The following is a 227,838-nucleotide window of genomic DNA, read 5'->3' as shown; positions in this document are numbered from 1 at the left end:
CGACCTCGACCGCGGGGCCGCGCAGATCGCCACGACGCGGATCGAGCGGGGGCTGTTCACGCCGGTCGAGCACCTGCCGGCGATCGTGGCGGGCAGCATCCGGTACCCCGGAAGGCGCGTCTCCCGCGGCGAGCCGAAGGACCTCGCGCTCGGCGTCCAGCGGCACATGCGGGCCCTGGAGGTGGGCGTCTCCGGCGAGGAGCGCACCGACGACGACCTGCTCGTCGTCGACGGGCCGCTGCAGGAGCGGGCGCACCTGCCGCGGGCGCTGGGCTACATCAAGACGCACCGGGTGGAGTACCTGCCGGCGGAGCTCACCGCCGTGGTGACCGCCCTGCGCGGCGGGCAGCGCACGCCGGTGTTCCTGCTCGGCACGTCGTGGAACCGGTTCGCCTGGTACCTGCGCCTGCCTGGGCCGGCCGGAGCTCCCTGGTCCGGGATCGTGCGCGTCGAGTGCTCGGCCGACCTGACGCACGCCGCCGCGGTGGCGCTGGCGCACCTGTCGGCGGTCACGCTGCCGCGGTTCGCCTCGCAGGCGTACAAGGACCCCCGCGCGCCGCAGAACCTGGTGCCGATCGCCGGGCTGGAGCGTAAGCTGCGCGCCATGCTCGGCGACGCCCGGCTGCTGCACCGGGCCCTCTCGCGGGCCGCGGCGTGAAAGTTCCGCCGCGGTACGACCTGGCCGGCACGATGCGCGGCCTGGCCCTCATCCACGGCGACCCCACCCTGGCCGCCGGCCCGCGGACGTCCTGGTTCGCCACCCGCACCCCCGCAGGCCCCGGCACGCTGCGGTTCGATCTGGCCGGGGAGGAGCTGACCTGGCAGGCGTACGGCCCGGGCGCCGGCTGGCTGCTGGAGCGCGCCGACGCGATCGCCGGGCTGCGCGACGACGTGACCGGCTTCGCCGAGCTCGCCCGCGCCCACCCGCTCGTGCACCGGCTCGCCCGCGAGCACGCCGGCCTGCGCATCGGCGCCACTGGCCGGGTCTTCCACCACCTCGTGCCGGCGATCCTCGGGCAGAAGGTCTCCGGCAAGGAGGCCCGCGACGGCTACGTGCGGCTGCTGCGCAGGTTCTCCGAGCCCGCGCCCGGCCCGCGCGCCGGGCTCTTCCTGCCGCCGGAGCCCGGGGTGATCGCGGCGACGCCGTACTGGGCCCTCCACCCGCTGGGCATCGAGCGGAAGCGGGCCGACACCCTGCGGCGGGCCGCCGCGCAGGCGGCCGCGCTGGAGCGCTGCCCCGATGCGGTGAGCTGCACGGCGCGGCTGGTCAGCATCGCCGGGATCGGGCCGTGGACGGCGGCGGAGGTGACCCGGGCGGCGTACGGCGACGCCGACGTCGTATCCGTCGGCGACTACAACATCAAGAACAACGTGGCGTTCGCCCTGACCGGGGCCGCCCGCGGCACCGACGAGGAGATGCTGGTCCTGCTCGCGCCGTTCGCGCCGCACCGGGGCCGGGTCTGCGGGCTCATCGCCCGGTCGGGGATCGGCGCGCCGCGGTTCGGCCCGCGCGTACGGATCCGGTCCTTCGCCCGGTTCTGATTTCCAGACCTTCGCGTTTCTGATTTCCGGGCCGGAATCTTGTCGTACCTGTGTGGTTGACTTGGCCACGTGGAGCTGCCTGTCCTGCCGCCAGTCGAGCCGATGCTCGCCAAGAGCATCCCCAGCCTGCCCAGCGCCCCTGGCATGAGCTATGAGCCGAAGTGGGACGGGTTCCGCTGCATCGTGTTCCGCGACGGCGACGAGGTCGAGCTCGCCAGCCGCGGCGGCAAGACCCTGACCAGATACTTTCCCGAGGTCGTGGAGCAGGTGCGGGCCCAGCTGCCGCCCCGCTGCGTCGTCGACGGCGAGATCATCGTGATCCGCCGCGACCACGGCGAGCCGAAGCTCGACTTCGAGCTGCTCGGCCAGCGCATCCACCCGGCCGCCTCCCGGGTGCGGCTGCTCGCCGAGCAGACCCCGGCCTCGTTCGTCGCCTTCGACCTGCTGGCCATCGGCGACGAGTCGCTCGTCGGGCAGGGCTACGCGCGGCGCCGTGCCCGCCTGGCCGAGGCGCTCGACGGGGTGAAGCCGCCGGTGCACGTCACCCCGGTGACCACGGACATCGCCGTCGCCCAGGACTGGTTCGAGCGGTTCGAGGGCGCCGGGCTCGACGGGGTGATCGCCAAGCCGGCCGACGGAGCCTACGAGCCGGGCAAGCGCGCCATGTTCAAGATCAAGCACTCACGCACGGCGGACGCCGTCGTCGCCGGGTTCCGCTGGCACAAGGACGGGCCGATCGTGGGATCGCTGATGCTGGGCCTCTACGACGAGGAGGGGCGGCTGCACCACGTCGGCGTCGCCGCCTCCTTCACCCGCGAGCGGCGGGCCGAGCTGGTCGAGGAGCTCGCGCAATATCGCGAGGGCATCGAGGACCACCCGTGGAACTGGGCCGGCCAGCTCCCCGGCAGCGCGGCCACGAGCCTGGAGTCGGCGCCGGCCGAGGCCGGGACCCGGGTGCCCGGCGCCGTGAGCCGCTGGACCGGCAAGAAGGACCTGTCGTTCGTGCCGCTGCGCCCCGAGCTGGTCGTCGAGGTCGGCTACGACGCGATGGAGGGCGACCGGTTCCGCCACACCGCCCAGTTCAAGCGCTGGCGGCCGGACCGCGACCCGAGCTCCTGCACCTATGAGCAGCTGGACCGGCCCGTGCGCTTCGACGTCGAGTCGGTGCTGGCGGGCCGCCCGTGACCCGGTCGAAGAGGCTGCTGCTCCTGCCGCTGCTGCTCGTCGTCGCCCTGGCCGCCGGCTGCACCAAGCCGCCGCCGGAGTTCACCAGGCCCACCTCGGGCCGCGCCCTGGACAAGCCGTCGGCCCAGTCCTCCGGCGCCGGCAACGCCTCGCAGTCCGGCGGGCTGGACATCCCGGCCGCGGACTGGAAGGCGTGCCCGGACGCGTACAAGGGCGTCTTCCCGACCCCGCCGCAGAACGTGCAGTTCTCGTGCGCCACCGTGAAGGTCCCTCAGGACTGGGCCCGCCCGAAGGACTCGGGCACGTTCGACATCGCCCTGGTCCGCGGCCGCTCCACCACCCAGCGCGACCGCGTCGGCTCGCTGTTCATCAACCCGGGCGGGCCGGGCGGCTCCGGCTTCGAGTACGGCGTCTACCGCTCGGTCTACCTGCCGGCCGAGATCGTGCGCCGCTTCGACATCATCGGCTTCGACCCGCGCGGCGTCGGCCGCTCCTCGCCGGTCAAGTGCTTCTCCGACGCCGACCTGGACCAGAACTTCGGCATCGACCCCGACCCGGTCAGCGACGAGGGCTTCCAGACCAGCGTCGCCCTGACCCGGCGCCTGGCCCAGAGCTGCGGCGACAAGTACGGCGACAAGCTGCCCCTGTTCTCCACGGAGCAGACGGCCCGTGACCTCGACGCCCTGCGCGCGGCGGTCGGCGAGCGGCAGCTGACCTACCTCGGCTACAGCTACGGCACCCTGCTCGGCGCCGTCTACGCCCAGCTGTTCCCGAAGAACGTCCGCGCCCTGGTGCTCGACGGCGCCGTGGACCCGACGCTCACGATGCAGCAGGCGGCGGAGAAGCAGGCGGCCGGCTTCGAGCTGGCCTTCACGAATTTCAGCAAGTGGTGCACCGGCAACGCCACGTCCTGCCCGATCGCCCCCGACGCCCGCGCGGTGGTCACCAAGGCGATCGCGGACGCCCGCACGGCCCCGGTCCAGGGCGCCGGCGGCCGCAAGGCCACGTCCGGCTGGGTCTTCACCGCGGTGGTCTCCTCGCTCTACAGCGAGTCCTCCTGGCGCCTGCTGGCCCAGGCGATGCAGGACCTGCGCAACGGCAAGGCGGACAAGCTGTTCCAGCTGGCCGACGCCTACGCCGAACGCGACCCCAGCGGCAAATACTCCAACATGTTCGACGCCAACTCGGCCGTCAACTGCGCCGACTCCGACAACACGCCGACGCTGGAACAGGACCGCGCGCTGCAGTCCCAGTGGCGGCAGAAGTATCCGCTGTTCGGCGGCCCCCTGGCGCTCAACCTGCTGTGCTCCCAGTGGCCGGGCAAGCGCGACCCGTTCCCGACCGGCCCGGCCACCGGCTCGGCCCCCATCGTCGTGATCGGCACGACCGGCGACCCCGCCACCCCCTACGAGCAGGCCCCGGCCCTGGCGAAGATGCTGGGCGTCGGCACACTGGTCACCTGGAAGGGCGAGGGCCACACCGCCTACCCGCAAACGGGCTGCATCATCGACGCGGTAAACCGCTACCTGATCGACCTGAAGGTGCCTGCCGCCGGCACAACCTGCGAAAAGTAACCCACCACCGACCGCCGTGCCCCGGGCCGCCCGCCGCACCCGGCCCGGGAGACCACGATATGCCGGCTACGCCTCGGCTTTCCTCGCCCGGCTGGGCTGGACGCGCATGGGTTCGCCCTCCATCTTCGGATACTCGGGCGGATACGGCATGTCCCCCTCGCCGTTGGCCACGTCCCGGGCCGCCCACTCCAGCAGTTCGCTGATGTCGTAGGCCACGTCGTCGATCCCGGCGTGCGCGTCCCCGATCTCGGCGATGCGGGCCGGCACCGTGCGCAGATCGAAATCGTCGGGCTCGACGTCCCCGAGCTCCTCCCACCGCAGCGGCGTCGAGGCGGTCGCGCGCGGGTTGGCCCGCAGCGAGTACGCGCAGGCGATGGTCCGGTCGCGGGCCATCTGGTTGAAGTCGATGAAGACCCGCTCGCCGCGCTCCTCCTTCCACCACCTGGTCGTGGCCAGCTCGGGCGCCCGCCGCTCGACCTCGCGGGCCAGCGCGATCACGGCGCGGCGGGCCTCGACGAAGCTCCACGAGGGCTTGATCCGCACGTACACGTGCAGCCCCCGCCCACCCGAGGTCTTGGGCCACCCGACGAACCCCAGCTCGTCGAGGACCCCCTTGAGCACCCCGGCCACGACAACGGCGTCGGCGAAGTCGGTCCCGGGCTGCGGGTCGAGGTCGATGCGCAGCTCATCGGGCTGATCGACATGCCCCCGCCGCACCGGCCAGGGGTGGAACACGATGGTCCCCATCTGCGCCGCCCAGGCCACGTGAGCCAGGTCGGCGGGGCAGAGCTCGTCGGCCTTGCGCCCGCTGGGAAACGCGATCCGCGCCGTCTCGATCCAGCCCGGCACCCCGCGGGTGGGCACCCGCTTCTGGAAGAACGCCTCGCCATCGATCCCTTCGGGGAACCGCTGCAGCGTGGTGGGCCGATTCCCGAGGGCCCGCATGATCCCGTCCCCGACAGCCAGGTAGTACTCGAACACGTCCCGCTTGGTGAACCCCCGCTCGGGAAACACCACCCGCTCGGGGCTGCTGAGCCGCACGGCCCGCCCCGCGACCTCGACCTCCAGCGCATCGGCCATGCCAAGGACCTTACGCCGAACCACCCCTCAAAATCGTTCAGTCCGAACGGGGGCGAGGCCGTGCCGCGCCCGGCGGCACTGTCCACCGGCCGGCCGCCGGGGCACGATTGCCGCATGGGGGGCTGGACATCTGGCGACCTTCAGGCGGAGTTCGAGCGGCGGCTCGACGATCTGCTGGCCGAGTGCTGCCCGGATTGGCAGGCTCCTGAGCCGTTGTCCGGTGACCAGCGTCTCGTGGCGTTTCGACAGCGGAATGCGAAACGCACACAGCTCGGTGACGTCCTGACGGCGCGACCGGACGTGGCCGTCGCCGCCGCTGGCCGCCTGCTCGACGTGATCGCATGCGATGAGGACCTGTCGCGCAACCGGCAGCTGATCGAACCGCTCGTGACAGCGGTCGGGCGACGCACCGTGCAGCGTCACCTGATCTCGGTGATCGAGACCGGGCCGGAGCACAAGAAGGTGTGCGCCATGCACGCCTGGTACTGGTCCCAGGTCACCCTCGTCTACGAGAGCTTCCAGGACTTTGACGCGCGCAGGCCCACGCCGGCCAGCCGGGCCGCCGCCGCCGACGTGGCCGACCTTCGTGGCCAGTATCGGATCGCCTGCCTGAACGCGTTCGTCGCCTGCCAGTACGTGCCTACCCGGGAACGGTTGGCCGACGGATTCCTGCTCGTGGACGAGTACTACCCACCGCACCTGCGTGACCTCGTGGCGCGAGCCCTGGCCATCGCCGAGGCAGACCCGCATCGATACAAGAACCTGCTCGCCAGGCAAGACGAAGAAATAGGCCTGGACCAGATCGGCTCCGCCAGCACGTAGCCCCAACGCACGGCGCACCCTTGCAATACGGCGCAAGGCAAGCCGGCAGGCTGGACGCCGCAGGTTCGATGCTGCCGTTCGAGCCGTTCGGCGGGCGCTCCTTCCGCGACTAGGCTCGGTTTTAGGGGGTGATCTCGATGCCTAGATTCCTTTTCGAGGCGACCTATACGCTCGACGGACTCCGCGGGCTGTTCAAGGATGGGGGCAGCGGACGGGTCGAGGCGGCCCGGAAGACGGTCGAAAGCGCCGGCGGGCGGCTCGAGTCGTTCGACTTCAGCCTGGGTGAGCACGACACGTACACGATCTGCGAACTGCCGGACAGCAAGTCGGCCGCCGCCGTCGCTCTCGCGATCGGCGCATCCGGCGGAGCCAACACCAAGACCGTGGCGCTGCTGACCCCGACGGAGATCGACGAAGCGGTTCACCAGACCGTCGACTACCGCGCGCCCGGCGCCTGACCTGACCGCGTCCCGTTCACGCCATCGATGCAGATGGCGCAGACCTTCGGCAGGACGTGGGCAGAGCGAGCGCGATGCGCGCTGGCGGACTGAGCGCCCGCACAGAGACTGTGCGGGCGCTCAATCTTCGCTATAGGTTCCCTGCCGGGCCGGTCAGACGCCGCGGACGTTCTCCGCCTGCGGACCCTTCTGCCCCTGGGTCACCTCGTATTCAACCTTCTGGCCTTCCGTGAGCTCACGGTATCCACTGCTGGCGATGGCCGAGTAGTGGACGAACACGTCCGCTCCTCCGTCATCCTGCTGGATGAAGCCGAAGCCCTTTTCGGAATTGAACCACTTGACAGTACCGCGAGCCACGCGTTCCTCCTGACGAGGGCGGGAACCCGTCCATCGCCAATCGCCGGCGACAAACTCCCACCCAGACTGACCATACCCTCCTCAGGGAGAGCAAGGAATCACCGGCTCCCACCCGACAGCCGCGGACGGCCACCATCCGGCCGTACGCATGGCCGGATGGTGGCCTTCGCCATGGCCGATGCACTACCCGATCGTGTCGCCCTCTCCCGTGTGCTTCCTGGCCTCCTGTACACCCTTGTCGATGTTTTCGGTGTACTTCTGGTCGGTGCGCTGGTCGGCCTGCTCGCCGGCCTTGTCCAAGCCCTTGTCGACGCTGTGGTCGTGCTTGGTCAACAGTTCCTTGGCCTTGTCCAGAAGCTTGCTCACGGCTGGAGTCCCCTCCTCATCGACGTGGAAATCCACTCCCGCGACCGGCGCCGCGAGCGCCGGCGCTTCGCGGCCAGCCGCGGTGGTGAATTCCGTCCGCCCAAGACGACGGCATTCTGGACCTACCCCGGGATGCCTCGGCCATGCCTCGACGACGACGGCCGTGGCCATCCCAGCCCTGGCCGCGCGAAAAGTCAGGTCACGACGCCGAGCCGCGGAAAACACTCGCCCTGCCATGACGTGGCCACAGTTGAAGGGTCCGGGATGGGCCATATGGCGATCGGACGTGTTCACACAGGCCGTGATGCGCGCCCGGCCCGGCAAGGGAAGCCGTCACGCCGCTCCGGGTCGAGGCCCGCGGTCGGCTCGTGATCGCGGCGGTGCCGGGGGCCGGTTGCCGCCGCTATGCTTGCCCGCGCGCGGCGATGACGGCCTGGATGCGCCGCACGGTGCGCAGGGCCTTCTTCGCCGCGACACGGACCTCGCCGTCGAAGACCGTCGCGCCGCTGTCCTCGGCCTGCAGACGCTCAAGGGTCGGCACGACCCGCTCGTCGCCGGTCGAGCCGAGGGCGACTGCGGCCCAGTAGCGACGATTGGGATCCCGGTCCGCAGCCGCCTCGACCAGCCGCGGGATGACGTCCGGGGTGAAGAGGGCCAGACTGCTGGCGATGTAGCCGATCCGCGGGAAACGACGGTGCTCGAACTCGTACCACAGCGCCTCCAGGGCCTCGGCGCCGCCGATCATCGCGAGCGCGTCGGCGGCACGCTGGCGCACCCACTCGGCGCCGTCGCCGAGCAAGGGGCGCAGCGCCGGGACGGCTGAGCCGTCGCCGAGCACACCGAGCGCCTTGATCGCCTCGTCCACGGCGATCCACTGTGGGTGGTCAAGTAGTTCGATCAGCTGCGGCACGGCCGCACGCACGTCCATCGCGGCGCAGCCCATCGCCGCCCAGGCCTGGCAGTTGTACCGCGTGTCGGCCAGCGCCTCGAGCAGCGGCTCGCGCAGGCCGGGGTCCGCGAACACGGCCGCCTGATTCATGGCCCGGGTGTAGAGCGACCGATGGTATCCGGAGTAGTCGCGAACCATCGCCTGTAGCGCCGCGATCGCCGACGGATCGCCGTGGTCGCGGGCCCGGTCGAGCAGCCGGTAGAGGTGCTCCTCCCGGGTGTCGAGGTCGCCATTGCGCAGGCCGGCGAGGTCGGGATTCACAGCAGTCCCCGAACCCGGCCGGCGAGTCGCCGCGCCATCTGTTCGGGGATTACCGTCGTCGTGGCGGTCACGCCCGGGATCATACGGCGCAGTTTTCGGACATCGGACTCCGACGCGTAGCAGCATCCATGGGTCACCGCGGTGAACACCGGCGGCGTGGCAACCGACGGAATGTCAGTTCAGGTAGGACGAATCGGACATAACACCCATTCGCCACCAACAGCGCGTGAGCCGGTTACGTTCGCCTGTGTCACCCTGCGTAGCCGGTCCGGTTGCGAGTCGCCGCCGAGGGGGCCTGCCCGGTGGCGCACGCGCTCGTGGACATCAGTTGTGAGATCTCGGCACCGTCCCGCGTGCGTCGTTCTTCCAACGTGGAGACGAAGTCCGCCACTTGAGCCCCGGCAACGAAAATATGGCGACGTCCCACCGCGGACACGGACGGCGTGACGGTCGCCGTCAGCGGATGCGGCGGGACGGCTGGGGACGCGGCCGGCGGACGCCGTCCAGGGTGGGCTCGTCGTCGGGGACGAGGCGACGGCGGCGCGGGGCCGGCACGCGGGTCGGCTCCGACTCCTCGTCGCGGTCGCCACCGAGGCGGGTCAGGTAGAGCACGCCGGCACCGCCGATGATGAAGGCGAAGCCGATCGTGGTCATCAACGACGACGTCGGGCCGGTGACCGGAAGCTCGCCGAGCGAGGCGACACCCGCGCCGCGGCCCGGGATCGCGGTGGCCCCGCCGCCCGGCGCGCCGGCAACGCTGCCCGTTCCGCCGCCGCTCAAGCTCGTGGTCCCGGGCCTGCTCCCCCCGCCGCTCGGGCTCGTGCCGCTCCCGCCTGTGGCCTGCCCGCTGCCACCGCCCGCCGGCCCGCCGTTGCCACCGGTGGTCGGGCCACCGTTACCCTGCCCGCTGCCGCCACCGTTCGCGCCCGGCCCGTTACCGTTCGAGTTGCCCTGCCCACTGCCACCGCCAGGCGTGGTACTGCCGGTCCCCTGCCCGTGACCGCCACCGCGATGCGTACCACCCGACCCGCCGCCATACCCACTCCCGGCGCCACCGTGACCATGCCCGGAGCCACCGTGACCGTGCCCGGCGCCGTGACCCGAACCACCCAGACCATGACCCAAACCAGAGCCCCACCCCGAGGTGCTGTGGCCGCCATAGCCCAAGGCGCCGGAGCCGTGACCCGCACCACCCTGACCATGACCCGAACCGGAGCCACGCCCCGACACGCCATGGCCGCCATAGCCCGAAACGCCGGAGCCGTGGCCGGAACCGTCCTGACCACCGTGTCCCCAGCCGGCACCGGTCCCCCCGCCGGCGTGGGCGCCGTGGGGGGAGCCGGCGACGTTGCCCGAATCTTGAGTCGTGTCGGGGGCGGCTCCGTGGGTCGGAAGGTCGCCGTTCCAGGTGCGGGCGCCGCCGCCGGAGCCGTAACCGGTCGCGGTGTCGTGGCCCGAAGTTCGGCGTGAAGCCGCATGCCGAGTCGCTGTCGCACCCGCCCGGCGGGCCTGGGCCGAGTGGTGGCCGGACGCCGCGGCCGTTGCGGCCGACGTGATCCGGTGAGCCGAGGTCGCCTGACCTGACGGTGTCGCGGCCGGGACGGCGTGGGTGCCGGCCGTCGTGGCGGGGCGGGCTGGGTTCCACGAGGTGTTGGTTGTCGTCGGGGTGTCCCCCGGCCGGGCGGGCGGGGCCGGCAGTGCGGTCTCCGTGCCGGTCAGGGACAGCGTGCTGGGCCGGGGCGAGGTCCCGGCGGTGTCCTGGGGCTGGTCCGGCAGAGCAGCCGCCTGGGCGGCGGTGGCCAGGGACGTCACGCCGGCGGCACTCAGGGCTACGGCCGTGTACAGCAGCCTCATCGACGCACCAACTCCCCCAAAGACGGATAAGTCTTAAAAGTCCGAATCGTGGCTTTCGGAGGAAAGAACGACCCAGGCACCTCGGACGATTCGGGCATCTACCAGCAAACGTCACAAGCCGCCAACAGTGGACCGGCTGCCGCGTTCGTGGGCTGTAATGGCCGGGGCCGGGGGCACGGCCTACCGTTGAGGCATGACCGAGCCACTCGTCACCCTGCCGACCACCGACGCCGAGTGGCGGGCGCGGCTTTCCCCGGACGAGTTCCGGGTGCTGCGACTCGCCGGCACCGAGGCGCCGTGGAGCGGGGAGTACGTCGAAACCAAGACCGAGGGTGTGTACCACTGCCGCGCCTGCGGTACCCAGCTCTTCGACAGCGAGACCAAGTTCGACTCGCACTGCGGCTGGCCCTCATTCGACGATGCCATCCCCGGCACCGTCAAGGAGATCGAGGACCGCTCGCACGGCATGGTGCGCACCGAGATCCGGTGTGCGCGGTGCGACTCGCATCTGGGCCACGTGTTCCGGGGCGAGGGCATGACCCCGAAGAACACGCGGCACTGCGTGAACTCGCTGTCGATCAAACTGGAGCCGAAGGCGTAGCTAACGCAGGGGGCCGAAGCAGAGCACGACGTCCACGCTGAGGTTGTCGACCTTCTGCGAGTTGCCCTTTCAGTCCCACGAGTAGCTCTTGTCGGCGCCCGCCACGTCGTGGCAGGCGCCGTCGACCTGGAAGGACAGCACGTTCGTCACGCGCTTGAGCACCTTGTGGTCGGCCTGCGCCGAGCCGCAGTCGGCCCGCTGCGGCTCCGGCGGGTCCAGGTCGACGCAGTCGCCCTCCTTGGCGACGTTGATCGCCTTGGCCGGGTCGACGTCCTTGGTCCCCATACAGACCACGTGTTCGCCGGTGCTCGCCGACGACGCCCCGGCCACCTCGGCGCACGACCTGCCCGAGGAGCCCCGGACGGCGAGCACCCGATACTTGGGCACGACACCGGCCGGTAGGGCTCGTCGGGCGCGTCGCGCACGCAGTCGCCGGCCTTGGCCGCGTCAACGCGGTCGGCGCCCAGCACGAACTTGGATTACAGTCCGATCCCGACCGCGACCAGCAGGATCACCAGGTACACCTTGGTGGTGCCGACTACGCGACCGGCCGGACCATGGGCACGTGCTCGATCCCGTCGTCGTCGTAGGCGGGCCCGTCGACGACGAAGCCGAATCGCTGGTAGAGGCCGGTGGCGACGGTCTGCGCGTCGAGGACGGCGACCCGGGCGGGCCCGATGTGCTCGAGGGCCGCGCCGAGCAGCTGCCCGGCGAGCCCGCGGCCGCGCGAGGCCGGGGCGGTCACCACGCGGCCGATGCGGGCCTCGCCGCCGGGCTCGCGCAGCACCCGCAGATACGCGGCGACGGAGCCGTCGGGCGCGTCCAGCCACATGTGCAGCGTCCCGGGCTCGGCGTCCCGCCCGTCCAGCTCCGGATACGGGCAGTGCTGCTCGACCACGAACACATCGCAGCGCAGCTTGAGGATCCGGTACAGCTCGGCCGCCGAGAGCGAGGCGAAGTCGGAGATCACGACGCCGACTGTAGAGCCTCGGCCGCCTTGCGCGCCGCGATGAGCACCGGGTCCCACACCGGCGCGAACGGCGGGGCGTAGGACAGGTCGAGGGAGGTCATCTCCTCGACGGTCATGCGGTGCCACAGCGCCACGGCCAGGGCGTCGATGCGCTTCGCGGCACCCTCCTGGCCGACGATCTGCGCGCCGAGCAGGCGGCCCGAGGTACATTCGGCGATGATTTTGATCTTGATCTTCTTCGCGCCCGGGAAGTAGCCGGCGCGGGTCGTCGACTCGGTCACGACGCTGTAGACGGCGAAGCCCGCGGCCTCGGCTTCGGCGGTGGACAGCCCGGTGCGGGCCACCTCGTTCGCGCAGATCTTCGTCACCGCGGTGCCGACGACGCCCGGGAACGTGGCGTATCCGCCGCCGATGTTGATGCCGGCGGCGCGCCCCTGCTTGTTGGCGTGCGTGCCCAGCGCGATCGCCACCGGACGCTGCGAGACCAGGTGCAGGTTCTCCACGCAGTCGCCGGCGGCCCAGACGCCCTCGGCCGAGGTGCGCATCCGCCGGTCGACGCGGATGCCGCCGGTCTCGCCGATCGCGATGCCGGCGTCGCGGGCGAGGCCGCTCGCCGGGCGGGCGCCGAGGCCGAGGATGACCAGGTCGGCGGGGATCTCGCCGGCGCTGGTGCGCACGGCCGCGACCCGGCCCGCGCGGGTGTCGAAGCCGCCGAGGCGCTCGCCGAGGCGCAGGGTCACGCCTTCGGCGCGCAGCGCGTCGGCGACGAGCCCGCCCATGTCCGCATCCAGGGTCCGCATCGGCTGGTCGGCCGCGTCGACGAGGGTCACGTCCAGGCCGCGGCGCAGCATCGCCTCGGCCATCTCCAGGCCGATGTACCCGCCGCCGACGACGACCGCGCGGCGCGGCCCGTGCGCGTCGAGGTAGGACAGCAGCCGGATCCCGTCCTCGAGGTTCTGCACGCCGTGGATGCCCTGCGCGTCGGCGCCGGGCACGTCGGGGCGGGCCGGCACCCCGCCGGTGGCGATGACGAGCTGGTCGAAGGGTTCGCGGTACTCGCGCCCGTCGCCGCGCACCGTGACCTCGCGCCGGTCCGTGTCGATCGCCACGACGGTGCTGGACAGGCGCAGGTCGATCCGCTGCCGCTCGCGGAACTCCTCCGGGCGGCGCGCGACGAGGTCGTCGGGCTCGCTCACGTCGCCGGCGACGAGGTACGGGATGCCGCACGCGGAGTAGGACACGTGCTGCCCGCGCTCGAAGGCGACGATGCTCAGGTCGTCGGCGGGGCGCCGCTTGCGGGCCTGGGACGCGGCGCTCATCCCGGCCGCGTCGCCCCCGATGACAACCAGCCGCTCCGGACCGCTCACGTGAGGTCCTTCGCCATCTGGATCGCCATGGTCTGGAAGCCGAGGCTCTCGTAGAGCCGCCGCGCACCGGTGTTGACCCCGAAGACGTTGAGCCCGAGGCTGGTGATCCCGCGCTCGCGGAGCACGTCCTCGGCGGCGAGCATGAGCGCCCGCCCGTAGCCGTGGCGGCGGTGGCCGGGGTCGACCTGGATGTCGTACACCCACGCCTGCGGCCGGGCCTCGGTGGGCAGGGCGAGCCAGATGTACCCGACCGCCGCCCCCTCCTCGTCGACGCCGGTGAACAGCAGCTGGCCGTCGGTGCCGACCCCGTCGGGCAGCAGCCGCGCGAGCAGCGCCGCCACGTTGGCGTGCACCGTCTCGGGCCGGTCGCGCCCGGCGCGCACCTCGTCCTGCGCGTAGTCGCGCTGGAGCACGGGCAGGCGGGCGTCGAGCTCGTCCTGGGTCATCGGTCGCAGTCGAAGCATGCGATCACCATACGAAGGCATCATCACAACACGAAGGCATCTGTCCACAGCTGGCGCGAACGGCCGGAGAGCGCCTCCAGCAGCCCGACCGCCTGCCCGTCGGTGAGGGCGGCCACGAAGTCGACGATCGCGCGCCCGCGGGCCATCCCCGGCACGTCGAGGCGCTCGAGCCCGTAGTCGGCCGGGGTCACCGCCAGCGCCTCGGCCTCGGCCAGCTCCACGAGATCGTGCAGCCGCCGGGGCAGCCGCGCCTCCTCCCCCGGGTCGGTCAGCCACGCGTGCAGGGCCTCGACCAGCCCGGCCAGCAGCCGGGCCTGGCCGCGCTGGTGCAGGGCCAGGTCGGGCCGCTCCAGCACGAAGCGGTGATGGATGAACTTCAGCACCTGTACCTCATGCCACTGCGCGGTCGCCAGCAGCACGTGGCCGGAGCGGACCGGCGGGTCGGGCCGCACGTGCACGGCGTCGATGAACCGGCGGGTCCAGCGGGCCGAGAAGCGCGCGACCGCCTGCTCGGCGTCGATCGAGCCGTCGAACGGCGCGGCGAGCAGCCCGTCGGCCAGCTCGCCCCGCACGTGGGCGACCGCGGCCGCGAACGCGTCCTGGTCGTAGATCCAGCCGTCCTTGCGCCGCAGGTCGCGCCGCAGCTGCTCCACCGAGCGGCCCGGCCGGCGGGCGACCGCGCGCAGCCCGGCGTCAGGCATGTCGCGCAGCTCGGCGGCGTCGCGCTGCCAGGCGACCAGCTCGGCGGCGACGGCGCCCTGCTGCAGGACCCCGACGCGGTGGAAGTCCTCGAGGTCGTGGATGGCGTAGGCGATGTCGTCGGCGGTGTCCATGACGGACGCCTCGGCGGTCTGCTGCCAGTCGGCGAGGCGGCCCGCGAACGGGGCGCGGGCCTGGCGGACGTCGGCGAGCTCGCTGACGTACGCGCCGAACTTGCTCGATCCGACCGCCGGATCGCCGCCGGCGCCGCGGGGCGTCGGGTCGAGGTGCATCGGGTGCGGGTCCGGGTACGTGCGGCGGGTCCACGGGTACTTCAGCAGCGCCGCCCGTACCGCCGCGGTGAGGTCCAGCCCGATCGCCGCGCCGCGGACCTGGGTGCTGGTGACGATGCGGTACGACTGGGCGTTGCCCTCGAACCCGTCGGGCAGCCCGAGCCGCTCGCGGGCCAGCCGGTCCAGCACGTGCTCGCCGAGGTGCCCGAACGGCGGGTGGCCGAGGTCGTGGGCGAGCGCCGCGGCCTCCACGACGTCGGCGTCGCACCCGCCGAGCTTGTCCAGCAGCGGGTCGCTGCCGAGGCGCTCGACGATCCCGCGCGCGACGGAGGCCACCTTGAGGCTGTGCGTGAGCCGGTTGTGCACGAGCAGCCCGGAGCCGCCGGGGCTGATGACCTGGGTGACGCCGGCCAGCCGGGCGAAGAACGGCGAGGCGACGATCCGGTCCCGGTCCACCCGGTAGGGGCTGGCGGTGAGATCCCCCGGGGCGACGACGGCCCCGCCGAACAATCGTTGCGCGCGCAGGTCTTCCATGAGACCAGTTCTATCAAGAGAGTAGGGCCCATCAAGCGGATGCTTTGCGGACCTCGATCACGAACCCGCTGGCCGCCTGGGCCGCCATCGGATGGTGCACGAGCAGCAGGTCGAGGAGCTTGAGCGGGGACAGGACCCAGGTCAGCGGCAGGATCGCCCGGTAGAGGCGGCGGCTGCCGAAGGAGAGCAGCATCGCGAGCCACTCCTGCAGCACCCACAGCATGCCGGAGGTGGGGCCGGCGCCGACCCGGACCGCGAGCACCTCGAAGTCGCCGAACTGCTCGCGCAGGCCGACCTCGGTGAAGCGCTGGAAGTCGTACGGCGAGGCGTGGAACGGCTGCATGAAGGGCACGAAGACGAGCATCCGGCCGCCGGGGCGCAGGACGCGGTGCATCTCGGCGATGTGCCGGGCCGGGTCCGGCACGTGCTCGAGCACGGCGATGCTGATCCCGCCGTCGAGGCTGCCGTCGGCCAGGGGCAGGCGGCGCAGGTCGGTGACGAGGTCGACGTTGCCGTACGAGCCGCCGTCCATGCAGATGATCCGCGGGTCGCGGCGGTGGGTGCCGCAGCCGAAGTCGGCGACGAGGTCCCGGTCGAGGTCGAAGCTGCGCAGGAACGGGGTGACGAGCCCGGGCCGGTCCTGGACCGGGGAGAGCACCTTGATCGCGGCCGGGTACAGCCGGTGGAACCGGGTCTTGACCAGCTCCTTGACCCGGTTGAGGGCGTCGGCCTTGAGCTCGGACTCGCCGAACCCGCCGAAGTCGAGCTGCTCGCCGCGGCGCGTGCCCATCGGCCCGCACACCACGCAGACCAGCGACGGGTCGAGCCGAGCGTGACAGCGGGGGCACGCGAGCACCTCGGCGAGGCGGCCCTGGCGTGTGTCCGTGATCGTGTCGTGCATCGTCGTCACCCCAACTCGTAGATCGCGATACGGCCCGCGCGGAAGCGGAACTGGGCGTAGTCCTGGATCCAGGTGGAGGGCAGCAGCAGGTAGCCCTCGTCGGCCATGAGCCATTTCACGTGGTACTGCTCACGCAGCTTGCCGATCGTGGCCGCCGTCGGGTGGTAGAACGCGGCGTCGTTGTCGGCGAGCTTCTGCGGGTCCCAGTAGGGCGCGAAGATGGCGTTGACGTGTGCCTTCGCCGCCTCCTCGTGCGCGCGGTTCGTGAAGCCCCAGCCCTCGACGAGGAAGCGGCGCTCGCTGTAGGCGGAGAACCAGAAGTGCCGGTTGTCGCAGCCCTGCAGGGAGTACGGGTCGCCGACGCAGTGGGCGTTGGTGGCGACCAGGTCGCCGGGCGCGGAGTGCTCGCGCAGCCAGCGGCCGGCCTCCTGGGTGCCGGGCGTGACGAAGGTGGCGATCTGCACCACGCCGCGCCAGCCGCCGAGGTGGGAGGCGCGGGTCATGAGGTACACGTGCTGCAGGGCGGTGATCATGCAGGCGCCGGCGAGCATCGCGCACACCAGCGTCCTCCAGGCCGGGATCCTTCGCTTGTACACCCACCAGCCGGCCGCCCCCAGCAGCCCGAAGGAGAGCAGGTACGGCCAGACGAGGGCCCACAGCGTGAGCCAGAGGCTGCCGGTGTTCTGCAGCTTCGGGGTGTGCATCGAGCCGAGCTTGTGCACGGCGAACAGGATCGCGGCGCCGGCGGCGATCGCGAGGTACACCTGACGCAGCAGCCGCTTCGCGGGCAGCCCCGGCGGGGTCAGCAGGACCAGCCCGACCACCGAGGCGAGCGTCAGGTAGGGCCGGGCGGAGACCATGAACCAGCCCTCGGCGCCGGCCTCGTGGCCGAAGACCATGAGCGCGCCGACGCCGGACAGGCCGATGCCGAACATGAGGATCACCGGGTCGGCGGCGATGCCGAGGTCGCGGCGCATCCGCCGGGCGTGCTGGATGGTGGGCGCGAGCCGCCCGAGGCCGAGCAGGCCGGGCCAGATGCAGGCCCAGCAGCTGATCGTGATCAGGGTGACGACGAGCAGGCGCCACGGCGGGTGGGGGTACTCGGGGGCGGCGAACTTCAGCGTGTACGGCGCGCCGGAGATCTGCGCGAAGTGCAGCGGGTCGATCGCCATGCCCTGCGAGGCGCCGCCGAAGAGCACGAACTGGGCGAAGAGCAGCCCGAGGAGGGTGATCCCGGCGGCGAAGAGCGCGCCCGGGTGCACGCGCTTTCTGGTGACGAGCCGGACGGCGACGACCAGCAGCAGCCCGGCCAGCAGCATGGGCAGGAACGTCGCCTTGGCGCCCGTGACCGCGGCGGTGAGCAGGACCACCATCGACCAAGCTGGTTTGGTGTGGGTGGCCATCGCCTCGACCAGGGCGAGTGCGAGGCCGGCGAAGAGCAGGGCGCCGAACGTCTGGGTCGGGCTGGTCCACAGCTGGGCCCGCAGCGAGGAGCCGTCCTCGTACGCGTTGGTGCCGAACGCCGAGAACCAGCCCTCCAGCGGCCAGTGGTACGGCAGCGGGGTCAGCACGAAGAAGGTGACGACCGCGGCCGCCGCCCCGGCCCACCACACGCCGGTGAGCCGCCGCCCGATGACGCCGAGCAGCGCGACGAGGCCGAAGAGCATCGGCAGCGGGGCGAGGCGGACCAGCAGCACGTGCGGCTCGATGCCGGTGACCCAGGAGGTGGCGGCCATCTCGGCGTAGACGAACCAGTGGTACAGCACCGGCTGGTCGGGCAGCCACGGCGACAGCAGCGGCATGTGGTGCTTGGCGTCGCCGATGAGCGCGAGGTGGAACGGCGAGTCGGCGTCGGGGCTGAGCATGCCCGGCTCGCGCAGGTCGTGCGTGCGGAAGAAGCGCACGCAGCTCCAGTAGAAGACGACCGCGGCGGTGCCGGAGAGGAGCACCGACCACCACAGCGGGGTGCGGTCGGCGGGGTCGGTGCTGCCGCGCCAGTACCGCCGCAGCTTCGGCACCGCCGCGAAGAGCGCGAGGACCGCGGCGGGCCAGGCGAGCACCAGCAGCGGCAGCCCGATCGCGCGGGCCGGGATGTAGGTGAGCACCTCGCCGGCGTAGCCGATCGCGAGGCCGGCGCCGAGGTCCTCGACGAGCCACCCGCAGCGGCGGCGGATCGCGCGCCAGATCAGGGTGCCCGGGGCGATGACCGCGCACACGACGTACACCGTGAAGATCGCGGTCGTCGAGAACGGGACCCCGTAGAACTTCAGGCCGGCCGCCACGAGCACGACGACCGCCGCCGGTGGGATCCAGGCCGCCGCGACCCGCCGGGAGGGGGCCGCGGCGACGGGCACCGGGGTTCGCCGCTCGACCGTTGCTGTCACCCGCGCTCCGCTCTCCAAGATGTCTGACGCAACGTATGCAACGGCAGACCCGGGGGTGAGGGAGCGCGGATTTTTCCCCCGATGGTGTTTTTATGCCTCGGCGCGACGCTTCATGAAGGCGTCCAGGCCGTCGAGGAAGCGCTCCACGCCGAAGTCGAAGTCGTCGTCCGGGCGGGAGTCGGAGGTCTCCAGCACGCCGGAGGCGAGCAGCTCGCCGACGGCCGGGAAGCGGACCGGGTCGGCCAGCAGGTGCAGCAGCCGGCCGTACTCGAACATCGCCTGCTCCGTCGTGCCGCCCTGGGACTGCGCGGCGGCGTCGATGTCGGCGGTCAGCAGCGCCCAGTTCCGGGCGATCCCGCTCACGATCATCATCGCGGAGAGCCGCTCGTCGTGGCGCAGCGGCGTGTCGCGCATGATCGCCAGGCCGTGGTTCATCCAGGCGATCTGGTTCGGGGTGATCGGCGGGGTGGTGATCGGCACCCGCACGACCCAGGACTGGCGGCGCAGCAGGGCGAGGTACTCCGCCGCGAACCGGCGCAGCCCCGCGCGCCACCCCAGCGCCGGGTCCAGCTCCGGCGGCGTGCCGAGGGCCGCGTCGACCATGAGGTCCAGCAGCTCGGTCTTGGCGGTGACGTAGCGGTACAGCGACATTGTCGCCGCCCCCAGCTCGCTCGCGACCCGGCTCATCGACACCGCGCCGAGCCCCTCGGTCGCGGCGACCTTCACCCCGGCGGCGACGATCCGCTCGAGCGTGAGCCCCGGCCGGGGCCCCTTGCCGGGCCGCTCCCGCAGGCCCCAGGCCGCGGCGAGGACCGGGGGTATGCCGTTTTCCTGCTCGCTCATTGACTGGGATTCTACTTCTGCGTATAACGTACGCATAGCTTATGGCGTACGCAGTAGAGCGTACGTCGCACGCAGAAGGGATCACGGTGGACGACCTCGCGATCGAGGCGACCGGCCTCACGAAGTCCTACGGCAAGCTCAAGGTGCTCACGGGGGTGGACCTGCGGGTGCCCGCCGGGACGGTGTTCTGCCTGCTCGGCCCGAACGGGGCCGGCAAGACGACCACCGTGCGCATCCTGACCACCCTCACCCGCCCCGACGGGGGCACCGCCCGGGTCGCCGGCCACGACGTGGTCCGCGAGCGGGCGAAGGTGCGCGCGTCGATCAGCCTCACGGGGCAGTACGCCGCGGTCGACGAGTTGCAGACCGGCGCGGAGAACCTGCGGATGACGGGCCGGCTCTCGGGCCTGTCGCGGCGCGACGCGCACCGGCGCGCGGACGAACTGCTGGAGCGCTTCGGGCTCACGGCGGCGGCGCACCGGCGGGCCGGGCAGTACTCCGGCGGCATGCGGCGCCGCCTCGACCTCGCCGCCGGGCTGACCGGCGCGATCGGCCCGGCGACGGTCGTCTTCCTCGACGAGCCGACCACGGGCCTGGACCTGACCAGCCGCCAGGCGATGTGGGAGGTGGTCGACGAGCTCGTCGGGTCCGGGGCCACGGTCCTGCTCACCACGCAGTACCTCGAGGAGGCCGACCGTCTCGCCGCCCGCATCGCCGTGGTCGACCACGGCCGCGTGGTCGCCGAGGGCAGCCCGGCCGAGCTCAAGCGCCGCTTCGGCGACCAGCGCCTCGACCTCGACCTCGCCGACCAGGCCGCGTTCGAGACCGCCCTGGCCCTACTGGGCGCCCGGGTCGTCCAGCGCGACGAGGCCCGGCTCACCCTCGGCGTGACCACGGACGGCAGCGCCGCCCACGTCCGCTCGGTGCTGGACGAGATCGACCCGTCCGGGGCCGGCGTGCGCCGCTTCTCCCTGCACAGCGCCACCCTCGACGACGTCTTTCTCTCCCTCACCTCGAGTAAGGAGCTCGCCGGTGTCTAGCACCGCATTGACCCAGTGGAGCGTCCTCGGCGGCCGCTCGCTGCGCCTCGGCCGGCGTAACGTCGAGGCCCTGATCATGTCGATCGCCCTGCCGGTCCTGCTGATGATCGTCTTCGTCTACCTCTTCGGCGGCGCGATCCAGACCGGCACCGAGTACGTCACCTACGTCGTGCCCGGCGTGATGCTGCTGTGCGTCTCGTTCGGCTCGGCGATGACCGCGGTGTCGGTGGCCAACGATCTCAAGGGCGGCATCGTCGACCGGCTGCGCTCACTCGACGTCGGCGGGGCCGCGGTGCTGTCCGGTCACGTGGCGGCGAGCCTGGCCCGCAACATCGTCTCCAGCGCGCTGGTGCTCGGAGTGGCCTTCGCCATCGGCTTCCGCCCGCACGCCGGCGCCGGGCAGTGGCTGGCGGCGCTGGGCATCCTGGTGCTGACCATCGGCGCGGTGTCGTGGCTGTCGGCGGCGCTGGGGCTGCTGGCCGGCTCGCCCGAGGCCGCGAGCGGCTACACGTTCGGGATCACCTTCCTGCCGTACGCCAGCAGCGCCTTCGTCCCGATCACCACGATGCCGTCGTGGCTGCGCGGCTTCGCGGGCAACCAGCCGGTCACCCCGATCACGGAGAGCCTGCGTGGCCTGCTGCTCGACCAGCCGGTCGGCGACGCCCCGTGGCGCGCGGTGGCCTGGTGCGTGGCCATCATGCTCGCCTCGGTGATCGCGGCGGCGCTCCTGTTCAAGGCGCGGTCGAAATAGCAAATATTCGGACATGTCCGGATATCACGGGTTACCGTGCCCGCATGCGGAGCCTCCTCGCCGTCGTCATGCTCGCCGGTCTGCTCAATCCCGTGCCGTCCCCCGCCGCGGCGGACAACGGGCCCGCGCGGGCGGGGGCCCGCGACCGGGTGGAGGCCGCCGCGGCCGTCCCCGGGCCGCAGTACACGGTCAAGGGCATCGACGTCTCCAGCCACGACCACAGCGTGTTCAAGACGATCGACTGGGGCGCGCAGGCCGCGCAGGGCGTCAAGTTCGCCTACATCAAGGCGACCGAGACCAACAACTACGTCAACCCGTACTTCGCCAGGGACATCGCCGACGCCAAGCGGGCCGGGCTGCTCGCCGGGGCGTACACGTGGGCCCGGCCCGACCACGGCGACCCGGTCGGCGACGCGAACATCTTCATCGACAACGCGGCCTGGGTGAACGACTCGAAGACCCTGGTGCCGTTCGTCGACCTGGAGTGGCCGTACTTCAAGACCGTCGGCCCCTGCTACAACCTCGACCAGACCGCGATGCGCGCCTGGATCCAGGCGTTCCTCGACCAGATCCAGGTCCGCATCGGGCGCAAGGCGATGATCTACACGGCCGCGAGCTGGTGGAACCAGTGCGTCGGCAACACCACCCAGTTCGCGTCCTACCCGCTGGACGTGGCGAGCTGGAGCGGCACCACCCCGAAGCTGCCCAACGGCTGGTCACGGTGGACGCTGTGGCAGTACACCGGCGGGGACAACAACCAGCTGGGCAACTACGACAAGGACGTCTTCAACGGCGACCTCGAGCAGCTCAAGCGGCTGGCCGGGATCGACCCGCCGGAGCCGCTGATCGCCAAGCCCGCGGTGATCGCGCACGCGGCGACGGCGCAGATGCAGGTGTACACCGACGCCGGGCACGGGCTCTCGCAGCGCTTCTGGAGCCCGGGCTACGGCTGGTCGAGCTGGAGCAACTTCGGCGGCGGGATCGCCGGCACCCCGCACGTGCTGCAGAACCCGGCGTCCCGCACGGTCGAGGTGTACGCCCGGACCCGCGACGGGCGGCTGGCGCAGAAGTACTGGCAGGCGGGGCGCTGGTCGGACTGGACGGATCTGGGCGGGGACCTCGCCGGGGATCCGGTGGTGTTCTACAGCCCGCGGTACGGCTCGACGGAGATCTACGCCCGCGGCCGCAACGGGCATCTCATGCAGCGCTTCTACGCCGGCGGCTGGTCGGGCTGGAACGACCTCGGCGGCGACCTGGCCGGGGACCCCGCCGAGGTGCTCTACAACCCGGTGTATCGCACCACCGAGATCTACGCGCGCTCCACCTCCAACGCGTTGGTCCAGCTCTACTACGGTTCCACCTGGTCCGGCTGGAGCAGCCTCGGCGGCGACCTGCGCGGCGATCCCGTGGTGTTCCGCAGTCCCCTCTACGGCACGACCGAGATCTACGCCCGGACCGGGGGCGGTCATCTGGCGCAGAAGTACTATTCGGGCACGCAGTGGTCGGGCTGGAACGACCTGGGCGGATCGTTGAGCGGGGATCCGGCGGTGTTCTACAACCCGCAGTACCGCTCGACGGAGATCTACGCCAGCGACGGCGGCACGCTGCGATACATCCTGATCATGCCCGGCGGCGGGTGGATGCCCTGGACCGGGATCGGCGGGGCCCTCGACACGGACCCCGCCGTCGTGCTCAATCCCTGGACCGGCAACACCGAGATCTACGCGGTGTCGAACGGCAATCTCGTCACGCAACTGTGGTTGCGCGGCATGTCGGTGTGGTCAGGCTGGTCGACCATCATGCAGTGATCGCACGTCGGGGCGGTCTTCGGTCCGTTGTTCACGGCAGGTTGGCCACCAGATCGGCGATGTCGCGGCGACGGCCCGTGTAGAAGGGGGTCTCCTCGCGCACATGGCGGCGGGCCCGCGACGCGCGCAGCTCGCGCATGAGGTCGACGATGCGGTGCAGCTCGTCGGCCTCGAAGGCGAGCATCCACTCGTAGTCGCCCAGGGCGAAGCTGGCGACCGTGTTGGCCCGCACGTCCGGGAAACCGCGGGCCTGCTGGCCGTGCTCGGCGAGCATCGCGCGGCGCTCCTCGTCGGGCAGCAAATACCACTCGTAGGAGCGCACGAACGGGTAGACGCACAGCCACTCGCGGGGCTGCTCGTCGCTGAGGAAGGCCGGGATGTGGCTCTTGTTGAACTCGGCCGGCCGGTGCAGCGCCAGCTGCGACCACACCGGGGTCATCCGCCGGCCGACGCCGGTGCGGCGGAAGGCGGAGTACGCCTCCTGCAGCGCCTCGGCGCTGGGCGCGTGCCACCAGATCATGAGGTCGGCGTCGGCGCGCAGGCCGGCGACGTCGTAGGTGCCCCGGACCACGACGTCCTTGGCCGCGAGGTCGGCGAAGAAGGCCGAGACCTGGGTCGTGTCGCGGTTGTCGGCGCCGTAGGGCGTGGCGAGCCGGAAGACCGACCACATGGTGTATCGGATGCTGTCGTTGATCTCCCGGATGCGTGCGGCGTTCGTGCTTGTCATGATCCCTATTCTCCCAACTGCCGCAGGACCGCCTCCGCCGCGGCCTGCCCCGACGTGACGCAGGCCGGAATGCCGACGCCGTCGTAGGCCGCGCCCGCGACGGCGATCGGCGGGCGCGCGGCCAGACCCGCCCGCAGGGCCGCGACCCGGTCACGGTGCCCCGGGGTGTACTGCGGCAGCGCCCCGCCCCACCGGAACACCGCGCGACCCAGCTCCTCGGGCAGGGCGTCGAGCCCGACGAGCCGGGCGACCTCGGCGCGGACCACCTCCACGAGCCCGTCGTCGGTGCGCTGCAGCTGCCGCTCGTCCCCGTGCCGCCCGACCGAGGCCCGCAGGATCGTGACGCCGGGCCGGCGCAGGTGCGCCCACTTGTGGTCGAAGAACGTGACCGCCTTCACGGCGAGCCCCTCGGTCGCCGGCACGAGGAACCCGGACAGGTCGGGCAGCTTGGTCTCCGGCAGCGCCAGGGCGACGAGCGCGATGGAGGCGTACTCCAGCTCGATCGCCGCGTTGAGCAGTCTCGAAGCCGGTTTCGCCGGCACCGCGAGCACCACGGCGTCGGCGTCGAGCGTCGCCGCGTCGCGGGTGGAGCCGAGCACGAGCCGCCACCCGGCGCCGTGCTCGTCGATGCTCCGGACGGTGGTATTCGGCCGCACGTCGGGCAGCGTGGCGGCGATGGCGTCCACGAACCGGCTCATGCCGCCCTCGATCGCCCCGAACACCGGCGCACCCGGCGTGCGCGGGGTCTTGCCGACGGCCTCGGCCAGCGCCCCGGTGAGCGTCGTGTGCCGCTCCGCCGCGTCGGCGAGCCCCGGCAGCGCCATGCGCAGCGAGAGCCGGTCGGCGCGCCCGGCGTACACCCCGCCGAGCAGCGGCTCGACGTAATGGTCGACCACCGCGTCTCCCCGCCGCGGCCGCACCAGCTCCCCCACGCTCATGTCCGCGCCGGGCGCGAGCAGCGGCGTGTCCCGGGCCGGCTCCTCGCCTTCCCGCAGCGGGATCCCCATGAGCGTCCCGGCCGGCAGGTCCTGCAGCGTCCCCCCGATGGCGACGGCCGCCTTGGCCGCGCTCGGGTGCACGACGGCGTCGCCGAGCCCGACCTCCCGGGCCAGCCGCAGCGCCGCGCTGGGGCCGCCGACCAGGAACGACTCGGCCCCCCGCTCGACCGGAAACCCGGCCAGCGTGCCGGTGGACAGCTTCCCGCCCGGCCGCTCGCGCTGCTCCAGCAGGACGACGTCCAGGTCCGGCCGGAGCGTGTGGACGCGATGCGCCGCGGCCAGCCCGGCGATCCCCGCACCGATCACCACGACGCGTTTTGTCATACCCGGAGTCTATTGTCGCGGCAGGGACGAGCGGCGGGTGGCAGTGATCACGGGCGCGGCCCACGGCATCGGCCGCCGCACCTGTCCAACCGCTCCCGCTGACCCTCACCGCACCCCTCGGTTTCGCTTCCCATGTGCGTCGATATGTCAGCGAGTAGGGTGATCGTCCGCCCCGGGATGTCCATCTGAGGGGCGAACCCCTCTGGAAGATCTTCGGCAAGGCGCGCACACTCTCGGAGATGAGCGACCTCGCGTCCTCCCGCCCCGTCCCCGACGAGCCGCCGGACCCGCGCCCCGGTGGCCCCTCGGACGTGTCCGGCCTGTTCCCGAGCGCCGCGGAGCTGTTCGTCCCGGCGGCGCGGGACCCGTCGGACCTCGACGAGTACGCGCTGAGTCCCCTCGCCGAGATGATCGCCGACCTGGCCGACCTGGGCCCGCCCTCCTCCGGCGTCCCCGGTGATCCCGCCCGCTTCGGCCCCGGCGGCCAGGCCGGGCCGCCCGCCGCCGCGTCCGACGACACCGAGCCGACCGCCCGCACCATCGCCGCCCTGCTCGCCGCCCCGCTGACGACCCCGGCGGAGCTGGCCGACGCGGTCGCCTGGTGCTACGACGACGCCGCGCTGCCCCTGCTGCTGCCCCTGGCCCGCCATCCCCACGCCGCCGTGCGCCGCGCCGTGGCCCAGGCCCTGCCGAGCGTCCTGGGCGAGGCCGCCCCGGAGGACACCGTGCACGCCCTGATCGCCCTGAGCGCCGACCGCGACGAGGACGTACGCGACTGGGCCTGCTTCGCGCTGGGCACGCAGCTGTCGGAGGTCGACTCGCTGCGGGTCCGCGACGCGCTCGTCGCCCGCCTCGACGACCCGCACGACGACACCCGCTGCGAGGCGCTGCTGGGCCTGGCCCGCCGCCGCGACCTGCGGGTCCTGCCGGTGCTGCACGAGCGCCTGTCCCGGGACAACGTGTTCTCCCTGGAGATCGACGCCGCCGGCGCCCTCGGCCACGCGTCCCTGCACACCCTCGTCCGCGGCCACCTGTCGGGCTGGGACGACGACGTGGTGGCCCGCGTCTGCGCCGCGCTGCGCCTGACCGACCCGGACGGCGTCGGCGACGACCTGCTCGACGGCCTGTCCGACTGGTTCCGCGCCGGCGCGCCCCACGCGACGGACGAGGACCGCTACTGGTGGTCGGTGACGCTGCAGCTGCTCGAACACGCCGAGTACCGCGCCCCGGAGATCGCCGAGCAGGTCCACTACCGCCTGCAGTTCGCGGAGCCGGCGACGACCCTGATGCTGGGCTCCCGCCTGTCCCAGCTGGCCGGCGACCACGGCTGGCCCCGCTGGCGCCCGTCCTGCTGACCGGGGTCAGCGCCTCCGCCTCCGCCTGACGCCCTCGGGGCCGTCAACTCACGCGGAGTGGATCAGCTCCACGAGTCTGCTCAGCGCGTCCGGGTCGGTTTCCGGGAGGACGCCGTGGCCGAGGTTGAAGATGTGGCCGGGCGCCTTCTGGCCCTCCGTCAGGATTCGGCGCGCCTCCTGCTCCACGACCTCCCATGGGGCCAGCAGCACGCACGGGTCCAGGTTGCCCTGCAGGGCCTTGCCCGGCACGCGGGCCGCGGCCACGTCCAGGGGCGTGCGCCAGTCGACGCCCACCACGTCGGCGCCCGCCTCGGCCATGGCGGGGAGGAGTTCGGAGGTGCCGACGCCGAAGTGGATTCTCGGCACCGCGCCCGTCAGGCCGGTCAGGACCGATCGGGAGTGGGGCAGGACGTAGCGGCGGTAGTCGGCCTCCGACAGGGCGCCGGCCCAGGAGTCGAAGAGCTGGATCGCCTCCACTCCCGCGTCGATCTGGACCTGCAGGAAGGTGCGGGTGATGTCGGCCAGGCGGGTGCACAGGGCGTGCCAGACGTCGGGCGCGCCGTACATGAGGGCCTTGGTCTTCGCGTGGTGCCGCGACGGGCCGCCCTCGACCAGATAGCTGGCGAGGGTGAACGGGGCGCCGGCGAAGCCGATGAGGGCGGTCTGGCCCAGCTCGGCGAGCAGGAGCCGGATCGCCGCGGCCACGAAGTCGACCGCGGCCGGCTCCAGCGGGGCGATGGCGTCGACGTCGGCGAGCGAGCGCACCGGGTCGGCCACGACCGGGCCGGTGCCGGCGACGATGTCCAGATCGATGCCGGCAGCCTGCAACGGTACGACGATGTCGCTGTAGAGGATCGCGGCGTCGACGTGGTGACGGCGCACCGGCTGGAGGGTGATCTCGCAGACGAGGTCGGGGCGGCGGCAGGACTCCAGCATGCCGATGCCGGCGCGCAGCTCACGATACTCGGGCAGGGACCGGCCGGCCTGGCGCATGAACCAGACCGGGGCGTGGGGAACCGCCTCGCCGCGGGCGGCGCGCAACAACAGTTTCATCGGATCCATCGTTTCACTCAGTGTGTACGGGCGGCGCGGCGGCACCCCCTTCGCGCGTTTCCGTCTTAGTCTTCCGTTATGGCGCCATCGACCGCGACTCCACCCACGTTCACCCGGGCGGTGGAGGAACTGCGCGCCGTGACCGCCCGGCCGGAGATCACCCTCGAGGAGGTCCCGGCCCCGCAGCGCCTGGCGCCCTACGCGCACGCCATCAGCGGCACCGTCCTGCGCCACGGCGACGAGGTGGCCACCGGCCGGCTGATCCTCCTGCACGACCCGGCCGGCCACGACGCGTGGGACGGCACGATGCGGCTGGTGACCTACGTGACCGCCGAACTCGAGGCCGAGCTCGCCACGGACCCGCTGCTGCCCGGCGTCGGCTGGAGCTGGCTGGTCGACGCCCTCGACGGGCACAGCGCGGCCTACACGGCCATCGGCGGCACGGTGACCCAGACCATGTCGACCCGCTTCGGCGACCTGGCCGGGCCCCCGGCCGCCGCCGACCTGGAGATCCGGGCGTCCTGGACCCCGACCGGCGACGACATGCAGGCCCACGTCCACGCCTGGTGCGCCCTGCTCGCCTCGACGGCGGGCCTCCCGCCGCCCGGCGTCACCGCCCTGCACGCATGAGCAAGCGCCCTCCGTCCGGGGACGGAGGGCGCCGGAGCAGTACCACAACGCGGGCGGGATCAGATCCCCAGGATCACCTGAGCCTCGTTGCAGGGCTTCTGCAGCTCGTTGAGCTTGTTCTGGGCCGTGGTCTTGTCGTTGGTCGACGCGGCCTCGAGCAGCAGCCGCAGGCAGGTGCCGATGACGTCGCGCTGGCGCTTGGCCTCGGTGCTGTCGGCCTGGGTGCCGCGCAGGTTTTGCTCGGCCTTGGTCAGCTCGTCGGCCTTGGCCTTGAGGTCGTTGCGGGTCTGCTCGAGGTCCTTGTTCGACTGATCCAGCGAGGCCTGGCGCTGGGACGAGAGGGTCTCGGACTTGTCGAGCTTGCCGGACTTGTCGACGTAGAGGCCGACGAACACGCCCGCGGCGATGACCGCCAGGGCCAGCAGGCTCGCCAGCAGCGGCACGGCGACGCCGCGCTTCTTCGGCGGCTCGACCGGCGGATAGGCAGCCGGCAGGCCGGGGAAGCCGGCGATGGGCGGGGCGGAGACCGGGCCGTACGCCGTCGGCGGGCCGGACATCGGCGGGCCCGACATGGGCGGCGCGGACATCGGCGGGGCCGGCTGCGCCATCGGCTGCAACGGCGGCTGCATCGGGGCGGTCGGCGGGGCCGAGACCGACGGGTCGAGGTTGTAGGAGGCCTCGCCGCCGTACATCGGGAGCTGCGTCGTGCCCTGGTCGTGGACGGGCTGCGGCTGCGGCGGCACGGGCTGGCCGTACTGCGGCTGCGCCGGTACGGGCTGGCCGTACTGCGGCTGCGGCTGCGGCTCGCCGAAGGGCGCGGCGGGCGGCGGCGGGTAGGCACCGGACGGCGCGTTCGGGTCGGGGTAGCCGTATCCCTCGTTCGGATTCCCGTGGGGGTTGCCGGGGTATGCCATGGTCTCTTTCCTCCTGATCGTCCCGCCGGGCAGCGGCCCCGAGGGGAGTCGTACGGCCGGCGACCGGGGATGCGCCAGCGATGTCAAGCACTCAAAAGATCAATGCACAACGAGTCAGCAGACCGACGGGACGGTCTCGCAGACGACGGAGATCGGGATGGCCAGGCCGATGCCCTCGGCCTGCTGGGCCTTCAGCGTCGCGACGCCCACCACCTCCTTCTTGGCGTTGAACACCGGGCCGCCGGAGTTGCCCGGGTTGATGGCCGCGTCGAACTGCATGAGCGACTCGCCGTTGAGGGTGCGAAACGCGCTCACGACACCGGTCGTGACCGTGTCCTCCAGGCCCATCGGGGAGCCGATGACGAGGACCGGCTCGCCGACCTTCGGCACCGCGGAGGCGGGCAGGAGCTTGGTGAACTCCTCGTCGGTGTGCAGCACGGCGAGGTCCTTGTCCGGGTGCACCTCGACGATCTTGCCGGGGAAGCGCTGGTCGGTGCGTTCGAGGCTGACGTCCTTCTCGCCCTTCGCGTACGCCTCCTGGACCACGTGGTAGTTGGTGATCAGGTTGGTGCCGCCGCCCGCGGGGGCCTTGCCGATGGCGAACCCGGTGCCGATGGAGGACCTGGTGCTGACCCGGAAGACGCTCGGGCGCACGCTCGCGGCGACCTCGGCGGCATCGAGGCTGCCGCCGGTCTTCTGCTCGATCCGGTCGGCGCGGTCCTCGAGGGCCTTGAGCCGGGCGGCGTCGGCGGTCTGGGCGGCCTTGGCGGCCGAGTCGGCCTGGTCGACCTTCTTCTCCAGGTCGACGATGAACGCGGCCTGGACGCCCACGACGATCAGCAGCAGGATCGCCACGACGAGCGCGACGGCGCCGAGCGCGCTGCGGCGCGGGCGCGGCGCGGCGGAGACCGGGGGCACGCTGTGCGGCGGCGCGACGGCGGGCGCGGAGACCGGCCAGGCGCTGGTGGGCTGCGCCGGCATCGACCCGGTCACCGGCGGGAACGAGCCGGTCTGGGTCATCCGAGGGGGAAGTGGACCGAGTCGCTCCTGATCGTCGCCGGGGCCGCCCGCGTGGTGCGGACGGTCGTCGAACGTATCGGAACTGCCGGAAGCCACCGGGTTGGAGGGGTCATACCCGGCCGTCATGCTTCTCGTTTCCTTCCTGTCACGGTTCCACCCGTTCACGGTTCCACCCGTTCACGGTTCCAACCGTTCACGGTTCCACCCGTTCACGGTTCTACCCGTTTCGCCACATTTCGAAAAGCGCGGCGATACCGCAGTCGGCCCTCACCCTAGACGGCCTGCACAAGTGCCGCGACCTACGAAGCAGCCTCTGTACACAACCGGACCGTCCGCGCACGGGAACCGTACCGGCAACGACACCCGCCCGTCCGCCCCGTCCACGATGTCTTCACGGTGTCGGTGGACACTCAAGAACCTCGACGCGCCGGACCGGCTGCAGCGGGGGACCTATGGCGCAACGTACGGTTGTCGCGTGACCGACGAACCCCCCGCGCGGCGTCGGGACGAGGAGCCAGACAGTCCGGGCAAACCGGACCACGAGACCGAGCCCGTCCTGCTGACCGCCCCCCGAGACGGGACCCCCGAGCCGATCGCGGACCGGGCCGAGCTGGCGCGCGCCGTGGAGCGCTTCGCCGGCGGCACCGGCCCGGTGGCCGTGGACGCCGAGCGCGCCTCCGGCTACCGGTACACCCACCGGGCGTACCTGGTCCAGCTGCGCCGCGCCGGCGCCGGGACGGTGCTGATCGACCCGCTGCCCTTCAGTCAGCTGCCCGAGCTCGACGAGGTGATCTCGCCCACCGAGTGGATCCTGCACGCCGCCAGCCAGGACCTGCCGTGCCTGACCGAGCTCGGACTGCGCCCGACCCGGCTGTTCGACACCGAGCTCGCCGCGCGGCTGTGCGGCTTCGAGCGGGTGGGACTGGCCGCGCTCACGGAGTCGCTGCTGGGGTACACCCTGGAGAAGCACCACTCCGCGGCCGACTGGTCCACGCGGCCCCTGCCCACGTCCTGGCTGACGTATGCCGCCCTCGACGTGGAGCTGCTGCTGCCGCTGCGCGACACGCTCGCCGAGGAGCTCGCCAAGCAGGGCAAGACCGAGTGGGCCGCGCAGGAGTTCGCGGCCCTGGTCGCCTCGGCCGGCGACCCGCCGCGGGTGCGGGCCGACCCGTGGCGGCGCACCTCCGGCATCCACCGGGTCCGCGGCGCCCGCGCCCTGGCCCGGGTCCGCGCGCTGTGGAGCGCCCGGGACGAGATCGCCCAGCGCCGTGACGCGAGCCCCGGCCGGGTGCTCGCCGACGCCGCGATCATCGCCGCGGCCGAGGCCGACCCGAAGGACGAGCGGTCGCTGCTGGCCCTGGCCGGCTTCGGCGGGCGCTCGGTGCGCCGACTGGCCCCGACCTGGCTGACCGCGCTGTCCGACGCCCGCGCGCTGTCGGACAAGGAGCTGCCCACCACGCCCCCGTCGGAGGGGCCGCCCCCGCCGCACCGGTGGGCCGAGCGCGACCCGGTCGCGGCGGGGCGGCTGGTGCGGTGCCGCGAGGTGGTGACGGGGCTCGCGACGGCCAGCAACCTGCCGCCGGAGAACCTCATCACCCCGGATTCCGTACGCCGCCTGGCCTGGTCGCCGCCGGAGGAGCTCACGGAGGAGGCGGTGGCGGCGGTGCTGTCCGGCTACGGCGCGCGCCCGTGGCAGGTGGGGCTGGTGTCCCCGGGGCTGACGGAGGCGCTCAAACCGGCCTGAGGACGGCGCAACCGGTCTGCCGCGGGTGAAAGGGTTCACAACCCGGCGCGACCTACTGGCGAGTAACATTGCCGGTAACTCGTTGCTAGGAGGACTCGTGCCCCGTGCTGTCCGCGACGTCGTCTTCGTCGACGGCGTGCGCACCCCGTTCGGCAAGGCCGGTGGGATGTACGCCAACACCCGCGCCGACGACCTCGTCATCCGCTGCATCCGCGAGCTGCTGCGGCGCAACCCGCAGTTGCCGCCGGAGCGCGTCGACGAGGTCGCCATCGCCGCCACCACGCAGACCGGCGACCAGGGCCTGACCATCGGCCGGACCGCCGCGCTGCTGGCCGGCCTGCCCAAGACCGTGCCCGGCTACGCCATCGACCGCATGTGCGCGGGCGCGCTGACCGCGGTGACCACCGTGGCCGGGGGCATCGCGTTCGGCGCCTACGACGTGGCCATCGCCGGCGGCGTCGAGCACATGGGCCGCCACCCCATGGGCGAGGGCGCCGACCCCAACCCGCGTATCCTCGCCGAGCGGCTCGTCGACCCGTCCGCGCTGGTCATGGGCTCGACCGCGGAGAACCTGCACGACCGGCTGCCCGGCATCACCAAGGAGCGGGCCGACCGGTTCGGCTACGCCTCGCAGGTGAGGACCGCCGCCGCGTACGCCGCCGGCAAGCTGCAGCCCGACCTGGTCAGCATCGCCACCCGCGACCCGGAGGCCGGCTGGGGCCTGGCCACCGTCGACGAGGCGCCGCGGGAGACGAGCCTTGCGAAGCTCGCCACGCTCAAGACCCCGTTCCGCCCGCACGGCCGGGTCACCGCGGGCAACGCGGCCGGCCTCAACGACGGGGCCACCGCCTCGATCATCGCGGCCGAGGAGGTCGCCCGGGAGCTCGGGCTGCCGGTCGGGATGCGCCTGGTGTCGTACGGCTTCGTGGGCGTCGAGCCCGAGGTGATGGGCTTCGGGCCGGTCCCGTCGACGGAGAAGGCGCTGCGCCTGGCGGGGCTGCGCATCGACGACATCGGCCTGTTCGAGCTCAACGAGGCCTTCGCGGTGCAGGTGCTGGCGTTCCTCGACCACTTCGGCATCGCCGAGGACGACCCGCGGGTCAACCCGTGGGGTGGCGCGATCGCCGTCGGTCACCCGCTCGCCTCCTCCGGCGTGCGGCTCATGACGCAGCTCTCGCGGCAGTTCGCCGAGCGCCCCGACGTGCGCTACGGCCTGACGGCGATGTGCGTCGGCATCGGCATGGGCGCGTCGGTCATCTGGGAGAACCCGAGCTGGGAGGGCGCCAAGTGAGCGCAGCACTGACGAACCCCAATGAGGTCGTGACGAAGGCGCTGCTGCGCTTCGTGACCCTGCCGAGCCGCGAGCGCGCCGCGCTCATCACGCTCGACAACGGATTCGACCACACCAAGCCGAACTCGTTCGGCCCGGCCGGCCTGGCCAGTCTCGAGGCCGCGATCGACGAGGCGGTCGCCGCGGCGCCGAAGTTCATCGCACTGACCGGCAAGCCGTACATCTTCTGCGTCGGCGCCGACATCACCGGCATGCCGCTGCTCACCGAGCGGGCGCAGGCGCTGGAGCTGGGCCGGTACGGCCACCGCGTGTTCAAGAAGTTCAAGGACTCCCCCGTGCCGACCTTCGCGTTCATCAACGGCGCGGCGATGGGCGGCGGCCTGGAGCTGGCCCTGCACTGCCACTACCGGACCGTCTCCTCCGGCGCGGCGGCCCTCGCGCTGCCCGAGGTCGCGATCGGCCTCGTCCCCGGCTGGGGCGGCACCCAGCTGCTGGCGAACCTCATCGGCATCGCCCCGGCCGCCCAGGTCATCCTGCAGAACCCGCTCACCCAGAAGCAGCTCAAGCCCGCCCAGGCGCACGAGCTCGGCATCGCCGACGCGATCTTCTCCCCGGCCGACTACCTGGAGCGCTCCCTGGCCTGGGCCGAGGGCGTCGTCGACGGCGAGATCACCGTGACCCGCCCGGAGATCGACCGGGACATGTGGGACGGCGTGCTGTACTTCGCCAGGCACCAGCTCGACGAGCGCCTCCACGGCGCCGTGAACTCGGCCAACCAGGCGCTGGAGCTGCTGGCGCTGGCCAAGGACGCCTCCTTCGAGGACGGCACGGCCGCCGAGGACGAGGCCCTGGCCACGCTCATCATGGGCGACCAGGCCCGGGCCAGCCTCTACGCGTTCGACCTGGTGCAGCGGCGCGCCAAGCGGCCCGCCGGCGCCCCCGACAAGAACCTCGCGCGGGACGTCACCAAGGTCGGCATCGTCGGGGCCGGGCTCATGGCCTCCCAGCTGGCGCTGCTGTTCGTGCGCCGGCTGGAGGTGCCGGTCGTGCTCACCGACCTCGATCAGGAGCGGGTCGACAAGGGCGTCGGATACGTGCACGCCGAGATCGACAAGCTCGTCGGCAAGGGGCGCCTGGACGCCGGGAAGGCGGCGAAGTACCGCGGGCTGATCGCCGGCTCGGTCGACAAGGCCGCGTTCGCCGACGCCGACCTGGTGCTGGAGGCGGTGTTCGAGGACCTCAAGGTCAAGAAGCAGGTGTGGGCCGAGGTCGAGAAGATCGTCCGCGACGACTGCGTCCTGGCCACCAACACCTCCTCGCTGCCGGTCACCGAGCAGGCCGCGGACCTCGCCCACCCGGAGCGGGTCGTCGGGCTGCACTTCTTCAACCCGGTCGCGATGATGCCCCTGCTGGAGATCGTGCGGGCGGCGCAGACCGACGACGCGACCCTGGCCACCGCGTTCGCCGTGGGCAAGGCGCTGAAGAAGTCGGCGGTGCTGGTCAAGGACGCCCCGGCGTTCGTCGTCAACCGGCTGCTGACCCGCTTCCTCGGCGTGGTCACCGCCGCCGTCGACAACGGCACCCCGATCGACGTCGCCGACTCGGCCCTGGACCCGCTCGGCCTGCCGATGCGCCCGATGGCCCTGCTCACCATGGTCGGCCCGGCCGTGGCGCACCACGTGGCTGAGACGCTGCACCACGCGTTCCCGGACCGCTTCGGCGTCTCGGCCAACCTCGGCCGGGTCGTCGAGGCCGGCAAGCGCGGCTTCACCGACTCCGACGGCAACCCCGACCCCGAGGTCCTCGCCCTGCTGGAGGTCGGCGACTCGCCGTCGACCGCCGAGCAGTTGCGGGCCGAGGCGACCGGGGCCCTCGCGCGCGAGATCCGGCTGATGCTCGACGAGGGCGTCGTCGCCGACCCGCGCGACATCGACCTGTGCATGATCCTGGGCGCCGGCTGGCCGTTCCACCTCGGCGGGGTGACGCCCTACCTGGACCGGGAGGGCATCTCCGAAACGGTGACCGGCTCCCGCTTCCTGCCGGAAGGTGCGGCAAACGCCCCCCACTAACGGCGAATGTCCCCTAAAGAGTGAATAGATCCAGAACTGTCGGACCCCGGACCCCGCCCGCGCCTAGCGTTGGCGGGGTTCGCGGTCCCCCCGGCCCGAGCGCAAGACTCACTCGTCCCGGGGGTGCACCATGCGAAAATCGATCTTCATCGTCGCCGGCGTCGTCGCGGCCGCATTGGTACCACCGGTGCAGGCGCAGGCCGCCACCACCACGGCGACCGTCGTGTCGCCCAAGCGCCCGCTGAACGTGCGGGAGGGCGCCGCGGTGTGGACGCGCTCGCTGCGCACGCTGCCCAGCGGCACCGCGCTCACCATCGAGTGCCAGGTCAAGGGGCAGCTCATCGACCAGGGCCCGGTGCGCGTCACCGACCAGTGGGACCGGCTCGCCGACGGCGCGTTCGTCAGCGACGCGTGGGTGCGGCGGGCACCTGGGGTACCGGTGCCGGTTTGTGCCGAGGGTCAGCCGGCCGCGGCCGCCGCCGCCTCCCCGACCACGGCGGGCGCCGTGGCCTCCGGCGCGATCCCGCTCAAGACCCGCGGCGGCCCGGCCCGCGCCGCGCAGTTACTCAGCGCCCTGACGAACGGGACGCCGCTGAACATCGCCTGCCAGGTGCCGGGCGAGCGGATCGCGGGAACGATGCGGGTCACGGACCGGTGGGACCGCCTGGACACGGGGGCCTACGTCTCCGACGCGTACGTCAACCGCGGCGCCACCCCGCCCGCCTGCACCGCCGCCGCGCCCGCGGCACCGGCCACGGCCCAGACCCCCGCGCCCACCGCTGCGGCCGGCCGCTGGGTGAACCCGCTGCCGGGCTTCTCGGCGCGCCCGGGCTTCCGCACCCCGACGAACCCCAACCACGTGGGCGTGGACATCATGAGCTTCGTCGGCACCCCGATCCACGCCGCCTCGGCCGGCACGGTCGTCGAGGTGGTGTGCAACATCGAGGCGGGCCACAGCTGCGACCAGACCGGCAGCGCCTCGATCGGCGGCTGCGGCTGGTATGTGAAGATCCAGCACGCCGGCGGCGTCTCGACGCTGTACTGCCACATGGTCCGCCGCGGGGTCGTCAACGCCGGCCAGCACGTCGAGGCCGGCCAGGTCATCGGCTACGTCGGCAGCTCCGGCAACTCCTCGGCGCCGCACCTGCACTACGAGGTCCACGTGAGCACCCCGCCCACGTCCCCGGCCAACGCGATCGACCCGCTGCCCTTCATGCGCGCCCACGGCGCCCCGATCGGCTAGTGTGGTTTTCCGCAGTACGAATCGAAGGATCGCCGCATTACGGCACGCCGATACCGTTCCTAGTGTTTCGACGTGCGATATCCACTGTTGCTCGTCGGCTGTTCACTGTCGTTGTTCGCGATCCACGCCCGCTGGGACCTGGCACTGGCCGCCTGGCTGTGCAACATCTTCCTGCTCCAGTTCGGCCGACAGAGCCGCTGGTGGGTGGCCTGGCTATGGACGTGGCTGGTCATGGCGCTCGACCTGACCGTGTGGCTATGGCAGGCGGACCTCAGCGGCGCGGCCTTCGCCCTGATCGGCGGCGCGCTGAGCCTGGTGTTCACCGTGCCGTACCTGGTCGACCGGCTGGTCGCGCCCCGGCTCAAGCACCGGGCGCTGTTGAGCACCCTGCCGTTCCCGCTGGCGAAGGTGACCGTCGAGTACCTGGTCTCGACCATGACCCCGGTCGGTGGCATCTACGGTGTCTTGGGCACCACCCAGCACGGCAACCTGCCGCTGGCGCAGCTGGCCTCGGTCACCGGCGTCTACGGCGTCAGCTTCATGGTCGCCTGGTTCGCCTCGGTCGCCGTCACGTGCTGGCAGGGCTGGCAGGACCGGTCGCAGCTGCGGCGGCTGCGGGCGACGGTCGTGACCTACCTGGGCATGCTGGCGGTGGTGCTCACGGCCGGCGGGGTACGGCTGGTGGCGTCCGCCCCGGGTGGCCAGACCGTGCGGATGGCCGGCGTCGCGCCCTCGCCCAGCGCGTGGGGACACACCATCGACGGGCTCGCGCCGTTCAAGTCGGTGGAAGAGCTCAACGCGGCCGATCCCGCCGTGCTGCGCGAAGCGTTCAGCCACGTCGTGGACGACCTGCTGGCCCGGACCGCCCGCGAGGCCGACGCCGGGGCGAAGCTCGTGGCCTGGCCGGAGTCGGCGGTGGTGACCATGGAACGCGACGAGGTGGCGCTGCTGGCCCGGTTCCGGGACTTCGCCCAGCAACACCGGATCTACCTGTCGGCGGGCATGACCGTCTACACCGGCACGGCGCCCTACGTGCGCAACCAGACCGCGCTGATCGCGCCGAGCGGCGAACCCTTGTGGACCTACCAGAAGGCGCATCCCATCCCGGTGCTGGAACCGTACGCCGCCGGCGACGGCGGGGTGCCCGTCGCGGACACCCCGTTCGGGCGGATGGCCACGGTGATCTGCTTCGACACGAACTTTCCCGCACTGCTGCGCCAGGGCGGCCGGCAGCGGGTGGACATCATGCTGGCGCCCTCCAACGACTGGCGCGGGATCAAGGACCTGCACGCGGAGAACGCGCGGTTCCGTGCGATCGAGAACGGGTACGCCGTCGTGCGGCCCACCACCGAGGGCATGTCCGAGGTAGTCGACCCGCTGGGCCGCGTCCTGGCCTCCGGCGACTACTTCCGCAGCGGCGACGATCCGACGCTGGTGGCCTACGTCCCGACACGCGGCACCCGGACCGTGTACGCAACGGTGGGCGACCTCTTCGCCTGGCTGTGCCTGATCGCGCTGGCCGGACTGATCGCATCGCAGGCCGTCCGCCGCCGCCTCAGCCTCTGACCAGCCTTACCGCTAGTTTCCACAAGATCGTCGGTCAAGGGCCGGGAAGAGACTCACCGTCGCCGACGACCGATGGCGACTCTCAGTGCAGTCACAGGCGTCGAGGACGATGATCGGAGGCATGAGCGCACCGGTACGTGAGCATGGGTGGGCGGCGCTGTCCGGTGCTCGGGCTGGGGGAATCCCGTGAGTGCCGGACGGGACGAAGGCCGCCGGGTCTCAGCACGCGTGGTGTTCGCCTATGGTGCTGCCCTGGCGATGACGCCGTATCTGCTGATCAAGATTTCCTGGGTCGTCGCCGCCTTGTCGGGTCTGCTGCCCCGGGCGGAGCACTTGAGTGTGGCGGGCTTCGTGGTGCTCAACACGGTCACGATCGGCATGGCCGCAGCCGGGATAGCGCTCGCGTTGGCTCTGGTCCGGCCGTGGGGCGAACGGATTCCGGCCCTTGTGGTGTTGTCGTGTGCTTGGATCGGCTGTGGGTTCCTGGTTCCCATGACTCCTTACGCCGTGCTGGACACGCTGTTGTCGGCCGGGGACGAGGCGTCCGGCAGCGAGGCTTCCGTCATGCCAAGCTGGGAAGCCTCCCTGATCCAGGTCAGCTTCCTTGGGATGAGTGTGGGGCTGGCCGTCGCCCTGCCGTTCTACTTGCGAGCTCGGTGGCCGGCCGCGTTTGCCGGCAGGGTCGGGGACGGCACGGCAGCCGTACGTCCGTCCGGCGCCTACCGGCCGGGAGCGGCGATGATCGCGTTGGTCGGGGCCTTGGTTGTCGGCATGCTGGATCTGTACTGGGCGGCGGGCGGCACGATCGGGTTGCGGCATCCCGCTGAGCGGGAGCTGACCTGGTATCTCCAGGCCGGCAATACCGGGATCTGGTCGCTTGCCGGCGCGTGGGGCGTCTGGGTCATTGCCCGTGCTCGCCAGGCCGTGCCGCTGTGGATACCGGTCAGTGTGAGCTGGCTGGTGTCGGGATTCCTCGTCGCCTGGGGCTGCTGGAAGCTCCCGTTCGCGGTGTACCAGGCCGTAGGGTCCGAGGTGGACACGGTGTGGCCGGAACACCTCGGTGTCGCGGCGGCGCAGTTCCTGATCAGCATTGCCGCGGGCACCGCGATGCTCAGCACCGTCTTGCACGCCTATCGTGCACGGCAGAGCCCACACGACGCACGAATCTCGGCATATCAAGCATGAGAACCTGTTGGAGTGCACCGGTACGGGATGGAATACGGTCTCAACCTCAAGCAGACCGCGCCCCGGACTGCGCCGGCGTGCGGATGCGGTATGCCGCGACGATGCCAATCACGAATGCGAAGACCCCGGCCGTGAGATACAGATCTTGAATGGTCAGGTTGTGTCGGGTTCGAGTGTGAGTCCGGTGTGGTTGAGGAAGCTGTCGAGAAGGTCGGTGCGGTACTGGATGCTCTTGAGCCGGTTTTTGATGATCGCCTGGAGGTGGTCGACGCCGCGGACGGCGAGGTTGCCGATGCTGCGTTTCAGGTGTGACCAGACCGCTTCGACGGGATTGAGGTCCGGGGCGTAGGCAGGCAGCCGGATGATGTGCAGCCAGTCCCGGGCGGCGATGAGTTCGCGCATGGCGGCGCTGACGTGGGTGTTGAGGTTGTCCCAGACGGCCACGATCGGGGCGGCCAGTTGCTGGTGGGCGGCGTCGAGCAGGGTGATGTAGTCGCGTTCGCTGAAGCTGCGTCGTTCACCTTTGCGGTTGCGGTGCACGATCGTGCGGTAGATGAACCGGCTGCGCCGGCCGGGCTGGTAGCAGGTCAGTCCCGCGATCGACACACGTCCGGATCCTTTGCCGGACACCGGGATCACCGGGGTCTGACCGCGGCGGCCCCAGGTCCGTGCTTTCGGTGGGCGCAGCGTCTGACCAGCCTCGTCCTCGAAGCAGATCCACGCGTCGCGCTGCGCCGCTACCGTTTTCCCGCCGGCCACGCCTCCCGCCGCCAGGACGCGATCGCGGCCTCGTCCCGCTCGACCGCACGATGCTTCGGAACCTGAACCGAGAAACCGAGGCGGTGCAACACATTCGCCGTCCCGCGCAGGGTGTAGCGGGTATGGAACATCCGGGCGATCAGATCCGACACCCGGGCCAGGGTCCACCGCTGATCCTCACCAAACCCGTGCACGGCAGGACCCTCGTCCAACGCGTCGGCAAGACGCCGCAGCCGGGACCCGTCCAGCCGACACCGGCTTCCGCTGGCCCCTTTCGACGCCAGAGCCGTTTCCCCGCCGGCCTTCCAGCGTTGCCGCCACCCGTACACCGCGGTCTGTGACACCCGCAACCTGCGGGCCACCTCCGGCACGGTCACACCCTCAGCGAACCAACCAGCCGCCTGCCGGCGCACCGCTTCGCGTTTGGCCCGCCCCTGCGCGGTCAGGCCGCCACCGTCGGGATACCTCATCCCTCCGGCTTACGACAGCCATCGGCCGATGTCACGCCGACACGCCGGAACTGCATCGATAAACCTGACCATTCAAAATCTGTAGCTCAACGAGGTCGACATACCAGCCCATCGGCTGGTCCCCGCCGGCACGTCGCTACGCGGCAGCCACAAGCGGACCGTCGAGATCGCCGACGGGACCCTGTCGTTCTCGATCCTGGGCACGACGAACGTAGCGGCCCGCATCGAGCCACCGGTCGAGCTGGACACAGTCCGCGCCGGCCGTCATCTCGTGGACACGGTCCGCTTCTACGCCGACGATCCCCCGGGTGCGCTCAGCCTTATGAATTCCAGCCGATCGCAACCTATGTGAGCGCTGATCGTGCATCTGATCTCGCACTCTGCGGGACGGTACTCGCGGGCTTGACCCCTATGTAGAGCGTCGATACAGTGGCGGGCATGCGGATCACCGTACCGACGGCGCGGGTGCTGGCGGCGCTGCTTGCCGCAGCCCACGCAGATCATTACGGGCTCGACCTCATGCACCGCACCGAGTTGGCCAGCGGAACGCTGTACCCGATTCTGAACCGGCTGACCAAAGCTGGATGGCTGGAGCGGCGCTGGGAGGAGATTGACCCCGCCGTGGCCGGGCGGCCAGCGCGGCGGTTCTACCGACTCACCGCCGAAGGCGCGGTCCAGGCCCGGCAATGCCTGGCGGAGCTCCGCGCCCAACTGGACACCTCAGGCGCGCTCGACGCGCCGGGCAAGGCCGGCAGTCCGAGACCGGCATGGTGACCCGCCGTCTCGCCGCGCTGCTGCTGACCCTGGCCGCCCTGCGCTGGCCGGCCGAACTGCGCGAGGACATGCTCGCCGAGTGGTCGGCGGAGGTGCACACGCTCGCCGGCACGGGCCGGCACTGGCCGATGCTGCGCTTCGCGGCCAGCCTGGCCGCTACCCGCGCCCGGGTGCGCCCCTTCTCCCTGGCGACGACCGCCCACCGTACCTGGGCCGGGCTGCGGATGCTCCTTGTGCTGCCGGTCGCGGCGCTGGCCGTCGGCACGCTCGGCGGCTCCTTTCCGATCTTGGCGATCGCCGGCGCGGTGCTGATGGCGGTGCTCGGCCGCACCGCCTTCCCGCGCCGGATGCCGGTGACCGTGCTGATCCCTGCGGTGACCGTGCCCGGCTGCGCGCTGTACACCGTGTTCCACGCTCTTGGCACCAGCAACATGGTGGAGTCCGGCCAGCACGCCCTCGAAAGCCTAGTGTTCTGTGCCGGGCTCACGCTCATCCTGGCCGTGGTTGCGCGGCTGGTTCACCGCGGACGGCAGCGGCAGGCGTGGCTGGTCGGGATCGTGGGCGCCGTCGTCGCGGCCGACGTGGCCGTGGCGCTGCCCTATCTCGGCCACGCCGGGCTCCACCCGGCCGGCGCCCCGATGTGGTTCGTGGCCGCGATCACCGACACCAGATTCGGGCTGCCGCACCCGAACGCCGAGGAGATCTTCACCATCCGCGACATCACGAATCCGCCGATATTCCTGGCACTCGCCGGCCTCGCACTCGGCGCGGTCGTCACCGCCCGAACTCGCATCCCGGCCACGGCGGACGGCTGATCCTCGCCGGGCAGACGGTCAACGGACGCGATCTTGGCGCCCTCTCATGCCGCAAATGGGATCGTCGCGACCTTGTGAGAGGCAGGCAGCTACTCACTGACACGGCGGTGATGCCGACGGTTGGTCACCAGTTCGGCTTCGCCTACTCGTCGCAGGTAATGCCGAGTTGGGTTGGGTTAGGTGGGTGGGTGGGGTCCACCGACGCACGGCGGTTAGCTGCGGCCCACGACGAGTGTCAGCACAGCGAGGACGAGGGCGTACGGGCCCCAGAAGTAGCGTTCCCACGGGCTGCTGGAGGCGACGTTCATCAGCGTCCCGAGCGATAACAGTCCAAACAGGATCCAAGTGATCCAAGTGGTCCAGGCGACCGGCGGCAGCGGTCCGAGGCCAACCCGGGCCAGCACTACCAGCGCGGCGAACGACCAGATGAGCATGGCGAGGACGCTGGCTGCGCGTAGCCCGGCGGGCAGCTGGCCGGAGATCGCACCGCCCCAGGCGGCCCGGCCGAGCGGGGCGCCCATGGCGAGCGCAAGCTGGAACAGGGCGATGCCAGCGAAGCCTGTGGCCGCGGCGATGGCGGCGGCGCGGGTCGCTGGCAGGGTCTGCATAACGCGGGTCATCGGGTCTCGTCCTTGTCTGCGGGGTTGGGCCGCATGGTGTCCAGCGCAGCCAGGCTCTCGTCCGCCCAGGCAAGGGCGGCCCTGGCGCTGTGCCGGCCCGCGGAGATGGTGAGCAGCAAGAACGGCGTGTCGTCAGGGTGCTGCGTTTCGCCGGCTACCTGCGCGGCGATCGTGTCGAGCTCGTCCAGTTGGCGTTGGGCATCGGCTTTGGCCTGCGCGATGAGCGCGCGGCACGCGTCGACCCCGAGGGTGCGGCCGAAGAACAGGCGCAGGAGTAGGCCGTTTCGCGGCGGGGTGGCCTGGACGGGCTGCGTGAGCAGGTCCCGCAGCCGCTGGGTGCCGGATGGTGTGATGGCGAACATTGACGAGCCTGCTCGGGTGGAGCCGCTTCGCGTTACGTAGCCGTGGCGTTCCAGCTCGGCCAGCGCCGGGTAGATCTGGCCGAAGCTTTCGCTCCAGAAGTGACCCAGAACGTCGCGGATCGCTTCCCGCAGCGCATAGCCGGTCATGGGCTCGATGCTCAACGCACCCAGCACGGCCATCTCGGTCTGCTTCCCGCGCGTGCTTGCCATGCCAACCTCCACGTATATCTGACAGATATAACTACCAGATATAACTGAACCGAGCAACCCGCCGCCGCCCCGATCGGCTAGTGGCCCCTATAACCCCGATGGGGGTATACAGGTACCGTGCCGAAAATCAACGTGTACCTCCCGGATGAGCTCGCCGAGGCGGTGAAGGCCGCCGGCGTGCCGGTCTCGGCGGTGTGCCAGCGCGCCCTGGAGCAGGCCGTGCGCCGGGTGACCGCGATCCGCGAGACCGTCCTGGGCGACCTCGACGACGCCGCGCTGGCCGCCCGCCTGCCGAACTTCACCGCGCGCGTGCGCACCGTGCTGCGCCTGTCCGCCGAGCGCGCCGCGGCGGAGTCCGCCCCCGCCGTCGGCACCGGCCACCTGCTGGCCGGCCTGCTCGCGGAGGGCGGCAACCTGGCCCTGCACGTCCTGCGCGCGATCGACGTCGAGCCGGACCGGCTCGCCCAGGACCTGGCCCGCCAGTCGCCGGCCGAGCCCGCGGTGAGCGACGACGCGACCCGCCGCTTCAGCGCCCCGGCCGCTGCGGCCCTGGAGCTGACGGTGACCGAGGCGACGGCACTGGGCCACAACTACGTCGGCTGCGAGCACCTGCTGCTGGGCCTGATCGCCGAGCCGGACGGCGCCGGCGGCCAGGTGCTGCGGGCCGCCGGCGCCGAGCTGCGCCTGACCCGCCGCGCGGTGTCCGCGGCCCTGGCCGGCTACGTCCACCTGCGGGCCCAGACCCCGCCGCCGGCGTCGGCCGAGGCCGCCCTGGCCGCGGCGCTGGCTCCCCTGCTGGAGCGGATCGAGCGCCTGGAGGCCCGGTCCCAGTGAGCCGGCGGGTGCTGCTGCTGGCCACGAAGGACACCATCGCGTACGGCGCCGGCTCCGTCGCCACCGGCGAGGAGCTCCTGGCGGCCGCCGCCGCGGCGGTGACGGACGTGGCCGTCGAGGACGTGTTCGCCGAGCCGGGGTGGGACACCACGCCGGCGTCGATGGCCGCGGTGGCGCGCCGAGTTCGCCGGGCACTGGGCGAGGAGGGCTTCGGCGGGGTCGTCGTCACCCACGGCACGGACACCCTGGAGGAGGCCGCCTACCTGGCCGACCTGGTCGCGGGGGCCGCCGCCCGGCGCGGCGCGATCGTCTTCACGGGCGCCTCACGGCAGCTCGACGCCCCGGACAGCGACGGGCCCGGGAACCTCGCCGCGGCGCTCGCGGCGGCGGCCGATCCCGCGCTCGCCGGCCTCGGCGCGGTCGCCTGCGTGGACGGGCGGCTGCACGCGGCGCGCTGGGTCCGCCAGGTCGCCACGGACGGGCCGGGGGCGTTCACCTCCGCCCCGCATCCGCCGCTCGGGCACGTCCGCGCGGGCCGGATCGACCTCACGGCCGCCCCGCCGCCCCGGCCGCCGTCGCCCCGGGGCGAGGCGGAGACCAACGTCGCGCTCCTCAAGGTGTACCCCGGAATCGAAGCGAACCTGCTCACCGCCGTGTCCGACGCCGGGGCGCGGGGTGTGGTGCTGGAGGGCACCGGGCGGTACAACGTGCCGGTCCCGCTCCTCGGCTCGATCGCCGAGCTCGTCGCGGGCGGCGTCCCCGTCGTGATCGCCTCGCGCGCCCACGTCCGCGGCGAGCCGGTGGCGCCGGAGGGGCTCGCCGGGTCCGTCGGGGCGATCATGGCCGGCGGCCTCCCGCCCGGGAAGGCGTTCGCGGCGCTCATGGTGGCGCTCGGCAGCGAGGGCGGCGTGCGAGCGGCGCGGGAGTACTTCGAGCGGCTCGGCGAGTACGACTAAGGCTGGCCGCCGAGGGCCGGTAGGGCTCGGGCCGCGGACCGCACGGCCGCGATCGCGGCCTCGACCACGTCGTCGGGCCCGCCGGGGCGCACGTGGAGGTGCACCTCGTACGTCAGCGGCGCCTCGTCGACGACCGGCACCCACACGAACCGGTCTGCGTGCCGCCCGCCGAACTCCATGCCCGGCTTGAACGGCAGCGCCGCGTCGGATGGTGCCACGAGCACCCGGCCGTCCCAGCGACCGCCGGAGTCGTGGCGCAGGCGCAGCACCGCGCCGGCGATGTCGCCGGTGCTCGTCCCCGCACCCACGCCCTCCAGCCCCCACGCCGCGATGCGGTCGCCGGGGACGCCGGTGAGGTGCGGCATCGGGTGGTACCGCCGCAGCAGATCCTCCAGCGGCAGCCGTCCGTGCGGGAAGATCCCCGCCGGGACCATCGCCTCCAGGCGTGCGGTGTAGAGCGGGACGGACCGCCCGCCCCCGGTTGCCGGCGCCCCGACCACCAGGGTGTGGCGGCGCAGCTCCGGGGCCACGTGCCGGTCCGGCTCGAGGTATTCGACCGCGACCCGCACCCGCCCGAACCGCTCCAGCAGCCGCGCCTGCGCCGGCGCGACGAACGTGGCATGGTGGGGCAGGCAGGCCAGGCTGGTCAGCCCGTCGTCCCGCCCGGCGCGGCGCATCAGCTGATACTCCCCCACGACGCTGCGGGCCGCCCGCTCGAACTCCCGCCCGCGCTCGGTCAGGCGCAGCTGGCCGCGGTTACCTTCGAACAGCGGCTCGCCGCACCAGCGCTCGATCCGCGCGATGGTCTTGCCCACGAGCTGCCGCGCGTATGGTCGATCGCGCAGGTGCCGCGGCCGGGTCGGCGAGAGCGCCTCGGCGGCCCGGGTGTGCTGCCGGTGCTCGGCGACGGCGAGGAACACACGGCACTCCCACTCGTCCGGCGCCACGTCGTCGCTCACGGCCATGGTCCGAGAACCTAGGAGCGTCGCAAGCACAGCTCAAAATTTACGACCAGCTTTTCGCCGCATGGGCAAATTCCGTCGGCACCCCCTTGCGTTCGTGACCGTCGGTAACGCGACGTATCAGAGACTTCATAACGCTCTGTGATATAGACCATAACGAGGCGATCGCACGGAGCACTTTGCACGATCCGTAGAGACTGGGTCACTCCACGCCGAGTGATGGAACCGCAGGGGTGCGCACGACCAGGGCGGTTACGGTGCGCACGCGCGACGGGAGCGGTAGACAGGTGAGCAGCGGGTGGGACGGCAGCGGGCTCGGCACCGGAGGGGACCAGGTGGCGCAGGCGACACCGACACGCGTCGAGAAGCTGACGATAGAGTTCGTCCAGGGCGGCACGGTCCGCGCCACGGTAACCGTGCGCGCCACACCCCCACCGCCCGCCCCACGCGAACTGGTATCAGCAAGAACCACGGAAAGTTAGGCGAACTCACGCTCCGGAGTTCAGTTTGTTTCAATGGACTACGGTGAAGAAAGTTCGGAGCACCACCGCCGCCGGCCAGTCCTCTTGAGGCGCCCCAGCCGGCTCGATGGGCGCGGGGAAGACGGCGGTCAGGTGGCGCGGTGACGGCCGGGGCGGGCGGGGCCGTTCTTCACGGCGTACATGGCCTGGTCGGCGGTCCGCAGCACCGTATCCGGCTGCTCGCCCGGCGCCGCCAGGTGGACCCCGATGCTCGCCCCGATCCGGACCTCCTGGCCGAAGATCTCGAACGGTGCCGCCGCGGCGGTGCGTAGGCGCTCCGTCAGGGCCTCGGTGTCCGCGGCGGTCGCCACGCCCGGCAGGAGCAGGACGAACTCGTCGCCGCCGACGCGGGCCAGCACGTCGCACGGGCGCAGGCAGGCCGCCAGGCGCGTGCCGACCTGGCGGAGGAGGTCGTCGCCCGCCTCGTGGCCCAGCTCGTCGTTGACCGGCTTGAAACCGTCCAAGTCGACGAACAGCACCGCGACCGGCCGGGTGCGCAGCGAGTCGGCCAGGGTCTGCTGCAGGCGGCGGCGGTTCGGCAGGCCGGTCAGCGGGTCGTGGTGGGCGTCGTGGGCCAGGCGGTCCTGCATCTCGCGGCTGTCGGTGATGTCGCGGGCGTTGATGACGATGCCGTCCAGGGCCGCGTTGTGCAGCTGGTTCGAGGCGGTGAAGTCGAACCAGCGGTAGTTTCCGTCGGCCTGGCGCACGCGGACCTGCATGCGCTCCAGGCCGCCGCGCTGCGGCACCAGCGCCGCGAAGCGGTCGCGCACGTTCGCGCGCTCGTCCGGGTGGATGAGGTCGAACACGGAGGTGCCGACGGCCGACGCGCCGAGGATGCGCCGGCCGCTCGGGCTGGCGTACACCACCCGCCCGGCCCCGTCGAGGACCGTCACGACGTCGGGGGCGTGCTCGACCAGGGCCGAGAAGCGCTCCTCGGCGCGGCGGCGGACCAGCTGCGAGCGGTAGCCGAGGATCGCCAGGCCCGCCGCGCCGACCAGCAGCATCGTGAGCAGGGCCAGGTTGATGGTGAGGCTGCGGTTGCGCACGGGGCCGTCGAAGGCGGCCGTGGACTGGGTGCGCACGTAGGCCCAGCCGCCGGGCAGGCCACCGTGGACGGCGGCGATCATCGAGCGGCCGTGCTCGGCGTAGGTGACGAAGATCGACTCGGTGGAGGTGATCCTCGCGGCGATGGCTGGGTCGACGGTGGTGCCGAGCAGCGCCGGGTCGCTGGCGGCGCCGACCTTGCCGGTGGCGTCCACGAGCATCGAGCGGTGGGAGTCGTCCTTGAGCTGGACGAGGTACTCCTGCAGCTGGCTCGTCACCACGGGAATGAACCCGTAGAGGATCGCCTCGGGCGCGCTGCCCACCACGATCGGCACGGCCACGGCCTGCAGGAGCGTCCCCCGGACCGTCATGAGCGAGGAGAACCCGGGCCGGCCGAGCGCGAGCGACGAGATCAGCGGCCCGAACGCCGGCGACAGCGGGTCCGGCAAGGAGCCGCTCGCCTCGGTCGCGTTCAGCGGATTGCCCGTCAGGTCGGTCAGGAGCAGGCCGTAGCTGAAGTGGGAGGACTTCCGCGCGTACTCCGCCAGCGCCGCCTGATCGCCCGGGTCCCCGGCGGTCATCGACAGCGGACGGCTGGTCACGAAGGCGTTGAGCTCCTTCGCGGAGACCAGCTGCACCTGCGCCGCGAGGCCGCCGTTGTTCGTGGCGAGCACGAGCGAGTCGGCCCGGTGCACGGTCTCGGCGGCGCGCAGCGCGGAGCGGTTCACGCAGATGCCGACGACACCGATCGCGAGCAGCAGCGCGACGCTGATGCCCACGACCAGCCAGCTGCGCAGCCGCATCGCGCCCCGCCCCCATCATCGCGACGAAGAACCTGCAAACGCGATCAAGATCGGCGCGCGGGAGGGCGGAGCTGAACCTCTGTGCCCGCGATCACGTTCAGGCGGCGGGGCGCACGGACGCGGTGCCGCTCAGCACCGGCGTCACGGCCGCCGCGGGGAGGGAGACGGTGACCTCCAGGCCGCCGCCGTCGAGGGCGACCGCGCTGACCCCGCCGCCGTGCGCCTCGCAGACCGCCCGCACGATCGACAGGCCGAGGCCGGTCCCGCGCGCCCCGGTCCGCTCCCGCCCGCCGCGGCGGAACGGCTCGAACAGCGCGGGCAGGTCGGCCGGCTCGACCTCGAAGCCGGTGTTGCCGACCACGAGCCAGGCCAGGGTCTCGTCGGTGCCGGTGCGCACCCAGATCTTGCCGGCCAGGTGGTTGTACCGCACCGCGTTCTCGATCAGGTTCCCCGCCAGCCGCTCCAGCAGCGCCGGGTCGCCGACCACGTTGGCCGGGGCGAGGTCGGTGCTGACGTCGAGCTTGAGCCGCTTGACCTCCTTGCCCATCGCCGAGAGCGCCACCGTGACCCCGGTCGCGAGGTCGGTGCCGACCTTCCGGCCGAGCCGCCGCCCGGCCTGGGCCTCGGTGCGGGCCAGCAGCAGCAGCGACTCGACGAGGGCGTTGGCCCGCATCGAGGCGTCCCGCACGACGGTGGCCATCCGCTGGTACTCCTCGAGGTCGGCCTCGGGATCGTCCAGCGTGACGTCGACCTCGGTCCGCATCACCGCCAGCGGCGTGCGCAGCTCGTGGGAGGCGTTGGCGACGAAGCGTTTCTGGGTCTCGAAGGCCGCGGCGATCCGGTCGAGCATCGCGTCGAACGTGCGCGCGAGGTCGGCGACCTCGTCGTCGGCGCCGTCGTAGTTGATGCGGGCGTCGAGGGACTCGCCGGAGAGGCGCTGGGCCGTGCTGGTGACCCGTTGCAGGGGACGCAGGGCCCGCCCGGCCACCACGTAGGCGCCGGCGACCCCGACCGCGCCGATGAGCAGCAGCGCCAGGCTGCCGCGGGTGAGCAGCTCCCACTCGGCGGAGTCGACGAGCTCGGTCTGCCAGGTCCGCGCGTCGGTCTCGGTGCCGTTCTCCAGCACCACCCGGGTGCCGGGCTGCAGCTGGTCGGCGGGTTTGAGGGCGCCGTCGACGAGAATGTACGCCAGCACGACGAGCACCAGCCCGGCGCCGACGAGCAGGATGCCGTTGAGCAGCGTGAGCCGCAGCCGCAGGGTGGGGCGGAAGATGGCGGTGCGGCGGGCGTCGTAGATCGTCATTGCGGCGACCGCGTCCGGTAGCCGGCACCGACGACGGTCTCGATGAGTGCCGGCTCGCCGAGCTTCTTGCGCAGCGTCATCATCGTCACCCGCACGGTGGTGGTGAACGGGTCGGCGTTGGCGTCCCAGACCCGCTCCAGCAGCTCCTCGCTGGACACGACCGCGCCGCGGGCCTTGAGCAGCTCCTCCAGCAGGCCGAACTCCTTGCGGGTGAGGTCCAGCGGCTGCCCGGCCCGGGTGGCGACCCGCTTGGCCTGGTCGAGCACGAGGTCGCCGATGGTGAGCACCGGCGGGGCGGCCGGGGTGGCGCGCCGGCCGAGCGCCTGGACGCGGGCGACGAGCTCGTCGAAGGCGAAGGGCTTGGGCAGGTAGTCGTCGGCGCCGATCTGCAGGCCCTCGACCCGGTCGGCGACGGTGCCGCTGGCGGTGAGCATCAGCACCCGGGTCAGCGCCCCGGAGGCGACCAGGTCGGCGCAGATGTCGTCGCCGTGCACGCCCGGCAGGTCACGGTCGAGCACGACGACGTCGTAGCGGGTGACCATGGCCATCTCGTGCCCGGTGGTCCCGTCGTAGGCGACGTCGACGGCCATGCCCTGCCGCCGTAACCCCCGGACGATCGCGTCGGCGAGATTCGTCTCGTCCTCGATCACCAGCACGCGCACGCCTTCACCCCCACCCGATCCGGGCCAGTCTCAACCAGGGCATGTGAAGTCCCCGTGAGCCAATGTATCTACCCCGGCAACCGCCACAGACGGACCGAGTCACCGCCGGCGAGGCAGGCGAGCCGGTGGTGGCGCGCCGCGCAGCGCGACGGGATCGCCCCGACCCGCCCGAGCGGGGTGATCGTGCCGGTGCGCAGGTCGATGCGGGCGATCCGGGAGCCGTCGTCCTCGGGCCGCTGGACGAGCGCGGACCCGGCCGGGGCGAGCCCGATGTCGTCGTCGTCCGTGCCGTCGCTGGCGGTCGGCACCACCGCCCAGCCGGCAAGGTCCGCGCGGTCCTCACCGGTGTGCCAGTCGACGATCCGCACCCGGGTGAAGTCGTCGCGGTCGCGGGCGACGAGCACGCCGGGGCCGGCCGCGTCCAGCTGCACCGGGCGGCGCCAGGCCTCGATGCCGGTGGCCGGGTCGAGCACGGCGAGGTCGCGCCAGTTCGGCACGCACACCATCGGCCCGCAGGCGACGACGACCGGGCCGTAGGCGATCTCGGCGATCGGGGCCTGGTCGGCCGAGGAGAAGAGGATGTGCCAGCGGTACTGCAGCCCGTCGCGCTGGTACGCCGTGATGAGCGCCCCGTCCGCGCGCACCGCGACGATCACGAGCAGGTCCCCGACGATCCGCACGCTCGTCGGCGGCGTGTCGGCGAGCTCGGGCAGCACGGCCGCGGCGGTCAACCCGCCGGTGGCCGCGTCGCGGACCTCGGTGCGCCCGCCCGGGTACCACGCCGCGAACCACCCGCTGCCGGGCACGTCCGGCGCGACGAGCCGGCCCCCGCCGGGCAGGTCGAAGGCCCACCGGATGTCGCCGGTCTCGGCGTCGAGGCCCGCCAGGTGGACCGGGTTCGGCGCGGCGTTGCGCGGCGGCACGACCGGCGGGCAGACGGCGGCGCGGTCGTCGACGGTCAGCAGCCCGGGCGCGGTGCCGGGCCGCCCGGCGAGGACGGCGATCGGCGCGCCGGCCCGGGACCACCGCGCCTGGCCGGTGCCGGGGTCCAGCCGCTCCAGCCTCCAGCCGACGGCCGCGGTGCACGGGCGGTGGCGCAGGTACGCCCGGTCCGCCGCGAGGTACACCTGCGCACCCCCGCCGGTCAGCGACCGGCTCCAGCGGGCCTTGCCGGTGCTCCAGTCGAAGGCGGCGATCGCCGGGTCCTCGCGCATCACGTAGACGGCCCCGCGGTCGGCGACGAACGCCGACGCGTGCTCGGCGAGCACCCCGGCGTCCTCGATCGCCGCCGAGGGCCGCGACGCGGTGGCGAAGAGCACCACGAGCGTCAGCACCATGATGATCGGCCACTGCCGCCGCCCGGTGCCGCGCGGCGGCGGCCACTGCAGGACGTCGCCGTCCACCATCCCGCGCGATTCGCCCAGATCGATAAGCTCGCCCACGTTACCAGCGTCCCCGGTCGCGCCCCAGGTTTCCAGTCGAAGCAGCGGTCGGCCCCGCACGCCACCAGTGCCCCCTGCAGCTCGCACGGGGTGAGGTGGCCGGTCAGCCAGGACCGGCCCTCAATCGCGGATCGCGGGCGGCAGCCGCCAGGCGGTCATGTCGCCGACCACGCCGCACGCGAGGAGGTCGCCGTCGGCCGCGCAGCCCGGCGGCCCGCCCCAGGCGTCGCCGGTGCCGACGACCGCGACGTGCCCGGTGGCCGGGTCGACCACGCCGACGATGACGGCAAGCTCGTCCTCGTCGCGCCGCCACACCACGACCCGGTTGCCGTCGGCCTGGATCGGGTGCCAGCCGTCGAGGCGCCGGCGCACCGCGCCCGTGCGGGCGTCGACGGCGAGCAGCGTGGCCTCGGTGCCGCGGCTCAGCCCCAGCAGCAGCGCACCCCGGCCGCCGCCGATGACGGAGTCGTACCCGTCGGCCCGCCACGCCGGCCGCCCGGTCGCCGCGTCGAGCGCCACGAGCGCGGGGCCGTCGCGGCGGCACCACAGCCCCGTCGCGCAGCCGGTCAGCCCGCCGTTTCCCCCGGGGCCGGCGCTCCACAGCAGCCGCCCGCTCGCCCGGTCGTACACCTCGTCGTCCCCGGTGTCCGACGAGAAGACCGCGACCTGCCCGGCCCGCGCCCCGGGCGGCCCGCCGTCGCGCCCGTCGTCGCCGACCTGGAAGCCGCCGGGCACCCCGAGGCCCCGCAGCCGGTCGGTGCGCAGGACCGCCCCGGTGGCCAGGTCGTAGGCGCGCAAGGTGTTGTCCGGGTCGAGGACGTTGAAGGAGGTCACGTCGTACGGCCGGCGGAGGTCGCGGCCGAAGGTGACCGGGAACCCGCCCGGCACGCTGCGCTCCCACACGAGCGCGCCGGTGCGGGCCCGCACGGCCGCGACGCGCAGGGCCGGCAGCCCCGCCGGCTCGGTCCCGGCCCACTCGCGGGTGTCCTCGTACAGCAGCAGCTCCCCGGCCCGCCCGAGGATCGACGCCGCGCCCCGCGACCACAGCTCGGCGCCGGTGCCCGGGTCGAGGGCGGACAGCGTGGCCAGCGCCGCCGGCAGCCCGGTGGGCTGGTTGGTGACCAGCACGACGTCGGCACCGGCGTAGGCGACCTGCCGCCCGTCGGCCAGCGCTCGGCTCCACAGCGCGGCCCCGCCCCCGTCGTACGCCTCCAGCCGGTGCGGCCCCTCCCCCGTGAACCGGGTCAGGAACAGCCGCCCGCCGCCGGGCAGCATTCCGAGCGCCCCGGTCCCGACCCGCAGCACCGGCCCGCCGGCGGCCGTGTCGGCGACCGGCAGCCCAGCGGCGAGCGCCGCGACGACCAGCACCGCCAGCCAGCGCGGGGGCCGCCTGGCGAAGGCCTGCTCCGGCGGCCGCCAGGGCGCGGCGTCGCCGAGCTCGATGACGACCGGCCCGCTCACGGGATCTTCCAGACGGTCAGCCCGCCGTTGAGGCAGGCGAGGCGGCCGGAGCCGGCGGTGCAGTACGGCTGCGGCCCGACGTCGCCGCGGCCGACGATGCCCACGCCGCCGGTACGCGGGTCGAAGACGCCGACCAGGCTGGCGCCGGGCGGGTCCGGGCGGGCGACGACGACGACCGCGTCGCGCGCGAAGGGGCCGACGACCCAGCCGTCGAGGCGGTGCCGGATCGCGCCGGTGCGGGCGTCGGCGACGAGGAGCACCGGGTCGTGGGTCGCCGCGGCCGAGGTGCCGAACCCACCGAGGACGACGGCGTCATCATCGGTGACCACGAAGACGTGGTTGTAATCCGGGACGCCCCACACCGGCCGCCCGCTGGTGGCGTCGAAGGCCCGCACGCCGGTCCCGTCGATTCTGCACCAGCGCCCGGTCCCGCAGGGGTGAAGCCAGGAGTTCTCGACGTTCCACAGCCACCGCCCGGTGGCCCGGTCGAAGACGTCGGCGCCGCGGCGACCGGCGGTGCTGACGACGACCTGGACGGCGCCGGTCGTGAACCAGGACGGCGTCCCGCTCCAGGCCAGCTGCTCCCGCCCGAGCACCGCCCCGGTGACGAGATCCCGCGTCTGCAGGACCCCGTCCGGGCCGAGCTGCCGGACCGCCCGCTGCTCGATGTCGTACTCCACCTGCGCCCCGGCCGGCACCGTCGCGCTCCACGCCGGGGCGCCGGTGCGCTCGTCCACGGCGACCAGGCGCGTCTCGACCTGCGGCGGCGTGCGGTTGATGCTGAAGTCCGCGACCGGCTCCGCCGCCGGCTCGGCCGCGCCCCGCCCGCCGAGGTCCTCCAGCAGGATGCGGCCGCCCGCGGCGCCGTGCGGAGCCGCCGCCGAGCGCCGCCACAGCTCGCGCCCGGTGCCCGCGTCGAGCGCCGTGACCGCCCGGTCGGGGGGCGGGGTCCGCATCGTTGCTCCGGTCGCGAGCAGCACGACCCCGGGCGTGGCCAGGGTGACCACCTGGTCCGGGTCGGTACCGGGCAACGTCCACAGCCGCCGGCCGCCCAGCGCGTAGGCCGAAAGCTCCGGCCGCTGCCCGGCGTCGACCCGCTTCACGTACAGCCGCCCGGCCAGGATTTCGAACTCGATGACGTAGCCGGCCACGTGCAGTACCGGCTCCCGGGTCTGGAAGGTGTCCGCGGTCAGCAGCGCGCCGGCCAGGGCGAGCACGGCGAGCGCCGAGGGCCACCGCCGCGCGAGCCGGCCGCGCGGGCGCGGCGTCTGCGGCGGGGCCCAGTCGGCGGCCTCCCCGAGGTCGATCAGATTCACGGCCGGGGCCAGACGTGGAGCACCCCGAGCGCGAGGCAGCCGACCCGGTCACCGGTGGCCGCGCACTGCGGCGAGCCGTAGAAGTCCTCCGACCGCCCGAACACCGCGACGGAGCCGTCGGCCGGATCGATCCGCCCGACGATCGCGGCGGTGTTGCTCACCGGGCGCCAGACGAAGGGCCCGGGCAAGCTCATGAACCGGTAGTTGTCGATGGCGAGCAGCCAGCCCTGCCGCCGCCACAGCAGCGCCCCGCGCGAGTCGAAGGCGGCGATGTCGTCGGGGTGGAACTCGTTGGCGACCTGGCGATACATCAGCAGGCGGTCGCCCGAGTCGGACATCAGCGCCGAGTAGCCGGACGCCCGCCACAGCCGCGCGCCGGTGGCCGCGTCGAGCACGTCGGTGCCGGAGGCGCCGAAGATGCAGTACCGCACGCGCAAGCACGGTACCGGCCCGTTCCAAGCCGGCGCCTCACCCGCCCAGTGCCATAGCCGCCGCCCGGAGGCGAGGTCGAAGACGTCGACGCCCTGCTTGCCCGGGGGCCAGACCACGACCTGCCCGGGCACCCCGGCCTGGTGGCGGGCGACGACCCCGGAGCGCTGCAGCTGGTACGTGCCGGTGACCGCGCCGCTGCCGGGGTCGCGCACCCGCAGCACGCCGTGCTCGTCGAGCTCGCTGAAGCCCAGGATCCGCGGATGGTCGACCATGAAGATGGCCGGCACCGTGCCGGGCGGCACCTCGACGCTCCACACGACCGCGCCGGTGCGCCGGTCCAGCGCCGCGTACCGCTCGCGGTGCGGCAGCAGCGGCAGCGCGGTCTGCGGATCGTCCGGCGACCCGTACGACGTGTCGAACCCGCCCGGCGCCGGCTCCCCCGGCCCGGGCAGCTGCCACACCAGGACCAGCCCGGCCGGGGTGAGGCCGACCATCCGGACCTGCGTCCGCTCCCACCGCACCGCCCCGGTTTCCGCGTCGAGCGCCCGGATCAGCCCGGCCTGGACCCCGTTCTCGTCGGCCCGCTCGACCTGCACGAGCGGGCCCTGCTCGTCGACGGCGGCGAGGTTCTCGTCCGGCTCGACCGGGCGCTGCCACAGCGTTCGGCCGTCGCGCGCGTCGAGCGCCACGAGGGTCGGCTTGGTGGCGCCGGAGTACCGGCTGACGATGAACCGCCCGCCGCCGGCGTTCACCGCGAGGACCTGGAAGTTGGAGCTGTACGCCGGCGCGAGCCGGTGCGGTCCGGCGGCGGCCGCCGGCAGCAGGGCCGCCACCGCCAGCACGGCGAGCCCGGCCGCCAGCCGCCGCCCGGGGCGCCCCCGGGCCGGCCGGGACCGGGGCGCGTCGGGCGGCTCCCACGGCGTGCTGATGTCGAGCTCGATGACGGCCTCGGGCACGGGCCCCCTCTCCACGCACAAGAGAGTCCCATGCCCGGCGCCGGGTTGCGGCCCCGCGCGGGGGCGGGCGGATCAGCGCCGGGGCGCGCGGGCCCGGGTCGGCGCGGCGGCCGGCAGCGGGGCCGGCTCCTCGATGCGGCTCACCCACTCGGTGACCTGGCGGGCGACGTCCTGGGCGGTCAGGCCCAGGTCGGCCAGGATCTCGTTGCGCGAGCCGTGCGGGTGGAAGCCCTGCGGGACGCCCAGGTCGCGCAGCGGGACCCAGACCTCGGCGTCGCGCAGGGACTTGGCCAGGGCGTCGCCGACGCCACCGGTGCGCACGCCGTCCTCCAGGGTGACCACCAGGCGGTGCTCGCGGGCCAGGGCGACCAGCTCGACCGGGACCGGGCGGACCCAGCGCGGGTCGACGACCGTGACACCGAAGCCCTGCTCGGCCAGGCGGCCGGCGACATCGACGGACATGTGGGCGAAGGCACCGACGCTGACCAGCAGGACGTCCTTGCGCTCGTGCTCGGCGAGCACGTCCACGCCGCCGAAGCCGTCGACGCCGCCCACGCGGCGCAGGGCCGGCAGGTCGGCCGGGACGGAGCCGGTCGGGAAGCGCAGGATCGTCGGGCCGTCCTCGATGCCGACGGCCTCGCGCAGCTCCTCGCGGACCGTCTGGGCGTCGCGCGGGGCGGCCAGGCGCAGGCCCGGCACCACGCCGAAGACCGACATGTCCCAGATGCCGTAGTGCGACGGGCCGTCGGGGCCGGTGATGCCGGCCCGGTCGAGCACGAACGTCACCGGCAGCCGGTGCATGGCCACGTCGAGCAGGACCTGGTCGAAGGCGCGGTTGAGGAACGTGGCGTAGACGGCGACGACCGGGTGCAGGCCGCCGATGGCGAGGCCGGCCGCGGAGGTGGCCGCGTGCTGCTCGGCGATGCCGACGTCGTAGGCGCGCTCCGGGTATTTGCGCATGAGCTTGGCGATGCCGGTCGGCTCGGCCATCGCGGCGGTGATGCCGACGATGTCGGCCCGCTCGTCGGCGATCGCGACCAGCTCGTCGGCGAAGACGCCGGTCCACTTCAGCGAGGCCGGGGCGAGCAGCTTGCCGGTCTCGATGTCGAAGGCGCCCGGGCCGTGCAGGCAGTCGGCCTGGTCCTCCATCGCCGGGCGGTAGCCGAAGCCCTTGCGGGTCACGGCGTGCACGATGACCGGGCCGCCGAAGTTCTTGGCCTTGCGCAGGGCGGACTCGACGGCCTCGCGGTCGTGGCCGTCGACGGGCCCGACGTATTTGATCCCGAGGTCCTCGAACATCGCCTGCGGCGCGACGGCGTCCTTGATGCCCTTCTTGACCGCGTGGAGCACCTCGTAGAGCGGCGGGCCGACCAGCGGGGTCCGGCCGAGGGAGTCCTTGACCAGGTCGAGGACCTTCTCGTAGCCGGGGTTGAGCCGCAGGTTGGACAGGTGGTCGGCGAGCCCGCCGATGGTCGGCGAGTAGGAGCGGCCGTTGTCGTTGACGATGATGACCAGCGGGTTCTTGGCGGCGGCGATGTTGTTCAGCGCCTCCCAGCACATGCCGCCGGTGAGCGCCCCGTCGCCGACGACGGCGACGACGTGGCGGGGCTCGCCGCGCAGGGCGAAGGCCTTGGACAGGCCGTCGGCGTAGGACAGCGCGGTCGAGGCGTGCGAGTTCTCGATGATGTCGTGCTCGCTCTCGGCCTGGCTGGGGTAGCCCGTCAGCCCGCCGCGGCGGCGCAGGAGGTCGAAGCCGTCCTGCCGGCCGGTCACGATCTTGTGCACGTACGCCTGGTGGCCCGTATCGAACAGAATACGATCCTTGGGCGAGTCGAAGACCCGGTGCAGCGCCAGGGTCAGCTCGACGACGCCGAGGTTGGGGCCGAGGTGACCGCCGGTGCGGGAGACCTTCGCGATGAGGAAGTCGCGGATCTCCGCGGCGAGCACGTCGAGCTGCTCGGCGGTCAGATTACGAAGATCACCCGGGGCCCGGACCGTGCTCAGCAGGGACGCGGCCTCGTTCTCTTCTGTACTCATGACCGCCGAGTCTAGTGGGGCCGGGACTGCCCGTACCTTGGCCGAAGGAATCTTGACAGGTTCCACACATCCCGGCCAGGTGTTCACGCCCGCCCGACCGCGACCACCCCGCGGGTGAGCGAGCCGGCCACCCGGGTCCGGCCCACGCGGCATCAACCGCCGAATCAGGCCGGCGGCGGCGCCACCCACTGCGAAGCCGCCGTCGCCGGGGTGATGCCGACCTCGGCGGCCAGCACCGGGGTCGACAGCGGCTCGAGGCGGGCGCGCAGGTCGGCGTACGCGGTCACGGTCAGCACGTCGGTGAGCATCTTCATGCCCGACTCCAGCAGCGTCGAGAACACCTGGCTGACGACCACGCCGGCGACCGCCGCGGCGGTCAGTGCGGTGCCGCTCGCGGCCGAGCCGGTCCCGGTGAAGGCCGCGGCGATGATCTGCGCGACGACGTACGACACGATGCCGATCACCAGCGTCAGCCCCGCGATCGTGGCGATGCGGGCGGCCGCGCTGCCGAAGTCGCGGTGGAAGATCTGGAAGCAGCGCCCGATCGCGCCGAGGTTGCGCTCGAAGGTGACGACCGCGGGCAGGGTGACGAACACGGCGTAGAGGTAGATGCCCGGGAGCAGGCACGCGCACACGCCCAGCCCGATGATCACCGACGCGAGCAGCTGCCAGCCCCACAGCGGCAGGAACCGGCGCGCGGCCAGGCCCAGCGCGGGGCCGATCCGCGGCGGCACCCCGGCGGCGACCGCGACCGCGATGTGGTTGCCGGCCACCGTGATCACACAGCCGACCAGGCCGGCCAGCACGGTGCCCACGAAGATCAGCGCGAACGGGGCGAGCAGCCCGGTGAGGTCGACGTTGCCGACGTCGCCCTCGCTGGTGGTGTAGATGCCCTCGAAGGCGGTCGCCGCCCAGATGCCCTCGGGGATGAGCACCGCGAGGGTGAGCACGAAGCCGATGAACTGCAGGACCGCCAGCTGCCGCCAGGCGCCCTTGAAGATCGTGAGGCTACGCTGCCACCAGCCGTTGTAGTCCGGGCTGATCATCGGGTCGAAGCCGGCCTGACCCGAGGTCGGGATGCCGTACCCCGAGGTCGGCACGGCCTGGTACACCACGTACGCCTGCGCCGGGTCGTAGGACGCCCCCGGTGCGTACTGCGGCGGCTGCTGCGGCTGCGGCAGTCCGCCCGGTCCCGGCTCGGTCGGGGGGTGGGTCATTGTTCCTCCGTATCGTGCGGCTCGACACAGAAGATAGGGGCCGGGCGCCAGCCGCGCTGCCCGCCCCCCGGGTCAGCGGGTGGGCGGCGGGACCATCTGGGCGTACACGATCGCGAGGACCAGCCCGGCCAGCCACAGCCCGCCGGCCCACCAGACGGCCCGCGGCGGGGTCCGGCCGCGCAGGGCCTGGACCGCCACCGCCGAGGCGAGCACCATCAGCCCGACCCCGGTCCCCCACACGCCCCAGTCGGCCGGACTCCGGTCGACCTTGAGCTTCGTGAGCCCGAGCGCGGCCCGCCCGATCGCGAAGACGAACGGGACGGTGAAGACGACGACAGTCTGCGCGACGGTCTTGCGCAGCGCCCGCCTGGGGTCGCGGCGCGGGCTATCCTCGCTCACCGGCGTACTCCGGCGAGAACTGCGACAGCAGTCGGACCGTCTCCTCGAAGGGCAGCTGGCCCGGGGCGGGCCGCCCGCCGATCGCCGAGTAGGTGACCCGGGACCCCAGCAGCGGGAAGAACACGCGCGTCCCGGCGCCGACCGGCCCCATGCCGATCACGATCATGGGCTCGTATCGCAGCAGCAGCCCGGCGAGCACCTTCAGGTCCGCGGTCCTGTGCACCATCGTGCTGATCTTGACGACGTCGGCGCCCGCGTATCGGGCCGCCTCGACGGTCGCCCGCAGCGCGGCCTCGTCCGGGGTGCGCTCGAAGTCGTGGTACGACACGATGACCGGCTTGCCGGCCGCCCGCGCCGCGGAGATCACGTCCGGCAGGATCCCGGACGCGGACAGCTCGACGTCGACCGCGTCGACCCCGGGCAGCACGGCCTCGAACAGCCGCAGCCGGGTGGCCTCGTCGCCTTGCCAGTAGCCGCCCTCGGCCTTGGAGCGGATCGTGGCCAGCGTCGGCAGCCCTGCGGCCCGGAACGGCGCGATGGCGCGCAGCACGGCCGCCGGCGCGGTGTCCCGGTGCCAGTCGATGCGCAGCTCGGCCAGGTCGACCCCGGCCGCACGGGCGCGGGCCGCGTGCCCCGCGGCGTCGTCGTCGCCGAAGCTGACCGCGACCAGCGGCGCCGCGCCGGTCAGCCGCGCCCGCAGCATTGCCTCGGTTGCCAAGCCCGCTCCCCTGGTTCGTCGTCGTCCCCGTGCCTCGGCCGCGAGTCTAAAACCGGATGCCGCACCGCCGCAGGCTGGCCCATGCTGGCCCAATGCATCGCTTCGATCTGCGCGCTGCGGATCTGCGGGTTCTCAACTCCCTGACGAAGTACCCGTCGATCCCCACCTACCATGAGCTGGACCCGCGCGACGGCACCCTGCTGGAGTCCGCCACCGCGTTCCCGGCCGACATCATCGCGACCGAGAAGGTCGACGGCACCAACAGCCGGATCGTCCTGCTGCCCGACGGAAACTACGTCATCGGCTCCCGCGAGGAGCTGCTTCACGCCCGCGGCGACCTGATCGGCAACCCGGCGCTGGGCATCGTGGAAAACCTGCGCGCGGTCGCCGACCGGCTGGTGGAGACGCACGAATCCGGGCTTCACGTGTACTTCCTGGAGCTCTACGGCGGCAAGGTGGGCGGCGCGGCCAGGCAGTACACGACCGACCCGGCGAGGTTCGGCTGGCGCCTCTTCGACGTGGTACGCCTCGAGAACTGGTCCGAACCATTCACCTGGCCGCAGTCGCGGATCTCGGCCTGGCGCGAGGCCGGCGGCCAGCCCTTCGCCGAGGAGCAGGACCTGACGGACCTGGCCGCGACCGCGGGCCTGGAGCTGACGCCGCGGCTGTTTCGCACCGACACGCTGCCGGAGTCGGTCGAGGGCATGCACGCACTGCTGACCGAGCGGCTACCGAAGACGCTGGTGGGCCTGGACGAGAAGGCCCAGGGCCGCCCGGAAGGCATAGTGTTGCGAAGCCCGGACCGCAAGGTGATCGCCAAGGCCCGCTTCCAGGACTACACAAGAACCTTGAAGCGCCGCCGGTAACCTGGCGATCACGGAGAGACATATTTGAAGATCCAACTTTTGTGGGGATGGTAGGATCAGGTTTGGATCGGAGCGCCACCGCCGGAGTCCTGCGCCGAAACGGGGTGCCGAAACGAGCTGCTTCGAACGCCGTTGTGCCAAGCCGCCCGGCGATCGGCGCCGCCCGGCGGCCGCGAGCTAGCGGAGCCTCGCGCGGGGTCAGGCGGCGAGTGGCTCTCGCGGAGTCAGGCGGCGAGCGGCTCGCCTCAGGCGCCCGCGAGGGGCTCGCGCGGGGTCAGCAGGCCGATGGTCTCGAAGTGCTGGGTCATCGGGAAGCTGTCGAACGCGCGCATTCCGGTGAGGGCGTAGCCGAGTTCGCCGAACGTGCGCACGTCGCGGGCGAACGCCGCCGGATCGCAGGCCACGTAGGCCACCGCCCGCGGCGCGCGGGCCGCGATCGCCGACACCACCGCGCGGCCCGCGCCCGAGCGGGGCGGGTCCAGAACCACGATGTCGACCCGGCGCCAGTGCGGATTGGCCAGGACCTGGGCCACGTCGCCGCGGGCGAACGTCACGTTGGCCAGGTCGCGCAGGGCCCGGCGACCCGACGCCACCGCGCGGGGGTCGGACTCGACCACCGTGACCGGGCCGCAGTGCGGGGCCAGAGCCGCGGCGAAGACGCCCGCGCCGCCGTACAGATCCCAGGCCCGCTCGGCCGGGGCGGGGGCCAGCATCCGCAGGACCGTGGTGGTGAAGGCCTCCACCGCGTGCGGGTGCACCTGCCAGAAGCCGCCGGCGTCCAGGACCCACTCGTGGCCGGCCGCCTGCTCGCGGATCTTGGGGATCGGGCCGGTCGGCGGGCCGGTGCGCGAGCCGCGGGTCAGCACCGCCGTCTCGCCCGTCGACGACGCGGCGGCCTCGATCACCGCGCCCGGGGGCCAGGACCGGTCCAGGATCGGCAAGGCCTGAATCGCCGGGTGCGCGATGCGGCAGCGGTCCACCGGGATCACGTCGGCGGAGCGATGGCGGTGGAAGCCCGCCTGCCCGGACTCGTCGACCGCGTACTGGACCCGGCTGCGCCAGGACAACGGGCCGCCCGGAAGCGGCTCAACCAGTACCGATAAATCCGAAAAATCGGAAATTCCACCCAAGCGGGTCAGCTGCTCGACCAGCACCCGCGACTTCAGCGAGCGCTGCGCCGGCCACGAGGCATGCTGCCAGTCGCAGCCGCCGCACGCGCCGGGGCCGGCGAACGGGCAGGGCGGGATGACCCGGTCCGGCGAGGGCAGCAGGATCTCCACCGCATCGGCGCGCAGGAAGCCCTTGCGCCGCTCGGTGATCCGCGCCAGCACCCGCTCCCCCGGCAGCGCGTGCCGCACGAACACCACCTGCCCGTCGTGCCGCGCCACGCACATCCCCCCGTGGGCGACGGAACCGACCTCGAGCTCGAGCAGGCCGGTCACGACTCGGGGGTGGCCGCCGAGCGGGGCCCGCGCTTCGGGCCGCGGCTCAGCGTCGCGTCCAGCCGGTCGATGTCCACGTCCCCGATCGAGCTCAGCTGCCACGGCACGCTGGTCACCATCACGCCCGGCTCGAACAGCAGCCGCCCCTTGAGCCGCAGCGCGCTCTGGTTGTGCAGCAGATGCTCCCACCACTTGCCCACCACGTACTCGGGAATGAACACGGTCACCACGTCGCGCGGGGAGTCGCGGCGCTTGCGGCGCACGAAGTCCAGGATCGGCCGGTTGATCTCACGATATGGGCTGTCGATGACGGTCAGCGGCACCGGAATCTCGCGCCTCTCCCAATCCTCCTGCAGCGCCCGCGTGTCGTGGTCGTCGACGTTGACGGTGAGCGCGGTCAGCGAGTCCGGGCGGGTGGCCTGGGCGTAGGCGACGGCGCGCAGCGTCGGGCGGTGAACCTTGGAGACGAGCACCACGGCGTGGTTGCGGGCCGGCAGGACGGGCCGGTCCTGCGCGGGCGTCAGCTCGCGGGCGACGGTGTCGTAGTGCTTCTTGATGCCGACCATCAGGAAGTAGATGACGATCATCGCGATGATGGCGATGTACGCGCCCAGCAGGAACTTGGTGATGAGCACGACGATCAGCACGGCGCCGGTGAGGGTCAGGCCGATCATGTTGATGGTCCGCGAGCGGATCATCCGGTTGCGGGCCTGCTTGTCGCGCACCGTGCGCAGCAGCCGGTTCCAGTGCCGGATCATGCCGGCCTGCGAGAGCGTGAAGGACACAAAAACGCCCACGATGTACAGCTGGATGAGCCGCGTCACCTCGCCGTTGAAGCCGATGATGAGCACCATCGCGGCGAGGGCCAGCAGGATGATGCCGTTGGAGAAGGCGAGCCGGTCGCCGCGCGTGTGCAGCTGGCGGGGCAGGTAGCGGTCCTGGGCCAGGATCGAGCCGAGCACCGGGAAGCCGTTGAACGCGGTGTTCGCGGCCAGGAACAGGATCAGGGCTGTGATGACCGCCACGACGTACAGCAGAACGGAGCCGGCCCCGAACACCGTCTGGCCGAGCTGGGTCGTGACCGTCTTCTGCACGTAGCCGGCCGGGCCGCTCTCGATCTGCCCGGGGTTCTCCACGAACTTCAGCCCCGTTTTGTTGGCCAGCATGATGATGCCGATCAGCATCGTGATGGACAGCGTGCCGAGCAGCAGCAGCGTCGTCGCGGCGTTCTTGCTCTTCGGCTCCTTGAACGCGGGCACGCCGTTGGAGATGGCCTCGACGCCGGTCAGCGCCGCGCAGCCGGAGGAGAACGTGCGCAGCAGCAGGAACGCCATGGCCAGGCCGGTCATGTTGGCGTGCTCGGCGTGGATGACGAGGTCGGCGCTGGGCGCCTTCAGGTCCTGACCGAGGACGAAGATCTTGAAGAAGCCGGTCACGACCATGCCGATCATCACGATCATGAAGCCGTACGTCGGGATCGCGAACGCCGCCCCGGACTCCCGGATGCCGCGCAGGTTCATGGCGGTGAGCAGGGCGATCGCGATGATGGAGATGGCGACCTTGTGCGTGGCGACCCACGGGACCACGGAGCCGAGGTTGGCCACGCCCGAGGCGGTGGAGACGGCCACGGTCAGCACGTAGTCGACCAGCAGGGCGCTCGCGACCGCCACGCCGAAGCGGGGGCCGAGGTTCACCGTCGCCACCTCGTAGTCGCCGCCGCCGGAGGGGTACGCGTGCACGTTCTGGCGGTAGCTCGCCACCACTGTGAGCATCACCACGGCGACGGCGAGGCCGATCCACGGGGAGATGGTCAGCGCCGACGCGCCGGCGATCGACAGGGTCAGCAGCACCTCGTCGGGCGCGTACGCGACCGAGGACAGCGCGTCCGAGGCGAACACCGGCAGCGCGATGCGCTTGGGCAACAGCGTGTGTTTGAGCCGGTCCGAACGGAACGGTCGGCCCAGGAGCAGCCGCTTCATCAGGGAGGTGGGACTGGCCACGACATCTAAGCGTACGGGCCGCCCCGCCTCCACTTGCACCGGTCCGCATCGCACATGACATCCTCGTGACGGAGTGCCGGAGGACACGGAGGCGGGGACGTGCACGTCGTGATCATGGGGTGCGGCCGCGTGGGATCCACGCTGGCGCAGAGTCTGGAGCAGCGCGGACACACGGTCGCGGTGGTCGACGTCGATGCGGACGCGTTCCGCCGGCTGGGCTCGGAGTTCCAGGGCACCACGGTGACCGGGGTCGGGTACGACCGCGAGGTGCTGGTACAGGCCGGCATCGAGCGGGCCGACGCCTTCGCCGCCGTCTCGTCGGGCGACAACTCGAACATCATCTCGGCCCGCGTGGCCCGGGAGACGTTCGGCGTGGGGCGGGTCGTGGCCCGCATCTACGACCCGAAGCGCGCGGAGGTCTACGAGCGCCTCGGCATACCGACCGTGGCGACAGTGCGCTGGACCGCCGACCGGATGATGCGCCACCTCGTGCCCGAGGGCAACGTGGAGATCTGGCGCGATCCGACCAGCACCGTGTCGATCGTCGAGGTGCCGATGCACCCGGACTGGATCGGGCACACGGTGGCCCAGCTGGAGCAGCGCAGCGGCGCCCGGCTGGCCTACCTGATGCGCTTCGGCGTGGCGATGCTGCCCACCGCGTCCACCGTGATCCAGGACGGGGACCTGGCGTTCATCCTGCTGACGGACGAGGTCGCCGCCGCTGTGACGAAGGTCATCGGCTCGGCGCCCGAAGGGGGACACTGACCATGCGCATCGCGATTGCCGGGGCCGGCAACGTGGGCCGCTCCATCGCCAAGGAGCTCGTCGACAACGGCCACGAGGTCATGCTCATCGAGCGGGTGCCGCGGATGGTCCGCCCGGAGCGGGTGCCCGCCGCCGAATGGATTCTCGCCGACGCCTGCGAGCTTTCCAGCCTGCAGGAGGCGGACCTGTCCTCCTGCGACGTGGTCGTCGCGGCCACCGGCGACGACAAGGTCAACCTGGTCGTGTCGCTGCTGGCCAAGACCGAGTTCGCGGTCCCGCGGGTGGTGGCCCGCGTCAACCGGGCCGAGAACGAGTGGCTGTTCAACGAGCAGTGGGGCGTCGACGTCTCCGTCAGCAAGCCGCGGCTGATGGCGGCGCTGGTCGAGGAGGCGGTCTCGGTCGGTGACCTGGTCCGGCTCATGACGTTCCGGCAGGCCGAGGCCAACCTCGTGGAGATCACGCTGCCGGAGAACGCGCCCTACGTCGGCCACCCCGTCCGCGACGTGCCGCTGCCGCACGACTCGGCGCTGGTGGCCGTGCTGCGCGGCCGCCGGGTGCTGGTCCCGACCCCCGACGACCCGCTGGAGGCCGGCGACGAGCTGGTCTTCGTGGTGACCGCGGAGATGGAGGAGTCCGTCCGGGCGGTGATCCTGGGCGAGGAGTCCCGCCCGCCGCGCGGGAAGGTGTTCTAAGCCGCCTCGGGTTCGGCCTCGGGTTCGGGCTCGTCGCGGAGGATCCGGCGGGCCCGCCAGACCGTGAGTGCGGCCAGCAGCGCATAGGGTGGCCAGCCCAGCGCCAGGCGCGCGATGCCGAGCAGGTCGTCGGAGTCGGCGCTGCTGTCACGGTAGAGCAGGATCTGCACGCCGAGCTTGAGCGCGTAGACGACGGCCCACAGCACCGTCAGCCACATGAAGGACCGGCGCAGGCGGGCGTTGTCGTACCAGCGCGTCGTGCCGCCGTCCAGGGTCACCGACCACAGCCAGCCGACGAGCGGGCGGCGGATGGCCACCGAGACGAGCATGCCGAGCACGTATCCGACGGTGAGCAGCATGCCGGGCAGGTACACGTCCTTGGCGTCGCCGCTCTTCCAGGCGATGTAGGCGCCCAGCGCGATGCCGAACACGCCGTTGAGTGCGTGGCGGACCGGCTCGCGGCGGGTGAGGCGGTAGACCGCCATCGACAGCGCCGCGCCGACGGCGATGATCAGCGACGTCTGCAGTGACCACCACTTGTAGTGATCGCCCAGGAAGTTGACCACGATGAACAGCGTGATCGGGATGCTGGACTCCACGAGCCCGCGCACCCCGCCGAGCTGCTGCGCCATCTGGACCGAGAACGGCGGGAGCGGCTCCTCCTCGTCGCGGTCCTTGGCGGCGGGCGTGGTCTCGCTACCTGGATTCGCTGGCTGCATCCGCCCTCATCGTGGTGTGTCGAGCTCGTAGTACGGGTTGTAGAGCACCTTACGACCATCCCGTACGGCGATGCGCCCCTTCGCCGTGATCGCTCGACCCGGCTCGATGCCGGCGATGTGGCGGCGCCCCAGCCACACCAGCGTGACGAGGTCGCTGCCGTCGAACAGTTCGGCCTCCAGGGTCGGCAGGTTGGTGCGCGGGGTGTACACCACCGTGCGCAGCCGGCCCTTGAGGCTCACCACCTGGCCGCGCTGACACGCCAGCGCCGGCATGCTGCCGCACTCCTTCGCGTCGCGCTGCAGCTCCTCCGCCTCGAGCTCGGAGTCGCTCGCGGTCAGCCGGCGAAGAAACTTTCGCAGGCCCCGTTCCTCGACCGCGTTCTCACTGTCCGTGGCCATGATGACGGTGCTCTTCCCTTCGGCCGCCATGACACCCTTGTTACGACGGTACGCGCTTTTTCGCTACTTGCGACGTGGCCTCGGTGACGGCTTTCGGCGCTCCGGGGAGGTACCATCCACGCCGTTCGGCCCGTCCTCGGCCTCTCCGGACTGGGCGCCGGCCTCGGCGACCTCCTTGGGCAGGTGCAGCGGCAGCGGCTCGCGCACCGGCATGGCCTCGTGGCCGCGGTCGACGACCAGGTTGTGCAGGCACTCCAGCAGCGGCTGGGCCGCCTGCGGGTCGATCGCCGCCGGACCCTGGAAGACCGCGCGGACCAGCCAGCGGGGGCCGTCGACGCCGACGAAGCGAATGTCGGTCAGGCCCTCCGGCGTGCGGACCCGGGCGCGCAGTTCGGCGCCGTAGTCACCGGAGACCTCCTCGGCCGCGACGCCGTCGTTGAACAGCTGCTTGCGGATCTCGCCGCGCACCTCGCCCCAGATGCCCTCACTGCGCGGCGCGGCGAACACGCCCAGCTGCAGCGCGCTGTCTGCGAACACGAGCACGATCTGCTGGATCCGCCCGTCGTTGTCGGCCTGGACCCGCACCTCGACCCCGTCGACCGCGGGCACCTTGAGGGCGCCGAGGTCGAGCTGGGCGATGCCGGCGGGGGCCTCGGAGATGTCGTAGGGGCCCTCGGGGCGGGCCGACTTGCCCGCGCGCGGCTCGTCGTCCTCCTCGACCGCGTCGAGGTCGTCGTCGAACTCCTCGTCGAGGTCCCGGTCGAAGGTCTCCCGGGCGCGCGGGTCCGACTTGGCGTGCCGCCCGCTCCCGCCGCGGTTGCGCGAGAAGATCACTGCTCTGCCTCCAAGTTCGCTGCCGGCACGAGTCCGGCATGCCCGCCGGTCGACCCGTGGCCACCGGCCCCGCGCACAGTATCGGGAAGGTCGTCGACGACGTGGAAGTGTGCCCGCTCCACGCGCTGGATCACAAGCTGGGCAATTCGGTCACCACGGGATATCTTCGCCGATATCACTCGATCGTGATTGATGAGGTTCACCAGGATTTCGCCCCGATACCCCGCGTCGAGCGTGCCCGGGGCGTTGAGGACGGTCACCCCCATCCGCGCGGCCAGGCCGGAGCGCGGGTGCACGAGGCCGACGTACCCCTCGGGCAGCGCGATCGCGATCCCGGTGCGCACCAGCGCCCGCTCACCCGGGCCCAGCTCGACGTCCTGCGCCGCGTGCAGATCGGCGCCGGCGTCGCCCGGGTGCGCGTAGGCGGGCAGGGGCAGTCCCGGATCCAGCTGCCGCACGAGCACGTCCATCCCATTACCTCCGTTCTGCCGCCTATCCTGCCCGGTCACTCCGGGGCCCGAACACGTACCCTCGCCTACGTGGCCCCGAACAACCCGTACCGCGAGCGGCTCAGCCTGTCGTGGTGGCTGTGGCTGCCCGCCGTCGCCGTCGCCGCGGCGCTGGCCGCCGAGGTGAAGCTGGGCGCCCCGGGCGCGGCGACGTGGATCGCCTACCTGGTGCTGCTGCCCCTGACCCTGGTCGGCCTGTGGTGGCTGGGCCGCATCCGCATCGAGGTGTCCAACGGGGAGTTCCGGGTCGACGACGCGCGCATCCCGCTGCGGTACGTCGGTGAGGTGACCCCGCTCGCCGCCGCGGACAAGCACGACCTGCTCGGCCCGTACTCGGACCCCGAGGCGTTCGTCGTGCAGCGCCCGTGGATCGGGCCGGCCGTGCGCGTGGAGGTTCGCGACGAGGCCGACCCCACGCCGTACTGGCTGATCAGCACCCGGCGCCCCGAGGCGCTCGCGGACGCGATCCGCCAGGCGGCTCAGGCCTCGATGGCCGGCTGAGCCTGGCTCCTGAGGTCCTTGCGGATCTCCTCGCCGAGGGCGAGCGTGGCGCGGCGGTTGAGAAAGCCGCCGACGGCCGCGCCGGTCAGGAACGGCCCCATGGTGGACAGGTTGCGCCCGAACCGCCTCAGCAGCCGATCGCGCAGCTCCTTGCGCAGCGCGGTGCCCATCGCGGCCGCGACGCTGCCGCCGACCCGCAGCGGGTTGACCCCCCGCCGCTCGGCCCAGGCCTGGATGAGCGCGAGCGCCCGCTGGGTGCCCGAGCCGGTGACCGGGTGGCCGTAGACCGCGTGCAGCTCCCCGATCAGCTTCATCTCGACCGCCACGACCGCGACGGTCTCGGCGGCCAGCAGCACCGGGGCGGAGAGCAGGGTCGGCGTGGCGACCCACTCGATCGCCGCGACGCCTCCGCCGGCCGCGCCGATGCCGGCGGTGACCCGCGCGGCGTTGCGCACCAGCCGCTCGGCCAGCGCGTCGCCCTCCAGCCCGGGGTAGTGCACGCGCAGCGTCGCCAGGTCGCGCACCGGGATGTGCGGCGCGACCCTGGTCACCGAGTCGGTGATCCAGCCGATCGCCTTCTTCGGCCGGAAGACGTCCTTGACCCCGCGCTCGCCGATCTCGAGGCGCACGAGTCGCCCCAGCAGGCGGCGCCGCTCCTCGACGGGAACGTCGTCGCCGGTGAGCGCCACCACGGCCTGGGAGAGCGCCGCGTCGTCCGCCGGGGCGGCCGGCTGAGCGGCGGCGGCCTGCCCTTCCGGCTGGACGGGCGCGTTCTCGGCCGCCTCGTCGGCGGGCACCGGCTCGACCATCGTGAACCTCCGGGGGTACGGCAAATCGGTCGCCGATTCAAACTGAAGCACGCCGGCGCCAGTTCCGCGTGATCAAATCGCTACCGTACGGAACAGTCGTGCACGTGACGGCGGTCACGCACACTCGCGGCAGATCAGCTCCCCGTTGCGCTCGACGGCCAGCTGGCTGCGGTGGTGCACCAGGAAGCAGCGCGAGCAGCGGAACTCGTCGGCCTGCATCGGCAGGACCTTCACCGTCATGTCCTCGTCGGCGAGGTCGGCGCCCGGCAGCTCGAAGTTCTCGCCGACGTCGGAGTCGTCCACGTCGACGGTCGCGGACTGCGCATCGGTGCGGCGGGACTTCAGCTCCTCGAGGCTGTCCTCCCCGAGGTCGACCTCGTCGCGACGTGGCGCGTCGTAGTCGGTGGCCATCGGTGTTCACACTCCCAATTTCAATGTCGCCGGGTTCGCAGGGGCGCCCGAAGCAACGTCGTCTTCAACGTCCAGGGCGGCGTACCTTACCGCCCTCGGACGTTTGTTGTACGCCCGCACACGGAAACTTGTTCCCACTGTGACCGAGGCGACACCACAATCGTGGCCGGCTTGTCCCGAGACGCGCTGACGATACCCCCCGCCCGCCGGTTCCCGCGGGGAGTCGTCCGGGGCAGCGAGGAGGAACTTTGTGGTATGTCCGGTGGCGACTTCAGCAAGTCCCGGGCCCAGGCGCTAACCTCTCCGGCAGCCAGAGCGTCTTCTCTGGTGACAGAGCAACGTACGAGGCGGGACGCGGGGAGCGGGCCATGAGTTTTGCGCGGGTGAGAGCGCTCGCGGTGATCGGCATCCTCATCGTCGCCGCGGCCGTGTTCGTGATCGTCGCCGTGGTCAAGGACCACCAGGGCGGCTCCGCCGGCGATTCCAAGAAGTGCGCCGAGGGCGCGGTGATGGCCAACGCCAAGCTGCCGACGCAGGAGGAGGTCAAGGTCACGGTCTTCAACGCGACCAACCGCGCCGGCGCCGCCTCCGACGTGGCCAACGACTTCCTCAGCCGCCGGTTCAAGGAGGCGAAGGTGGTCACCGCCGCGCCCAACCCGCCGGTGAACAAGGCGCAGGACGTGGTCGCGGTGATCCGCTACGGGCCTCAGACGGTCGGGGCGGAGTGGCTGGTGCGCGCGTACTTCCTGGACCAGGCCCGGTCGGAGTTCGACAAGGCCCGCCAGGACGACAAGGTCGAGATCATCCTGGGCGGCCGGTTCAAGCAGCTGCCGACGACCACGGAGGTCAACCAGGCGATCGCGGCGCTGGGCAACCCGGAGCTGCCGGAGGGCACCTGCGCCAAGGAGGACAGCTGAATCTTCAGCAGCACCGCATGGGCGTCCCCGGTCTACGGCCCTCCGGCCGCATCGAGCCGGCTGAGGCGCGCGTGGAGCTGTTCGTGGAGTCCGGGCGGCGCGGCGATGAGCATCGCCGGCCCCGGCTGCGCGCCGTCCAGGCCGGTCACCAGAGCGCCGGCCTCGGCGGCGATGAGCCCGCCGGCGGCGCGGTCCCAGTCGTTGAGGCCCTTCTCGTAGTATGCGTCCAGGCTGCCCTCCGCCACGAGGCACAGGTCGATCGAGGCGGCGCCGAAGCGGCGGATGTCGCGTACGTGCCCGATCAGCCCGGCGAGCACCCGCGCCTGGTGCAGCCGGCGCTCGGCGGCGTATCCGAAGCCGGTCCCGACCAGCGCCTGGCCGAGGTCGGTCTCGCCGGAGGCGACCAGGCGCCGCTCGCCGCAGAAGGCGCCCCCGCCCCGGGTCGCGGTCCACTCCCGGCCGGTGGCGGCGTTGCGCACCACCCCGGCGACGACCACGCCGTCGACCTCGGCGGCCAGCGAGACCGCGTACTGCGGCAGGTCGTAGAGGTAGTTCACGGTCCCGTCGATCGGGTCGACGATCCAGCGCACGGTGGTCCGGTCCTGGCCGCCGCCGTACTCCTCCCCCAGCACCGCGTCGCCCGGGCGGGCCGCCCGCAGCCTGTCCCGTACATGTTGCTCCACCGCGCGGTCGGCGGCGGTGACCACATCGGTCGCGGTCGACTTGGTCGCGACGGGGTCCACGCCCTCGGCGCGCATCCGGTTGGCCAGGTCACTCGCGGAGCGGGCGACGTCCACGGCAAGGGCCAGAAGTTGTGCCGGTCGGTCCATGGTCACCATCCTTACAAAGCCGCCTCCGGTCCCCCGCAGCCCATCCGTTCGGTCACAAGACGCGCGTCCAGCCCCCTCAAGAGGGGATGTTGGGGCAAGAGAGCGTTACAATTCACGCGCTGCCCGCTGTCGTTCGTGAATCCGCCCGGAGCCACGACGAACTCGGGCGCCACCACCACAAGCAACCCGGCCACTCAGCACGGCCGCGCCGTGCGCGAACCCGGCCGCATCGGCCGTCGCTCGCTCATCGCACCGGAAGGTCGTTCGTGACTGCAGCTCACCAGCCCAGCGTTGACGTACGTTCCCTCGCCGACACGCTGATCGCGCGTGCGGCCGCCAATGGCGGTCACTTGACGTCGGCGGAGGTCGCGCAGGCGGTCGACACCGCAGAGGTAACCCCGGCGCACGCCAAGAAGCTGCTGAGGAGCCTGGCCGAGGCGGGCGTCACCGTCGTGGTCGACGACTCCGCGCACAGCCGGCGCCGGGTCGCCGCGGCCCGGTCCGCCACTCCCGCGTCCAAGGCGGCCACCGCCAAGGCCGCGCCGGCCCATAAGGCACCCGCTGCCAAGCCGCTCACAGCCGTCGAGTCCCGTGCACCGGAGCCGGCGGCGGCGAAGAAGGTCCCCGTGAAGAAGGCCGCGCCATCCGCGCCCACCGCATCCGCTGCGGCTGCCGCCGCGCCCGCCGCCGCCGCTTCGGCCGCGGCACCGGCGAAGAAGGCCGCGCCCGCCAAGAAGGCGGCGAAGAAGGCCGCGCCGGCCAAGGCCGCCCCGGTCGCCACCAAGAAGGCGTCGCCCGGCGAGGCCGCCGAGCCGGCCGCGCCGACCGGCACCCCCGGCGAGGAGCCCGACCTCGAGGAGCTCGACGACGCCGCCCTGGCCGCCGAGATCGAGGACGTGATCGTCGACGAGCCGGTCGAGGCGACCAAGGCCGCCGAGGCCGACGCGGAGGCCACGGCCACCGACGACGACTTCGCGTGGGACGACGACGAGTCCGAGGCCCTCAAGCAGGCCCGGCGCGACGCCGAGCTCACCGCCTCGGCCGACTCGGTCCGCGCCTACCTCAAGCAGATCGGCAAGGTCCCGCTGCTCAACGCCGAGCAGGAGGTCGAGCTGGCCAAGCGCATCGAGGCCGGGCTGTATGCGGCCGAGCGCCTGCGCGCGGCCGAGGACGCCGGCGAGCCGATGCAGATGCCGGCCAGCCGCGACTTCATGTGGATCTCGCGCGACGGCGAGCGGGCCAAGAACCACCTGCTCGAGGCCAACCTGCGCCTGGTCGTCTCGCTCGCGAAGCGCTACACAGGTCGCGGCATGGCGTTCCTGGACCTCATCCAGGAGGGCAACCTCGGCCTCATCCGCGCCGTCGAGAAGTTCGACTACACCAAGGGCTACAAGTTCTCGACGTACGCCACCTGGTGGATCCGCCAGGCCATCACCCGCGCCATGGCCGACCAGGCCCGCACCATCCGCATCCCGGTGCACATGGTCGAGGTCATCAACAAGCTCGGCCGCATCCAGCGCGAGCTGCTCCAGGACCTGGGCCGCGAGCCCACCCCGGAGGAGCTGGCCAAGGAGATGGACATCACGCCGGAGAAGGTGCTGGAGATCCAGCAGTATGCGCGCGAGCCCATCTCCCTCGACCAGACCATCGGCGACGAGGGCGACAGCCAGCTGGGCGACTTCATCGAGGACTCCGAGGCGGTCGTCGCCGTCGACGCGGTCTCGTTCTCGCTGCTGCAGGACCAGCTCCAGCAGGTGCTGCAGACCCTGTCGGAGCGGGAGGCGGGTGTGGTCCGGCTGCGCTTCGGCCTCACCGACGGCCAGCCGCGCACCCTGGACGAGATCGGCCAGGTCTACGGCGTGACCCGCGAGCGCATCCGCCAGATCGAGTCGAAGACGATGTCGAAACTGCGCCACCCGTCGCGTTCTCAGGTCCTGCGCGACTACTTGGACTGAACGATCGTTTTTCGCTCTGCGCGAACCCGGGCCGCCCCATTTGGGGTGGCCCGGGTGTGTTTCCGGTCACCGAGGGCATTACACAGGCGTGGGCGCCACGCCAAGCCACTTGTGATCGCAAGCAAGGCGCGATAGGAAGCACGTAGCGGGTGTTCGGTCCGGCCCAGGAGCGGCCCCCGCGGGCACGACGGAAATGTGACATCGGTCCCGCGCACGAAGCGGGAACGATGTCGGGCAACACGGTGTTGAACCATCTGTGAACGACGCAAGGAAGCGTTCGTCGGTGACGATCAGAGGAGGAAGGCGATGACCCCGACCCTCACGCCGCCGCCGGAGACGGCGGCGCCCCCCGCCGCCGAGGAACGGTGCGACCGCTGCAACGCGGCAGGGAAACTCAGAGTGAGGCTCGCCGAAGGCGGCGACCTGATCTTCTGTGGACATCACGCCAACAAGTACGCCGACCAGCTGGTCAAGATCGCTGTCGAGTACGCCGTGGCCCCGGACTTCGCGTGGCGCGGCTCCGAACTTTCGGCCGGCTGAGACCAATACGCACGACCGCAGGGCGCCCCCCCGGGGTGCCCTGCGGTCTTTTCCGCCCCGGTAACGGCCGGCATCATCCGATCCCCCGGCCACCCGACCCCCAAGCCCCGCCACGAAACCCTCCAGCGTGCACGGCCTTGGCACCGCGCCCTTGGCCCCCTGGGCGCCGCACAACCGGGCCCTCACAGCCGCCCAGCACCGCGCCCCTCTGGCCCCTGAGCGCACAACCGGTCCCTCACAGCCGCCCGGCACCGCGGCCCCCGAGCCCCTAGCCCCTGAGCGCACAACCGGGCGCTCACGCCGCCCGGCACCGCGCCCTGGCCCCCTGAAGCGCCACAACCGGCCTCACACGCCCGTGGCACAGCGGCGCCCTGCTCCAACGCACCATCCGGCCTCACGGGACCCCTGAGCAGCCCCTCCGGCGCTTGTCGCCCTGAACCGCGACCCCACCACCCCGCCCCCACCTGGCCCGTGGGCCTTCGACGCTGTCCGCCCCAAACGCCCTCAACAGCACGCTAGCCCCGAACCGCCCCAGCACCGCCGCGCCCTCGACCACACCGCCGGCTCCCAACCGCCCTCAACAGCACCGCCAGCCTCGAACCGCCCCCAGCACCGCCGCGCCCTCGACCACGCCACCGGCTCCCAACCGCCCTCAACAGCACCGCCAGCCTCGAACCGCCGAGCCGAGCGCCGCAGCGCCCTCGACCGCTCCACCGGCCCCGAGCCGCCCCGTCGCCCCCCAGCACCGCAGCGCCCTCGACAGCACCGCCCAGCCCCGAACCGCCCGTCGCCCCCAGCACCGCCGGCCCCGAACCGCCCCGCCGAGCCGAGCGCCGCAGCATCCCGATCAGCCAGCGCCCACGCCCCCAGGCCGAGACACTCAGCCCGTCCGCTCGCCCGGACGACGCCGTTGAGACCCTCGAGCACGAGTGCCGACCGATGGGCTCATATCGGTACAAATCCGAAATGCCACCCAGGACGGCCCGGTCAGAATGTCTGGATCGTGGCGATCCGCTCCTCGAGCTGCTCGATCGTCGCCTGCGCGCTCGGCGGGCCACCGCACAGCCGGCGCAGCTCCGCGTGGATCTTCCCGTGCGGCAGCCCGGTCCGGTGGTGATGCGCGGCGACCAGGGTGTTGAGCTGCCGCCGCAGCACGATCCGCTTCTCCCCGGCCGTCTTCGGCTGCTGCGGGATCTCCGGTGCCACCGTGGCCGGGGCGGCCGGACCCCTGCGCCGCTCGGCCGCGACCTGGTCGGCCTGGCGCTTCTGCAGCAGCGCGGAGACCTGGTCGGGCGTGAGCAGACCCGGCAGCCCGAGGTACTCCTCCTCTTCGGCCGTGCCCACCTGCGCCGGCATGCCGAAGGTGGCCCCGTCGTAGATGACCTGGTCGAGCTCGGCGGTCGCGAAGAGCGCCTCGAAGGAGTTCTCCAGCTCGCCGCTGGCCTTCTCCTCGCGGTTGGCCCGCTCCAGCTCATCGTCGTCGTACCCGTCCTTGGTCTTCGGCTCCCCCAGGACGTGGTTGCGCTGCGCCTCCATCTCGCTGGCCAGCTCCAGCAGGTGCGGCACGCTCGGCACGAAGACCGTGGCCGTCTCCCCGGGGCGCCGGGCGCGCACGAACCGCCCGATGGCCTGGGCGAAGAACAGCGGGGTCGAGGCGCTGGTGGCGTACACCCCGACGGCGAGCCGCGGGATGTCGACGCCCTCGGACACCATCCGCACCGCGACCATCCACCGCTCCTGCGACGCCGCGAAGGCGGCGATCCGCCCCGAGGCGCCCACGTCGTCGGAGAGCACGACGACGGGCTTCTCGCCGGTGAGGTCGGTGAGCAGCTTCGCATACGCCCGGGCGTTCTGCTGGTCGGTGGCGATCACCAGGCCGCCGGCGTCCGGTATCCCGTCGGCCCGCAGCTTCTGCAGCCGCGCGTCGGCGGCCCGCAGCACCTGGGGCATCCAGTCGCCCCTGGGGTCCAGCGCCGTACGCCACGCCTGCCCGATGAGATCCTGCGTCATGGGCTCGCCGAGCCGCGCCGACAGCTCGTCGCCGGCCGAGGTCCGCCAGCGGGTCTCTCCCGAGTACGCCAGGAAGATGACCGGCCGCACGACCCCGTCCCGCAGCGCGTCGGAGTATCCGTACACGGTGTCCGAGCGCGAGCGCTGAATCCCGTCGGGCCCGCGCTCGTACTCCACGAAGGGGATCGGGTTCTCGTCCGAGCGGAACGGCGTCCCGGTGAGCATCAGCCGCCGCACCGCCGGCTCGAACGCCGCCCGCACCCCGTCGCCCCAGGACTTCGAGTCCCCGGCGTGGTGGATCTCGTCCAGCACCACCAGGGTCCGCCGCGTGATGGTCCGCCGCTTGTGTACCGCAGGTGCGATGCCCACCTGCGCATACGTCACCACGGTCCCGTGGAAGTCCGACGCGGCGTGCACGTCGGAGTTGCGGAACCCGGCGTCGAGGTCGATCCCGACCTGCGCGGCGGCCTGGGCCCACTGCGTCTTGAGATGCTCGGTGGGCGTGACGACGGTGAGGTTGTCGATGGTCCCGTCCGCGAACAACTCCAGCGCCACCCGCAGCGCGAACGTGGTCTTGCCGGCGCCCGGCGTGGCGACGGCGAGGAAGTCCTCGCGCTTGCCGCGCAGATACTCCATCAGGGCCTTGCGCTGCCACACCCGAAGCGTCTGACCTTGCTGCACCACCGGACGCGGCGGCATGCGGCACCCCTCCCGATACGTCACGTACGCGCCGAACTCCGCGGCTTCTCCGAGGCCCTGTCACCGCCCGGTCTCCCGGGCCGTGGCCGGCCTCTCCCCTTCGGCCGACCGCCGAACAGTTCCTTAGCGATCGACGCGGCTTTCCGGTTACGACCGCGCCGAGGAGATCCGCCCCGTTCGTCCGCTTTGGCACGAACCTAGGGCGCATGAAAACGCCCTCGCGTCAGCGCGGACCGCGAAGGCGTTGACAGCCTAGCGGGCTACGGCCGGCGATGCGCCGAACCGAGCCGAACGTCACGAGCTCGAGTCGTCGTTCTGAACAACGTTCTCGTAGAGGTCCTTGCACACCGGGCAGACCGGGAACCGGCTCGGGTCCCGCGAGGGCACCCAGAGCTTCCCGCACAGCGCCCGCACCGGCGTGCCTTCGATCATGGCCTGCATGATCTTGTCCTTCGGCGCGTAGTGCGAGAACTTCTCGTGGTCGCCGGCGTCGTAGCGATAGTCGGTGCTGGTCTGCTCTTCGACGCGCTCGTCGGTGAGAGTCCCGCCACCGTTTTCGGGAGTGGTCGTCACGGCTCCCAGTCTGCCAGGCCCGGCCGGAATTGGCCCGTACCGCGGGCCCGCCTGTGGACAACCCCCGCCCGGCAGGACGCCCTGTGGATAACTCCCCGGCGCCCGGCACCGCCTCCCTGTGGACAACCCGAGGCCACCTCACCCGCTCGGGCTATCGTGACCACGTGATCAACCACGTCATTCGCTTCGGCCCCGAAGTCGAGGCCGCCCGCAACGCCGGCGCGCCGATCGTCGCGCTGGAGAGCACGATCATCTCGCACGGTCTCCCGCGCCCGGCCAACCTCACCGTCGCCAAGGAGATCGAGTCGACGGTGCGAGCCGCCGGTGCCGTCCCCGCCACCATCGGCATGATCGCCGGAGAGATCGTGGTGGGCCTGTCCGAGCCCGAGATCGAGCACCTCGCCGGGAGCGACGACGTGGTCAAGCTCTCCGTCCGCGACCTGGCCCCGGCCGCGGCCGCCCGCGCCGATGGCGCCACCACGGTCGCCGCCACCTCGGCCATCGCCGCGCGGGCCGGCATTTCGGTCTTCGCCACGGGCGGCCTGGGCGGCGTCCACCGCGGCGCCGCCACGACGTTCGACGAGTCGGCGGACCTGACCGCCCTGTCCCGCCTGCCGATCGCGATCGTCTGCGCCGGCGTGAAGTCGATCCTCGACGTCCACGCCACCCTGGAGCGCCTGGAAACCCTGGGCGTCAGCGTCGTCGGCTACGGCACCCGCCGCTTCCCGGGCTTCTACCTCACCGACGCCGGCTTCGACCTCGACTGGTCCGCCGGCGACCCGGCCGCGATCGCCGACATCATCCGCGCCGCCCGCACCCACGACGTCCACCAGGGCGCCCTGATCGTGGCCAACCCCCTCCCGGCGGACGAGCAACTGGACCCGGCCCTGCACGACCGTGTTCTGGCCGAGGGCCTGGCCGGCCTGGAGCGCGACGGCATCACGGGCAAGGACGTCACGCCCTATCTGCTGTCCTACTTCCACACCGCGACGGAGGGCCGCAGCCTGGACGTCAACGTCCGCATCATCCTGCGCAACGCCGACCTGGCCGCCCGCATCGCCACCGCCCTGTGACCAAGGCCGCCGAGATGCGCCAACTCGCTGGACCCCACCGCGGCGCCAACCCCGGCCGCACCCGCGCCGAGCAGCCAGGACCGGACCGGCACCGGCCGAGACCGCACCCGCACCGGACGGGGTCGGCTCAGGACCAGCCCGGACGAGACCGCCGCATCACCGACCAGAACGAGTCCCCGGGCCAGCCCTTGAACGATCCGCCGGACTCCCCGATGCAAGGCCGGCAGCCGGCCAAGACGTCCCAGCCATCGACGGGATGCCAGCGGATCTGGACGACCGAGCCGCTGCCCGGGGCGGTCTCGACGCCGCGACGAGCCGCAGTCCGGATCCCCGTCAGCGCGAGGCCGGGTGGGGCGCCGTGAGCGTGCTCGTCATCGGTGACGTGGTCACCGACATCCTCACGGTGCACGAAGGGCCGCTCGCCATCGGCTCGGACACCATCGCCCGGGTGCGGATCGCGGGTGGCGGCTCGGCGGCGAACACCGCGGCCTGGCTGGCCGTGGCCGGGTGCCCGGTCGCGTTCGCCGGGGTCGCGGGTGCGGACGAGCCCGGGGACACCCGGGTCGCCGAGCTGCGGGCGGCGGGGGTGACGACGAGCGTGCGCCGGGTGCCGGGGGTCGCGACCGGCACGGTGGTGGTGCTGACCTCGGACGCCGAGCGCACGATGTTCACGGATCGGGGCGCCAACCGGCTGCTCGGCCCCGAGGACGTGCAGCGGGCGCTGGACCTGCCGGGGCTGCGGCACCTGCACCTGTCCGCATATGTGCTCTTCGACGCCGACTGTGCGCCCGCCGGCCGGCTCGCGCTGGCCGAGGCCCGGCGCCGGGGGCTCACGACGAGCCTGGACGCCGCGTCCGCGGCGCCGCTCCAGCGGCTCGGGGCGGGGGCGTTCCTGCAGGCGGCACCGCGGCCGGACATCCTGTTCGCCAACCTCGACGAGGCCCGGGTCCTGGGGGCCGACGAGCCCGCTGACCTGCTCGCCTACGCCGATGCGGTCGTGGTGAAGTCCGGCCCGCACGGCGCCGCCTGGGCCGACGCGAACGGCAGGTCCTGGGCACCCGGCGTGACCGTGCCGGAGGTCGTCGACCCGACCGGCGCCGGCGACGCGTTCGCCGCCGGGTTCCTCGCGGCCTGGCTGGGCGGGGACACGGTGGAGGAGTCGCTGCGCCGCGGAAACGAGCTCGGCGCCCGCGCGGTCGCCACGCTGGGAGGCCGCCCCTGACGAAGACAGACCGGAAAGTGCGTCAGTCGGCGTCGATGACCTTGTGCTCGCGCTCCGAAAGGGCGTGGTCCGGGTCCGGGTGGGACTGTTGCTTGCGGTGGAAGCGGTTGCGCAGGCGCTTCTCCGGGCGCGGTGGAGCGTCGTTGGCCAGCATGACCGCGATCATCGGCAGGAAGACGCCGCCCGCGACACACAGCGTCAGCCACAGCCAGAGCAGAGGTGGACGGGTTGCGACCAGGATGGCGCCGACCACCACGCAGGCGGCACGCAGGAGCATCATCAGCACATAGCGCACCTCGCGGGCGCGGAGCTCCTGTTCGGGGCTGCGTGCCGCGTCGGTGATCAGCTGTGGGCGTTCCCGGCGGGCCATTACTCCGAGTCTGCCACGGCCCTGTGAACCGTGGGGACTCAGGTGGAGGTGAGCCTGGTGCATAAGACCCACCCGGCGAGGGGATTCCTGGCCGCCGTCCCCTTCGCGGGCCGAAGCGCGGTCGGATTGCGCACGGATGGAAGCTCGACGTGCGGGGGACTCAGCCGCCGGCTCGCCCGGGACGGGGTGGTCCACCGGCCTTGTGAGCAGGGACTCGCAGCCGTGGCACGGCTGGGTGCCCTGCTCGCTCGGCGTGGGGATCTAGACGGTGGGCTTGGTGGGCGGGGCCTGGTGGGCGCCGACGGGCTGGGCCTGGTCGCGGGCCGTGGTGCCGGTGGCCAGGAGGTCACGGATCTCGGTCAGGAGGCGGATCTCCTCGCTCGGGGCCTCGGGCTCGGGCACGAGGCCGCGCTTGCGGCGTTCGGCCAGCTTGTTCATGGGCAGGACGACCAGGAAGTACACGGTCGCGGCGGTCAGCAGGAACGCGATGACCGCGTTGACGAAGCCGGGCCAGTCCAGGACCTGCTTGCCGATGTGAACACCCGAGGCGTCGTTGATGCCGATGCCACCGGTCAGCTTGATCAGCGGTTGCAGAAAGCCCTCGGTGAACGCCTTGACGACGTCGTTGAAGGCGGCGCCGATGACGACCGCCACGGCCAGTTCGATGACGTTGCCACGGGAGATGAAATCCCGGAATCCCTTCAGCACGAGAGGCACCTTACGACCGGCGAGGCCCCGGCGCATCCGTTGCCGCGCCGGGAGAATGCTCCGACCGGCCGGGCGGTCGCGACAACCACTCCGGCGCGCGGCACGGCCCGTCGCCGCCGACCGGCGCATCGACCACGGCCGGGCCGCGCGGCAGGCCCGGAAGAAACACGGCGCGGCCGAGAAGCAGGACCGGAAGAACCCGGACCCGGCAAACGAACGAGAACCGGAGGAGCAGAACCGGAAGAACCCGGGACCGGCGCAGGAACAGGAGCCGGCCGAGGAGCAGGACCGGAAGGACCCGGGACCGGCGCAGGAACAGGAGCCGGCCGAGAAGCAGGACCGGAAGAATCCGGGACCGGCGCAGGAACAGGAGCCGGCCGAGAAGCAGGACCGGAAGAATCCGGGACCGGCACAGGAACAGGAGCCGGCCGAGAAGCAGGACCGGAAGGACCCGGGACCGGCACAGGAACACGAGTCGGCCGGGAAGCGGGAGCGGAGAGAGCAGGGTCCGGCCGGTGGGCGGGTCCGCAGAGGGCGGGGCCCGGGGCGGGGAACAGCGTTGGCCGGGGAAGATGCTGGTCAACGTGCGCGGGGCGTGAGACAGTCTCTCGGCGTGGACGGGTTGGCTGAGGCGGTCGCGGCGCGGTATGGGGTGCCGGGTGAGAAGGTGCACGCCGGGCCCGAGGGTGGGGTCAACACCGTGTACTTCCTGGGCGATGACCTGGTGCTGCGCGTTCCCCGGACTCGGCGGGCCGCGGATGGGCTTTTCACCGAGGCGGCGATCATTCCGGCGGCGCGCCGGGGCGGGGTGCTGACGCCGGCCGTGGCCGAGTTCGACGCCACGGTGCCGTACCTGCTCACCGAGCGCGTGCGCGGGGTGGATGCGCAGGCACATGCGGTACTGAATCCGGAGCTCTTCGAACAGGTCGGCCGGGAACTGGCGAAGCTGCACCGGATCGCCCCGCCGCCGGGGCTGCCCGCCGACGGGTCGCCGCCCGATCCGTGGGCGCTGGTGTCGGACCTGCGCGCGGAGGGGCGGCTGGACCAGGACGGGGCGGAGTGGCTGGCCGGATGGTTCGACCGCCTCGCGCCGCGGGTGCCGATCGCGCCACTGCGGGTGCCGGTGCACGGCGACGTGGCGCCGCAGAACATCATGGTCGCGGGCGGCGCGCTGGCCGGGCTGGTGGACTGGGGCGACGCGATGCTCGCCGATCCGGCCGTCGACTTCGCCAAGCTGCCGTTGACGGTCGTGCCGGCGGCCTTGCGCGGGTACCGCGGAATCAACATGGAGCCGCGCGTCCTCTGGCACCACCTGGTCTGGGCCCTCGCCCGGCTGCGCGACCCCGAGCCGTCGGCGGCCCGCCACTGGTCGGCGCCCCCGGCGAGCCGCCTGCTGGGCCTGCTGCGCTTCTTCGCCACCACGGCGGCCTGGCGCGACCTGGTCTAGGTGTCGCTGCCGCTCATCCCTTGGCCGCTTTCGCCTCCGCCTTCACCTGCTTCTTGTACTCCCGCACCCTGACCAGCGAGTCCTGGTCCACGATGTCGGCGACGGACCGGAACGAGCCCTCCTCGCCGTACCCGCCGGCAGCCTCCCGCCAGCCCTCGGGCCGCACCCCGCACTGCTTGCCCAGCAGGGCCACGAAGATCTGCGCCTTCTGCCTGCCGAACCCCGGCAACCCCAGCACCCGCTGCAGCAGCTCCGCGCCGTCGGCGACACCGGCCCAGATCCCGGCCGGGTCGCCGTCGTACCGCTCGACGATCACCCGGCAGACCTCCTGTACCCGAGCCGCCATCGCCTTCGGGAACCGGTGCAACGCCGGCGGCGTCGCGAAGATCTCCACCAGCGCCTGCGTGTCGAAGTCGGCAAGCTCCTGCGCGGTCGGCTCGTGCCCGAGCCGCTGCGTCAGTACCCACGGTGAGGTGAACGCCTTCTCCAACGTGATCTGTTGATCGAGCGTCATGCCGATCAGCAGCGCGAGCGGGCTGCGGGTGAGGTACTCGTTGGCGCCGTCGTCGATCGGCAGCGTGATGGCCATGCCGCCATCCTGCCCCACAACCCGGCGCGATCAGGCGAAGGCCGCGGGAAACCGTTTGATGGGCCGGGAGCCGGCCTGCGATGATCCGCCGGTGGCAGCCTCGGCCGAGAGCCTTCTGGGCATCTACGACGCGCAGCTGCGGGCCCGGATCCCCCCGCCTCCCCTTCCCCTCGGTACGGTGTACGAGCAGGACGGGCCGGTCGTACGGGCGCACTACGGCACGCACGGCACGGTCGAGCATCGTGGTCCGCTGGGACCCGAACCGGAAGCACTGATCCGGCGGCAGCAGGCGGCCTTTGCCGCCCGTAGCGAACCAGCCGAGTGGAGGGTCCACGCCTCCGATCCGCCGGAGCTGCCGTCGTACCTCGTCGCCGCCGGCTTCACGCCCGGCTGGGACCGGCATCTGCTGATCGCCGACATCGACACGCTCACCCCCGAGCCGATCGCCCTCCCCGCCGGGCAGCGCATCCGGGAGGTGAAGTTCGGCGAGCACTCACGTATGGCTCGGGTCCACGACATGGCCGCGGCATCCGGCCCGCACCGCACGCCCTTGAACGAGTCGGATGCGGACGGTGACCTCGTCGGCTGGGGGCGCAACCTGTCGGTCGTGGAGGTCGACGGCCGCGCCCGGGCCGCCGGCTGGGTGGTCCAGGTGGCCGGGACCGAGTTCGTCTCCATCGGTGGAATGACCGCCCCCGAACCCGCCATGCTGCCGGCATGGGTCACCTGGAACGCCTTTCGCGCCCGTATCCCGGGAAGCACCCTCCCGGCGAGCGGCGGCCGGTGGCGGTACCTCATCGCCGAGGCCGACGGCGAGCTGCGCGAAATGCTCGTTCGAGCGGGCTTCCAGAAGGTCACGACCGTTCAGTCGTACCACTGGTCCCCGCCGGGCCGGCCGGCCGAGGAACGACCGGTCGTGCTGGTCTTCGACGACCCGGCGGGTGACGCGGTCTGGCGCCGCTTCCTCTCTCACTGGGCGTTCTCGGGGGACAGCCGGAACGGTCCTCCGACCGAACCGCCGGACTCGGTGACCTGGCAGCTCAGCGCGATCGACGGGGACACGACGGCCGTCTCAGCGTTGGAACGCATCGTGCAGCGCGGTCTGCGGCTGGCCGTTCACCCCGGCGAACGGGTTTACGCCCTCAACGCATACACGCAGGGCTACCATTTCGATCCGCGCCTGACGGGCGGCCCGGGACAGCCACCGCCGCCACGCTGCGCCTACCCCGACCGGGGCGACGACCGCCTTTACACGACCGCGGATCTCCGCACCGGCACGTACGGCGACCCCTGGGAAGCCTCGCTCTGCGTCTTCGGCACAGAACTGCTCCGCGAGGTGGAGGCCGACCTCACCGCGCTGCTCGGCGTCGTCCTGCGCCGCGGCGGCCGTCCTGTCGGCAACGTCTGGACCTTCGGCCCAGAGGGCAACACCGTCACCAGCCCCTGATCGCTGCGACTCGAATTCTCCCTGGTTCAAGCATCTGCTGGTCAAGCGTGAGACCCAGCACCAGCGCCAACGCATCATGATCCAGCAGCGCGTTCGCCTCAGCGGGAATCGGCAACGAAAACGGCATACCGACATCCTCCCCCGACACCGGCAGGACGCGACCACAACCAGCCTCGGTACGCCCACACAAGCACCGACAACACGAACCGCTACCACCGCATCGACGCATCGTCGATTGTCCAGGCCTGCCTCGACCTGGTCGACTGACCAGGGCGGCGCACCGCTACGGGCCTGATGGATCAGGTTCCCGCCGGTCGACCGGGCCGGCGGCGCGGCGGCTTGTCCTGCGGCGCTGCGGTCGTAGCGCCCGGAATCAGGTTCGTCGTGAGCAGCTGCCGGCACTCGCCATGCGGTACGTCGCCCGCGAGCTGGCCGATCAGCAGATCCGCCGCGGTCGCGCCGGCCTCCGCCGAGCGCGCCGACACCGTCGTCAGCCGAGGGTGGGTCTGCGTGGCGAGAACATCGTCGCAGCCGATGACGCTCAGCTCCTGTGGCACCGAAACCCCGCGCTCGGCCAGACCCGTCATCAGGCCGTGGGCGAGGAGGTCGTCGAAGGCGATCACCGCGGTCGAGCCCGATGCCAGGACGGCCTCGGTGGAGTTGCGACCGACCTCGTACGACGAGCGGCGTCCCGACAGCACGGTGACCGTCATACCGCGCAGCTCCCCCGCCCGCTTGACGGTGTCGCGCCGCTGGCCGTTGGACCAGGAGCGGATCGGGCCGCTCAGGTACGTGATCTCACGATGCCCGAGATCGGCCAGGTGTGCCACCGCCTCGCTCACCCCGCTCACCGTGTCGATCAGGACTCGGGGCAGCGGGCTCAGGTCGCGGTTGACGAGGACGATCGGGCGCAGTTTGGCGTAGGCCAGGATCACGTTCTCGTTCATCCGGCTCGACGCGATGATCATGCCGTCGACCTGCGGGGTGAAGCGGTCCAGCAGGCGCTCCTCGCGCGCCGGGTCCTCGTCGGTGTTGCCCAGGAACACCGCGTAGCCGGCCGCGTCCGCCTGCCGCTCGACCGCGCGGATCATCGGGGGGAAGAACGGGTTGGCGGTGTCGGCGACCACCAGGACCAGGTTCTTCGTCTGCTGGACGACGGGCGTGGTGGCGCGACGGTACCCCACCTCGTCGGCCGCCGCCATGACCCGCCGCACGGTCTCGGCCAGCAGCCGGTGCGGCTCGCTGTAGGCCCGCGACGCCGTGGCCCGGGACACGCCGGCCCGTTGCGCGACCATGGCCAGGGTCGGCGGCTTCCTGTGGGGTGCGGACATCGTTCACGCTCCTGATCACCGCTGCGACGGCGAAAGATCCGAGGCGCCGATTCTGCCTCACCGGTACGCCGCCCGGAGCCGGCGCTGAGCACTGGGGTCCGCGCCGGCCCGGTCCAGGCCGAGCAGCGCCGCACCCAGCACCGGCGCGGCCGTGACGAGCGTCGGCCGCGCGTTCGGCGCGACCCCGGCCAGCAGGCGCACGACGGTGTCGTTGAGCTGGGCGTGCCCGGCCGCCAGCACGGACCCGCCGAGCACGACCGGGATGTCCGTGTCCAGCGCGTCGAGCCGGCGCAGCGCCACCGTGATCATCGCGACGATCTCCTCGGCCTGGCGGCGGACGACGGCGCCGGCGACCTCGTCGCCCCGCGCGGCCACCTGGAACAGCAGCGGGGCCGCCTCGAGCCGGCGGCCGTCCGGGATGTCGCCGAGGTGTGTCGCCTCGATGAGCGCGGCGACGCAGGAGAAGCCGTAGTAGCTTGGCAGGGCCTCCATCAGCTCCGTCGCGGGTCCGCGGCCGTCCTCGGCGCGCGCCGCGGCCCAGAACGCCTCGTTGGACAGCTGCCGGCCGCCGCCCCAGTCGCCGGAGATCGCGCCCAGGGCGTGGAAGCGCGAGGTCCGCCCGTCGGGGAGCAGGCCGACGCAGTTCATGCCGGTGCCGCACACGACGGCCACGCCGCGGGGCTCGTCGACCCCCGCCCGCAGCACCCCGAAGGTGTCGTTCATGACGTGTACCTCCAGTGCCCACCCGCGCTCGCGCAGCGCGGCGGCGAACTGTTCCTCCTCGACCGGCAGGTCGGCGTTGGCCAGGCACGCGGACAGCTGCCCGGCTTTGGGCATCCGGACGGCCACCCGGTCGACGAGGGCGGCCAGGGCGTCGAGCGCCGCCGCGGCCCCGGCCTGCTGCGGCTGGAACCCGCCACCGCGCGCGGTCGCGAGCAGCGTGCCGTCGGCGCCGACGAACGCGACGTCGGTCTTGCTGTTGCCGGCGTCGATCGCCAGGACGCCGCCGTCCGGGCTCGTCATGCCCAGTCCAGGTAGGCGCGGTTGTGCGCGAGCAGCCGCGTGGTCAGGTCCTCGGCGAGGGCGGACTGCCCGACGAGCGGATGGGCCAGCAGCGCGTCGAACACGCGCCGTCGCCCGCCGTGCAGCGCCGCCCGCAGCGCCAGGTCCTCGTACGCGGACACGTGCGCGACGAGCCCGGCGAAGAGCGGTTCCAGCGGCTCGACCGGCTCCGGGGCCGCGCCCGCCGCGCTGACGCGGGCCGGGACCTCGATGACCGCGTCGTCGGCCAGGAACGGCAGCGTGCCGTCGTTGCGGGCGTTGACCACCTGCACGTCGCCGGTGTCGTTGAGCAGCGACGCGGTGAGCGCGACGGCCGCCTCGGAGTAGTAGGCCCCGCCGCGCCGGTCGAGCAGCTCCGGCTTCTCGTCCAGCGCCGGATCGGCGTACAGCGCCAGCAGCTCGCTCTCGAGGGCGGCGACCTCGGCCGCGCGCGACGGCGCGGTCCGCTGCTTGCGCACCATCTCGTCGTGGGCGTAGTAGTAGCGCAGGTAGTAGGACGGCACGACGCCGAGGTCCCGCAGCAGCCCGGCCGGGAGCCGCAGGTCAGCGGCGAACTCCTCGGCGTGGCGCTCCAGCAGCTCCGGCAGCACGTCCCGGCCGCCCAGGCGGACGCCGCGCACCCAGGTCAGATGGTTGAGCCCGGCGTGGTCGAGCGTGATCTGCTCGGCCGGCACCCCGAGCAGCCGGGCGAAGCGCCGCTGGAAGCCGATGGCCACGTTGCACAGCCCGACGGCGCGGTGCCCGTGCGCGAGCAGCGCCCGCGTGATGATGCCGACCGGGTTGGTGAAGTCGACGATCCAGGCGCCGGGGCTGACCTTCCGCACGCGCTCCGCGATGTCCAGCACCACCGGGACCGTGCGCAGCGCCTTCGCCAGCCCGCCGGCCCCGGTCGTCTCCTGGCCGACGCACCCGCACGCCAGCGGCCACGTCTCGTCGTCGTTGCGGGCCGCCTGCCCGCCCACGCGCAGCTGCAGCAGCACCGCGTCCGCGCCGTCGACGCCCGCCTCCAGCTCCGTCGTGGTCGTCACACGGCAGTCGTGACCCTGCCGAGCGAAGATCCGCCGGGAAAGCCCGCCGATCAGTTCGAGCCGGTCGGCGGCCGGGTCCACGAGCACGAGCTCGGCGACCGGCAGCGTGTCGCGCAACCGCGCGAAACCGTCGACGAGCTCGGGGGTGTAGGTGGACCCGCCACCGACGACCGTGAGCTTCAACCTTTGACTCCTGTCAGCGTGACGCCCTCGACGAAGGCCTTCTGGGCGAAGAAGAAGACGATGACGACCGGCGCCATGACCAGCAGCGTGGCGGCCATGGTGAGGTTCCAGTCGGTGTGGTGCGCGCCCTTGAACGAGGCCAGGCCGTAGCTCAGCGTCCAGGCGGCGGGGTTCTCGCTGGCGTAGATCTGGGGGCCGAAGTAGTCGTTCCAGCAGGCGAAGAACTGGAACAGCGCGGCCGCGACGATCGCCGGTCGCGCCATCGGCAGGACGACCCGCACCAGCGTCTTGAGGTCGCCGCAGCCGTCCATCTTCGCGGCGTCGAGGTACTCCTGCGGGATTGTGAGCAGGAACTGCCGCAGCAGGAACACGGTGAACGCGTCGGTGAACGCGAGCGGGACGATGAGCGGCCACAACGTGCCGGACAGGTGTAGCTGCCCGGCCCAGAACAGGTACATCGGCACGATCACGACCTGCGGCGGCAGCATCATCGTGGCGATCACCACGACGAGCACCGCGTTGCGCCCGCGGAAGGAGAAGCGGGCCAGCGCGTACGCGACGGGAAGGCTCGACACCAGCGCCAGGACGGTGCCGAGCACGGCGTAGAGCAGGGTGTTGCGCCACCAGGTCAGGAAGCCCGGCGTCGACCAGACGGTCCGCAGGTTGCCCCAGTGCCACTCGTGCGGCCAGAGGTCGCGGGTGAGGGCCTGCCGGTCGCTCATCAGCGCGGTCAGCCCGATGAAGACGAACGGCAGAACGAAGAACAGCGCGGCGCCGACGGCGAGCGAGTGCAGGGCGATCCAGGACAGGACCCGGGACCGGCGCGGCGCGCGGGCGGAGATGGACGTCACCGGCGGCCCCTTCAGTCGGCGGCGGAGAGCAGGCCGCCGCGGCGGCGGATCAGCAGGGCGGTCGCCGCCATCGCCAGCGCGAACATCACCAGGGCGATGACGCACGCGGCGCCGGTGTCGAAGCGCTGGAACCCGAGGTGGTAGACGAGCTGCGGCAGCGTCAGCGTGGACCTGGCCGGATAGCCGGGCTCGAACTGCTGGCCGGAGCCGCCGACCACGCCGCTGGCGACCTTGCCGGCGACAATCGGCTGGGTGTAGTACTGCATCGCCTGAATGACCCCGGTGACCACGGCGAACACCACGATCGGCGCGATGTTCGGCAGGGTCACGTGCACGAAGCGGGGCCAGGCGCCGGCCCCGTCCAGCGCGGCCGCCTCGTACTGTTCCCGGGGCACGTCGAGCAGCGACGCCATGAAGATCACCATCAGGTCGCCGATGCCCCACAGCGCGAGCAGCGTCAGGGCCGGCTTCGACCACTGCGGGTCGTTGAACCAGCCCGGCTGCGGCAGCCCGAGGCGGCCGAGGACCGTGTCGGCCGGGCCGGTGCCCGGGTTGAGCAGGAACGCGAACGCCATGGTCGCCGCGACCGGCGGCGCCAGGTACGGCAGGTAGAACAGCGTCCGGAACACGCCCGCGCCGGTGCGCAGCCTGGTGACGAGCAGCCCGACGCCCAGCCCGAAGATCACCCGCAGCGTCACCGTCACGGCGACCAGCCACAGCGTGTTGCGCAGTGCCGGCCAGAAGAACGGGTAGTCGCCGAAGACGTACCGCCAGTTCCGCAGCCCGGCGAAGGTCGGCGGAGTGAAACCGTCGTAGCGCATGAAGCTGAAGTAGATCGTGGACAGCAGCGGGTACAGGAAGAAGACGCTGACCCCGATCAGCCATGGCGAGAGGAAGGCGAGGTTGCGCAGGGCGCGGCGGCGGCGCGTCATCGGCTCTGCGCGAGGTCTTTGTCGATCTGCGCGTCGGCGGCCTGCAGCGCGGCCGGCAGGTCGGCGATCTGGCCCGACTCGTAGCGGTAGCCGACGTCTTTGAGCGTGAGCAGGTAGGCGCCGCCGTTCGGGGTGGCCGGCGGGCTGATGCTGTGCTGGTCCTGGGCGATGCCGATGAAGACCGCCATGGCCGGGTCCTTGGCCAGGTTCGGCGAGTTGAGCGCGGCGAACGTCGACGGCACGTTGTGGATCGCGTTGGCGAAGCCGACCACCGCGTCGGTGTCCGTGGTCAGGTACTTCGTGAGCTCCCAGGCCGCGTTCTGCTTCTCGCTCCTGCTCGAGACGCCGATGACGGTGCCGGCCAGCCCACCCCGGCCGTAGGCGTCGGCCTGGTCGTCCGGCACCGGCAGCGGCGCCACCCCGACCTCGAAGGTGACCCCGGCCTCGGCGGCCATGTTCGCCCGCCACTCGCCGTCGAACGCCATCGCGACCTGGCCGGTGTGGAACGGGTTCTTGGCGCCGAACTCGTCGCCGAAGGTGGTCCGGAAGCGCTCCAGCTTCGCGTAGCCGCCGAGCGCGTCGACCAGCCGCTTCTGGGTCTGGAACATCTTGCCGACGTTCGGGTCCCGCGACGCGTTGGCCTTGCCCTGGTCGTCGAAGTAACGCGCGCCGAATTGGAAGCCGTACTGCTCCAGGCCCGACTCGTAGCCGTGGTAATTCGGCATGAAACCGAGCTGGCTGTACGTGTCGCCGGTGCTCTTCGTCAGCTTCTGCGCGTCCGCCTCGAACTCGGAGAAGGTCTTCGGCGGCGCCGTGATCCCGGCCGCCTTGAACGCGTCCTTGTTGTAGTAGAGCCCGTAGGCGTCGGCCAGCAGCGGCAGGGTGCAGCGTTTGCCGCGATACTGCGTGTAGTTGCGCATCGGGGCCGGAAACGTCTTGTCGAGGTCGATTCCCGACTTCGCCAGGAATGGGGTGAGGTCGACCAGCGCGTTGGTCGAGCAGAAGGCGCCCACATTGGTGGTGGTGAAGGACGACACCACGTCGGGTGCGTCCGACCCGCCGGTACGCAACGCTTGCTTGATCTTGTCGTCGTCGATGTTGCCGACGGCCTTCACGTGGATGTTCGGGTGCTTGCGCTGAAACGCCTCGACGTTGGCGGTGATCGCGGCCAGCTCACCCGGCGCGCTCCAGCCGTGCCAGAAGGTGATGGTGACGTCCTTGGTGGGATCGTCCTCGGCCTTCGGCGCCGACGGCGTCCCGGTGCAAGCGGCGGTGAGAGCGACGCCGGGCGACGGCCGCCACCAGCACGCCCGCCCTGTGCATTCGAGCCATGGATGTCCTCCCAGGTATCCGAATTGGAAGGTTGCCTGACAGACGCGGCAGATTAACGTGCACATCAGAGTCTGTCAATCAGGGTTTCATTGATGGGTAACGGATACTTAAAGGCTCCTCAAGGGAGGTGACAGAGATGGGCGTGCACTTTATACTCGCCGCCCCAAAAAAGCGCCAGAGAATGGGGGGTGACAGAAGTTCGGGTACACCTTATAGTCCACGGCCATCGAGATGCGCCGCTCAATTCTGAGTGACGCCAGCGCACGAAAGGAGCACCCATGCGTTTCTCAGCCCGCCGTCCCCTCCTCATCGGCCTCGCGGGTCTGGTGGCGGCCGGCACGCTGGCCGCCGGCACGGCATACGCTTCGGCTTCGGCTTCGACGAAGCAACAGGCTCAGGCGGCGGCCGCGACGGTCGTGCGCGACCAGTTCGATTCGCTGAATCAGAACGTCTGGCACTGCGAATTCACCTGCCCCACGATTTCCGGGGGCCTGGCGAAATTCAATCTGAAGCCCGGAATCCCGGCGAACCAGGCCGGTTCCTGGTCCAAGATCGGCTACCGGCCGAAGCGCTTCACGAAGGGCTCGTTCACCATTCGGTTCGCACTGACGCAGCGCCCGAAGCAGCCGGTGTGGTGGGGACTGGCACTCTGGGACGATGGCCCCGCCGCCAACGGGAGCCAGTTCAACGAAATCAACTTCGGCTACACCACCGACCAGAGCTTCACCAACACCCAGCTGCGTTTCGAAAGCGCGAAGCGCGGCCATGACGTCTCGCTGAAGGTCGATACCGGCGTCAACCTCTACGACGGCAAGTTCCACACCGGCACGCTGGAGTACGCCAGCGACTACGTGGCGTTCTACCTCGACGACCGGCTGCTGAAGGTGATCAGCGACGAGAGCGTCATCCCGACCGACCCGATGGAGCTGGTCATCGGTCCCCGTCTGGTGGCCGGCAAGGGGAACCTGACGCAGACGTTCACCGAGACCGTCGACTGGGTCAAGATCGAGTCATGAGCAGGTGATGGCCCCTCGCCCCGCCGACGAGGGGCCACCGCGCCGTCATCTTCCGCGGAACGGATCGTGATGCCACCGAACAGCTCTGCCCTGCGTGTGCGGCGCGACGACGATCCCGCGTCGTCGGGCCGGGCCGCGGCCGCCGATGCGGCCGACGCGCTGCGCGACGCCCTGGCGGCCAACGGCGCGGCGCGGGTCGTCTTCGCCGCCGCCCCCAGCCAGCGACATCTCCTGCACCACCTCGCCGAGCAGCCCGGCATCGACTGGGCCCGCGTCACCGCCTTCCACATGGACGAGTACATCGGCCTCGCCCCCGGGTCCCCGCAGCGCCTCGGCAACTGGCTGCGGGCGGCGTTCTGCGACCGGGTCCCCCTCGGCGCCGTGCACCTCATCGAGCCCGGCGACGCCCCGCAGACGGCCGCCCGCGAGTACGCCCGCCTCCTGGGCCAGGCCCCGATCGACCTGGTCTGCCTGGGCATCGGGGTGAACGGGCACCTGGCCTTCAACGATCCGCCCGTCGCCGACCTGGCCGACCCGGACGCGGTGAAGGTCGTGGAGCTCGACGAGACCAGCCGCCGCCAGCAGGTCGAGGAGGGGTGCTTCCCCGGCCTCGACGCGGTGCCGCGGCAGGCGCTCACGCTCACCATCCCCCGGCTGCTGTCCGCCGGGCGGCTGGTCGCGGTGGTCTCCGGCCGGCACAAGCGCGAGGCCGTCCGGCGCACGCTCCAGGACCCGGTCGGGGTCGCCTGCCCGTCCACCGCGCTGCGGACCCATCCGTACTGCACGCTGCACCTGGACGCCGACGCCGCGTCGGCGCTGCCGCCCGAGCCGGCCCATGCCGGCTGAGCGGACCGTCACCGGGCGCGACCCGGCGACCGGGCGGCCGCTGCGCGTCACCGTCGCCGGCGGCATCATCGCCGCCGTCGGCGACGGGCCGCCCGACGAGACCCGCTGGCTCGCCCCCGGCCTGATCGACCTGCAGGTCAACGGGTTCGGCGGGCACGACCTCAACGCCGCCGGCCTGGCCGCGGAGACCGTCGCCGCCCTGACCGCCGGCCTCCGCGCGCGCGGGATCACCACGTTCGTCCCCACGCTGGTCACCGCCGAGCACGAGCGCATCACGCACGCGCTGGTCGCGATCGCCGCCGCCCGCCGGGCCGATCCCGGGGTGCGACGGGCCATCCCGTACGTCCACCTGGAGGGCCCGCACCTCTCCCCCGAGGACGGCCCGCGCGGCGTGCACGACGTGCGCCACATCCGCCCGCCCGACCTCCGCGAGTTCGACGCGTGGCAGGCGGCCGCCGGCGACCTCGTCGGCCTGGTCACGCTGTCGCCGCACTACCCGGGCGCCGACGCGTACATCCGGCAGCTCGCCCGGCGCGGCGTGCACGTGGCGATCGGGCACACGCATGCGACGCCGGAGCAGATCCACGCGGCCGCGCGGGCCGGAGCACGGCTGAGCACCCACCTCGGCAACGGCGCGCACGCCGTCCTGCCCCGGCACCCCAACTACCTGTGGAGCCAGCTCGCCGACGATCGGCTGACCGCGGCCTTCATCGCCGACGGCCACCACCTGCCGGCCGACACCCTGACGGCGATGCTCCGTGCCAAGGGCTTGGACCGCTCCGTGCTCGTCTCCGACGCCGTCGCGCTCGCCGGCCTGCCGCCCGGCCGGTACGACACCCCGGTCGGCGGCCGCGTCGAACTCTCCGGCGACGGCCGGCTGACCGCCGCCGGAACCCCCTACCTCGCCGGGGCCGCCCGCTGCCTCGCCGACGGCGTCGCACACGTCGTGCACGCGTGCGGGCTCAGCCTCGCCGACGCCCTCCGCCTGGCCACCGCGCGACCCGGACGCTTCGTCGGCGGCCGCGGCCGGATCGAGCCCGGGCAGCCGGCCGAACTCGTCCGCTTCGCCTTCACGCCGGGCGATCCGGGCCTCCGGCCAGACGGTGTGTGGGCCGGGCCGGAGCACGTACACTCCTGAAGGCGCCAGTGTCCGGGGAACTGGTTGAGCCACAGGACCAGGGCCCGGGTCGCCGTCAAGCTGTTCGTCGCCAACGACATCGACCTGCAGCGACTCACCCCATTATCAAAGGCTTTCATCAAATCTCCGGGCCCCAAGGAATGACCGCACTCCGACTACGATGCTCGCGTGTCGAACAAGTCAGGGGCGACGGTGATCGGAGCGTCGCGGACCGCCGCGATCGTCGCAGGCGTTGTACTGCTCGCCGCGGGCGCCTGCAAGAACACCGCCGGCAGCACATCGGTTGCCGCGCGACCATCGGTGACCGGGAGCCCGGCGCCGTCTGGGCCGGCCTTGGAGTCCTCCACCGCGTCGGCCAGCGCGACCAGCCCGAATAGCACCGCAACGACGCGCACCCCGCGGCCGGCCGCCACCACCGGCAAGCCCGCCACCAAGACGACGGGTCCGGCGGCGCCCGGCGTGTCCGTCACCGACGTGACACTGACGCTGAAGACCACCGGCAATGCCGGCGTTTGCTACCCAGAGGGTGTCCCGGTCGACATGTCGTGGGTCCTGCACGTCAACACGCAGGCGCCGACGCAGGTCCGGCTCGAGGTCCAGTCCAGCGACGGGATCGTCCTCGGCGGCGCCAGCATCGGATACACCGCCTTCGACGGCGTTGCCGACGGCCTGGCTCACCATACGGTTCACTGGGACAAGGACCATGCGCAGCGCACGGTGGAATACTGGATCCAGGTGCTCGCCCCGAGCCGCGTGCAATCCAGTCACGTGAAGTTCAGCATCAGCTGCCGCACACCCACTCGGGGCGCTTGACGCCGCCGGTGGAGCCGTCATAGATACCGGTTCCGCGATCCACATCGTCGTAGGCAAACACGAGGTGACGGTGCTTACACGGCCGGCGCCGTCGTAGGTGTAGGGGTGCCGCCTGCGTCGGGACTGTACAGATAGCGGCGTATTGGCCGATCAAGGCAGAGACGTCAGCAGCGTGATGGCCATGCCGAACATCCTGCCCGCGGGCCGCCCCGATCGTCACGCGATTCGCCGTACGTCACGACTACGCTTGGGACACACGAGGCTGGAGGTGACGTGGCGACGCCAATGCGACCCCGGATCGAGCTGCGCACCCTGGGAGACCTGGTCCACGAAGTCCGGCGCGGTGCGGTGCGGATCCCTCAGTTCCAGCGTGGGTTCAAGTGGGATGCGGACGACGTCGTCAAGCTGTTCGACAGCGTCCTGCGCGGTTATCCGATCGGCAATCTCCTGTTCTGGCGGCGCCCCGCGCCCGCTCAGACTCTTCATCTCGGACCGCTGACCATCGATGCTCCGCAGTCGGACTCCGCGTGGTGGGTCGTGGACGGCCAGCAGCGCATCACGTCGCTCGTCGGGGCCCTGAGCGCCGCCGACACCGCCACCGACCTGCGCTTTCGGGTCCACCTGGATCTGGACTCCGGCGAGTTCTCCACCGCGGGCATTCGGCAGCAACCGCCGGGCACCTGGGTCCCCGTCAGCTTCCTGCTCCACGACAGGACGCTGCTGAGCTGGATGAAGGCAAACCAAACCTGGCTCTCGGAAGCACAGCTCGACCTGGCGGACCGTGCGGGACTCGCGATCCGGGACTACGAGATCCCCGTCTACATGGTGGTCTCGGACGAGGAGAGGTCGCTGCTGGACATCTACACCCGGATCAACACCGCTGGAAGACAGCTCACGAAGGCCGAGGTATTCCAGGCGCTGCACACTCTGGCCGACGGTGATGCCCCGCTTACCCTGGAGGCGATCGGCCGCGGGCCGGCCGAACTCGGCTTCGGCGCGCTGGACGACCAGCTGGTGATGCGGTGCCTGGATGCCTACCAGGGCGGCGACGTCGTCCGCTCCGGCTTCACCGGGGCCTTCGAATCAGACCAGGATCGTGAGGAGACGTTCGGCGCGATAGCCGCGATCCTGCGGGACGTCATCGCGTTCCTGCGGGACACGGCCGAGATCCCGCACGTGAAGCTGCTGCCGCAGCCTGGCGTCGTGCCGCTGCTCGTCCGGTTCGTCAAGCTGCACGGCGCGCCGGAAGGACGAGCCGCCACGCTGCTGCGCCGGTGGATCTGGCGCAGCGCTGTGGCTGGCGCCCGCGTGCGGGGTCACACTCGGACGGTGGAGAAGCCCGACCCGGTGGCGGCCGCGAGCGCCCTGCTGCAGCAGGTCCCGCCGGACGTCCGCTTCGTCGCCGACCTCAACAAGGTGCATCTCGGCCAGACGACGTCCAAGATCAATATTCTGGGCCTCTGGTCGGCCGGGCCGCGGGATCCCTCGAATGGCAGCCCGGTCGACATCGCCCGTCTGCTGGATCACAGCAGCCCGCTACGGCCGATCTTCGACGACAGCGACCTGCCGTTGACCGGCACGATCGCCAATCGGATCATCGCCGCTCCCGGCCCAGCGCTGCGCCAGGCTCTGGCCACGGCATCCCTGGAGGTGGCGGAGAGCCACCTCGTCGACGAGGAGGCACAACACCTGCTGGCCAGAGGGGCTACGAGCGATTTCCTCGCCCGGCGCGCCGAAGCGACCGCTGTCGGGCTGCAGCGACACGTGGACCGCATGGCGGAGTGGGGCGCGCGCGACGGTAGGTCGATCGCTGATCTGCTCAGGACGGGCTGAATGCGGACACCGGGAGCTGAGGTCCGCCTGCACGGGCGCCGCGTCGGACTTCTACGCTTCGTGAAGGGCCGCGCCGAATTCACATACGAGGACGATCTCGACTCGCCCAACCACCGCACGCTCGGGCAGATCTTTGAGGACGACCCGGGAGCCGTACGCCGCCCAATCGCCGGGGTCCCGGCCTGGTTCGCCAACCTGTTGCCCGAGGGCGCCCTGCGTAAGCAGATCATCCGCGAGCTCGGCGGTGGCAACGTCGGCGATTACACCCCGCTCGTAAAGCTGGGAGCCGACCTCCCCGGCGCGGTCACCGTCCACGGGGACGACGTACCGGACGACGATGTCGCCCCGGACACGCCCCATGACGTGCCCGACTATCCGCTGCGTCATTCGCTCGCCGGAGTACAGCTGAAGTTCTCCGTCGCCAGCGATCGGCTGACCTCGCGGGTGAGCGGGGCCGGCAGCTGGTGGATCGTCAAGCTCCCCGATCGGACGTTCCGCGACCTGCCCGCCAACGAATACCTGACCATGCGCTGGCTGGCCGCTACCGGATTCAACGTTCCGGCCGTCGACCTCGTGCCGGCGAAGACCATCGCGGGCATCCCCGAGGGCCTGGCCGATCCGGACGAACGGCTGTACATCATCGAGCGGTTCGACCGGACGCCTGCGGGGCGCGTCCACGTTGAGGACTTCGCACAGATCGCCGACCTGGAGCCGGCGTTCAAGTACGCGACTTCATCCGGCGGCTGACCGCGATGATCGTCACCGGGAACACCGACGCCCACCTCAAGAACTGGGCGTTGCGCTATGCCGACGGCCGGACGCCGCGGCTCGCGCCTGTGTACGACTTTCACTCGCTGACGATCTACAGCCGGTACCGCTACGAGCCGCTGGCACTGAGCATGAACGGCGAGAAGGTCGCGCCGTCCCAGGTCGTGCTGGACGACTTCCGGCGGATGGCGGAGCGGATCGGGGAGGACCCCGCGGTGACGGCCCGCATCGTCGGCGAGACTGTCGAGGGAATGCGGGCCGCCTGGGGCGGTGAGCTGCTGGACGAGGCGCGCGGGCGGTTCGAGGCGCTCGCGGGGCACTACGCGCAGCGGCTGCGGTCGCTGCCGATCAGCGCGGGGTCGGCGGGCGGGTGAAGCGCGCCCGGGACCACAGGTAGCCGATCACCGCCATCCCCGCGCACCATGCGACGGCTGGCAGGAGGTGCTCGTCGAGCGGGCCGCCGGTCAGGGCGCCGCGCAGCGTCTCGATGATTGGGGTGTACGGCTGGTGCTCCGTGAATGCCCGCAACCCGTCCGGCATGCTGGCGGTCGGTGAGAAGGCGCTGCTCAGGATCGGTAGGAGGGTCACCGGGAGGGACGCGTAGCTCGCGGCCACGATGGTGCGCGCGGACAGGCCCAGCGCCGTGGTCAGCCAGGCCGTCGCGAACGTGGCCAGGGCGACGGTTCCCGCGACCGTCAGCCAGCCGAGCGGGGTCGCGTGGGGGCGGAAGCCCATGAGGACCGTGACGGCGAGGATGATCGCCACGCACAGCAGGGTGCGCAGGACCGTGCCGAGGACGCGGCCGGTCAGGACCGCGGCGCGGGAGATGCCCATGGTGCGGAACCGGTTGATGATGCCCTCGTTCATGTCGGTCGCCACCGCCAGGGCGGTCTGGCCGACGCTGTAGCCGATGCTGAGCACCAGGACGCCGGGGACGACGTAGTCCAGGTACGCCGACGTGCCGAGCCGGGTGGCGCCGCCGAAGAAGTACACGAACATGAGCAGCATCATGATCGGGGCGATCAGGGCGCCGAACATCGTCGACGGGTTGCGCCGGTTGTGCAGCAGGTCGCGGCGCAGCATGGTCAGGGCGTCGCTCATGCCGCGACCTCCGCCACATGGGTCAGGGCGAAGAACACGTCGTCCAGGTCGGGGGTGTGCACGCTGAGGGTCTCGGGCTCGACGCCGGCGGTTTCGAGGCGGTCGAGCAGGTGGCGCAGGTCCGCGACCGTACCGTCGCCCGGAACCCGCAGCGCCAGGTTCTCCTCGTCCGGGGTCGCGGCGGGCAGGGCGGAGCGGGCGGCCGCGAGCGCCTCGGCGCCGGCGAAGCCCAGGCGGACGTGCGCGCCGGGGACGCGGCGCTTGAGCTCGGCGGGAGTGCCCTCGGCGACGATGTGGCCGTGGTCGAGCACGGCGACGCGGCCGGCGAGTTCGTCGGCCTCGTCGAGGTACTGCGTCGTGAGGAAGATCGTGACGCCACCGGCCGCAAGCTCGCGCACGGTCTGCCACACCGCGCGGCGGCTGCGCGGGTCGAGGCCCGTCGTGGGCTCGTCGAGGAAGATCACCCGCGGGGCGCCGACCAGGGTCATGGCGAGGTCCAGGCGGCGTTTCATGCCGCCGGAGTACGTGGCCGGGGTGCGCCGCGCGGCGTCGGTGAGGTCGAAGCGTTCGAGCAGTTCGGCGGCGACTCGGCGACCGGTGCGCCGGCCCAGGTGGTGCAGGTCGGCCATGAGCAGCAGGTTCTCCTCTGCGGTGAGCAGGTTGTCGACGGCGGAGAACTGGCCGGTGACGCCGATCGCGGCGCGGACCGCGGCGGCCTGCGCGGTGATGTCGTGCCCGGCGACCGTGGCGGTGCCGCCGTCGGCCGGCACGAGCGTGGCCAGGATGTGCACCATCGTGGTCTTGCCGGCGCCGTTGGGGCCGAGCAGCGCGAAGATCGCGCCGGCCGGCACGTCCAGGTCGATGCCGTCGAGGACGATCTTGTCGCGGTACGACTTGCGCAGCCCGGAGACCGTGATGCCCGAGTCAGTCATGGCATCACTATGGCACCATCCGTGGCGCCATTCAAGCGACGAATGGCGCCAAGTACTCCAGGTGCCGCTCGCGCTGGTCGCGTACCGGCTCCGTCTCCTCGCTGAACACGGACGCGAAGATCCCGGCCGGTGCCGGGTCTGCCAGGCCCGTGCAGGCGGCCCGCGTCTCGGCCGCGACCTGGTCGGACTCGGCGGCGAGGGCGGCGCGGAACCCCTCGTCGGCCCAGCCGCGCTCCGCCATGAGCCGCTCGAGGCGCGCGATGGGGTCACGATGGCGCCACGCCTCGACCTCGGCGTCGGAGCGGTACCGGCGCGGGTCGTCGGAGGTGCTGTGGCCGGCCATGCGGTACGTCATCGCCTCGATCAGCACCGGCGGCCCGCCGCGGCGCACCGACTCGGCGGCCCGGGCCGTGACCGCGTGCACGGCCAGCACGTCGTTGCCGTCGACGAGGTACGACTCCAGGCCGAAGCCCACCGCGCGCCGATGCAGCGGGGCCGCCATCTGCCGGCTCGTGCGGGTGGAGATCGCCCACTGATTGTTCTGGCAGAAGAACACGACCGGCGCGCCGGCCACCGCCGCCCAGTTCAGGGCCTCGTTGACATCGCCCTGGCTGCTGGCGCCGTCGCCGAAGTACGCGAGCACCACCTCGTCGGAGCCGTCCAGCCGTACGCCGAGCGCGTATCCCGTCGCGTGCAGCGCCTGCGCGCCCAGCACCAGGCTGTAGATGTGGAAGCGGTACCGCGCCGGGTCCCAGCCCCCGTGCGTGACCCCGCGCCACTGCGCGAGCAGCTCGGCCGCGCCCAGCCCCCGGCACCGCGCGGCGGCGTGCTCACGGTAGCTGGGGAACACGTAGTCGCCGGGGCGCACCGCCCGCACCGAGCCGACCTGGGCCGCCTCCTGCCCCAGCGACATGAGCCACAGCCCGAGCTCACCCTGCCGCTGCAGCGCGAGCGCCTCCTCGTCGAACCGGCGCGCCAGGACCATGTCCCGCAGCAGGCTCCGGCACAGTTGCGGGGTGACCTCGATCGGTGCCTCATCGTCCGTTCGCAGCGTTCCATCCGGCGCCAGCAGCTGGATCATGCCCCCATCTTCGCGCTTCGGGGGCGATCGATGGTGGGGGCGGCGTACGCGAATTTGCCATACTTGCCACATGGACCTCACCCGGTACGTCGACGGCCTGCGCGCCGAGCTGCTCGCCGCGGCCGGCCCGCAAGAGGCCGCGCTGGCCGAGCGCCTCGCCGCCGCGGTGGCCTCGGCGACCCGGCTGGCCATGCTCGACGTGCTGTCGGACGCCGCCGACGAGATCACCCGCGACCTGGCCCCGGGCTCCGTCGAGGTCCGCGTCCGCGAGCGCAACCCGTACTTCGTCGTCACCGCCCCCGACGCGCCGCCCGCCGCGCTGCCGGAGGCCGAATCCGCCCCGGAGGGCCCCGTCGGCCGGATCAACTTCCGCCCGCCCGAGCAGCTCAAGCAGCGCATCGAGGAGGCCGCCGCGCGCGAGGGGCTGTCGGTCAACGCCTGGATGACCCGTGCGCTGAGCGCCGTCGTCGCCGGCGTCCCGGCCCACCGGCCGCCTCGCTCGGACCGCTCGTTCGTCGGCTGGGTCGGCTGATCTCCTGGCACGGCCCTCCTACCCTGGGCCGATGCTGCAGCGCAGGGTGGTCGGAGCCTGGTCGGTGTTCGGGATCGTGGCGGTGGTCTCAGCCGCCCTGGCCTGGCTGCGCCCCGCCGGCCAGCGCCTGTCCGACCTGCACATCTACTACGGCGCCGCGCGGGCGGTGAACGAGGGCCGGCCGCTGTACGACTACGTGGCCGACAACGGCGGCCCGTTCACGTATCCGCCGTTCGCCGTCCTGCTCCTGCGCCCCCTCGCCCTGCTGCCCGAGGCCGCCGTCGGCGTGGCCTGGCCGGCGCTGACCTGCGCGGCCGTAGTCGCCCTGGCCGTGGCGGTCGGCCGGGGCCTGTCCGCGTCCCGCCTCGCCGTGGCGGCCATCGCCTGCGGCCTGCTCGTCTCCGCGCCCGTGCAGAGCAACCTGCGCTTCGGCCAGGTCAGCATCTTCATCGTCCTGCTCGCGCTGGTGGACGCGATGGGCCTGACCCCGCGGCGGTACCGCGGGCTGCTCGTCGGCCTCGCCGCCGCGATCAAGCTGACCCCGCTGCTGTTCGTGGTGTACTTCCTCGCCTCGAAGCGCTACCGCGACGCGGCTCGGGCGGCGGCCGCCTTCGCCGCGTGCGCCCTGCTGGGGGCGGCCCTCCTGCCCGGCGACAGCCTGCGGTACTGGACGGGCACGATGCTGCAGACGTCGCGCATCGGCGACCTGGCGTCGCTGGGCAACCAGTCGGTGCAGGGCATGCTGATGCGGGCGGGCCTGCCCCCCGAGGCCCTGCCGCTGATCTGGGCGGCGCTGATCGCCGCGATCTGCGCCGCGGCGCTGTGGCGCGCCCGGACCCTGGAGCTGCGAGCCTCTTCCCTGGAGTCGGCCCGGGCCTCTGGCGCCGACGGCGAGCGGGTCCGCGCCGCGGTGCTCGTCGGATGCGCGACCGTCGCCGCCTCGCCGGTGTCGTGGACCCACCACCAGGTGTGGACGGTGCTCGCCGCGATGCTGCTGGTCGCCGCCGAGGGCGCCTGGCGCCGCGCGGCCGGCGCCGCGCTGCTGGTCGTCATGACGCTGTCGCTGGGCGTGGTGCTGCGGGGGCTCTCACCGTACCCCGGCTGGCAGTTCGTCCTGGAGAACGCCCGCTCCCTGGGCATCGTCGCGGTCTGCCTCGCCGGCTTCGGCGGCGCCGTGGCAACCGCAGCGACCGCGGCACACGCACGCACGACCGCGACGGCCACAGCCCCCGGGCGGCAACGCGCCGCAACCGCGAGGAGCGCCGCAACCGCGAGGAGCGCCGCAACCGCGAGGAGCGCCGGGCGGCGCAGGGTCTGGCTGCGGCCGGTGGTCGCCGTGGCGGTCGGGCTCGTGGTGCTGGCCCTGACGCCGCTGCCGGCCGGGGCGGACCCGACGTTCAAGGCGTACACCGCCGCCGACCTCGCCAACCCCCGCTACTTCTACTACGCCGCCTCGCCCGCAGGCCCGGCCGGCGCCGCGATCGACTTCCAGGTGCGGCGGGAGAGGACCAAGACGCGGGTCAACGGGGTTGTCGGGGACGTGGTGGCGCAGCTGCGGTACTCCTCGGCGCCCGGCGGGGTCGCCCGCTCGATTCCGCTGCTCACGCCGATCGTCGCGACGGGGCCGGACATGGCGCGGCTCGGGGCGGAGACGCAGGCCGGCGTGCGGACCTTCTCGTTCCGCAGCGCCAGCCTGGCCCACGGGCGCCTCGAGGCCGTGGCGGCGGACGGATCGGTGCTGGCGACGTTCACCGAATTCGTCGTGAGTGAACCGGATTCGTCGTGAGCGAACCGAATTCGTAGAGAGCGAACCGTGAGCCGTGACGTGACCCGACCACCGGCCGACCGGGTGCGCGCTGCTCAAAAACACCCTACATCAGTGAGGGAAATTCACGTTTTCCTCCTCACCCAGCGTGAATCAGCCTCACGCAGCGCGAGCACCGCCGTTAACGCGCCAGCGGAGCGCCCGTTTCCAGCACCGTCTTCAGGCCGCTGACGATCCGCGACCATACCTCGTCGCGCTCGACGTCCGGGCGTACGTCCAGGTCGTCGCAGGTCAGGGCGACCCGGGTCAGTGCCGGCTCGACCGGCGTCAGATCCCAGGTCAGCCAGCAGTGCGCCTCGGGTTCGGGGCCGGTTCCGGTCAGCAGATTGTGTATCAGCTGACAGCCGGGGCTGGCGTGGATGATCTCGCCGTACAGGGCGTCCGGGACCGGACCCTGCATGGTGCGGAACAGGATCGGCGCGCCCGGCTCCCAGGTGGACTCGACGGCCAGGCCCAGGTAGTAGCACCGGGTCTGCGCGGGCTCGGTGAGGGCCCGCCACACCTGCTCGGGCGTGGCGGCGATGTACAGCGTGAAGGTCCGCGTTCTCATGCTGCAGAATCCTCCGGGCCGGACTTGCCGGCGACTTGAGAGCGGCTTGGGCCAGACGACGAGGAGCGCGAGGACAGTGGACGAGTTGATCAGGGAGCTGGAAGAGCAGGAGTCCCGGCTGGTGTTCGACCGGTTCGACAACGACGACGCCTGGGCGCTCGGGTGCCTGCTGGTCGAGACGGCCAAGGAGCGCTCGCTCGGCATCACGATCGACATCCGCCGCGACGGCCAGCAGCTGTTCCACGCGGCGCGGCCGGGCACCGCGCCGGACAACGACCGGTGGATCGAGCGCAAGATCAGGGTGGTCGAGCGGCTGCACGCCTCGTCGTACCTCGTGGGCCGGCGCCTGGCCGCCCGCGGCAAACAGTTCGACGCGGGATACGGCGTCGACCCGGCCGAGTACGCCACGCACGGCGGCGCCTTCCCGATCCGCGTCCGCAATGTGGGCGTCGTCGGTGTCGTAACGGTGTCAGGACTGCCGCAGGCCGATGATCACGCGCTGGTGGTCGAGGTGCTCGGGCGTTTCCTCGCCGCCGTGTCGTGATTCCGACATGCGCGGACGGGCGGATAGACCCCACCATCCCGCATGTGAAGAAGCGAGCCTTATTGGCGACCCTCCTGCTCGTACTGGCCGGCTGCTCCGACGACGAGACCGCCGAGTCCAGCGCCCCAGCCTCGAACCCGGCCGTCGCGCCGACAAGCGAGGCGGCCGCGCCGAGCAGCGCCGCGCCCAGCGCGGCACCCTCGAGCAAGGCGAGCGGGGCCGGCTCCGGCTGCCCCGTCACCGCGGCGGCCCTGCAAAAGGCCTTCCAGGCCAACGCCGAGGTCGCCTCGGCGCTCGTACTGGGCAAGGGGTTCAAGGACATCAGCTGCTACGAGGGCTGGGCCACCGCCGTCACGCAGCCGACGAACCTGGACGCGGCCGTCGTGCTGTTCAAGTACGACACCGCCAAGAAGACCTGGGCCGCCGTCATCGGCGGCACCGACGGGGTCTGCCGGGAGAACGTTCCGGCGGACATCGCGACACACCTCAAGGGTTGCCAGAACTAACCTGATCGAGTGTCGTAAATTGCCGGAGTGAGATACACACTCCTCGCTGTCTTCGCCGGAGCGGCCGCCACCCTTGCGGCCTGCTCCGGCGGGTCAGCCAGCAACAGCCAGACCCCGGCCCGGCCCACTCCCGACCAGACCTCCCTGCTCCCCCAGACCGGCCCGGCGCCGCTGAAGCCCGGCGCGAGCCCGCAGGCCGGCTGCCCGGTCGACGCGGCCACCCTCGAAAAGGCGCTCGCCGGCAACGAGCAGCTCGCCGCCGCCGTCCAGCTCGGCACGGGCCTCACCGACGTCAGCTGCGCGAAGGATTACGCCACCGCCCGCACCGAGGGCGACCGCGCGACGGTCCTGTTCAACTACGACGCCACCCGGAAGATGTGGGTCGCGCTCGCCGGTGGACCGAAGAACGCCTGCGACAAGGCGCCCGCCGAGATCCGAAAAGAGCTCAAGAACTGCGGCTAGAAATCTGGTGGAAATCCCTGCTTTATGGTCATATTGCTCATGGAGCGTGAAGCACTGCTCCGGCTCCTCGCCGGGGAGCCGGGAGCGGCGTTCGAGGCGTGCCGAGCCGCGATCCGTGCCGGGGCCGAATACGTAGTCTGGGACCACCTGCTACCCGCCGACCAGCTCGCGCGCAGCTACTCCCGCCGCGCGCAGCACATGGCGAAGATCGGCAACCCGATGCTGGGCGGGGCCGAGGCGATCGAGCAGCTGCAGACCTCCGGCGACCGCCCGCTGCGCGTCGGCGAGGCGAAGATCGAGAACCCGCCGACCCACTTCCAGCTGTTCCTGACCGAGGACGCGTCCCGGGTGGTGGCCTGCATAGGCATCGATCAACGCTGACGTACCAGGATGGCAGGGTGGACGCACTGCTCACCACCACCGCCCTGGCGCAGCTTCGCGAGGCGCTCGGCACCGCGCAGTACACCTCGGAAGGCATCAAACGCCACCTCGGCGAGGAAGCGGCCGCCGCCTGCGCGCGCAACGACTTCCGAGCCGCGCTGCGGATCACCGAGAACCAGGGCGACCGGCTCGCGACGCTGATCCGCCTGTTCATCTGCGGCCAGACCGAGCCGCTCGAGCGCGTCGCCGCGGCCCTCGCGCCGCTGCCGCTGGAGTCCGCGGCGGCACTGCTGGAAGCAGACCCGGAAGGTGTACGCGCCGGGCTCGAACTGGAGCCCTACGGCGACTGGTGGGTCGTGGCCGACCTCTCCGCCGGCATGCGCCCCGGCCGCCCGCTGCCCGGCGACCACGTCCTGGGCATCGGCGGCGCCTCGAGCACCCTCGCCGCCGCGACCCTGCGCCACCCCGTCGGCACCGCCCTCGATCTCGGCACCGGCTGCGGGGTACAGGCGCTGCACCTGTCCACCCACGCGGCGCGCGTCACCGCCACGGACGTCCTGCCCCGGGCCCTGCGCTTCGCCGCCACCACGGCCGCGCTCAACGGCCTGGACTGGGAGCTGCTGCAGGGCGACCTCACCAGCCCGGTCGCCGGCCGCCGCTTCGACCTGGTGGTGAGCAACCCGCCGTTCGTCGCCGGCCCCGGCACCACCGCCCACACGTACCGCGACTCCGGCCGCCCCGGCGACGCCGTCTGCGCCGAGCTCGTCGCCGCCGCGCCGGGCCTGCTCGCCGACGGCGGGCACATGCAGTTCCTGGCCAACTGGCTGCACGTCGCCGGCGAGGACTGGCACGAGCGGGTCAACGACTGGCTCGCCGGCACCGGGCTGGACGCCTGGGTCATCCAGCGCGAGGTCTCGGATCCGCTCGCGTACGTCAACCTGTGGCTCGCCGACGCCTCCGAGGACCCCGCGCGCCAGCCGGCCCTGGCCGCGGCCTGGCTCGACTGGTTCGACGCGCAGAACGTCAACGCGGTCGGGTTCGGCCTCATCACGCTGCGCGCCGCCGGCCACGACGACCCGACGGTCCGCATCGAGGACCTGCGCCACAGCGTCGGCGGCGACCTCGGCCCCCGGATCGGCGACTGGTTCGCCCGCCAGGACTTCCTGCGCCACGCGGACCTGCTGCACAGCCGCCTGGTCGCCGCGCCCGGCCTGCGCCTGCGCCAGGACGCCGGGCTCGGACCCGAGGGCTGGGAGGTCGGCCAGCAGCTGCTGGTGCTGCCGGACGGCCTGCGCTGGGTGGAGGAGGTGGACCCGGTCGCCCTGTCGCTCGTGGGCGCCTGCGACGGGACCGTGACCCTGCAGGATCAGGTCGATCTCCTCGCGGCAGCGCACGGGGTGCCGCCCGAGGTCCTCGCCGAAGTGGCCGTTCCGCTGGTCTCGCACCTGGTCGAGCGGGGGATCCTGCTGCCGTGCGCGCCCTAGTCCAGACGGTGAGCCGGGCGAGCGTCACCGTCGACGGCTCGGTGGTCGGCTCGATCGCCGACGGGCTGCTGGTGCTCGTCGGCGTGACTCATTCTGACACTTCCGAAATTTCCGAAACGCTGGCCCGGAAGGTGTACGAGCTACGCATCCTCGACGACGAGCAATCGGCGGCCGACACCGGCGCGCCACTCCTCGTTGTCTCACAGTTCACCTTGTACGGCGACGCGCGCAAGGGCCGCCGCCCCACCTGGGCCGCCGCGGCCCGCCCCGAGGCCGCCGAGCCACTCATCGAGGCGTTCTGCGCCGCCCTGCGAAACCGGGGCGCAACCGTGGAAACCGGGCGATTTCGCACCCACATGCTCGTCGAAAGCGTGAACGTCGGACCGCGGACCGTGTTGCTGGAGGTCTGAGACTCACGGTTTCGTGCCACGGCTGCGCCGCCTCACCGCCACTTCACGCCCGCTGGGCGAAGCTACTTCTCGCAGGAATGATCGCGCCACTTGTCAAACCACGGGAGGCGATAGAAGTGGCCCAGCCGCTGAGCGACACCACGGAGTTCAACGCCGCCGACATCGAGGCGGACGAACAGCACGAGCAGGAGCACGCGCTCGACAACACGGGCGTCTCAGCGGATCTGGTTCGCGCGTACCTCAACACGATCGGCCGCACCAAGCTCCTGACGGCGGAGCAGGAGGTCGAGCTCTCGAAGAAGATCGAGGCCGGCTTGTACGCCGAGGAGAAGCTCGCCAGCGGGATGGTGCACCCGGCGTGGATGAAGACGTACGAGATCGTGGTCCGCGAGGGGCGCGCCGCCAAGGCCCACCTGCTCGAGGCCAACCTGCGCCTGGTGGTGAGCATCGCCAAGCGGTACACGGGTCGCGGCATGGCGTTCCTGGACCTCATCCAGGAGGGCAACCTCGGCCTCATCCGCGCCGTCGAGAAGTTCGACTACACCAAGGGTTACAAGTTCTCGACGTACGCCACCTGGTGGATCCGCCAGGCCATCACCCGCGCCATGGCCGACCAGGCCCGCACCATCCGCATCCCGGTCCACATGGTCGAGCAGGTCAACCGCATGGTCCGCGTCCGCCGCGACCTGTCGGCGAGCCTGGGCCGCGAGCCGGTGGTCGCCGAGATCGCCGCGGCCCTGGGCGTCGAGGAGTACCAGGTCATCGAGCTGATCTCCTACGACCGCGAGCCGGTCAGCCTCGACCAGGCCGTCGGCGAGGACGGCGAGAGCGCCCTGGGCGACTTCGTGGCCCGCATCGACCCGCGCGAGGAGCCGGGCGACAGCGTCTCGCAGGGCATGCTGCGCTCCGAGGTCGAGATCGTGCTCTCCACCCTGTCCCAGCGCGAGCAGGCGGTCATCCGCCTCCGCTTCGGCCTCGACGACGGCCGCCAGCGCACCCTGGACGAGGTGGGCCGCGAGTTCGGCCTGTCCCGCGAGCGCATCCGCCAGATCGAGAAGGTGACCCTGCTGAAGCTCCGCCACCCGTCCCGGGCCAAGCGCCTCGAGGCCTACGCCTCCTGACCTGCCCAAACCACGGAAAGGGCCGCCCCGCTTCGGGCGGCCCTTTCCGTATGCCGGGTTACGGGCGGGCGCGACATGTCGGGCGCTCCGCGCCACGACATGTCGGATTTATACCCTGTCAGGCGAAAAATCTGATAGCCGTGAACGGCACCGAGTGAGCCCGTTGCATCGTGGGGTTGTCGCAGGTCATCCCGTGATTCGACAGGACTGCTGATGCTGCATTGCTGCAGGCCAACCGCTTGATCACCGAGTTGGCCGGCCTGGAACCTGAGGCCTCGCCATGTCTTCATACCGGCCCACGACACCGGCCAACGCCCCGGGCGGCCGCTGGCTGACGTTCACCGCCGCCGTCGCAGTCTCGGCCGCCACCCGCCAACAAGATCACCGTACGGCGATGGAAGATCCGCTCCCGGTGACACACGCTTGACCCCACCACCCAGGCCACCCTCGTGCCGGCATTCCTGCGCACCAACCTGACCCATGCCGAGCTCGCCGTCGCCAACGCGACCAGCACTGCCACCTGCCGACGCATCATCAACGAAGGCATCGACCTGCTCGCCGGCCGCGCCATCCGCCTGTCCGAGGCGGCCCGCCCGGCCCGCAAGGCCGGCTGGGAGTACCTACTCATCGACGGCGTCAACGCCCCCACCGTCGCGCTCGCCCGCCGCCAACGCCGCTACTCGGGCAAGCACAAGCGGCACAGGGGTGAACGTGCAGACCCCCGACGGCCGGCTGCTGTGGGCCTCGGCCGCCCTACCCGGCAAGGCCAACGACATCACCGCCGCCCGCCACCACCACCTTCCAACGCGCTCGGGCCGCTCGGCGTTCTGGGCTACCCCGGCCTCGACGGCGTCGCCACCGGGTTCCGCCGCCCCCGTGGCGGACAACTGACCCTGGCCCAGCAGGCGGCCAACTGACTCCACACCGCCCTACGCCGCCTCGGCGAACGCGGCAACGCCCAGCTGAAGTGGTTCCGCGTCCCGGCAACCGAGCTGCGCTGCCGCCCCAACCGCTGCACCCGCATGATCAAGGCCGCCCTGACCGTCCACCAGCCGTTCGCGGCGTGCGACCACCACACTTCCGCGAGCCATATCAGGATGATCAAACACCTGAGCAGTGCAAGAGTCGATCAAGTCTCGCTGTCAAACCAGGACCCGGCCAGGATAAACGTCAGGATGAATTGAGCTCGCTGCTGCAGCTTCTTGCGCCGGTGCAGCTTCAAATGTGAAGGAAGCGGTCGACGCGCGTGCCTCATGCGTCGTCGCCGTTCTTGAGGCGCTCGGAATTCTGGCCGGTGGTCCGTTGGGATAGGGCTGGACGAATTTCGTGCGTGACATTTCCCGGGAACAGCTCTCATGTGCTGGCCGGCGCTGATGCTCGCCGGTATTGCTTCGCGGTGCCGTGGCAGCGGGCCAGCGCGGATTCTCGCGGGCGTGCCCGCACCGCGCCGACGGGATGACGCTGATGCAGTGGGTGCGGGCCGGTGCTGCGAGGCGGAGCCGGGTTGATCGGCGCCATGCGTCGGGTGCGGCACCGCGGTGTGGTCGTCCGGGCCGATATCGATCGCGGGGTTGCCCGGGCTGCGCGGGCGCTTCGGCCGCTGGTGGTGCTTCGGCCGGCTGCGGTGGTTCGGCCGGTGGCGTGCCGAAGCCCTGTCCTTGGCCGGCGGCGCCGAGGTCCTGGCTGGGGCCTTGGCCGGCGTCCGCGCCGAGGTCGTGGTCGTGGCTGGCGGCCGTGCCGTGGCCGTGGCCGTGCGCGGTGCCGGGGTTGTGGCTGGGCCATGCCGGGGCCGTACGCGGCGCCGGGGCCGGGGCCGGGGCCGGGGCCGGGGCCGGGGCCGGGGCCGGGGCCGGGGCCGGGGCCGGGGCCGGGGCCGGTTGGTTCACTGAGCCTTCCCGGCCGTCGGCAGCCACGCTTGCCGGCGGGGTGCTCGCGCGTATTCGGCGGAGTTTCTCGGCGTGTCGTTGGGCGAGGCCCCACGCGCGATGCCGGGCATGTTCCCGGCGGAACTCCTCATTCGCCGCGGAATAACGACGCGACCTGGTCCGGTCACGCATGGCAGCCAATTCAGACTTGCTAAACAATTGTAGCTGCCCCATGGATTCATTTTCCCAGAATCCAGCCGGACCCGCTGCCCCGCACGGCCGGCGGAAATGTCAAATGGTGCACGCACATGCCGCCTTTAGGCTTGCTACCCAACGTGACGGAAGCTGGGTCATCGGCCACAAACATGCCGAATACAGTGGCACCCAATCATGACGCCGGATCACTCCGGTACTTCGCCCCGGCGTCTTGGTGCTTGATGCAGGAAAGCCGGACCGAAGGCGACGACGAAGACGGCTCGACAACGCCGATGCCCCGGCGTGGCGGGCCTCATCGAACGCTGCCTGGGCCCGCACACCGTGCGACGCTTCGCCACCGCCGCCTGTGTCGACGACCTTCTCGTCCACACCCGCCGCGACACCCTGATCGACACCTTCAAGCCCTACCTCGACCAGCGGTTCAACGACGGCTGCACCGACGCCACGATCCTCCACGCAGAGAGCAGAGATCCGCCAACGCGGCTTCCGCGGCAGCATCAAAACGGTCCGTCGATACATCCAACCATTCCGCGCCGCCAAGCCCGCGCCGCCAGCCACCCCCGCTCCACCCAAGCTACGCCACGTCACCTCGTGGATCATGACCAAACCAGCCAACCTCACCACCGACGAACAGGCCAAACTCACCGCGACCACCGGCCGCGGCCCGATCCTGAAGAACCTGACCGAACACGTGCGCACCTTCGCCGACATGATGACCAACCTTGCAGGCAACCGACTGCCCCAATGGATCAACACGGTCCTCGCCGACGACACCCTGCCCGGCCTGCGACGCGACCTGGCCGCCGTCACCGCCGGACTCACCCTGCCCTGGAACTCCGGAGCCGTCGAAGGCCAGGTCAACCGCATCAAAATGCTCCAGCCCCGAACCATCTTCCATTGCCGTACGGTGATCTTGTTGGCGAGCCAGTCGCGAGTGGCGGCCGAGACCGCGGCGGCGGCGGCGAACGTCAGCCAGCGGCCGGTCGGGGCGTGGGCCGGTATGAAGACATGGCAAGGCCTCTGGTTCGAGGTCGGTCTTGGTCGAACCCATCGCGTCGTGGTCGGTGTCGATCGTTTGTGTTCGGATTGTGATCTTCTCGACCGGGAGTCCGGTTCCAGGCCGGCCACCTCGGTGATCAAGCGGTTGGCCTGCAGCAATGCAGCATCAGCAGTCCTGTCGAATCACGGGATGACCCGCGACAACCCCACGATGCAACGGGCTCAGTCAGCAGCGCAGGGCATCTCAGGGCCAGAACCCGCCACGACCGGCCCGCCCTGATGACCGGGAGCGGCACTGAGCCAAGAGCGCGCGCCGGGAAACCTCGGTCAGAGCCGCCGCGGCCCGCTGTCGGGGCGGGGCTGGTGGGGCGCGAACTCGGCGGTCGCGTGCAGCACCGCCAGCCCCGACGGGCGGGCCAGCACCGGATTCAGTGTCAGCGAGGACAGCGACGGCTGCTCGTCCACCAGGCGGCCGACCCGCAGCAACAGGTCGGCCAGGGCGTCGAGGTCGACGGGGTCGGCGCCCCGGTATCCGGTCAGCAGCGGCGCCGCCCGGGGCGCTCGTACCAGTGCGGCCGCGTCGCGGTCGGTCAGCGGGACCGGGCGCCAGGCGCGGTCGCCCAGGAGGTCGGCCGCCTCGCCGCCCAGGCCGAAGCCTACGACCGGGCCGAACGACGGGTCGTCGACGACCTCGACCACGCAGGCCACGCCCGGCGCGACCATCGGCTGGACCACCACCTCGACGCCGAGGCCGAAGAGGCGCTCGAGCTCCTGGTAGGCCTCGGCGACCGCCTGCGGCGTGGTCAGGTTCAACCGTACGGCCCCGAGGTCGATCCGGTGCCGCCACGGCTTCGTCGCCACCTTCAGCGCCACCGGCAGGCCGACCGCCGCGGCGACGTCGAGCACCCGGTCGCCGCAGGCCCACCGGCTCGGTACGACCGCAATGCCGTAGGCGGCCAGCAGCTCGTCCGCCTCGCCGCGGTCCCCGGCCCCCGCCTCCGCGAGCCGGGTCGCGATCTGGGTGCCGAGCACCGTGTCGACCCCGGGCAGGGCGGGCCGGGCGCCGACGGGTTCGCGGCGCCACGCGGCGTAGCGGGCGACGCGGCCGAGCGCCCGGACGGCCTCCTCGATGGCCGGGAACATCGGCAGCGCCGGCGGGTCCTCGTCGCTGTAGGCGGGGGCGACCGTGAACGACGGGTCGGCCGGCATCACCACGGCGAGGGGGCGGGGCGCGTCGGCGGTGGAGGTGCGCAGCAGTTCGGCGACGCCGAGCTGGTCGCCCTCGGCCAGGGCGGGCGCGTACGCGGCCACGACGGCGTCGACCCGCTCGTCGTCGAGGGCGGCGTGGACGGCCCGGACGAAGTCGACCTCCGTCACGGCGGGGCCGAGGTCGCGCGGGTACCCCTCGGCGATGCGCAGGCCCGCCGCGGGCGCCTTGGCGACCGTGAGCACGCCCAGGGCGGCGGCGTTGGTGACCACCGCGATCCGGTCGCCGGTCGGCAGCGGCCGGTCCGCGATCAGCAGGCCGACGTCGAACAGCTCGGCCACCGTGTCGACGCGGATGACGCCGGAGCTGGCGAAGAGCGCGGCGACGCCCCGCGCGTCGGGGCCGACCGTGACCGCGTCCAGGGCCGGGGGCCGCACGGGGCTCGCGACCGCGGCGACCGGCTTGCGGCGGGCCAGCTCGCGGGCGATGCGGGCGAACTTGCGCGGGTTGCCGAAGGTCTCCAGGTAGAGCAGGACGGCGTCGGTGTGGGGGTCCTCGCGCCAGTACTGCAGCGCGTCGTTGCCGGAGACGTCGGCCCGGTTGCCGGCCGAGACGAACGTCGACAGCCCCAGCCCGCGCCGGTCGGCCTCGGCCAGCAGGGCCGTGCCGAGCGCCGCGGACTGGCTGAAGAAGCCGACCCGGCCGGCGCGCGGCAGGAGCGGGGCCAGGGTCGCATTGAGTCGTACGCCGGGATCGGTGTTCGCCACCCCGAGGCAGTTCGGCCCGACGAGGCGCATGCCCTGGTCCCGCACGGCCCGCAGGAGTGCCGCCTGCGCCCCGGCGCCGGCCGGGCCGGCCTCCGCGAAGCCGGCCGAGACGACGACCAGGCCGTGCACGCCCGCGGCGGCGCAGTCGGCCACCACGCTCGGGACCGCCTCGGCGGGGACGGCGACGACGGCGAGGTCGATGGCGCGTGCGGTACTGCTGAGGGATGTCACGGCGGGCAACCCGCCGACCACCGCAGCGCTCGGGTGGACCGGAACCAGGTCTCCGGCGAAGCCGGCGGCTTTGAGGTGCGACAGCAGGACGGCGCCGACCCCCGTGCCGCCCGAGCGGGCGCCGTAGACGGCGACGCCGCGCGGGTTGAGCAGCCGGCCGATCGAGCGGGCCTCGGTGCGCTGCTCGCGGTCGCGCTGCACGCGCATGGAGTCGGGGGTGGCGGCGATCGGGAACCACAGGTGCACGACGCCGTCGGCGAACTGGCGCTCGATGTGGAAGCCGGCGGCCATGAACACGCGCAGCATCGCCTGGTTGACGGGCAGCACGTCGGCCTCGAACTCGGTGATGCCCTCGGTGCTCGCCGCGGCCACCAGGTGCTCGATCAGCACCGAGCCGATGCCCCGGCCCTGGTGGGCGTCCTCGACGACGAAGGCGACCTCGGCCTGGTGGGAGCCGTGGCCGAGCCGTTCGTAGCGACCGACGGCGATCAGCTCACCGGCGTGCTCGACGACGAACGCCTCGCGGTCGTGGTGGTCGACGTTGACGAACCGGTCCAGGTCGCGCTGCGGGATCCGGGGGTAGGCGGAGAAGTACCGCAGATAGCGCGTCCGCTCCGAGAACCGCGAGTGCAGCGCGACGATCCGGTCCGCGTCGTCGGGCCGGATGGGTCGCAAGTGGACGGTGGTCCCGTCCGAGAGCAGCACGTCCGCGGCTCGGCCCGAAACGTCGTTCACCCACCTAGTTTCCCACTCGCTTGGGTTACCGTGTCTCGCATGATGCTGACCCCGGCGGATGTGCAGGCCCTGCGGTTCGCCAAGGCGCCGTTCGGCAAGCGCGGCTACGACGAGGACGAGGTCGACCAGTTCCTCGACGTGGTCACCCAGACGCTGATCGCCCTGCACGACGAGATCGCCACCCTGCGGGCGAGCGCGTCGCCGGACGCGTCCTACGGCACGTCGGCGGCGGCCGAGACCGAGATGCTCGCCGAGCTGGACCGCATCAAGCGCCGCCTGACCCGCCTGGAGGCCGCGGTCCGTCATTAGGGCTATGACTCGGGTCCGCGTCACCTGCGGACCGCCGCTCCCGCCAGACACCGTTCGGCCGTGGCCGGCCTCTCTGCCAGGTCCGCGTGGCCAAGACCCGCACGGAGGCGCCGATCAGTCGCGAGGATCGTGCGGGTCGAGTCCGAAGAAGGGAAAGACCGCCCGCCGGGTCGCCATGATCGTGCGGTCCACGGCATCCGGCGACTCGCCCGGCACCCACGGCGCGTAGTCCGGGCTGCCGCCGTCCGTCATCGTCGAGGGCAGCGGGTGATCCGGGCGGCGGGCGGCGGCCAGATCGCGCCACTCGGCCGGCAGCGCCAGCGCCGGGTCGAGGGCCTCGCCGGTCATCACGGCGAGCAGGTGTGTCCAGGCCCGCGGGACGCATTCGACGAGCGCGTACCCGCCGCCCCCGCTGGCGACCCACTTCCCGCCCGCGACCTCGGCGGCGAGATCGCGCAGGGCGAGGTACGCGGCCCGCTGCCCGTCGACGGTGAGCCACAGGTTCGCCAGCGGGTCGTGCCGGTACGTGTCGGCGCCGCACTGCGTGAACAGCAGCTGCGGGCGGAAGGCGCGCAGGACGCCGGGGACGACGGCGTGGAAGGCGCGCAGCCAGCCGGCGTCGCCGGTGCCCGGCGGCAGGGCCACGTTGACGGCGGAGCCGGGCGCCTCGGGGCCGCCGGTCTCGTCGGGGAAGCCGGTGCCGGGGAACAGCGTCCGCGGCGACTCGTGGAGGCTGACGGTCAGGACGCGGGGGTCGTCGTAGAAGACGGACTGGACGCCGTCGCCGTGGTGGACGTCGATGTCGACGTACGCGACCCGCTCCGCCCCGAGCTCCAGCACGCGCTTGATGGCGACGGCCGGGTCGTTGTAGACGCAGAAGCCCGACGCCCGGCCGGGCATGGCGTGATGCAGGCCGCCGGAGGGGCTGACCGCCCGGTCGGCCTCGCCCAGCCAGACCGCCTCCGCCGCACGGCGGGTCGCGCCCGCGATCAGCGCGCTGGCCTCGTGCATGCCGGCGAACGTGGGGTTGTCGGTGGTCCCGAGGCCCATGGTGCTCAGCCGCCGGCCGGTCGAGGCCGCCTTCACCACCGCGATGTAGTCGGGATCGTGCACGGTGCTCAGCATCTCGTCGGTCGCGGCCGCGGCCCGCTCCAGCCGGACGCCGGGCCGGTCCAGCACGCCGAGGCGCCGGGCCAGGTCCATGGTCAGCTCGACGCGGACGGGGTCGAGGGGATGGTCTCCCATGTCGTACTGCAGGAGCCGCTCGTCCCACACGACCAACGTGTTCACGCGGGCTCCTCCCCCGTCGCCACCGGCCGGCCCGGGTCGGTGATCCAGTGGCTCCACGATCCCACGTAGAGCGCGGCCGGCACACCCTGCTCGTGCAGCGCCAGCACCAGCTGTGCCGCGGTGACGCCGGAGCCGCAGTAGGCGCCGACCCGGTCACCCTGGACGTCGATCGGCTTGAGCAGACCGCGCTCGTCGACCGTCTCGGCGGCGGGCAGGTTCCGCGCGCCCGGGATGTGCCCGGCGACCCGGTCGACCGGCTCGGTCTCCCCGCGGTACCGGGCCCCGACGCGCGCGTCCAGCAGGGTGTTCGCGGGATCGCTCGCGTCGCGCTCAGTCCAGACCGGCATCCCGCCGGGTATGACCGTAATGTCCCCTTCATCCGGCTCGACCGGATCCGTGGTCACGGAAAGCCCCGCCGCGACCCACGCCGCGAAGCCACCGTCGAGCACCCGCACGTCCGGCACACCCGCCCAGCGCAGCGTCCACCAGGCCCGCGCCGCGGCCCCGGTCGGCCCGGCACCGCCCGCGTCGTACACCACCACCGGGTGCCCGGCCCGGACCCCGAGCCGGCGCAGCGTGGCCTCCAGCGCGGCGGGATCGGGCAGCGGATGGCGCCCACCGTCACCCGGCGGCCCGCAGAGGTCCTCGTCGAGATCGGCGAAGACCGCACCGGGCAGATGCCCGAGCGAGTACGCGGCCCGCCCGTCCTTCGCGAGGCTCCAGCGCACATCGAGCATGGTCAGCGGCTGGGCGGACCGCACCAGCTCAGCGAGGGCGGCGACGTCGAGGATCGCGCGATTGGTTGTCACGCCCCCAATCTTGTCGCACGCGGCGCGTGCCGTCGCGTGCCGGGAGGCGTAGTCAGCCCGCGCGGCGGGCCCGCCGCCGCCCGCCGGACGGACGATCTGTTGGCCGCGCAGGGCCACGTGGACGAACTTCGCTGCCGATCGAGCCGGCCCCGCCGGACGTGCTGGCACAGTTGCCGGACCACCAGCCGGGCCGACGGGATTCCATCGAATCGGCACGGCCGGCACGCTTGCTGGCCGTTCTTACCGGCATCCCACGCCGCGTGAGAGCGTCTGCGGCTGCGAAGACGTGGTCAGTCGCATGCCTCGGACATGAGTCGGCGGAGGTCCTGTGTGATGGTGGCGCGCAAAACGTCGTGGCGAGGGCCGAGCCGGTGTTCGCCGGCGTTGCGGACGGAGCCGTAGTTCCATACGGGGCCAGTCCGGTACTGCTCAGGCTCCCAGCGATAGCGGGCCTGGACGTGCGCGTGCAGGTGCTCCCAGGTGTTGCCGAGGATCGCGTAATTGATCCGCCAGAACTCCGTGTCCAGCTTGGAGCAGGCGCCTTGGACGGCCTGGCCGAGCAGGGCCATGTCCCGCAGGAACAGCATCTGCTCCGGCAGGGGCAGATCGGTGAGCCCTTTGGCGTCCCCGCCATGGAGCAGCAGACAATAGCCCGGAAGGTACTGACTGTCTCCGATAACTGCCCAGCCGGTGCGCATCCGAGCGATCACCGTTGGGTTCTCACCCCGTTCGGCCGATCGAAGCCGATCCGCCCGCCAGTCCACGCGCCCACCTTCTCCCGCCGTCCGTGTACGGACATGACCACGTTGAAGCTCAATGATCAATTTTGGTGGTCCCTGAGGTGGTCGGCCACGTTGTACTTCGTGAGCCGTAGCCGGCCGGAGGAGCCGTCGAACTCGGTGATCGACCCGTTCGCCACCGTCCCGGCCTGCATGATCGCGGCCAGTTCCCGAAAGCTCAACTCCTCCACGACGTAGCGCATCATCAGCACCACGGCGTCATGGGCGACGAGGGTCACCCGCCTCCCGGCATACAGATCGTTGACGTCCCGCAGCAGCGCCGAGAGCCGGACAGCGATGTCACCGAAGGATTCGCCACCTGGCGGACGGTACCCGAACTCGCCGTCCATCCGCCGTCGAGCCGCCTCGGCGGGAAACCGGGCGGCGATCGCGGCCGTGGTCAGCAGCTCCAACTGCCCCATCAACCGATCACCGAGACGATGGTCGAGGACCTCCTCGGGCACCCTCGCATCGAGTCCGGCAGCGGCCTCGACGGCGATCCGCCAGGTCTGCCGTGCCCGCAGATACGGCGAGCAGAGCACATGTTCGGGGCGGCGCTGCACCGGCAGCCCGGCCAGCCACCGACCCAGTGCCTCGGCCTGGGCGCGACCCAACGCCGACAGCTCCACCTCGGCATCGCGGCCGGCCACCCCGGACTTGAGCAAGCCGGCGGCTTCCGCCGCGGCGAACGCGACGTTCGCCGTGCTCTGCCCATGACGGATCACGGTCAGCGCCGCCACAAGACCCCCCATCTGGTCCTCCTTTCGTCGTTCGTGTCCACCCCCCCTTCAACACGGCGGGGCTGAGGGTCCATCCCGTCACCTGGGCTGCGCCATGCCGGGCAGGTGACGGGATGGACCCGACCGGCGACCCCATGCTGGTCGGGTACCCGTGCGCGGCCGTCCGCACGGCGCGTCCCTCCGCGGTGCTCGGCTCGACGTCGTCCGTGCCGATCGAGGCTGCCTCGGCCTCGCGGGCCTGACGGTGACACGCCCGGTGCTCGGCAGCGGCCGCCTGGTCCTCGTGCACGCCGACGCGGGCCACGGCGGCTGCGGCGTCGACGTCGGCCACCGTGACGTCCGGGTCGCGCGACCAGCTCCCCCTGCTCGGGGGCGGCCCGAAGCGATCACACAGCGCAGGACGAGGACCGGAACCTTATCGCGGCGTTGAAACCCCTGCCGGTGGGACCTGTCCGGCGGGATCAACATCGTCCCGGCCGCCGGGGCCGGGGTGAGCCGGGGCGCCCGGAACGCCCCGGACCTTCCCGGTGCGATCCTCGATCTGCACCGCCACGCCGGTCAGGTCGGTGAGCCCGACTGGGCCGATGAACCGGGAGTCGTTCGCAACAGCACGATTGTCGCCGAGGAGGAAGATCATGTGATCCGGCACCGTGTTGGCGGGGAACGGCTCGGTGACTGTCGCACCGAGGTATGACTCGGGCACGCGTGTTCCGTTGAGCTCGACTGCGTCACATTTCCCGGTCGGACCGGCAGGGCACCCGATCGTGTCGCCGGGGAGGCCGACGACCCGCAGCATGGCGTCGTACGTGTCACCGTTACGGGCGAGGCGCACGATGACGACGTCGCCGCGCGTGGGTGCCAATTTCTTGTTGAGTACGACGCGTTCCCCCACGTGCACGGTGGGCTCCATGGCGGCGCTCGGCTGGGTGACGGTGACGTAGTCGCTGCGGCCGAGCAGGGTCGCCGCTGCCAGCGTGGTCACCATCACGAGACCACCGCCGGCGCCGGCCGCGACCTTGCCCAGGCGCCGTGCGCGTCGCTGACGGCGGGCGCGGTCGAGGACCACCCGGGCCAGGTCGGGGCGGGCGTGTACCGTCGGCGCGGCCGCCGTCGCGAGCCTGCGCAGTTCCTCGGCCGGCCCGTGCAGCGAGGGCTGAATCGTGTTCATTGCGCCGTCTCCTCTGTGCAGGCAAGGGAAGATTCCAGGGCGGTACGGACCTTGTCCAGTCCGCGCGCGAGGTTGCTTTTGACGGTTCCTGGCGAGCACTGCATGATGACGGCCGTCTCGGCTTCGCTCAGCCCATCGACAACACGCAGCACGACCGTGACCCGCTGCCGCGGCGGGAGGACGGCCAGGAGCTGGTCAAGGTGCGCCCGCGCCGCAATCGCCTCAGCGTGATCGGGCCCGGCGGTCGGCAAATCCGAGTCGGCCTGCACGGGGACAGGGATGAGGTGGCTGCGCCGGCCCCGGTCCTTCGCGAGATTCACAAGTGTGGCTCGGACGTACGCTTCGGGGGAATCCAGCTGCCTCGACCAGTGCCTGGTCAGCCGCATCAGGGCGGTCTGCAGGAGATCCTCGGCCTCGGCGGCGTCCGGCACGAGCAACCGCGCAAGCCGTAGCAGCCGGTCTGCATGGGCATGCACGAACTCCGTGAAGTCCTGCTCCTCTGAGGGGGTCACACCCACCAAAACGAGACCTGTTCCGAAGGCGTTGCATCCGTAAACACCCGTCGATGACATACGCGTACTGGCGGGGTCCTGCCCCATCGTCGTGCCGTGCCGGAGGTTCGCTCCTCGACCTGCCGGGGATACCAGCTACGCAAAGTTACTGATGGTTACTCGGAAAACCTCATCTCGTGCGATACAGCGGCGGAATGATGTCGATGCACGCGCAGCCCCGCAGCGGACCCGCGAGATTCCTGCCGTGACGGATCCCAGGGCTGCACGTCTCGTGGATCCCGCCCTCGATGATCGCCGGCCGGTTCCCTCGGCGACGGCCTGCGGTCCTGGGACTCGAGAGCACCTTCTGGCCACTGTCCGGCGTCGTCCACGGTTTGCCGTTCGGACGCTTCAAGCCCGCAGTCGTACCACGGGCGCATCACGTCGCGGACCGTCCCGCCGATCGGCATGAGGCCGGCAGCCTGCGGGGATCCCGGCAGCGGTCGCCGGCCGTCGGCCGTGGAGGGATCGTCAGTTCCGCTCCGCCTCCGGCCGGGGCCTGCCGCCGCGGGTGCCGGTGGAGACGTCGTTTTCGATGAATACCTGGGCAACCAGGTAACCTCGATGGGCGGCCAACTCCCGGCAGTCCTGCTCCTGGCTTCCGATGCCGCACTCCAGGCCCTCACGGTCCTCGGAGATGCGGCAGCAGATGCGGGCGCGTTTGCGCTGGTCGGTCAGGGTTGGCCCCGGTGGTTGATGATCAGCTTTGCGACTAAACTCACCTGTTGGTACACGAAAATGACATGGACGGCGGCTGTGGCACCTGAAGGCTGTGCCCCGAGCGAGGACGGTGGTACCCATTAACGATCTGGTGGACACCACCGAGATGTACCTGAAGACGATCCTGGAGCTCGAGGAGGAGGGCGTCGTTCCCAAGCGCGCCCGCATCGCCGAGCGGCTGCACCAGAGCGGCCCCACCGTCAGTCAGACCGTCGCCCGGATGGAGCGCGACGGCCTGCTCATCGTCGAGGGCGACCGGCACCTCGCCCTGACCGACCAGGGCCGCGAGAACGCGGTCGCCGTGATGCGCAAGCACCGCCTGGCCGAGCTGCTGCTCGTCAACGTGATCGGCCTGCCCTACGAGGAGGCCCACGAGGAGGCGTGCCGCTGGGAGCACGTCATGAGCGACGCCGTGGAGCAGCGGGTGTACGAGCTGCTGGGCCGCCCGACCCGTTCGCCGTATGGCAACCCGATCCCAGGCCTGGACAGCCTGCAGGGCGCAGCGCCCGACGAGGTCCCCGACCCGGAGCGCAACCTGGCCTTCCCCGGCCTCGCGGGCGCGGTGATCGTCAGCCGGATCTGCGAGTCGGTGCAGACGGACGCGGACGTCCTGCGGCAGCTGCACACGGCCGGCATCGACCCGGGCGCGACGGTGACGGTGGCCCAGGAGCGCGACGGCGTGTCGATCGACCGCGAGGGCGAACGCATCCGCCTCCCGCGCGAGGTCGCCTCCCGCGTGTTCGTAGCCGCGGCCTGAAGCCCTCCGTCGCTCTTCGGGAGGTGGTGACCACGGCCGGCCCTGGACCCGAGACCGGTCCGCCACCCCCGTGCGGCCGGTGCTCGGTCGAGGAGATCCTGGACCGGATCGGGTCCAAGTGGAGCGTCTGCATCCTGGTGGCCGCCTCGCCGGGACCGATCCGGTTCTCCGGCCTGGAACGCGCGATCCCGGGCATCAGCCGCCGGATGCTGACGCTGACCCTGCGAAACCTCGAGCGCGACGGTTTACTGGTCCGAACCTGTTACCCGACCGTGCCACCCCGGGTGGAGTACTCGCTGACCCCGATGGCCCTCGAACTGCGCACAACGCTGACGGCCCTGACCGGCTGGGCCCGCCGGCACCAGGGTGATATCGCCACCGCCCGGGCACGATACGACGAGCGGGGCGCATGATCGCCGCACTCCGGCGCATACGCTGAGCCGGCAAGCACCACCCGCTTACGCTCGCACGCCGAGCGCAAGCGCCACCCAGCTCGCCAGGCGGACGCCGCATCATTCACCTGGCGAGTACTCCAACTCACGTGCCCTCGGCAAGCACGGCCCGGGTCGCCGGTGCGTTGTCGCGTCGACCATCCGGCAAGTGCGCCAGCTCACGTGCCCTCGGCAAGCACGGCCCAGGTCGCCGGTGCGTTGTCGCGTCGACCATCCGGCGAGTGCGCCAGCTCACGTGCCCTCGGCAAGCACGGCCCGGGTCACCGGCGAGTTGTCGCATCGGCCATCCGGCGAGTGCGCCAACTCACTTTGCCCCGGCAAGCACGGCCCGGGTCGCCGGTGCGTTGTCGCGTCGACCATCCGGCAAGTGCGCCAACTCACTTTGCCCCGGCAAATGCAGCCCAGGACCGCCGGTGAGCACGGCCACATCCGGCGGCGGTTGTCGCGTCGTCCACCTTGGCAAGTGCGCCAGCTCACTTGCCAAGGCAGGCCGGGCCGCCGGCGGGTTCGTCGCGTCGATCACCAGCAAGTGCGCCAGCTCATTTGCCCAGGCAAGCGCGACCCGGGATCGCCGGCGAGCACGGCCTCGTCCGCCGGTGAGCGCCGCGTCGCTCGCCGGCTGAGCACCCGCCCCCGCACCGCCGACCACTCCAGCCGCACCCCCACCTCGCTCGTCAGCGGAGCACGCCGCCTCGCTTGCCCGCCGAGCGCGACCCGTTCGCAGGCGAGCGGCGCCCCGTTCGCTCGGCGAGCCCGTTTCACCAGCGAGCGGGATCTGCCCGGCGAGCACTCATCGCCCCGCGGTGGCCCACCGCACCAGATGGCCGCCGGCGGCCCTGATTCCGCTGGGAGCACCGACGCCCGGGTGATATCGCGGCGATCCGAGAACGATATGGCGAGCGCACCATCTGACCCGATATTTCAGTACTTAGTCTGAGTTAGTGGTTTTTGAGCAGGCGCACACGGACGAAATACTGGAAAAGGCACTCTGGTCGCTGACCGACGACGGTGATCCCTCGCCGGCGCTGGAGCTGATCGCCGACACAACGGACGTCGACCGCCGCGAGCAGGCGGTCGCGGCGCTGGGCGCCGGCGGCGTCCTGCGAATCGAGCAGCTGCGCGAGCTGGCGGCCCAGCAGCCGTACTACCCCGAGCGCTGGCTGCTCCTGGGCGCCTCGCTCTCGGCCGCGGCCTGGTCGGCCCGCGAGAGCACGGGCCACCGCCCGATCGTCACCGACCGCCTGGTCCAGCGCCAGCAGGCCCTGATCGCCGAGGCGAGGACGGCGCTACGCCAGGCAGCGACCCTCTCGCGCGACGACCCGGTCCCGTGGAGCGAGCTGGCCGGCGCCGTGATCTGCGCCCCGCTGCACCGCACCGAGGTCGCCGACGTCTTCAAGCGGGCGTGCGTGCTCGCCCCCGACCTGTACGCGGCACACACCCGCCACCTCACCGCCCTGACCCGCCGCTGGTACGGCAGCCAGCACAAGGTCGTCGCCTTCGCCCAGGTCCGCACGGCCGAGCGCCCGGACGGCCATCCGCTGCACGCGCTGGTGGCGCTGGCCCACATCGAGGGCTACGTGGACAGCGTCCTGCGCGGCAACCGGGTGGGGCGGTTCTGGCGCGCGTGGCGATACTTCGCCAACGCCGAAGTACGCCGCGAGACCGACGCGGCCTCCGCCCGCCTGCTCGCCGCCTCCCCCGGCTCGAATGCCGGCATGCCCACCCAGCGCGAGCCTAGCGCCGACAACGCCACCATCCAGGCCCGTGAACCCGCCGCCGTCGAATCCGGCGCCCGCAAAGCCACCCCGCACGGGTCCGGCGCCCCCGAACACGCGGCCCCGGAACACGCCACGCACCGACACGGACACGCCGCCGGCGAACACGAATACGCCACGGGCGAACGCGGCGCCCGCGAAGGCGAACGGCAACACGAGGCCCTCGGGGGCCGCGTGGGCGGCGGGGGCGGCGGGGGCGGCGGGTCGGAGGGCGACGCCGACGAGCGTGGCGGCCAGGGTGGCGAATCCGGGCCGGGCGGTCGCGACCTGCGGGCGCATCCATGGGCGATGGCGGCCCATCAGGCGTTCGCGGCGTTCTACCACCACGCCCATGACCCCGTGCTGGCCCGGGCGCACCTGGAGCGGGCCGGGGATCGGGCGGCGGTCTGGCCGTGGCGCTACTTCGGCGACCCGGAGGAGCAGTTCGCGACCGCTCGGGCGGCGGCCGGGCTGTAGGACCGGGTGCCGCGCCGCTTTCCTCACCCTACCCCACCCGTCCAAATCCCGGCCAAAACACGACTCCCGTGCGCGCTCAGGCCATCACAGGCTGCTCAGGTCGATGAGTTTGGCCAGCTCCACCAGCTTCGGCATCGCCTCGGCGGCCTTGTCGTCGCCGGTTCCGGGAGCGAACCGCAGTGACAGCTGGATGATGCGCTTGTTGCCGGCGAGCCATCCCACCTCGACCCCGGGGCCCGCCTTGCCCGCGGCCGGAGTCGGCATCTGGTAGCCCGCGACGCCGAGGCCCTGGACCGGCTGGGCGTCCTTGGGCTGGATGTTCGAGCCGAAGACGTCGGCGCCGATCGTCGTCGTGCTGACCGACAGGACCAGGTCCGGATAGCTGGCGCCGGCGGCCTGCAGCACGCACGTGAACGTGTTGTCCATCGACGCGCCCGCGGCGACGGAGAGGTTCAGGCCCAGCTTGGCGTTGACCATGCCGTAGTCGAGCAGCTGGCAGGCGCCGCCGGCGGCCGCGGCCGGGGCGGTCGAGGACTGGGCGGCAGCCGGACTCGCGCCGGCGTCGTCGCAGCCGGCGACGAGCAGCGCGGACAGGGCAACGACGGCGATCAGCACCCTTCGCACAGCGGGCACCCTATACCGGCAGCCGCGCGGTGATGTACTTGGCGATCTCCAGCGAGCTCGTCGCGGCCGGGGACGGGGCGTTGAGCACGTGCACCTGCCGGCCCTCGGTGACGATGAGGAAGTCGTCGACCAGGTCGCCGGCGGGCGTGATGGCCTGCGCGCGCACGCCGGCCTCGGCCGGGACGAGGTCCGCGGCGGTCACGGCGGGCACCAGCCGGGCGAGGCTGTCGGCGAAGCGTTTCTTCGACAGCGACCGGCGAACCTCCGTCATCCCGTACCGCAAATGCTTGCGCCCCAGCCGCCAGAGCCCGGAGTAGGAGGCGGCGTCGGCGATGTCCCGCGGCCGGATCCTCCCCCACGTGTAGCCCTCGCGGGCCATGGCCAGCACCGCGTTCGGTCCGGCGTGGACGCTGCCGTCGACCATTTTCGTCAGGTGTACCCCGAGGAAGGGGAACTGCGGGTCCGGCACCGGATAGATCAGCCCGTTGACCAGGTGCCGGCGGTCCGCGCGCAGCTCGTAGTACTCCCCGCGGAACGGGATGATCCGCGCCGGCGGCCGGATCCCGGCCATTCGCGCCACCCGGTCGGCGTGCAGGCCGGCGCAGTTGACGAGCACGTCGGCGGTGATGTCGCCGGTCGTGGTCCGGACAACCACCTCGCGGCCGGTGGCCCGGATGCCGATCACGGCGGTGTTGAGGCGCAGCGTGGCGCCGGCCTTCTCGGCGACCTCGGCGAGCTTGACGCACACCGCCTTGTAGTCGGCGATGCCGGTCGAGGCCACGTGGATGCCCTCGACGCAGGCGACCTCGGGCTCGTACTCCCGCGCCTCCGCCTGGCTCACCACGCACACCGGCAGCCCGTTGGCCTTCGCTCGCTCGTACAACGCCCGAAGCCGCGGCAGCTCCTCCTCGGCGGTGGCGACGATGAGCTTCCCGGTGACCTTGTGGGCGATCCCGTGCTCGGCGCAGAACTGGACCATCGAGGCGCTGCCGGCCTTGCAGAGCGTCGCCTTGAGGCTGCCGGGCTTGTAGTACACCCCGGCGTGGATGACCCCGGAGTTGTGCCCGGTCTGGTGCGCGCCCCAGTCCTGCTCCTTCTCCACCACCGTCACACGGGCGCCGGGCTGGTCCAGGACGAGCCGGTGGGCGACGGCCAGCCCGACAATTCCCCCACCGATGACCACGTACCGCACGGCGACTCCTCTACTCCGATCGCGCCATCTTAGGGGTCCAAGATGGCGTGCTAGCGTGACCGACCGTGAGTGGGGTTGCGATGGACGACGGCCCGGCCTCCCCAGCGGCGCCGGCAAAGCCCGCCCGGCCCTGGCGAGCGCGCCTGATCCAGGCGGTGCGCATCCTCGCGGCGCTCGCCATCGCGTATTTCATTGTCGCCACCACCGTCCAGCAGTGGTCCTCGGTGTCGGCAACCTTCCGCGGCCTGTCGTGGCCGTCGCTGATCGCGTCGCTGGCCGCGGCGGTGGCGTGCCTGTGGGCCACGATGATGGCCTGGCGCGCGATGGTCGGCAGCCTCGACCACCCCCTGCGCATCCGCGACGCGGCCCCCATCCAGCTCATCGGCGCCCTGGGCAAGTATCTGCCCGGCACCGTCTGGGCGTATGTGGTCCAGATGGAGCTCGGCCGCCGGGTCGGTGTCTCGCGCGCCAAGGTCTTCATCGGCTCGGCGATCGTCACCGGCCTGGGCGTGACGGTCGGCCTGGTCCTGACCTCTCCCGGCTTCGGCGTGGCCTTCGACGGCGCCGACGCGACCAGCCACCAGACCTTCGCCGCGATCGCCGTGTGGTGCGCGGTCATCCTGCTGCCGTTCGGTCTGGCCTGCTGCTACCCGCCCCTGCTGACCTGGCTGGTCGGCCGGGCCATGCGGATCCTGCGCCGCCCGGCCCTGGACCGCCCGCTGACCTGGAAGCCGGTCCTGGTCAGCAGCGCGTGGTGCGCGGTGGGTTACCTCGCCGCAGGGCTGCACGTCTGGTTCCTGGTCCGCGCCCACCTGCCCGGCCTGCACGGCCTGGTCGGCAGCGTCTTCGCCATGGCGCTGGCCATGAGCATCAGCACGTTCGTGATCGTCGCCCCGTCCGGGCTGGGCGCCCGCGAGTTCCTGATGGCGATCGCGCTGTCCGGATTGGGCGTGCCGTGGCCGACCGCCTGGGCCCTGACCCTGGTCTCGCGCCTGCTGTTCACCCTGGCCGACGTGGCGGCGGCCGGTGCCTCGGCCGCGGTCGGCCTGCGCCGCATCCGGCACACGGCACCGGCACCAACCGCCTCCGAGGCCTGATCCGCCCGGGTCCGGCTGGAGGCCGCCGCGGTCCCGAATCGCTGCCCCCTGTCCGCGCGCAGCGAGAGGGCGTCAGAGGGCGACGACTCCCGCCGGTGTCGGGGCGAAGCCGCAGCGCTCCAGGTAGAACGTCGACAGGTGGGGCTCGAAGTCGACGTGCAGCCAGCGGCAGCCGGTGGACCTGGCCCGCTCGGCGGCCAGGGTCACCAGGCGCGTGCCGGCGCCCTCCCGGCGGTACGCCGGATCGACCATCGTGTCGAGGACGAACGCGTGCTCGCCGCCGTCCCAGGCCACGTTGACGAAGCCGGCCAGGGCGCCGGAGCGCGCGCGGGCGCAGACCCAGCCCAGGCTGTGGGCGTTGACCTGCTCCCACCAATCCCTGAAACCGCCGCCGAAGCAGGCCGCGTGCAGGTCGCAGAGCTCGGCCGAGGTGAACGGGGCGCGCCAGGCGTAGGTGAGCGTCACCGGGCCAAGGTTAGGTGGCGCGGCATCGGCAGGCGGTGCTTGAGCGCCAGGACCGGGCGCTCGACCAGGTGCCAGGAGAGTGCGGCGGCGAGCAGGACCGGCGGCAGGCACAGGGCGGCGAACGGCAGCGGGCCCCAGGCCCCGCCGCCGAAGTGGGCGACCGCCTGCTGGATCGGGAACGCGTAGATGTAGATGCCGTAGGAGTAGTCGTGCTCGCGGCCGACGCCGTGCAGGCGGGGCGGGACGACGCAGGCGGCGTACAGCGTCAGATAGGCGAAGGCCGGGTAGCCCGCGACGAAGAAGCCCCCGTACCCGAGGCTCATCGCCAAGATCAGGAAACTGGAGCAGGCGAGTGCCGGGTGCAGCGGGATGCGGTGCGCGTACAGCTGCGCGGACGCGCCGAGCAGGAACAGGAAGCCCAGGTAGCAGGCGAGCTGCAGGTCGACGTAGCCGAGCAGCGGGAACGGGCCGAGGCCGCCGCGGTAGTGCGGGGTCGTCGGGTCGTGCAGGGCGTCGACCACGAGGACCAGGTAGGCGCCGGCGGCGAGGACCGGCACGAGCCACGGGGCGCGGCGGGGCAGCCCGAGCGCGACGAGCGCGGCGAGGCCGCAGTAGCACAGCAGCTCGTACACGAGACTCCACAGCGACCCGTTGACGACGCTGCCGGAGACGAGCCGGCCGTAGGGCGTGTCCTGGAACAGGGTGCCGATGCCCCACTGGTGCACAGCGCCGAAGAAGTTCTCCCGCACGAACCCGGGACCGCCGGCGTGCCCGGTGAGCGCGGCGGCGAGCGCGGTGACCGCCAGGCACACCCACAGCCCGGGGAAGATCCGCAGGAAGCGGTGCCAGGCGAAGCGCAGGGCGTTGCCCTTGCGGGCGCTCGCCGCGACGAGGAAACCCGACAGGACGAAGAACCCGTCGACGGCGAGGGTGCCGAGGTCGGTCTGGCCGCGGGTGAGGCCCTGGCCGGGGTTGGGACGGGCGATGCCGAGGGGCCAGGAATGGGCGAGGAGCACCGTCAGCGCGAACGCCAGCCGGAGCAGGCCGAGGCCGTTCGCCTTCGGGTCGTACCGGTCGCGGAGGGTGGCCACGAAATGCGTAACGATCCGGACAATGACGAAGTTTCCCGATAAATCGTTATACCTCCGTGCCGCTCCCCCCTTCCTGGCGTGTACAACTGCGCATCCCCGCCCCGGTCGCGCTCGCGTGGCTGCTGGTCATCGCCCTGTACGCGATCCACGCCGCATTCGTCGTCCCGCCCCTGCTGCTGATCGCCACCGCGTCCCTCCTGCGGGGCGGGCGCAGCCTCCTGGACCGCCTGATGCTCGCCACCGGCGTCCTGCTCGGCGCGACCTGCCTGGCCGGGCTGGTGTTCTCGTACTGGCCGTGGGGCCTGCACCCGGTCGCCGTGGCCGGCACCGCCGCGACCGTCCTCATCACCATCGGACGCCGCCCGAGCCTGCCGAGACCGCGCTGGTCGGACGCGGTGGCCGTCTCCGCGGCGGCCGTCGTCGGCGTGGTCGCCGCCTGGCCCGTCTGGCACGCCACCCCGGCCGGCCGCCTGGCGATCATGCTCGACGGCGAGGACCTGGCCCGCCACGCCGCCGTCTTCGACGCGATCCGGCGCACCGGCGGCTACCTGTTCACCGACCACGCCCGCGCCGAGCAGTACGTCTACGGCGGCATGATCGACTACCCGCAGGGCTCCCACCTGCTGGCCGCTGTCCTGGACGGCTTCGTCGGGGACAACGGCAGCGCGACGGCCATGCTCGCCCATTACCTCGGCTACGTCCTCGGCGGCTACGTCCTGCTCGCCCTGACCCTGGTCTGGGCGGCCCAGTGGATCGCGGCCGGCGCCCTCACCCCCGCCCGGCGGCTCACCCTGGCCGCGGTCATCGCCGCCGTCTGCGCCGCCGGGGAGATGCTGGAGCTGCTCAGCTTCGGCTACCCGAGCCAGGTGCTGGGCCTGGCCGAGGCGGTGCTGCTGCTGGCCCTGCTGATCCGTCCCCTCGCCCGCACCCGCGACCAGCTGCTGCTCGTCGCCGTACTGCTGGCCGCGGTCGGCTTCACGTACTACCTGTACCTGCCCCCGGCCGGCCTCGCCGCGCTGATCTGGCTCGGCACCCACTGGCGGCGCCTGTCCGCCCGCCCGGTCGCGCTGGCCCTGGCGGTCGCGTGCGGCCTGGCCGCGACCGGCCCGATGGCCTACGGGCTGCTCTACGCCGACCAGGCCGGCGCCCTGTTCGTCATCGGCTACCTCGTGCTCAGCCGCGACGCCCTGCTCGCCCTGGCCGCCCTCGTCGCCACCGGCCTGCTCACCCGCCGCGGCCGGCACAGCCGGATCTGGCGCGCGTACGCGCTCGCGTTCGTCCCGGTCGCCGCGTTCGCCGGCATCCTGCTGGCCGGCCAGCGCCTCTTCGGCGTGGGCAGCGGCTACTACGCGAACAAGGCGCTGTACCTCGTCTTCGCCCTCCTGCTGACCGGTGCCGGCGCGGTCGCCCTGCACCTGCCGCCCCCGGCCGTGTCCCGCCGCCACCGCTCGCTGCCGGCCGCGGTGCCGGCGCTCGTGGCGATCGTCGCGCTGACGGGGGCGGGGCGGGGCGACACGCCGTACCAGCCCCACCTGGGCGGCTCGTGGGGCAGCGCCTGGGTGCGGGGCCCGATCCCGGCCCGGATCGCCCAGGCCGCAATCCTGCTGCGGGCCCACGCCGAGCTGCCCGCCACGGCCCCGGTCATCGTCGTCGGCGATGACACAGGCTACGAGTCGTACCGTATGACGCTGTTCCTCTCCACCCTCCAGCGCACCTCCGGCGCCACCGCCGGCGCGATCTACAACCACCTGCCGGTGACCTCCCCCGGCCGCCTGGACGCCTCGGTCGCCTCGATGCCCGGCCCGGTCCGCCTCCTCGCCCTGTCCGACCTCGCCGAGCAGCGGGCCCGCGAGGTGCGGGCCCGCCACCCCGGCTCGCACGTCGAGGTCGTGCGGGTATAGCTTTCGGCAGATGGCGAAGGTGAAGGCGGCCGTCTTCGGGCTCGCGTTCGGTGACGCGCTCGGCGCCCCGACGGAGTTCATGAGCTACGACAAGATCATCCAGGTGTACGGCGAGCGCGGCCCCCGCGACCTGCCGCCCGGCGCCCTGGTCACCGACGACACCCAGATGACCCTGGCCGTCGGCGACGCCCTGGTCGCCGCCCTCGCGGAGGGCCCGCTCACGGCCGGCCGCCTGGAGCCCCACCTGCGCGAGACGTTCATCGCCTGGTGGGCCGGCCCCGACAACAACCGCGCCCCCGGCAACACGTGCATGGCCGCGTGCGCCGCCCTGAACCGCGGCCGGCCCTGGTGGGAGGCGACGGTGGCGGGCTCGAAGGGCTGCGGCGCCAACATGCGCGTGGCCCCCATGGGCCTGGCCCCCGGCCTGACCGACGACGAGCGGGCGGGCTCGGCCCAGCTGCAGGCCGCCCTCACCCACGGCCACCCGACGGGCCTGGCCGCCTCGGAGCTCACCGCGCTCGCCATCCGCTGGCTCCTGGACGGCCTGCCGATCGCCGAACTCCCGGCGGCCCTGCGCGCCCGCTGCTCCTCACAGCGCACGCTCTACCGCTCCGACTGGCTGGGCGACGAGCTGTGGCGCCGATCGGACGCCCCGTCGCCGGAGGCCTTCATCGCCCAGGGCTGGGACGAGTGCGAGGAGGTCCTGACCGGCCTGGAGGAGGCGGTCCACCGCATCGGCCCGAACGCGGACCCGTGCGCGGCCGGCGGCGCCGGCTGGGTGGCCGAGGAGGCCCTGGCGACGGCGGTGTACTGCCTGCTACTGTTCCCGGACTCCCCGGTGGACGCCCTGTCACGCGCCGCGGCCTCCTCGGGCGACTCGGACTCGATCGCCTCGCTGACGGGCGCCTTCGCGGGCGCGGCCCACAACGAGCCCGCCTGGCCGACGGACTGGTACGAGCGCATCGAGTACGGCCCGCACCTGGCCCGCCTCACTGCCGCCTGGTCCTGACGCTCCCCTGCTACAGGCCGATGCTGCTCTTCGGCCCCACGTACGAGCCCGCGCCCGGCCACCCGGCCCGGGCCAACTCCACGAACCGCTCACCGAACCCCAGCGCCGGCAGGTCCGCCAGCTCGACGAACCCCACCGCGCGGATCGGCCGGCTGTCGACCCCCGGCATGACCGCCCCCAGCACGCCGCCCACCCGGCGGCACTGGAAGGTGAGGTGCACGACGCGCGCCGGCACGACGTCGCACACGTACAGCAGATCGCCGACCCGCACCTCCAGGCCGGTCTCCTCCCGCACCTCACGCTCCAGCGCCGCCTCGATCGTCTCCCCGGCCTCGACCTTGCCGCCCGGCAACGACCACGACCGATCCCCTTCGGTGTCCTGGTCCAGCAGGAGAATCCGATCATCCTCGACCACGACCGCGGCGACACGCACATCCAGAGTCACCCGCCGACCGTAATCTGTGGCAAATGCCCAAGGCAGCATCGCGCGATATCGAATGACTGCGGTCGGAGCCGCTCCATCATCGGCGCGGCCGGCCGGTAGGCAGGGTTGAAATGACGACCCAGCACCACCGCGACGACGGCGACCGCCCCGGCGTCCTTCGCCGATCAACGCGCGGCAGAGCGTGAGCGACTCGCGTGGAGCGCTCAGCGAGATCCCCTCAGTCGTCGTAGCCGGCCAAGCAGTCCCGGCCTTGTTGACCATGTTGCCGCGGATTTCCTTCTGGCCAACGACAATTGACCCACGGTTCGACCCAGTCCAGGAACGTGACCGGTACGCCAACCTGCTCGCCGCAGCCGCTACCCGGCTCGGCGGACAGGCGGAACGGAAAAGAGTGCGCGTACCAGAACCTCGGCATCGCGCGTGGGCCGGGTGCGGGCTGCCGCCCGTCCCGGCACGGACCTGCGTGAGACCGGAGCAGTTCCACGGAGAGTTGGATTTCGCAGAAACGGGCGCTGCGTTTCCGCGAGCCGCTCCGCAACGGCCCAGTCGCTGTTGTTACCACCCTCGGACAAGAGAAGGCAGCCCCTCAAATGGGTCCAATGTGCCCGGAATCTGGCTGACAATGTAGTCCACGGCCGCGAGCAGCTGATCGGCGCTACTGACCACCGTCACCCCGGGCCGCCAGGCATAGTCGCGGGCCCAGTCATGCACGAGGAGGGAATCGACCAGCACCACGGGCCGGCCGTGCTCAAGCGCCAGCCGGGCCTGCATTCGCGCACCACTTCGATGCGCGGCCTCAACAACGACGGTGGCCGCGGCGTATCCGCTCATCACCGCATTGCGCATGGGGAACGCCTGCTTGGTCGGCGACGCCTCGGGCCAGAACTGACTCAGCACCAGACCCTCGCGGACGATCCGCTGCTGCAGCGAGCGATTGGCGGCTGGGTAGTGCTGGTTCACTCCTGTCCCGATGATCGCCACCGTGCGTCCACCCGCCTCCAGCGCTGCCTGGTGCGCGGCGGTGTCGATGCCCTTCGCCAGCCCCGATACGACGGTGACCCCGCTCCCGGCCAGGGCGGTCGCCGCGTCTCGGGCGATCGCGAGGCCGCGCTCGGTGGGGCTGCGCGTTCCGACGACGGCCACGGCTCGCCGATCCTTGGCGAGGGTTCCGCGGGTGAAGACCAAGGGCGGCATCTGATGAATGTCACGAAGCTGGGCCGGGTAGGAGTCGTCGAACAGGCAATGCACCCCGATGCCGTCGGCGAACCAGCCGTTCACCTCGGCCGACGCATCCCTGAGCGCGACGTCGAACGCGCTGTCGTCGTCGAACAGCGTCGCACCGCAGTACAGCGTCCGGCGCAGCACGGGCAGGGCCTCGCCCTCGGCAAGCACCTCCGCCGTCACGTCCGCCCACTTCGCCCCCCGCCGACGCAGCAACGCCACCAGGGCGGCGGCCTCGGCTAGGCGATCTTCCGGCATGGCTTCGATCCTAGGAGCCGCCGGCACCGGCGGCATGCCCGGCTTGACCTGGTCACCACCTAGGTATTCGCCTTCGAACACACGCGTTCGACAAGCATCTCGTCCGGCACGTCAGCTGATCGGCTCTGCCCAGCAGGCTGTCTCCCTTGGCCCTTGTGGGAGCAAGCATGCGGACCATTCACCGCAATGGTGCGTCATAAAAGATCAAGCATCGTGTCGATCCGCGCCGCAAGGATGCTGTCGAGTTCTCCGTGGACGCGGACGCTGACGACACTCCCGCCCACCGCCTGGGCCAGGGAGACCATGACAGGCGGAGTTCCTTGAAGCGGATACTCGAACCACGCGGTGTCGGACTCATCGTCTGTCCCGTCGAGGGCTCCTATCAGGGCGTCTTCGTCCGCGGCGTCGTACGGGTAGTCGATGTATCGACTCAGGTACTCGAGGAAGCGGACGACGTTCGTCTCGAAGACCCATCCAGCGACGGTGATCACGGCCGGCCACTATACGGCCCACAACGACTCGCCGGGCCAGCCCGTGCGGCGGTCGTGCTCGGTCAAGGGCCAGTAGCGTTCGACAGCCCGCAGACTCCCAGCGTCGTCGTAGCCTCGGAACTCGGCGACATCATCGGGTGAGCGGACCAGCCCGGGAAGCGTCACCAGGCCGCTGGGCGGGACCGGGACGGAGATCTCGTCATCCCCGTACCGCACCTCGATGGCGGTGATGGCCCGGCTTGCCATGACGGTCAGTTCCGCCAGCCAGCGGCCGCCGACGTTGGCCATCTGGGCACCCAGATTCATCAAGTCGCTGCCGCGCGAGTCCGGCAGGGGCCCGGCGGGACGGTCGAGCACCCACTCCGGCATGCCGGAGCCCGAGGAGCCGTTCGGAGCCGACCACTGGCCAGCAGGAGAACGTTCCAGCAGGTACACGTCGTCGAGCAGCGCGTTGTCTTCCGCCCAGTCACGCCGGAGGACGACGAGCGAGCCGTACCGGCCCCAGGTGCCAGCCGCCGCGATCACTACGTCCCGCGGCGACACCACCGGCGGAAGATCCGCAGCGCCGTGCTGCAAGGCGGCGAACAGCCGGGCGGGCTCCAAGGGACCCGGCTCGTCGTGGGGCTCAGACACGAGTCTCACCGTAATGCCGGATCAACTCCCGCAGCCGCGACTCGTATTCCGGCTTGAGCTGCCAGTGCAGTCCGCGGGCGTACGCGGCGACAGGGTGTGCTTGATGCAGGTGCCGCCGTCCCTGAGCAACGGAAAGTCCCCCGGACGGTAGGGCCCGGGGGACACCCCTTTGGTCAGACTCGCCAATGACGCTCTGATCTCAAGGTGCCCCTGGAGGGGACCCGCCGGGCATGGCCGGTTTACTGGTGGAGGACACCTATTCGAAGGATGCAGTATTCGTCACGCGGCGCCGACGGTCAGGTCGGGGCGGACAACGCTGGCGATCTCGTCGGCAATCTCTTGGATCGTGTATTGAGCAGTGCTGCGAGCGATCTTGTCTGCGAGCGACGGGCTTTGAGCCATTACCTCATCCTTGGTGATCTCATGCCAGATCGGAAGCAGGCTCTGCTTGCCGGAGACCTGCATGGTGACGAGGCCGTCGAGTTCATACTGTGGCCAACCCTTCCTGAAGAAGGACCGGGACAGCACCACGATGCCGAATCGGCTGCCGGCAAGGCCAGCGTCGATCTTCCGGCGGAGGCTGTCGCCGATGCGGAGTTCGAACGCGTCGAGCCAGACGGTCACGCCGAGCTCGCGCAGTCGATCGGAGAGCGGGTTGACGACCAGGGTTTTGTCCTCGCTGGCGTGCGAGATGAACACATCCCAGACTTGGGTGTTGTCGTTGTTGAGTTGCGGTGGAGCTTCGTGGCGGATCTGGCTCAGTGGGGCGGTCATCGTGCTGCTACGCAGTGCCGGCAGTGGAGGCGGTTCAACGCTCACACTGGCTCGCACGGATCCGCGGAGCCCTGCCAGGTCGATGGTCACGTGCCAATGACCGCCGCGGGGGACGGCGAGTCGGACCGGCGACGTCTTGGCAAGGCCTCCGGTATAGCTGTGCCGGCGCCCGTTCTTGTAGCTCGAGAAGTTGCTTGAGTCCATTAGGCGCACGTTCGCGGCGTTCCCCCGGAGTTGGACAACGACTACGGCGCCGCGCTTGAGCTGGCCGAGATCGTAGTGCTGGAAGTTCATACCCTTTCTCACAATCTGTCGTGGCCGTCGGGCCTGATGGGTCTTTTCGAATCTCTGGCCACTCGCGCCGCGATGAACTGTGCCCAGTCCCGTTTGGCCCAGGAGGTCCATCGCATGGCCGTGGTGATGTGCAGTCCGGTCAGATCGGCGAGGACGGAGGCGGGCAGGTCTGCGGCGAGGGCGAGGCGCGCGCCGTTGCGGCCGGCGAAGCTGTCGATGCCAGCACGCTGCAGTCGGCTGGCGACGGCGTTGTCGTGAGCCGGTCGTGTCGCTATCTGCCCTGGGAACAGCCATCCTGGTGCCCGGTCGATCCGTGCGAGTGTCGAGCGTGCGCCGGCGCGGGCCTGGAGTTGCTGGATCAAGTCGGCGAGGCGCGGCGGCAGTAGCAGCCGGTGGCCGTCGACGAGGAGGTAGGTGTGGTCCGTGTCGCGGACGACGTCGGTGCCGCGAAGATGGAGCACCCGGGTCAAAGGAAGCGCGAAGAGCAGGATCAGCGTCCCGGCGACGCGCAGGTCGAGGCCCAGCGTCTCGTCGGTGAGGCAGCGGCGCAGCTGGGCTGTGCGATCGTCATCGTCGAGCAGTACCGTCGGGGCGGCTCTGGCTGCCATCGGGACGGCGAGTTTCGTGGCCAGCCCTCGCTCGTGGGCCCAGCCGAGGAAGGAACGGACCGCGCGCCGTGCGGTCGTGCCGTCCTCCAGCCAGCGGTCGAGGACGGGTTGCGTGAGCGCGTCCAGAGTCAGGGCGTGCTGATCGAGCCAGGCAAGCAGTTCCAACGCGATCAGGATCCGTGCGCGCGCGTAGTCGGCGCTGCCGCGGCGGTAGCCTCCATTGCGGGCGGCGGAACGCCGAGCCCGGCGCAGGACGAACCACTGTGCGAACGGCTTGACGGTTCGGATGTGATGGCTGGGCTTGTCGGCAAGGACCCGGTCCAGCCACGGTCTTAGCCGTTCCAGGTGTTCGTCGCGTGCGGGCAGCACGCCTGAAGTGACGAGGACTTCGCGAATGTAGTGCAGAGGCTGCGTTTGCGGTTGTCGATCGAGGGTGTCGTGAGTGATCGGTTCGGCTGCAGTGCGACCATCAGCGGCATCGAACAATGCCTGCACCTCGTCGTAGCTCAACGGGCGGCGGCCCGGCCGGCCCTCGTACTCGGTGACGTGCGCGATCGTGTTCCATTCGCCGAGCACCTGCTGCGGCGCCTCGCCGAACCGCTCCACGCATACGTTCATCCAGCCGTAACGGGCGTCGGTGACGTAATCCAGGAACATCCGCAGGGCGCCGACGTAGCCGCGAGCAGTGGACACGGCGATCGGCCTGGTACCCGAACGCAGTTGGTCGACGAACGCCTCGACCTCCGCAGCACGCCACTGCCAGGGGTACTGATTACTGAACATCGCCAGCCGGCGAACCACGTCGACACGTCCATCAATGGTGTCTGACTGCAGGAACCTCACCCGCTGCTGCCGCGCCCAACCCTCGATCATCGCCTCGAACACCGCAGGCGCCGGATCCAGATGCACCACACCAGCGGGAATCAACTGAGGAGCAGAACAAGGAAAATCAAGATTAGGCGCGGTCACGTTGCATCCAGAGCAACATCGTTGAAAGCGTTACGGCGAGGCGTGCTGCCCAGGCGGTAGGACCCGGGCAGACGTAACGCTACTTGCGCTTGCCGGGCTTCGACGGCGTCTGCGACAGCGCGCTAGCCGCAGCCGACTTGTCCGCCTTCGACGACTTCGGGTTTGCGAGCACCTTGCCCGCCGCCGAAGCTGCGTTCGAACCGGTCTGCCGGTTGTTTCGAGCCATATTCCACCACCTCCTCCGCAGTTGTTCTGCGGCTCGAGATGTGGTGTCATGCAGGTTCTCACACCGCGCAGCGGACACCACGTCCCTGCCGCAGCGACCGTCCGACCCCTACCGACTCGGGCGGTCGCTGTCTTTCAGCCGTCGGCCGGCACGGCGCAGTAACATCGCGCAGCGCTCGGCCTCGGGCCTCGTCAAGGCGCATTCGACGTTGCAGCGAATGCAATTCCGCTCATTTTCAGCTGCAGCCGCTGGTGGAGCCGCAGCCCTCGCAGACGTAGCAGCTGCCCGCCGGGCGCATCTTCGTGCCGCAGGTGAAGCACAGCGGCGCGTCGGCGGCCTTGCCCTGGACCAGCTCCAGCAGCTCCGTCGACGAGCCGACCCGGCGCGGCGGCTCGACCTCGGCGGGCTTCGACGCCGGCTTCTCGACCGGGGCCGAGTTGCGCATCTCGGTGAGGTCCACGTCCGGGTCGGAGGCGGTGCCGGCGGCCTCGGCGCGCAGCTGGGCCGCGCGCTCCCCCGAGGTCAGGATGCCCAGCTCCGAGCGGGTGTCGAAGTCCAGGAAGTCCAGGGCCAGGCGGCGGAAGATGTAGTCCATCACGGAGGAGGCGAGCCGGATGTCCGGGTCGTCGGTCATGCCGGCCGGCTCGAAGCGCATGTTCACGAACTTCGATACGTAGGTCTCCAGCGGCACGCCGTACTGCAGGCCGATCGAAATGGCGACCGAGAACGCGTCCATGACGCCGGCCAGGGTCGAGCCCTGCTTCGACATCTTGAGGAAGACCTCGCCGAGGCCGTCGTCCGGGTAGGAGGACGCGGTCAGGTAGCCCTCGGCGCCGGCGACGGAGAAGGACACGGTCGAACTCGGCCGCTTCTTCGGCAGCCGCTTGCGCACCGGGCGGTACTCGATCACCTTCTCGGTCTTCACCACGACCTCGGCCGGCTTCTCCGCTTCCGCGGTCTTCGACGAGGCCGAGGCGGACGAGGAGACCGCGGAGAGCGGCTGGCCGACCTTGCAGTTGTCGCGGTAGATCGCCAGGGCCTTCAGGCCGAGCTTCCAGCCCTGGTAGTAGATCTCCTCGACGTCCTCGACGGTCGCCGACTCCGGCATGTTGACCGTCTTGGAGATGGCGCCGGAGATGAACGGCTGGATCGCCGCCATCATGCGCACGTGGCCCATCGGCGCGATGGTCCGCTCGCCCATGGCGCAGTCGAAGACGCTGTAGTGCTCGGGCTTGAGGCCGGGTGCGTCGACGACGTGGCCGTGCGCCGAGATGTGCTCGACGATCGCCTCGACCTGCTCCTCCTGGTACCCCAGGGTGCGCAGGGCGCGCGGCACGGTCTGGTTGACGATCTGCATCGAGCCGCCGCCGACGAGCTTCTTGAACTTGACCAGGGCCAGGTCGGGCTCGACGCCGGTGGTGTCGCAGTCCATCATCAGGCCGATGGTGCCGGTCGGGGCGAGCACGCTGGCCTGCGAGTTGCGCCAGCCGTTCTTCGCGCCGATCTCGTTGCCCAGCGCCCACTGCGCGGTGGCCGCGTCCTTGATGGCGATGTCGACGGCGCCGACGGTACCGATGGCGGCGTTGGCCTCGGCGTGCTTGTGCATGACGCGGGCGTGGGCGCTGGCGTTGCGGGCGTAGCCGTCGTAGGCGCCGACGACCCCGGCCAGCTCGGCCGAGCGGCGGTAGGCGGTGCCGGTCATGAGGCTGCTGATCGTGGCGGCGACGGCCCGGCCGCCCTCGGAGTCGTACGCCAGGCCGCTCGCCATGAGCAGCGCGCCCAGGTTGGCGTAGCCGATGCCGAGCTGGCGGTACGCGCGGCTGGTCTCGCCGATCTTCTCGGTCGGGAAGTCGGCGAAGGAGATCGAGATGTCCATCGCGGTGATGACCAGCTCGACGGACTTCACGAACCGCTCGACGGCGAAGGTGCCGTCCGCGTTGAGATACTTGAGCAGGTTCAGCGACGCGAGGTTGCAGCTGGAGTTGTCCAGGTGCATGTACTCGCTGCACGGGTTCGACGCGGTGATCCGCCCGGTCTCGGGGCAGGTGTGCCAGTCGTTGATCGTGTCGTCGTACTGGATGCCGGGGTCGGCGCACTCCCACGCGGCCTGGGCGAGCTTGCGGAACAGCTCCTTGCCCTTGACGCTGGAGATGATGCTGTTGTCCAGCCGCGAGCGCAGCCCGAACTCGGTGTCGTCCTCGACCGAGCGCATGAACTCGGCGGTGACGCGGACCGAGTTGTTGGCATTCTGATACTGGACGCTGACGATGTCCTTGCCGCCGAGGTCCATGTCGAACCCGGCGTCACGCAGGGCCCGGATCTTGTCCTCCTCGCGGGCCTTGGTCTCGATGAACTCCTCCACGTCGGGGTGGTCGACGTCGAGGATGACCATCTTGGCCGCGCGCCGGGTCGCCCCGCCGCTCTTGATCGTCCCGGCGGACGCGTCGGCGCCGCGCATGAACGACACCGGGCCGCTGGCGGTGCCGCCGCTGGTCAGCAGCTCCTTGGACGAGCGGATCCGCGACAGGTTCACGCCGGAGCCGGAGCCGCCCTTGAAGATCAGCCCCTCCTCCTTGTACCAGTCGAGGATCGAGTCCATCGAGTCGTCCACGGACAGGATGAAGCAGGCACTGACCTGCTGCGGCGAGGACGTGCCGACGTTGAACCACACCGGCGAGTTGAAGCTGAACACCTGGTGCAGCAGCATCCAGGTCAGCTCGTGGCCGAAGATCTCGGCGTCGGCGTCCGTGGCGAAGTACCCGTGCTGCTGCCCGGCCTTCGTGTAGGTCGACACGACCCGGTCGATCAGCTGGCGCAGCGACTGCTCGCGCTGCGCGGTGCCGACCGCCCCGCGGAAGTACTTCGTGGTGACGATGTTGGCGGCGTTGACGCTCCACGCCGTCGGGAACTCGACCCCCCGCTGCTCGAAGTTGATCGAGCCGTCCCGCCAATTCGTCATGACGATGTCGCGACGCTCCCACGTCACCTCGTCATACGGGTGCACACCCTCGGTCGTCCAGACGCGCTCGACCCGCAGCCCCTCCCGCTGGTCCTTGCGTGCCGGCTTCGTCTTCGTCTCCCCCGCCATCCGCGGCCCCCTCATCAGCGTTGTGTCCTCGATCGTCATTTGGCGTCGTCGGTACCGCATGTGCGTACCATCGCGCCGTTTCGTCTGTGGGTCTTTCGCGCGTTTTGTCCGGTTCCCTGCGCCTGTTCGTCCCCCGGCCTCGGCGCTGGTTCGCTGTTGACGCGCTCGTTCGGTCTTTTGTCGCTTCTGCGGGCGCCCGCCGATCGACGGCGCCCGGTTCTCGCGCTCCATGCCCGCGTTCGTTGCCCGTTCGCCGCCCTTGGCGGCGCGTTGCGCTGCGTTCTACCCGTCGCCCGGGATCAGCCGGTGTTGCGGACCGGGCGACCGGCGCTGCTCAGCGCGTCGGCCGGCTCACCGGCCCGGGCGACCGGCGCCGGCGGCCCCTCCCCCGACTGCTCGGGCGGTGCGCCCTTGACCGGCGCCTGGGCCCCGGCCCGCAGCGCCGCGATCTCCCGCTCGAAGTCGCCGAGCGAGTCGAACGAGCGGTACACGCTGGCGAAGCGCAGGTAGGCCACCTCGTCCAGCTCCCGCAGCGGCGCCAGGATCGCCAGGCCCACCTCGTGGCTGGGCAGTTCGGCGGCGCCCCGGGCGCGGACGGTCTCCTCGACCTTCTGCGCCAGCAGCGCGATGGCGTCCTCGTCCACCGGCCGGCCCTGGCACGCCTTGCGCACCCCGGCGATGATCTTCGACCGGCTGAACGGCTCGGTCACCCCACTACGCTTGACCACAGCGAGCACCGCCTCCTCGACGGTGGTGAACCGCCGCCCGCACTCCGGGCAGGACCGGCGCCGCCGGATGATCTGGCCATCCTCAGCCTCCCGGGAGTCAACCACCCGCGAGTCGGCGTGCCGGCAGTACGGGCACCGCATGTCGATGGACCTCTCTCCATGGTACGCCGGATCGGGCCTTGAGAATCCGCCCAAGCCGGACAAAACTGCACGCCAAATCAGCGGGCGTCCCCGAGTGGGGTTACCCGCCGGTCAACTACGGTCAGTGAACAGTGGTTGCCGATTCCACAACCTGTGGACGACTTACACCCCTGTAACTACTACATCTAGGGGTAGACGCTATGCCGATGCCTACGCCGACGCAAGTCAAACGAGGATCCCGACACGAATGTGTCGGGCGTCTCGGCCGCCGCGCCGGGTTGCGGACCGCCGCCCGGCCGCATCCGGCCTGCTCAGCGCCTGCGGGGCAGGATAAGTCGCTGCCCGGCATCGATGTCGTAACCGTCCAGACTGTTGAGACGCCGGATCTCCTCGACCGTCCGGTCGCGCCCCTCCCGCCCCTTGGTCCGCGAGGCGATGTCCCAGAGCGTGTCGCCCGGCTGCACGACGATCGTCGGCACCGGCCCCGGCGGGTCGGCAGCCTGCCCGGGCGCGGACACGAGAGCCACGAGCCCACCGGCGAACGTCAACAGGAAGCAGAACACGACAATCCGGCCCCGCCGAGTGAGGCGGAGCGGTGCTTTGCGCTCGTTTGCGGCCCGCCGTCCCATGTCGGCCCCCTTTTCCGCACACGCGTTCGATCGAACAGCCGTACGATTGTGTATCAGAGCGGGAAGACCCGTGTCGAGCGACTCGCCGAAAAAATGGCACGCCACGTAGTACAGATGTTTGAAACTGTCGTTCCTCGGCGATACGGTGACCGACACACGATCAGGTTCTGATCGGGGTTACCAGACCTATGCGACACACCGGCCCCTCGCACCCGCGCGCGGGCCCGGGTGACGGACCACCCCACGGCCCGTCAGCAGACGCGGCGCGAACCCGCGCCTGCCAACACGAGGGAGGACGACGTGTCAGCCGACGACCGCACCGACGCACCCGCGAGCGAGCCGGGCGAGCTCATCGACGACCAAGGCGCCGAGGTCACCGCCATCGCCGGCCGCACCGGCACGCGCCGCGCCACCCGCCGCCGCGGCGGCGAGCCCGAGATGCGCGCGGTCACCGCCGTGGTGAGCGCCTTCCCGGACCTCTTCGCCGCCGACCTGACCGTCCGCCAGCGCCGGATCCTGGAGTTCATCCGCGCCGCGGTCGAGCGCAACGGCTACCCGCCGAGCGTCCGCGAGATCGGCGAGGCGGTCGGCCTGGTCTCCCCGTCGAGCGTCGCCTACCAGCTCAAGGAGCTCGAGCGCAAGGGCTACCTGCGCCGCGACCCCAACCGCCCCCGCGCCGTCGACGTCCGCCCGCCCAGCGAACTCGTCGCGGTCGACGAGGAGGCCGCCCGGGCCGCCCGCCCCGCCCCGGCCTACGTCCCCGTCCTGGGCCGGATCGCCGCCGGTGGCCCGATCCTCGCCGAGCAGGCCGTCGAGGACGTCTTCCCCCTCCCCCGCGAACTGGTCGGCGAGGGCACCCTCTTCATGCTCCAGGTCAAGGGCGACTCAATGCTGGACGCCGCCATCTGCGACGGCGACTGGGTCGTCGTCCGCCAGCAGCCCACAGCCAACAACGGCGACATCGTGGCCGCCATGCTGGAGGGCGAGGCCACGGTGAAGACCTACCGCAACCGCGACGGCCACGTCTGGCTGATGCCCCAGAACGCCGCCTTCGACCCAATCCCCGGCGACCACGCCACCATCCTCGGCCGCGTGGTGACGGTCGTCCGCCGCATCTGACCCCCACCCACTCCCCGAGCCAGCCGCCGCCCGCACGCCCACAGCCCGGGCGGCGGCCCCACAGCGATCGACCAGGTACATGATCAATGCCAGGTCATGCACCTTTCGCAGCTGTTTGAGGCCCACCTCGGCCATCGCTGGTAGCTGGCGCCGACGCGCTCACCCGCTGCAGACCACCCGCCATTTCACCCATGGCCGCCAGCAGGAGGAGCCGCGGACGCCACCCCCTCGTGCCACCACCGCACGACGGCGAAGCACAGCCATCGACGGCCGGCGACCTCCCGCACCGGGCGTGTCGGTCAACGGTCCGGAGCACAGCCGCCAGACAGCAACCGACCAACGGTAAAGGCCCCAACCGCTCGACGGTGGCCCCTCAACGACGCGGAGTGCAACCGAAACCGCCAGACAGCAACTGACCAACGGCGAAAGGCCCAACCGCCGGGCAGTGGCCAGTCAAGAGCCCGGAGCGCAACCGCCAAGCGGTGGCTGGTCAACGGTGAAAGGCGCAGCCGCCAAGCAACGACCGGCCAGCTGCGAAAGGCGCGGCCGCCGGGCGGTGGGTCGCCAGCGGTGCGGGCCCAGCCGCCAGGCAGGAAGCGGCCAGCGGTGGAAGGCGTCGCCGCCGGGCGGTGGGGCCGCCAGCGGCGCGCTATGGAGCGATGGCTGGTGCCGAAGGTGTCTGGGGCGAGGCGGCGCGCTGGTATCCGGATGTTGTTGCGGTGGGCGATGCATGCCGTGCGTGGCAGACCGAGCTCGACCGGCAGGGGATGCCGCTTCGGGCGCGCCCGCGGGAGGGCGTGGATCCGCATCGCAGGGCGACGGTCGATAACGGCGAGTTGCACGCGGACCTACAGCTAAGCCCGTGGCAGCGACAGTTCTACCTCGCGCTTCGCACCGGTCGGTCCACCCTGCTGCAGGGCTTTGCCCCAGATCTGGCGACAGCGTACGGAGCGGCACGGCTATGGCTGCCCGGGGCGCGGCCGGGACAGGTCGCAGCCGCGTGGCCAATCCTGGGTTCGGTGGCCCTCGCGGATGCCCGGGAGCGCGGCGATCCCCGGGAGTCGAGTTGGCTGTGGCTACTGCGGGGACCCGGTGGGGACCCGGCTGCAGGCCATTCGCGCTCTGGCGTTCCACGAGCCGAGACTGCGCGTCCTGCGCCCGTACACCAGCCACTGGACCCTGTGCTTCAGCAGCACGCCGCAGTGGCCCTTCACCCGGGACCATCCCACGGTCGACCCGGCAGAGACTCTCGGCCGGTACGTGGTCCGCACCCGTCCGGGCCGGGTCTACGACGAGACCGACGCCGCCGGCGCGCTCAGCACGTGCTGGCCGAACTGCCCGACTGACCGGCAGATCAACGGCGTCGCAGACGCCCACCTGAGGACTAGAACCGTCAGGCATTGGACGTCAGCGATGCATCTGGCCGTGTCGCTGGGGGGTCCGATCATGTTCCGGTCGTTCCAGGTCATTCGGACGTGCTCCCGACGCACGTGGGGCTGTCCGTAGCCGGCCGCCGGGACGGACACCAACACGCCGTGCTCCCCACGCACGGGGGTTTCCAGTCCGCGCGCGGTGAAGTCCGCCGCGGGGTCCAGCCGCCACGCAAGGAGCGGGCGGCGGTGAGAGGCATGGCCGCTGGATGGTGGACGGTCAGCAGAAGCGCAGCCAACAGGCAGGGAGCGGTCAGCGGTGCGGGGCGTAGCCGCCGCGCTGGTCGTAGCCCGGCTGGCCGCCGTAGCCGCCGCGGTCCGGGGCTCCGCCGCCGCTCGCGCCGTAGACGTTGCCGCCGCGGTCGCCGCCGGCGCCGTAGACGTTGCCGCCGCCAGGGGCTCCTCCGCGGTCCGGGGTGCCGCCGCCCGCTCCGTAGACATTGCCGCCGCCAGGGGCGCCGCGGTCCGGGGCGCCGCCGCCTGCGCCGTAGACGTTGCCGCCGCGGTCCGGGCCGCCGCCGTATACGCCGCCGCTGCGATCCGGGGCGCCGCCACCGCCGTAGACGTTGCCGCCGCCGGGGCCTCGGCCGCCACCGCCACCACCGCCACTGCCACCGCCGCCGCCAGCGCGGTCGCCGCCGGCGCCGTAGACGTTGCCAGAACGGTCGCCTCCCCCGGCGCCGTAGACGTTACCGCCGCCGGGGGTGCCGCGGTCGGGGGCGCCAGAGCCGGGGCCGTAGGCGCCGGCCGGCACGGCGAAGTCGTCGTCCTGGGACGGGCCGCGGTCGGGGCGGATGCCGCCGGTGTTCGAGCCGGCGGCACGGCGGGCCGCGCGGGAGCGGCGGATGCCCACCACGCCGGCGATGACCAGGGCGAGGCCGATCACGCCGATGGCGGCCACCGCGTAGGTGATGTCCTGCAGGGTCAGCGACTGCAGGAACGACTGGTCCTTCGCCTTCGGGGTGGGGACGTTGGCGCCGCTGCCGCCGAGGGTGCCCGAGATGTCCGTCGGCGTGTACTTCAGCAGCGGGGCCTGCTTCTTCGACGCCTCCACGTCGGAGGCGGTGATGTAGTTCTTGCCGTCCGGGGTGTAGGTGATCGACTCGCCCTGCTGCTCGTTCGGCAGCGGGGTGATGCGCGGCTTGCCGGTGGTGATGGCCTTGATCACGTCGCCACCGGCCACGTCGAACTCGTAGGCATCGGAGTAGGTGCGCACGACGACCTTCGAGCCGTCGGGCGACGACGCGGCGCCGGTGACGAGCTTCCAGCCGAGCAGGCCCAGCGGGTTGGCGGTCTTGGTCTCCTGAGCGGTGAAGTCGCCGACCTTCTTGAGCTTCGGGACGTTCTTGTCGATGTTCGGCACCAGCGGGCTCTCGGGGACGTACACCTCGCACGGGGACGTCTTCGTGATGATGATCGGGGTGCCGTCGCCGTTGATCAGCAGCGCCTCGGCGTCGTGCTTCTTGCCGTCGGGGTAGGCCAGGCGGTTGATCGTCGGCTGCTTGGCACCGTTGGCCATCGTCCAGATGGCGACCGTCGGGCGTGGAGTATCGGAGCCGCCGCTGGAGGGGTCGTTGTCGCCGATGTCGGCGATGAAGAGCGTCCCGTTCTTGTCGATCGCGGCGTCTTCCGGGTCCAGGGCCTTGCTCGGGTAGTCGATCGTCTTCACCAGCTTGCAGGAGTTGTCGAGCTGGAAGATCTTGGGCCTGGCGGACCCCGGCTGGCTGTCCTGGATGGCGTAGTAGCCGGTCTCGGTGGCCACCAGCCCCGAGATCTCCCAGGCGTCCTTGGAGTTGGGCGTGCAGACCGGCGTGCCCGCCGCGGGCGACGGTTCATAGGCCGCGGCCGGGGCGGCGGCGCCGGCCGACAGACAGATCACCGCAGCTGTGCCGCACACCACCCGTCGTCGCATCGCACAAGTCTGGCAGAGCCGGACCGGAATTGGGGGCGCCCGGTCCGGCTGTCACTCCAGGTAATCGACTAACCCAACGCAGCGTGATTAGAACGACATGGCGAACGGGGCGAGCTCGGCGGCGAGGCCCTCGGTGACCCGCGCCCGGATTCGGGTGCCTTCGGCCAGGTGGGAGGTCTCGAGGACCTCACCGATCGAGTGGACCCGCGCGACGAGGTCACCCCGCTCGTACGGCACCACGGCCGTCAGCTCGATCGCCGGCCACGGCAGCCGCCGCTCCACCGCCTCGCGCACGTCGTCGATGCCGGCCCCGGTGCGGGCCGAGGCGAAGACCGCCTCGGGCCACAGCCGCTTGAGGCGCAGCTGCGTCTCCTCGTCGGCCGCGTCGAGCTTGTTGATGACGAGCAGCTCGGGCACCGCGTCGGCGCCGACCTCGGCGAGCACCTCGCGGACCGCCCGGACCTGGGCCTCGGGGTCCGGGTGGGAGCCGTCGACCACGTGCAGTACGAGATCGGCTTCAGCGACCTCTTCCAAGGTGGAACGGAACGCCTCGACGAGCTGGTGCGGCAGGTGGCGGACGAACCCGACCGTGTCCGACAGGGTGTAGATCCGCCCGTCGGCCGCCCGCGCCCGGCGCGTGGTGGTGTCGAGGGTCGCGAACAGGGCGTCCTCGACCAGCACGCCCGCTCCGGTCAGGCGGTTGAGCAGGCTGGACTTGCCGGCGTTGGTGTAGCCGGCGATCGCCACCGCGGGCACCCGGTTGCGCCGGCGGGTGGCGCGCTTGGTGTCGCGGATCGTGGCCATCGCGGCGATCTCGCGCTTGAGCCGCGCGATGCGGGTGCGGATGCGCCGGCGGTCGATCTCCAGCTTGGTCTCACCGGGACCGCGCAGGCCCACGCCGCCGTTTCCGCTGGCCGAGCCGCCGGCCTGGCGGCTGAGCGCCTCGCCCCAGCCGCGCAGGCGGGGCAAAAAGTACTGCAGCTGGGCCAGCTCGACCTGGGCCTTGCCCTCCTTGCTCTTGGCGTGCTGGGCGAAGATGTCCAGGATCAGCGCGGTGCGGTCGATGACCTTGACGTTGACCTGCGACTCCAGCGTGCGCAGCTGCGAGGGCGACAGCTCCCCGTCGCAGATGACGGTGTCCGCGCCGCTGCTCTGCACAACGCCACGCAGCTCCTCGACCTTGCCCCGGCCGATGAACGTGGAGGGATCGGGGCGGCCGCGGCGCTGGATGAGCCCGTCGAGGACCTGGGAGCCGGCGGTCTCGGCGAGCGCGGCCAGCTCGGTGAGCGAGTTCTCGGCGTCGGTGACGGTGCCCTCGGTCCAGACGCCGACCAGCACGACGCGCTCGAGGCGCAGCTGGCGATACTCGACCTCGGTGATGTCGGAGAGTTCGGTGGACAGCCCGGCGACGCGGCGCAGCGCGTGCCGCTCCTCGAGCTCGAGATCGCCGTTGTCGACGAATTCCTCGAACTCCTCAGCGTCCGCGTCGTAGGCGTCTGCGGAAAAGCTCGTTCGTGCGCGCAACATGATCTCCTCGGTAAGGCCGTTCCGACCCCCCAATCCTGTCACCTCACGCGGGCCGTGGCACTTGATATTGCAGCGTGGCGGCATCGACGGGCCGCGATCCGGCGGTACCGGTGCTCCGGCCGGGGGATGCGGAGGGTGAGAATGGACGGGTGACACCTGCCACACACAGACTGCCCAGCGCCGGGTTCTCCATCACCATCCGCGTCTCCGTCATCGCCGACGCCTCCGCCATCGGCCGCCTGACCACCGCGGTCGGCGACGCCGGGGGGATCGTCACCGCCGTCGACGTCGTCGACTCCGACAGCGCCAACGTGGTCGTCGACCTCACCTGCGACACCGCCGACTCCTCCCACGCCGAGCAGGTCGTGGCGTGCTTGGAGAAGCTCGACGGCGTCGACGTGCGCAAGGTCTCCGACCGCACGTTCCTGCTCCACCTCGGCGGCAAGATCGAGGTCGCCCCGAAGGTCGCGCTCCGCAACCGCGACGAGCTCTCCCGCGCCTACACGCCGGGCGTGGCGCGCGTCTGCCTCGCCATCGCCGAAAACCCCGACGACGCCCGCCGCCTCACCATCAAACGCAACACGGTCGCCGTGGTCACCGACGGCTCGGCGGTGCTCGGCCTGGGCAACATCGGGCCCTACGCCGCCATGCCGGTCATGGAGGGCAAGGCCGCCCTGTTCAAGCGCTTCGGCGGGGTCGATGCCTGGCCGGTCGTGCTCGACACCCAGAACACCGACGAGATCATCGCGATCGTGAAGGCGATCGCCCCGGCGTACGGCGGGATCAACCTCGAGGACATCGCCGCGCCGCGCTGCTTCGAGATCGAGGAGCGGCTGCGCGAGCAGCTGGACATCCCCGTGTTCCACGACGACCAGCACGGCACCGCGATCTGCGTGCTGGCCGCCCTCACCAACGCGCTGCGCGTCGTGGGCAAGCCGATCGGTCAGGTGCGGGTCGTGGTGAGCGGGGCGGGCGCCGCCGGTACCGCCATCATGAAGCTCCTGCTCCGCCAGGGCGTCGGCGACGTCATCGCCACCGACCGGCCCGGCGCGCTGCACCGTGGCATGCCCGGCCTCGCGGGCCTGTCCCCCGCGTGGCAGTGGCTCGCGCACAACACGAACAAGGACAACTACGCGGGTGACCTGCGCGGGGCGGTGCGCGGCGCCGACGTCTTCATCGGGGTGAGCGCGCCGAACCTGCTCACCGGCGACGACATCGCCACCATGGCGAAGGACTCGATCGTGTTCGCGCTGGCCAACCCCGACCCGGAGGTCGACCCGCGGGCGGCTCGCGAGCACGCCGCGATCGTCGCCACCGGCCGCTCCGACCAGCCGAACCAGATCAACAACGTGCTCGCGTTCCCGGGCGTGTTCCGCGGCATGCTCGACGCGCAGGCCCGCGAGTTCACCGACGCGATGGCCCTGGCGGCCGCGCAGGCGATCGCGGACACGGTCGGCGAGGACAAGCTCAACCCGACGGTCATCGTGCCGAGCGTGTTCGACGCGCGGGTCTCACCCGCCGTCGCCGCGGCCGTGCGGGCCGCGGCCAAGGGCCCCCAGCTCGACTCGACCCCCGACGGGCAGACCCCTCAGGTGTAGGTAGGGGCCAGCTGACGGACGGCCTGCGCGTCGACGTCGCCGTGCGCGACGATGACCGCAGGCCCCCGCAGCAGACACTCGGCCGGCGACAGGGTGATCGTGAGCCGGCCGCCGGGCACGTCCACGACGACCACCCCGGACTCCAGCCCCGCGTGGTGCAGCGCCGCGGCGGCGACCGCGCAGGCGCCGGAGCCGCACGACTGGGTCTCGCCGGAGCCGCGCTCGTAGACGCGCATGCGCCGGTAGAGGTCCGCGCCGGCCGGGGGCGGGCCGACCGCGGCGAACTCGACGTTGACCCCGGCCGGGAAGATCAGCGGGTCGATGCCGGGCGGCCGGATGAGATCGAGCCCCTCCAGCGTCGGCTCGTCGACGGCGCAGACGAGGTGGGGGTTGCCGACGTCGACGGCGGTGCCGGTGAACGTCGCACCGCCGGTGGTGGCCTCGCTCTGGACGTACACCCTCGGAATGGGCATTCCCGCCGAGATCTCCTCACCCATCGTGACCGGCACGACACCGGCGCGGGTGACAAGGTCGAAGGTGCCCTCGGGGTCGGCGAGTCCGGCCTCGGCGAGGTAACGCGCGTAGACGCGGACCCCGTTGCCGCACATCTCCGACTGCGAGCCGTCGGCGTTCCAGTAGTCCATGAACCACTCGGCGCCCGCCGCGGACGCCTCGGCGTCGGGGTGGGCGGCGCTGCGCACGACGCGCAGCACCCCGTCGGCGCCGATGCCGCGGCGGCGGTCGCACAGGGCGGCGACCAGGGCCGGGGTCAGCGGCAGGGTGCCGTCGGGATCGGGCAGGATGACGAAGTCGTTGCCCGTGCCGTGGCCTTTCGCGAAGCGCATGGCGTCAATCTTGCCCCACGGCGCGCAGAGCCGCCCCGGCGACGTCCGCCGCGGCGCCGTCCAGCCAGACGATCCGCTCGTCGCGGCGGAACCAGGAGCGCTGCCGGCGGACGAACCGCCGGGTGGCGCGGGCCGTCTCGGCGCGGGCCTCGTCGGCCCCGCACGCTCCGTCGAGCATGTTCATGATCTGCCGGTACCCCAGTGCGCCCGCCGCCGTCCGCCCGTCCCGCAGCCCGTGGCGCAGCAGCTCGCGTACCTCGTCGACGAAGCCGGCCGCCCACATGTGCTCGACCCGCGCGTCGATGCGCGCGTCGAGCAGCGCCGTGTCGACGTCGACGCCGAGCTGCAGCGCGTCGTACACCGGCCGGGGCTCGGGCAACACCGCGGTGAACGCGGTGCCGGTGAGCGCGTTGACCTCCAGGGCCCGCACGATCCGGCGGCCGTTGCTGGGCAGGATCCGGCCGGCGGCGACCGGGTCGGCGGCCTGCAGGCGGGCGTACAGCGGCGCGGGCCCGGCCTCGGCGAGCTCGCGCTCCAGCGCCGCCCGCAGCTGCGGGTCGGTGCCGGGGAAGTCGAAGTCCTCCAGGACCGCCCGGACGTAGAGCCCGGAGCCGCCGACGAGCAGCGGCACCCGCCCCCGGGCGGCGATGTCGTCGATCGCGGCCCGCGCCAGGCGCTGGTAGACCGCGACGCTCGCGGGCTCGGCGACGTCCCAGATGTCCAGCACGTGGTGCGGGATGCCGCGGCGCTCGGCGACGGTGAGCTTGGCGGTGCCGATGTCCATCCCGCGGTACAGCTGCATGGAGTCGGCGTTGACGACCTCGCCGCCGAGGGCCTCCGCGAGCACCAGGCTCAGCGCCGACTTGCCCGCGGCCGTCGGGCCGACGATCGCGATCAGGTCCTTCATGCCCACGTCGCCACTACGTAATTGACCCCGTACGGAGCGGAGTCGTACAGCACCGCCCCGCGCATTGCATGATCCTTCGCCCCGGCCAGCACCTGCCAGGGTGCGCGCCCGGCGACCAGCAGCTCCGCGGCCAGGCCGGGGTCGAGCGCGGCCAGGGCTGCGGCGTCGGCGTCGGCCAGGGCGGCCACGACGGCGGCGTCGAAGGCCTCCGCACGCGGGTCGAAGTAGCCGGGGGCCTTCTCGGTGCGGCAGGCGGTGCCGTCCCCGAGCACCAGCAGCCCGACCCGGTCCGCCTCCCCGGCGAGGCCGCGGCCGAGGCGCGCGCACTCCTGCGGCGCGGCGTCGGCGGCCACGCTCTGGAAGTTTCCCGCGGCCGGCAGCAGCCAGGCACCGATCAGCAGGCTGAGGGGAAGCTGCGCGCCGGACGGGTCCCCGACCGCCAGATCGACGCCCCATGGGGACAGGGTTCCCCCGAACGGAGGGTCACGGCGTAACGTCGTGGTATCGGAACCGAGGACGATGAGCGAGTCGACCGAGGCGTTCGCCAGGTGCGCCACCGCGGCGCGGCAGGCTGCCCGCAGGTCGTCGAGCTCGTCCGCCGCGCCGGCGGCCACCTCCGGCACCAGCAGTGGTGGATGTGGGCAGACCGCGGCGGCGACGAGTGACACGGCATAACGTTATCGGGGACGGTCGCTGCGCAGCCGTGGAGGTCGGCCGAGCCGGGGGTGGCGAGGCCACGCGACCTGTGAATGGCACCGGAATGGTCACGGTTCGGCCGCAGGGCCTCGACCGGCCCCGGGGCACACCTGTGAGAATGCCCTGGGGAACTTTGCTGTGCGATGGCGGCGTGACGGTGGGATACCCGATCCCACGGGCGCCGGGAGCGAGGATGGGCAGATGAGCGACCCTACGGAGTTTGGACGGATCGACGCCGACGGCAACGTCTTCGTGAAGACGGCCGCCGGTGAGCGGCCCATCGGGTCCTGGCAGGCCGGGACACCCGAGGAGGGCCTGGCCCACTTCGCCCGCCGGTTCGCCGACCTGGTGACCGAGGTCGACCTGATCGAGGCCCGGCTCGGCAGCGGCGCGGCCGACGCCGGGCAGTCACTGTCCACCATCCGCCGGCTGCGCAGCGGCCTCGACGAGGCCCATGTCGTGGGCGACATCGACGGTTTGGCGGCCCGGCTGGACAAGCTCACCTCGATCGCCGAGGACAAGGCCGGCGCGGCCCGCGCGGCCCGCGACGCGGCCCGGGCCGAGGCCCTGGTGCGCAAGACCGCGCTGGTCGAGGAGGCCGAGCAGATCGCGGCCGAGGCGACGGGCTGGAAGACCGCCGGCGACCGGCTCAAGGAGATCCTCGACGAGTGGAAGGCGATCCACGGCGTCGAGAAGAAGGCCGAGAGCGAGCTCTGGAAGCGCTACGCCGCCGCCCGCGACGCCTTCACCCGCCGCCGCGGCGCCCACTTCGCCTCCCTGGACGCGAGCCGCAAGCAGGCCCAGGGCCGCAAGGACGAGCTCGTCGTCGAGGCCGAGTCGCTGTCGGAGTCCACGGAGTGGAACGCGACCGCCGCCCGCCTCAAGGAGCTCATGACCGAGTGGAAGGCCGCCCCGCGCGCCGCGAAGGACACGGAGCAGAAGCTCTGGGAACGCTTCCGGGCCGCGCAGGACGCCTTCTTCAAGCGCCGCAGCGAGGTATTCTCGGCTCGGGATGCCGAGTTCAAGGGCAACCTCGAGCGCAAGCAGGAGCTCCTCGCTCAGGCCGAGGCCCTCGACATCGACGGTGACCCGAAGGGCGCCCAGAACAAGCTGCGCGAGATCCAGGGCGCCTGGCACGAGGTCGGCCGCGTCCCCCGCGAGGCGCAGCCCGGGCTCGACCGTCGCCTCCGCAGCGTCGAGGACAAGGTCAAGTCCGCGATGGACGCCGCGTGGCGGCGCACCCCGCCCGAGGCCAGCCCGCTGCTGGCCCAGATGCGCGAGCAGGTGGCGCGGGCGGAGCAGCAGCTGGCCAGCGCCCAGGCCGCGGGCGACCAGCGCCGCATCAAGGACGCCGAGAAGGCGCTCGAGTCCAAGCGCAAGTTCCTGGCCATGGCCGAGCACACCGGCTGACCGACTTCCTCGGTGACGGGCAATGTCCCGTCCGACATAGAAAGTTGACCACTACACGCCGCGTGCGTGTAGTGGTCAACGCTTTTCCGGGCCCGTTCGCCGACGCGGCCGCCGGCGCCAGGCCTAGGCGCGAGGTCGGCGCAGGGTTCGGTCGGGTGGTGATGTGGCCGGCGCCGGGGATGGTCTCGAAGCGGGAGTTCGGGAAGGCGTCGGCGTATACCTGTCCGAACGTGGGTGGGACGATGTGGTCGTCTTCGCCCCAGACCAGCAGGGTGGGTGTCGGCACGTGGTGCAGCCGGCGTAGGAGCCATCCGCTGGGGCACGAAGGTCACCCAGGCGCGCCCGCTCGGCGACAGGCGACACGAACTCGTCCTCGCCGGCACCATCACGGTGACCACACGGGTACTGGTCGGCGCGGACGGGGCATGGTCCAAGATCCGGCCGCTGGTCTCCGCCGCCACACCGGCCTACTCCGGGATCTCCTTCGTCGAGACCGACCTGCACGACGCCGACCGGCGCCACCCCGCGGCGGCCGCGGTCGTCGGCGGCGGCATGCTGTTCGCGCTCGGGCCCAACCAGGGAATCCTCGGACATCGCGAACCCGACGGCAGCCTGCACCTGTACCTCGCCATCACCGCGTCACCCGAGTGGCTCACCACGCTGGACTTCGCCGACACCGACAAGATCAAAACGGTCCTTCTCGAGCAGTTCGCCGACTGGGCACCGCCGCTGAAGGCTTTGATCACCGAAGCCGACGGCGCGATGATCCCCCGCACCGTCAACGCCCTGCCGATCGAGCACCGCTGGAACCGGGTGCCCGGCGTGACACTGCTCGGCGACGCCGCACACGTCATGTCGCCCTTCGCCGGCGAAGGCGCCAACCTCGCGATGCTCGACGGCGCCGAACTCGGCAAGGCCATCGCCGAGCATCCCGGCGACATCGAGACCGCGCTCACCGAGTACGAGAAAGCCCTGTTCCCACGCAGCGCGCAGGCCGCGCGGGAAGCCGCCACGAACCTCGCCCTCTCCTTCAACGAGACCGCCCCGCAGAGCCTGCTCGCCCAATTCGCTCAAAGTCAGTGAGGAGGGCGCGGCGAGCGGGGGAAGAGGGTGCCGGCGGTGGAGGCGCGAGCAGGTTCGTCGACGAGTCGGCCGGTGTGGGCGTGGGAGTCAGCAGTGGGTGGCGGACGCCGGCTGAGGTGGCGGGGCGCCGATGGTCGGCATGCCCAGCGAGACGCCCGGGGTCCGCGTCACCCGGCCCGCCTCCCACGCGTCGCCGGCCCGCGTGCGGCGGTGCGAGACCAGGGGGCCGTCGGCGTTGAGGTGGTGCGGGGCGGCGTAGGTCACCGTCGTATGGACGATGTCGCCCGGGCGGATGCCCGCCGAGGAGTCGGCGGCGAAGTGCACCAGGCGGCCGTCGCGGGCGCGGCCGGACAGGCGGCCGGTGGCCGTGTCCTTGCGGCCCTCACCGACCGCGACCAGCACCTCGAGCGTCGAACCCACCAAGCGCTTGTTCTCAGCCCACGAGATCTCCTCGAGCGCCGAGATCAGCCGGTCGTACCGCTCCTGCACGACCGCCTTCGGCACCTGGGTGTCCATCGTGGCCGCCGGCGTCCCCGGGCGCTTGGAGTATTGGAACGTGAAGGCGCTGGAATACCGCGCCGCGCGCACCACGTCCAGGGTCTGCTCGAAGTCCGCGTCCGTCTCGCCCGGGAAGCCGACGATGATGTCGGTCGTGATCGCCGCGTCCGGCATCGCCGCGCGGACCTTGTCGATGATCCCCAGGTACTTCTCGGCCCGGTACGAACGGCGCATCGCCCGCAGCACGGTGTCCGAGCCGGACTGCAGCGGCATGTGCAGCGAGTGGCAGACGTTCGGCGTCTCGGCCATCGCGGCGATCACGTCGTCGGTGAAGTCCTTCGGGTGCGGGCTGGTGAAGCGGACCCGCTCCAAGCCGTCGACCTCGCCGCAGGCCCGCAGGAGCTTGCCGAAGGCGTAGCGGTCGCCGAACTCCACGCCGTACGAATTCACGTTCTGGCCCAGCAGCGTCACCTCGAGCACGCCCTCGGCGGCGAGCGCCCGGACCTCGGCCAGGATGTCCCCCGGGCGGCGGTCCTTCTCCTTGCCGCGCAGCGCCGGGACGATGCAGAACGTGCACGTGTTGTTGCAGCCCACGGAGATCGAGACCCAGCCGGCGTAGGTGGACTCGCGGCGGGTCGGCAGCGTGGAGGGGAAGACCTCCAGCGACTCGAGGATCTCGACCTCGGCGGCGGCGTTGTGGCGGGCGCGCTCCAGCAGCACGGGCAGCGAGCCGATGTTGTGGGTGCCGAAGACGACGTCGACCCACGGCGCCCTCTTCACGATGTCACCGCGGTCCTTCTGGGCCAGGCAGCCGCCCACGGCGATCTGCATGCCCGGGTGGGCGAGCTTCGTGGGGCGCAGGTGTCCGAGGTTGCCGTAGAGCCGGTTGTCGGCGTTCTCCCGCACCGCGCACGTGTTGAACACGACGACGTCGGGCTCGCCGTCGCCGGCCGCCGGCACGTAGCCGGCCTCCTCCAGCAGGCCGGAGATGCGCTCGGAGTCGTGCGCGTTCATCTGGCAGCCGTAGGTGACAACTCGGAAGGTGCGGTTCTCAGCAGTCATGGCAGCACGAATACTAGTCCCCGAATCGCTCACCGGCCGTATCGACGAGACCCGGCAGGTCCACGTCGGCCGCCTCGCACGCAGACGTACCCGTCCAGCAGCCACCCGTCGTCGCTGCCGGGCTCCGCGGCCCCGCCGGCCTCCTCCATCGACATGCGGACCCCCGGCGTTGAGCGCGAACTGGCCGCTCAGCAGCGGCAGCAGGCCGACAGCCACCTCGGCGGCGGTCGGCCAGTCGGCGTCCACGGCGTCAGGCGCCACGGCGCGGTTGATGCCGGACAGGACGGCCTGCGGCGGCTCGCCGAAGGCGCCGCGCGTGGCGAGCACCCCTCGCGCCCTCGCCACGGCGAGGGCCGGCAGGCCGGGACTGTCGATGCCGTCGTCGTTCGTCACCAGGATCGCCGGGCTCTCCGCCGACGGTGCCGGCTGCCGGGGACACATCTGGCAAATCGGCCGTCGTTATCGCTCCGTGACCGCTGCGTCGCGGATCAAGGCTCTTTGCCCCGCTAACGTCGTTCACACCGAACAGCCATACGGGCATCGCTACGCAGTGGGGCGGATGATGACGGACGAGCCTCTGATCGTGCTCAACGGCGTGAACAAGTGGTTCGGCGAGCTGCACGTGTTGAAGGACATCAACCTGTCGATCGGGCGGGGCGAGGTCGTCGTCGTGGTCGGCCCGTCGGGCTCCGGCAAGTCCACGCTGTGCCGCGCGATCAACCGCCTGGAGCCGATCAACGACGGTGAGATCGTCTTCGACGGCACGAAACTGCCGGAGGAGGGCCGGCCGCTCGCGCGGCTGCGCAGCGAGGTCGGCATGGTCTTCCAGTCGTTCAACCTGTTCGCGCACAAGACGATCCTCGAAAACGTGATGCTCGGGCCGGTCAAGGTCCGCAAGGAGAAGCCGGCCGTGGTCCGCGAGCGGGCGATGGGCCTGCTGGAGCGGGTCGGCATCGGCCAGCAGGCGCAGAAGCACCCGGCCCAGCTCTCCGGCGGCCAGCAGCAGCGGGCCGCGATCGCGCGCGCCCTGGCGATGCAGCCCAAGGCGATGCTCTTCGACGAGCCGACGAGCGCCCTCGACCCGGAGATGGTCGGCGAGGTGCTCGACGTGATGACGACCCTGGCCCGCGAGGGCATGACGATGGTCGTCGTCACCCACGAGATGGGCTTCGCCCGCCACGCCGCCAACCGGGTCGTGTTCATGGCCGACGGGCAGCTGGTCGAGGAGGCGGAGCCGGCGGAGTTCTTCGCCAACCCGCGCACCGAGCGCGCCAAGGACTTCCTTTCCAAGATCCTCACGCACTGACTTTCCGAACCGCGAACACCTCGGCACACGGATCGGGCGCACCACCCCGGTGCACCGGCGGCCGCCCGGCTCGACCGGACGGCCTAGAGGTTACGAAAGGAGCACGCAAGCACATGCGAATCACGCGCATCGCGGCCGTGGCCGCCGTCGCCACGCTTTCGCTCGGCCTTGCCGCCTGTGGCAAGGAGGGCACGCCCGCGCCGGACAACCAGCCGGGCCAGTCCGGTGCCCCGACGAGCGACGCCTGCACCTCGTCGGGCGTGTCGTTCACGCCGGCCTCGGGCGTCGACATCGCCGGCAGCCCGACGTTCACGAAGATCAAGTCGGCCGGCAAGGTCGTCATCGGCGTCAAGTTCGACCAGCCGAACCTGGGTTACAAGGACGCCTCGGGCAAGCGGTGCGGCTTCGACATCGAGATCGCCCAGCTCATCGCGTCGAAGCTGGGCATCGACCCGGCGAAGATCGAGTACAAGGAGATCGCCTCCGCCAACCGCGAGACGGCGATCAAGGGCGGCGAGGTCGACTACTACGTCGGCACCTACTCGATCAACGACAAGCGCAAGGCCGACGTCTCCTTCGCCGGTCCGTACTTCATCGCCGCGCAGGACCTGCTGGTGCGCAAGGACGAAACGTCCATCACCGGCTCGGACTCGCTCAAGGGCAAGAAGGTCTGCTCCGCCACCGGCTCCACGCCGATCCAGCGGGTGCGCGACCAGAAGCTCACCGAGGACAGCAACGTCGTAGAGTTCAAGACGTACTCCGAGTGCGTCTCGCAGCTGATCGACAAGAAGGTCGACGCGGTCACCACCGACGACGCGATCCTCAAGGGCTACGCCGCGCAGAACCCGAGCATGCTCAAGGTCGTCGGCAAGCCGTTCACCGACCCGGCCACCGGCAAGCCGTACCCGGAGAAGTACGGCATCGGCCTTCCGCACGACGACAAGGCGCTGCGCGACTTCGTCAACTCGGCGCTGGAGACGGCCGAGACCGACGGCACCTGGCAGAAGATCTACGACGGCACCCTGGGCAAGTCGGGCTCCGCGGCCACCGCCCCGGCGCTGGAGAAGTACTGATCCTGACAACGGGACGCCGCCCTGCCACGGGGCGGCGTCCCGCCCTCATTTCCCCTCCGATGGGCAGCGGATGAACGAGTTTCTTCACGTCCTGACGGACAACTGGGACGTCATCGGGTCGCACTTCTGGACGACGATCCAGATCTTTCTGATCGCCGCGGTGGGCTCGCTGGTCATCGGCACCCTGCTGACCGCGATGCGCGTGTCGCCGGTGCCGACCCTGCGCGGCTTCGGCACGTCGTACGTGCTGCTGCTGCGTAACTGCCCGCTCACGCTGGTCTTCGCGCTGCTGGTCTTCGCCGCACCGAAGCTCGGCCTCAACATCGACTACTTCCCCACCGCCTGCGTCGCGCTGATCGCCTACACCAGCGCGTTCGTCTGCGAGGCGCTGCGCTCCGGCATCAACACGGTGCCGGTCGGGCAGGCCGAGGCCGCCCGGGCGCTGGGCATGACCTTCGCGCAGGTGCTCGGCCTGATCGTGCTGCCGCAGGCGTTCCGCACGGTGGTCCCGCCGATGATCAACGTATTCAACGCCATGCTGAAGAACACGACGGTCGCGGCCGGCTTCTCGGTCGCCGAGGCCGGCGCGATCCAGTTCTACCTCTCCGAGCGCGGCGAGAACCAGATCTACGTGCTGCTGTGGATAACGATCGGCTTCCTGATCCTGGTGGTACCGCTGATCGCCCTGCAGCGGACCCTTGAGCGGCGCTGGAAGGTCGCGCGATGAGCAACGTCCTCTATGACCTGCCCGGCCCGAAGGCCCGGCTGCGCAACCGCGTGTTCGGCGTCGTCACCGTCATCGCGATCGTGGCGCTGCTGGCGTACATCGTCGAGCGCTTCTACAGCACCGGCCAGTTCAACGCGGTGAAGTGGCAGCAGTTCGAGTACAAGTCCGTCCAGCAGGACCTGCTCGACGGCTACCTGACCACGCTGCGGGCCGCCGGCACGGCGGCCGTGCTCGCCCTCGCCCTCGGCGTGCTGCTGGCCGCCGGGCGGCTGAGCGACCACGCCTGGTTCCGGGCCCCGTGCTCGCTGCTGGTCGAGTTGTTCCGGGCGATCCCGCTGCTGGTGCTGATCTTCTTCGCCTACTACGGCCCGATCCAGCTCGGCTACAAAGTAGGAGCGTTCTGGCCGCTGGTGTTCGGTCTCACGCTGTACAACGGGGCCGTGCTCGCCGAGATCTTCCGGGCGGGCGTGCACGCGGTCGCGAAGGGCCAGTCCGAGGCCGCGTACGCGCTGGGCATGCGCAAGACCCAGGTGATGTTCTCGATCCTGCTGCCGCAGGCGATCCGCGCGATGCTGCCGGCGATCGTCAGCCAGCTCGTGGTGCTGCTCAAGGACACCGCGCTGGGCTTCATCATCCAGCTGCCCGAGCTGCTGTACGTCGGCAAGGGCATCGGCGGCAAGCTCGCCTTCGAGCTGCCGTACGTGCCCAGCTACCTCATCGTCGCCGCGATCTACATCACCACCTGCGGCCTGCTGTCCTGGTTCGCCTTCTGGCTGCAGAAACGCCTGATCGGCGGCGGACGGCGCAGAACCACCGCGAAACCGCTCCCGCTGCCCGACGCGGGGAAGACCGCAACGGTCGTTTGAGTTGATTGGCAAGGTTGCGCCCGGTGCGTACGCTGCGCGAGTGGCGGACACCGGCTTCAGGTTGGGCATCGACTTCGGAACCTCGAACACGGTCGCGGTCCTGCGCTGGCCCGACGGGCGCACCAAGCCTCTGCTCTTCGACGGCTCGCCCCTGCTGCCGTCGGCGGTCTACGCCAACGCCGACGGCAGCATCCTGACCGGCCGTGACGCCGTGCACTCCGCGCGGCTGCAGCCGCACCGCTTCGAGCCCTATCCGAAGCGCCGGGTCGAGGAGGGCACCGTCTGGCTCGGCGAGCGCGACGTCGCCGTCGCCGAGCTCGTCACCAGCGTCCTGCGCCGGGTGACGGCCGAGGCCGAGCGAGTCGCGGGCGCGAAGCCCGCCCAGGTGATGATCACTCACCCGGCGACCTGGCCGCCCCAGCGCCGCCAGACGCTCTCCCAGGCCGCCGTCGCGGCCGGGCTGCCCGCGCCGCTGCTGGCCTCCGAGCCCGTCGCCGCGGCGTCGTACTTCGTGAGCACGGTCGGCGCTCACGTGCCGGTCGGCGGCGTCGCGGTGGTGTACGACTTCGGGGCCGGCACTTTCGACGCGAGCGTCGTGCGGCGCAACGCCGGCGGCGGCTTCGACATCCTTTCCAGCGAGGGCCTGCCGGACGCGGGCGGCCTCGACGTCGACGCGGCCGTGGTGGCCTACCTCGGCCGCAACTTCGCCGACCGCGAGGGCGAGCAGTGGCGCCGCCTGACCAACCCGGAGAGCGAGGCGGACCGGCGCGCCGCTTGGCAGCTGTGGGAGGACGCTCGCCTCGCCAAGGAGATGCTGAGCCGGGCCGCCACGACGTACGTCCACGTGCCCCTCTTCGACGAGAGCGTCCCGATCGGCCGCGAGCAGCTGGAGCAGCTGGCCCGCCCGATCCTGGACCGCACCGTCACCGCCACCCAGATCGCGGTCAGCGCGGCCGCGCTCGGCGGCCGCCCGGTCTCGGCCGTCTTCCTGGTCGGCGGCTCCAGCCGCATCCCGCTCGCCGCGACCCTGCTGCACCGCGCCTTCGGCCTCGCCCCGACCGCGATCGAGCAGCCCGAGCTGGTCGTGGCCGAGGGCGCGCTGCACCTGGCCCCGCCGACCGGCCGGGCCACGGTCGCGGGCGCCGCCGGCGGCCCCTCGTCGCCGATCTCCGGGCCGCCGATCTCGGGCGGCCCCGGGCTGGAGCCGAGCGGGGACGTCGCCGCCGCGCCCGTCTCGGCGGCCCCGATCTCCGGCCAGCCGGTGTCACCGTCGTTCAGCATGCCGTCGAACACGCCGCACGTGCCGCCCCTGGTGCCGACCACCGCGATTCCAGCCTCGCCGCCGCCCGTGCGGCAGCCCCCGGTCGTGGCTCCCCCGGTGCAACGCCCCCCGGTGGTGCCGCAGCCGCCGGTGGCCTACCCCCAGCCGCGGCCGGTGACGGCGCCGCCGGCCAGCCCCGCGCCCGCCTGGTCGGTCCCCGCCGTGCCGCCACCGCCGCGGAAGGGCCGGGGCGGCCTCGTGGCGGCCGTCGGCGGCGGCACGCTGGCGCTGCTGCTCGTCGTCGGCCTCGTCGTCTGGGCCGTCAACCGCGGCGACGACGACAACCCCGGCGGCGACGACGGCCCGTCCAAGAACGCCCAGGCGGCGGCCTCCCCCGCGTGCGGGCGCAAGATCGCGTATCTCGGCATGTCCAGCGGCGACAACTCCGACGACGGCGTCATGATGCGCAACAGCGTCAAGCTGGCCATCGACGACTTCAACGCCGCCCACCCGAACTGCAAGGTCGGCTTCAAGGAGTTCGACACCACCGGCACCGACGACGGCAGCAAGTCCAAGGCCCAGCTCGCCGTCGACGACTCGGAGGTCATCGGCGTGGTCGGCCCCGTCTACGACAACGAGATCCTGGCCGCCGGCCCGATCCTCGACAAGGCGAGCCTGCCGATGATCACGCCGTTCGCCCCCGACGACAATCTCGCCAAGCAGGGCTGGGCCACGTTCCACCGCGTCATCGGCTCCGACGAGGACCAGGCCCGCGCCGGCGCGAACTACATCAAGAACACGCTCAAGGCCAAGAAGACCGCGATCGTGTACGACGACTCGGACTTCGGCGCCGTCGGCCGCCAGCAGGTCTCCAACATCCTGGGCAGCGCGACCGGCCAGACGGTGCACATCCGCGAGACCGACACCGACTTCGCCTCCGCGGTCAAGGCGGTCACCGACTCGAACCCGGACGCGGTGTACTTCGCGGGCCAGGCCACCGACGGCATCGGCTTCGTGAAGGCCCTGCGCACGGCCAAGGCGGACCTGCCGGTCGTAGGCTCGGACAAAATCTTCACGCAGGGCTTCGTGACCAAGACCGAGGGCAAGGCCGAGGGCGTCATCGTGACCTGCCCGTGCGTGCCGTCCAGCGACGCCGGGGCCGACTTCGCCTCGAAGTACCAGGGCGCCTTCAACGAGTCGGCGAGCTACTATGGCCCGGAGGCGTACGATGCGGCCAGCGTCTACCTGGCCGGGTTCCTGGCGGGCAAGGGCACGCGCGAGGACATGCTGAAATTCATGTCGACCTACAACGCGAAGGGCCCGACGACCGGCCGGACAATCAAGTTCGACGGCAGCGGAAACCTCTCGGCTCCCGATCCGCTGGTCTGGGCGTACCGGGTGAAGGGGAAGTACATGGTCTCCGAGTCCGCGATCCAGCCGGCCTGACGCGATCACGGCGCTTTGGACCGCGCCGTCACAGGGCGGGCGCCGGCCCGATCGGCGCAGCCGGGACCCGAATCACCGAGCGCTCCAACACCCAGCGCCCACCGCGCCGCCTGCCAAGTGCCCCAACACTAGGCGCCGACCGCCGCGCGCCAAGTGCTCCGACACCCAGCGCCAGCCGCCCTGTCCCAAATGCCCCAGCACCCAGCGCCGACCGCCGCGTCTCAAATGCCCCAAACACCCGGCGCCGACCGCCGCATGCCAGGTGCCCCAACGCCCAGCGCCAGCCGCCCCGTCTCAAGTGCTCCCACGCCTGGCGCCGTCCGTCCTGTGTCATGCCTGTGTCATGTGCTCCAACACTCGACGCCGACCCTCGCGACCTATCGGATTTTTCGCCTGGCGCGGCATATATCCGATAGGTCGTCGCTGATCACCGCGAACCCGGACTCAGCGGGCGATCTCGGTGACCCGCGACTCCCGCACGACCGTGACCCGAATCTGACCCGGGTAGGTCAACTCCTCCTCGATCTGCTTCGCCACATCGTGGGCCAGCACCGCCGCCCCGATGTCGTCGACGTCGTCAGGCCGCACCATGACCCGGATCTCGCGCCCGGCCTGCATGGCGAAGACCTTCTCCACGCCCGACTTGCCGCCGGCGATCTCCTCGATGCGCTCCAGCCGCTTGACGTACGCCTCAAGGCTCTCCCGCCGCGCCCCCGGCCGCCCACCGGAGCAGGCGTCCGAGGCCTGGGTGAGCACCGCCTCGATGGTCTGCGGCAGCACCTCGTTGTGGTGGGCCTCGATGGCGTGGACGACGTCGTCGTGCTCGCCGTACTTGCGCGCGACGTCGGCCCCGATCAGCGCGTGACTGCCCTCCACCTCGTGGGTGAGCGCCTTGCCGATGTCATGCAGGAACGCGCACCGCTTGATCAGCGCCGGGTCCAGGCGCAGCTCGGCGGCCATGATCCCGGCGATGTGCGCGGTCTCGACGAGGTGCTTGAGGACGTTCTGGCCGTAGGAGGTGCGGTATCGCAGCCGCCCCAGCAGCGTCATGAGCTCCGGGTGCAGGTCGGTGATCCCGACCTCGACCAGCGCGTCCTCGGCCGCCCGGTGGCACAGCCGCTCGACCTCGTGCTTGGCCTGCTCGAAGACCTCCTCGATGCGGTGCGGGTGAATCCGCCCGTCGAGGACCAGTTTCTCCAGCGTGAGGCGGCCGATTTCACGGCGTACGGGATCGAAGCACGACAGCAGCACCGCCTCCGGTGTGTCGTCGATGATCAGGTTCACCCCGGTCGTCGACTCGAACGCGCGGATGTTGCGCCCCTCACGACCGATGATCCGCCCCTTCATCTCGTCGCTGGGCAGGTGCAGGACGCTGACGACGCTCTCCGCGGTCTGCTCGCTGGCGACCCGCTGGATGGCATCGACGACGATGTGCCGGGCCCGCTGCTCGGCCGTGTTGCGCGCATCGTTCTCGATGTCCCGCACGAGCAGCGCCGCCTCACGCTTGGCCTGCGCCTCGATCGTCTCGACGACCTCGACCCGCGCCGCGTCGGCGGTCAGCCCCGCGATGCGCTCCAGCTCCGAGCGATGCTTGTCCTCTCCCTCAGCGAGATCGGACTCCTTGCGCACGAGGGACGCTTCGCGTTCCAACAAATCCGCTTCGGTACTGCTGATGCGCCGATCCCGCTCCGCCAGCCGCTCGGCCTCCTCGGCCAGCAGCCGCTCCCGCTCGTCCAGCCGCCGCTGCCGCCGCTCCGCGTCCTGCGACTGCTCCTTCGCGACCGCCGTGAGCTGGTTGACCTCGCGCTCCCCGGCCCGCCGGGCGACCGCCCGGGCCTGCTCGGCGTCGGTCTCGGCCTGCCGGTGCGCCCGCTCGAGCAGCGAGTCCGCCTCGGCCCGGGCGGCGTCGATGATCCGCCGGGCCTCCGACCGCGCCGCGCTGGCCTCAGCCTTCGCGGCCGCGGCCTCGGTGCGAGCGGCGGCCGCCGCGGCCCGAGCCTCGTCAACGGCCGCGGTAGCGTCCTCGGCCGCGGTCCGCAGGGACGCGAGCGAGTGCTCCTGCCGGTCCTTCTCGGCCAGAAAAGCAGGATCGTCGACGCTGGCCGCGGCCGGCGAGACGGTCCCCCCGATCCGCCGCACCACTTTGAGCGCGACCACGAGCACGACCACGACGACGACCGCAAGCACGGCCATCGCCACCGTGAGCACAATCTGCAACCCGGTCACGCCGCCACCTCGCCGGCAACCGCTCGCTCAACGCGACCCAGTCCAACGCCGACCCGCCCAACGCAGGACTGCCCGCCGCGAGCCCGCCCAGCACCACTCATCGACCGGCCATCAAGCTCCACGCCCGTCCGGCTCACGCCAACGCGGTCCGCGCACAGCCCCAAGACCCGACGCCGATTCAGCACCCCGGCCCGGTCTGCGCCCGGCTCGCCCGGTCGCGCCATCCATGGGCCGTTCCCGGACCGGGTGCCGGCCGGTGGCCGCACCGCTCGCATCCGACCCGTGCCCACAACTCTGTTCACACCTACCGCCCTGTCCGTACGGGCGGTCCCGCCCCCGGTTGCAACCCTACTTGGGCCGACCGCCGGGTTTCGCCGCTCAAGCCCGATGAGCCCGAAGCACCCGATCCGCCGCAGAACGTCTCCCCCACCGCGGATCGCTCTCTCATCCACACCGCGGGCCTCGCGCCCGCCCCGGCCGGGGGCCGCGCTCATTCCCGCACCGCGACCCGCGCGAACCGGCCCGTTCCGGTGACCCGAGCCGGACTCCCGGCCGCGGGCGAGGCTCCCGTCGCCGTCATCGCCGTCGGCATCCGGCGCGGTGCCGGATCGCTCGCCGTCGCGGGTTCGCCCCGCAGTTGCTCCCGTAGCCGTGAGGCCGCCGGGGCTTTCGGGGTCGCAGAGGATGACACGGGCGCACTCCGTCACGACGTCACCTCGCTCCGCTCGGCGCCGCGCATCTGCGACGGCGGGTGTTGTGGGAGGAGACGCCCGACCACTGCGCATCAAAATGTATCAATATCGGGCCCTAGAGGGCCCCGCTGCTGGGTCGCCGCTAGCGCCGACACCTCCCGCAAGGCGTGGCGCTGAAAGACGCTATGAACCTGGTAAACGATGCTGATCTGTGACGCGATCTATGTTGTGCGGTAAACCCGCGGTGGTTGGGCGGTCTCCATCTGGTAACGCCGAGGCTAGGTCGTGAAGGCCGCTTCGGTCAAGGACTCATGATCGGGCACCATACGGGACGTAAGTCCGTCAAGTACCGTCGCCAGCCGAAACGTCCCAGCAGCAACTTTTGTGCGGATCTTTCCGGCATGTCAGCCGTCACCGAGCCGGAAAACTCGACGCCGAGTGATCAAGGAACGACAGAGCGCAATGATACTTGACTCAGCGCCTGCAATCATTCCACCACAGACAGTGTCCGTCACCAACATCGCCATCGACGGCCGTCACACCAAGACGTCCGCCAACGGCCATCGCCACCACACTGGACGAACGTAACGCCAGCTAGCTTTATGCGATACAGCTCTACGTGTCAGCAGATCGACAGACCCCTGTCCCGTAGAGGTGCGCGCCGGACCCTTCGACCGCCGCGGACGCGAACGAGCGGCCGGGCCGGCTGTAGTGGAACCAACCGGGGATCACGGCGCGCGAGCCGGGGACCGCAGGACGCGCCGGAACGGAGTGTTACTGCACGTCGGGATCCAGGGCAGCGTCGGCCAGGGCGTCGGGGTCGATGCCGTCGGCGAACTCGGCGGCGTCCTCGCGCTCGGCCATGGCCTCCTTGACCAGCCGGATGGCCAGCCCCGGCGGGTAGCCCTTGCGGCCCAGCATCGCCACCAGGCGGCGGAACACCGACTCGGGGGTGCCACGCGTCTCCGTCCGCAGCCGGCGAGCGACCAGGGCCCGGGCCGTCTGCTCCTCCACGTCCGGAGCCAGCTGGTCGAGCGCCTCGCTGGCCTCGTCCGAGGAGACGCCCTTACGGCGCAACTCTCCGGCGAGCGCCCGCCGTGACAGGCCGCGGCCGTGATGGCGGCTGGTCACCCAGGCGCGGGCAAAGGCGGCGTCGTCGATGATGCCAACCTCGTCGTACCGATCGAGAATCTCCGCGGCGATCTCGTCCTCCACCCCGCGTTTACGCATCGCGGCGGCGAGCTCCGTCCGGGTCCGCGGCCGCACGGCCAGCTGCCGCAGACAAATCTCCCGCGCCGCCTCCCGCGGATCGATCGGCTTGGGCGGCGACGAGTCCCGCCCCCGCCGCCCGCCCGGCTTGCCCCGATCGGCACCCTCCCCACGACCCGAGTCCGACATTTCCGATTCGGACGCCGCGCTGCCGGGGCCGGAACGATCCGACCAGGGAAGGGAGAAAGCCCGCCGCGAAGCATCGACATCGTCAACCGAGCCGGACCCACCCGCACGCTGCGAACCACCAACGCGACCAGCCGAACGAGGCGACCCCGACCGCCGCGGAGCATCGACATCGTCAACCGAGCCGGACCCACCCGCACGCTGCGAACCACCAACGCGACCAGCCGAACGAGACGACCCCGACCGCCACGGAGCATCAACGTCACCGGCGGAGCGGGGCGAGCCTGACCGCCGCGGAGCATCAACGTCGCCACCCGAGCGGGCCCCACCCGCACGCTGCGAACCATCGACGCGACCTGCGGAACGAGAGGAGGCCGAGCGCCGCAGAGCATCGACGCCATCGGCGGAGCGCCATGGAACATCGACGTCACCGGCCGAACGAGACGAGCCCGACCGCCGCGAGCGAACGATGTCCGGCGAAGAAGAAGAGCCCGGCAAGGAAGAGAGATCCGCCGGGGAAGAAGGGCTCCGCAAGAAGGAGGAACCCGCCGGGGAGGAGGTGGCCGGGGAGGAAGGTGGACCAGCCAAAGGCGGAGGTTTCGAGGAGGAGCGATCCGCCGGGAGAGACGAGGAGGAGGGATCAGCCGGCCGCGGGGTCGGCGGCGAAGAGGACCTGCCCGAACGAGAGGCGGGCGAAGGAGGCGTCGCGGCGGGGTCGGCGTCGGTCCAGGGGTTGCCCGGCGGAGGCTCCCAGGCGGGGCGCGGGGACGGCTCTGACGCGAGGTCGCCGGCCGAGGTCCAGGGGTTGCCGGGCGGAGGCTCCCAGGTAGGGCGCGGCACCTGGTCCGGCGAAGGCTCGTCGGCGAAGGAAAGGCCGGACGACGCCGAAACGACGGCGGAGCCAGAAGAAGAAGAAGACGCGGGAGAGGGAGAGGGGCGGTCGCGGCGGGGAGGAGAGGCCGGGGCGGGCGTGGGGGACTCGACGAGCCACGGATTGGGGCCGCCAGGATCATCCCAGGGCAGGACCGGTGGCGCTGCCGGCCCGTCGGCGGTGAGCCATGGCTTCGTCCCGCCCGGCGACGGCGAAGGCTCGACAGCGGCGTTCTCGTCATCGCCGGGCATCGGACCTCCAGTCGGTGCGCGCCGTCAACGAGCGGCGAGCGGGCCGACGGCGCAGAGAGCAAGAGCATCGGACGGTCGTGAGACCCGGTGCCGACCGCGGCGGCTTGGCCCGCCGGACCGGCACCGGGTGGTCTCACAGAGCAAGGTCGAGGGCGAGGCCCCGAGGCCGGTCAGAAGTCGACCGGGGCGGTCTCCGGGCCGCCGGCCGCGTCGCTGGACTGGCCGACCCCGACGCCGAGCTTCTCCTTGATCTTCTTTTCGATCTCGGCGGCGACGTCGGGGTTGTCGCGCAGGAACTTGCGCGAGTTCTCCTTGCCCTGGCCGAGCTGGTCGCCGTCGTAGGTATACCACGCGCCGGACTTGCGGATGATCGTCTGCTCGACGCCCACGTCGATGAGGGAGCCCTCGCGGGAGATGCCCTTGCCATACATGATGTCGAACTCGGCCTGCTTGAACGGCGACGCGACCTTGTTCTTGACCACCTTGACGCGCGTGCGGTTGCCCACGACGTCGGTGCCGTCCTTGAGGCTCTCGATGCGCCGCACGTCGAGGCGGACCGAGGCGTAGAACTTCAGCGCCCGGCCACCCGTGGTGGTCTCGGGGCTGCCGAACATGACGCCGATCTTCTCGCGGAGCTGGTTGATGAAGATCGCCGTGGTGCCGGAGTTGTTGAGGGCACCGGTGATCTTGCGCAGGGCCTGGCTCATGAGGCGGGCCTGGAGGCCGACGTGGCTGTCGCCCATCTCGCCCTCGATCTCGGCGCGCGGCACGAGGGCGGCGACGGAGTCGATGACGATGATGTCGAGGGCGCCGGAGCGCACCAGCATGTCGACGATCTCGAGGGCCTGCTCCCCGGTGTCGGGCTGGGAGACCAGCAGCGCGTCGGTGTCGACGCCGAGGGCCTTGGCGTAGTCCGGGTCGAGGGCGTGCTCGGCGTCGATGAACGCCGCGATGCCACCGGCGGCCTGCGCGTTGGCGATCGCGTGCAGGGCGACGGTCGTCTTACCGCTGGACTCCGGGCCGAAGACCTCGATCACCCGGCCGCGCGGCAGGCCCCCGATGCCCAGCGCCACGTCCAGGGCGATGGAGCCGGTCGGAATGATGGCCTGCGGCTGCTGGACGCGCTCGCCGAGCCGCATCACGGAGCCCTTGCCGAACTGCTTGTCGATCTGAGAGAGGGCGAGCCCCAGCGCCTTCTCCCGGTCAGGTTGCACTGCCATGTCCGTCACCCCTGGGTTCGCGGTCTTCGTCGGCGTTCGCTTGGTCACGCTGACACGTTAGGCGCCGGGTATGACAAAAAAATCGAAGCGACGCCCCCAACGAGGCAGAAGAGTACCCGTACATCTGTACGATTCACACGCCGACACGCCGAAAAACATCAGCGTAAGCGGGTGGGAACACGCTCCGGATATGCCGCGACCACAGCGCGCCACACGTCCGCGGTATCGAATCCGCCGGCGAGCGCCTCCTCGATCGTGCGCCCGCCGAGCTGCGACAACACCTGGTCATGGGCGATCGACCGTGCGTAACCGGGCCCGAAGACCTGCTCGAGCCGCTGCCAGAAATCCGTCAGTCGCACCAGACCAACCTAACGAAGGACACGCGCGATCAACGGCACCACGGTCACCGCCGCGAGAAGGTTCAGCACCGCGTACCCGAAAAGGCCCACGACAACCCCGGACAACGCGCCCGCCGAGGCGCCCGCGACCCCCATGATCACATCGGAGAGCCCCTGGACGCCGGCGCGCTGCTCAAGCGGTACCGATTCGGAAAGCAGCGTCGAACCGGCCACCATCGTGGCGCTCCACCCCAGCCCGAGCAGCGCCAGCCCGATCGACAGCCGCCCGGTGTGCTCGCCGGCGGTGCCCGCCAGCGCGCAGGCCAGGACCAGCAGCGCGATCCCGCCGAGGATCACCGCCCGCCGCCCGAACCGGTCGGCGAGCCACCCGACCACGGGCGCCAGCGCGTACATCCCGGCGATGTGGATGCTGATCACGAGGCCGACGACGCGCAGCAGGTCGCCGTGGTCGTGGACGTACTCCCCGAGGTGCACCGGCGTCATCGACATCACGCCGACCATCACCACGTGCCCGACCGCCACCGCCGCGACCCCGGTCCGCGCGCCCGCGTCGGCCCGGATCGTGCGCGCCGCCTGCCGCCAGACGGCCTTCTCGCCGGGGCTAGCGCCCCCGGCGGTGAGCAGCGGGTCAGGGCGCAGCAGCGCGAAGATCACGAGCGCGGCCAGGCCGAACGCGGCGGCGCTGAACAGGTACGGCCCGGCGTACTCGGGCACGCCCCAGCGCCCCAGCAGCCGGTCGGTGACCGGCGCCAGGTTGGGCCCGGCGACCGCCCCGACCGTCGTGGCCCACACGACGATCGACAGGTGTCGGGCGCGCCGGTCGGGCGCGGCGAGGTCGACGGCACTGTATCGCGCCTGCAGGTTCGCCGCGCTGGCGCCGCCGAAGAGCAGCATGCCGAGGAACAGCAGCGGTACCGACGAAATCCGCACGGCCAGGACGACCAGCAGCGCGCCGAAGGCCCCGAGGGTGTACGCGAGGACGAGCCCCGGCCGCCGCCCGCCGGTGCGCATCAGGCGGGTCGCCGGGATCGCGATCACCGCGGCGCCGACCACCGCGCAGCTGCCGGCGACGCCCGCGGCCCACGGCCCGGCCAGGGACGAGGCGAGCAGCGCGCCGACGGACACGCCGCTGGCCACGCCGAGGCCGCCCACGATCTGCGTGTTGACGAGCAGGCCGAGCGTGCGGCGCTGCAGGGCGGCGGTGTCGGCGACGACCGGGTCAGTGAGCAAGCGCGGAGATCACAGCGTCTGCGGCCTCGGCGGCGTCCTCGCCGGCGGCACGTATGAGCACGGTGGAGCCCGCCGTCGCGCCGAGCGCCATCACGGCGAGCACGCTGCGGGCGTTCGCGGTCTTCTCGCCGAAGACCAGCTCGACGGTGCTGCGAAACCGCGCCGCCACCCGCACCAGCGCCCCGGCCGGCCGGGCGTGCAGGTCCTGCGGCAGCACCACCGAGCGCTCAGAGCTTGCGGACATCGCGGGCCTCCGTCGCCGCCTGCGTGACCGCCTCCAGGTCCGCCCCGGTGCCGGCCAGCACCGCCGCCGCGACCGCGCCCTCCACGAACGGCGCGTCCACGAGCACGGCGTCGTTGGCGACCCGGTCCGCAAGGACCGTACGCGCGGTGAGCACGGCGCTGCCGAGATCGGTCAGCACGAGCACCCCGGCGCCGCGGTCGGCCCGGTCGATCGCCACCAGGATGCGGTCGTAGCTGGTGCCCAGCCCCCCGTCGTCGGTGCCGCCGGCGGCCTCGATCGGCACCTCCTCGCCCGCGACCTGGACGAGCATGTCACGCAGGCCGTGCGCGAGCCGCTCGCTGTGCGAGACGAGAACGATTCCCACCACCCGTTGCCCACCCGGCGATCCCATGGCAGGCATGCTATGTCCATGAAGAAGTTCATCAACAACCCGGGCGACGTGGTCCGGGAGGCGCTCGCCGGGCTCGCCGCCGCCCACCCCGAGCTGCGGGTGGACCTCGAGGAGCAGTATGTCGCCCGCGCGGACGCGCCGCGGCCGGGCAAGGTCGGCCTCGTCTCCGGCGGCGGCTCCGGGCACGAGCCGCTGCACGCCGGGTTCGTCGGGCCGGGGATGCTCGACGCCGCCTGCCCCGGCGAGGTGTTCACCTCCCCCGTGCCCGACCAGATCCTGGCCGCCACCAAGGCCGCCGACGGCGGCGCCGGGGTCGTGCACGTGGTGAAGAACTACACCGGCGACGTCATGAACTTCCAGCTCGCCGCGGAGCTCGCCGACGAGGAGGGGCTGCGGATCGAAACGGTACTCGTCGACGACGACGTCGCGGTCGAGGACTCGACGTGGACGGCGGGCCGCCGCGGCACCGGCGCCACCCTGCTGGTCGAGAAGATCGCCGGCGCCCTCGCCGAGGAGGGCGCGGACCTCGCCACCGTCGCCGCCACCGGGCGGCTGGTCAACGAGCGATCCGCCTCGTTCGCCGTCGCGCTCACCGCGTGCACGACGCCGGCCGCCGGAAAGCCGGGCTTCGATCTGGCCGGCGACGAGATCGAGGTCGGGGTCGGCATCCACGGCGAGCCCGGCCGCAGCCGCGAGCGGATGCGGCCCGCGCGGGAGCTCGCCGCGATCATCGTGGACGCGGTGCTGACCGCGAAGCCCGTCGCCGGCGAGCCGCTGATCGTCCTGGTCAACGGGCTGGGCGGCACGCCGCAGATGGAGTTGTACCTCATGTTCGGCGAGATCTCCCACCTGCTGCGCGAGGCCGGGGCGAACATTGCCCGCTCCCTCGTCGGCAACTACGTGACCAGCCTCGACATGGCGGGCCTGTCGCTGACGGTGTGCCGCGCCGACGACGAGTTGCTGCGCCTGTGGGACGCGCCCGTGCGCACCCCGGCACTGCGCTGGGGGTCGTGATCATGGACGAGGCGCTGGCCCGGGCCTGGATCGCCGCCGTCACCAAGTCCGTGCGCGCCGAGGCGGACCGCCTGACCGACCTCGACGCCGCGATCGGCGACGGCGACCACGGCGTCAACCTGCGCCGCGGCTTCGAGGCCGTCGCCGCCGCGCTGGACGCGCTCGAGGCCTCCTCCGCCGGCGACGTGCTGGGCAAGACCGGCACCACGCTGCTGTCGAAGGTGGGCGGGGCGTCCGGGCCGCTCTACGGGACCGTCTTTCGCACCCTGGGCAAGACGCTGCGCCAGGGCGGGTCGTTCGCCGACGGGCTGCAGGCCGGGCTGGACGGGGTACGACAGCTGGGAAAGGCCGAAGTCGGCGACAAGACGCTCGTCGACGCGCTCACCCCGGCCATCGCGGCCTACGCGGGCGCGGCCGGGCAGGGCGAGGCGGCCGCCGCCCGGGCCGCCGCTGACGCGGCAAGAGCAGGAGCCGATTCGACGGTACCGCTGAAGGCGCGCAAGGGCCGCGCCTCCTACCTCGGCGAGCGCAGCGTCGGCCACCTCGACCCCGGGGCGGCCTCGACCGCGCTCATCCTCGAGTCCCTCGCGGAGGTCACAGCCCGAGCGACCGGCCGATGATCTCCTTCATGATCTCCGTGGTCCCGCCGTAGATCGTCTGGACCCGGCTGTTGAGCCACGCCTTGGCGACCGGGTACTCCATCATGAAGCCGTAGCCGCCGTGCAGCTGCACGCAGCGGTCCGCCACCTTGTTCTGCAGCTCGGTCGTCCACCACTTGGCCTTGGCGGCGTCGGCGACGCTGAGCCGGCCCGCGTTGTGCTCCAGAATGCAGTGGTTGAGAAACGTCCGGGCGATCGTCACCTCGGTGTCGAGCTCCGCGAGCAGGAACCGGTTGTGCTGGAACTTGCCGATCGGCCGCCCGAACGCCTCGCGGTCGCGCGCGTACGACAGCGTCATCGCGAGAATGGTCTCCGCCGCGGCCACGGCCGCCACGGCGATGCCGAGCCGCTCGCGGGGCAGGTTCGCCATGAGGTGGTAGAAGCCGGCGTTCTCCTGACCGATGAGGTGGTCGGCCGGAATGCGGCAGTCGTCGAAGAACAGCTCGGCGGTGTCGTTGGCCTTGAGCCCGATCTTCTCCAGCCGCCGCCCGCGGGTGAACCCGGGCGTGCCGGTCTCGACGCCGAACAGGCTGATCCCGTGCGCCCCCTTGGCCGGGTCGGTCTTGGCCACGACCACAACCAGATCGGCCATCTCGCCGTTGGTGATGAACGTCTTCTGCCCGTTGAGCACCCACGAGTCCCCGTCGCGCACGGCGGTCGTGCGGATGCCGGCCAGGTCGCTACCCGCGCCCGGCTCGCTCATCGCGATGGCGGTCACGATGTCGCCCGAGCAGAACCCCGGCAGCCAGCGCTTCTTCTGCTCCCCGGTGGTCAGCTCGGTCAGGTACGGCGCGACGACGTCGTTGTGCAGCCCGAACCCGAGCCCCGAGGCCCCCGCCGCGACGATCTCCTCGACCAGCACGGCGTTGAAGCGGAAGTCCTTCTGCCCGCCCCCGCCGTACTCCTCGCCGACGTCCATGCCGAGCAGCCCGGCCGCGCCCGCCGTGCGCCAGACCTCCCGGTCGACGATCCCGGCCTTGTCCCACTCGTCGTTGTGCGGCACCGCCTCGCGGGCCAGGAACTCGCGGCACAGGTCCCGGAACGCGTGGTGCTCCGCCTCGTACAGGTGCTGCTCCATAGGCGCCAGTCTCCTGCGCGAGACACCGTCTCGCCTAGGGCCCCAGCATCCCGTACAGATGGTCCGGCAGCGGCGGCGCGTTCTTGGGCTCCTCGGCGCTCACGACGGCCCCGAAGTCCGAGTACGTCGCCTCGACCGGGTTCCCGGGAATGCTCACCTTCATCCCCACGAGCCGGTCCTGCCCGTCGACGGTCGCCTCGAACGGAATCGCCCGGGCCGCGTCCCCGAGCGACATGACCTGCGAGACGTTCACGGGCCCCCAGGCCACGACCCGCGTCATGTCGACCGTCCCGGTGTAGCGCACCCCGTCCCGCCGCACGTCATGCGTGGCCGCGACCAGCGCCTGCACGCCGGTGGGGTCCTTGATCGCGCTGAGCCCGAGCGCCCCCGGCCGGGTGACCCTGGCCGAGTCCAGGCGATACCAGGTGGCGCCGTCGAACCCCGGCAACGGCAGCCCGGTCAGCCGCGTGTAGGCCGACCCGCGCACCGAGACGGTGTCGATCTTCAGCGAGGCCCCGTCGGAGCTGACGCTGACGGAGGCGTCCAGCAGATCCGCGACAGGGTCGATCGCCCCGGTGTACGACCCTTCCTTGGCCACCACCTCGAACCGGTAGCTGCTGAACCCGAGGTGCCACACGCCCGCCGCCAGCCCGGTCGGCGAGGGCGCGGCGCTTGCCCGGGGCGCCGCCTTGTCCTGGGTGGCCTTCCCGGTGCACCCCGCGGCCAGCACCAGCACCGCCGCCAGCCCGAGAGCCCGCTCCAGCCACCTGGTCATCCGCCGCAGCGTAGTACCAGCGCCCCGCGCGCAGCTTCCCGCGAAATCGAAACTTCAGTTGTTCAACAGGCTGTACACAGCGGCATTGGCCGCCGCGACCTCACTGCCCTTCGGCACCGGGATCTGCACGATCTTGCCCTGATCCCGATAGTCGACGGCCAGCGCCCGCTCGGCCGTCTTCCCGTACGCCGGAACCGTGATCCGCACCGACGCCAACCGCCCCTGCGCGTCCAGCACCACGGTGAACGGCACCGCCCTGGCCCGCTCCCCCAGCGCGGTCAACCCCGCCTGATCGGCCAGCCCGAGGTCCCCGCCCCGGGTGAGGTCGTACGTCCCCGTGATCCGGCCCCCGCTGTCGAGCCGAGCGTCCGCGACCCGCCCGGCGAAGTCCTGGCTGCTGGTCGGATCGGTGGTCTCGAAAAGCCCGATGATCCCGGTCTTGGCCACCTTGGTCCGATCGAACCGGTACCACCGCTTGGCGCTGACCCCGGTCGCCGGAATGCTGGTCCGGAAGTACCGCTCCCCTCCCCCGAGCACGATCCCCTCCAGCGAGAACTTCACCCCGGAGGCCACCGAGTCCAGCCGGGCCTGCCGCTTCCCGGCGGGATCGACGACCCCGGTGACAGTCCCCTCGTCGATCTTCATCGTGTACGCATAGGTGGACCCCTGCAGCGCCTTGACGGCCGCGGCAAGCGCCTCCTTCCCGGCCGGATCGGCAGAAGCCGCCGCCGAGGTGGCGTTCCCGCCGTCGCCGCCCCCGCCGCACCCGGTCAGGACGAGCGCGACGAGCACCGCCACCAAGCCCGCACCCCCGAGCAGCCCGGACCGCCGCCACCGGTCCCCGACCAACCCGGCCGCGCGCACCTGCACTCCCCTGACCACCGGCTCCCACTCCTCCCCCGAGGCACCCCGCCCCGACTCAACAGCCGACGACCTGTCCAACCGCCCCACCGGTGCCGACGTCGCGGCCTGTGCACAATCGGCCAAAACCCGACCGGCCCGGACACAACGCACCAGCCACGAACCGGCACCTTTGAGCCGAGACGGCAAGGCGCCGACCGGCAGGGAGAACGGAGCCGGCATCCGCCGCGGGAATTGGCACCACCGGGCGCGACAGACCGTTGACCAGCGCCAGGTCGGCACCGCCGCAAGGAACACGGCGGACGCGGGTCGCATCAAGCAAGCCCCGCGGAGGCCGACCGGCCGCGCTGGGCGGCGGCCGGTCCCTCCGCGGCGGCGGCCGGCTATGCGCCGTTGAGCAGGGAGTAGGCCGACTCCGGGGCGTCGATCATCTCGGAGGCGGCCGGGGTCGGGGCCAGGACCGGGGCGCCGAAGCCCGTGTAGGTGATGGTGACGTTGTCGGCCTTGGTGCCGGAGTACGCCGGGACGCTCACCTTCACCGAGGTCAGGTAGCCCTTGTCGTCGACCGTGGCCGTGAAGGGCACGGCCTTGGCCAGGTCACCCAGGCCCTTCAGGGCGTCCTTGTCCACCAGGGCGAACGATTCCTTCGTGACGTCCAGGGTGCCCGTGAACGACCTGCCGTCCGTCGTGGTCGCCTGGGTCACGAGCGTGGGCAGGACCGACAGGCCGGTCGGGTCCTTGACGTCGGCGGCGCTGATCATGTCGCTGTTCTTGACCTTGGACGGGTCGACCTTGAGCCACTTCTTGCCGTCCAGGCCGGGCAGCGGCAGGCCGGTGATCCTCACCAGGTAGTTGCCGGAGGTGAACAGGGTTTCGAACGTCACCTTCGTGGACTCCACGGCAACCACGAGCTTGCCGACGCTGGTCGGGCCGGCCGGGTCGGCGGCGCCGTCGATGGTGATGTCATTCGAGATCGTCTTGTAGGTGTAGGTGCCGCCGCCGGTCTTGGACGCGGCGGCGGAGAGCCGCTCGGTGGCGCCGAGGCTCTTGGCCGGGGCGGGGCTCGCCGCCCCGGCCGGGGCGCCCGCGGACGCGCCGGCGCCGGGCTTGTCCTTGCCGCTGCAGGCGGCGACGAGGGCGAGCGAGGTCACGGCCACGAACGCGGCGAGAACACCCTTTGCGATCTTCACGCTGGTTTCCTCCCTGGATGCGGGCGCCACACGCCCCCGTTTTCGCGTGCGGCGCCCGGTCGGTGGGGACAGTAGCGGGAGGGTCCGACATTTTTGGGTTGAGGCTGCTCAGGCCCGGGCGATATTGTACTGCCACAGTATAGATTTTGTACTAGTACAAAGGAGCCCAGTGGACACGTATCAGCAGACGGCGCGCAGCACGCCGCGGCGCATGCCCGAACGGGCCTCCTACGACGTCGCGCTCGCGCACGCGGTGCTCGACGAGGCGTACGTGTGCCACCTGAGCTTCGTCGCGAGCGGCGAGCCGCGGGTGCTGCCGACGCTGCACGCGCGGGTCGGCGACACGCTGTACCTGCACGGATCCACCGGCAGCCGCCCGCTGCTCGCGGCCCGCGACGGCGGCCTGCCGGTGTGCGTCGCGGTGACGATCATCGACGGGCTCGTGCTCGCGCGCTCACAGTTCCACCACAGCGCCAACTACCGCTCGGTGATCGTGCACGGCACCGCCCGGCTCGTGACCGACGAGGCCGAGCGGGCGAACGCGTTCGCCGCGCTCGTCGACAAGGTCGCGCCGGGGCGCAACGCCGACAGCCGGCCGCCGAGCCGGCGGGAGTCCGCGCAGACCGCGGTGCTGGCGCTGCCCCTGGTCGAGGTCTCGGCAAAGGTCAGGACCGGCGGCCCGAAGGACGATCCCGAAGACGCCGGACTGCCCCATTGGGCGGGTGTCGTACCACTTGAGCTCACCCGGTCACTGCCGGTGCCGGCGGAGGCACTGGGGGTACCGATGCCGGATTATCTTCGTCCGGAGCGCGATGCCTGGCACCACCCGATCACGCTGCGTGGCGACCACGTCGCGCTCGAGCCCCTCGACCACGCCCACGCGCCCGAACTGTTCGCGGTGCTGGACGATGCCGAGGTCTGGACGCATCTGACCAGCCCGCGGCCGGCGTCGGTGGCGGACATGGCGGCGATCGTGGCCACAGCGCTCGCCGACGCCGACCGAGTGCCCTTCGTGCAGCGTGAGGTCGCGACCGGCCGGATGATCGGCAGCACCTCGTTCTACACGCCCAACGCCACACAGCAGACGATCGCGATCGGTTACACGATGCTCGGCCGGCCCTGGTGGCGTACCGGCGTCAACACCGAGTCGAAGCTGCTCATGCTGCGTCACGCCTTCGACACGCTCGGCGCACTGCGCGTGGAGTGGCACACCGACGTGCGCAACGAGCGGTCACAGAACGCGATCGCGCGGCTCGGCGCGCAGCGCGAGGGGATCATGCGCAGCCACCGCCGGCGCCCGGACGGCAGCCGGCGCGATACCGTGCTGTACTCCATGCTCGCCGACGAGTGGCCTGTCGCCCGGGACCGGCTGGCCGCGGCGCTGGACGCGGGAGGCGTAACGTGCTCGGTGTCACCAACCCTGTGACGTACGTCCTCGGCACCGCCGCCATCGTGCTGCTGCCGGGGCCGAACTCGCTGTACGTGCTGTCCGTCGCCGCGCGGCGCGGCGTGCGCGACGGCTACCGGGGCGCCGCCGGCGTGTGGCTCGGCGACGCGGTGCTCATGACCCTGTCCGCGGGCGGCGTGGCGTCACTGCTGCACGCGCAGCCGTGGCTGTTCGGGATCGTGAAGTACCTCGGCGCCGCCTACCTGGCCTTCATCGGCATCCGGCTGGTCATCGGCACGCTGCGCCGCCGTCGCACGGCGGAGGCGCCCGCGACCGCCCCGGCGCCGCCCGCGGACCGGCCGTTCCGCCGCGCGCTGACGATCAGCCTGCTCAATCCGAAGGCGATCCTGTTCTTCGTCTCGTTCTTCATCCAGTTCGTGGACCCGGGCTACCCCTACCCGGCCGTCAGCTTCCTGGTGCTCGGCACGATCGTGGAGGTGCTCAGCGCGCTGTACCTCACGGCGCTGATCTTCGGCGGCACGTTCCTGGCCGGCCAGTTCCGCGCCCGGCGCAGGCTCGCCGCCGGGCTGTCCGCGCTGGTCGGCGGCGCGTTCGTCGCCTTCAGCGTGAAGCTGGCGACCTCGAGCCTGTCCTGACCGCAAATCGGGGTCCCCCGCCCGCTGGGCAGGGGACCCCTTCGCTGCCCGGCCAGGCAAGTCGTGGGAGGTGGCCCGCTCGGGTTCCGCCGCGGGTGTGCAACACAGTAGCCAATCGTCCCAATTCGGGCAAATCGCCGCCGCCCCCAGGAATTGTCGTACCCCCGGTGCAGGATTGGGGGCATGGCAGAGCTGGACGGTTTCGGAGCGGCCACCCGCGAGTGGTTCCGCGCGGCGTTCGCGGCGCCGACCAGGGCACAGGCGGGCGCCTGGCAGGCGATCAGCGCCGATCGGCACGCGCTGGTCGTGGCGCCGACCGGCTCCGGCAAGACGCTGGCCGCGTTCCTGTGGTCACTCGACCAGCTGGCCGCGCACCCGCCCGCCGACCCGGCCCGGCGGTGCCGGGTCCTCTACGTCAGCCCGCTCAAGGCCCTCGCCGTCGACGTCGAACGCAACCTGCGGGCGCCGCTGGCCGGCATCCGGCAGGCCGCCGCCCGCCTCGGCCAGGACCCGCCCGACATCCGGGTGGGCATGCGCACCGGCGACACCCCGGCCGACGAGCGCCGCGCGTTCGCCCGCACCCCGCCGGACATCCTCATCACCACCCCCGAGTCGCTCTATCTGCTGCTCACCTCGCAGGCGCGGGAGTCGCTGCGCGGGGTCGAGACGGTCATCGTCGACGAGGTCCACGCCGTGTGCGCGACGAAGCGCGGCGCGCACCTGGCCCTGTCACTGGAGCGGCTCGACGCGCTGCTGGAGCGCCCCGCGCAGCGGATCGGGCTGTCGGCGACGGTGCGGCCCATCGACGAGACCGCCCGGTTCCTCGGCGGCGCCGCCCCGGTGGAGGTCGTCCAGCCGCCCAGCGCCAAGACGATCGAGGTCGAGGTGCAGGTCCCGGTCGAGGACATGACGGCGCTGGGCGAGTCCACACCCGGCGAGGACGACGACGGCGCGCCCCGGCAGGCCTCGATCTGGCCGGCGGTCGAGGAGCGGGTGCTCGACCTGATCGGGGCGCACCGGTCCACCATCGTGTTCACCAACTCGCGGCGCGGCGCCGAGCGGCTCTGCGCGCGGATCAACGAGCTGGCCGGGGCTCGCTCCGGGGTGCCGCAGCCCGCCCCGGCCCGCACGCCGGCCGAGATGATGGCCCAGGCCGGCATGGCCGGCGGGGCGCCGCCGGTGGTCGCCCGCGCGCACCACGGCAGCGTGTCGCGCGAGGAGCGCAAGCAGATCGAGGAGGCGCTCAAGTCGGGGCAGCTGCCGGCCGTGGTCGCCACGTCCAGCCTGGAGCTGGGCATCGACATGGGCTCGGTCGACCTGGTGGTGCAGATCGAGGCGCCGCCGAGCGTCGCGGCCGGGCTGCAGCGGGTCGGCCGGGCCGGGCACCAGGTCGGGGCGGTCTCGCGCGGGGTGGTCTTCCCCAAGCACCGCGGCGACCTGGTCTCCTGCGCCGTCGTCGCCGAGCGGATGGTCGAGGGCGGCATCGAGGAGCTGCGCTACCCGCGCAACCCGCTCGACGTGCTGGCCCAGCAGATCGTGGCGATGGTGTCGATGGAGGCGTGGACGGTCGAAGATCTCGCCAAGCTGGTCCGCCGGGCCGCGGTCTACGCCGACCTGCCCGACTCGGCGCTGTTCGCGGTGCTGGACATGCTCGCCGGGCGCTACCCCTCCACCGCCTTCGCCGAGCTGCGCCCCCGCGTCGTCTGGGACCGCACCGAGGGCGTGCTCACCGCCCGGCCCGGCGCCCAGCGCCTCGCCGTCACCAGCGGCGGCACCATCCCCGACCGGGGCATGTTCGGGGTGTTCCTGGCCGGCGCCGAGAAGGCCGCCCGGGTCGGCGAGCTCGACGAGGAGATGGTCTACGAGTCGCGGGTCGGCGACGTGTTCCTGCTCGGCTCGACGTCGTGGCGGATCGAGGAGATCACGCCCGACCGGGTGCTGGTCACGCCCGCACCCGGGGCGGCGGCGAAGATGCCGTTCTGGAAGGGCGACTCGCCCGGCCGCCCGGTCGAGCTCGGGCGCGCGATCGGCGCGCGGCTGCGCGGGTTCGTCAAGTCCGGCGACGAGGCGGCCCGGGCACACCTGCGCACCGGCGGCCTGGACGACTGGGCGGCCGACAACCTGCTGGCGTATCTGCGTGAGCAACGCGAGGCGACCCGCCATCTGCCCGACGACCGCACGGTGCTGGTGGAGCGGTTCCGCGACGAGCTCGGCGACTGGCGGATGACCGTGCACTGCGTGCTGGGCGCGCGGGTCAACGCGCCGTGGGCGCTGGCGATCGGGCGGCGACTCTTCGAGCGATACGGCGTGGATGCCCAGGTCATGCCCAGCGACGACGGCATTGTGGTCCGGCTGCCCGACATCGCCGACGAGCCGCCCGGGGCCGACCTGGTCGCATTCGACCCGGACGAGATCGCCGGGATCGTCGAGGAGACGGTAGGCACCTCGGCGATGTTCGCCGCCCGGTTCCGCGAGTGCGCGGCCCGGGCGCTGCTGCTGCCGCGCCGCGACCCGCGCCGCCGGCAGCCGCTGTGGCAGCAGCGGCAGCGCTCCGCGCAGCTGCTCGACGTGGCCCGGGACTACGCCGACTTCCCGATCACGCTGGAGGCCGCGCGGGAGTGCCTGCAGGACGTGTTCGACGTGGCCGGGCTCGTGGGCGTCATGCGTGACGTCGCCGGGCGCAAGCTGCGCCTGGTGGAGGTGGAGACCGAGCGTCCGTCGCCGTTCGCGCGGTCGCTGCTGTTCGGATACGTCGGGGCGTTCCTCTACGAGGGCGACGCGCCCCTGGCCGAGCGCCGCGCCGCCGCCCTCGCGCTCGACCCGACGCTGCTGGCCGAGCTGCTCGGCCGGGTGGAGCTGCGCGAGCTGCTCGACCCCGCGGTCGTCGCCGAGACCGAGCAGGGCCTGCAGTGGCTCGGCGAGCGGCGCACCCCGCGCGACGCCGAGGACGTCGCCGAGATGCTGCGCGTGCTCGGCGACCTTTCCGACGAAGGGCTCGCCGCCCGCGGCGCCGACCCGGCCTGGGCCCGGGAGCTGGCCGCGCAGCGCCGCGCGGTCGAGGTCCGCATCGCCGGCGAGGCCCGCTGGATATCGGTCGAGGACGCCGGGCGCTACCGCGACGCCCTCGGGGTGGCGCCTCCGGTCGGGTTGCCCACGGCCTACCTGGAGCCGGTGGCCGACCCGCTCGGCGACCTGGTCAGCCGTTACGCGCGCACCCACGGGCCGTTCACAGCGACGGCCTGCGCGGCGCGGTTCGGGCTCGGGGTGTTCGTCGTCGAGCAGGCGCTGCGCCGGCTGCCGTCCGTGGTCTCCGGCGAGTTCTCGCCCGACGGCGCCGGCACCGAGTGGTGCGACGCGGAGATCCTGCGGCTGCTGCGGCGCCGCTCGCTGGCCGCACTGCGCCGCGAGATCGAGCCGGTGCCACCCCGCGCGCTGGCCCGCTTCCTGCCGCAGTGGCACCACATCGGCGGCTCCCGGGCCCGCGGGGTCGAGGCCGTCGCATCGGCGATCGAGCAGCTTCAGGGCGTCGCGATGCCCGCCTCGGCCCTGGAGCGGCTGATCCTGCCGGCCCGGGTCGCCAACTACAGCCAGGCCTACCTCGACGAGCTCACCGCCTCCGGGGATCTGGTGTGGGCCGGGACCGGGGCGATCGGCGAGCACGACGGGTGGGTCTGCCTGGCCTTCGCCGATGCCGCGCCGCTGCTGCTGCCCCCGCCGGCCGACGTGGCCGGGCCGCTGCACGAGGCCGTCCTCGACGCTCTCGCCGGCGGGCAGGCGCTGTTCTTCCGCGGCCTCGCCGAGAACATCCACGCCTCTGAGGAGGATCTCGTCGCCGCCCTGTGGGACCTGGTGTGGGCGGGCCGGATCTCCAACGACACCATCGCGCCGCTGCGCACGAAGCTCGGCGGGGGCGGGGCGCACCGGTCGCGGCCGTCGGCACCGAAGTCGCGATACCGCAGGGCGGGGAGCCTGTCACTCGGCCGTGCCTCGCTGGCCGTGGCCCGCAGCGGTCCGCCGACCGCCGCCGGCCGGTGGTATCGCCTGCCCGAGCGCGACCTCGACCCGACCCGCCGCGCCACCGCCAACGCCGAGCTCCTCCTCGACCGCCACGGCGTCGTCACCCGCGGCGCCGTCATGGCCGAGGACCTGCCGGGCGCCTTCGCCGGCGTCTATCCGGTCCTCGCCGCCATGGAGGAGCGCGGCGCCGCCCGCCGCGGCTACTTCGTCGAGGGCCTCGGCGCCGCCCAGTTCGCCCTGCCGGGCGCCGTCGACCGCCTGCGCGGCGGCACCGAGCACCGCGATGCCCTCGTCCTCGCCGCGACCGACCCCGCCAACCCCTACGGAGCCGCCCTGCCCTGGCCGGACCGCGTCATCGACACCGGTGACGGCGAACGCGCCGGCCATCGCGCCGGCCGCAAGGCCGGCTCCCTGGTCGTAACGGTCGGCGGCGACCTGATCCTCTACGTCGAACGCGGCGGCCGCACCCTGCTGTCCTACGCCGACGACCCCGACCTGCTCGCGCTGGCCGCCAAGGCCCTGGCCGACGCCGTCTACGCCGGCGCCCTGGGCGCCCTGTCGGTCGAGCGCGCCGACGGCGAATCGATCCTGCACTCCCCGCTCCGCGACGCCCTGGCGGGCGCGGGGTTCCGCAGCACCCCGAGAGGCCTCCGCCTCCGCGGCTGACCCATCCCCGAACCTGTCCACCGCCCCCCACCGCCGGGCCGTACCCACACCGCCCGCCGGCCGCGCCACAACGTCGCCGCGAGCACGGGGCCCGCCAACCAAGCGGCGCGGCCAAGCGGCGCGGCCAAGCGGCGCGGCCAAGCGGCGCGGCCAAGCGGCGCGGCCAAGCGGCGCGGCCAAGCGGCGCGGCCAAGCGGCGCGGCCAAGCGGCGCGGCCAAGCGGCGCGGCCAAGCGGCGCGGCCAAGCGGCGCGGCCAAGCGGCGCGGCCAAGCGGCGCGGCCAAGCGGCGCGGCCAAGCGGCGCGGCCAAGCGGCGCGGCCAAGCGGCGCGGCCAAGCGGCGCGGCCAAGCGGCGCGGCCAAGCGGCGCGGCCAAGCGGCGCGGCCAAGCGGCGCGGCCAAGCGGCGCGGCCGCCGCTGTCCTTTCGCGACGCGTTGGTGAGGCCGCTCGGTGCGGGTGGCAGAAGACTGGGGGCGCGTCGTGAGGCACGACCAGCGGATGCGCGCAGACACACCGTAAGGCGAGCCGATCGCGAAATGCCCTCGGCTGGGCGAGGGCAAGGCTGTCAGTAGGTAATGGTCACGTGGTCGCCCGGGGCCAGGGCGAGGCTCTTCGCGGCGTCGCCGCCGTTCACGGCCACCGCCGCGTAGCCCGCCGAGTCGGCCAGGAGCACCAGCGCGCCGGCCGGGGCGTTGCCGAACGTGGTGGTGTGCACCGCCGGGGTGTCGTTGACCAGGACCGTGGCCGGGAGCGTAGACAGCAACGGGGCCCGGGCCGCCAGCTGGACGTTGCCGAAATGGTCAATGGTCTGGACCTCTGCGATCAGGCGGCCGGGGATCTGCTCGACGTACAACATCGGCAGCCGCACCACGTCGGTGATCTCGGGGCCGGCATCGCGGAGCGGGACGCCCCCCGCCAGGCGGGCCGCGACCGGGGCGAAGATGTCGCGGCCGTGGAACGTCGCCGAGACCTCGGAGGCGAACCACTCACCGTTGGTGAGGTGGACGGCCGTCGCGATGCCGCCCAGGGCCTCGGCCGCATCCACCAGCAGGCCGTTGTCCGGGCCGACGAAACGGCTTCCGTCGTGGGCGGCCAGCGCGATCGGCCGCCGGGCCGTGCCCACCCCAGGATCAACGACCGCCAGGTGTACGCCCTGTGGCAACGCCGTCACCGTCTGCGCCAGGACCACGGCGCCGCGGCGGACGTCGCCTGGCGGGATGAGGTGGGTGATGTCCAGGACGCGGACCTGCGGGGCCAGGCGCGCGATGGCGCCGTGACACGCCGCTACGAAGCCGTCCGAGAGGCCGTAGTCGGTGGTGAACGAGATCATCACGTTAGTGTCGGTCCCATGCGGCTTTGCGTGTTCACCGAGCCCCAGCTGGGGGCCACGTACGAGGACCAGCTCGCCATCGCACAGCGGGCCGAGCGGCTCGGGTTCGAGGCGTTCTTCCGGTCCGACCATTATGTGACCATGGGCGGCGACGGGCTGCCCGGGCCGACCGACTCCTGGGTGACGCTCGGGGCGCTCGCCCGCGAGACGTCGACGATCCGGCTCGGGACGCTCGTGACGTCGGCGACGTTCCGGCACCCGGGGCCCCTCGCGATCGCGATCGCGCAGGTCGACGCGATGAGCGGCGGGCGCGTCGAGGTGGGGCTGGGCGCCGGGTGGTACGAGCGCGAGCACACGGCGTACGGCATCCCGTTCCCGAGCGTCACGGAGCGTTTCGATCGGCTCACGGAGCAGCTGGAGATCCTCAAGGGGCTCTGGGCGACGCCATCGGGCGAGACGTACAGCTTCGAGGGGCGCTACTACGACGTCGTCGACTCGCCGGCGCTGCCCAAGCCGGTGCAGCCCGCGGGGCCGCCGGTGATCATCGGCGGGAAGGGGCCGAAGCGGACGCCGAAGCTCGCGGCCCGCTACGCCGACGAGTTCAACGTGCCGTTCTCGTCACTGACCGACACGGACGCGCAGTACCGGCGGGTGGTCGAGGCGATCGAGCAGGAGGGGCGCGACGGGCGGGCGCCGATCGTCTTCTCCTTCGCGCAGACGATCGTGTGCGGCGCCGACCGCGCCGAGGTCCGCCGCCGCGCGGAGTCGGTCGGGCTCGACCCGGAAAAGCCACAGGACGGGCAGCTGTACGGCACGCCGGAGCAGATCGCCGACCAGCTCGGCGGCTTCCTGAAGGCCGGCGCCTCCCGCGCGTTCCTGCAGGTCCGCGACATGCGGGACCTGGAGCACCTCGACCTGATCGCGTCCGAGGTCGCGCCACAGCTCGCCTGAGGCGACCAACGGAAAAGGGCGCGCCGGCCGGTCGGTAGACCCCGGGAAATCCGGGCAGATGCCCGCGGTGGCGCAGGACACAGGTGCGGACCAGCACCCGACCGACGCAACCCACGACATCGAGCAGGCAGCCGACCCGGCCCGCGAGGCAGCACGTCCGGACCACGACCACGCGACCGGCGCGACGCAGGAGGTTGAAGGTCCGGACCAGGTGTCGAACGGGCCGGGGCGGGCCAAGCGGCCGACCGGGCGTAGTGCGCTGCAGCGGCGCCAAGCCGGGAGCGTCGCGCTCAGGAAGGGCGCGGCGCTCGGGGCGGCAGTGCTGGTGCTGGTCGCGGCACTCGCGGTACCGCTGCAGGAGCCCAAGCCCATTCGCGTGCTGTGCGTGAGCGACGACGTCCAGGCCCGGGCCGTGGCCGGGCTGGCCAACTTCTCCGCCTGGCTGCGGCGCAACCACGCCACCGGGTTCATCGGCGAGATCGGCTGGCCGTCGGACCGTGACGCGGAGCAGTGGAGCCGCGTCGCCGAGGTCTGGTACGAGGCCGCGGACGCGATCGGTCTCCCGGTCACCACCTGGGCCGCCGGAGCGTGGCCGGCCAACTACCCGATGGCCGTGTACCGCCCGGTCGCGCAGGGCGCGCGGGTCGACGTGGCCGGGCCGCAGGCGCGGATCGTCGAGCATCACGGCAGTACACCCGGATATCTGCGGGGCGTGAACCTCGCGGCTGGCTCGTTCGCCGCTTCGGACAGTAACGGCGGCTTCGGCACCACGAATCCGGGCCATTACGGGCAGGATTACACGTACGAGACTCCGTCGAGTTACCGGTTCCTCGCGGAGCGTGGCGTCCGGCTGGTACGGCTCGCGGTGAACTGGGAGCGGCTGCAGCCGCGGCCGTTCGGCCCGCTGGACGCGACCGAGCTGGGGCGGGTGCGCGACGCGCTCGGGCACGCACGCGCGGCCGGGCTCATGGTCATCGTCGACCTGCACAACTACGGCGACTACGCGCTCGGCGGCGGCCCGGCCGGCCCGCCGCGGATGCTGCGGCTGGGCGACGCGGCGCTACCCACCACGGCGCTCGCGGACTTCTGGCGGCGGATGAGCGTCGCGGTGCGGAACCCGGCGGTGATCGGGCTGGGGCTGCTCAACGAGCCGACCCGGCTGGCCGCGGACGGGCGCGCGGGAGCGCTGATCTGGGAGCAGGCGGCCCAGGAGGCGGTCGACGCGATCCGGGCGACCGGGGACCGGCGGGCGGTCCTGGTCAGCGGGTACGTGCCGATGGGGCCGCCGTCGTGGGGCCAGATGCACCCGACGGCGTGGATCGACGACCCGGCACACCGGGTGGCGTACGAGTCGCACGCGTACTTCGACCATGACGGCAGCGGGCACTACTGGATGTCGTACGAGGATGAGCTACGCAGCGTGACATGGCCGCCACCGGCACACTGCCAACGGTTGACACCGCTGGCCCGGCAGGTGCTGACCGCCTAAGGCCTGTTGGTGCTGGGAGCCGGGCGCGGACACGGCGGCTGCAGGCGGGCGGGTGGGGGCGCACCACGCTGTGGACGCGAAGGCCGGGTACCACCCGACCGGCCGGACATCGACGCTCGTCGGCGGCGACGGGACCATGCGACCGCAGCGCATCGGCTAGCCTCAAAGCGTCATGAGGCGTTGGGCGATACTGCTGATCGGGCTCGGCGTTGGACTCTTCGCCGGCTCGCAACTCGCGTCGTCGCGGGCCCAGTCGACCGCGCTGTGGTCCGGCGTGGTCGCCACCGTCGCCGGGATGATGGTCTTCGCCGCCAGCAAGCCGCTGACCTCGGAGGACGACGGCGAGGATCCGGACGGCGACGCGCCGCGGCCGACCATGTCCGGCATCGGCACGCGGGTCGAGCAGATCCTGCGCACGGCCGAGCAGCAGGCCGCGGACCACCTGCGGCAGGCCGAGAAGGACGCCCGCAAGGTCCGCGCCCGCACCGAGGCGGGGCTATGGGTGGTGCTGCGGCAGGGTGACGACGGCGAGCGATACGAGGTCGCCCGGCTCGAGTCACGATCCGACGCCGACTCCGTCGTGGCCGCCCTGGAGGCGCGCGGCCACCTGCAGCGTTACTCCGTGGCGCCGGCCGGCGACTGAACGGGACCGCCCCAGCTCCAGCGGGGCATCGCCAGGCCTGGCCCACGCCAGGTACGCCCGGAACTCGGTCCAGCGCCGCAGCGGCGAAGCGCCCCCGAAGTCCGAGTCGCTGCCCTGGCGCGCGTGCAGGTCGAGAGCATCACCGAGCGGCCGCCCAGTATTCGGCCAGCCACTGCACGCGATCGGGATGGGGCACTCGGGAGCGCCAGGAACGCGGGCGCGCCACCGGCGAACTCGTAGAGTGACGGTCGGCTCATACCACGCGACTGCGCCACGGATCGGAGGGCCCGGCGTGCCCGAGGGCGACACCGTCTGGAACACCGCGCGCCTCCTGGGCGACGCGATCACCGGCCGGACCGTCACGCGCAGCGACTTCCGTGTGCCGAAGCTGGCCACCGCCGACCTGTCCGGCTGGACGGTCGCCGACTCCGCGTGCCGTGGCAAACACCTACTGTTACGCCTCGCCCGCGAGGGCCGCGAGCCACTGACGCTGCACTCCCACCTGCGCATGGACGGCACCTGGCGGACGTACAAGCCGGGCGAGCGCTGGACCGGCCGCCCCGCGCACCTGATCCGCGTCGCGCTGCACACGCCGGCCGCCGTCGCCGTCGGGTTTCACCTGCACGAGCTCGCCCTGGTGCCGACCCGCGAGGAGGAGCGGCTCGTCGGGCACCTCGGCCCCGACCTCATGGGGGATGACTGGGACGCCGCCGAGGCCGTGCGCCGCCTGCTCGCCCGCCCCGAACGGTCGGTGTCCGACGCGTTACTCGACCAGCAAAATCTGGCCGGTATCGGCAATCTTTACAAAGCCGAGTCACTGTTCCTGCGCGGACTGTCACCGTGGACGCCGGTCGGTGCGGTCGACGACCTCACCGCGCTGGTCGAGAAGGCGCACGCGCTGCTCAACTCCAACCGGGGCCGCTGGACCCAGGCGACGACGGGCTCGCTGCGCCGCGGCGAGACCAACTGGGTGTTCGAGCGCGCCGGTCAGCCCTGCCGCCGGTGCCGGACCACCATCCGGCGATGGACTGGCGGCGACCACGAGCGGATCACGTACTGGTGCCCGCACTGCCAGCCCGGCGTCGGCCCACCGCGCCCGTGACGGCGGGGCCGCACGAGCACGAGATCACCCTCGGCATCGAGGTCGACAAGCCAGAAGCCCTGGATGTCGTACGGCATGTGCACGCTCGTCACGCTACGCACCCGGCCCCGCAACGCCTCCCCGAATAATCCAAATTTGAGGGTCCGTTACAACGCGGCCCAGGTGCCGGCCCGTTCGTATCCGCCGGGCCCGGCGCGCGTTACCTATCGCGAGCGTTCGTACACACGGTGGCGCCGGCGCGTCGCCTTGATGACCGGCGCGAGTCCGGCGGCCCCGCACGCGATAGGGTGCTTCGCGGAACCGGTCGCCGGGTACGTCTCATGGGGAGGGGCGATGGAGACAGCGGGACCTCAAAAACGGCGGCCCTCGGTGTGGGCGGCCCGGTGCATCACCGGCTGAGCCGCCGTGGCCTGCTGACCGGGCTCTTCGCCGCGGCCGCGCTGGCCGCGTGCGACGACACCCCCGGCATCACGGCGACGCCGGCCCCCTCGTTCGACCCGCCGCAGGACGAGCCGGTGGCGACCTGGGAGCTCACGGGCGGGCTGACCGCCGCCGGGATCGCGGCTTTGCGCCCGCCCCGCCTGGTGGTGTACGGCGACGGCGACGCGATCGCCGACGCGACCTACCGGTCCCGCCTCGACCCGGACCAGCTGCGGACCCTGGCCACCGCCGTCGCCGACGACCTGCGCTCGACCACGGCCCCGAAGAAGCCCACCCCGGCCGCGACGATCGTCGACGCCCCGGTCACGAAGGTCACCGTGTGGTCCCCGACCGGCCCGCTGACCTTCACCGCCGAGGCGTTCGACGAACTCCGCGCCGACCATGTGTACTCCGACGCGCTCTACACCGCCCGCGACCGCCTCGCCGCCGTGCACAAGACCGTGTCGGCGACGGCCCAGCCGTATCTGGCCACCCGCGTCCGCGTCGTCGCCGTCCCGGCCCTGGATGGCCAGTCGGGCACGGCCGGCACCGGCTCCCCGATCATCACCGACCCGAGCGCGTCCGCCGCGGTGTCGTCCTGGCCGGCGGGCGTACAGCTGCCGCCCCCGGATCACGAGGGCCTGCGCCGAACCGATCTGGACGGCGACGCCGCCCGGGCCGCGGTGCGCATGCTGACCAGGGACCTGGACCAGCGCGGCGCCTGGCCGACGTACCGCATGGCCGACGGCATCATCGTCCGCGCCAGCTGGCGCTACCTGCTCCCCAACGAGTAACTGCCCCACCTGAGCCCGCAGCTCAGCGTCTCCGCGGAGACGAGACGCGATCTTGGCCGCCCACCGCCGTTGTCGGATTTATACTCTATGCCGCCTGTCAGGGTATAAATCCGACAAGTCGCGGCGCGCCGCAGCGACCGACCTATCGCGAACAGCACCGGTCAGGCGGTCTGGGGACGGGGCATGGCCTGCGGGTTGCGCAGGTCGGCCAGCCCCTCGGCGACCCCGCGCAGGAACGCCGTCGCGTCGTGCAGGTTGCCCACCGCCAAGTTGTCCTCGGCGACACAGCCAGCCGCCGCGGTGACGAACTGCTCGTAGGCGGCGACGCCCTGCTCCAGCTGCTCGGCGAGCGCGCGATGGGCCGGGCGGAGGTTTGCGCCGGCGGGGCCGATCTGCATGGCGCGCTCGACGGAGGCGCAGCGCTGGGCGAGGTCGCGTAGCTGGCGTTCGGCGACGGTGGCGTCCAGGACGGCGGCCTCGGCGGCCGGGCCCAGGCGGCCGACCAGGCCGCTGAGCATCGTCGCGGCGCGGTCCAGGCGGCGCCAGGGCTCGGCGACGGTGAGGCCGCGCAGCTTGAACGACTCGCGCTGGCGGTCGAACTCGGCGATCGCGGTGCGGCCGGCGGGGAGGCGCTGGACGAGGCCGACGAGCTTGTCCCGGGCCACGGCGCCCGCGAGCGCCGGGTCGGGCTCCGGTGGCACGGGCAGAGCCCGGAAGGCCCGGTAGTCGTGCCACCGCCACCAGGTCATGGCGATCGAGCCACCGGCCGCAGCCGCCCAGAACGCGTCGGGCAGGCCGAGGCCGCTGTAGGGGATCAGGATCGCGGTCGCACCGGTCAGCAGGCCGGCCCGCACAGACCAGCCCCGGGCGGAACGGTGCAGCTTCCGCAGCCGTTTGAGGTGCTTGGTCCGATCGCTGGCCATGAGCCGCCCCCCGGGGTCGCCGCCTGCTCGGTCAGCCGGCGCTGGCCGAGTCTCCCGCCTGCTTGTCCTTCATGCTGGCCCGGATCTCGTCGAGCCGGGCAATGCTCGCGTCCTTCGGGCCGGGCGAGGCCACCGCCGGCGTCTCGGGCGCGGCGGCGAGCTTCTCGCCGGCCATGCTCGCCCGGATCTGGTCGAGGCGGGAGCTGCCGGCCATATCGAGCGTAGAGCGCTGGACCTCGAGCATCCGCCCCTCGACGGAGTTGGACGCGAGCTCGGCCCGGCCCATGGCGTTGGCGTAGCGCCGCTCGATCTTCTCCCGCACCTCGTCCAGCGACGGGGTATTGCCGGGGGCCGCGAGGCCGCTCATCGACTCCAGCGACTTGGCGACGGTCTCCTGCATCTTCGCCTGCTCCAGCTGGCTGAGCAGCTTGGTGCGCTCGGCGAGCTTCTGCTGGAGCATCATGGCGTTGTTCTCGACGGCCTTGCGCGCCTGGGCGGCCGCGTTGAGCGACTGGTCGTGGAGGGTCTTGAGGTCCTCCATGCCCTGCTCGGCGGCGACCAGCTGGGTGGCGAACACCTGCGCGGTCTGCTCGTACTGCTGGGCCTTGGCCTCGTCGCCCTCGGCGCGGGACTTGTCCGCGAGGGTCAGCGCCTGACGCGCCGAGCCCTGCAGCTTCTCGACCTCGGACATCTGCCGGGACAGCCGCATCTCAAGCTGCCGCTGGTTGCCGATCACGGCCGCGGCCTGCTGCACCAGCGCCTGGTGCTGACGCTGCGCGTCCTCGATCGCCTGCTGGATCTGCACCTTCGGATCGGCGTACTCGTCGATCTTGGCACCGAACAGCGCCATGAGGTACTTCCAGCCCTTAGCGAACGGATTCGCCATCTCGCGGTCCTCTCTCGGCCAGCACTCGTACGTGCGGCTTCTATCGTGTCAGGCTCGCGCTAGAGCGTCACGTCCGCCCGAGGGGCAAAGGCCGGGAATTTAGCGCCAAACCCGTACATTACGGTCACAAGTCAGGGAGAAGTCAGGGCTGGACACCCGGGACATCCCCACCGGGGGCCCCACCTGCGAGTGCCGAGCGTGACAAGCGCTCGGCCTCGGCCAGGCCGGCGCGCAGGCCCTCGAGATCATTGGTGAGCTCGGCCACCTTCGATGCGGTCAGCGGCGCCCCGCCGACCGTGGTCGCGTGCAGCGCCACCAGCTCCGCCATCCGCGCCACCAGCCCCTCCAGGCCCAGCACCGCGGACTGCATCCGGGCCAGCAGCATCTCGCGCGCCTCCCGCAGCCGCTGCCCGACGGCGAGCTGGTCGGCGACCGCGCGCCGGGCGCGCTCGCGCTCGTCGCGCAGCGGACCGGGCGACAGGCCGGACACGCCGCGCTGCAACTGGTTGTACTCCTGCCGCAGCCGCTGCGTGTTGATCCCGGACGCGCTCTGCTCGATGAGCGTCACCTGCCCGGCGAAGCGGGCCAGGTCCGCCAGGGCCCCGGCGGCCGAGTCGTCGACCTCGCCGATCTGCCCCCGCAGGACGGGGTCCCCGGCACCCTCGGCCTGACGGCGCAGCGTTCGTACGGCGGTCTCGGCGCGCCGCAGCCACCGCTCCGCGTCGCTGCCCCGCGGCGGCGTGGGCAGGCTCGGCGGCGGCGCGGCCCGCAGCGGCCGGGGTGAGTCGCCGCCGCGGTCGCCGAGCACGCCGAGGCCGACCCTGATCCCGTACACCGCGCCCGCGACCGCGAGCCCGACCGGTACGCCGACGAGCAGGCCGGCCGGGGCGAGGGCGGCCGCGACCGCTCCGCCCATGCCACCCAGCACGCCGGCCGCGACGAGGCCCCACGGCTCGGTCAGCTGCTCCTTGACGCCCACGACCGTAAGTGTGCCTTCTCCGCTTCGGGATCAGAAGTTGCTGAGCACGTTCACGAGGACCTTGTCGATGGTTGTCGGGTCGCTGGCGTCGTACGCCGCCGCCCGCGAGGCCGCCGAGATCTTCTGCAGCACGCCCAGGTCTGCCTGCCCGCCGTACGCGATCGTGAACACCCGGACCGGGATCTCCTTGTCCGAGGTGTCGGCGTCGCGCACGAGCGCATCGAGGTCGCTGTCCTTGGGGTATTCGTTCTTGCCGTCCGTGAGCACCACCACGGCGTTGATCCGGCCGGGGTCGCTGAGCTCGGCCATCTTGCGCTGGGCGGCCCGCGTGGTGGCGTACAGCGCTGTGCCACCCTCGGCGCTCAGCGACCTGATCACCTGCTCCAGCTTCGGCTTGTTCCCGCTCAGCGCGCCCACGGGCACCTGCTCGGTGTACGGCGTGCTCGCCCCGCCCACCTCGGTGGAGAACGTCCACAGCCCGACCTCGTCGTCCGGCGCGAACAGCGTCAGCGCCTGCAGCGCGGCCTGCTTCGCCAGCGCCAGGCGGGTGTTGCCGTTACCGGCGTCGTTGTTCATCGAGCCCGACACGTCGAGCACGAGCAGCACCTTGGCCCGCTTGCGCTGCGCGTCCCACGTCGAGAGGGCCTTCTCCAGCACCTGCGGCGAGGGCGGATCGATGACGGTGTACTTCGCGTCCGGCGTCAGCCCGTTCTCGCGGGTGAGCCCGGCGCCGGGCTTGCCCTCGTACGTGCGGAAGGCCAGGTCGGTGAACCGCTTCTGCTGCGCCGGGTCGCGCACGTACGCCAGGAAGTCCTCCGCGGCCGCCTTCTGCTCGTCGCTGGCGTTGGTGAGCACCACGTACGGGTGGTCGCTCACCAGCGTGCCCTCCTTCGGGTACACCGCCACCAGCGGCACCCGCGGCTTGGCCCCCTTGCCGGCCAGCGCCGGGTCGCCGGTCGGATTGCCGGTGTTGTAATCGAAGACGGACTTCTCCTCGACGGCGACGGCGCTGACGTAGTTCAGCCCGCGCCCGCCCTGGTCCGCGGCGGCCTGGTTCGACAGGAAGGTCAGCGTGGTGTCGCCGTAGTGCACGACGCTTCCCTCAACCGACTTGACGTACTGCAACACCTTCGGGTCGGCCAGATCCTTGTCGGTGAGGTCCGTCGAGCGTCCGGTCGCGGCGAAGTAGGAGCCCACGGTCGCGTTGAGCCCCGACGTCGAGAAGTGCGGGTTGGTCTTGCCGAGCCGGAACTTCCCCCACTCCGGGTGCCCCTTCGAGCCCCACCCGTTCGGGTCGTTGACCAGCGCGAACACGTCCCCCCAGCCGATCGGCCGGTCGGGCCACCCGAGCGCCTCGGCCATGGGCTTGGGCATCGCCAGTACCAGTGGAGACTGCGCGATCATCGGCAGCTTCCCGTCCGGGACCAGCGCGCCCTTGTCCCCGCCGGCCAGGCGCTGCTTGAGCAGGGCCACCCACGACGCCGACGCCGGCGTCCAGACCGCCGGCTGCGGCCCGTCCCGCCCGACGTCCCACCCGGCCGCGAGCGCGTCGAGCGCCGCGCCGGAGGCCTTCGTCTGTACGACGGGGTCGGCACACTTGCCGTCGAAGCGCCGGTTGGCGGAGATGTAGCTCTTCGCCAACTGCGTCATCAGCGCGGCCTTCTCGCTGGACGCGGTGATGTTCAGCGCGATGCAGCCCTCGCGGCGCGGGTTGTCGGCCTGCTTGTCGCCGCCGCCGTCGCCGCCCCGGTTGGCCAGGACGAGGTACACGCCGCAAATCGCGAACACCCCGACCACCGCGGCGATGATGATCGGAAGGGGATTACGCCGCCGGTTCGGTGCCGGGTAGCTCACGGGTGACTCGCCTCCGCGCTGCTGCCGTTCTCACGCGCCCCGATGGGCGCGGCACCAGTGTGTCAGGTCGCGTCTACTCCCGATCAAGCCCCAGGACACCTGGTGTTCACGGAGTCGGGCGCTGCTGCGGCCGGGGCGGGCCCGTCGCCACCGTGTTACCGCGGATCGAGATCGCCCGGCCGGTTCGGGCGACCCCGAGGTGATGGAGCTCGAGGAGGACTTCCTGGACGCCTTCGGAGGCATACGCCACGGCAGGACAGCGGCCATCAGCCTGGCGGCGGTCGCGCTGGATGCCCATGCTGCGGGTCGGATCTCCGCAGCGGGCGGCCGGGTGCCTGGACGGGTGGGCGGTGGCCCGGCGGTCAGGCGGCGTAGACGACGTCGCGCTCGCGGTCCGCCGAGCCGCGGGTGGCGCGCAGGGTCGTCCGCAGCGGACCGTCGTGGTGCACGGCAACCGACAGCTTGGCCTCGGGCGAGAGCTTGGCCTTGGGGGCTCCGCGCATGAGCCGGCCCTGCGGAGCCTCGGCGGACGCGCTCGCCGCCGGCACCGGCTCCCCCGCGGGCGCGGGCACCGCAACGGCGGCCGAGGTCGCGTCCTGGGAGTCGTCCGGCCTGGGCTCGGGGGCACCGACCGGCACCAGCACGGGCGGCAGGTCTTCCGAGAGGGCGAGCGTGTCGCTCACGTCACGCAGCACCTCGGACAGGGCCGCGCCCAGGGCCTCGCAGATGGCGGCCAGCAGCTCGCTGGACGCCTCCTTCTGGCCGCGCTCGATCTCCGACAGATACCCGAGGCTGACGTTCGCCGCGGTGGAGACCTCGCGGAGTGTCCGATGCTGGGCCTGCCGTCGCGCTCGCAGCGCGTCACCGATCACCCGACGAAGCAGCACGGTGGCACCCCCTCTGGACGCAGCTGGCAGGTCCGCGAAACTGGTACTCGCCACGGTACCTGGTGCGGCGCCGATCGACACCCTGCCCCGCCGTTATGAGACAGCGAGGGTCTCCGCGAGGAGCCCCACCGCGGCCTGGACGGCGCCGGTCCGCACGGCAGCGCGATCGCCCGGAAGGGTGAACTCGCGCACCTCGACGCGCTCCGGCTCGCCGCGCACCGGCGCCGGCCCGACCACCGCCACGTACACCCGCCCGACCGGCTGACCAGCCTGGGCGTCCGGCCCGGCGACCCCGGTCGTGGCAGCCGCCCAGTCCGCCCCGCACCGCTCCCGGGCCCCGGCCGCGAGCGCCGCGGCGACGGCGGGATCGACGGGCCCGTGCGACGAGAGCAGCGGCGGCGGTACCCCGAGCAGCTTCGCCTTCAGCTCCGTCGCGTACGCCACGATCCCGCCCCGAAACACCCGGCTCGCCCCCGGCACCTCCACGAACGCCGCCGCCAGCAGCCCGCCGGTCAACGACTCCGCCACAGCGAGGGTCTCCCCGCGCCCCCGCAGCGCCTCCAGAATCGCGCCCGCCAGTTCGTCCCCCACCCGAGCCTCCTCACCGACCGCGCCGACTTGCCTCCACTCTTACTCCCGCCCGGCTCCGCCCTCCGCACCACCCCAGCCCACCCGCCGAGCGCCAAATCTCACATAACCGACAAATCGGATTCAGCGGCGCCTTGACGCTCAGACCTGCCGTGCCGCAGACGCGCGGCGAGCGGGCAGGGGCGGCCCCTTGTCGAACGCCGTCAGCGAGACCGCTGGTAAGGAAAAGCGACAGCAGGTCGAGATCGCGTCTCGTGGCGCCGGTCGTCGCGCAACCCCCGAGGCGTCTTGGCGCTGGGACCCGCCGCGCCGCGGGGCACGACAGGCAGGCACAGACGGACGCCTGTTGTCGAGGGCTCTCATTCGGCAGACGGAACGGGCCGGACCCGTGGCTGCCGTACGACCTGACGCAGCGCACTCGACGGCCGCCAGCCGCACGACGCCCCAAATCGCAGCGACCACGGCGTCAAGCGCCGTGACCAGCCGATACGCCGAAATATCGGATTTGTCCGGACTACGTCAGGCAAGATCCACGCAGCCCAGCAGGCCCGCCAGCACGGCAGGGCACGCCGAGTGAGGGGCGCGGCACGGCATGCGCCCGGCGCGACGGACATGACATGGCACCCGTCGGCTGTGCAGGACACGACACGACACGGCAAGGCGGACCGAATGCAGGACCCGCTGGGCGCGGGGACGACCCAGGGCCGGCACGCCGGACAGGGAGCCGCGTAGCCAAGAGGGGCTTCGCGGGCGGTAAGCAAGCCGACCGGGCCGGCACGGTGTCCCTCGCCCAGCGGCGGACGCGCAGCCGAGATGGGCTTCGCGGGCGGTAGCAAGCCGGCCGGGCCGACGCGGTGCCGCCCGCCCGGCGCCGGACAGGGAGCCGCGTAGCCAAGAGGGGCTTCGCGGGTGGTAAGCAAGCCGACCGGGCCGGCACGGTGTCCCTCGCCCAGCGGCGGACGCGCAGCCGAGATGGGCTTCGCGGGCGGTAGCAAGCCGACCGGACCGACACGGTGCCGCCCGCCCGGCGCCGAACGCACAGCCGCGCGGCCCAGATGGGCGGCCTGGCAGGTGGTGGGCAAGCGGACCGGGCCGGCGCCGAACACGCAGCCGCGTGGCTGAGATGGGCTTCGCGGGCGGTTGGCGCGCCGGCCCGGGCCGGCGCGCGGTGGATTCTGCTCAGCGCCGGGCGCGGAGCCACCGCAGGTCGGGCTGGGGTTGCTCAGGCCACGGGCTCGTCGGCCTGCGGCGCCACCGCCGGGGCCTCGTTCGTCACCGGAAACGGTGCGCCCGGCGAGCCCGGCGCGGCCGAGGCCAGTGACTCGCGGCGGATTCGGATCGCCCGCAGCACGTAGTCGGCCCCGGTGACCACCGTCACCACGACCGCCGCGAACATCAGCCAGGGGCCGATCGCGGCCAGGCCGGACGGCAGGGGCGTGAGATACCACCCGATGGCCAGGATCTGCAGCGCCGTCTTGATCTTGCCGCCCCGGCTGGCCGGGATAACGCCGTGCCGGATGACCCAGAGGCGCAGCCCGGTGACCCCCCACTCCCGCACGAGGATGACCGCGGTGACCCACCACGGCAGGCGGTCGTAGAAGGACAGCAGCACCAGCGCGGCGCCGGTCAGGGCCTTGTCCGCGATCGGGTCGGCGACCTTGCCGAACGACGTGACCAGGTTGTGGGCACGGGCGATCCAGCCGTCTACGAAGTCGGTCGCCGAGGCCACGATGAAGGTCAGGCCCGCGGCGAGCTGCCAGCCGTCGTGGGTCATGCGGCTGGCGACGACGCACAGCACGAAGACCGGCACGAGCACCATCCGCACGACCGTGAGGACGTTGGCCGCGTTGAGCAGCGGGACGGGCTTGACCGCCGTCATGGCGCCGCCGAGCGGGGAGCCGCCGGGCTGAGCAGCTCGGTCGGGGTCGCGATCAGGTCGACGCCGATGCTCTCGGTGACCTTGGCGCGCACGAGGTCGCCGGGGCGCAGGGTGGCCAGGTCGAGCAGGTCGGAGCCGACGAGGGTGGTGGAGCCGTCGACCTCGGGGGCCTGGTGGGCGCCGCGGCCCTCGATCTCGACGCCGTCGGCGTCGTGCTCGACGGTGTCGACGAGCACCTCGACGACCGAGCCGACGCGGTCGCCGGCGCGCTGGGCGCAGAGTTCCTCGGCGAGGGCACTCATCCAGTCGTATCGCTTCTTGACGGTCGAGGCCGCCACCTTGTCCGGCAGCCCCGCCGCCTCGGTGCCGTCCTCGTCGCTGTAGTCGAACACGCCGATCGCGTCCAGGCGCGCCTCGGTGAGGAAGCGGGCGAGCTCGTCGACGTCCTCGCGGGTCTCGCCGGGGAAGCCGACGATGACGTTGCTGCGGGCGCCTGCCTCCGGGTCGAGCCGGCGGACCGAGGCGAGCAGGTCCAGGAAGCGCTCGGTGGAGCCGAAGCGGCGCATGCGGCGCAGGACGGGCTCGCTGGAGTGCTGGAAGGACAGGTCGAAGTAGGGCGCGACGCCCGGCGTGGTGGCGATCGCCTCGATGAGGCCGGGGCGGGTCTCGGCGGGCTGCAGGTAGGACACGCGCACCCGCACGATGCCGGCGGTGGCGGCCAGCTGCGGCAGGAGCTTCTCCAGCAGGCGGGGGTCGCCCAGATCCTTGCCATACGACGTCGAGTTCTCGCTCACCAGCACCAGCTCGCGCACGCCGTTGGCGCCGAGCCACTCGGCCTCGGCCAGGATCTCGTCGGGCGTGCGGGAGACGAACGCGCCGCGGAAGGACGGGATGGCGCAGAACGCACAGCGCCGGTCGCACCCGCTGGCGAGCTTCAACGGCGCGACCGGCCCCTTGTCCAGGCGATGGCGCATCACCCCGCGCAGGTGGGCGGGGAGGTGGCCGGGGGTGACGACGGCCGCCTCGCGCCGGGCGACCGGGGTGAGCGGGAGCAGGGTGCGCCGGTCGCGCGGGGCATGCGAGGGGATGGTCTCGCCGGCCAGGATCGCGTCGAGGCGGGCGGCCATGTCAGGGTAGTGGTCGAAGCCGAGCACCGCGTGGGCCTCGGGCAGCTCGCCGGCCAGCTGCTCACCGTAGCGCTCGGCGAGGCAGCCGGTGGCGACGACCTTCGCGCCCGTGTCGGCCGCGGCCAGCAGGGTGTCGATCGAGTCCTGCTTGGCCTTGGCCACGAAGCCGCAGGTATTGACGAGCACCACGTCGGCGTCGGTGCCGTCGGTCGTCACCGACCAGCCGCCGTCGGCCAGACGGGCGGCGAGCTCCTCGGAGTCCACCTCGTTGCGGGCACAGCCCAGGGTGAGCAGGGCTACGCGGCGGTCAGCGTTGGTGGACATGCTGTCGAGGGTACCGACCAGGGCTGACATTTTGCGGAGCGGATCCGGCCTCAGGGCGGCGGGAAAGTGTCGCGGAAGGTGAACGCCGAGGGCGACGGCCCCGCATCCCGCAGCAGGTCAAGCCGCTCGCGCGCCTCGGCGAGGGCCGGCCGGTGCCCCTCGGGGACCCACCACATCACCAGGTGCGGCTCCCCCAGTGGCACGAACCACTCCCGCCGCCGTCGCAGAACGTCGAGGTGACCACTGCGGAACGTGTACTCCCGCAGCGCCGCCAGATCCGTCCACACCGACATGTTCACCATCAGATCACCACCGAACGGGCGCAGCGCGGTGGCATCCGCGCCCGAGTCGTCGACCAGCCGCCACACGAAGCCGGGCCAGCCGTCGGCGGCGGCGTTGATCCGTTCGAGCTCGGCGTAGAAGTCCGCCATGCGCGGGTCGTCGCGCGGCCCCACGGGCACGCCGACGTTGAGCTGAGCAAGCTGAGCGGTCATGGCGGCAGTCTAAGACAAATCTTCATTGTTTTTAGTACCGCCAGTGCCCCGATCCACAACCACACAGCACCCGTCGGGCCGCGGATCGATCCGGACCCGCCCGCCGAGGGCCCCCGCCAGCAGCGCCAGGTTGGCCCCGCACACCACGCCCGGATGGGTGCGCGCCACCGAGTCGAACGGGCAGTTCCGCAGCCGCCACACATCCCCGTCCGCGTACGGCTCGTACCCCAGCCCCCGCAGCGTCTCCTCGGCGCCGGCCCCGGCGAGCCGCTCCCCCGTGCGCCTCGCGGCCGCGTACAGCGCGGGCTCCACCCCGGCCTCGGACACCGCCTCCGCGAACACCTCGGCCAGCACCCGGTATCCGCGCGGCGGCAGGCTCACCGAGTGCTCGGCGGCGGAGCGGCGGTACAGCTTCGCGGGCCGCCCGGCCCCCGGCCCGCTGCGCCCGCCCAGCCGCGCGAACGCCACGTCGAGCAGTCCGGCCTCGGCGAGCCGGTCGAGGTGGTGGGCGGCGAGGGTGCGCCCGATCCCGAGCGCCTCGGCGACCTGGTCCCGGCTCAGCGCCGCCCCGGCCGCGGCCACGTGCTCGTACACGGCCCGCCGCCGCGGGTCGGCCAGCACCGCCAGCGCATCGAGCTCCTCATCCGGCACGCACCAACTATTGCAGCAGGGTGGCGGCGACCGTCAGCGTCGCCATGGACAGGGCGGTCGAGGCCACGATGACGTCCCGCGCGAAGGTTCCGTCCACCCCGTAGGCCCGCGCGAAGACGAACGTGTTCTGCGCGGTCGGCAGCGCCGCGCACAGCACGGCCCCGAGCAGCACCGGCCCCGTGAGCCCGAAGACGAGCCGGGCCAGCAGATAACACAGCAGGGGCTGAACAGCGGATTTCAGCAGTACCGCGAGTGCCACCTCGGCGGGCCGCCGGGGCTCGCCGTCGCCGGGCTCCCGCGGTACGAGCGACAGGCCCAGCGCCACCAGGGCCGAGGGCACGGCCGCGTCCCCCAGCAGCGCGACGACGTCGCCCGCGAGCCGGGGCAGATGGACGTGGGCGGCGCCGAGGAGCATGCCGAGCAGGCAGGCGAGCATCACCGGGCTGCGCAGCGGCACGGTCAGCAGCCGGCGCCAGCGCCCGGCCGGGTGGTCGCTGCGCGCGATGTCGAGGGTGCCGAGGATGAGCGGGGTGAGGATCGTCGTCTGGATGAGCAGGACCACGGCGATGAAGTTCGCGTCGCCGAGCACCTGAACGGCGACGGGGATGCCGAGGTTGCCGGCGTTGACGTATCCGGACGCCATCGCCGCGATCGTCTGCTCGGCGAGCGGCCGGTGGAAGATCCACCGCGCGGCGGCGAACCCGGCGGCGCCGATGAGCACGGTGGCCAGCGCGAACGCGGCGACCGCCCACCCGGCCGGCCGGCCGATCGGCTGGCGGGTGAGCGTCTCGAGCAGCGCGGCGGGCATGGCGACGTAGAAGACGAACCGCCCGAGGACGTCGACGGCGGCCGGCCCCAGCACACCGGTGCGCCCGGCGAGGAAGCCGACGGCGGTCAGGGCCCAGATCGGCAGGAATGCGGCGAGCACGGTCCCTCGCGCTCCTCCGCCCCTGCCGATGCCCCGCTTCGCCCCTGCCGATGCCCCCGCTTCGCCCCTCGCCGCCGTGCCTCAGTCGTCGTCCTCGGCCGCCTTGAGCGCGCCGAGCACCTCCGGCAGCGCGTCGGGCTTGATGAGCACGTCGCGGGCCTTGGAGCCCTCGGACGGCCCGACGATCCCGCGCGTCTCCATGAGGTCCATGAGCCGCCCGGCCTTGGCGAACCCGACCCGAAGCTTGCGCTGCAGCATGCTGGTGGAGCCGAACTGGCTGGTCACGACCAGCTCGATCGCCTGGATCAGCAGCTCGAGGTCGTCGCCGATCTCCTCGTCGACCTTCTTCTTGCCCTCGTCGCGCTTGGCGGTGACGTCGGGGCGGAACTCGGGCTCGCGCTGGTCCTTGCAGAACTTGACGACGTCGCTGATCTCCGTCTCCGACACCCAGGCACCCTGGATGCGGATCGGCTTCGAGGCGCCCATCGGCAGGAACAGCGCGTCGCCGCGGCCGATGAGCTTCTCGGCCCCGGGCTGGTCCAGGATGACCCGCGAGTCGGCGAGACTGGAGGTGGCGAACGCCAGCCGGGACGGCACGTTGGCCTTGATCAGGCCGGTGACGACGTCGACGCTGGGCCGCTGGGTGGCCAGCACCAGGTGGATGCCGGCCGCGCGGGCCAGCTGGGTGATGCGCACGACCGAGTCCTCGACGTCGCGCGGGGCGACCATCATGAGGTCGGCGAGCTCGTCGACGACGACGAGCAGATACGGATAGGGCCGGATCTGCCGCTCGCTGCCCGGCGGCGCGGTGATCTGCCCGGCCCGGACCTTGCGGTTGTAGTCGTCGATGTGCCGGACCCCGGCCGCGGCCAGGTCGTCGTAGCGCATGTCCATCTCGCCGACGACCCAGTCGAGGGCGTCGGCCGCCTTCTTCGGGTTGGTGACGATCGGCGTGACCAGGTGCGGGATGCCCTCGTAGCTGGTGAGCTCGACCCGCTTCGGGTCGACCAGCAGCAGCCGCACCTCCTCGGGCGTGGACCGGGTCAGCAGCGACACGAGCAGGCTGTTGAGGCAGCTGGACTTGCCCGCGCCGGTGGCGCCGGCGATGAGGATGTGCGGCATCTTGGCGAGGTTGGCCACGACGTAGCCGCCCTCGATGTCCTTGCCGAGCGCGACGAGCAGCGGGTGCTGGTCGGAGGTCGCGGCCCGGGAGCGCAGCACGTCACCGAGGGCCACGTTCTCCCGATCGGAGTTCGGGATCTCCACGCCGACCGCGCTCTTGCCCGGGATCGGGCTCTGGATGCGCACGTCGGCGGACTTCACCGCGTAGGCGATGTTCTTCGACAGGGCGGTGATCCGCTCGACCTTGACGCCGTGGCCGATCTCCACCTCGTAGCGGGTGACCGTCGGGCCGCGGGTGAAGCCGGTGACGACCGCGTCGACGCCGAACTGCTCGAACACGCCCTGCAGCGCGTTCGTCACCTCGTCGTTGGCCCGGGTCCGGCCGCGGGGCGCGTCACCGGTGCCGAGCAGGGTCGGCGGCGGCAGCTTGTAGTCGGCGTCGGTGAGCGCGAGCTGCTCGGCCCGCGTCGGCATCGGCGAGTGCTCCGGCGGCTCCTTGTCGGGCGCGGCCGGCTTGGGCTCCTTCTTCTTCCGCCCGGCGGCCGGCATCCGCGGCAGGACCACGGTGTCGTGGACGAGCTCCGGGTCGAGGTCGGGCGCGGCGGCGTCGAACTCGTCGGGGTCGAGGCCGAGCGGGTGCGGCAGCCGCTCGGGCTCGGCGCCGGCCCGGGAGCCCGGCCGGCGCCGGGCGGGGCGCCGCGCGGGCCGGTCCTCCTCCGGCTCGTCGTAGAGCTCCTCGTATTCGTCCTCGTCGACCAGGGTCGGGTCCTCGACCCGGCCCAGGGCGAGGTCGCGCAGCTGGCGCCAGCGGTGCGGGATGCGGCTGATCGGCGTGGACGTCACGACCAGCAGGCCGAAGCCCGACAACAGCAGCAGCAGCGGCACCGCCACCCAGGCGGTGACCGCCATCTCCAGCAGCCCGCCGCCGCCCCGGCCGAGCAGCCCGCCGGCCCGGTCCATGCGCGCCGGGATCGTCGGCGAGCCGGCGACCAGGTGCATCAGGCCGGTGCTGCCGATGAACAGCGCGCCCCAGCCGATGATGCCGCGGCCGCGGTGGTCGGAGTCGGGGTTGGCCCGCATGATGCGGATGCCGCCGATGACGAGGAGCACCGGCAGCACCGCCGAGGCGGCCCCGATGAAGGTGTGGCAGATGTTGGCCAGCCACCGCCCGACCGGCCCGGCGGCCTGGAACCACAGCGCCGCGGTGAGCAGCACGGCGAGGCCGATGACGCCCAGCCCGGCGCCGTCGCGGCGGTGCTCGGGGTCGAGGTCGCGGGCGCTCGCGGCCTGCCGGCCGACGGCCCGGGCCCCCCAGCCGACGCCGTGTGCGATGCCCATCCAGGTGGCGATCATGCCGCGGCCGAGCAGGCCGAGCGGCGTGGCGACCATCGCCCCGGTGCCGCGCCGCCGCCTGACCGGGGTCGCGGCCCGGGTGCCCGGCGCGGTCCGGCCCCGGCCGCGCGCCGGCGGCGCGGCCTTGGTGGCCGTCTTCGCGGGGGTAGCCGCGTTGCGGGCGCGGGGTGTGGCCCGCTTCTGAGCTGCCGACGAGGCGGTAGCACGCGTGTTCGAACCGCCGCGGGCGTTGGACGAGCCTCCGCCGCGGCCGGCCTGGGAGGTGCGGCCCGCCATGGTCACACCGTATCGGTCGGCTACGACATTTTTCGCTCGGCACGCCGGTGGCGCAGCTTCACGAGCGCCACGGCGTAGGAGAACCCGACGAGCACACCCACCATGACCTGCAACAGGTGCGTATAGCGCTCAGGGTAGAGAACATTCTCGATGTACGTGTCGATGAAGCCCTTGTCGGCGACGGCCTGCCCGGCCCGCCGCCGCGCCCAGTGCTCGACGACGGTCAGCGGGCACGTCAGCGGGATCGACACGACGGCCAGGCCCCACGCGGCGGCGGCCAGGTGGGGCCAGAAGGCCTTGGGCCACCGCCAGACGAGGAAGCCACCGAGCACGACATAGGCCAGGAAGCAGAAGTGCAGCACCAGGACCGTCGTCGCCAGGGCCGCGTACATCGCTAGACCTCGACGACCGTCGGCACAATCATCGGGCGTCGCCGGTAGGCCTCGTTGACCCAGCGCCCGACCGTGCGCCGCACGATCTGCTGCAGCTGGTGCGGGTCGGTGATGCCATCGGTGGCCGCCTTGTTCATGGCCTCGGTGACCAGCGGGAGCACGGCGTTGAAGACCGCCGGGTCGTCGGAGAACCCCTTCGCCGACACCGTCGGGCCGGCCACGACCTTGCCGGTGACGGAGTCGATCACCACGGTCGCGGCGATGAACCCGCCGTCGCCGAGGATCCGCCGCTCGGTCAGCAGCGACTCGCCGACGTCGCCGATGGCCAGGCCGTCGACGTACACATAACGGGAGCGGATGTGCCCGACCAGCCGCGCCTCACCGCCGACGAGGTCCACCACGTCGCCGTCCTCGCACAGCACCACGCGCTCGTCCGGCACGCCGGCCTCCCGGGCCAGCTGGGCGTGGGCGCGCAGGTGACGCCACTCGCCGTGCACCGGCATGAAGTTGCGCGGCTTGACGACGTTGAGCAGGTAGAGCAGCTCGCCGGCCGGGGCGTGGCCGGAGACGTGCACCTTGGCGACGTCCTTGTGCACGACGATCGCGCCGGCCCGGGACAGCTGGTTGATCACGCGGTAGACCGCGGTCTCGTTCCCGGGCACCAGCGAGGAGGCGAGCACCACGGTGTCGCCCTCGCCGATCACGATGTGCCGGTGATCACCGTTGGCCATGCGGCCCAGCGCGCTCATCGGCTCGCCCTGCGACCCGGTCGACATGAGCACGATCCGCTCCGGCGGCAGGCTCATCGCCTCGTCGATCGCGACGACCAGGCCCTGCGGGATGCGCAGCAGCCCCAGGTCGCGGGCGATGCCCATGTTGCGCACCATCGAGCGGCCGATGAGCGCGACCTTGCGCCCGTGCGCGTGCGCGGCGTCGAAGACCTGCTGCACCCGGTGCACGTGCGAGGCGAACGAGGCGACGATGATCCGCCCGGTGGCCCGGCCGAAGATGCCGCCCAGCACCGGGCCGATCTCGCGCTCGGGGGTGACGAAGCCGGGGATCTCGGCGTTGGTCGAGTCCGACAGCAGCAGGTCGACGCCGTCGGCCCCGAGGCGCGCGAACCCGGCCAGGTCCGTGATCCGCCCGTCGAGCGGCAGCTGGTCCATCTTGAAGTCGCCGGTGTGCAGCAGCGTGCCGGCGCTGGTGGTCACGGCGACCGCGAGCGCGTCCGGGATCGAGTGGTTCACGGCGAAGAACTCGCACTCGAACGGCCCGAGGCGCTCGACCTGGCCCTCGCGGACCGTCAGCGAGTAGGGCTCGATGCGCCGCTCGGCGAGCTTCGCCTCGACCAGCGCGAGCGTGAACTTCGACCCGACCAGCGGGATGTCCGGCTTGTGGGCGAGCAGGTAGGGCACCGCGCCGATGTGGTCCTCGTGCCCGTGTGTGAGCACGATCGCCTGAACCTGCGCCAGGCGGTCGAGGATCGAGGAGAAGTCGGGCAGGATGAGGTCGACACCGGGCTGCTCCACGTCGGGGAACAGCACGCCGCAGTCGATGATCAGCAGCTGGCCGTCGATCTCCAGCAGCGTCATGTTGCGACCGATCGCGCCGAGCCCGCCCAGCGGGGTCACTCGCAGCGAGCCGGGCGCCGCCGGAGGCGGCGGATCGAGGTCCATGTGCGCCACCGTCATAGGGCCACTCCGAGTTCGTTGTGATGCGCCATCTGGTCGGCGGAGCCGATCGTGCGACCCGCCTCCGCGCAATCCTCCCGCAACCGGCCGAGTTCCGCCGCATTCGCGGGCACGAGCGGCGGACGGACCGGCCCGGCGGGCAGGCCGAGCAGCATCAGGGCGGCCTTGGTCAGGATGACACCCTGCGTGCGGAAGAACCCGCAGAACGCCGGCAGCAGCTTCAGGTGCAGCTCACGCGCCTGCGCCACGTCGCCGGACTCGTACGCCATGATCATCCGCTTGGTCTCGGGCCCGAAGATGTGCGTCGGCACGCCGACCACGCCCACCGCGCCGACCGACAGCAGCGGCAGCGTCAGCTTGTCCTCACCCGAGTAATACGCCAGATCGGTGCGCTTGATGACCCAGGCGCTCTCCCCCAGGTCGCCCTTGGCGTCCTTCACCGCGACGATGCGCTCGTGCTCGGCGAGCCGGCACATCGTCTCGGTCTCGATCGCGACCCCCGACCGGGCCGGGATGTCGTAGAGCATCACGGGCAGCCCCGAGGAGTCCGCGACGGCCCGGAAGTGCTGGACGAGGCCGGCCTGCGGCGGCTTGTTGTAATAGGGCGTCACCACGAGCAGCCCGTCGGCGCCGGCCTTCTCGGCCGCGCGCGCAAGCTCCAGGGAGTGTGCGGTGTCGTTGGTGCCGACGCCGGCGATCACGGTCGCCCGGTCGCCGACGGCCTCCACGACCGCGCGGAGCACCCGGTCCTTCTCCGCGTCGCTCGTGGTCGCCGACTCGCCGGTCGTGCCGTTGATCACGAGCCCGTCGTGCTCCTGCTCGTCGACCAGGTGCACGGCGAGCCGGGCGGCGCCGTCGGCGTCGAGCGACCCGTCAGGCCGAAACGGCGTGACCATCGCGCTGAGCAGCCGGCCGAACGGTCGGCCGGGGACGGAACCGGTGCGTGTCATAGGCACAACCTAGCGGAAGCCTGCGCGGAGCATTTCTCAAGATTCCCAGGTGTACTGCGCCGACGCCACCTCGGTCCCGTCGGCGAGCTCGGCGATCGTGAAATCCCCGAAGACGCTGGGCGCGACCCGCTGCAGTTCCCGCAGGCAGGCGACGGCCACCTCGCGGATCTCCACGTCGGCGCCCTCGGTCGCCCGCATGGTCACGAAGTGCCGCCAGGCCCGGTAGTTCCCGGTCACCACGATCTTGGTCTCGGCCGCGTTCGGCAGCACCGCCCGTGCCGCCTGCCGGGCCTGCTTGCGCCGCGACGTCTTGTTCTCGACGTCGGCGAACTTGGCCTCGAGCCCCTCGAGCAGCTCGTTGTACGCCCGCAGCGCCGCCTCGCCCGCCTCGACGAACGTCTTGTGCAGCGCCGGGTCCTCGGCGATCGCCGCGGGCTCGACCATGACCTGCTCACGCCCGGGCACGTAACGCTGCGACAGCTGCGAGTAGGAGAAGTGACGGTGCCGCACGAGTTCGTGCGTGAACGAGCGCGACACCCCGGTCAGGTAGAACGTGACCGTGCCGTGCTCCAGCACCGAGAGGTGCCCGACCTCGAGGATGTGCCTGAGGTAGCCCGCGTTCGTCGCGGTCGCCGGGTTCGGCTTGCTCCACGACTGGTAGCACGCCCGCCCGGCGAACTCGGCCAGCGCCTCCCCGCCCTCCGCGTCGGTCTCCCAAGGCACCTCGGCGGGCGGTTCGAAGTGTGTCCAGGCGATGGCTTTGACGGAGAGCATCCGCAAAGCCTACTGGCCCCGGCAGCCTGACCTGTCAAGACGTGCCCGGGCCGTGAATCGCGTCGCAGCCGCCGGGCCCAGACCAAGAAGTAGGTCGGGTCAGACAAAGAAGTAGGTGAAGGGCGCCCAGGGCAGGTTGCGCAGGACCGAGAAGACCAGCCAGGCGGCCAGGAAGCCGATCAGCGCGCCGTTGGAGATGCGCAGCATCGGGAGCTTGAACGGCAGGTTCAGCCGGTTCACGGTCCAGGCCACGTAGAGATACGCCAGGAACGGGGCGACGAAGACCAGCGGGGCGTGGTGGTGGGCCGCCGCGGGGATGTCGCCGTGCAGGAGATACCACGCGGCCCTCGTGCCGCCGCAGCCCGGGCAGTCGAAGCCCGTCAGGAGCTTGACCAGGCACGTCGGCTGGTCGCTGGCGCCCGCCGAGGTGGGCTTCATCAGCAGCGTGTAGGCCACGCCGCCCGAGATCAGCACGCCCGCGCCGGCCGGGGCGGCCCAGGCGGGGAGGCGCTCGATGAAGCGCTGGAAGCGGCCCTTCCGAGGCTGGTACGCATACTGATACACCGGCGGGACCGGCCCCTGGGGCGCCGCCGGGTCGGCGGGCTGCCCGAGTTCGGGCACGGCGGGGAGCGCTCCCTGGAGCGACCCGGGCGCGGGGGCCGACATCGGTGACGTCACTCCACCAAGCTACACCGCCCCCGCTCCCTGGCGACCCGACCAGACGTCCGATGATCGACAGCCGTCCGCGCGACCCGGCCGGAAAGGGCCGGATCAAGCGGTCGGCGCCGAGGACGCGAGCAGGGCCTTGGTCAGGGGCTCGGCGAAGTCACCGCGCTGGGGCGCGTCGATCTCGTCCAGGCCCAGCCAGCCCGCGAAGCGGCGCAGCTCCGTCGCCAGCGAATCGGCGACCTCGGCCGGCGCCGGGGCGCCGCGGCCGGTCAGGGGCTCGATCCAGGCGGCGGGGATCTGCAGGGTGCCGGACTTGCGGTCGGCCTTCAGGTCGACGCGGGCGGCCAGGCGGTCGCCCAGCAGGAAGGGCAGCACGTAGTACCCATAGAGGCGCTGCGGCGGCGGCACGTAGATCTCGATGCGATACGTGAAGCCGAAGAGGCGCTCGACCCGGGCGCGTTCCCACATCAGGGGGTCGAACGGGCTGACCAGGGTCGCGGCGGTGATGCGGCGCGGAATGCGGGCCTCGGCGTGCAGGTAGGCGCGCGGGGCCCAGCCCTCGACCTCGACCGGGACGAGCTCGCCGGACTCGACCAGGTCGGCGATGGCCTGGCGGGCGCCGGCCAGCGGGAGGCGGAAGTAGTCGCGCAGCTCCGGCTCGGCGGCGACGCCCAGGCCGCGGGCGGCGACGCGGACGAGTTCGCGGAAGGCGTCGGCGTCCGGCGGGGTCGGGGCGTTGACGACCTCGGGTGGCAGGACGCGCTCGGGAACGTCGTAGACGCGGGCGAAGGCGGAGTTGCGGCGGGCGACGCTGACCTCGCCGGTGTAGAAGAGCCACTCGATGGCGGTCTTCGTGTCGGACCAGTTCCAGCCCCAGTGGTCCTTGCGGCGGGGCCGGTCCAGGTCGCCCTCGACGCCGGCGGCGCTGATCGGCCCCTTGGCGCGGATCTCTTCGCGGACCCAGCGGACCAGGTCGGGCTGCTCGCGGGCGATGTGGACCATCCGGCCCCAGGCGGCGCCCGAGCGCATGCGCCAGCGCAGCATCGGGTGGAGGCGGACGGGGACGAGGGAGGCCTCGTGGGCCCAGTATTCGAACAGGTCCCGCGGCTTGCGGTAGGCGAGGCGGTCGAGCAGAGCGGGGTCGTAGGGGCCGAGGCGGCTGTAGGCGGGCAGGTAGTGCGCGCGCTGGACGACGTTGACGGAGTCGATCTGCAGCAGGCCGGTGCGCTCCAGGACGCGGCGCAGGTGCCGGCGCTCGGGCTCGGTGCCGGGGACGCGGTCGGCGAAGCCCTGCGCGGCGAGGGCGACCCGGCGGGCCTGGGCGAGAGTCAGGTACTCGGTCATCGCCAAGGAGGCTAACCCGGGGGTACGACAAAAAATGGATCGCGGCCCCGCAGGGGGACCGCGATCCGTCAGGCCTCGACTAAGGGCCGTCCCGGCCGGGTGTCGGTGCCGTGAAAGGCCGCGTTGACCTTCTGGTCGATCTCCACCAGGTCGGGCACGTCCTCGACCGCGGGGCCGCCGGCCTCGCCGGGCTCGGTGGCGGGCCGCTGGCTCGCGCCGGTGTCGGCGGGTTCCCGGATGGGCAGGCCGAACAGCAGGCCGATCATGAGCAGGATGTACGCGTTGCCGCCGATCAGGCCCAGGCCGTCGAACTTGGCGTGGAAGGCCCACGGGGTGCGGCTGCACAGCAGCGCGAACGAGAACCCGAAGGCGATCGCGAGGTTGCGCCGGCGCCTCGGGTCGAGGGAGCGGTCCGTCGCGTAGTCGAAGAGGACCACGATCGCGGGGAGCGTCCACACCAGGTGGTGAATCCAGGTGATCGGGCTCACCATGCAGCCGACGACGCCGGTGAGGGCGAGGCCGGCGACCTCGTCGCGGTTCTTCACGGCGCGGCGGGAGCGGCGGTACCACACCGCGAGGGTGATCAGCACCAGCAGCAGCCACAGCGGCTTCATCGGGTCCGGGTTGAAGATCCGCCCGACGAGGCCGGTGAGCGCCTGGTTGGACACGAACGTCGGCGAGCCGACCCGGTCGGTGTTCCACACCGCGTCGGTCCAGAAGACCCGCGAGGCGTCCGGGGCGAGCGTCGCCGCGGCCCAGGTGGCGGCGGTGGCGGTCGCGGCGGAGACGGCGGCGGCGCGCCAGCGGCGGGTGACGATGAGGTAGACGATGAAGATGCCGGGGGTGAGCTTGATCGCGGTGGCCAGGCCGATGCCGATGCCGCCGAGCTTGTGCCCGCCGCGGACGAGCAGCATCACGTCGGCGACGACCAGGAACAGCGCGAGGATGTTGACCTGGCCGAAGTTGACGGTCTCGCGGACCGGCTCGAACGCGGCGGCCATGGCCATGGCGACGCCCATCGCGAACCAGAACTTCCAGCCCTGGCGCTTGATGACCGGGCCGAGCAGCCAGGTCAGGATGGCGAGCATGGCCAGGACGTTCATGGTCACGCTGATGAAGATCGCGGTGTTCCAGCCGATGAGCGACATGGGCGTCATGAGCATGGCCGCGAACGGCGGATAGGTGAACCCGTAGGGCGTGCCGGGCGTCAGGTAGTCGTAGATGTCCCCGCCGCGGTTGACCCAGTAGTCCATCGCGCCGTAGTAGACCTTGAGGTCGAAGAACCCGTTGTGCGCGGCCGACACGGACAGGAAGGCCCACACGACGGCCCAGACGGCCACGACGGTCAGCGTCTTCTTCACGCCTGGCCGCAGCCTGGGCCGGACGGCGCTCGATTCGGCGACCCGTCCCCGCTCCGCCACCTGCTCTGCCCTCCAACTCGGTCGCCGCTGCGCAGTTTCCATCACTGACCTCAACGGTCGCGAAGGTCCAACTGTGACGAGCGGGCGCTACCCCGCCGCGTTGTGATTCACACAAAATCCGTAGGCTGCTACTTCATGACGCTCGGGTTCGTCCGTCCGGCGCGACTCGACGACGTCGCCGAGATCACGCGCATCCAACTCACGACCTGGCGGGTCGCCTACCGACGGCTGCTGCCCAAACACATCCTCGACCGGTTGGACGAGGACTGGATTACCCGCAGGTGGCGAGACGCAATCGCGGAGCCGCCGAGTCCTGCGCACCGGGTCCTCGTGGCCGTGGAACAGGTCGATTCGCCCGGGTCGCAACCAGAGTCAGCATACGTCGTGGGATTTGCCGCGTCAGGTCCGGCAGACGACACCGCACTCGCTCCGGATGAAGATCACATCGCCCTTGACAAGGCATTTGCGGCGACGGCGGCGATCACGGACCTGCTGGTCGAGCCCCGCTGGGGCCGGCGCGGCCACGGGAGCCGTTTGCTGGCGGCAAGTGTGGATTTGTGGCGAACTGACGGATTCACGACAGCCCTTGCGTGGACGTTCGCCGACGACCGTGTGACGGGCCGATTTCTGGAGGGTGCCGGGTGGGCGCCGGACGGCACTCGGCGATCGCTTGACGTCGATGATTTGCTCGTACCACAGATTCGCTGGCATGTATCCCTGGAGGAGCCCCTCGAAGACTCCTCCGAGGATCCCGTTACCCCCGCGTGACGGTGTTGCGGCCGAAAGGTGGCCGCCCGCTCCCAGAGTCTGGGACCCTCAGCCGAGCAGCGGGCCGAGGCCGACCGTGAGCCCGGGCCGGGCGAGGACCGAGCGCACGGCGAGCAGCACCCCGGGCATGAACGACGTCCGGTCGTAGGAGTCGTGGCGCAGGGTGAGGGTCTCCCCCACCGTGCCGAAGAGCACCTCCTGGTGGGCGACGAGGCCGGTGGCCCGCAGCGCGTGCACACGCACGCCCGCGACGTCGCTGCCCCGGGCGCCGGCCATCTCCTCCTTGGTGGCGTCCGGCACCGGGCCCAGGCCCGCGGCCGCACGCGCCTGCGCGATCAGCTGCGCGGTCCGCAGCGCCGTGCCGCTGGGGGCGTCGATCTTCTTCGGGTGGTGCATCTCGACGATCTCGACGGACTCGAAGAAGCGCGCGGCCCGCTCGGCGAAGTCCATCATGAGCACCGCGCCGATGGCGAAGTTCGGGGCGATCACGATGCCGAGCTCCGGCCGGGCCGCGAGCCGCTCGCGGACCAGCTCGATGCGCTCGGGCGTGAAGCCGGAGGTGCCGATGACCATGTTGACGCCCTGGTCGACGCACCACTGGACGTTGTCGAGGACCACGTCGGGCGTGGTGAAGTCCACGACGACCTGGGCGCCGGCGTCGGCGACACCGTGCAGCCAGTCGCCCTGGTCGACCATCGCGACGAGCTCCATGTCCGCGGCGCCGTCGACGGCCTTGCACACCTCGGCGCCCATGCGCCCGCGCGCACCCAGCACCCCGACCCGGATCGGCTCACCCTGTTCGCTCACCGGCTCAACGTACCGAACGGTCCGAACGGCCCGCGCAGGCGCCCGGCGATCCGGGCCGGATCAGTCGAAGGCGCCCGCGAACGCGCCTTCCTCGAAGTCGCCGATCACGGCCAGGGACATCGGGCGGGCCAGCAGTTCGCCGGCGACCTTGCGGACCTGTTCGGGGGTGACGGCGTCGACCCGGCGCAGCACGTCGTCGACGGAGAGCAGCTCGTCGTACAGCAGCTCACCCTTGCCCAGCCGGCTCATCCGCGATCCGGTGTCCTCCAGGCCGAGCACGACGGCGCCCTTGAGCATCCCCTTGCCGCGCTCCACCTCGATGTCGGTCACGCCCTCGGCCGCGACCCGGGTGAGCTCCTCGCGGGTGATGTCGAGAACCTCCTCGACCTTACCGGGCGCGCACCCGGCGTAGACCCCGAAGAGACCGGCGTCGCTGTACTGCGAGGTGAAGGAGTACACCGAATAGGCCAGCCCGCGCTGCTCGCGGATCTGCTGGAACAGCCGGCTGGACATCCCGCCGCCGAGGACGTTGTTGAGCGCGCCCAGCGCGAAGCGGTCGTCGTGCTGGCGCGGGTAGCCGGTGCAGCCGAGCACGAGGTGGGCCTGCTCGGTGTCCTTGTTGCGCACCACGATCTGCCCGGAGCGGGCCGGCACCCGGTTGGTGCGCGAGCGCCGCGGCACCGGCACGGCCGGGGTGTCGCCCCAGCCGGCCTGGTCGAACGCCGCACGGACGGCCTTGACCACCTTGGCGTGCTCGAGGTTGCCGGCGGCGGCTATGACCATGGTCTCCGGGCGGTACCGGCGGCGGTAGAAGCCGTCGATCTGCTTGCGGGTCAGGGCCGAGATGCTCGTCACCGTGCCGGAGATCTGCCGGCCGAGCGGGTGGTTGCCGTACACGGCCTCGGTGAAGACGTCGTGCACCTCGTCGCCGGGCTCGTCGTCGTGCATGGCGATCTCCTCGAGGATCACGCCACGCTCGGTCTCCACGTCCGCCTCGGCCAGCACCGAGTCGGTGACGAGGTCACAGACGACGTCGATGGCCAGCGGCAGGTCCGCGTCGAGCACCCGCGCGTAGTAGCACGTGTACTCCTTCGCGGTGAACGCGTTGGTCTCCCCGCCGACCGCCTCGATCTGCGCGGAGATGTCCAGCGCGCTGCGCTGCTTGGTGCCCTTGAACAGCAGGTGCTCGAGGAAGTGCGAGACGCCGGACAGCGTCGGCGTCTCGTCCCGCGAACCGATGCCGACCCAGACCCCGAACGAGACGCTCCGCATCGCGGGTATCGCCTCGGTCAGGATCCTCAGCCCGTTGGGCAGCACGGTGCGGCGCACCGTGCCCCCCAGCGGATCGTCGGACAGCGTCTGGGTCGTCGCTCGGCTCGTCATAGGTCAGTCGCGCCGGCTGCGCCGACGGCGGAACTCCCCGCCCTCTTCGCCGGAGGGCGCGGCCTCGCCACCCTCCTCGGCGGCCGGCCGCGGCGCCCGGTCGCTACGCTCGCGCCGCGGGCCGCGGTCACCGCGGTCACCGCGCTCACGCGCCGGCCGCTCGCCGCCCTCGGCCGGCGCGGGCGGCTGCTCGCCCTCGGCCAGGACCTTGTCGAGGTAGATCTTGCCGCGGTTGTCGATGTCCGCGATCTGCACCTCGACCTTGTCGCCGACGTTGAGGAAGTCCTCGACCTTCTCGACCCGCTTGCCGTTGCCCACCTTGGAGATGTGCAGCAGGCCGTCGCGGCCGGGCAGCAGCGAGATGAACGCGCCGAACGCGGCCGTCTTCACCACCGTGCCGAGGAACTTGTCGCCGACCTTCGGCATGGTCGGGTTGGCGATCGCGTTGATCCGCTCGACCGCGGCCTCGGCGGACGGGCCGTCGGTCGCGCCGACGTAGATCGTGCCGTCGTCCTCGATGCTGATCTCGGCGCCGGTCTCGTCCTGGATCGCGTTGATGGTCTGGCCCTTGGGGCCGATCACCATACCGATCTTGTCGACCGGGATGCGCACCGTGGTGACCCGCGGCGCGTACTGGCTCATGCCCGCCGGCGACTCGATCGCCTCGGCCATCACGTCGAGGATGACGTGCCGCGCGTCGTGGGCCTGCTGCAGCGCGCCGGCCAGCACGTCCGACGGGATGCCGTCGAGCTTGGTGTCCAACTGCAGCGCGGTCACGAACTCGCGGGTGCCGGCGACCTTGAAGTCCATGTCGCCGAACGCGTCCTCGGCGCCGAGGATGTCGGTCAGGGTGACGTACTGCGTCTTGCCTTCGACCTCGTCGGAGATCAGGCCCATCGCGATGCCCGCGACCGGCGCCTTGAGCGGCACACCGGCGGACAGCAGCGCCATGGTGGAGGCGCAGACCGAGCCCATGCTCGTCGAGCCGTTGGAGCCCAGCGCCTCGGAGACCTGGCGGATCGCGTAGGGGAACTCCTCGCGGGCCGGCAGGACCGGGATCAGAGCCCGCTCGGCGAGGGCACCGTGGCCGATCTCGCGCCGCTTCGGGGCGCCGACGCGGCCGGTCTCGCCGGTGGAGTACGGCGGGAAGTTGTAGTTGTGCATGTAGCGCTTGGACTTCTCCGGCGCGAGGGTGTCCAGCGTCTGCTCCATGCGCAGCATGTTCAGCGTGGTCACGCCCAGGATCTGGGTCTCGCCGCGCTCGAACAGCGCCGAGCCGTGCACGCGGGGCAGGACCTGCACCTCGGCGGTCAGCGGCCGGATGTCGCGCGGGCCGCGGCCGTCGATGCGGACCTGCTCGCGCAGCACGCGCGAGCGGACCTCGTTCTTGGTCAGCGACCGCAGCGCGGCGCCGATCTCCTTCTCACGCCCCTCGAGCTGGCCGGCGACCCGCTCGAACGCGGCGTCCTTGATCCGGTCGAGGGCCTCCTCGCGCTCCGCCTTCGAGGCGATGCGCAGGGCCTCGGCGACCTCGTCGCGCACCGCGGCGGCGACGGCCTCGTAGGCGTCGGGCTGGTAGTCGAGGAAGACCGGGAACTCCTGCACCGGCTTCGCGGCGACCCCGGCCAGCTCCGACTGCGCCCGGCACAGCTCGCGGATCGCGGGCTTGGACGCCTCCAGGCCCCCGGCGACGACCTCCTCGGTCGGCGCGGGCGCGCCGCCGGCGACCAGGCCGACGGTGTGCTCGGTGGCCTCGGCCTCGACCATCATGATCGCGACGTCGCCGTCGGGCAGGACCCGGCCGGCCACGACCATGTCGAAGGTGGCCCGGGTGAGCTCCTCGATGGTCGGGAACGCCACCCACTGGCCGTCGACGTGCGCCATGCGGGTCGCGCCGATCGGGCCGGAGAACGGCAGGCCCGAGAGCTTGGTCGACATCGAGGCCGCGTTGATGGCCACGACGTCGTACGGGTGGGCCGGGTCGAGCGCGAGAACGGTCTCGACGACCTGGACCTCGTTGCGCAGGCCCTTGACGAAGCTCGGGCGCAGCGGCCGGTCGATGAGCCGGCAGGTGAGGATCGCGTCCTCGCTCGGGCGGCCCTCGCGGCGGAAGAACGAGCCGGGGATGCGCCCGGCCGCGTACATCCGCTCCTCGACGTCGACCGTCAGCGGGAAGAAGTCGAACTGGTCCTTGGGCTGCTTGCCGGCCGTGGTCGCGGAGAGGACCACGGTCTCACCGAGCTGGGCCAGGGCGGAGCCCGCGGCCTGGCGCGCCAGGCGACCGGTGGAGAAGGTGATCTCCCGGGTGCCGAACGGGCCGTTGTCGATGACGGCCTTGCTGCTGTGGGTACCGAGAGTGTTCTGCTCGGTCATGTGGTGTGTTGCTCCCTTTTGGGTCGTTGGTTCGCCCTCGGCGGAGCTGTCTGCGGCCGGTCTTCGATCGAAGCTCACGGGGTGTGTACTTCACCCGGAAGCCACTACCGAGGACCGGTGCGCCGACCCGCTCGGCGGGGCGCTGCCATTTCAGTGTGTCACTACTCCACGGGGGAGTGGCGAATTGTCGCCACTCCCCCGTGGGTGAGTCGTTATCGCCGCAGACCGAGCCGCTCGATCAGCGAGCGGTAGCGGGCGATGTCGCTGCGCTGCAGGTAGTTGAGCAGGCGGCGGCGACGGCCGACCAGCAGCAGCAGGCCGCGCCGGCTGTGGTGGTCGTGCTTGTGCTGCTTGAGGTGTTCGGTAAGATCCGCGATCCGCTTCGTGAGCATCGCCACCTGGACCTCCGGCGAACCGGTGTCACCCTCGACGGTGGCGTACTTCGACATGATCTCGGTCTTCTGCGCAGAGTCGAGCGCCATGATCTCCCTTTGCCGTGGATTCGTCGGCAGGCCCCCGCGGCGTCGTGCAGGCAGCCTGACCCCCGCCGGTCACCCGGCGTCTAGCAAAGGCTAACAGACCGGCCGTCCGACCCGCGCGCTCACCCTTGCGCCGAGCCGTCGAGCAGGATCTCGCGGGCCTGTCCGACATCCTCGGCGATCTGCGCGACCAGCGGTTCGATCGCCTGGTACACCCGCTGCTCCCGCAGCCGCCCGGCGAAGTCGAGGCTCACCCGCTCGCCGTAGAGATCGCCCTCGAAGTCCAGCACGAACGCCTCGACGCGCCGCTCCTTGCCCGAGAACGTGGGGTTGGTGCCGATCGACACCGCCGCCCGGTGGCGCCGGCCGTCGCGGTCCCGGTTCAGCCACGCGGCGTAGATCCCGTCCGCCGGCACCGCCGCGTTCGCCGGCACCAGCAGGTTGGCGGTCGGGAAGCCCAGCTCGCGCCCGCGCTGGTCGCCGCGCACCACCACGCCCTCGAGCCGGTGCGGCCGTCCGAGGGCGCGCGCCGCCGCCACGACGTCCCCCGCGTCCACGCAGCTTCTGATGTACGTCGAGGAGAAGACGGTCCCCTCGCCGGCGACGAGCGGCGCTCCCTCGACCGCGAACCCGAACGCCCGCCCGAGCTTCGTCAGCAGCGCCACGTCGCCGGCCTGCTTGTGCCCGAACCGGAAGTTCTCACCGACGACGATCAGCGCGGTGTGCAGGTTCTCGACGAGCGCGTCGTGCACGAACTCCTCGGGCGACAGCCGGGAGAACTCGGCGGTGAACGGGACCACGCAGAGCACGTCGACGCCGAGCGCCTCGATCAGCTCGGCCTTGCGCGCCGGCTCGGTCAGCACCGCGGGGTGCGACCCGGGCCGCACGACCTCCGCCGGGTGCGGGTCGAACGTAACGACGACCGACTGCACGCCCAGCTCGCCGGCCCGCTTCACGGCGTGGCCGATGATCTGCTGGTGGCCCCGGTGGACGCCGTCGAACACGCCGATCGTCGTGACCGCCCGGCCCCAACCGCCGGGCGCCGCCTGCGTTCCCCGCCACCGCTGCATGCCCTGAGCGTACTTGCCCCCGCCCGGCGCCCGATCGCCCCGCCCTGGACTTGCTCGCGGACAAGTCGGGCGCTCCGCGCCGCGACTTGTCGGATTTATTCCTCGCCTGGCGAAAAGTCGGGCAGATTGGACTCCGGCCAGCACGAGGACCGCGACGTCGGTACGCCTCGTTGCGATGCGGTGTCCGCTACGGGACGAGGACGATCTCCGGACGGGCGCGGCCGGCACGCTCCTGGACGATCGCGAGCACCGTGCCGTCCGGGGCGAAGACCGCGTACGGCCCGGCGATCCCGACCGCCGCCAGCGGCCCGCCGTGGGAGAGCACCTTCGCCTCGTCCGGCGTCGCGTCGCGCCGCGGGAAGCAGCGCGCGGCCGCGTCCGGCAGGGCCAGCGTCACGGGGTCGGGCCGCTCCGCGAGCTCCTCCAGCGTCGCCGCCTCGGCCAGCGTGAACGCCCCGACCGCGGTGCGCCGCAGCGCCGTGAGGTGCCCGCCGACGCCGAGCGCCGCGCCGAGGTCGCGCGCGAGGGCGCGGATGTACGTGCCCGACGAGCAGGCCACATCGACGTCGAGGTCGACGTACGCACCCGCGCGGCGGGTCGCCAGGACGTCGAGGCGGGAGACGGTGACGGGGCGGGCCTCGAGCGCGACCTCCTCGCCGGAGCGGACACGGTGGTACGAGCGGACGCCGTTGACCTTGATCGCCGACACAGCGCTGGGGACCTGCAGGATGTCGCCGCGCAACGGCTCCAGCGCGACAGCGATCGCCGCGTCGGTGACGGCGGACGCGTCCGCGCGGGCGACCACCTCGCCCTCGGCGTCGTCGGTGACGGTGGACTCGCCGAGGCGGATCGTCGCGGTGTACTGCTTCGTGCTCCCGATCACGTACGTCAGCAGCCGCGTCGCCTTCTCCACGCCCACGATCAGCACGCCGGTCGCCATCGGATCGAGGGTCCCGCCGTGCCCGACGCGCCGCGTCCGCGCGATGCGGCGCATGCGCGACACCACGTCGTGCGACGTCATGCCGCCCGGCTTGTCGACGACGACGAGGCCGCCCTGGGTCGCCGCCTTCTGTGCCATGCGCGACACCCTAGCGGTTCAGCCGAACCGCACGAGGCAGTGCCACAGCTCCTTCAGCAGCTGCGGCGCCTCCGCCGGCCCGCCCCAGTCCGCCCACGCGCCCGGATTCGCCACGACGTCGCGCGCCCCCGCGCCGATGAGGTGCCGTGAGCGCACCGAGCGCGGCCCGCGTGCGGGGCGGCCCCGAAGCGTTCACGGAGTTCGACCGCCGGCCTCCGTGCCTCGGGCGCGCGAAACTCGCCGGGAATGTCCGACGGCACCGGGCGGAGCCCCTCGCGCCACTCGACCCGCACCCCGGAGCGTCCGAAGCCGCCGTCCAGCACGAGCGCCTCAACGGCGTCGGCCAGCCGCCCGTCTCGACACGCCCCCGCGCGGCAACCGGGCCCCGGACACGCAGCCGGGGCCGGTTCAGCGCACCGCGCCGGCGACGGCCCAGGCGTCGCCGGTCAGGCGGTACAGCAGGCCGGCCAGGCGCAAGACGATGAACAGCGTCAGGGCGGCCCACACACCGCGGAGGCCCAGGTCGAGCAGGTACGCGAGCCAGATGCCCGGCAGGAAGCCGCCCAGGGCGCTGACCAGCGTCAGGTTGCGCAGGTAGCGCACGTCCCCGGCGCCCAGGAAGATCCCGTCCAGGGCGAAGACCACGCCGGCCGCCGGCATCATCGCGACGAAGAACCACCAGGCGTGCCTTGCCTGCGAGTACACCTCCGGGTCGGCGCCGAACCAGGGGCGGACCGCCAGCAGCGCCGCGGCCACCAGCGCCGCGAAGGCGCCGCCCGCCAACAGGCCCGACAGCGTGATGCGGCGGGCGAGGTGGCGGGCCTCGGCCACGCGATCGCCGCCCAGCGCGGCGCCGATCAGGGCCTGGGCGGCGATGGCCAGGGCGTCGAGGGCCAGGGCGGTGAAGAAGAAGAGCTGAATGGCGATCTGGTGGGCGGCCAGCGCGGCGTCGCCGAAGCGGGCCGCGACCGCGGATGCGGACAGGAAGCAGGCCTGGAAGGCGGCGCCGCGCAGGAGCAGGTCGCGGCCGAGGGCGAGCTGGCGGCCGATCACGGCGGGGCGCGGGCGCAGGGCGACGTTCTCGGTGACGAGGGCGCGTACGAAGAGCAGGCCGACGACGGTCTGGGCGGTGACGTTGGCCACCGCGGAGCCGGTGAGGCCGAGGCCGGCGGAGTACACCAGCAGCGGGCACAGCGCGGCGGAGAGGGCGTTCGCGGCGAGGACGTAGTACAGCGGGCGGCGGGTGTCCTGCACGCCGCGCATCCAGCCGTTGCCGGCCGTGCCGAGCATGAGCCCGGGGGCGCCGAGCGCGGCGATGCGCAGCCAGCCGGCGGCACTGTCGGCGACCGCCCCGGCGCCGCCCGCGAGGACGCGGGTCAGCGGGCCGGCGACGGCCTCGAGCACCACCAGGATGGTCAGGCCGCCGGCGAGGGCGAGCCAGGACGCCTGGACGCCCTCCTCGACCGCCTCCGCGCGCTGGCCGGCGCCGAAGCGGCGGGCGGCGCGGCCGGTCGTGCCGTAGGCCAGGACGGTGCCCAGCCACACCGCGAACGACATGACGGACCCGCCGATCGCGAGGCCCGCGAGCTGGGTGCGCCCGAGGTGGCCGACGACGGCGGTGTCCACCAGGACGTAGAGGGGTTCGGCGGCGAGTACCACGAGCGCCGGGAGGGCCAGCGAGGCCACCCGGCGCATCGGCGGAGCCTGATCGACCGTCACCCGGTCATCGTAAGGCGTTGCCGGGGGTACGGGACTTACGGCACAACCTCCGGGAAACCGTGACGTCGACGTGAGGGCGTCCCGGCTTCCCGGAGCTTGTGTCGAACCGGGATCAGCCGCGGCGGTCCATCGACATCTGCAGGGCGGCGCGGGCGCGCTCGCGGGTCTCGGCCGCCGGCTCCTGCGGCTTCGGCTGGGGCTTCTGCTGCTCAGGCATGACGCTGGTCTCCTTCGTGCATGGTGCTGATGGTCGGTGCGAGCTCGGTCGCGCCGGGGTCACCGGCTGACACGCGCAACGCACGCCAAGGAGACCAACATGGGTGGTGTCGGCCGGTTGACACGGGTTGCGGCGCACAGGATTCCTCGCTTCCGGCGGAGTGGATCGGGCCGTTCACCCGCCGCCGGGTTCCGCCGTCAGAAGCGGTGCGCCCGGGGCGGGCAGCGAAGAATTCGTACTGCACACATGCCGACTAAGCTATCGTTCAGGTCCAACATCTGCGACGTTATCCCGGAATCTGGAACGGCGTGTCGTCCATCAGTCACGATCATTGCCGCAGCTCAGCGGGCCAGGAAGTGCCAGCCGAGCCACCACCAGAAGCCGAACATGGCGATCCGGCCGACGGGGAGCGGGCCCACGCGATACCGCATGACGACCCCGCACACGTCGCCCAGACTCGGCACCCGCGAGCCCTCCCGGCGGGAGGCGATCTCGACCGCCGCGAAGAGCACGAGCGCCACGACGAACAGCGCGGCGACGGCAACCCGCCCGGCGCTCATCGGCGCACCATGCCCCAGAACGCCCACAGCCAGCCGAAGTACGCGGCCGCGCGGGCCCAGTAGTGCTCGAGCACCGGGTCGGCGAGGCGGGACAACGTCGGGTACGACTCCGTGCCGTTGAGGAACGTCGCGCCCTCGACGACGCCGAAGAGCAGCAGCGGCACCAGCCACCACGCCGCGCCGCGCGGCAGCCGCGACGGGGCCGGGCGGCGCGGCACCGCGGCCGACATCCCGAGCCAGAACAGCACGCCGCCGGTGGCGAGCACGAGCAGGTTGGCCCGCAGGCCGAAGGACGGCGAGGCCCCGCCGACGAGGGAGATCAGGGCGAAGACGGGTGTGAGGACAACCGGCCGGGCCCAGGCGCGGTCGACCTCCGCGGCGAGCTCGGGTCGGTCCATAACATCGATTGTCGCCGGATATACACCGTCCGGCCAGCATTTATCACCCGGAGATTGACCCCGAAGCAACCCTGAGCCGGACGCGGATCGAGGCGATCACGTCCTCGACCGTGCCGGCGCCGCTGAACCCGGCCGCGAAACGGTGCCCTCCCCCGCCCAGCGCCACCGCGACCGCGCTCACGTCGACGCCGCCCTTGCTGCGCAGCGACACCGACCACTCCCCCGGGCGCGCCGGCTTGACGACGCACGCGACGTCCGCCTCGGCTGCGCAGCGCACGGTGTCGATGAGCGCCTCGACCGCGGCCGGCGGCTGGCCGTGGGCGGCGAGGTCCTCGAGCGTGAGGTACGTCCAGGCGAACCCCAGCCCGCCCGCGCCCTCGCGCTCCAGCACCGTCCGCGCGAGCGCGACGCCGAACAGCCGCAGCGCCCCGACGGGCCGCGTGTCGAAGACCCGCCGCGAGATCTCGCCGACCGGGATGCCGGTCGCGATGAGCCGCGCCGCGAGCTCGTGGACGGCGGGCGTGGTCGAGGCGAACTTGAAGGACCCGGTGTCAGTGGCCAGGGCCACGTAGAGGCACTCGGCGATCTCAGCATCGAGTCGTACGTCAAGACGCCGCAGCAACCCGTCGGCCAGCACGGACGTGGCGGCCGCCGCGGGGTCCACGAGGTTGATCGCGCCGAATCCCGGGTTGGAGGCGTGGTGGTCGAGCACGATCCCGACCGCCGCCGCGCGCAGCCGCCCGGCGAGCCCGCCGAGCCGCTCGATGCTGGCCACGTCGAAGACCAGCATGGCGTCGGGCGCGGGATCGGCGTCCTCCTCCGCGACCAGCAGCTGCGTGCCCGGCAGCGTGTCGAAGGGGGCGGGCAGGACCATCGGCCCGGGGAACGTCGCCGCGAGGTGCCCGATCCCGAGCTCTCCCGCGATCTGCCGCAGCCCGAGCCCGGTCCCGAGCATGCTGCCGAGCGCGTCGCCGTCCGGGTTCACGTGGCAGGCGAGCAGCACCCGCGCGCCCGCGGGAAGCCCGCGCAGCGCCGTCACAGCCGCCACCCACTCCGCCTCGCCGGGCCGCTGCTGCGCGCCGGCCTCGCCCGGACGTCGCTCCGTGGCCGCCGCGCCCGGCTGTTGCTCGGTGGCGGCCGTGTCCGACTGCTGAATCCCGCCAACCTTGCCCGGCAGTTCCTCCATGGCGGCCGCGCCCGCCGGCTGAACCCCGCCGGCCTCGCCCGGCAGTTCCTCCATGGCGGCCGCGCCCGACGGCCTGCCCTCGGGCCCGCCGCTGACGGTCGTGCCGTCGGCGAACGCCCGCACCGTGCTCGTCTGAACCCCGCCGACCTTGCCCGGCAGTTCCCCCGTGGCGGCCGCATCTGGCGGCTGAACCCCGCCGGCCTTGCCCGGCTGTTGCTCGGTGGCGGCCGCGCCCGACAGCTGAACCCCGCCGGCCTCGTCCGGCTGCTGCTGCGCGGCGGCCGGGCGGGCGGTGGCGAGTGCGGGGCTCGCGCCCGGTGTGTCGCCGGGCGCGAGCCCGGTCACCGCCGGTCCTGGCCGACGACCACCTCGTCGTCGGCGCCGTCGACCCCCAGGTCCAGGTCGTCGTCCTCGTCGTCGAGCTTGTAGGGCTGCGGGTCGCCCGCGTAGTGTGCGCCGGCCGCGAGGCGCTGCACCTCGGCGTCGGCGTCGCGGGCACTGGCCAGCAGCTCGTCGATGTGCTTGGCATGCTCGGACACGTCGTCGTGCACGAACGTGAGGCTCGGGGAGTGCCGAAGCCCGAGGGCCTTGCCCACGGTGGAGCGCAGCAGGCCCTTGGCGCTCTCCAGGGCGGCCGCAGTGCCGGCCTGGGCCGCCGCGTCGCCGAGCACCGTGTAGAAGACGGTCGCCTCGCGCAGGTCCGCCGTGATCCGCGCGTCGGTGATCGTGATCATGCCGAGCCGCGGGTCCTTGATCTGCGTCCGCACCACCGATGCGACCAGTTCGCGCACGCGCTCGGCGTGCCGCCGCACCTTCGCCGGATCCGTCATCTCGAACACCTCCGCAGCCAAACGGCCCCACGCCGGCCTCGCGGCCGTGCGTGCGGACCTGAAGATCTGACCAACGCCTTGACAGTACCCGCGCCCCGCCGTTGGGGCCGCGTTGAGAAGCCAGGATTACTCGTCGTCGTCACCGTGCAACCGACGGCGCACGGAGAGCAGCTCGAACTCGGGCCGCCCCGCGACCGCGCGCTCGCACGTGTCGAGCACCTCGCGCACGTGCCCGGCCTCCGCGGCGACGACGGCGACGCCGACCTCGGCCCGGCCGGTCAGGTCGAGGGCCCCGACCTCGGCGACGGAGACCTCGAACTTGCGCAGGTACGCGATGAGCGGCCGCACGTACGAACGCTTGGCCTTGAGCGATCGGGAGTCACCGGGCAGAAGGAGGTCGAAGACCGCGGTTCCGGTATACACGGCCCAAGATCCTAACTGCCGCTCCGCCTTCCCGCGCTGCCATTTTGCGGCCGTCGCCGTCGCCAAGGTTCGACAAGCGGGGCGCGGCGACGCAGAGCGCTCCGCGAACGGCAACTCTGCTGGATGGCTGGGCACCTCGGTCCGGCGCCGCGAGCGGCCATGACCAAGCGCCCGGCAACAGGCGGCCCACCGCACCCAAGCGATCTTGACCCACCGCCGGTCCCTCATATCGGATTTTTCGCCTGACAGGCGAAAAATCCGTTATGTCGTGGCGCGCCAGCGCCCGACATAACGGGCGACCACCCGCCCGGACCCGGCGCTCAGGCGTGGCGCGCCAGCGCCCGACATAACCGGCCGACCACTCGCCCGGGCCCGGCGCTCAGGCAACCAGGAACGGGCGGACGCCGGGCGAGGGCAGTGACTCCGGCTCCGGGCCCAGAACACGCCCCAGCCGCGCGATCAGCGGCGGCTCGGGCTCGATCGGCAGCGCCGCCGCCCCGGCCGCCGGCAGCGGACCGCGCCGCCGCGGCTCGACCGCCCCCGCGCTGCCACCGCGCCCGCGGTAGACATACAGCGAGTCGGGTGCAACCGCATCCAGCGCCGCCACGACGGCGGGGAGCTGACGGAACCGCTGCCATTCGGCGGCGTCGGCGAACCCGATCTCGAAGACGACCCCGAAGTCCTCGGATCGCCAGGCCCAGTCGCGGGCCCCGTGGGTGACCGCGGCCTCGATGAGCGCCGCGCTGTGGGCATCTCGCCACTGCCGCGCCGGATACTCCCCGGCGCGGACCTCGATCGACCACCATGACAGGTCCATGATGTGACCGAGGTTACTCCCGGCGCGAGACAGCGAAAAGGGCCGCGGCGCAAAACCGCGGCCCTCTGCGCTCAGAGCGTCACGTGCGGGGCTTCTCGCGAAGCTCCCACGTCTCGATGACGTCGCCGACCTGGATGTCGTTGTACGTCCCGAGCGTGATACCGCACTCGAAGCCCTCGCGGACCTCGGTCGCGTCGTCCTTGAAGCGGCGCAGGCCGGCGATCGTGAGGTTGTCGTTCACGACCGCGCCGTCGCGGATCAGGCGCGCCTTGCTGTTGCGCCGGATCAGGCCGGTGCGGACGATGCAACCCGCGATGTTGCCGAAGCGCGACGAGCGGAAGACCTCGCGGATCTCCGCCGAGCCGAGCTCGACCTCCTCGTAGACCGGCTTGAGCAGGCCCTTGAGGGAGGACTCGATGTCCTCGATCGCCTGGTAGATGACGGTGTAGTACCGGATCTCCACGCCCTCGCGGTCGGCCAGGTCGCGCGTGCGGCCCTCGGCCCGCACGTTGAACCCGATGATGATCGCGTCGGAGGCGCTGGCCAGGTTGACGTCGTCCTGCGTGACCGCACCGACACCGCGGTGGATGATCCGCAGCTGGACCTCGTCCGAGACGACGATCTTGACCAGCGCGTCCTCGAGCGCCTCGACCGAGCCCGAACCGTCGCCCTTGAGGATGAGGTTGAGCGTGGTCTTCTCGCCCTGCTTGAGCTGGTCGAACAGCGTCTCGAGGGTGACCCGGCCGGTGCGCGCCGCCATCTCGGCCGCGCGACGGCGGGCCTGCCGCTGCTCGGCGATCTGGCGCGCGGTGCGGTCGTCGTCGGCGGCGAGGAACGTGTCGCCGGCGCCGGGCACCGAGGTCAGGCCGAGCACGAGGACCGGACGGGCCGGACCCGCGTGCGGCACGGGCTTGCCGTTCTCGTCGAGCATCGCGCGGACGCGCCCGTAGGCGCGGCCGGCGACGATCGAGTCACCGACGTTGAGCGTGCCCTTCTCCACCAGGACGGTGGCGACCGGGCCGCGGCCGCGGTCGAGGTGCGACTCGATCGCGATGCCCTGGGCCGGGCCGTCGATGGGCGCGCGCAGGTCGAGCGCGGCGTCGGCGGTCAGCAGGACCGCCTCGAGCAGGCCGTCGATGTTGATCCG

210 protein-coding genes and 3 pseudogenes (2 of these 213 cut by a window edge) are annotated in these 227,838 nt (G+C 72.0%); 79 read left to right on the top strand and 134 right to left on the bottom strand.

Annotated elements, in window-relative coordinates; translation table 11 throughout:
* From ACQPY0_RS10180 to ACQPY0_RS10165, 4 genes are all read left to right on the top strand, one after another.
* Positions 1 to 658: the 3' portion of a hypothetical protein gene (locus ACQPY0_RS10180; protein ID WP_432987220.1), read on the top strand. Its footprint begins 278 nt before the window's first position; 658 of the gene's 936 nt are visible here — the last part of the coding sequence; the start codon falls outside the window, past its left edge; the stop codon is at positions 656 to 658.
* A gap of 32 nt (positions 659 to 690) precedes the next feature.
* Positions 691 to 1,542, top strand: a complete 852-nt coding sequence (locus ACQPY0_RS10175) for a DNA-3-methyladenine glycosylase family protein (RefSeq protein ID WP_432995146.1) — start codon at positions 691 to 693, stop codon at positions 1,540 to 1,542.
* 69 nt (positions 1,543 to 1,611) lie between these two features.
* Positions 1,612 to 2,727 (top strand): ATP-dependent DNA ligase, encoded by a 1,116-nt coding sequence (locus tag ACQPY0_RS10170; RefSeq protein WP_432987218.1) that lies wholly within the window; start codon positions 1,612 to 1,614, stop codon positions 2,725 to 2,727.
* Positions 2,724 to 4,301, top strand: coding sequence for an alpha/beta hydrolase (locus ACQPY0_RS10165; RefSeq protein ID WP_432987216.1), 1,578 nt, complete (start codon positions 2,724 to 2,726; stop codon positions 4,299 to 4,301). Before ACQPY0_RS10170 ends, ACQPY0_RS10165 begins: the two co-directional genes overlap by 4 nt.
* A gap of 66 nt (positions 4,302 to 4,367) precedes the next feature.
* Here ACQPY0_RS10165 and ligD read toward each other — a convergent pair whose 3' ends face one another.
* Complete coding sequence (gene ligD / locus ACQPY0_RS10160; protein ID WP_432987214.1) at positions 4,368 to 5,381, bottom strand: non-homologous end-joining DNA ligase; 1,014 nt, start codon at positions 5,379 to 5,381, stop codon at positions 4,368 to 4,370.
* A gap of 114 nt (positions 5,382 to 5,495) precedes the next feature.
* On the opposite strand from ligD, the gene ACQPY0_RS10155 reads away from it, so the two are divergent.
* Both ACQPY0_RS10155 and ACQPY0_RS10150 read left to right on the top strand, forming a co-directional pair.
* Entirely contained in the window at positions 5,496 to 6,203 is a 708-nt protein-coding gene (locus tag ACQPY0_RS10155) for a hypothetical protein (RefSeq protein WP_432987212.1), read from the top strand.
* 137 nt (positions 6,204 to 6,340) lie between these two features.
* On the top strand, positions 6,341 to 6,661 hold the full coding sequence (locus ACQPY0_RS10150; RefSeq protein WP_432987210.1) for a GYD domain-containing protein: 321 nt from the start codon (positions 6,341 to 6,343) through the stop codon (positions 6,659 to 6,661).
* Positions 6,662 to 6,814: 153 nt separating this feature from the next.
* Here the strand turns inward: ACQPY0_RS10150 and ACQPY0_RS10145 are convergent, their stop codons facing one another.
* The 4 genes from ACQPY0_RS10145 to ACQPY0_RS10130 all read right to left on the bottom strand — a co-directional run bounded on the left by ACQPY0_RS10145 (position 6,815) and on the right by ACQPY0_RS10130 (position 9,374).
* Positions 6,815 to 7,018 (bottom strand): cold-shock protein, encoded by a 204-nt coding sequence (locus ACQPY0_RS10145; protein WP_432987208.1) that lies wholly within the window; start codon positions 7,016 to 7,018, stop codon positions 6,815 to 6,817.
* A 183-nt stretch (positions 7,019 to 7,201) separates the two neighbouring features.
* Positions 7,202 to 7,384, bottom strand: coding sequence for an antitoxin (locus tag ACQPY0_RS10140; RefSeq protein WP_432987206.1), 183 nt, complete (start codon positions 7,382 to 7,384; stop codon positions 7,202 to 7,204).
* Between the two features lie 403 nt (positions 7,385 to 7,787).
* On the bottom strand, positions 7,788 to 8,594 hold the full coding sequence (locus tag ACQPY0_RS10135; protein WP_432987204.1) for a HEAT repeat domain-containing protein: 807 nt from the start codon (positions 8,592 to 8,594) through the stop codon (positions 7,788 to 7,790).
* A 456-nt stretch (positions 8,595 to 9,050) separates the two neighbouring features.
* Positions 9,051 to 9,374 carry a hypothetical protein gene (locus tag ACQPY0_RS10130; RefSeq protein ID WP_432987202.1) on the bottom strand — a complete coding sequence of 108 codons (324 nt, stop codon included), beginning with the start codon at positions 9,372 to 9,374 and terminating at the stop codon, positions 9,051 to 9,053.
* A 1,267-nt stretch (positions 9,375 to 10,641) separates the two neighbouring features.
* On the opposite strand from ACQPY0_RS10130, the gene msrB reads away from it, so the two are divergent.
* Positions 10,642 to 11,049 carry a peptide-methionine (R)-S-oxide reductase MsrB gene (gene msrB, locus ACQPY0_RS10125; protein ID WP_432987200.1) on the top strand — a complete coding sequence of 136 codons (408 nt, stop codon included), beginning with the start codon at positions 10,642 to 10,644 and terminating at the stop codon, positions 11,047 to 11,049.
* A gap of 69 nt (positions 11,050 to 11,118) precedes the next feature.
* On the opposite strand, the gene ACQPY0_RS10120 is transcribed toward msrB, so the two are convergent.
* The 8 genes from ACQPY0_RS10120 to ACQPY0_RS10085 form a co-directional block, all read right to left on the bottom strand.
* A complete protein-coding gene (locus ACQPY0_RS10120) occupies positions 11,119 to 11,436 on the bottom strand; it encodes an LppU/SCO3897 family protein (RefSeq protein ID WP_432987198.1) in 318 nt (105 codons plus the stop codon).
* Between the two features lie 151 nt (positions 11,437 to 11,587).
* Complete coding sequence (locus ACQPY0_RS10115; protein WP_432987196.1) at positions 11,588 to 12,019, bottom strand: GNAT family N-acetyltransferase; 432 nt, start codon at positions 12,017 to 12,019, stop codon at positions 11,588 to 11,590.
* Entirely contained in the window at positions 12,016 to 13,338 is a 1,323-nt protein-coding gene (locus tag ACQPY0_RS10110; RefSeq protein WP_432995144.1) for an FAD-dependent oxidoreductase, read from the bottom strand. Before ACQPY0_RS10110 ends, ACQPY0_RS10115 begins: the two co-directional genes overlap by 4 nt.
* Positions 13,339 to 13,382: 44 nt before the next feature.
* Entirely contained in the window at positions 13,383 to 13,850 is a 468-nt protein-coding gene (locus ACQPY0_RS10105; protein WP_432987194.1) for a GNAT family N-acetyltransferase, read from the bottom strand.
* Positions 13,851 to 13,873: 23 nt separating this feature from the next.
* Positions 13,874 to 15,376, bottom strand: a complete 1,503-nt coding sequence (locus tag ACQPY0_RS10100) for a deoxyguanosinetriphosphate triphosphohydrolase family protein (RefSeq protein WP_432987192.1) — start codon at positions 15,374 to 15,376, stop codon at positions 13,874 to 13,876.
* Between the two features lie 31 nt (positions 15,377 to 15,407).
* A complete protein-coding gene (locus tag ACQPY0_RS10095) occupies positions 15,408 to 16,277 on the bottom strand; it encodes a methyltransferase domain-containing protein (RefSeq protein WP_432987190.1) in 870 nt (289 codons plus the stop codon).
* Positions 16,278 to 16,282: 5 nt separating this feature from the next.
* Entirely contained in the window at positions 16,283 to 18,661 is a 2,379-nt protein-coding gene (locus ACQPY0_RS10090) for a hypothetical protein (RefSeq protein ID WP_432987188.1), read from the bottom strand.
* Between the two features lie 90 nt (positions 18,662 to 18,751).
* Positions 18,752 to 19,504: a TetR/AcrR family transcriptional regulator gene (locus ACQPY0_RS10085; RefSeq protein ID WP_432987186.1), complete on the bottom strand. Its 753-nt coding sequence runs from the start codon at positions 19,502 to 19,504 to the stop codon at positions 18,752 to 18,754.
* Between the two features lie 41 nt (positions 19,505 to 19,545).
* Between ACQPY0_RS10085 and ACQPY0_RS10080 the strand changes: the two genes are divergently transcribed.
* Genes ACQPY0_RS10080 through ACQPY0_RS10070 form a run of 3 tightly spaced genes read left to right on the top strand, consistent with a single transcriptional unit; the run spans position 19,546 to position 23,103 of the window.
* Positions 19,546 to 20,544, top strand: a complete 999-nt coding sequence (locus ACQPY0_RS10080) for an ATP-binding cassette domain-containing protein (RefSeq protein WP_432987184.1) — start codon at positions 19,546 to 19,548, stop codon at positions 20,542 to 20,544.
* On the top strand, positions 20,537 to 21,295 hold the full coding sequence (locus ACQPY0_RS10075; RefSeq protein ID WP_432987182.1) for an ABC transporter permease: 759 nt from the start codon (positions 20,537 to 20,539) through the stop codon (positions 21,293 to 21,295). The genes ACQPY0_RS10080 and ACQPY0_RS10075 overlap by 8 nt, the downstream gene beginning before the upstream one ends.
* Positions 21,296 to 21,339: 44 nt before the next feature.
* On the top strand, positions 21,340 to 23,103 hold the full coding sequence (locus ACQPY0_RS10070) for a GH25 family lysozyme (protein ID WP_432987180.1): 1,764 nt from the start codon (positions 21,340 to 21,342) through the stop codon (positions 23,101 to 23,103).
* 31 nt (positions 23,104 to 23,134) lie between these two features.
* Here the strand turns inward: ACQPY0_RS10070 and hemQ are convergent, their stop codons facing one another.
* Positions 23,135 to 23,833 (bottom strand): hydrogen peroxide-dependent heme synthase, encoded by a 699-nt coding sequence (gene hemQ, locus ACQPY0_RS10065; RefSeq protein ID WP_432995142.1) that lies wholly within the window; start codon positions 23,831 to 23,833, stop codon positions 23,135 to 23,137.
* Between the two features lie 2 nt (positions 23,834 to 23,835).
* A complete protein-coding gene (hemG, locus tag ACQPY0_RS10060) occupies positions 23,836 to 25,152 on the bottom strand; it encodes a protoporphyrinogen oxidase (protein WP_432987178.1) in 1,317 nt (438 codons plus the stop codon).
* A 239-nt stretch (positions 25,153 to 25,391) separates the two neighbouring features.
* On the opposite strand from hemG, the gene ACQPY0_RS10055 reads away from it, so the two are divergent.
* Positions 25,392 to 26,507 (top strand): HEAT repeat domain-containing protein, encoded by a 1,116-nt coding sequence (locus ACQPY0_RS10055; protein ID WP_432987176.1) that lies wholly within the window; start codon positions 25,392 to 25,394, stop codon positions 26,505 to 26,507.
* A gap of 48 nt (positions 26,508 to 26,555) precedes the next feature.
* On the opposite strand, the gene hemE is transcribed toward ACQPY0_RS10055, so the two are convergent.
* Entirely contained in the window at positions 26,556 to 27,569 is a 1,014-nt protein-coding gene (gene hemE / locus ACQPY0_RS10050; RefSeq protein ID WP_432987174.1) for a uroporphyrinogen decarboxylase, read from the bottom strand.
* A gap of 69 nt (positions 27,570 to 27,638) precedes the next feature.
* Here hemE and ACQPY0_RS10045 point away from each other — a divergent pair, with 69 nt between their 5' ends.
* The gene (locus ACQPY0_RS10045) at positions 27,639 to 28,190 is read left to right on the top strand and encodes a DUF3000 domain-containing protein (protein ID WP_432987172.1); all 552 of its coding nucleotides are present in this window, start codon (positions 27,639 to 27,641) and stop codon (positions 28,188 to 28,190) included.
* Between the two features lie 59 nt (positions 28,191 to 28,249).
* Here ACQPY0_RS10045 and ACQPY0_RS10040 read toward each other — a convergent pair whose 3' ends face one another.
* Positions 28,250 to 29,104, bottom strand: coding sequence for a hypothetical protein (locus ACQPY0_RS10040; RefSeq protein WP_432987171.1), 855 nt, complete (start codon positions 29,102 to 29,104; stop codon positions 28,250 to 28,252).
* Positions 29,105 to 29,218: 114 nt separating this feature from the next.
* Positions 29,219 to 30,124 (bottom strand): trypsin-like peptidase domain-containing protein, encoded by a 906-nt coding sequence (locus tag ACQPY0_RS10035; RefSeq protein WP_432987169.1) that lies wholly within the window; start codon positions 30,122 to 30,124, stop codon positions 29,219 to 29,221.
* A gap of 475 nt (positions 30,125 to 30,599) precedes the next feature.
* Between ACQPY0_RS10035 and ACQPY0_RS10030 the strand changes: the two genes are divergently transcribed.
* From ACQPY0_RS10030 to ACQPY0_RS10005, 6 genes are all read left to right on the top strand, one after another.
* A complete protein-coding gene (locus ACQPY0_RS10030; RefSeq protein ID WP_432987167.1) occupies positions 30,600 to 31,868 on the top strand; it encodes an HRDC domain-containing protein in 1,269 nt (422 codons plus the stop codon).
* A 97-nt stretch (positions 31,869 to 31,965) separates the two neighbouring features.
* Positions 31,966 to 33,159 (top strand): thiolase family protein, encoded by a 1,194-nt coding sequence (locus ACQPY0_RS10025; protein WP_432987165.1) that lies wholly within the window; start codon positions 31,966 to 31,968, stop codon positions 33,157 to 33,159.
* Positions 33,156 to 35,228 (top strand): 3-hydroxyacyl-CoA dehydrogenase NAD-binding domain-containing protein, encoded by a 2,073-nt coding sequence (locus ACQPY0_RS10020; RefSeq protein ID WP_432987163.1) that lies wholly within the window; start codon positions 33,156 to 33,158, stop codon positions 35,226 to 35,228. The genes ACQPY0_RS10025 and ACQPY0_RS10020 overlap by 4 nt, the downstream gene beginning before the upstream one ends.
* 130 nt (positions 35,229 to 35,358) lie before the next feature.
* Positions 35,359 to 36,471: a peptidoglycan DD-metalloendopeptidase family protein gene (locus tag ACQPY0_RS10015; RefSeq protein ID WP_432987161.1), complete on the top strand. Its 1,113-nt coding sequence runs from the start codon at positions 35,359 to 35,361 to the stop codon at positions 36,469 to 36,471.
* 72 nt (positions 36,472 to 36,543) lie between these two features.
* Positions 36,544 to 38,037 carry an apolipoprotein N-acyltransferase gene (locus ACQPY0_RS10010; protein WP_432987159.1) on the top strand — a complete coding sequence of 498 codons (1,494 nt, stop codon included), beginning with the start codon at positions 36,544 to 36,546 and terminating at the stop codon, positions 38,035 to 38,037.
* 228 nt (positions 38,038 to 38,265) lie between these two features.
* Positions 38,266 to 39,222, top strand: a complete 957-nt coding sequence (locus ACQPY0_RS10005; RefSeq protein ID WP_432987157.1) for a hypothetical protein — start codon at positions 38,266 to 38,268, stop codon at positions 39,220 to 39,222.
* Positions 39,223 to 39,375: 153 nt separating this feature from the next.
* Here the strand turns inward: ACQPY0_RS10005 and ACQPY0_RS10000 are convergent, their stop codons facing one another.
* Both ACQPY0_RS10000 and ACQPY0_RS09995 read right to left on the bottom strand, forming a co-directional pair.
* Entirely contained in the window at positions 39,376 to 39,981 is a 606-nt protein-coding gene (locus tag ACQPY0_RS10000) for a transposase (RefSeq protein ID WP_432987155.1), read from the bottom strand.
* Positions 39,960 to 40,451: a winged helix-turn-helix domain-containing protein gene (locus tag ACQPY0_RS09995; protein ID WP_432987153.1), complete on the bottom strand. Its 492-nt coding sequence runs from the start codon at positions 40,449 to 40,451 to the stop codon at positions 39,960 to 39,962. Before ACQPY0_RS09995 ends, ACQPY0_RS10000 begins: the two co-directional genes overlap by 22 nt.
* Before the next feature lie 438 nt (positions 40,452 to 40,889).
* On the opposite strand from ACQPY0_RS09995, the gene ACQPY0_RS09990 reads away from it, so the two are divergent.
* Together ACQPY0_RS09990 and ACQPY0_RS09985 are read left to right on the top strand one after the other, a co-directional pair.
* Positions 40,890 to 41,225, top strand: coding sequence for a PadR family transcriptional regulator (locus ACQPY0_RS09990; RefSeq protein WP_432987151.1), 336 nt, complete (start codon positions 40,890 to 40,892; stop codon positions 41,223 to 41,225).
* Complete coding sequence (locus ACQPY0_RS09985) at positions 41,219 to 42,040, top strand: hypothetical protein (RefSeq protein WP_432987149.1); 822 nt, start codon at positions 41,219 to 41,221, stop codon at positions 42,038 to 42,040. Before ACQPY0_RS09990 ends, ACQPY0_RS09985 begins: the two co-directional genes overlap by 7 nt.
* A 212-nt stretch (positions 42,041 to 42,252) precedes the next feature.
* Here the strand turns inward: ACQPY0_RS09985 and ACQPY0_RS09980 are convergent, their stop codons facing one another.
* Positions 42,253 to 42,660: a hypothetical protein gene (locus ACQPY0_RS09980; protein ID WP_432987147.1), complete on the bottom strand. Its 408-nt coding sequence runs from the start codon at positions 42,658 to 42,660 to the stop codon at positions 42,253 to 42,255.
* Positions 42,657 to 43,232 (bottom strand): PadR family transcriptional regulator, encoded by a 576-nt coding sequence (locus ACQPY0_RS09975; protein WP_432987145.1) that lies wholly within the window; start codon positions 43,230 to 43,232, stop codon positions 42,657 to 42,659. Before ACQPY0_RS09975 ends, ACQPY0_RS09980 begins: the two co-directional genes overlap by 4 nt.
* 117 nt (positions 43,233 to 43,349) lie before the next feature.
* Here ACQPY0_RS09975 and ACQPY0_RS09970 point away from each other — a divergent pair, with 117 nt between their 5' ends.
* Entirely contained in the window at positions 43,350 to 44,066 is a 717-nt protein-coding gene (locus tag ACQPY0_RS09970) for a Clp protease N-terminal domain-containing protein (RefSeq protein WP_432987143.1), read from the top strand.
* Positions 44,063 to 45,022, top strand: a complete 960-nt coding sequence (locus ACQPY0_RS09965) for an asparaginase (RefSeq protein ID WP_432987141.1) — start codon at positions 44,063 to 44,065, stop codon at positions 45,020 to 45,022. The genes ACQPY0_RS09970 and ACQPY0_RS09965 overlap by 4 nt, the downstream gene beginning before the upstream one ends.
* Here ACQPY0_RS09965 and ACQPY0_RS09960 read toward each other — a convergent pair.
* The 12 genes from ACQPY0_RS09960 to ACQPY0_RS09905 form a co-directional block, all read right to left on the bottom strand.
* On the bottom strand, positions 45,019 to 45,987 hold the full coding sequence (locus ACQPY0_RS09960) for a hypothetical protein (RefSeq protein WP_432987139.1): 969 nt from the start codon (positions 45,985 to 45,987) through the stop codon (positions 45,019 to 45,021). The two genes, ACQPY0_RS09965 and ACQPY0_RS09960, sit on opposite strands and share 4 nt — an antisense overlap.
* Before the next feature lie 607 nt (positions 45,988 to 46,594).
* On the bottom strand, positions 46,595 to 48,352 hold the full coding sequence (locus ACQPY0_RS09955; protein ID WP_432987137.1) for a diguanylate cyclase domain-containing protein: 1,758 nt from the start codon (positions 48,350 to 48,352) through the stop codon (positions 46,595 to 46,597).
* 97 nt (positions 48,353 to 48,449) lie between these two features.
* A complete protein-coding gene (locus ACQPY0_RS09950; protein ID WP_432987135.1) occupies positions 48,450 to 49,655 on the bottom strand; it encodes a sensor histidine kinase in 1,206 nt (401 codons plus the stop codon).
* Positions 49,652 to 50,317, bottom strand: a complete 666-nt coding sequence (locus ACQPY0_RS09945; protein WP_432987133.1) for a response regulator transcription factor — start codon at positions 50,315 to 50,317, stop codon at positions 49,652 to 49,654. Before ACQPY0_RS09945 ends, ACQPY0_RS09950 begins: the two co-directional genes overlap by 4 nt.
* Before the next feature lie 68 nt (positions 50,318 to 50,385).
* Positions 50,386 to 51,759: a PQQ-binding-like beta-propeller repeat protein gene (locus ACQPY0_RS09940; protein WP_432987131.1), complete on the bottom strand. Its 1,374-nt coding sequence runs from the start codon at positions 51,757 to 51,759 to the stop codon at positions 50,386 to 50,388.
* 120 nt (positions 51,760 to 51,879) lie between these two features.
* A complete protein-coding gene (locus ACQPY0_RS09935; protein WP_432987129.1) occupies positions 51,880 to 53,220 on the bottom strand; it encodes a PQQ-binding-like beta-propeller repeat protein in 1,341 nt (446 codons plus the stop codon).
* Positions 53,217 to 54,536 (bottom strand): PQQ-binding-like beta-propeller repeat protein, encoded by a 1,320-nt coding sequence (locus tag ACQPY0_RS09930; protein ID WP_432987127.1) that lies wholly within the window; start codon positions 54,534 to 54,536, stop codon positions 53,217 to 53,219. The genes ACQPY0_RS09935 and ACQPY0_RS09930 overlap by 4 nt, the downstream gene beginning before the upstream one ends.
* Positions 54,533 to 55,939 (bottom strand): PQQ-binding-like beta-propeller repeat protein, encoded by a 1,407-nt coding sequence (locus ACQPY0_RS09925; RefSeq protein WP_432987125.1) that lies wholly within the window; start codon positions 55,937 to 55,939, stop codon positions 54,533 to 54,535. The genes ACQPY0_RS09930 and ACQPY0_RS09925 overlap by 4 nt, the downstream gene beginning before the upstream one ends.
* 57 nt (positions 55,940 to 55,996) lie before the next feature.
* Entirely contained in the window at positions 55,997 to 57,961 is a 1,965-nt protein-coding gene (gene dxs, locus ACQPY0_RS09920; protein ID WP_432987123.1) for a 1-deoxy-D-xylulose-5-phosphate synthase, read from the bottom strand.
* 164 nt (positions 57,962 to 58,125) lie between these two features.
* On the bottom strand, positions 58,126 to 59,178 hold the full coding sequence (locus tag ACQPY0_RS09915) for a hypothetical protein (protein ID WP_432987121.1): 1,053 nt from the start codon (positions 59,176 to 59,178) through the stop codon (positions 58,126 to 58,128).
* 72 nt (positions 59,179 to 59,250) lie between these two features.
* Complete coding sequence (locus tag ACQPY0_RS09910; RefSeq protein WP_432987119.1) at positions 59,251 to 59,577, bottom strand: hypothetical protein; 327 nt, start codon at positions 59,575 to 59,577, stop codon at positions 59,251 to 59,253.
* Entirely contained in the window at positions 59,564 to 60,295 is a 732-nt protein-coding gene (locus ACQPY0_RS09905) for a type I 3-dehydroquinate dehydratase (protein WP_432987117.1), read from the bottom strand. The genes ACQPY0_RS09910 and ACQPY0_RS09905 overlap by 14 nt, the downstream gene beginning before the upstream one ends.
* A gap of 92 nt (positions 60,296 to 60,387) precedes the next feature.
* Here ACQPY0_RS09905 and ACQPY0_RS09900 point away from each other — a divergent pair, with 92 nt between their 5' ends.
* Entirely contained in the window at positions 60,388 to 61,161 is a 774-nt protein-coding gene (locus ACQPY0_RS09900) for an RNA ligase family protein (protein ID WP_432987115.1), read from the top strand.
* Between the two features lie 238 nt (positions 61,162 to 61,399).
* Here the strand turns inward: ACQPY0_RS09900 and ACQPY0_RS09895 are convergent.
* Both ACQPY0_RS09895 and ACQPY0_RS09890 read right to left on the bottom strand, forming a co-directional pair.
* Positions 61,400 to 62,603 (bottom strand): annotated as a pseudogene (locus ACQPY0_RS09895) (class I SAM-dependent RNA methyltransferase); the annotation flags it as partial.
* Positions 62,600 to 64,603 carry an APC family permease gene (locus ACQPY0_RS09890; RefSeq protein ID WP_432987113.1) on the bottom strand — a complete coding sequence of 668 codons (2,004 nt, stop codon included), beginning with the start codon at positions 64,601 to 64,603 and terminating at the stop codon, positions 62,600 to 62,602. The pseudogene ACQPY0_RS09895 and the gene ACQPY0_RS09890, both read right to left, overlap by 4 nt.
* Positions 64,604 to 64,702: 99 nt before the next feature.
* Here ACQPY0_RS09890 and ACQPY0_RS09885 point away from each other — a divergent pair, with 99 nt between their 5' ends.
* Complete coding sequence (locus ACQPY0_RS09885; protein ID WP_432987111.1) at positions 64,703 to 65,368, top strand: potassium channel family protein; 666 nt, start codon at positions 64,703 to 64,705, stop codon at positions 65,366 to 65,368.
* Positions 65,365 to 66,060 carry a potassium channel family protein gene (locus tag ACQPY0_RS09880; protein WP_432995140.1) on the top strand — a complete coding sequence of 232 codons (696 nt, stop codon included), beginning with the start codon at positions 65,365 to 65,367 and terminating at the stop codon, positions 66,058 to 66,060. The genes ACQPY0_RS09885 and ACQPY0_RS09880 overlap by 4 nt, the downstream gene beginning before the upstream one ends.
* Here the strand turns inward: ACQPY0_RS09880 and ACQPY0_RS09875 are convergent.
* The 4 genes from ACQPY0_RS09875 to dut all read right to left on the bottom strand — a co-directional run bounded on the left by ACQPY0_RS09875 (position 66,057) and on the right by dut (position 68,482).
* Positions 66,057 to 66,779: a DUF3159 domain-containing protein gene (locus ACQPY0_RS09875; RefSeq protein ID WP_432987109.1), complete on the bottom strand. Its 723-nt coding sequence runs from the start codon at positions 66,777 to 66,779 to the stop codon at positions 66,057 to 66,059. The genes ACQPY0_RS09880 and ACQPY0_RS09875 overlap by 4 nt on opposite strands.
* A 6-nt stretch (positions 66,780 to 66,785) precedes the next feature.
* Positions 66,786 to 67,178, bottom strand: a complete 393-nt coding sequence (locus ACQPY0_RS09870) for an OB-fold nucleic acid binding domain-containing protein (protein WP_432995138.1) — start codon at positions 67,176 to 67,178, stop codon at positions 66,786 to 66,788.
* Positions 67,179 to 67,241: 63 nt separating this feature from the next.
* Entirely contained in the window at positions 67,242 to 68,012 is a 771-nt protein-coding gene (locus tag ACQPY0_RS09865) for a DUF3710 domain-containing protein (protein WP_432987108.1), read from the bottom strand.
* On the bottom strand, positions 68,009 to 68,482 hold the full coding sequence (gene dut / locus ACQPY0_RS09860; RefSeq protein WP_432987106.1) for a dUTP diphosphatase: 474 nt from the start codon (positions 68,480 to 68,482) through the stop codon (positions 68,009 to 68,011). The genes ACQPY0_RS09865 and dut overlap by 4 nt, the downstream gene beginning before the upstream one ends.
* 69 nt (positions 68,483 to 68,551) lie before the next feature.
* Between dut and ACQPY0_RS09855 the strand changes: the two genes are divergently transcribed.
* On the top strand, positions 68,552 to 69,022 hold the full coding sequence (locus ACQPY0_RS09855) for a DUF3093 domain-containing protein (protein ID WP_432987104.1): 471 nt from the start codon (positions 68,552 to 68,554) through the stop codon (positions 69,020 to 69,022).
* Here the strand turns inward: ACQPY0_RS09855 and ACQPY0_RS09850 are convergent.
* Together ACQPY0_RS09850 and ACQPY0_RS09845 are read right to left on the bottom strand one after the other, a co-directional pair.
* Positions 69,001 to 69,831: a hypothetical protein gene (locus ACQPY0_RS09850; RefSeq protein WP_432987102.1), complete on the bottom strand. Its 831-nt coding sequence runs from the start codon at positions 69,829 to 69,831 to the stop codon at positions 69,001 to 69,003. The genes ACQPY0_RS09855 and ACQPY0_RS09850 overlap by 22 nt on opposite strands.
* 114 nt (positions 69,832 to 69,945) lie before the next feature.
* Entirely contained in the window at positions 69,946 to 70,242 is a 297-nt protein-coding gene (locus ACQPY0_RS09845; protein ID WP_432987101.1) for a DUF4193 domain-containing protein, read from the bottom strand.
* Positions 70,243 to 70,610: 368 nt separating this feature from the next.
* Between ACQPY0_RS09845 and ACQPY0_RS09840 the strand changes: the two genes are divergently transcribed.
* The gene (locus ACQPY0_RS09840) at positions 70,611 to 71,159 is read left to right on the top strand and encodes a LytR C-terminal domain-containing protein (protein ID WP_432987099.1); all 549 of its coding nucleotides are present in this window, start codon (positions 70,611 to 70,613) and stop codon (positions 71,157 to 71,159) included.
* 32 nt (positions 71,160 to 71,191) lie between these two features.
* Here the strand turns inward: ACQPY0_RS09840 and ACQPY0_RS09835 are convergent, their stop codons facing one another.
* Positions 71,192 to 71,989: an inositol monophosphatase family protein gene (locus ACQPY0_RS09835; protein WP_432987097.1), complete on the bottom strand. Its 798-nt coding sequence runs from the start codon at positions 71,987 to 71,989 to the stop codon at positions 71,192 to 71,194.
* A 266-nt stretch (positions 71,990 to 72,255) separates the two neighbouring features.
* Here ACQPY0_RS09835 and ACQPY0_RS09830 point away from each other — a divergent pair, with 266 nt between their 5' ends.
* Together ACQPY0_RS09830 and ACQPY0_RS09825 are read left to right on the top strand one after the other, a co-directional pair.
* Entirely contained in the window at positions 72,256 to 73,944 is a 1,689-nt protein-coding gene (locus ACQPY0_RS09830; protein WP_432987095.1) for an RNA polymerase sigma factor, read from the top strand.
* Positions 73,945 to 74,250: 306 nt separating this feature from the next.
* On the top strand, positions 74,251 to 74,484 hold the full coding sequence (locus ACQPY0_RS09825) for a DUF7455 domain-containing protein (protein ID WP_432987093.1): 234 nt from the start codon (positions 74,251 to 74,253) through the stop codon (positions 74,482 to 74,484).
* 987 nt (positions 74,485 to 75,471) lie between these two features.
* On the opposite strand, the gene ACQPY0_RS09820 is transcribed toward ACQPY0_RS09825, so the two are convergent.
* Both ACQPY0_RS09820 and ACQPY0_RS09815 read right to left on the bottom strand, forming a co-directional pair.
* A complete protein-coding gene (locus ACQPY0_RS09820; protein WP_432987091.1) occupies positions 75,472 to 77,193 on the bottom strand; it encodes a DEAD/DEAH box helicase in 1,722 nt (573 codons plus the stop codon).
* Between the two features lie 294 nt (positions 77,194 to 77,487).
* Complete coding sequence (locus ACQPY0_RS09815) at positions 77,488 to 77,766, bottom strand: DUF3039 domain-containing protein (RefSeq protein ID WP_432987089.1); 279 nt, start codon at positions 77,764 to 77,766, stop codon at positions 77,488 to 77,490.
* A gap of 164 nt (positions 77,767 to 77,930) precedes the next feature.
* Here ACQPY0_RS09815 and ACQPY0_RS09810 point away from each other — a divergent pair, with 164 nt between their 5' ends.
* Both ACQPY0_RS09810 and ACQPY0_RS09805 read left to right on the top strand, forming a co-directional pair.
* Positions 77,931 to 78,839 carry a pseudouridine-5'-phosphate glycosidase gene (locus ACQPY0_RS09810; protein WP_432987087.1) on the top strand — a complete coding sequence of 303 codons (909 nt, stop codon included), beginning with the start codon at positions 77,931 to 77,933 and terminating at the stop codon, positions 78,837 to 78,839.
* A 364-nt stretch (positions 78,840 to 79,203) separates the two neighbouring features.
* On the top strand, positions 79,204 to 80,061 hold the full coding sequence (locus ACQPY0_RS09805) for a carbohydrate kinase family protein (protein WP_432995136.1): 858 nt from the start codon (positions 79,204 to 79,206) through the stop codon (positions 80,059 to 80,061).
* A gap of 22 nt (positions 80,062 to 80,083) precedes the next feature.
* Here the strand turns inward: ACQPY0_RS09805 and ACQPY0_RS09800 are convergent, their stop codons facing one another.
* Positions 80,084 to 80,431, bottom strand: a complete 348-nt coding sequence (locus ACQPY0_RS09800; RefSeq protein ID WP_432987085.1) for a DUF3099 domain-containing protein — start codon at positions 80,429 to 80,431, stop codon at positions 80,084 to 80,086.
* 261 nt (positions 80,432 to 80,692) lie between these two features.
* Entirely contained in the window at positions 80,693 to 81,139 is a 447-nt protein-coding gene (gene mscL / locus ACQPY0_RS09795) for a large conductance mechanosensitive channel protein MscL (protein WP_432987083.1), read from the bottom strand.
* A 595-nt stretch (positions 81,140 to 81,734) separates the two neighbouring features.
* Here mscL and ACQPY0_RS09790 point away from each other — a divergent pair.
* Entirely contained in the window at positions 81,735 to 82,586 is an 852-nt protein-coding gene (locus tag ACQPY0_RS09790) for a phosphotransferase enzyme family protein (RefSeq protein WP_432987081.1), read from the top strand.
* A gap of 13 nt (positions 82,587 to 82,599) precedes the next feature.
* Here the strand turns inward: ACQPY0_RS09790 and ACQPY0_RS09785 are convergent, their stop codons facing one another.
* The gene (locus ACQPY0_RS09785; protein WP_432987079.1) at positions 82,600 to 83,175 is read right to left on the bottom strand and encodes an HhH-GPD-type base excision DNA repair protein; all 576 of its coding nucleotides are present in this window, start codon (positions 83,173 to 83,175) and stop codon (positions 82,600 to 82,602) included.
* A gap of 91 nt (positions 83,176 to 83,266) precedes the next feature.
* Between ACQPY0_RS09785 and ACQPY0_RS09780 the strand changes: the two genes are divergently transcribed.
* On the top strand, positions 83,267 to 84,622 hold the full coding sequence (locus ACQPY0_RS09780; RefSeq protein ID WP_432987077.1) for a DUF2716 domain-containing protein: 1,356 nt from the start codon (positions 83,267 to 83,269) through the stop codon (positions 84,620 to 84,622).
* Here the strand turns inward: ACQPY0_RS09780 and ACQPY0_RS09775 are convergent.
* From ACQPY0_RS09775 to ACQPY0_RS09745, 7 genes are all read right to left on the bottom strand, one after another.
* Entirely contained in the window at positions 84,609 to 84,749 is a 141-nt protein-coding gene (locus tag ACQPY0_RS09775) for a hypothetical protein (protein WP_432987075.1), read from the bottom strand. The two genes, ACQPY0_RS09780 and ACQPY0_RS09775, sit on opposite strands and share 14 nt — an antisense overlap.
* Positions 84,750 to 84,921: 172 nt before the next feature.
* On the bottom strand, positions 84,922 to 85,953 hold the full coding sequence (locus ACQPY0_RS09770; RefSeq protein ID WP_432987073.1) for a LacI family DNA-binding transcriptional regulator: 1,032 nt from the start codon (positions 85,951 to 85,953) through the stop codon (positions 84,922 to 84,924).
* Between the two features lie 57 nt (positions 85,954 to 86,010).
* Positions 86,011 to 86,976 carry an N-acetylglucosamine kinase gene (locus ACQPY0_RS09765; protein WP_432987071.1) on the bottom strand — a complete coding sequence of 322 codons (966 nt, stop codon included), beginning with the start codon at positions 86,974 to 86,976 and terminating at the stop codon, positions 86,011 to 86,013.
* Positions 86,973 to 88,226: a 6-phospho-beta-glucosidase gene (locus ACQPY0_RS09760; protein WP_432987069.1), complete on the bottom strand. Its 1,254-nt coding sequence runs from the start codon at positions 88,224 to 88,226 to the stop codon at positions 86,973 to 86,975. The genes ACQPY0_RS09765 and ACQPY0_RS09760 overlap by 4 nt, the downstream gene beginning before the upstream one ends.
* Positions 88,223 to 89,077, bottom strand: a complete 855-nt coding sequence (locus ACQPY0_RS09755) for a carbohydrate ABC transporter permease (RefSeq protein WP_432987067.1) — start codon at positions 89,075 to 89,077, stop codon at positions 88,223 to 88,225. Before ACQPY0_RS09755 ends, ACQPY0_RS09760 begins: the two co-directional genes overlap by 4 nt.
* Positions 89,078 to 89,088: 11 nt before the next feature.
* Positions 89,089 to 90,009: a carbohydrate ABC transporter permease gene (locus tag ACQPY0_RS09750; protein WP_432987065.1), complete on the bottom strand. Its 921-nt coding sequence runs from the start codon at positions 90,007 to 90,009 to the stop codon at positions 89,089 to 89,091.
* A complete protein-coding gene (locus tag ACQPY0_RS09745; RefSeq protein ID WP_432987063.1) occupies positions 90,006 to 91,406 on the bottom strand; it encodes an ABC transporter substrate-binding protein in 1,401 nt (466 codons plus the stop codon). Before ACQPY0_RS09745 ends, ACQPY0_RS09750 begins: the two co-directional genes overlap by 4 nt.
* Before the next feature lie 213 nt (positions 91,407 to 91,619).
* Here ACQPY0_RS09745 and ACQPY0_RS09740 point away from each other — a divergent pair, with 213 nt between their 5' ends.
* The 3 genes from ACQPY0_RS09740 (at position 91,620) to ACQPY0_RS09730 (ending at position 94,341) form a co-directional block, all read left to right on the top strand.
* Positions 91,620 to 92,357, top strand: coding sequence for a hypothetical protein (locus tag ACQPY0_RS09740; protein WP_432987061.1), 738 nt, complete (start codon positions 91,620 to 91,622; stop codon positions 92,355 to 92,357).
* Between the two features lie 69 nt (positions 92,358 to 92,426).
* On the top strand, positions 92,427 to 93,203 hold the full coding sequence (locus ACQPY0_RS09735) for a 6-phosphogluconolactonase (protein ID WP_432995134.1): 777 nt from the start codon (positions 92,427 to 92,429) through the stop codon (positions 93,201 to 93,203).
* The gene (locus ACQPY0_RS09730) at positions 93,193 to 94,341 is read left to right on the top strand and encodes an N-acetylglucosamine-6-phosphate deacetylase (RefSeq protein WP_432987059.1); all 1,149 of its coding nucleotides are present in this window, start codon (positions 93,193 to 93,195) and stop codon (positions 94,339 to 94,341) included. Before ACQPY0_RS09735 ends, ACQPY0_RS09730 begins: the two co-directional genes overlap by 11 nt.
* A gap of 155 nt (positions 94,342 to 94,496) precedes the next feature.
* On the opposite strand, the gene ACQPY0_RS09725 is transcribed toward ACQPY0_RS09730, so the two are convergent.
* A complete protein-coding gene (locus tag ACQPY0_RS09725; protein ID WP_432987057.1) occupies positions 94,497 to 94,811 on the bottom strand; it encodes a hypothetical protein in 315 nt (104 codons plus the stop codon).
* Here ACQPY0_RS09725 and ACQPY0_RS09720 point away from each other — a divergent pair.
* From ACQPY0_RS09720 to ACQPY0_RS09710, 3 genes and pseudogenes are all read left to right on the top strand, one after another.
* The gene (locus ACQPY0_RS09720) at positions 94,801 to 95,154 is read left to right on the top strand and encodes a hypothetical protein (RefSeq protein ID WP_432987055.1); all 354 of its coding nucleotides are present in this window, start codon (positions 94,801 to 94,803) and stop codon (positions 95,152 to 95,154) included. The genes ACQPY0_RS09725 and ACQPY0_RS09720 overlap by 11 nt on opposite strands.
* 285 nt (positions 95,155 to 95,439) lie before the next feature.
* The gene (locus ACQPY0_RS09715; RefSeq protein ID WP_432987053.1) at positions 95,440 to 96,987 is read left to right on the top strand and encodes a DUF262 domain-containing protein; all 1,548 of its coding nucleotides are present in this window, start codon (positions 95,440 to 95,442) and stop codon (positions 96,985 to 96,987) included.
* Positions 96,988 to 98,129: pseudogene (locus tag ACQPY0_RS09710) on the top strand (type II toxin-antitoxin system HipA family toxin).
* Here ACQPY0_RS09710 and ACQPY0_RS09705 read toward each other — a convergent pair.
* Genes ACQPY0_RS09705 through ACQPY0_RS09695 form a run of 3 tightly spaced genes read right to left on the bottom strand, consistent with a single transcriptional unit; the run spans position 98,104 to position 100,869 of the window.
* Positions 98,104 to 98,856 carry an ABC transporter permease gene (locus ACQPY0_RS09705; protein WP_432987051.1) on the bottom strand — a complete coding sequence of 251 codons (753 nt, stop codon included), beginning with the start codon at positions 98,854 to 98,856 and terminating at the stop codon, positions 98,104 to 98,106. The pseudogene ACQPY0_RS09710 and the gene ACQPY0_RS09705 overlap by 26 nt on opposite strands.
* Complete coding sequence (locus tag ACQPY0_RS09700) at positions 98,853 to 99,788, bottom strand: ATP-binding cassette domain-containing protein (protein ID WP_432987049.1); 936 nt, start codon at positions 99,786 to 99,788, stop codon at positions 98,853 to 98,855. The genes ACQPY0_RS09705 and ACQPY0_RS09700 overlap by 4 nt, the downstream gene beginning before the upstream one ends.
* A gap of 31 nt (positions 99,789 to 99,819) precedes the next feature.
* A complete protein-coding gene (locus ACQPY0_RS09695; RefSeq protein ID WP_432987047.1) occupies positions 99,820 to 100,869 on the bottom strand; it encodes a thiamine pyrophosphate-dependent dehydrogenase E1 component subunit alpha in 1,050 nt (349 codons plus the stop codon).
* A gap of 70 nt (positions 100,870 to 100,939) precedes the next feature.
* Here ACQPY0_RS09695 and ACQPY0_RS09690 point away from each other — a divergent pair, with 70 nt between their 5' ends.
* Positions 100,940 to 101,401 carry a toxin-antitoxin system HicB family antitoxin gene (locus ACQPY0_RS09690; protein WP_432987045.1) on the top strand — a complete coding sequence of 154 codons (462 nt, stop codon included), beginning with the start codon at positions 100,940 to 100,942 and terminating at the stop codon, positions 101,399 to 101,401.
* Between the two features lie 31 nt (positions 101,402 to 101,432).
* Positions 101,433 to 103,187 (top strand): glycosyltransferase 87 family protein, encoded by a 1,755-nt coding sequence (locus ACQPY0_RS09685; protein ID WP_432987043.1) that lies wholly within the window; start codon positions 101,433 to 101,435, stop codon positions 103,185 to 103,187.
* 160 nt (positions 103,188 to 103,347) lie between these two features.
* Here ACQPY0_RS09685 and ACQPY0_RS09680 read toward each other — a convergent pair whose 3' ends face one another.
* Positions 103,348 to 103,776 carry an SRPBCC domain-containing protein gene (locus ACQPY0_RS09680; RefSeq protein WP_432987041.1) on the bottom strand — a complete coding sequence of 143 codons (429 nt, stop codon included), beginning with the start codon at positions 103,774 to 103,776 and terminating at the stop codon, positions 103,348 to 103,350.
* A gap of 76 nt (positions 103,777 to 103,852) precedes the next feature.
* Between ACQPY0_RS09680 and ACQPY0_RS09675 the strand changes: the two genes are divergently transcribed.
* The 9 genes from ACQPY0_RS09675 to ACQPY0_RS09635 all read left to right on the top strand — a co-directional run bounded on the left by ACQPY0_RS09675 (position 103,853) and on the right by ACQPY0_RS09635 (position 112,044).
* Positions 103,853 to 104,320 carry a heme-degrading domain-containing protein gene (locus ACQPY0_RS09675; protein ID WP_432987039.1) on the top strand — a complete coding sequence of 156 codons (468 nt, stop codon included), beginning with the start codon at positions 103,853 to 103,855 and terminating at the stop codon, positions 104,318 to 104,320.
* A gap of 44 nt (positions 104,321 to 104,364) precedes the next feature.
* Positions 104,365 to 104,826 carry a hypothetical protein gene (locus tag ACQPY0_RS09670; protein ID WP_432987037.1) on the top strand — a complete coding sequence of 154 codons (462 nt, stop codon included), beginning with the start codon at positions 104,365 to 104,367 and terminating at the stop codon, positions 104,824 to 104,826.
* Positions 104,827 to 104,853: 27 nt separating this feature from the next.
* Entirely contained in the window at positions 104,854 to 105,288 is a 435-nt protein-coding gene (locus tag ACQPY0_RS09665; RefSeq protein WP_432987035.1) for a hypothetical protein, read from the top strand.
* Between the two features lie 39 nt (positions 105,289 to 105,327).
* Positions 105,328 to 105,669 (top strand): hypothetical protein, encoded by a 342-nt coding sequence (locus ACQPY0_RS09660; RefSeq protein ID WP_432987033.1) that lies wholly within the window; start codon positions 105,328 to 105,330, stop codon positions 105,667 to 105,669.
* 17 nt (positions 105,670 to 105,686) lie between these two features.
* Entirely contained in the window at positions 105,687 to 107,153 is a 1,467-nt protein-coding gene (locus ACQPY0_RS09655; RefSeq protein WP_432987032.1) for a DUF7059 domain-containing protein, read from the top strand.
* Positions 107,141 to 107,563, top strand: a complete 423-nt coding sequence (dtd, locus tag ACQPY0_RS09650) for a D-aminoacyl-tRNA deacylase (protein WP_432987030.1) — start codon at positions 107,141 to 107,143, stop codon at positions 107,561 to 107,563. Before ACQPY0_RS09655 ends, dtd begins: the two co-directional genes overlap by 13 nt.
* 161 nt (positions 107,564 to 107,724) lie before the next feature.
* Positions 107,725 to 108,684, top strand: a complete 960-nt coding sequence (gene sigB / locus ACQPY0_RS09645; RefSeq protein ID WP_432995131.1) for an RNA polymerase sigma factor SigB — start codon at positions 107,725 to 107,727, stop codon at positions 108,682 to 108,684.
* Between the two features lie 449 nt (positions 108,685 to 109,133).
* A complete protein-coding gene (locus ACQPY0_RS09640; RefSeq protein ID WP_432987028.1) occupies positions 109,134 to 109,601 on the top strand; it encodes a hypothetical protein in 468 nt (155 codons plus the stop codon).
* A gap of 1,762 nt (positions 109,602 to 111,363) precedes the next feature.
* On the top strand, positions 111,364 to 112,044 hold the full coding sequence (locus ACQPY0_RS09635) for a hypothetical protein (RefSeq protein WP_432987026.1): 681 nt from the start codon (positions 111,364 to 111,366) through the stop codon (positions 112,042 to 112,044).
* 47 nt (positions 112,045 to 112,091) lie between these two features.
* On the opposite strand, the gene ACQPY0_RS09630 is transcribed toward ACQPY0_RS09635, so the two are convergent.
* The gene (locus ACQPY0_RS09630) at positions 112,092 to 114,704 is read right to left on the bottom strand and encodes a GNAT family N-acetyltransferase (protein ID WP_432987024.1); all 2,613 of its coding nucleotides are present in this window, start codon (positions 114,702 to 114,704) and stop codon (positions 112,092 to 112,094) included.
* 39 nt (positions 114,705 to 114,743) lie between these two features.
* Between ACQPY0_RS09630 and ACQPY0_RS09625 the strand changes: the two genes are divergently transcribed.
* A complete protein-coding gene (locus tag ACQPY0_RS09625; protein WP_432987023.1) occupies positions 114,744 to 115,013 on the top strand; it encodes a DivIVA domain-containing protein in 270 nt (89 codons plus the stop codon).
* Positions 115,014 to 115,127: 114 nt separating this feature from the next.
* On the opposite strand, the gene ACQPY0_RS09620 is transcribed toward ACQPY0_RS09625, so the two are convergent.
* The 4 genes from ACQPY0_RS09620 to ACQPY0_RS09605 form a co-directional block, all read right to left on the bottom strand.
* A complete protein-coding gene (locus ACQPY0_RS09620; protein ID WP_432995129.1) occupies positions 115,128 to 116,258 on the bottom strand; it encodes an acetoin utilization protein AcuC in 1,131 nt (376 codons plus the stop codon).
* Positions 116,259 to 116,299: 41 nt separating this feature from the next.
* Positions 116,300 to 117,112: a sulfurtransferase gene (locus tag ACQPY0_RS09615; protein ID WP_432987022.1), complete on the bottom strand. Its 813-nt coding sequence runs from the start codon at positions 117,110 to 117,112 to the stop codon at positions 116,300 to 116,302.
* Positions 117,113 to 117,402: 290 nt separating this feature from the next.
* Positions 117,403 to 117,876 (bottom strand): HIT family protein, encoded by a 474-nt coding sequence (locus ACQPY0_RS09610; RefSeq protein WP_432987020.1) that lies wholly within the window; start codon positions 117,874 to 117,876, stop codon positions 117,403 to 117,405.
* A gap of 56 nt (positions 117,877 to 117,932) precedes the next feature.
* A complete protein-coding gene (locus ACQPY0_RS09605) occupies positions 117,933 to 118,643 on the bottom strand; it encodes a histidine phosphatase family protein (protein ID WP_432987018.1) in 711 nt (236 codons plus the stop codon).
* 101 nt (positions 118,644 to 118,744) lie between these two features.
* Between ACQPY0_RS09605 and ACQPY0_RS09600 the strand changes: the two genes are divergently transcribed.
* Positions 118,745 to 118,873 (top strand): hypothetical protein, encoded by a 129-nt coding sequence (locus ACQPY0_RS09600; protein ID WP_432987016.1) that lies wholly within the window; start codon positions 118,745 to 118,747, stop codon positions 118,871 to 118,873.
* A 173-nt stretch (positions 118,874 to 119,046) separates the two neighbouring features.
* Here ACQPY0_RS09600 and lepB read toward each other — a convergent pair whose 3' ends face one another.
* Together lepB and ACQPY0_RS09590 are read right to left on the bottom strand one after the other, a co-directional pair.
* On the bottom strand, positions 119,047 to 119,799 hold the full coding sequence (gene lepB, locus ACQPY0_RS09595; RefSeq protein WP_432987015.1) for a signal peptidase I: 753 nt from the start codon (positions 119,797 to 119,799) through the stop codon (positions 119,047 to 119,049).
* Positions 119,796 to 120,311 carry a SigE family RNA polymerase sigma factor gene (locus ACQPY0_RS09590; RefSeq protein ID WP_432987014.1) on the bottom strand — a complete coding sequence of 172 codons (516 nt, stop codon included), beginning with the start codon at positions 120,309 to 120,311 and terminating at the stop codon, positions 119,796 to 119,798. Before ACQPY0_RS09590 ends, lepB begins: the two co-directional genes overlap by 4 nt.
* 865 nt (positions 120,312 to 121,176) lie before the next feature.
* Between ACQPY0_RS09590 and ACQPY0_RS09585 the strand changes: the two genes are divergently transcribed.
* From ACQPY0_RS09585 to ACQPY0_RS09575, 3 genes are all read left to right on the top strand, one after another.
* Positions 121,177 to 121,827, top strand: a complete 651-nt coding sequence (locus ACQPY0_RS09585; protein ID WP_432995127.1) for a metal-dependent transcriptional regulator — start codon at positions 121,177 to 121,179, stop codon at positions 121,825 to 121,827.
* A 23-nt stretch (positions 121,828 to 121,850) separates the two neighbouring features.
* On the top strand, positions 121,851 to 122,240 hold the full coding sequence (locus ACQPY0_RS09580) for a winged helix-turn-helix transcriptional regulator (protein ID WP_432987013.1): 390 nt from the start codon (positions 121,851 to 121,853) through the stop codon (positions 122,238 to 122,240).
* A 980-nt stretch (positions 122,241 to 123,220) separates the two neighbouring features.
* A complete protein-coding gene (locus ACQPY0_RS09575; protein ID WP_432987012.1) occupies positions 123,221 to 124,510 on the top strand; it encodes a hypothetical protein in 1,290 nt (429 codons plus the stop codon).
* 84 nt (positions 124,511 to 124,594) lie between these two features.
* Here ACQPY0_RS09575 and ACQPY0_RS09570 read toward each other — a convergent pair whose 3' ends face one another.
* Together ACQPY0_RS09570 and lhgO are read right to left on the bottom strand one after the other, a co-directional pair.
* A complete protein-coding gene (locus ACQPY0_RS09570; RefSeq protein WP_432987010.1) occupies positions 124,595 to 125,134 on the bottom strand; it encodes a hypothetical protein in 540 nt (179 codons plus the stop codon).
* Positions 125,135 to 125,144: 10 nt separating this feature from the next.
* The gene (gene lhgO / locus ACQPY0_RS09565; protein ID WP_432987009.1) at positions 125,145 to 126,326 is read right to left on the bottom strand and encodes an L-2-hydroxyglutarate oxidase; all 1,182 of its coding nucleotides are present in this window, start codon (positions 126,324 to 126,326) and stop codon (positions 125,145 to 125,147) included.
* A gap of 65 nt (positions 126,327 to 126,391) precedes the next feature.
* On the opposite strand from lhgO, the gene ACQPY0_RS09560 reads away from it, so the two are divergent.
* Positions 126,392 to 127,423: a lysylphosphatidylglycerol synthase transmembrane domain-containing protein gene (locus ACQPY0_RS09560; RefSeq protein ID WP_432987008.1), complete on the top strand. Its 1,032-nt coding sequence runs from the start codon at positions 126,392 to 126,394 to the stop codon at positions 127,421 to 127,423.
* Between the two features lie 72 nt (positions 127,424 to 127,495).
* On the opposite strand, the gene ACQPY0_RS09555 is transcribed toward ACQPY0_RS09560, so the two are convergent.
* Both ACQPY0_RS09555 and ACQPY0_RS09550 read right to left on the bottom strand, forming a co-directional pair.
* A complete protein-coding gene (locus ACQPY0_RS09555; RefSeq protein WP_432987006.1) occupies positions 127,496 to 127,888 on the bottom strand; it encodes a GNAT family N-acetyltransferase in 393 nt (130 codons plus the stop codon).
* A complete protein-coding gene (locus tag ACQPY0_RS09550) occupies positions 127,885 to 128,979 on the bottom strand; it encodes an acyltransferase family protein (protein WP_432987003.1) in 1,095 nt (364 codons plus the stop codon). The genes ACQPY0_RS09555 and ACQPY0_RS09550 overlap by 4 nt, the downstream gene beginning before the upstream one ends.
* Before the next feature lie 56 nt (positions 128,980 to 129,035).
* Here ACQPY0_RS09550 and ACQPY0_RS09545 point away from each other — a divergent pair, with 56 nt between their 5' ends.
* On the top strand, positions 129,036 to 130,880 hold the full coding sequence (locus ACQPY0_RS09545; RefSeq protein WP_432987000.1) for a hypothetical protein: 1,845 nt from the start codon (positions 129,036 to 129,038) through the stop codon (positions 130,878 to 130,880).
* Between the two features lie 10 nt (positions 130,881 to 130,890).
* A complete protein-coding gene (locus ACQPY0_RS09540; protein WP_432986998.1) occupies positions 130,891 to 131,889 on the top strand; it encodes an ADP-ribosylglycohydrolase family protein in 999 nt (332 codons plus the stop codon).
* 10 nt (positions 131,890 to 131,899) lie between these two features.
* Here ACQPY0_RS09540 and ACQPY0_RS09535 read toward each other — a convergent pair whose 3' ends face one another.
* From ACQPY0_RS09535 to ACQPY0_RS09490, 10 genes are all read right to left on the bottom strand, one after another.
* Entirely contained in the window at positions 131,900 to 132,334 is a 435-nt protein-coding gene (locus tag ACQPY0_RS09535; RefSeq protein WP_432986997.1) for an NUDIX domain-containing protein, read from the bottom strand.
* Between the two features lie 555 nt (positions 132,335 to 132,889).
* On the bottom strand, positions 132,890 to 133,894 hold the full coding sequence (locus ACQPY0_RS09530; protein ID WP_432986995.1) for a DNA-processing protein DprA: 1,005 nt from the start codon (positions 133,892 to 133,894) through the stop codon (positions 132,890 to 132,892).
* A 113-nt stretch (positions 133,895 to 134,007) separates the two neighbouring features.
* Positions 134,008 to 134,304, bottom strand: coding sequence for a hypothetical protein (locus ACQPY0_RS09525; protein WP_432986992.1), 297 nt, complete (start codon positions 134,302 to 134,304; stop codon positions 134,008 to 134,010).
* 9 nt (positions 134,305 to 134,313) lie between these two features.
* Positions 134,314 to 134,937, bottom strand: a complete 624-nt coding sequence (locus ACQPY0_RS09520) for a hypothetical protein (RefSeq protein ID WP_432986990.1) — start codon at positions 134,935 to 134,937, stop codon at positions 134,314 to 134,316.
* A 279-nt stretch (positions 134,938 to 135,216) separates the two neighbouring features.
* Positions 135,217 to 136,005, bottom strand: a complete 789-nt coding sequence (locus tag ACQPY0_RS09515; RefSeq protein ID WP_432986988.1) for a DUF1883 domain-containing protein — start codon at positions 136,003 to 136,005, stop codon at positions 135,217 to 135,219.
* Between the two features lie 8 nt (positions 136,006 to 136,013).
* Complete coding sequence (locus ACQPY0_RS09510; RefSeq protein ID WP_432986986.1) at positions 136,014 to 137,582, bottom strand: hypothetical protein; 1,569 nt, start codon at positions 137,580 to 137,582, stop codon at positions 136,014 to 136,016.
* A 79-nt stretch (positions 137,583 to 137,661) separates the two neighbouring features.
* Entirely contained in the window at positions 137,662 to 137,808 is a 147-nt protein-coding gene (locus tag ACQPY0_RS09505; RefSeq protein WP_432986984.1) for a hypothetical protein, read from the bottom strand.
* 235 nt (positions 137,809 to 138,043) lie between these two features.
* A complete protein-coding gene (locus ACQPY0_RS09500; protein WP_432995125.1) occupies positions 138,044 to 140,896 on the bottom strand; it encodes a vitamin B12-dependent ribonucleotide reductase in 2,853 nt (950 codons plus the stop codon).
* 299 nt (positions 140,897 to 141,195) lie between these two features.
* Positions 141,196 to 141,765, bottom strand: a complete 570-nt coding sequence (gene nrdR, locus ACQPY0_RS09495) for a transcriptional regulator NrdR (RefSeq protein WP_432986982.1) — start codon at positions 141,763 to 141,765, stop codon at positions 141,196 to 141,198.
* 311 nt (positions 141,766 to 142,076) lie between these two features.
* Positions 142,077 to 142,550 carry a LysM peptidoglycan-binding domain-containing protein gene (locus tag ACQPY0_RS09490; protein WP_432986980.1) on the bottom strand — a complete coding sequence of 158 codons (474 nt, stop codon included), beginning with the start codon at positions 142,548 to 142,550 and terminating at the stop codon, positions 142,077 to 142,079.
* Positions 142,551 to 142,832: 282 nt separating this feature from the next.
* On the opposite strand from ACQPY0_RS09490, the gene lexA reads away from it, so the two are divergent.
* Complete coding sequence (gene lexA / locus ACQPY0_RS09485; RefSeq protein ID WP_432995123.1) at positions 142,833 to 143,513, top strand: transcriptional repressor LexA; 681 nt, start codon at positions 142,833 to 142,835, stop codon at positions 143,511 to 143,513.
* A 1,032-nt stretch (positions 143,514 to 144,545) separates the two neighbouring features.
* A complete protein-coding gene (locus ACQPY0_RS09480) occupies positions 144,546 to 145,019 on the top strand; it encodes a DUF6193 family natural product biosynthesis protein (protein ID WP_432986977.1) in 474 nt (157 codons plus the stop codon).
* 177 nt (positions 145,020 to 145,196) lie between these two features.
* Here the strand turns inward: ACQPY0_RS09480 and ACQPY0_RS09475 are convergent, their stop codons facing one another.
* Positions 145,197 to 146,855: a hypothetical protein gene (locus ACQPY0_RS09475; RefSeq protein WP_432986976.1), complete on the bottom strand. Its 1,659-nt coding sequence runs from the start codon at positions 146,853 to 146,855 to the stop codon at positions 145,197 to 145,199.
* Positions 146,856 to 146,942: 87 nt separating this feature from the next.
* Complete coding sequence (hflX, locus tag ACQPY0_RS09470; protein WP_432986973.1) at positions 146,943 to 148,466, bottom strand: GTPase HflX; 1,524 nt, start codon at positions 148,464 to 148,466, stop codon at positions 146,943 to 146,945.
* A 26-nt stretch (positions 148,467 to 148,492) separates the two neighbouring features.
* Here hflX and ACQPY0_RS09465 point away from each other — a divergent pair, with 26 nt between their 5' ends.
* The gene (locus ACQPY0_RS09465; RefSeq protein ID WP_432995121.1) at positions 148,493 to 149,980 is read left to right on the top strand and encodes an NAD-dependent malic enzyme; all 1,488 of its coding nucleotides are present in this window, start codon (positions 148,493 to 148,495) and stop codon (positions 149,978 to 149,980) included.
* Here the strand turns inward: ACQPY0_RS09465 and dapF are convergent.
* Genes dapF through ACQPY0_RS09450 form a run of 3 tightly spaced genes read right to left on the bottom strand, consistent with a single transcriptional unit; the run spans position 149,971 to position 152,400 of the window.
* Positions 149,971 to 150,825, bottom strand: a complete 855-nt coding sequence (gene dapF / locus ACQPY0_RS09460; protein ID WP_432986971.1) for a diaminopimelate epimerase — start codon at positions 150,823 to 150,825, stop codon at positions 149,971 to 149,973. The genes ACQPY0_RS09465 and dapF overlap by 10 nt on opposite strands.
* A 4-nt stretch (positions 150,826 to 150,829) precedes the next feature.
* Complete coding sequence (gene miaA, locus ACQPY0_RS09455; RefSeq protein WP_432986969.1) at positions 150,830 to 151,732, bottom strand: tRNA (adenosine(37)-N6)-dimethylallyltransferase MiaA; 903 nt, start codon at positions 151,730 to 151,732, stop codon at positions 150,830 to 150,832.
* On the bottom strand, positions 151,729 to 152,400 hold the full coding sequence (locus tag ACQPY0_RS09450; protein WP_432986966.1) for a hypothetical protein: 672 nt from the start codon (positions 152,398 to 152,400) through the stop codon (positions 151,729 to 151,731). Before ACQPY0_RS09450 ends, miaA begins: the two co-directional genes overlap by 4 nt.
* Positions 152,401 to 152,629: 229 nt before the next feature.
* On the opposite strand from ACQPY0_RS09450, the gene ACQPY0_RS09445 reads away from it, so the two are divergent.
* Positions 152,630 to 153,838: a DUF349 domain-containing protein gene (locus ACQPY0_RS09445; RefSeq protein WP_432986964.1), complete on the top strand. Its 1,209-nt coding sequence runs from the start codon at positions 152,630 to 152,632 to the stop codon at positions 153,836 to 153,838.
* Here ACQPY0_RS09445 and ACQPY0_RS09440 read toward each other — a convergent pair.
* Positions 153,771 to 154,124 carry an alpha/beta fold hydrolase gene (locus tag ACQPY0_RS09440; protein WP_432986961.1) on the bottom strand — a complete coding sequence of 118 codons (354 nt, stop codon included), beginning with the start codon at positions 154,122 to 154,124 and terminating at the stop codon, positions 153,771 to 153,773. The genes ACQPY0_RS09445 and ACQPY0_RS09440 overlap by 68 nt on opposite strands.
* Here ACQPY0_RS09440 and ACQPY0_RS09435 point away from each other — a divergent pair.
* Positions 154,115 to 154,921 (top strand): FAD-dependent oxidoreductase, encoded by an 807-nt coding sequence (locus tag ACQPY0_RS09435; RefSeq protein ID WP_432986959.1) that lies wholly within the window; start codon positions 154,115 to 154,117, stop codon positions 154,919 to 154,921. The two genes, ACQPY0_RS09440 and ACQPY0_RS09435, sit on opposite strands and share 10 nt — an antisense overlap.
* 87 nt (positions 154,922 to 155,008) lie before the next feature.
* On the opposite strand, the gene miaB is transcribed toward ACQPY0_RS09435, so the two are convergent.
* Complete coding sequence (gene miaB, locus ACQPY0_RS09430) at positions 155,009 to 156,481, bottom strand: tRNA (N6-isopentenyl adenosine(37)-C2)-methylthiotransferase MiaB (protein ID WP_432995119.1); 1,473 nt, start codon at positions 156,479 to 156,481, stop codon at positions 155,009 to 155,011.
* A gap of 559 nt (positions 156,482 to 157,040) precedes the next feature.
* Here miaB and ACQPY0_RS09425 point away from each other — a divergent pair.
* The 5 genes from ACQPY0_RS09425 to ACQPY0_RS09405 all read left to right on the top strand — a co-directional run bounded on the left by ACQPY0_RS09425 (position 157,041) and on the right by ACQPY0_RS09405 (position 163,160).
* Entirely contained in the window at positions 157,041 to 157,787 is a 747-nt protein-coding gene (locus tag ACQPY0_RS09425; protein ID WP_432986957.1) for an amino acid ABC transporter ATP-binding protein, read from the top strand.
* A gap of 113 nt (positions 157,788 to 157,900) precedes the next feature.
* Positions 157,901 to 158,860: a glutamate ABC transporter substrate-binding protein gene (locus ACQPY0_RS09420; protein WP_432986955.1), complete on the top strand. Its 960-nt coding sequence runs from the start codon at positions 157,901 to 157,903 to the stop codon at positions 158,858 to 158,860.
* Positions 158,861 to 158,930: 70 nt separating this feature from the next.
* The gene (locus ACQPY0_RS09415; RefSeq protein WP_432986953.1) at positions 158,931 to 159,587 is read left to right on the top strand and encodes an amino acid ABC transporter permease; all 657 of its coding nucleotides are present in this window, start codon (positions 158,931 to 158,933) and stop codon (positions 159,585 to 159,587) included.
* A complete protein-coding gene (locus tag ACQPY0_RS09410; protein ID WP_432986950.1) occupies positions 159,584 to 160,453 on the top strand; it encodes an amino acid ABC transporter permease in 870 nt (289 codons plus the stop codon). The genes ACQPY0_RS09415 and ACQPY0_RS09410 overlap by 4 nt, the downstream gene beginning before the upstream one ends.
* A 40-nt stretch (positions 160,454 to 160,493) precedes the next feature.
* On the top strand, positions 160,494 to 163,160 hold the full coding sequence (locus ACQPY0_RS09405) for an ABC transporter substrate-binding protein (RefSeq protein ID WP_432986947.1): 2,667 nt from the start codon (positions 160,494 to 160,496) through the stop codon (positions 163,158 to 163,160).
* Positions 163,161 to 163,604: 444 nt separating this feature from the next.
* On the opposite strand, the gene rny is transcribed toward ACQPY0_RS09405, so the two are convergent.
* The 7 genes from rny to dhaM all read right to left on the bottom strand — a co-directional run bounded on the left by rny (position 163,605) and on the right by dhaM (position 172,039).
* On the bottom strand, positions 163,605 to 165,386 hold the full coding sequence (gene rny / locus ACQPY0_RS09400; protein WP_432986944.1) for a ribonuclease Y: 1,782 nt from the start codon (positions 165,384 to 165,386) through the stop codon (positions 163,605 to 163,607).
* A 1,466-nt stretch (positions 165,387 to 166,852) separates the two neighbouring features.
* The gene (locus tag ACQPY0_RS09395; RefSeq protein ID WP_432986942.1) at positions 166,853 to 167,476 is read right to left on the bottom strand and encodes a regulatory protein RecX; all 624 of its coding nucleotides are present in this window, start codon (positions 167,474 to 167,476) and stop codon (positions 166,853 to 166,855) included.
* A 1,289-nt stretch (positions 167,477 to 168,765) separates the two neighbouring features.
* The gene (gene recA / locus ACQPY0_RS09390) at positions 168,766 to 169,815 is read right to left on the bottom strand and encodes a recombinase RecA (protein WP_432986939.1); all 1,050 of its coding nucleotides are present in this window, start codon (positions 169,813 to 169,815) and stop codon (positions 168,766 to 168,768) included.
* Positions 169,816 to 169,973: 158 nt separating this feature from the next.
* On the bottom strand, positions 169,974 to 170,174 hold the full coding sequence (locus tag ACQPY0_RS09385; protein ID WP_432986936.1) for a DUF3046 domain-containing protein: 201 nt from the start codon (positions 170,172 to 170,174) through the stop codon (positions 169,974 to 169,976).
* Between the two features lie 9 nt (positions 170,175 to 170,183).
* Positions 170,184 to 171,404, bottom strand: a complete 1,221-nt coding sequence (locus ACQPY0_RS09380) for an MFS transporter (RefSeq protein WP_432986934.1) — start codon at positions 171,402 to 171,404, stop codon at positions 170,184 to 170,186.
* A complete protein-coding gene (locus ACQPY0_RS09375; protein WP_432986931.1) occupies positions 171,394 to 171,648 on the bottom strand; it encodes an HPr family phosphocarrier protein in 255 nt (84 codons plus the stop codon). Before ACQPY0_RS09375 ends, ACQPY0_RS09380 begins: the two co-directional genes overlap by 11 nt.
* Positions 171,632 to 172,039 (bottom strand): dihydroxyacetone kinase phosphoryl donor subunit DhaM, encoded by a 408-nt coding sequence (dhaM, locus tag ACQPY0_RS09370; RefSeq protein WP_432986929.1) that lies wholly within the window; start codon positions 172,037 to 172,039, stop codon positions 171,632 to 171,634. The genes ACQPY0_RS09375 and dhaM overlap by 17 nt, the downstream gene beginning before the upstream one ends.
* Before the next feature lie 18 nt (positions 172,040 to 172,057).
* Here dhaM and dhaK point away from each other — a divergent pair, with 18 nt between their 5' ends.
* On the top strand, positions 172,058 to 173,053 hold the full coding sequence (dhaK, locus tag ACQPY0_RS09365) for a dihydroxyacetone kinase subunit DhaK (protein WP_432986926.1): 996 nt from the start codon (positions 172,058 to 172,060) through the stop codon (positions 173,051 to 173,053).
* A gap of 2 nt (positions 173,054 to 173,055) precedes the next feature.
* The gene (gene dhaL, locus ACQPY0_RS09360; protein ID WP_432995117.1) at positions 173,056 to 173,673 is read left to right on the top strand and encodes a dihydroxyacetone kinase subunit DhaL; all 618 of its coding nucleotides are present in this window, start codon (positions 173,056 to 173,058) and stop codon (positions 173,671 to 173,673) included.
* On the opposite strand, the gene ACQPY0_RS09355 is transcribed toward dhaL, so the two are convergent.
* The 4 genes from ACQPY0_RS09355 to ACQPY0_RS09340 all read right to left on the bottom strand — a co-directional run bounded on the left by ACQPY0_RS09355 (position 173,648) and on the right by ACQPY0_RS09340 (position 177,616).
* On the bottom strand, positions 173,648 to 174,790 hold the full coding sequence (locus tag ACQPY0_RS09355; RefSeq protein ID WP_432986924.1) for an acyl-CoA dehydrogenase family protein: 1,143 nt from the start codon (positions 174,788 to 174,790) through the stop codon (positions 173,648 to 173,650). The genes dhaL and ACQPY0_RS09355 overlap by 26 nt on opposite strands.
* 34 nt (positions 174,791 to 174,824) lie before the next feature.
* Positions 174,825 to 175,565 carry a hypothetical protein gene (locus ACQPY0_RS09350; protein ID WP_432986922.1) on the bottom strand — a complete coding sequence of 247 codons (741 nt, stop codon included), beginning with the start codon at positions 175,563 to 175,565 and terminating at the stop codon, positions 174,825 to 174,827.
* 54 nt (positions 175,566 to 175,619) lie between these two features.
* Entirely contained in the window at positions 175,620 to 176,447 is an 828-nt protein-coding gene (locus tag ACQPY0_RS09345; RefSeq protein ID WP_432986920.1) for a hypothetical protein, read from the bottom strand.
* 362 nt (positions 176,448 to 176,809) lie between these two features.
* Positions 176,810 to 177,616, bottom strand: a complete 807-nt coding sequence (locus ACQPY0_RS09340) for a hypothetical protein (protein WP_432986917.1) — start codon at positions 177,614 to 177,616, stop codon at positions 176,810 to 176,812.
* A 211-nt stretch (positions 177,617 to 177,827) separates the two neighbouring features.
* Between ACQPY0_RS09340 and ACQPY0_RS09335 the strand changes: the two genes are divergently transcribed.
* From ACQPY0_RS09335 to ACQPY0_RS09325, 3 genes are all read left to right on the top strand, one after another.
* Positions 177,828 to 179,042, top strand: coding sequence for a bifunctional pyridoxamine 5'-phosphate oxidase family protein/GNAT family N-acetyltransferase (locus ACQPY0_RS09335; RefSeq protein WP_432995115.1), 1,215 nt, complete (start codon positions 177,828 to 177,830; stop codon positions 179,040 to 179,042).
* On the top strand, positions 179,018 to 179,659 hold the full coding sequence (gene leuE, locus ACQPY0_RS09330; RefSeq protein ID WP_432986916.1) for a leucine efflux protein LeuE: 642 nt from the start codon (positions 179,018 to 179,020) through the stop codon (positions 179,657 to 179,659). Before ACQPY0_RS09335 ends, leuE begins: the two co-directional genes overlap by 25 nt.
* Before the next feature lie 183 nt (positions 179,660 to 179,842).
* Entirely contained in the window at positions 179,843 to 184,342 is a 4,500-nt protein-coding gene (locus tag ACQPY0_RS09325; RefSeq protein ID WP_432986913.1) for an ATP-dependent helicase, read from the top strand.
* Positions 184,343 to 184,907: 565 nt separating this feature from the next.
* Here ACQPY0_RS09325 and ACQPY0_RS09320 read toward each other — a convergent pair.
* A complete protein-coding gene (locus ACQPY0_RS09320; RefSeq protein ID WP_432986911.1) occupies positions 184,908 to 185,672 on the bottom strand; it encodes an SAM hydrolase/SAM-dependent halogenase family protein in 765 nt (254 codons plus the stop codon).
* 18 nt (positions 185,673 to 185,690) lie between these two features.
* Between ACQPY0_RS09320 and ACQPY0_RS09315 the strand changes: the two genes are divergently transcribed.
* The 5 genes from ACQPY0_RS09315 to ACQPY0_RS09295 all read left to right on the top strand — a co-directional run bounded on the left by ACQPY0_RS09315 (position 185,691) and on the right by ACQPY0_RS09295 (position 191,071).
* Positions 185,691 to 186,623, top strand: coding sequence for an LLM class F420-dependent oxidoreductase (locus ACQPY0_RS09315; protein ID WP_432986908.1), 933 nt, complete (start codon positions 185,691 to 185,693; stop codon positions 186,621 to 186,623).
* Positions 186,624 to 186,690: 67 nt separating this feature from the next.
* A complete protein-coding gene (locus tag ACQPY0_RS09310; protein WP_432986906.1) occupies positions 186,691 to 188,112 on the top strand; it encodes a glycoside hydrolase family 5 protein in 1,422 nt (473 codons plus the stop codon).
* 172 nt (positions 188,113 to 188,284) lie between these two features.
* Positions 188,285 to 188,755 (top strand): hypothetical protein, encoded by a 471-nt coding sequence (locus ACQPY0_RS09305; protein ID WP_432986904.1) that lies wholly within the window; start codon positions 188,285 to 188,287, stop codon positions 188,753 to 188,755.
* A gap of 292 nt (positions 188,756 to 189,047) precedes the next feature.
* On the top strand, positions 189,048 to 189,857 hold the full coding sequence (locus ACQPY0_RS09300; RefSeq protein WP_432986901.1) for a DNA-formamidopyrimidine glycosylase family protein: 810 nt from the start codon (positions 189,048 to 189,050) through the stop codon (positions 189,855 to 189,857).
* Positions 189,858 to 190,240: 383 nt separating this feature from the next.
* Positions 190,241 to 191,071, top strand: a complete 831-nt coding sequence (locus ACQPY0_RS09295) for a hypothetical protein (protein WP_432986899.1) — start codon at positions 190,241 to 190,243, stop codon at positions 191,069 to 191,071.
* A 161-nt stretch (positions 191,072 to 191,232) separates the two neighbouring features.
* Here ACQPY0_RS09295 and pspM read toward each other — a convergent pair whose 3' ends face one another.
* From pspM to ACQPY0_RS09200, 19 genes and pseudogenes are all read right to left on the bottom strand, one after another.
* Entirely contained in the window at positions 191,233 to 191,994 is a 762-nt protein-coding gene (pspM, locus tag ACQPY0_RS09290) for a phage shock envelope stress response protein PspM (protein WP_432986897.1), read from the bottom strand.
* A 31-nt stretch (positions 191,995 to 192,025) separates the two neighbouring features.
* Positions 192,026 to 192,880, bottom strand: a complete 855-nt coding sequence (locus tag ACQPY0_RS09285; protein ID WP_432986895.1) for a PspA/IM30 family protein — start codon at positions 192,878 to 192,880, stop codon at positions 192,026 to 192,028.
* Between the two features lie 142 nt (positions 192,881 to 193,022).
* The gene (locus ACQPY0_RS09280) at positions 193,023 to 193,859 is read right to left on the bottom strand and encodes a hypothetical protein (protein ID WP_432986892.1); all 837 of its coding nucleotides are present in this window, start codon (positions 193,857 to 193,859) and stop codon (positions 193,023 to 193,025) included.
* A gap of 30 nt (positions 193,860 to 193,889) precedes the next feature.
* Positions 193,890 to 195,713 carry an extracellular solute-binding protein gene (locus ACQPY0_RS09275; protein WP_432986890.1) on the bottom strand — a complete coding sequence of 608 codons (1,824 nt, stop codon included), beginning with the start codon at positions 195,711 to 195,713 and terminating at the stop codon, positions 193,890 to 193,892.
* Positions 195,714 to 196,075: 362 nt separating this feature from the next.
* Positions 196,076 to 196,600, bottom strand: a complete 525-nt coding sequence (locus ACQPY0_RS09270; protein WP_432986887.1) for a helix-turn-helix domain-containing protein — start codon at positions 196,598 to 196,600, stop codon at positions 196,076 to 196,078.
* A 93-nt stretch (positions 196,601 to 196,693) separates the two neighbouring features.
* A complete protein-coding gene (locus ACQPY0_RS09265) occupies positions 196,694 to 197,191 on the bottom strand; it encodes a CinA family protein (RefSeq protein WP_432986884.1) in 498 nt (165 codons plus the stop codon).
* A gap of 1,321 nt (positions 197,192 to 198,512) precedes the next feature.
* Positions 198,513 to 199,067, bottom strand: a pseudogene (pgsA, locus tag ACQPY0_RS09260) (CDP-diacylglycerol--glycerol-3-phosphate 3-phosphatidyltransferase); the annotation flags it as partial.
* The gene (rimO, locus tag ACQPY0_RS09255; protein WP_432986882.1) at positions 199,064 to 200,548 is read right to left on the bottom strand and encodes a 30S ribosomal protein S12 methylthiotransferase RimO; all 1,485 of its coding nucleotides are present in this window, start codon (positions 200,546 to 200,548) and stop codon (positions 199,064 to 199,066) included. The pseudogene pgsA and the gene rimO, both read right to left, overlap by 4 nt.
* Before the next feature lie 20 nt (positions 200,549 to 200,568).
* On the bottom strand, positions 200,569 to 201,012 hold the full coding sequence (locus ACQPY0_RS09250) for a DUF3291 domain-containing protein (RefSeq protein ID WP_432986879.1): 444 nt from the start codon (positions 201,010 to 201,012) through the stop codon (positions 200,569 to 200,571).
* Positions 201,013 to 201,021: 9 nt separating this feature from the next.
* The gene (locus ACQPY0_RS09245; RefSeq protein WP_432986876.1) at positions 201,022 to 201,663 is read right to left on the bottom strand and encodes a helix-turn-helix transcriptional regulator; all 642 of its coding nucleotides are present in this window, start codon (positions 201,661 to 201,663) and stop codon (positions 201,022 to 201,024) included.
* A 7-nt stretch (positions 201,664 to 201,670) separates the two neighbouring features.
* A complete protein-coding gene (locus ACQPY0_RS09240) occupies positions 201,671 to 202,591 on the bottom strand; it encodes an AEC family transporter (protein ID WP_432986874.1) in 921 nt (306 codons plus the stop codon).
* An 81-nt stretch (positions 202,592 to 202,672) separates the two neighbouring features.
* The gene (locus tag ACQPY0_RS09235) at positions 202,673 to 205,342 is read right to left on the bottom strand and encodes a DNA translocase FtsK 4TM domain-containing protein (protein WP_432986872.1); all 2,670 of its coding nucleotides are present in this window, start codon (positions 205,340 to 205,342) and stop codon (positions 202,673 to 202,675) included.
* A 20-nt stretch (positions 205,343 to 205,362) separates the two neighbouring features.
* On the bottom strand, positions 205,363 to 205,734 hold the full coding sequence (locus ACQPY0_RS09230; RefSeq protein ID WP_432986869.1) for a DUF2784 domain-containing protein: 372 nt from the start codon (positions 205,732 to 205,734) through the stop codon (positions 205,363 to 205,365).
* 2 nt (positions 205,735 to 205,736) lie between these two features.
* Positions 205,737 to 207,425, bottom strand: coding sequence for a ribonuclease J (locus ACQPY0_RS09225; protein WP_432986867.1), 1,689 nt, complete (start codon positions 207,423 to 207,425; stop codon positions 205,737 to 205,739).
* On the bottom strand, positions 207,422 to 208,375 hold the full coding sequence (gene dapA, locus ACQPY0_RS09220; RefSeq protein ID WP_432986865.1) for a 4-hydroxy-tetrahydrodipicolinate synthase: 954 nt from the start codon (positions 208,373 to 208,375) through the stop codon (positions 207,422 to 207,424). The genes ACQPY0_RS09225 and dapA overlap by 4 nt, the downstream gene beginning before the upstream one ends.
* Before the next feature lie 36 nt (positions 208,376 to 208,411).
* On the bottom strand, positions 208,412 to 209,149 hold the full coding sequence (thyX, locus tag ACQPY0_RS09215; protein WP_432986863.1) for an FAD-dependent thymidylate synthase: 738 nt from the start codon (positions 209,147 to 209,149) through the stop codon (positions 208,412 to 208,414).
* Positions 209,150 to 209,248: 99 nt separating this feature from the next.
* The gene (locus tag ACQPY0_RS09210; RefSeq protein WP_432986861.1) at positions 209,249 to 209,827 is read right to left on the bottom strand and encodes a DUF2752 domain-containing protein; all 579 of its coding nucleotides are present in this window, start codon (positions 209,825 to 209,827) and stop codon (positions 209,249 to 209,251) included.
* 93 nt (positions 209,828 to 209,920) lie between these two features.
* On the bottom strand, positions 209,921 to 211,168 hold the full coding sequence (locus ACQPY0_RS09205) for a winged helix-turn-helix domain-containing protein (protein WP_432986859.1): 1,248 nt from the start codon (positions 211,166 to 211,168) through the stop codon (positions 209,921 to 209,923).
* 62 nt (positions 211,169 to 211,230) lie between these two features.
* Positions 211,231 to 212,523 carry a glycosyltransferase 87 family protein gene (locus ACQPY0_RS09200; protein ID WP_432986856.1) on the bottom strand — a complete coding sequence of 431 codons (1,293 nt, stop codon included), beginning with the start codon at positions 212,521 to 212,523 and terminating at the stop codon, positions 211,231 to 211,233.
* A 195-nt stretch (positions 212,524 to 212,718) separates the two neighbouring features.
* On the opposite strand from ACQPY0_RS09200, the gene ACQPY0_RS09195 reads away from it, so the two are divergent.
* Positions 212,719 to 213,351: an N-acetyltransferase family protein gene (locus ACQPY0_RS09195; RefSeq protein ID WP_432986854.1), complete on the top strand. Its 633-nt coding sequence runs from the start codon at positions 212,719 to 212,721 to the stop codon at positions 213,349 to 213,351.
* A 48-nt stretch (positions 213,352 to 213,399) separates the two neighbouring features.
* Here ACQPY0_RS09195 and dapB read toward each other — a convergent pair whose 3' ends face one another.
* The 15 genes from dapB to infB form a co-directional block, all read right to left on the bottom strand.
* Positions 213,400 to 214,104 carry a 4-hydroxy-tetrahydrodipicolinate reductase gene (gene dapB / locus ACQPY0_RS09190; protein ID WP_432995113.1) on the bottom strand — a complete coding sequence of 235 codons (705 nt, stop codon included), beginning with the start codon at positions 214,102 to 214,104 and terminating at the stop codon, positions 213,400 to 213,402.
* 114 nt (positions 214,105 to 214,218) lie between these two features.
* Positions 214,219 to 215,541 carry a M16 family metallopeptidase gene (locus ACQPY0_RS09185; protein WP_432986851.1) on the bottom strand — a complete coding sequence of 441 codons (1,323 nt, stop codon included), beginning with the start codon at positions 215,539 to 215,541 and terminating at the stop codon, positions 214,219 to 214,221.
* A 3-nt stretch (positions 215,542 to 215,544) separates the two neighbouring features.
* Complete coding sequence (locus tag ACQPY0_RS09180; protein WP_432986848.1) at positions 215,545 to 217,914, bottom strand: polyribonucleotide nucleotidyltransferase; 2,370 nt, start codon at positions 217,912 to 217,914, stop codon at positions 215,545 to 215,547.
* A gap of 212 nt (positions 217,915 to 218,126) precedes the next feature.
* Complete coding sequence (gene rpsO / locus ACQPY0_RS09175; protein ID WP_392798641.1) at positions 218,127 to 218,396, bottom strand: 30S ribosomal protein S15; 270 nt, start codon at positions 218,394 to 218,396, stop codon at positions 218,127 to 218,129.
* A 119-nt stretch (positions 218,397 to 218,515) separates the two neighbouring features.
* Positions 218,516 to 219,463, bottom strand: coding sequence for a bifunctional riboflavin kinase/FAD synthetase (locus tag ACQPY0_RS09170; protein ID WP_432986846.1), 948 nt, complete (start codon positions 219,461 to 219,463; stop codon positions 218,516 to 218,518).
* Between the two features lie 187 nt (positions 219,464 to 219,650).
* On the bottom strand, positions 219,651 to 220,541 hold the full coding sequence (gene truB / locus ACQPY0_RS09165) for a tRNA pseudouridine(55) synthase TruB (protein ID WP_432986844.1): 891 nt from the start codon (positions 220,539 to 220,541) through the stop codon (positions 219,651 to 219,653).
* A gap of 18 nt (positions 220,542 to 220,559) precedes the next feature.
* Entirely contained in the window at positions 220,560 to 220,697 is a 138-nt protein-coding gene (locus ACQPY0_RS09160; RefSeq protein WP_432986841.1) for a DUF3626 domain-containing protein, read from the bottom strand.
* Between the two features lie 252 nt (positions 220,698 to 220,949).
* Positions 220,950 to 222,236, bottom strand: coding sequence for an MATE family efflux transporter (locus ACQPY0_RS09155; protein WP_432995111.1), 1,287 nt, complete (start codon positions 222,234 to 222,236; stop codon positions 220,950 to 220,952).
* A gap of 582 nt (positions 222,237 to 222,818) precedes the next feature.
* Complete coding sequence (locus ACQPY0_RS09150; protein WP_432986839.1) at positions 222,819 to 223,037, bottom strand: DUF6186 family protein; 219 nt, start codon at positions 223,035 to 223,037, stop codon at positions 222,819 to 222,821.
* Positions 223,034 to 223,435: a hypothetical protein gene (locus tag ACQPY0_RS09145; RefSeq protein ID WP_432986836.1), complete on the bottom strand. Its 402-nt coding sequence runs from the start codon at positions 223,433 to 223,435 to the stop codon at positions 223,034 to 223,036. Before ACQPY0_RS09145 ends, ACQPY0_RS09150 begins: the two co-directional genes overlap by 4 nt.
* 43 nt (positions 223,436 to 223,478) lie before the next feature.
* On the bottom strand, positions 223,479 to 224,675 hold the full coding sequence (locus ACQPY0_RS09140) for a DHH family phosphoesterase (RefSeq protein ID WP_432995109.1): 1,197 nt from the start codon (positions 224,673 to 224,675) through the stop codon (positions 223,479 to 223,481).
* Between the two features lie 287 nt (positions 224,676 to 224,962).
* On the bottom strand, positions 224,963 to 225,451 hold the full coding sequence (rbfA, locus tag ACQPY0_RS09135) for a 30S ribosome-binding factor RbfA (protein ID WP_432986834.1): 489 nt from the start codon (positions 225,449 to 225,451) through the stop codon (positions 224,963 to 224,965).
* Positions 225,452 to 225,577: 126 nt separating this feature from the next.
* Positions 225,578 to 225,874, bottom strand: coding sequence for a DUF503 domain-containing protein (locus ACQPY0_RS09130; protein WP_432986832.1), 297 nt, complete (start codon positions 225,872 to 225,874; stop codon positions 225,578 to 225,580).
* Between the two features lie 379 nt (positions 225,875 to 226,253).
* Positions 226,254 to 226,691 carry a hypothetical protein gene (locus ACQPY0_RS09125; protein WP_432986830.1) on the bottom strand — a complete coding sequence of 146 codons (438 nt, stop codon included), beginning with the start codon at positions 226,689 to 226,691 and terminating at the stop codon, positions 226,254 to 226,256.
* Positions 226,692 to 226,770: 79 nt separating this feature from the next.
* Positions 226,771 to 227,838, bottom strand: the 3' portion of a protein-coding gene (gene infB, locus ACQPY0_RS09120) for a translation initiation factor IF-2 (protein WP_432986827.1). It continues 2,007 nt past the right edge of the window; 1,068 of the gene's 3,075 nt are visible here — the last part of the coding sequence; its start codon lies beyond the right edge, outside the window; the stop codon is at positions 226,771 to 226,773.

The organism is Dactylosporangium sp. CA-233914 (genome assembly GCF_050942935.1).
Taxonomy (GTDB): domain Bacteria; phylum Actinomycetota; class Actinomycetes; order Mycobacteriales; family Micromonosporaceae; genus Dactylosporangium.
This window is presented reverse-complemented; position numbering and strand designations above follow the sequence as displayed.

What these genes read in the sequence shown, in the direction of transcription:
- ACQPY0_RS09980 (WP_432987147.1), bottom strand. Translation starts at nt 42,660, where the DNA reads ATGACCCGCGTTATGCAGACCCTGCCAGCGACCCGCGCCGCCGCCATC.
- ACQPY0_RS09820 (WP_432987091.1), bottom strand. Translation starts at nt 77,193, where the DNA reads ATGCCGCCGCGTCCGGTGGTGCAGCAAGGTCAGACGCTTCGGGTGTGG.
- ACQPY0_RS09335 (WP_432995115.1), top strand. Translation starts at nt 177,828, where the DNA reads ATGCCCGAACGGGCCTCCTACGACGTCGCGCTCGCGCACGCGGTGCTC.
- ACQPY0_RS09150 (WP_432986839.1), bottom strand. Translation starts at nt 223,037, where the DNA reads ATGAGCGCCGGGCGGGTTGCCGTCGCCGCGCTGTTCGTCGTGGCGCTC.
- dhaK (WP_432986926.1), top strand. Translation starts at nt 172,058, where the DNA reads ATGAAGAAGTTCATCAACAACCCGGGCGACGTGGTCCGGGAGGCGCTC.
- ACQPY0_RS09975 (WP_432987145.1), bottom strand. Translation starts at nt 43,232, where the DNA reads ATGGCAAGCACGCGCGGGAAGCAGACCGAGATGGCCGTGCTGGGTGCG.
- ACQPY0_RS09915 (WP_432987121.1), bottom strand. Translation starts at nt 59,178, where the DNA reads ATGACCCACCCCCCGACCGAGCCGGGACCGGGCGGACTGCCGCAGCCG.
- dhaL (WP_432995117.1), top strand. Translation starts at nt 173,056, where the DNA reads ATGGACGAGGCGCTGGCCCGGGCCTGGATCGCCGCCGTCACCAAGTCC.
- msrB (WP_432987200.1), top strand. Translation starts at nt 10,642, where the DNA reads ATGACCGAGCCACTCGTCACCCTGCCGACCACCGACGCCGAGTGGCGG.
- hemE (WP_432987174.1), bottom strand. Translation starts at nt 27,569, where the DNA reads ATGGATCCGATGAAACTGTTGTTGCGCGCCGCCCGCGGCGAGGCGGTT.
- ACQPY0_RS09735 (WP_432995134.1), top strand. Translation starts at nt 92,427, where the DNA reads ATGCCACCGAACAGCTCTGCCCTGCGTGTGCGGCGCGACGACGATCCC.
- thyX (WP_432986863.1), bottom strand. Translation starts at nt 209,149, where the DNA reads ATGCTCTCCGTCAAAGCCATCGCCTGGACACACTTCGAACCGCCCGCC.
- ACQPY0_RS09305 (WP_432986904.1), top strand. Translation starts at nt 188,285, where the DNA reads ATGAGGCGTTGGGCGATACTGCTGATCGGGCTCGGCGTTGGACTCTTC.
- ACQPY0_RS09180 (WP_432986848.1), bottom strand. Translation starts at nt 217,914, where the DNA reads ATGACCGAGCAGAACACTCTCGGTACCCACAGCAGCAAGGCCGTCATC.
- ACQPY0_RS09620 (WP_432995129.1), bottom strand. Translation starts at nt 116,258, where the DNA reads ATGGGAGACCATCCCCTCGACCCCGTCCGCGTCGAGCTGACCATGGAC.
- ACQPY0_RS09475 (WP_432986976.1), bottom strand. Translation starts at nt 146,855, where the DNA reads ATGCGACGACGGGTGGTGTGCGGCACAGCTGCGGTGATCTGTCTGTCG.
- ACQPY0_RS09225 (WP_432986867.1), bottom strand. Translation starts at nt 207,425, where the DNA reads ATGACGGTGGCGCACATGGACCTCGATCCGCCGCCTCCGGCGGCGCCC.
- ACQPY0_RS09195 (WP_432986854.1), top strand. Translation starts at nt 212,719, where the DNA reads ATGACGCTCGGGTTCGTCCGTCCGGCGCGACTCGACGACGTCGCCGAG.
- ACQPY0_RS09900 (WP_432987115.1), top strand. Translation starts at nt 60,388, where the DNA reads ATGCATCGCTTCGATCTGCGCGCTGCGGATCTGCGGGTTCTCAACTCC.
- ACQPY0_RS10080 (WP_432987184.1), top strand. Translation starts at nt 19,546, where the DNA reads ATGGCGTACGCAGTAGAGCGTACGTCGCACGCAGAAGGGATCACGGTG.
- ACQPY0_RS09635 (WP_432987026.1), top strand. Translation starts at nt 111,364, where the DNA reads ATGACCAAACCAGCCAACCTCACCACCGACGAACAGGCCAAACTCACC.
- ACQPY0_RS09515 (WP_432986988.1), bottom strand. Translation starts at nt 136,005, where the DNA reads ATGAACTTCCAGCACTACGATCTCGGCCAGCTCAAGCGCGGCGCCGTA.
- ACQPY0_RS10175 (WP_432995146.1), top strand. Translation starts at nt 691, where the DNA reads ATGCGCGGCCTGGCCCTCATCCACGGCGACCCCACCCTGGCCGCCGGC.
- ACQPY0_RS09350 (WP_432986922.1), bottom strand. Translation starts at nt 175,565, where the DNA reads ATGACCAGGTGGCTGGAGCGGGCTCTCGGGCTGGCGGCGGTGCTGGTG.
- ACQPY0_RS09155 (WP_432995111.1), bottom strand. Translation starts at nt 222,236, where the DNA reads ATGCGCCGGGTGGCCTCGCTGGCCCTCCCGGCGCTCGTGGTACTCGCC.
- ACQPY0_RS10045 (WP_432987172.1), top strand. Translation starts at nt 27,639, where the DNA reads ATGGCGCCATCGACCGCGACTCCACCCACGTTCACCCGGGCGGTGGAG.
- ACQPY0_RS10070 (WP_432987180.1), top strand. Translation starts at nt 21,340, where the DNA reads ATGCGGAGCCTCCTCGCCGTCGTCATGCTCGCCGGTCTGCTCAATCCC.
- ACQPY0_RS09695 (WP_432987047.1), bottom strand. Translation starts at nt 100,869, where the DNA reads ATGATCCAGCTGCTGGCGCCGGATGGAACGCTGCGAACGGACGATGAG.
- ACQPY0_RS09990 (WP_432987151.1), top strand. Translation starts at nt 40,890, where the DNA reads ATGCGGATCACCGTACCGACGGCGCGGGTGCTGGCGGCGCTGCTTGCC.
- ACQPY0_RS09685 (WP_432987043.1), top strand. Translation starts at nt 101,433, where the DNA reads ATGCTGCAGCGCAGGGTGGTCGGAGCCTGGTCGGTGTTCGGGATCGTG.
- ACQPY0_RS10110 (WP_432995144.1), bottom strand. Translation starts at nt 13,338, where the DNA reads ATGAGCGCCGCGTCCCAGGCCCGCAAGCGGCGCCCCGCCGACGACCTG.
- ACQPY0_RS09250 (WP_432986879.1), bottom strand. Translation starts at nt 201,012, where the DNA reads ATGACCGCTCAGCTTGCTCAGCTCAACGTCGGCGTGCCCGTGGGGCCG.
- ACQPY0_RS09285 (WP_432986895.1), bottom strand. Translation starts at nt 192,880, where the DNA reads ATGGCGAATCCGTTCGCTAAGGGCTGGAAGTACCTCATGGCGCTGTTC.
- ACQPY0_RS09395 (WP_432986942.1), bottom strand. Translation starts at nt 167,476, where the DNA reads ATGTCGGACTCGGGTCGTGGGGAGGGTGCCGATCGGGGCAAGCCGGGC.
- ACQPY0_RS09960 (WP_432987139.1), bottom strand. Translation starts at nt 45,987, where the DNA reads ATGGCCGTGAGCGACGACGTGGCGCCGGACGAGTGGGAGTGCCGTGTG.
- ACQPY0_RS09745 (WP_432987063.1), bottom strand. Translation starts at nt 91,406, where the DNA reads ATGTGCACGTTAATCTGCCGCGTCTGTCAGGCAACCTTCCAATTCGGA.
- ACQPY0_RS09540 (WP_432986998.1), top strand. Translation starts at nt 130,891, where the DNA reads ATGGCGAAGGTGAAGGCGGCCGTCTTCGGGCTCGCGTTCGGTGACGCG.
- ACQPY0_RS09425 (WP_432986957.1), top strand. Translation starts at nt 157,041, where the DNA reads ATGATGACGGACGAGCCTCTGATCGTGCTCAACGGCGTGAACAAGTGG.
- dhaM (WP_432986929.1), bottom strand. Translation starts at nt 172,039, where the DNA reads ATGGGATCGCCGGGTGGGCAACGGGTGGTGGGAATCGTTCTCGTCTCG.
- ACQPY0_RS09445 (WP_432986964.1), top strand. Translation starts at nt 152,630, where the DNA reads ATGAGCGACCCTACGGAGTTTGGACGGATCGACGCCGACGGCAACGTC.
- ACQPY0_RS09770 (WP_432987073.1), bottom strand. Translation starts at nt 85,953, where the DNA reads ATGTCCGCACCCCACAGGAAGCCGCCGACCCTGGCCATGGTCGCGCAA.
- ACQPY0_RS09995 (WP_432987153.1), bottom strand. Translation starts at nt 40,451, where the DNA reads ATGAGGTATCCCGACGGTGGCGGCCTGACCGCGCAGGGGCGGGCCAAA.
- ACQPY0_RS09845 (WP_432987101.1), bottom strand. Translation starts at nt 70,242, where the DNA reads ATGGCCACCGACTACGACGCGCCACGTCGCGACGAGGTCGACCTCGGG.
- ACQPY0_RS09170 (WP_432986846.1), bottom strand. Translation starts at nt 219,463, where the DNA reads ATGCAGCGGTGGCGGGGAACGCAGGCGGCGCCCGGCGGTTGGGGCCGG.
- ACQPY0_RS09375 (WP_432986931.1), bottom strand. Translation starts at nt 171,648, where the DNA reads ATGTCCGCAAGCTCTGAGCGCTCGGTGGTGCTGCCGCAGGACCTGCAC.
- rimO (WP_432986882.1), bottom strand. Translation starts at nt 200,548, where the DNA reads ATGTCAGCCCTGGTCGGTACCCTCGACAGCATGTCCACCAACGCTGAC.
- pspM (WP_432986897.1), bottom strand. Translation starts at nt 191,994, where the DNA reads ATGGCCAGCGATCGGACCAAGCACCTCAAACGGCTGCGGAAGCTGCAC.
- ACQPY0_RS09660 (WP_432987033.1), top strand. Translation starts at nt 105,328, where the DNA reads ATGGAGCGTGAAGCACTGCTCCGGCTCCTCGCCGGGGAGCCGGGAGCG.
- hflX (WP_432986973.1), bottom strand. Translation starts at nt 148,466, where the DNA reads ATGCCGCCACGCTGCAATATCAAGTGCCACGGCCCGCGTGAGGTGACA.
- ACQPY0_RS09705 (WP_432987051.1), bottom strand. Translation starts at nt 98,856, where the DNA reads ATGAGCGACGCCCTGACCATGCTGCGCCGCGACCTGCTGCACAACCGG.
- ACQPY0_RS10035 (WP_432987169.1), bottom strand. Translation starts at nt 30,124, where the DNA reads ATGACCCAGACCGGCTCGTTCCCGCCGGTGACCGGGTCGATGCCGGCG.
- ACQPY0_RS09325 (WP_432986913.1), top strand. Translation starts at nt 179,843, where the DNA reads ATGGCAGAGCTGGACGGTTTCGGAGCGGCCACCCGCGAGTGGTTCCGC.
- ACQPY0_RS09480 (WP_432986977.1), top strand. Translation starts at nt 144,546, where the DNA reads ATGCCCGGGAGCGCGGCGATCCCCGGGAGTCGAGTTGGCTGTGGCTAC.
- ACQPY0_RS09715 (WP_432987053.1), top strand. Translation starts at nt 95,440, where the DNA reads ATGCGACCCCGGATCGAGCTGCGCACCCTGGGAGACCTGGTCCACGAA.
- ACQPY0_RS09415 (WP_432986953.1), top strand. Translation starts at nt 158,931, where the DNA reads ATGAACGAGTTTCTTCACGTCCTGACGGACAACTGGGACGTCATCGGG.
- ACQPY0_RS10100 (WP_432987192.1), bottom strand. Translation starts at nt 15,376, where the DNA reads ATGGAAGACCTGCGCGCGCAACGATTGTTCGGCGGGGCCGTCGTCGCC.
- ACQPY0_RS09740 (WP_432987061.1), top strand. Translation starts at nt 91,620, where the DNA reads ATGCGTTTCTCAGCCCGCCGTCCCCTCCTCATCGGCCTCGCGGGTCTG.
- ACQPY0_RS09870 (WP_432995138.1), bottom strand. Translation starts at nt 67,178, where the DNA reads ATGGCCACGGACAGTGAGAACGCGGTCGAGGAACGGGGCCTGCGAAAG.
- ACQPY0_RS09950 (WP_432987135.1), bottom strand. Translation starts at nt 49,655, where the DNA reads ATGACGATCTACGACGCCCGCCGCACCGCCATCTTCCGCCCCACCCTG.
- dapF (WP_432986971.1), bottom strand. Translation starts at nt 150,825, where the DNA reads ATGCGCTTCGCGAAAGGCCACGGCACGGGCAACGACTTCGTCATCCTG.
- ACQPY0_RS09505 (WP_432986984.1), bottom strand. Translation starts at nt 137,808, where the DNA reads ATGGCTCGAAACAACCGGCAGACCGGTTCGAACGCAGCTTCGGCGGCG.
- ACQPY0_RS09840 (WP_432987099.1), top strand. Translation starts at nt 70,611, where the DNA reads ATGAGTTTTGCGCGGGTGAGAGCGCTCGCGGTGATCGGCATCCTCATC.
- ACQPY0_RS10155 (WP_432987212.1), top strand. Translation starts at nt 5,496, where the DNA reads ATGGGGGGCTGGACATCTGGCGACCTTCAGGCGGAGTTCGAGCGGCGG.
- miaB (WP_432995119.1), bottom strand. Translation starts at nt 156,481, where the DNA reads ATGACTGCTGAGAACCGCACCTTCCGAGTTGTCACCTACGGCTGCCAG.
- ACQPY0_RS09500 (WP_432995125.1), bottom strand. Translation starts at nt 140,896, where the DNA reads ATGGCGGGGGAGACGAAGACGAAGCCGGCACGCAAGGACCAGCGGGAG.
- ACQPY0_RS09585 (WP_432995127.1), top strand. Translation starts at nt 121,177, where the DNA reads ATGTACCTGAAGACGATCCTGGAGCTCGAGGAGGAGGGCGTCGTTCCC.
- ACQPY0_RS09145 (WP_432986836.1), bottom strand. Translation starts at nt 223,435, where the DNA reads ATGGACCGACCCGAGCTCGCCGCGGAGGTCGACCGCGCCTGGGCCCGG.
- ACQPY0_RS09625 (WP_432987023.1), top strand. Translation starts at nt 114,744, where the DNA reads ATGATGCTGACCCCGGCGGATGTGCAGGCCCTGCGGTTCGCCAAGGCG.
- ACQPY0_RS09750 (WP_432987065.1), bottom strand. Translation starts at nt 90,009, where the DNA reads ATGACGCGCCGCCGCCGCGCCCTGCGCAACCTCGCCTTCCTCTCGCCA.
- ACQPY0_RS09700 (WP_432987049.1), bottom strand. Translation starts at nt 99,788, where the DNA reads ATGACTGACTCGGGCATCACGGTCTCCGGGCTGCGCAAGTCGTACCGC.
- dxs (WP_432987123.1), bottom strand. Translation starts at nt 57,961, where the DNA reads ATGAGTACAGAAGAGAACGAGGCCGCGTCCCTGCTGAGCACGGTCCGG.
- lepB (WP_432987015.1), bottom strand. Translation starts at nt 119,799, where the DNA reads ATGAACACGATTCAGCCCTCGCTGCACGGGCCGGCCGAGGAACTGCGC.
- ACQPY0_RS09125 (WP_432986830.1), bottom strand. Translation starts at nt 226,691, where the DNA reads ATGGACCTGTCATGGTGGTCGATCGAGGTCCGCGCCGGGGAGTATCCG.
- ACQPY0_RS09800 (WP_432987085.1), bottom strand. Translation starts at nt 80,431, where the DNA reads ATGGCCCGCCGGGAACGCCCACAGCTGATCACCGACGCGGCACGCAGC.
- ACQPY0_RS10150 (WP_432987210.1), top strand. Translation starts at nt 6,341, where the DNA reads ATGCCTAGATTCCTTTTCGAGGCGACCTATACGCTCGACGGACTCCGC.
- miaA (WP_432986969.1), bottom strand. Translation starts at nt 151,732, where the DNA reads ATGAAGGACCTGATCGCGATCGTCGGCCCGACGGCCGCGGGCAAGTCG.
- ACQPY0_RS09680 (WP_432987041.1), bottom strand. Translation starts at nt 103,776, where the DNA reads ATGAGAACGCGGACCTTCACGCTGTACATCGCCGCCACGCCCGAGCAG.
- ACQPY0_RS09985 (WP_432987149.1), top strand. Translation starts at nt 41,219, where the DNA reads ATGGTGACCCGCCGTCTCGCCGCGCTGCTGCTGACCCTGGCCGCCCTG.
- ACQPY0_RS09850 (WP_432987102.1), bottom strand. Translation starts at nt 69,831, where the DNA reads ATGGTCGAGCCGGTGCCCGCCGACGAGGCGGCCGAGAACGCGCCCGTC.
- hemG (WP_432987178.1), bottom strand. Translation starts at nt 25,152, where the DNA reads ATGACAAAACGCGTCGTGGTGATCGGTGCGGGGATCGCCGGGCTGGCC.
- ACQPY0_RS09875 (WP_432987109.1), bottom strand. Translation starts at nt 66,779, where the DNA reads ATGCAGCCAGCGAATCCAGGTAGCGAGACCACGCCCGCCGCCAAGGAC.
- ACQPY0_RS10095 (WP_432987190.1), bottom strand. Translation starts at nt 16,277, where the DNA reads ATGCACGACACGATCACGGACACACGCCAGGGCCGCCTCGCCGAGGTG.
- lexA (WP_432995123.1), top strand. Translation starts at nt 142,833, where the DNA reads ATGCGCGCGGTCACCGCCGTGGTGAGCGCCTTCCCGGACCTCTTCGCC.
- ACQPY0_RS09785 (WP_432987079.1), bottom strand. Translation starts at nt 83,175, where the DNA reads ATGGCCATCACGCTGCCGATCGACGACGGCGCCAACGAGTACCTCACC.
- ACQPY0_RS09825 (WP_432987093.1), top strand. Translation starts at nt 74,251, where the DNA reads ATGACCCCGACCCTCACGCCGCCGCCGGAGACGGCGGCGCCCCCCGCC.
- rbfA (WP_432986834.1), bottom strand. Translation starts at nt 225,451, where the DNA reads ATGACGGATCCGGCGAAGGTGCGGCGGCACGCCGAGCGCGTGCGCGAA.
- ACQPY0_RS10015 (WP_432987161.1), top strand. Translation starts at nt 35,359, where the DNA reads ATGCGAAAATCGATCTTCATCGTCGCCGGCGTCGTCGCGGCCGCATTG.
- rpsO (WP_392798641.1), bottom strand. Translation starts at nt 218,396, where the DNA reads ATGGCGCTCGACTCTGCGCAGAAGACCGAGATCATGTCGAAGTACGCC.
- ACQPY0_RS09320 (WP_432986911.1), bottom strand. Translation starts at nt 185,672, where the DNA reads ATGATCTCGTTCACCACCGACTACGGCCTCTCGGACGGCTTCGTAGCG.
- ACQPY0_RS10055 (WP_432987176.1), top strand. Translation starts at nt 25,392, where the DNA reads ATGAGCGACCTCGCGTCCTCCCGCCCCGTCCCCGACGAGCCGCCGGAC.
- ACQPY0_RS09185 (WP_432986851.1), bottom strand. Translation starts at nt 215,541, where the DNA reads ATGACGAGCCGAGCGACGACCCAGACGCTGTCCGACGATCCGCTGGGG.
- ACQPY0_RS09605 (WP_432987018.1), bottom strand. Translation starts at nt 118,643, where the DNA reads ATGGGGGGTCTTGTGGCGGCGCTGACCGTGATCCGTCATGGGCAGAGC.
- ACQPY0_RS09765 (WP_432987071.1), bottom strand. Translation starts at nt 86,976, where the DNA reads ATGACGAGCCCGGACGGCGGCGTCCTGGCGATCGACGCCGGCAACAGC.
- ACQPY0_RS10085 (WP_432987186.1), bottom strand. Translation starts at nt 19,504, where the DNA reads ATGAGCGAGCAGGAAAACGGCATACCCCCGGTCCTCGCCGCGGCCTGG.
- dapA (WP_432986865.1), bottom strand. Translation starts at nt 208,375, where the DNA reads ATGACACGCACCGGTTCCGTCCCCGGCCGACCGTTCGGCCGGCTGCTC.
- nrdR (WP_432986982.1), bottom strand. Translation starts at nt 141,765, where the DNA reads ATGCGGTGCCCGTACTGCCGGCACGCCGACTCGCGGGTGGTTGACTCC.
- ACQPY0_RS09775 (WP_432987075.1), bottom strand. Translation starts at nt 84,749, where the DNA reads ATGCCGTTTTCGTTGCCGATTCCCGCTGAGGCGAACGCGCTGCTGGAT.
- dut (WP_432987106.1), bottom strand. Translation starts at nt 68,482, where the DNA reads ATGGACGTGCTCGTGCGGCAGCTGGATCCGGGACTGCCCCTGCCCGCC.
- ligD (WP_432987214.1), bottom strand. Translation starts at nt 5,381, where the DNA reads ATGGCCGATGCGCTGGAGGTCGAGGTCGCGGGGCGGGCCGTGCGGCTC.
- ACQPY0_RS09315 (WP_432986908.1), top strand. Translation starts at nt 185,691, where the DNA reads ATGCGGCTTTGCGTGTTCACCGAGCCCCAGCTGGGGGCCACGTACGAG.
- ACQPY0_RS09140 (WP_432995109.1), bottom strand. Translation starts at nt 224,675, where the DNA reads ATGGAGGAACTGCCGGGCGAGGCCGGCGGGGTTCAGCCGGCGGGCGCG.
- ACQPY0_RS10040 (WP_432987171.1), bottom strand. Translation starts at nt 29,104, where the DNA reads ATGGCATACCCCGGCAACCCCCACGGGAATCCGAACGAGGGATACGGC.
- ACQPY0_RS09600 (WP_432987016.1), top strand. Translation starts at nt 118,745, where the DNA reads ATGGACCCGACCGGCGACCCCATGCTGGTCGGGTACCCGTGCGCGGCC.
- ACQPY0_RS10105 (WP_432987194.1), bottom strand. Translation starts at nt 13,850, where the DNA reads ATGCTTCGACTGCGACCGATGACCCAGGACGAGCTCGACGCCCGCCTG.
- dapB (WP_432995113.1), bottom strand. Translation starts at nt 214,104, where the DNA reads ATGGGCGCCGAGGTGTGCAAGGCCGTCGACGGCGCCGCGGACATGGAG.
- ACQPY0_RS09730 (WP_432987059.1), top strand. Translation starts at nt 93,193, where the DNA reads ATGCCGGCTGAGCGGACCGTCACCGGGCGCGACCCGGCGACCGGGCGG.
- ACQPY0_RS09835 (WP_432987097.1), bottom strand. Translation starts at nt 71,989, where the DNA reads ATGGACCGACCGGCACAACTTCTGGCCCTTGCCGTGGACGTCGCCCGC.
- ACQPY0_RS09355 (WP_432986924.1), bottom strand. Translation starts at nt 174,790, where the DNA reads ATGGAGCAGCACCTGTACGAGGCGGAGCACCACGCGTTCCGGGACCTG.
- ACQPY0_RS09230 (WP_432986869.1), bottom strand. Translation starts at nt 205,734, where the DNA reads ATGTACGCGGCCCTGGCGACGACGGTCCTGGTGCTGCACTTCTGCTTC.
- recA (WP_432986939.1), bottom strand. Translation starts at nt 169,815, where the DNA reads ATGGCAGTGCAACCTGACCGGGAGAAGGCGCTGGGGCTCGCCCTCTCT.
- truB (WP_432986844.1), bottom strand. Translation starts at nt 220,541, where the DNA reads ATGGCACAGAAGGCGGCGACCCAGGGCGGCCTCGTCGTCGTCGACAAG.
- ACQPY0_RS09420 (WP_432986955.1), top strand. Translation starts at nt 157,901, where the DNA reads ATGCGAATCACGCGCATCGCGGCCGTGGCCGCCGTCGCCACGCTTTCG.
- ACQPY0_RS09410 (WP_432986950.1), top strand. Translation starts at nt 159,584, where the DNA reads ATGAGCAACGTCCTCTATGACCTGCCCGGCCCGAAGGCCCGGCTGCGC.
- ACQPY0_RS09690 (WP_432987045.1), top strand. Translation starts at nt 100,940, where the DNA reads ATGGACCTCACCCGGTACGTCGACGGCCTGCGCGCCGAGCTGCTCGCC.
- ACQPY0_RS09955 (WP_432987137.1), bottom strand. Translation starts at nt 48,352, where the DNA reads ATGCGGCTGCGCAGCTGGCTGGTCGTGGGCATCAGCGTCGCGCTGCTG.
- ACQPY0_RS09235 (WP_432986872.1), bottom strand. Translation starts at nt 205,342, where the DNA reads ATGGCGGGCCGCACCTCCCAGGCCGGCCGCGGCGGAGGCTCGTCCAAC.